Origin of the sequence: Sphingopyxis sp. PET50, assembly GCF_025244705.1 — a bacterium.
Classification (GTDB): domain Bacteria; phylum Pseudomonadota; class Alphaproteobacteria; order Sphingomonadales; family Sphingomonadaceae; genus Sphingopyxis.
This window is the reverse complement of record NZ_CP104207.1, coordinates 2815363-3034023: the sequence shown is the minus strand read 5'-3', so window position 1 is coordinate 3034023 and position 218661 is coordinate 2815363. Positions and strand designations below refer to the sequence as shown.

The window sequence follows — 218661 nt, the reverse complement described above, 5'->3', positions numbered from 1 at the left end:
GCAATATGGTGGCGACACCCCCGACCCCGAGCAATATGCCCGCGACCGACGCCCCCGGCTAGGCCCATCCAGTTCGCGATGTCGCCGCCCGCCGCGGTGTGGATCGACGGATCGGTGCTGTGATAGGTCAGCAGCGCGAGCGCCAGAAACAGGGTGAACCCGCCCAGCGCCACCGCCGCCGCGATCACCAGCGACCGCGCGATGCTCGCCTTGAAAACGGTGCGCCAATCGGCCTTTGCGGCGATGGGCTTGCGGCTGGCCATGCTGAAATCGGTCCCCTGTGGTTAACGCGGCGATATGCGCACGCGCCGGACTCCCCGTCAAGCGCGTGCCCGAACGCGGCTGTGGGTTATGGAAAGACTCGCACAAAGCCACGAAGCCACAAAGATGCGCTCCGCCGCAAAGCGGCGCTCCATAAGATCGTCGCGGTCGCCACAACGTCCCGCCGATGGATGTCGGTGGGTCCGGACACCCCTTTGTGGCTTCGTGGCTTTGTGCGAACAAATTATCCGGCGGTCGGTTCACACCGCGCGCCCGCTTTTCAAGAACCGCATAGCGGTCTAGGGCGAGGGCATGACCGACATCCAGCGCAGCGACGTGATCATCTCCGGCGGCGGCCTCGTCGGACAGACGCTCGCGCTCGCGCTTGCGCGGCATGGCCTGTCGAGCATCGTCGTCGACCCCGCCGATCCGCTCGCGACGATCGCCCCCGGCTTCGACGGCCGCGCCTCGGCGATCGCCAGCGCGACATGGCAGATGTTCGAGGTGCTCGGGTTGGTCGGCCGCCTCGCGGACCACGGCTGCCCGATCCGCGCAATCAAGGTCAGCGATGGGGGGCAAGCCGGTGAACTCGATTTCGAAACCGGCGCCGACGATCCCGCGCTCGGCACGATGGTCGAGAACCGCCAGCTCCGCATCGCGCTGCGCGACGCGCTCGCCGAAGCGCCGCTCGCCAGGCTGATCATGCCGGCGCGGGTCGCCGACCGCGACATCGGCCCGCACGGCGTGACGCTGACGCTCGCCGACGGCGGTCGCCTTGCCGCGCCGCTGCTGATCGTCGCCGAAGGCCGCCGTTCGCCGACCCGCGACGCCGCGGGGTTCAGCATCGCCAACTGGTCGTACCATCATCATGCGATGATCGGCGCGGTCGCGCACGGCAAGCCGCATGGGCAAGTCGCGCATGAAATCTTCTTCCCCTCAGGGCCCTTCGCGCTGCTCCCGCTCGTCGATGACGAACGGGGGCGCCACCGCTCGGCCTTCGTGTGGACGGTGTCGGAGAAGGACGGGCCGGGCTTCGCCAAATTGGGCGACCGCGGCTTTGCCGCCGAACTCGAAAAGCGCGCCGGCGGCCTGCTCGGCACGATGGAGCTGGTCGCGCCGCGCATGACCTATCCGCTCGGTTTCCATCACAGCGCGTCGATCGTCGCGCAGCGGCTCGTCCTCGTCGGCGACGCCGCGCACGGCATCCATCCGATCGCGGGGCAGGGGCTCAACCTCGGCCTGCGCGACGTCGCGGCGCTCACCGAAGTGCTCGTCGAGGGTGCGCGGCTCGGGCTCGATCTCGGCGACGCGGCGCTGCTCGCGCGCTACCAGCGCTGGCGCGGGCTCGACAATCTGATGGTCAGCCTCGCGACCGACAGCCTCACCCGGCTGTTCGGCCTCCCCGGCCGCACGGCCTCTGCCGTCCGCCGCGCGGGCCTCGGTGCGGTGCAGCGGCTGCCGGTGCTCAAACGCTTCTTCATGGACGAGGCGCGCGGCGAAGCGGGCGATTTGCCGCGCCTGCTTGCGGGCGTCGAAGTCTGACCGCCGCCCCGCGAAGGCGGGGGCCGCCATTCCGAACCTATTGCAGCGTCGACCGCCCGTCGTCGCTGTCGAACCGTCCGAAAAACTGCATCAGCTGCACGACCAGCTCGGCGCGCTCTTCGATCGACCGGGTTTCGAGCAACGCCTGCTTCGCCGCCGCATCGAAGGGCGCGACCTGCGCGATGCCGTTGACCAGCGTCGCATCGTCGAGCTGGCCGACCGCGTTCCAGTCGACGACATAGCCCTGCCGCTCGGCAAAACGCTTCGCCTCGCGTTCGAGGCTCGCGCGCTCGATGCTCGCGAGCGCCGCGCCGTCCTCGGCCTCGCTCTCGATTTCGGCCTCGACCTGCCGGAACGGCGTCGTGACGTCGAGCTCGCGCCGCACGCGAAAGCGCGCGACGCCTTCGAGCACCAGGTTGAAACGCCCGTCGTCGAGCGCCTCGACATCGACGATCTTGCCGACACAGCCGACGCCGTAGAGCGCCGGCGGTTCGCGATCCTCCTCGCCGGGCAGCACGCGCGGCTGGATCATCCCGATCCGCCGGTCGCGCACCAGCACCTCCTGCACCATCGCGCGGTAGCGCGGCTCGAAGATGTGCAGCGGCAGGTGCAGCCCGGGAAACAGCACCGCGCCGGGCAGCGGAAAGATCGCGATCCGCTGGATGGTCAAAGGCGCGGCTGCGGTCATCAGCCGAACAGGATCAGCGACAGGCGGCGGCGCTGCGCCGCGACCCAGGGGTCCTCGAGTCCCACCGCCTCGAACAGCGACAGCAATTTCGCGCGAGCCGCGCCGTCCTGCCATTCGCGGTCGGCGGCGACGATATGCAGCAGATTGTCGGCGGCGGCGTCGCGCTGCCCCGCGCCGATCTGCGCCGCGGCCAGGTCGAATCGCGCCTGATGATCGCCGGGGTTCGCCGCGACCGCCGCCTCGAAGGCGGCGAGCTCGCCCGCGTCGGGCGCGTCGGCGGCGAGCGCCAGCGCGCTCTTCGCCTGCGCGATGGCGGGGTCGCCCGCGATCTCGGCGGGAACCGCGTCGAGCGCAAGCCCCGCGCCCTCGGTGTCGCCCGCCAGCAGCAGTGCGCGGATCAGCCCGCCATGCGCGGCGGCATTGTCGGGCGCCATCTCGACGATCTGCGAAAAGATGCCGACGGCGCGTGTCCCGTCACCCTCGGACAGCACGCCTTCGCCCATCTCGATCAGCGGCGCGATCTCGACCGCGCGCGCACTCGCTGCGCTTTCGATCGGCAATTGTGCGAGCAGCTGGTCGAGCATCGCCTTGAGCTGGCTTTCGGTGCGCGCGTTGGTCAGGTTGGCGACCGGCTGGCCCTGAAAGATCGCATAGACGGTCGGGATCGACTGGACCTGGAACTGGCTAGGCGATGAAGCGATTCGCATCGACGTCGACCTTGGCGAGGATGACGCCCTTGTCGGCATAATCGGCGGCGACCTTCTCCAGGACCGGCGCCAGCTGCTTGCACGGCCCGCACCATTCGGCCCAGAAATCGAGGATGACGAGGCTCGTCATCGACGGCTCGACGACATCGCGGCGGAAGGCTTCGACGGCTTCCTTCTCTTGCGGGTTCAGACCGAGGGTGGCCACGGATGGATGCTCCTATCGCTATGTTGTCCCGCTTATGTGGGATTTGGCCGCGATATGCCAACCCCATGCAGAAAATCGCAAACAAGGCTTGCCGACTCCGAAACCCGGTGCTAATCGCGCGCCTCACCCGCTGGGAGCCACCCGTTTCCAGCCGCCAGAGCGGGCGTAGCTCAGGGGTAGAGCACAACCTTGCCAAGGTTGGGGTCGAGGGTTCGAATCCCTTCGCCCGCTCCAGTTTTCTCAAAGAAAATCAATGCGTTGACCGGATCTCCGGGTCGCCTCCGTTGGAGATAAAGCCCAATCTTGGAAGCTTTTGTCTCCATATTTCGGCAAGCGATGGCCAATCCCGGGAAAGACTTCGCTACACTACGCGCATTATACCGACGCGCGGCCGCCGGGCCCTTTCAGGCATATTCGGCGATTGGCTGCGGGTTCTGTGCGGCTCGCGAACAGAGACAATTATGCTCGGCCAGGAACAGTGAGCCGAAACTTGGGAGCACTGCTGTTGGTGGCGGCTACGCCTTCCGCCGTGGCCGCATCCGCCGACAAAGGCGACATTCACGACGCCACATTCATGACGCCTCGCTTGGCCGTCGAAACCGGAAGTTCATTCACGCGGCGAATTATGGCGCCTCCTGGCGCTAGCTGACATTCAGCTTTCAGGCGACAACCGTAACAAGCGGACCTTCAAGTCATGGCCCATACGATGTCTTGCTGTTCGCAATCAAAACCCGAGCGCCATTGCAACCCCTAAGCCATAGGCAGGATCGGCGCGGGTGCAGTTCTCGATATGGCGCCGCTTCACCTCGTCACGCGCATCGCCCATGGCGCGGGCGGTATTGTCGAACAGCAGTTGCTGCTGCTCGGGCGACATCAGCCGGAACAGATCGCCGGGCTGCTCATAATGATCCTCGTCGATGCGGTGATCCCAATGCGCGGCGGCGCCTTCGAGCGCGAGCGGCGGTTCGGCGAGTTCCGGGTCGTCGCCCATCCATTCGCCCTTGCTGTTCGGCCAATAACTCGGCGTGCCGCCGAGATTGCGGTCGGTGCGCATCGCGCCGTCGCGGTGATAGCTGTGCCAGGGGCAGCGCGGCGCGTTGACGGGAATATGATTGTGGTTGACCCCCAGCCGGTAACGCGCCGCGTCTGGATAGGAGAAGAGCCGCGCCTGCAGCATCCTGTCGGGCGAAAAGCCGATCCCCGGCACGACGTTCGCGGGGGAGAAGGCGGCCTGTTCGACCTCGGCGAAGAAATTGTCGGGATAGCGGTTGAGTTCCATCTCGCCGACTTCGATCAGCGGATAGTCGCGCTTCGGCCAGACCTTGGTGAGGTCGAATGGATTATGCTTGTGATGACGCGCCTGCTCCTCGGTCATCACCTGGATGAAGAGCGTCCATTTCGGGAAATCGCCGCTGTCGATCGCATTCAGAAGGTCGCGGCCGTGGCTTTCGCGGTCACTGGCGTTGAGTACCGCTGCTTCCTCTTCGCTCAGATTCTCGATTCCCTGCTGGGTACGGAAGTGGAATTTCACCCACACGCGTTCGTTCGCGGCGTTGATCATCGAATAGGTATGACTGCCGAAGCCGTGCATGTGGCGCAGGCTCTTTGGAATGCCGCGATCGGACATCACGATCGTGACCTGGTGCAGCGCCTCGGGCAGCAGCGTCCAGAAATCCCAGTTGCTGTCGGCCGAGCGCAGCCCGGTGCGCGGATCGCGCTTGATCGCATGGTTGAGGTCAGGGAAGCGCAACGGATCGCGGAAGAAGAAGACCGGCGTGTTGTTGCCGACCATGTCCCAATTGCCTTCCTCGGTATAGAATTTGACCGCGAAGCCGCGAATGTCGCGCTCGGCATCGGCGGCGCCGCGCTCGCCCGCGACGGTCGAGAAGCGCACGAAGAGATCGGTTTGCTTGCCGACCTCGGAGAAGATCTTCGCCTTGGTGTAGCGGCTGATGTCGTGGATGACGGTGAAGCTGCCGTAGGCGCCCCAACCCTTGGCGTGCATCCGCCGCTCGGGGATAACCTCGCGGTGGAAATGCGCGAGCTTCTCGATCAGCCAGATATCGTCGAGCAATGCCGGGCCGCGTGCACCGGCGGTCCGGATGTTCAGATTGTCGACGACAGGGGCGCCATTGGCGAGGGTCATCCTGCGGTTGGTGTCGGTCATGATCGTCTCCTTGGGCTGGGGACAGCGGTCGTTGCCGCCGGAATGTCGCTGAATTATTCGTGCGGCGGGGTGGGAAGAATTGGACTTTGGTTTAGGGTGGCAAAGCCGCCCCAAGGGTGATCGGGGCGCCGTGGCTGCCCGCGATATGGTCGGGACCTCTGCCGCTAAAAAGGGTGCGGGAGACGACCATAACTCCCTGAGAAAACTGGCGAACCACCGCTTGTCGCGAAGGGGGCCACGGCGTGGAGCTCGTTCCCTTCCCCGCTGCAGCGAGATGGCGACCCTCCGAGACCAATTGCGCCTACCGATCCCGGCAAGGCGACCTGTCCGAAGGTATGCACCGACCGATCCCTCGACCCAATCGACCGCGTGCGGGACGCCGCATAGCTTCCGGGATGTCGTCATCGACACGGCATTTTGGAGGACTGAGAAATGAAACCGGATATTATGGCAAATCCCGAAAAATCGGGGTTCGAGGAACTGGTCCCGTCGCGCTATGCACTGCGGGTCGGCGAGATCGACGTTCTCGTGATCAGCGACGGCGTGCTGCCGCTGCCGACCGAGACGATGGCCACCAACGTCGACCCGGACGTCCGGGCGGCGTGGTTCAAGGACATGTTCGTTGGACCCGACATGTTCGACTGGGCGCTGAACGTCCTCGTCCTGCGCAGCGGCGACAAGACCATCCTTGTCGATGCCGGTCTCGGCGGACAATTCCCCGGTTTCCCGCGCGCGGGCCAGTTTCCCAGGCGGCTGGAGGCGGCGGGGATCGACCTCGCGTCGGTCACCGACATCATCATCACCCATATGCATATGGACCATGTCGGCGGATTGCTCGTCGAGGATGTGAAGCAGCGCCTGCGCCCGGACGTGCGAATTCACGTCACCGCCGCCGAGGTCGCATTCTGGCGGACTCCCGATTTCGAACAGACCGCGATGCCGAACCCGGTTCCGGCGGTGCTGCGGAAAACCGCCGCGCAGTTCATCGAGGCCTATGCCGCCAATATCCGGGCCTTCGACGCGGAGTGTGAGGTGGCGCCGGGCGTGGTCGCCAGGCTCACCGGCGGGCACACGCCGGGGCACTGTGTCGTCCACGTCGCATCGGGCGGCGAGCGGCTGACCTTTGCGGGCGACGCGCTGTTCCCCGTCGGTTTCGACCATCCCGACTGGCACAATGGCTTCGAACATGATCCCGAGGAGTCGGTCCGCGTCCGGGTCCGGCTTTTGCGGGACGCCGCGGCATCCGGCGAATATCTGGTCGCCACGCACCTGCCTTTCCCGTCGGTCGGCCGCGTTGCCGTCGATGGCGACGCCTTTCGCTGGGTGGCCTCCTTCTGGGACTTCTAGCCGCCGACCGATCGCTCTCTCCCCGGGGGCGCGTACTCACGGGACTGCATGGGTACGCGCCCCGACCCGCAAAACGGCGGATACCGACCGAGCCTCGAAAGCTTTGAAATGCGAAAGAAGAGCGGACCGGCATTGCACCGCTTCACGGACCAGTCAGGCCGAATGTGGCGCCAGCATGCCGGCAAGAAAATCGGTGAACAATTGCACGCGCAGCGGCGCAAGGCGGCCGAAGGCGTGCAGCGCCTGAACCGGAACGGCGGCAAGCGGCGCTTGCGGAAGAACCTCGACGAGGCGCCCGGCCGCGAGATCGTCCGCGACCGCGAGGCGGAGAAGCTGCGCCACGCCGACCCCGCCGAGCGCCGCGATCCGCATCGCCTGCCCCGAGTCCGTATCGAGCGCCCCTTCTGGAAGCAGGTCGATGCCGTCGGCGAAGCGGATGGGGTAGGCGCGCGATCCGAGACGGTAGCGGATGTGCGGCAGGCGCGCGAGCGCCTCGCGCGTCGCCGGGCGCCCGACGCCGTCGAGCCATGCGGGCGCCGCGACGAGGACGAGCGGCAAGGTCGCGAGGCGGCGGACCATCCAGTCGACATCCTCGACCTCGCCCGCGCGCAGCGCGACGTCATAGCCTTCGCGTACCAGGTCGACATGACGGTCGGTGATACTGATCTCGAGCCTGATCTCGGGATAGTGCGGCACGAAGTCGCCAGTAAGCGCCTCGACGAGCGCGGGACCGAGCACGCCCGGCAGGCTGACGCGGAGCAGGCCCCGCGCCCGTTCGGCGCCGCGCAGCACCTCGCCGGCTTCGTCCAGCGCGCGCAGCAGCGGGGCGACGCGCTCATAATAGGCGGTGCCGTCGATGGTGAGCGCAAGCGAGCGCGTCGAGCGCAGAAAGAGCTTCACGCCGAGGCGCTGCTCGAGCCGCTCGACGCTCTTCGAGACCGCCGAGGGAGTGGTTCCGGCGATCCGCGCCGCGGCGCTGAACGAGCCCGCCTCCACGGTGCGGACAAAGGCATGAAGCCCCGTGGTCGGTTCGAGTCCCCCAATCATTCGATAGTTTTTGGCAAAGATGATGTGCCTTGGTCCAGTCTAATTTTCCATGATGGAAACATCAAATCCCTCTCCGTCTCCAACAGCAGAGGTGGTTCATGACCAGTTTGAACGGAAAGGTCGCGGTGATTACCGGCGGCAACAGCGGCATCGGGTTCGCGAGTGCGAAGCTCTTTGCCGAAGAGGGCGCGCAGGTGGTGATCACCGGGCGGCGTCAGGACGCGCTGGACGAAGCGGCGCGGGCGATCGGTCCCGCGGCGACCGCGATCCGGGGCGACGTCGCGGACCCGGCGCATCATCGCGATGTCGCCGATCTCGTTCGCGCGCGTTTCGGCGGCGCGGACATCTATATGGCGAACGCCGGCGTCAACACGATCACGCCCTCGGCGGCGGTCTCCGAAGCCGAATATGACGCCCAGTTCGGCATCAACGCGCGCGGCACCTTCTTCGGGGTGCAGGCGATCGGCCCCGTGCTTCGCGACGGCGGCTCGATCATCCTCGTCGGATCGCTCGCGAGCGACAAGGTGCTCGACGGCCACGCCGTCTATGCCGGCACCAAGGCGGCAATCGGCGCTTTTGCCCGGAGCTGGGCGCTCGAATTCAGGGGGCGCGGCATTCGCGTCAACCTGCTGAGCCCCGGTCCCACCGAGACCGAAATCCTCGGCAAGCTCGGCGTCGCGCCGGAAGAGCGCGAGGGCTTCGCCGAGATGATGGCGGGCGCGATCCCGCTCGGGCGGCTCGGCCAGCCCGGGGAACTCGCCCGCGCCGCTCTCTTCCTCGCGTCGAACGCCGGCAGCTTCGTCACCGGCATCAACCTGCGCGTCGATGGCGGCATGGCGCTGCTCTGATCGTCCCCATGCATCCGAAGGAATTTTCAATGACCCACACCCCCGTCGACCCCGCCATCGCGGCGCTGATCCACGATGTCGTCCATGTCGGCAGCGCCTACGACATCGACGGCATGGAAAGGCTCTATACGCCCGACCAGATCTTCCTGGTGCTCGGCAGCGACGGCGCGGTGACGCGCGTCCGCCGCGACGATTCGATCGCCGAATTCCGGTCGCGCCGCGATGCCGGCGAGGCGCCGCTGTCGACCGAGCATCGCGTGCTCCACGTCGAGCAGCAGGGCGATCATGCCACCGCGATCCTCTATCGCCGCATGAGCCCGGACGCACCACCGGCGCTGTACGAGCTTCGCCTGCGCAAGGATTCCGGCACCTGGATGGTTGCCGGCGAAACGGTGACGCCCTGGCCGGGCGGCATCGACGGCAACTTTCTGCCCCCGCGGCGGAAAGCGGCCTGACCCAGGGCGCGCGCGGTCCTCCCCCTCCCCCGTCCGCGCGCGCCCATTTCCCCAACGGCAGAAAGGAACATGCCCGTGAAATATCTCGCTCTCCCCCTCTCGCTCGGCGCGGCGCTGGCCGCCGGGATCGCGGCGCCCGCCGCGGCCCAGACGTTCGATGGCCCCTATGTCGGCGCGCAGGCCGGCTGGAGCCAGAACAAGCTCGGCTCCGTCGAAACCGACCTCGGCGCTGCGACCATCGACGACAAGCGCGATGCGGCGACCGCCGGCATTTTCGTCGGCTATAACGTCCAGCCGACCGGCAGGGTCGTGCTGTCGGCCGAGGGTGCGGTCAATTTCGGTTTCGACGACGGGCTGGCGCGGTCGTGGAAAGACGCGTCCGCCGCGATCAACCCCGAATATGGCTTCGATCTCGGCGTTCGCGCCGGCTATCTCGTTACCGACAAGACGCTCGTCTATGCGCGCGGCGGCTATGAGAATATCCGGACCGCCGTGCGCATCCTCGACCTCGAAGGGCCGCGCCGGGGCAAGGACAATCTCGACGGCTGGTCGGTCGGCGGCGGCGTCGAGCGTTTCGTCACCGATCGCGTTTCGGCGCGCGTCGAATATCGTTACAGCGACCTCGGCGGCGGCGGCACCAAATGGGACCGGCATCAGCTTCTCGCGGGAATCGCCTGGCATTTCTGACGCCGGGCCTCGCCAGCGTTCCATGGGAAAAGAGCGCAACGCATTGACAGGGCAGGAAAGGAATTTCTTGCCCTGTCAAACGCGGACAAATATACTCCGCGTTATGGCGCACCTCACCGCGAGCGTGGAATATGGGCTGCATTGCCTGCTGGGCCTGATCGGCGCGGGCGACGCGCCGCGCAGCGCGCGCGATCTCGCACTTTTCCAGGGTGTTTCGCCGAGCTTCGCCGCAAAGATTTTCGCGAAGCTGGAAAAGGCCGGAATCGTCACGGCGGCCGAGGGCGTGCGCGGCGGCTACCGTCTCGCGCGCCCGGCCGATACCATCAGCGTGCTCGAACTGGTCGATGCGATCGAGGGCCGCAAGCCGCTTTTCGAATGCCAGGAAATTCGCGCGCGCTGCCCGCTTTTCGACGGCGGCGCGCCCGATTGGGCGACGCGCGGCGTCTGCTCGATCCACGCCGTGATGCTCAAGGCCGAGAAAGCGATGCGCGATGCGCTGGCGAGCGAGACGCTGGCCGACATCGGCGGACGGCTCGAACGCAAGGCGCCCGAAACATTCGACGCCGACACCAGATCATGGTTCGACGCACGGATCGCGGCGCGGCGGTCGCGGCCGGCGCAAGCGAAGGACATGCAATGATGATCAGTCCCGCCCCTGAGGAGAAAACCCCGCTCGTCCTTGTCGTCGACGACGACGAGGAGGTTCGCACGGCGATCAGCGAACTGATGTTGTCGGTCGGGATCGAGGCCGAATGCTGCGCCTCGACGCGCGACCTGATCGACTCGCCGCTGCTGGAGCGCGCGGGATGCCTCGTCCTCGACGTGCGCATGCCGGGATCGAGCGGGCTCGATCTCCAGCAGCATCTGGCCTCGGCCGGCGTTTCGAAACCGATCGTCTTCCTGACCGGGCATGGCGATATTCCGATGTCGGTTCAGGCGATGAAGGCGGGAGCGGTCGATTTTCTGACCAAGCCCGTGCGCGACCAGACGCTGCTCGACGCGGTCACGGCGGGGATCGAGCGTGACATTGCCGATCGGGCAAGCGCGCGGGTCGTCCGGGAACATGTCAAACGCTACGAGACGCTGACGCCCCGCGAATGCCAGGTCATGCGCGAGGTCGCGATGGGCCGGCTGAACAAGCAGATCGCCTACGACCTTGGTATCACCGAGATCACCGTGAAGCTGCATCGCAGCAATGTGATGCGCAAGATGCAGGCGGCATCGGTCGGCGAACTGATCCGCGCCTGGGAAAAACTGCCCGCGGAGGTGCGCGAACCGGCCCTGGCCTAGACTTTGGTATGGTTATAATGGCTTACAAGCTGCGCGACATTGACGGCATCGGTCCCGGAGACCGCATGAAAGAGGATGTCGCCCCTTGCCCCATGTCCCCACCGTCGCGATCGTGGACGATGACGAGGCTGTCCGCGAAGCCCTGGGCGACCTGCTGATGGTCTCGGGGCTCGCCTGCCATTGTTTCGAAAGCGCTGCGGACTTTCTCGCCGCGCGCCGATCGCGCCGCTTCGACTGCCTCGTGACCGATATCCGCATGCCGGGCATGAACGGAATCGAGCTGATCGAGCGCCTCCATGACGAGCGGGCCCGCATGCCGGTGGTCGTCCTTTCCTCGGTGCTCGACGAACAGACGCGCATGCGCGCGCTCGCGCTCGGCGCCCGTGCGTGGCTTGCGAAGCCCGTCACCGACGCGCATCTGCTCGGCGCGCTCGCGTCGGCGATGGGGAGCGCGGGGCCGGACACGGGGCGGTGACCGCGGCGCTGCTCCATTCGCATGCCGAGGACGAGGCGAGGATCGCCGAACTCGCATCCGAAAGCATCGTCATTTTCGATCCGCGCGGGAGGGTACGCTATTGGAACCCCGCCGCCGAGCGGCTCTTCGGATGGCTCAGCGCTGGCGGTGCGCGGCGCCGACGTCGCACGGCTCTCGCCCGCGCCCGAGGACGAGGCGCACGCCTGGTCGCAATTGATGCAGGAAGGCGTCTGGGAAGGACGCGTCCGGCGACTCACCCGCGATGGCGATGTCCGCGTCGTGGAGACACGGCGACATCTGCGCTACGACGCGAGCGGGGCCCCGCGCGACGTCGTCGAATATGCGCGCGCCGGGAATAGGCCGGACGGCCCCGTTCCCGACCGGCTGATGGCCGCGAGCTGGGAAATCGACGTCGCACCGGCCGCCGAAATCCTCTCCCTCATCGCAGCGCCCGCGGACGGCGCCCAAGGAAGCGAACGCGACGCTCTTTACCGCCGCCTGGTCCAGACCGCGCGGATCGTCGAGGTCAATGAGCGAACCGCGCGGCTGGTCGGCGGCAATCGCGGCCGCGCGCTGATGGCGGGCCAGTCGGTCGCCGCTTTCTGGCCGGTGGAAAGCCGGGCGATCCTCGCCGAACTCATCGTCGAGGCGCTTCGCGACAGCAACGGAGGGGGCTGTCAACGCCGCCTCACCTCCGACGGAATCCTGCGCGATCCCCTCGTCACGGTGTGGCGCGCGGGCGACGATCGGCCGGGGCGGCTGTTCGTGACCGTGAACGGCGCGGCCGACGACGATCGCTCCTATCTGTTCCTGCGGGCGAGCGAAGCGCGCTACCGCAAGCTCATCCATTATATGCCGGTCGCGCTCTGGCAGGTCGATGCCAGCCACATGGGCAAGATCTACGCCGAGCTGCGCTCGCGCGGCGTCACCGACTTCGAGCGCTATCTCGACGATCATCCCGAACTGGTCGAGCTTGCCGCGACCAGCGTCCCGGTCACCGACGTCAATCGCTGCGCGATCGAACTCATCGGCGGTGCGGGCGTGCAGGACCTGATCCGCCCCGTCGGCTACCTGTTCACCGAAAGCCCGGCTTCGCTGCGCCGCGTCATGATCGGCCGGTTCAGCGGGCGCAGGAATTACAGCGAGTTCATGAAGGTCCGCACGCTCGACGGACGCGTCCTCGACGTGCGCTTCTCGGTCACCTACCCCGAACCGCTGATCGAGCTCGATACCACCATCTTCAGTCTCGAAGACGTGACCGAGCGGCTGCGCATGGAAACGCAGCTGCGGCAGCTTCAGGCCGATTTCAGCCACGCCGCGCGCGTCTCGATGCTCGGCGAGCTCACCAGCTCGATCGCGCACGAGGTCAACCAGCCGCTCGCCGCGATCATGACCAACGCCGAAACGAGCCTGCGCTGGCTCGCCCGCGACGAGCCCGACATCGGCAAGGTCGCCCAGTTGACCGCGCGCATCGCGGCCGGCGCGCGGCGCGCCGACGACATCGTCCGGCGCATTCGCGGCATGGCGGTCAAGCAGGCGCCCGAGGCGGTGCCGCTCGCGCTCAACGAGGTCGTGCAGGAAAGCCTGCTCTTCGTCCGCCACGAGATCGAAACGCGCGCCATCCGCGTGGCGACCACCTATGCCCGCGGGCTGCCGCCGATTGTCGGTGACCGCATCCAGCTTCAGCAGGTGATCGTCAACCTGCTGATCAATGCCGTGCAGGCGGTCGAGGGGCTGGGCGAGGCCGAACGCGAAATCCTGGTCGCGACCGCCACCGACGCGGCGGGCGGCGTGGTCTTCACCCTGCGCGACAGCGGACCGGGAATCGCGCCCGAGCATCTCGACCATATCTTCGACGGCTTTTTCACCACGAAAGCGCAGGGCATGGGCATCGGGCTCGCCATCTGCCAGTCGATCGTCGCCGCCCACGGCGGCGAGGTGTCGGCGTCCAACCCGTCCGGCGGCGGCGCCGAATTCCGCGTCGTTCTGCCGCGCGCGCGACCGGCAGCATGATCGCGCCGGTCGGCCTCTTCACCGGCATCGGGATCGCCGTGAGCGCGCTTTTCGGAAAGCGCCGCGTGAAGGCGCGCGGCGAAACATCGGATCCGGTTCACCCTGACGATCGCGACGCCATCGCACAGGCGGAGGCGCGGGCCTTTTGGAGCGGCGTGCCGCAGGTCGTCGGCTATCGTTACCGCGAGGCGGGCGGCACGTGGCGCTGGCGCGAATATCGCGCCGAACCCGCCTACTCCGCCAGCGTCGACATCCCGCCGATCGTCCACGGCCCCGACGACATCTGGACCCTGGCCGCATCGCTCGGAGAAACCCGCGAGGCCGTCCGCGCGGCGCGGATCATCGAAGATCTCTGTGGCGCGGCCTTTGCCTTCGATGCCGAAGGACATTTCACCTATACCACGCCCATGGCGCAGACCTCGATCGCGATGACGCTGGAGGACCTGAACGCTCCGCTGGGCGGCGGCGCCTTCATCGACGGCGGCGACCTCGGCTGGAAAAAAGGTGTGCACCCCGACGATTATGAGGGCGCGGCTGCCGAACTGCGCCGCTGCATGCGCGCCGGCGAGCCGTTCAACTATGAATATCGCGTCCTGCGCGCGAGCGGCGACTATGTCTGGCATCGGTTCGCCATTCGCCCGGCGCGGGCCGGGGACGGCCGCGTCACCGGCTGGTACGGCACCGGCTTCGACATCGACGTCTTCCGCAAGACCGACGAAGCCCTGCGCGAAAGCGAACGCTCGCTGCGCGAGCTGATCGAGACCGCGCCGGCTGCTGATCTGGTGCATGACCCCCGCAGGCAAGCCCGTCTATTTCAGCCGCCACATGCGGGAGTTTCTCGGCTTCGACGTCGCAGGGAAGGACCGTCCCGGCGAGCCGCGACTGCAGAGCCTTCTCGCCGCAATGATTCACCCCGACGACCTCGCCCGGGTAAGCCAGCGCCTCGATCATTCCCTGCGCACCGGAAGGTCCTACGCGCTCACCCACAGGCAACGCCGCTTCGACGGGACGTATCGCTGGATCGAGACCCGCCTGGCCGCGATGCGGGGCGAGGATGGCGCGATCGCGCAATGGAACGGGGTCTGCCTCGATATCGAGGATCAGGTCCGCGCGCAGGAGGAATTGCGGCAGGCGCAGGACAAGCTTGCACGGGCCAGCGAAGCGGCCAGCCTCGCCGAACTTTCGGCCTCGATCGCGCACGAGGTCAACCAGCCGCTGGCCGCCATCATGACCAACGCCCAGGCCTGTCGGCGCTGGCTCGCTTCCGACCCTCCGAATGTCGCACGCGCGCAGGCGATCGTCGAACGGATCGCGCGAAGCGCCCAGTCCGCCGCCGACATCGTCAGCCATATCCGCGCGCTCTTCAGCCGGACCGCGGGTCCGCGCACGCCATCGGCGCTCGGCTCGCTCGTCGAGGAGGTGCGCGAACTTCTCGCCGAGGAACTCGCGCGCTGCCGGATATTGCTCGACATTCGGCTCGCCCCCGACCTGCCGCTGGTCGCGATCGACCCGGTCCAGATCCAGCAGGTTCTCCTCAACATCCTCCGCAACGCGATCGAAGCGATGGCCGATATGCCGGCGGACCGGCGGCGGTTGAGCCTCGAGGCGGTGCCCGAGCATGCGGGGCTACGCATCGTTGTCGCCGATACGGGACCCGGGCTGGCCGAACCAGATCGCGCCTGCGAGGCCTTCTTCACGACGAAGCCGCAGGGAATGGGAATGGGCCTCGCGATCTGCCGCTCGATCGTCGAGGCGCACGGCTGCCGCTTGCGCGCCGAAAATGGCGACCCGGTCGGCGCGCGCTTCTCCTTTACCCTGCCCATGGCGAAGGGCGATGAGGTCCGGGAGCCGGGGTCGCCCCTACCTTCGCATAGCGCGAGCGCATCCCCCGTATAATCGCGCGTTTGCGGGGATTCATTATCCCGGGAAGCGCCACTTCGCCCCTATGTCATGTCGACGCGGAGCTGGCGCAACGCGGAGGATCACAGCATGTCCCTACTTCATGATTTCATGGTCGATCGCCGGATGTTCGTCGCCGGTGGCGGCGTTGTCCTTGCGAGCGGCTTCGGTTGGCTAGGCTGTGAGCCTTGGCGCAATTCCCCCCACCGCAAACCAAGGAGCCCATCCGATGAACTTCATTACCGCCAGCGACGGCGCGCAGATCTTTTACAAGGACTGGGGGCCGCGCGATGCGCAGCCGCTCGTCTTCCATCATGGCTGGCCGCTGACCGCCGACGAGTGGGACAACCAGCTGCTGTTTTTCCTCGCGCAGGGCTATCGCGTGATCGCCCACGACCGGCGCGGTCATGGACGCTCGACGCAGACCGACGCGGGCAACGAGATGGACAGCTATGCCGCGGACGTCGCGGCGCTGGTGGCCGCGCTCGACCTCAAGGGCGCCGTGCATATCGGCCATTCGACCGGCGGCGGCGAGGCGGCGCACTATGCCGCGCGCGCCAGGGCGGGAACGATCGCGAAGCTGATCCTGGTCGGAGCGGTCCCCCCGGTCATGGTCAAGAAGGCGAGCAACCCCGGCGGCCTGCCCGTCGAGGTGTTCGATGGCTTCCGCAAGGCGCTCGCCGAGGATCGCTCGCAATTCTACCTCGATGTCGCGTCGGGTCCCTTCTATGGTTTCAACCGCGAGGGCGCGAAGGTCAGCCAGGGGCTGATCCAGAACTGGTGGCGCCAGGGCATGGTCGGCAGCGCCAAGGCGCATTACGACTGCATCAAGGCCTTCTCCGAAACCGACTTCACCGAGGATCTGAAGAAAATCCAGGTGTCGACGCTCGTGATGCATGGAACCGACGACCAGGTCGTGCCGTTCGCGGATTCGGCGCCGCTGTCGGTCAAGCTGCTCGCGAAGGGCACGCTCAAGGCGTATGAAGGCTATCCGCACGGCATGGCGGCGACCCATGCCGACGTGATCAACAGGGATATGTTGGCCTTCATCCGAAGCTGATACGCAAATGCCGGGACGAACCGCTGTTCGTCCCGGCAAATTTTTCGCAAAATCAACAGGTCAGCGTTCGCCCCGGCCGATCCATTTGCCGACGGCGGGCGCCTTATATTGTGCCATCGCGTGCAAAAGCGCCGCCGGATCCTCCTCGACAATCAGCATGTCGCGATGGACCTTCTTCAGAAACCCCTGTCCCACCACATGGCCGAGAAATTCCAGCAGGCGATCATAGAAGCCGAGAATGTTCAGCAGGGCGCACGGCTTGGCATGACTGCCAAGCTGCGCCCAGGTCCAGACCTCGAACAGCTCCTCGAACGTGCCGATCCCGCCGGGCATCGCGATGAAGCCGTCCGAGAGATCGGCCATCATCGCCTTGCGCTCGTGCATCGAGTTCACGATGTGCAGCTCCGTCAGCCCGCGATGCGCGACCTCCTTGTCCACCAAGGCTTGCGGAATGACGCCCGTGACATGGCCGCCTTCGGCCAGCGTCGCATCGGCGATCGCGCCCATCAAACCGACCGCTGCGCCGCCGTAGACGAGATCGATGCCGCCTTGCGCGAGCCGTTTGCCAAGCGCCCGCGCGGCGCGCTCATATGCCCCGGAGATTCCGGCGCTCGAACCCGAAAAAACACAAATGCGACGGCGGCGCTCCAGCGATGATCCGGGGCTCATCGGCGTTATCCAGGCTGGCGAATGCCAAGAAGCCGCGCGCTTTCCAGCCAGAGGGCTTCGGCGGTGTCGCCATCGATCGCAAACGGACGCACGCCCGGACCGCCAAGCTCGCCTTCCGCGACGACGGGCGCGATATCGCTGTCCTCGCAATAGACCCCGCCGATGCCGTTCAGCGCAGGCGACGTCGCGCACCATATCGTCGTCGCGGCGCCCTGCTGCGAATTCTTGAGGTCGCGGGCCGGATCGACGACGGCTGAACCGTCCGCATTCAAGGCCCCGAACTGATCGATCTCCTCGCGGGTCAGGTGGCGCGCCAGCGGCCCGAGAATCGAACCGGGATGGACCGAGTAGGCGCGGATGCCATGCTCCGCGCCGCGCGCATCGAGCGCGACGGCGAAAAGCGCATTGGCCGTCTTGGCCTGGCCATAGGCAAGCCATTTGTCATAGGTGCGACGCTGGAAATCGAGATCCGACAGGTCGAGCCCGCGGAGCTGGTGCGCGCGCGAGGAAAGAACGACCACGCGCGCGCCATCGGCGCGAAGGAGGGCTGGCCAAAGTCCATGCGTCAGCCGGAAATGGCCGAGATGGTTGGTGGCGAACTGGCCTTCGCGGCCCCGCGCGTCACGGAACAGGGGCGTTGCCATCACGCCCGCACTCAGAATCAGAAGATCGAGCGTGCCCCCGCCATCGACGAAGTCCGCCGCGAAGCGGTCGATCGAGGCGGCATCGAGCAAGTCCATCGGCAGGACGCTGACGTTCGGGATGTCCGAAAGGGCTTGCCGCGCGATGGCCACATCGCGCGTCGGCACGATGACCGACGCTCCCTTCGATGCGAGAACCCGGACCGTTTCGTGGCCCAGATTCGAAGCGCCGCCGGTGACGATCGCGGTTTTGCCCGAAAGGTCGATACCGTTTGCGACCTCCTCGGCGGTGGTAAAGGGATCGAAGGATGTGCCCAGCGGTTTCTGAAAAGCGGTCATGTCTTTTTCCTGTTCGATAAAGGCGGCAGGCCGGGGAGCGGCCTGCGGCGGGAATCATGTTGAAGGGTGCGCGTCGGCCGGTCGCGTTCGCCCGGCCTAGCCGACGCCTTTTCAGAAATCGATCGTGCGGGCCTCGAAGGCGTTCTGGAAGGCCGCTTCCCGCTCGGCTGCCGGCTGGATAGATCCACACGGCGTTGATCTCCATCTTGACCTTCTTGGCTTCGGCGCCCGTCAGTTCCACCGCGCGGGGCGACCATCCGCGCGTGAAGATCGCGGCATCGGGGCCGAGGTCGAGACACACCACATAGGACGGCTGGTCATAAGCGAGCGTCGGCTCGCCGAGCAGGTCGGCGGCGGCATTATGGCCGACGAAGGCGCCGAGCCGGCGCGCGTGCTGGCACGACATCAGCGAAAAATTGCCCTTGTCGTCGGTTGCGGCCTTGGCGGTATCGCCGGTGGCGAAGACATGCGGCGCGCCCGGCACGCGCAGGTCGGGATCGACGAGGATGCGGCCGAGATTGTCGCGCTCGGCCGGAAGCTGCGCGGTCAAGGGCGACGCGCGCATGCCCGCCGACCAGATCACCGTTCCGGTTTCGATCCGCGCGCCATTGCCGAGCGTGACGCCGCCTTCGTCGAGCGCCGCGACGCCCGAACCGACGATCGTTTCCACACCCAGATCGCGCAGCCGCTCCTCGATATAGGGGCGCGGCTCGTCGCCCATGTCGCGGCCGACACAGGGACCATGTTCGACGATGACCACGCGCACAGGCGTATCCTGCCCCAGAATTTCGTGCAGCCGGTCCGGCATCTCGGTCGCCACTTCGATCCCGGTGAAGCCGCCGCCTGCGACCACGACCGTGTTGCGCGCTGGGGAATCGGGCCGTTCGGCAAGGCCAAGCAGATGCCTGTCGAGCGCGACCGCGCCGTCGCGGTCCGTCACGCTGTGACCAAAGTCGGAAAGGCCGGGTATCGGCGGCTGGAAGCCCTGACTCCCCGCCGCGACGATCAGCCGGTCATAAGGCAGGATCTCGTTACGTCCGGCTTGCCGCCTTTGACGCCGATGGTTCCGTTTCCAGCGTCGATCATATCGACCCAGCCCGCGCGAAAGACGATCTCGGTCGCCGCGAACAGCTCGCCGAGGGGGGCCGCCATCGACGCCGGATCGCGCTCATAGAGGCGCGGCCGGACGATCAGGGCGGGCTCGGGGGCGACGACCGTGATCTTGAGCTCCTCGGCGGAAACGCCCTTCTCGTCGCGCAGGCGCGCAGCCGAAAGGGCGGCCAACAGTCCGGCAAAGCCAGCTCCGATAATGACGATTTGCCGTGCCATGCGATATCTCCTCGGTGGGGTCGGTGGATGGGCCGCAGCATCGCGAACGGCGCGGCGATCGCCTATTGTGCGGGGGGCTAGCCGCTACACACCGATGGCAAGGCCTAGCCTATTCCTTGGGACAGGGTGCGATGAAGCTCTCTTCGCTTTGGAATTGGCGGTTTTCCCGCGCTAGCCCCCAGAACCGGCACAGCAGCGCGAACAGGCTGGCAGCAAGAAAGTCGCGTTCGATCGGTGAAAGGCGCATCGCTATCGCCGCGAGCATAACCACGCCCTCCAGCGCCAGGCTGCGCGCATTCAGCGATACCCCACGCCTCGGCCCGGATTTGCCGATACTCGTGGCCAAGCCTGCCGATTCAAGAATGGCAGGGACCATGAAGCTGAAAACAACGAACGATGGCAAATCGTCACATGAAGCGAAGGCACAGCACCCCAGAGCTATTGCCAGCGAGGGGATATTCACATCTCCCCTCGACGATCCGACGACCCTATGCCGCCGGCTCGTCATGCGGTTAGCGCGGAAAGGAGAGGGGCGTGCGGTTTGCATGGATTTGTCCCGGTGATCCGATGACAAAATGCCGCCACGAAGCATCCTCGACCATTCTACCGAGGATGCGGCGACGCTACGCCCGGATATAGGATCACCCGCATCTATGGTCTTGGATGCGGCCGGGGCCGCTTCGGGTCGCGGGCGATCTGGTCCATCTTGTTCTGGCGGGCGGTTATCCCGAGGCCATCGCCCGCAGGCGCTGGACCCGACGGCAGGACTGGTATGCCAACTATGTCGAGGCGGTGGTCGAACGCGACGTTTGCGACATCGCCAACAGGGTTCGGGGATCGCCTGGCAGCCGTGCCGCTCTCGAGCCCCTGGGGCTAAAGCGCCTCGCATAAACTTTGATCGCTTCTTGCAAGCCGGGGAGGTTTCCCCGCTCGCCATGCCGGTTCCCGAGATGAGAGGGCGACGCCAGAGCGTCCCGTTCATTTTCAAAGCAGGGCTTCAAGATAGTGCGGGTGAATAATAAGTCGTTGCGTAAAAAGGGAATTAGAAGGACTTCTTCCGCCTCCCGACGTGGCCGCAAATCTCGCCCGCTCCAGTTTTTCCGACATCGAAGCAAATGAAGGCCCCGGCTCGTGGCTGCCGCGGCGCTGTCGGTTCTCGCGTCAATGCGCCGCACCCTCGTCGTCGCGCTGGCGCGCCGCGCCGCCGTCGTCGCCTTTCCTGATGAAGCTGATCTTGCCTTCGGGTTCGAGGATCGCCCATTCGACCGCCGAAAGCCGGGCAATCCCGGCGAGCCGCATTTCCGATTCGATCTCGGACCGGGTCAGCCGGTCGCGGCGCAGATGGTCCTCGACCAGTCGGCCGCCGCGCACCAGGACGCGCGGTTCGCCCTCGAGCACGCCCTCGGCGCGTGGGAAGAGATAGGCGGTCCAGCTGAGGACGAGGCCCCAGAAGGCGAAGGTGCAGATCGCGAGCGCCGCGCCGGTCAGGCTGAAGTCGTTGTGGGTGACGCCCTGCTGGATGAGGTCGCCCATCACGACGAGCACGACGAATTCGAACGGGGTCATCTGGCCCAGCTCGCGCTTCCCGAGCAGCCGGATGAGCAGATAGAGGATCGCGAACATCACCGTCGCGCGAAGAACGATATCCATCAGGGGAGGACCTTGATGCGAAGCCGCGTCCGCCCGATCAGCCGGTCGCCGTCATAGAGGGCGATGTCGCCCTCGTTGCCCGCGAAAAGCGGCGGGTTGATCTGGCCGTCGATCTTGACGGTCAGCGCCCCGCCGGCCGCGAGCTCGCCATAGGCGAAGCGGAACCGGCCGCCGCATGAAGCTTTCCTCGCGCGCCGCGGGGATCATCGTGTTGATCGTCATGTCGCGCCACAGACCGGGCGACACGGCGATCCCCACCTCTTCCAGCGGCACCGCCGCCGTCACCCGGATCTCGGTTTCGAAGAATTCGCCGTTGCGGATCACCGCGGGGGTCCGGACCGACAGCGTCGCGGCGCCGAAATCGGCGGCCGTGGTCGGGCTCGGCTGGCCGCCGGCAAATCCCGCGAGCGCGAGGGCCAGCACGCCGCCGAGCAGCAGGATCGAGATCGGGCTCGCATGGCGGTCCCAGATTCGCTGGCGGGCCTGTGGCTCGGCGATGCCGTCGGGTGCGGGCATTGGACCTCTCCGTCGCTCCCGCCCCGCAGCTCGGATAACGCCGCAACCGCGCCGCGGTTGCAGCCGCCGCCTCAGCGCTTCAGCAGGGTGCCCCGCAGCACCGACAGGTCGGCGTTCATCGCCTCGGCCCGCGCGCGCGTCAGCCCGCTCGCCGCGGCGACCTGCGCGGGCACGCATCGCAGCGCCTCGTCGGCGACCGCACGGCCGCGGTCGGTCAGGTGGATGCGCACCACCCGCTCGTCGGCGGTGTCGCGCGTGCGCGTCACCAGCCCCGCGGCTTCGAGCCGCTTGATCAGCGGAGTCAGCGTGTTCGATTCGAGGAACAGCCGCTCGCCGAGTTCGCTCACTGTGCGCCCCTCCTTCGTCCGCAGCGCCACCAGCGCCAGATATTGCGGATAGGTGATGCCGAGCGGATCGAGCAGAGGCTTGTACAGCCGGTTCATCGCCAGCCCCGTCGCATAGATGGAAAAGCACAGGAAATCGTCGAGCGGATCGGCGCCGGGGGGCGGGGTGGGGGCGGTCTTGGTCATCGACCGAATATAAATCGCGCGCGATTTAATCGCAAGGCTTGACATCTTGATGCGAATCACGCAAATAGATCGCACACGATTTAATCGTGATGGAGTTATAGCGGAATCGGCGATCCCCGCCCGATCCCGGAGTGAAAGGAACCGAACCATGGCCAAGATTCTCTATTCGACCCGTTCGACCGCCACCGGCGGCCGCGACGGCAGCGCGCGCACCGACGACGGCGCGTTCGAAGTCACCCTCGGCACGCCGAAGGAACTCGGCGGCAACGGCCAGGGCAATAATCCCGAACAATTGTTCGCGTCGGGCTATGCCGCCTGCTTCATCGGCGCGATGAAGTTCGTCGCCTCGCAGGGCGGCCATGCCAAGGTTCCCGCCGACGCGACGGTCGCCGCGACCGTCGGCATCGGCCCGCGCGAGGACAAGGGCTTCGGCCTTGCGGTCGAGCTCGAAATCCGCCTGCCGGGCGTGGCGCGCGCCGAGGCCGAGGCGCTCGTCGCCGAAGCCGATACCGTTTGCCCCTATTCGCACGCGATCCGCGGCAACATCCCCGTGAAGCTCAGCATCGTCGACGCCTGACGCCGCGTCGGCCGGTGAACGAGGCTCGCGTCCCCGGACGCGGGCCTTTTCGCGTCAGAACAGCCCGGGCAGCTCGCGCTGCGCCGCGTTCGGCGTCGGGCTTTCGAGCATCACCGGCGCGGGGGCGAGGCCAGGCGCGGCGCGCTCGGCCGACGCGGTGCGCGTGTCGGTGCTCGTGATCCGCGCCGTGCAGCTGCGCCCGGCGAGGAAGTCGAGCGCCGATCTGAGCGACGCTTCGCTCGGGTCGCCGAGCGGATAGCCGAGGTCGTCGGGCGCGGCGCAGCTGTTGCCGATCTTGGGGGCGAGGCCGCTGTAATAGTCGCTCTGTCCGGAGGCATTGCCCGTGGCGAAGGCCACGACGCGGATGCGGTCGTCGCATGCGGCCTTGTCGAGCGCGATCTGCCCGACCGGCTTGCCGAAGGTGTTGCTGCCGACCAGCGTCATATTGGTGCCGAGATAGGGCAGCATGCCGTTGATCACGAGTTCGCTGGCCGAGGCGGTCGAGCCGGTGCCGATGAAGGCGATGCGCGTCGGGGCGATCGATTCGGGCTGGCTGGCGAAGAAATGCCGGTCGTTCTCGGCCGATTTCGACGGGCGGAAATCGGTGCGCGAAAAGAGCTCGCTCGCGGCGCGGTCGCGGCCGAGCAGGTCGCCCATCAGTTCCGCCGTGCTGACGAGGCCGCCGCCGTTGTAGCGGAAGTCGATGACGATGTCGGTCACCCCCTGCGCCCGGAAATTGGCGAAGGCGGCGCGCAGCTGCGGGTTCGCCGAGCTGATGAAGGTGCGCAGGTTCAGATAGCCGTAGTTCTTCCCGCCTTCGGTGATGATCTTGGCGCCATAGCGATCCGAAATCGGGTCGATATCGAAATCGGCCTTGGTCACCGTGACCTCGCGCGTGCCGGCGGTGTTCTTGATCCGCAGCACGCGGGTCACCCCCGGATCGTTCGGCCCGAGCGCGTTGGTGATGCCCGCGGTGCCTTCGGCGGCGACGATGGCCGCAATCGTGCGCAGGTTGGCGCTGCTCGTCCCGATGGCCAGGATTTCGGTGCTGCGGTCGATGCCCGCGGCCAGCGCGGGGGCGCCTTCATAGGCCTCGGCGATGAACAATTGCCGGGTTCCCGACACATAGGTCAGCCGGACGCCGAAACCCGCGCTCGCCCCGCTCGAGAAAAAGGCGTTCTCCTCGGCGATCGAGGTGATGTAGGTGAAGAAACGGTCCTTGTTCGCGGCGCGCGCCGGCGCGACGAGCGCGTCGATATAGGATTGCACGTCGCCGTAACTGGCCTTGTTGACCCCGGTCGCGACGTCGCCCGGGAACAGATACCATTCGTCGATCACCGCCTTGGCGAAATCCTGCCGCGCCGACAGGCCGCAGCCCGCGGTGGGGGTCGGGGTGGGCGTGGGCGTGGGCGTCGGGGTGACGGTGACCGGCCCGCCGCCTCCTCCACCGCCGCCTCCACCGCCGCAGCTGGCGAGGACAAAGGCCGACATCGTCAGCAAGGCCATGGATTTATGCGAGATTCGGCGCATCGTTATTCCCCGGTTGATCAGGACGCGGCACGGCGCCCGGCATCGTTTCTGCGACGGACCACCTGTATCGGCGATGAAAAGCCGGGGCAATGATTTGGATCATAGGGCGCAATGAGGGAAATGGCGGCTGTGGGTTGGGGAGCGGACGTTGCGGGCAAACGCTGACTTCCCCTCCCGCAAGCGGGAGGGGCAGCGAGACTTACGAACTTGTTCGTTAGTCGCAGCGGGGTGGGCCATTGTGAAGGTGCTGCCCACCCCCGACCCCTCCCGCCTGCGGGAGGGGAGATCAATGTCCACTCCCGCCCGAAACCCGCCGCTCTACTCCGCGTCCTTCCGCCCCTTGAACCCCTGCGCCACCACGAACAGTTCGGGCGATCCCTTGCGGCTCGCCGGGGGCTTGGCGTGCTTCACCGTCGCGAAATTCTGCTTGAGCAGGGTCAGCAGGCTGTGGTCGGCGCCGCCCGCGAACACCTTCGCGACGAAGGTCCCGCCCGGCAGCAGCGTGCGCACCGCGAAATCGGCGGCGGTCTCCGCCAGCCCGATCGTGCGCAGATGGTCGGTCTGCGGATGGCCGACCGTGTTCGCTGCCATGTCCGACAGGACGAGGTCGGGCGCGGTGCCCAGCGCTTCCATCAGCGCATCGGGCGCCGCATCGTCCATGAAATCCATCTGCAGGATCGCGACCCCCTCGATCGGCTCGCAGGCGAGCAGGTCGATCCCCGCGATCTTCGCGCGCGGATTGGTCTTGCGCACCACTTGCGACCAGCCGCCGGGGGTAATGCCCAGGTCGACCACCGCGCGCGCCTTTTTGACGAAGGCGAATTTCTCGTCGAGCTCGATCAGCTTGTACGCCGCGCGCGAACGATAGCCCTCGGCCTGCGCGCGCCGGACATAGGGGTCGTTGAGCTGCCGCTGCAGCCAGCGCGTCGACGAATTGCTGCGCTTCTTCGCGGTCTTGACGCGGACGTGCAGCCCGCCCTTGCCGCGCCGGCCGCCGCCGCCGCTTTTTTGGCCGCCGCTCACTTGCGATACTCGCGCCGCGTCACCGGGATGTCGCGGCCCTGCATTGCCAGCGTGCGCAAGATGCCTTCGCGAATGCCGCGGTCGGCGACCCCGACGCGCGCCGCGGGCCACAGGTCGATGATGCTCTCCAGGATCGCGCAGCCCGCGACGACCAGGTCGGCGCGCTCGCGCCCGATGCAGCCGATTTCGGCGCGGTCGGCGATGCTCGCCTCGGCGAGGCGGCGGCTGATGTCGCGCATCGCGTCGCTCGGCACGACCAGCCCGTCGACCGCGCGCCGGTCGTAACGCGGCAGGTCGAGGAAGACGCTGGCGAGCGTCGTCACCGTGCCGCTGGTGCCGAGCAGGCGCAGCGGCTGGCCCGCGTGGCGCTCGGCGCGCGCGGCAAAGGCGGCAAAGGCCTCGCGCGTCGTCTCGCGCATATGGGCATAGCTGGCCTGGCGTTCGGCCATCGTCGCGCCGTCCGCGGGCGCATGTTCGGTCAGCGACACCACGCCCCAGGGTACGCTCACCCAATCGCGGATCGCGACGTCGCTGCCGTTGCCCTCGACATGCATCAGCTCGGTCGATCCGCCGCCGATGTCGAAGATCAGCGCCGGGCCGTCGCCGGGCTCCATCAGATTGTGACAGCCGAGCACCGCCAGCCGCGCCTCCTCGGCAGGCGCGATGATGTCGAGCACGATGCCGGTCTCGCGCTTGACCCGGTCGGCGAGTTCCTGCCCGTTGCTGGCCCGGCGGCACGCCTCGGTCGCGACCGCGCGCGACAGGCTGACGTGGCGGCGGCGCAATTTGTCGGCGCAGATCGCCAGCGCCGCGACCGCGCGGTCCATCGCCGCCTCGCTGATCCGTCCGGTGTGGTGCAATCCTTCGCCCAGCCGGACGATGCGCGAAAAGGCGTCGATGACGACCAGCTCGCCGTCCTGCGGGCGCGCGATCAGCAGCCGGCAATTGTTGGTGCCAAGGTCGATCGCGGCATAGCTTTTGGGCCGCGTAAAGGGCGCCGGGCGGGAATTGCCGCTTTGGCCCTGCCGATCGGGCCCTTGCCTGTTCTTCGCCGCCGCCCCGGGCCGCGGCGACCGCCCCTCGGGCGCTGCCATTTGCCGCATGGCACTTCTTACCTGTTTTTCACGCGCCCGAAGACCGGACGTGCACTTGGCGGCGAGACTAGGCGTGGGGCCGCAGGATGGCAACCCCGGCGGGATGGTCGACGGTTGTGGGTGGGGAGCGGACATAAAGCCCCTCCCCTTCAGGGGAGGGGTTGGGGTGGGGTCCATCGGCCTTGCGCAAGGCCGATGGACCCCACCCGCTGCGACTAACGAACAAGTTCGTAAGTCTCGCTGCCCTCCCCTGAAGGGGAGGGCGTGGCTCAATCCCAACGGGCTCTCCCGCCCGCTTTCAAACGTAGCCCGCTATTCCAAAACAAAACCCCGCCCGGTCGAAACCGGACGGGGCAATGGGAAGGGAGAAATTATTGGAGGTCGGGCCTGCCCTCAGCGGCAGCCGTCATTCCCCTTGTCGATCGCGCGGCCGGCGATGGCGCCGACGGCGCCGCCGATGATCGTGCCGACGGTCTTGTCGCCGCGGCCGGCGATTTCATGGCTAGGCCAGGCCGCCCGCGATCGCGCCGATGATCGTGCCGCCGGTGCCGTTGTCGCACTGGTTGCGATAATAGCGCTGGTTGTACCGCTGGCTCTGGCGCTGGTTGTAGCGTCGATCCTGGCGATAATCGCGGCGGTCGTAACGGCGATCGTTGCGGTTGTTGTAACGCGCGTCATAGCTCGAATAGCCGTCGCGGTTGTAATAGCCGTTCTGCGCGGCGGCGGGGGTGGCTGCCAGGCCCAGCGTCGCGGTGGACATCAGGGCGGCGATCGAGAGGGTCACCATCTTTTTCATTGTCAGTCTCCTTCTTTCGTCGTTCGGCCCGTCTGGGCTGTGGTCGATGAAGGGGTTCTAGGCGATTCGCTTTGAGCCAACCCTGAACGCGGCTGTTGGCTGAGGTTCAGCCTGCGTTGTCCGGCGTTCATCCGCGGACACGCCTTGCCGCGCTTTCCTTTGTCCGCCGATGGCTTTACGCCCGCCGCGATGCGCCGCCTCCTCCCCGCCGCCCTCATCTTCCTGACGATCGGTCCGATGCCCGGAACGGCGTTTCGCTATCCGGTCGTCGATGCGAGCCAGACGGCGGCGGCGCGGCCGCTCGTCTATCCGGCGGCGGCCACGGGCGCGCTGCGCTTCGTGCGCGGCTGGCGGCTGTCGAGCCCGAACAGCGATTTCGGCGGCTTCTCGGCGCTGGCCGTTCGCGGCGGCGGACGCTTTCTGCTCGTCGGCGACAATGGCCGCTGGACGCGGCTGACGCTCGGCGCCGACGGGGCGGTCTCCGACGTCACGATCCGCGAATTGCCGACCCCGCCGCGCAGCCCGAAACGCAAGTCCTTCACCGATGCCGAGGCGCTGGTGCTCGATCCGGACAGCGGCAAGCTGTGGGTCGCGCTCGAGGGGATCAACCAGATCTGGCGCATCGACGCCGCGATGACCCGCGTCGAATCGCGCCGCCGCTCGCCCGCGCTGTACCGCTGGCCGAGCGAATCGCGGGCCCGAGGCGATGGTCCGCCTCGCCGACGGCCGCACCATCCTCTTTTCGGAGGGCGAGGATCGCAACGATTACGGCACCGAGGGACTCGTCTATACCGACGATCCCGCGGTGCCGGGGCGGAAGCCGCTGCTTTTCTATTATGACGACGAAGGCAAGGGACAGGTCAGCGACGCCGCTCCGCTCCCCGACGGGCGCATCCTGCTCGTCCACCGCTGGCTCGGCTTCGATCCGCTGTTCACGACGATTCTCGCGATCGTCGATCCCGCCGACATCCGGCAGGGCGGCGTTGTCCGCTCGGTGGCGATCGGCCGGGTGCCCGAACCCCTGCGCGAAAATTACGAGGGCGCGGCGGTGTCGGTCGAGGACGGGCGGACCTTCCTCTGGCTCGTCTCCGACGACAATTTCAACAGCTGGCAGCGCAGCCTGCTGCTCAAGTTCGAACTGGTCGACCTGCCGCCGCGCGACTGACCGCCTTCGCCTCCCACACGTCATTGCGAGCGAAGCGAAGCAATCCAGAGCCTGCGTAAACCGCCCTGGATTGCTTCGCTTCGCTCGCAATGACGCGCTTGGAGACAGGCGCTGTACGCCACACAGCAAAAAGGCGGCTCGGTCACCCGGCCGCCTCTTGCGATTCGAAAGCGTGGGAAGCTCAGGCGGCCTTTTCGGCCAGCTTCTTCGCGACTTCCTTCTTCAGCTTGCGGGCGTTCGCCGACAGCTGGTCGTCGCCGGCCTTCAGCAGCCAGTTGTCGAGGCCGCCATTGTGCTCGACCGAACGCAGGCCGTGGGTCGACACGCGCAGCTTGACGCCCTTGCCGAGCGCGTCCGACAGCAACGTCACATTCTGCAGGTTGGGCAGAAAGGTGCGCTTGGTCTTGTTGTTGGCGTGGCTGACATTGTTGCCCACCAGGCGGCCCTTGCCGGTCAGTTCGCAAATGCGCGACATGATATCTGTCCTCGTCAAAAAATCTCGGGTCGGCGTCCGGGCGCTTCCCGTAAAACGGGCAAACGAAAGACCGGATGGGCCGGGAAAGGCGCGCGCTTATCGGCTTGCCGGGGATTCGTCAAGGCATTAGGGCAATTCCACTGCGTGGATCCGGCACCGGCCCGCTCCCCCACCCGGCCTCCCCGACGATAATAGCCTATGGGAGGCCGGGTGGGGGAGCGGGCCGGTGCCGGGCGTTCCTGCGCAGCAGGAACCGACCATGACCGCCCATTTCCCGCTTCCCGAACCGATGCGCCGCGCGCTCGATCTTGCCCGGATCGCGGCGGATTGGGGCGAAGTGCCGGTCGGCGCGGTGATCGTCAAGGATGGGCAGGTCCTTGCCGAGGGCCATAACCGCCCCCGCGAATCGCACGACCCGACCGCCCACGCCGAAATCGTCGCGATTCGCGCCGCCGCGGCAAAGCTCGGCCACGAGCGGCTCGACGGCTGCGACCTGTATGTCACGCTCGAACCCTGCGCGATGTGCGCCGGCGCCATCGCCCACGCGCGCATCGCGCGCCTCTACTACGGCGCCGACGATCCGAAGGGCGGCGCGGTGGTCCACGGCCCGCGCGTCTTTTCGCAGCCGACGATCCACCACCGCCCCGAAATCTACGACGGTATCGGCGCGGGCGAGGCGGCGGGTCTGCTCAGGGATTTTTCGCGGCGCGGCGATAGGAAAATCTCACACAAAGACACGAAGAGGGTGGCCTTCTCCCGATCCGTTTGTGCTGAGCTTGTCGAAGCACCGTCCTTCTCTTGCAACGTCGCAAGAAAAGAACGGCCCTTCGACAAGCTCAGGGCGAACGGAAATGATATGCCCTCTTTGTGTCTTTGTGTGAGAAAAGGGGAAACGCGATCGCCCGCGTTAATTCGCCAAAACTTCCTCCACCCACGCCTAGCACCAGCAGCCCCGCCGGTCCGTGCCGTGCCTCGTCGAACCAGTGCGATCCCTGGCTCGGCTCCATATTGAGTTCCAGCGTCCGCGCCCCGCTCGCCCGCGCCTCGCGCACGAAGCCCGCGGCGGGATAGACCGCGCCCGACGTCCCGATCGACACGAACAGGTCGGCGCGGTTCAGCGCGCGATAGATGGTGTCCATATGATAGGGCATCTCGCCGAACCACACGACGTCGGGGCGCAGATGGCCCGCCACGCCGCACGCCGGGCACACCGGCCGGTCGATCAGCGTCCCCGTCCAGCCGCTCCGCCCGTCGCATCCCGCGCACCAGGCCTTCAGATGCTCGCCATGCATATGGATCAGCCGCTTCGCCCCCGCGCGTTCGTGCAGGTCGTCGACATTCTGCGTCACGATCAGCAGTTCGCCCGGCCACCCCGCATCGAGCCGCGCCAGCGCTTCATGCGCCGCATTGGGCACCTTCGTCTGGATCGCCGCGCGCCGCGCGTCATAGAAACGATGGACGAGGTCGGGGTCGCGCGCGAACGCCTCGGGCGTCGCGACATCCTCGACCCGGTGCTGTTCCCACAATCCGCCGCCGTCGCGAAACGTGTCGATGCCGCTCTCGGCCGAGACCCCGGCGCCGGTCAGGATGACGATATTCTGTATGTGGCGCAAAACATGAACTCCGTTCGTCCTGAGCCCCTCGACTGCCTTGCAGGCGCTCGGGAGAGCCTTGTCGAAGGACCGTTCTTCCTCTTATGGCGTGATGGTACAAGGACAGCCCTTCGACAAGCTCGGGGCGAACGGGGATATGGGAAAATGACCAGCATCGGCATCGTCGGCAGCCAGGGCCGCATGGGCGTCGTGCTCGCCGCCGCCGCGGCGGAGGCGGGGGCGGGGCATTGCGGCATCGACAAGGGCGGCGACATCGCCGGCCTCGCCGCGCGCGCCGCCGTGCTCGTCGATTTCTCCGCCCCCGCCGCGCTGGAAGCGACGCTCGACGCCTGCGTCGCGGCGAAGAAGCCGATCGTCATCGGCACCACCGGGCTCGAGGAGCGCCACCATTGGCTGATCGACGACGCCGGCCGCGACATCGCGGTGCTGCAGACCGGAAACACGTCGCTCGGCGTCACCCTGCTCGCGCATCTGGTGAAGGAGGCGGCGAGCCGCCTCGACGCCGACTGGGATATCGAAATCGTCGAAATGCACCACCGGATGAAGGTCGACGCCCCCAGCGGCACGGCGCTGCTGCTCGGCCAGGCCGCCGCCGAGGGACGCGACATCGACCTCGCCCGATGCTCCGAACGCGGCCGCGACGGCGTCACCGGCGCGCGCGGCCATGGCAAGATCGGCTTCGCGAGTGTGCGCGGCGGCACCGTCGCGGGCGACCATGACGTCGTCTTCGCCGACAACGAGGAGATGATCACCCTCTCGCACCGCGCCGAAAACCGCATGATCTTCGCGCGCGGGGCGGTGAAGGCGGCGCTGTGGCTGATCCACCGGAAGCCGGGCCGCTACACCATGCCGCAGGTGCTGGGCCTTTGACCAAGGTCACCGCATCCGCCTGCACCTGGCGCGACGAGGGCGGCGGCGAGGCGGCGGCGGCGCGCATCCTGCCCTTTCTCGAGGACATCGGGATCGAGGTCGACTGGATCGGCGAGCAGAAGGAGCAATTGCTGGGCGGCCTCGCGATCGTGGAGGGCCGCATCCTGATCGACCCCGAAACCCCGGTCTGGCCCGGCGACCTGCTGCACGAGGCGGGGCATATCGCCGCCGTCCCGGCCGAGGAGCGGGGGACGCTCGGCCCGCTCGTCGCCGATCCGACCGACGAGATGGTCGCGATCGCCTGGTCCTATGCGGCGTCCTTGCCGTGCGGCCTGCCGCTGCGGCAGCTGTTCCACGACGGCGGCTATCGCGGCGACAGCGCGGCGCTGATCACCGCCTATGCCACCGGCCATTATATCGGCGCGCCGATGCTCGGCGTCTACGGCATGACCGCCGACCTGCGCACCGCGCTCGCCGAGGGCCTGCCCGCCTTCCCGTCGCTCAGCCGCTGGCTGCGCTGATCCCCGCCCGGAGCCTTGCCATGACCTTCGATCCCGCCGCCGCCACCGCCGCATACATCGACGCGCTCGGTCCCGCCGCACTCGCCAAGGCCGCCGCCTATACGCGCGGCGCCGAATGGCTCGGTTTCTGGAACGTCGTCGTCGCGGCGCTCGTCACCTTCCTCTTCGTCCGCCTGCGCATTCTCGACCGCATCGAGGCGCGGCTCGGCAAGCGGGGTTTTGTGCTGCGCACCTTCCTCGTCTGCGCCGCCTTTCTGCTGCTTTCGGCGATTCTCACCCTGCCCTGGAATCTGTACGAGGGCTGGTGGCGCGAGACCGCCTATGGCCGGACCAGCCAGCCGCTCGGCGACTGGCTGGGCCAAGGGGCGATCGGCACCGTCATCTCGACGCTGTTCGGCGCGCTCTTCTTTGTCGGCATCTATGCGCTGATCCGCCGCGCGGGGCGGCGCTGGTGGATCTGGTCGGGCGCGCTCGCGGCCTTCGCCATCTCGCTGCTGCTGCTCGCCGCGCCGATCGTCGTCGAGCCGCTGTTCAACGATTATAAGCCCGTTCCGGCTCGGCCCGGTCCGCGATGCGCTGGTGGTGCAGGCGAAGGAGGCGGGGATCGAGCCGGGCCGCATCTTCCTGTACGACGGCTCGCGCCAGTCGAATAATTTCACCGCCAATGTGTCGGGCATCGGCAATTCGGCGCGCATCGCCATCTCCGACGTCGCGCTGAAGGGCGCCTCGCTCGACGAGGTGAAGGCGGTGACGGGGCACGAGATCGGCCATTATGTGCTCGGCCATATCTGGATCGGGGTGGCGGTCTTTTCGCTGCTCGCGGTGCTGCTCTTCTTCCTCGCCGACCGGCTCTTCCCGCGCGTCGCGCGCGCCTTCGGCAGCGACGCCGCGATCGGCGATCCGCGCGGCTTCCCGGTGATGATGTTCCTGCTGTCGCTGTTCGCCTTCCTCGCGCAGCCGATCCTCAACACGCTCTCGCGCACCGACGAAAGCGCCGCCGACGCCTATTCGCTGAAAACGGTTAACCTGCCCGACGCGCTCGCCAGCGCATTGGTCAAGACCGCCGAATATCGCAATCCGCGCCCGAACGGGATCGAGGAGTTCCTCTTCTATTCGCACCCCTCGGTCGAACGCCGCGTCCGCGCCGCGATGGAGTGGAAGGCGGCGCATCCGCCCGAAGCAAAATGAAAAAGGCCGACATCTTCGAATTCTACCGCCGCCTCGCGGAGCTGAACCCGAGTCCCGAGACCGAGCTGCAGTTCGGTAACACCTATCAGTTGCTCGTCGCGGTGGTCCTGTCGGCGCAGGCGACCGACGTCGGCGTGAACAAGGCGACGCGGCTGCTGTTTCAGGAGGTGAAGACCCCGCAGCAGATGCTCGACCTCGGCGAGGAAGGGCTGAAACGGCACATCAGGACGATCGGCCTGTTCAATGCGAAGGCGAAGAATGTCATCGCCTTGTCCGAAATCCTCGTCCGCGATTTCGGGGGGGAGGTGCCCGCCGACCGCGACACGCTCACCCTGCTGCCCGGCGTCGGGCGCAAGACCGCCAATGTCGTGATGAACTGCGCCTTCGGGGCCGAAACCTTCGCGGTCGACACCCACATCTTCCGCGTCGGCAACCGCACCGGCCTCGCGCCCGGCAAGACGGTGCTTGCGGTCGAGAAGAAGCTGGAAAAGGAAACCCCGCAGCCTTTCCGTGTCGGCGCGCATCACTGGCTGATCCTCCACGGCCGCTACATCTGCAAGGCGCGGACGCCCGAATGCTGGCGCTGTCCGGTCGTAGACCTGTGCCGGTACCAGCCGAAGACGCCGGCGCCGAAGGGGTGGAAGGCGGCTTGAAGGGAATTCGCGCAGAGACCGCAGAGCACGCAGAGAAGAAAGAAGGATGTTCACGCGGAGAGAATAACCCAACGCCGTTCGTGCTGAGCTTGTCGAAGCACCGTCCTTCTCTTTCGGCGTCGCAAAGCAAGAACGGCCCTTCGACAAGCTCAGGGCGAACGGCGTTGGTGTTGACCTGTCCTCTCCGCGCCTCCGCGTCTCCGCGTGAACCAAATCACTGCGTGCTCTGTGGTCTCTGCGCGAATCATTCCGCAGCCCCTTGTGAAGCCGAACGGACGCGCCATAGTCGCGCCATGCGCAACCTTACCGCCCCGCTCGCCCTCGCCGCCGCCCTGCTCGCCGCCGCGCCCGTCCATGCCAAGCCCGCCGATTCGCAAGCGGCGAAGAAGATCCTGATGGACAGCGTCGCGATCCCGACGGTCGAGGGCCGCGGCAAGGTGCCCGAACTTGCGGCCTATTATGCCGGCGTGCTCAAGGCCGCGGGCTATGCCGACAGCGACATCGAAATCACCCCCATGGGCGAAACCGCGACCTTCGCCGCGACGCTCCACGGCACGGGCAAGGGAAAGCCGATCGTGCTGCTCGGCCATATGGACGTGGTCGAGGCCGACGCGAAGGACTGGACGCGCGATCCCTTCGTGCCGGTCGAGGAAAATGGCTATATCTTCGGGCGCGGGTCGGAGGACAACAAGTTCGACGTCGCGATGATGGTCGCGACGATGGCGCAGCTGAAAAAGGACGGCTTCAAGCCGAAACGCTCGATCATCCTGCTGCTCTCGGGCGACGAGGAGACGTCGATGACGACGACGCGCGCGCTTGCGGCGAAATACAAGAACGCCGAATTCGCGCTGAACGGCGACGGCGGCGGCGGGCTCATCGCCGAGGACGGCAAGCCGCAATATTATGGGCTGCAGGCGGGCGAGAAGACCTATGCCGACTTCACGCTCGAGGTCACCAACCCCGGCGGCCACAGCTCGCGCCCGTCGGACACCAACGCCATCGTCCAGCTCGCGAATGCGCTGGCGAAGGTCGGCGCCTATCGTTTCACGCCGCAGCAGAACGAGCTGACCAGGGTCGGCATGCCGATCGTCGCCGATCAGGTCGGCGGCGACATCGGCGCCGCGCTCCGCGCCTTCGCCGCCGATCCGACCGATGCCAAAGCCATCGCCGCGATCCGCGCCGACCCCGAATATATCGGCCAGATCGGCACCACCTGCGTGCCGACGCTGGTCAGGGGCGGCCACGCCGAAAATGCGCTGCCCCAGCGCGCGACCGCGAACATCAACTGCCGTATCTTCCCCGGGGTGCCCGTCGAAACGGTGCGCGCTGAGCTCGAACGGGTGATCGCCGACCCGGCGGTCAAGGTGAACCCCGATCCCGACGCCAGCGCCAGCGACGCCTCGCCGCTGCGTTCCGACGTCATGGCGGCGGTGACCAGGGCGGTCCACGCCCGCGCGCCGGGCCTGCCGATCATCCCGTCGATGAGCGCGGGCGCGACCGACTCCTATCATTTCCGCGCGCACGGCGTGCCGAGCTACGGCGTCGCGGGGCTCTTTTCCAAGGCCAGCGACAGCTATGCGCACGGCCTCAACGAGCGGGTTCCGGTCGACGGCATCGCCCCGGCGCTGGCGCATTGGGACAGTTTGCTGAGGGATTTGTCGAGATAGTCCGAGCGCTACCCTTAAATCCGCTCGTGCTGAGCTTGTCGAAGCACCGTTTTTCCTTTTGGCGCTGTTAAGAAAAAGGACGGCCCTTCGACAAGCTCAGGGCGAACGGCGTCGGAGTAAGCTAAACTAGCGCCGCCACTGTCCGCTCGATCATCGCCACCGCTGCTTCGGCACCGAAACTTTCCGCATCGAGCGACAGTTCGAGCCACAGCCCATCGACCATCGCGGTCAGCATGATCGCCAGCCGCCCGGCATCGCGGGCGCCGCACGCGGTGAGCAGGTCGCAAAGCCGCGCGCGATATCCGGCGTAGCTCGCCGCGTGGATCGCGCCCATGCGCGCGTCGCTGCGCGCCAGCGCCCAGAACGCGGTCCATGCGCCGAGCAATTCGGGATCAGTGACCGGCGGGCGGAAGCTTGCAGTCAGATAGGCGGTCAGTCGCGCGCGCGGATCGGACCCCGCGCCCGCGACCGCGTCGGCGAAGATCGCGTCCATCCGGTCGCTCGTCGCCTGATAGGTGGCCGCCACCAGATCGTCGATGCCGTCGAAATAATGGCGCAAAAGTCCCGGCGACACCCCCGCCTTCGCGCAGATCGCGCGCACATTCGTCCCCGCGAGGCCAAATTCCGCCAGGCACGCCGCGGTCGCCTCGATCAGGCCGGCGCGGCGGGCATCGGCGCTTTCGCGCGTAAAGGCTTGGCGAGCGGGCTGCATGTTGTTATACGCTTGTACAACAAGGATCGACTCATGGCAACGCTGCGCGACACTTTCGACAACTTCCAGGCCATCGACCCCCTCGACGGCTGGTCGTTGCCCGCCTGGACCTACAGCGACCCGGATTTCTACGCGGCCGAAATGGACCGCATCTTCCGCCCCAGCTGGCAGGTCGTGTGCCACGACAGCGACATTCCGAACGCGGGCGACTGGCACAGCATCGACTATTGCGGCGAGAGCGTGATCGTCGTGCGCGGCGGCGACCGCGCCGTGCGCGCCTTCACCAACGTCTGCCGCCACCGCGGTTCGCGCCTCGTCGACGGTTCGGCGGGCTGTGCGAAGAAGCTCGTCTGTCCCTATCACGCCTGGACCTACGACCTCGACGGCCAGCTGACCGGCGTGCCCGATTCGGCGAGCTACCCGACGCTCGACAAGGGCAAGGCGGGGCTCGTCCCCGTCGGCCTCGAACGATGGCGCGGCTTCTGGTTCGTCCGGCTGGAGGATGACGGCGGGCCATCGGTCGCGGCGATGATGGCGCCCTATGAGGCGATGATCGCACCCTATCGCTTCGAGGAACTCGGCGCATTGGGCCGCGTTACGCTGCGCCCGCGCGCGGTGAACTGGAAGAATGTCGGCGACAATTATTCGGACGGCCTCCATATCCCCGTCGCGCATCCGGGCCTCACCCGCCTGTTCGGCAAAAGCTATGGCGTCGAGGCCGAGAGCCGAGTCGATCGCATGTGGGGCGATCTGATCGACCGGCCGTCGGCGAACTGGTCGGAGCGCCTGTACCAGCGGCTGCTGCCGCCCGTCCCGCACCTGCCCGAGAACCGCCAGCGTCACTGGCTCTATTTCAAGCTGTGGCCCAATGTCGCCTTCGACATCTATCCCGACCAGGTCGATTTCATGCAGTGGCTGCCGACTGGCCCGACCACCTGCCTGATCCGCGAGATCAGCTATGTGCTTCCCGATGAGCGCCGCGAAATGCGTGCGGCGCGCTACCTCAACTGGCGCATCAACCGCCAGGTCAATGCCGAGGACACCGAACTGATCACCCGCGTCCAGCAGGGCATGGCGTCGAAAAGCTTCTCGATGGGGCCGCTCAGCGACAAGGAAGTCTGCCTCAAGCATTTCTGCTCGCGGATGCGTGAGATCATCCCCGAGGCGCGGCTGGAGCGGGCGCCCGCGGCGGGGTGGAGCCGGTAAGCCCCCTCCCGCTTGCGGGAGGGGTGAGGGGAGGGCCTGTTTCCTCCCCGATGATTTTTTGAAGCGGGACAGGCCCTCCCCGGCCCCTCCCGCAAGCGGGAGGGGAGAATGAGCGAGCATCCTGTCATCATCGTCGGCGGCGGCCCTGCCGGCGATGGTCGCGGGGTTGCTCTTCGCGCGCGCCGGAGTGCGCGTGACCGTGCTCGAAAAGCACGCCGACTTCCTGCGCGATTTCCGCGGCGACACGGTGCATCCCTCGACGCTCGAACTGTTCAACGAGATCGGGTTGCTGGATGAACTTCTGAAGGAACCCCACGCCGCGATCGACACGATGACGCTCAATCTTCTGGGCGGGCGCTACACGGTCGCGACGATGAAGCATCTGCCCGTCGCGGCGCCCTTCGTCGCGATGATGCCGCAATGGGATCTGCTCGATTTCATCGCGGGGCAGGGGAGGCACTATCCGGCCTTCGACCTGCGCATGTCGACCGAGGCGACCGGGCTGACCTATGATTCCGCGAACCGCGTCAGTGGCGTGATGCTGGCGAGCGGCGAGGCGCTGCCCGCGCGGCTGGTCATCGCCGCCGACGGCCGCCGTTCGGTACTACGCGCCGCCGCCGCGCTGCCGCTCGAAGACCTCGGCGCGCCGATGGACGTGCTGTGGTTCCGCGTTCCGGTGCCTGCGGGGATGGACATGTCGGAGGTCGCGCTCGGCACGATCGACAAGGGCGGCATGGTCGTCGCGATCCCGCGCGGCGATTATTGGCAGTGCGCCCGGATCATCGAGAAGGGCGGCTTCGCGCCGATCGAAGCGCGCGGCATCGCTGCGTTCCGCGAACGGATCGTCGAGATCGCGCCTGGCCTCGCGGCGGGAATCGGCGCGATCCAAAGCTTCGACGATGTGAAATTGCTCTCGGTCGCGCTCGACCGGCTGACGCGCTGGTCGCGCCCTGGGCTGCTCGCGATCGGCGATGCCGCGCATGCGATGTCGCCCGTCGGCGGCGTCGGCATCAACCTCGCCGTGCAGGACGCGGTCGCGGCGGCGAACATCCTCGCCGCGCCGCTCGCCGCCGGCGCTGACCCCGATCCGCTGCTCGCCAAGGTACAGGAGCGCCGCTGGAAGCCGACCACGAAGATGCAGGCGCTCCAGCGCTTCGCGCACCGGCGGGTCGTCGAACCGATGCTGCGCGGCCGGATCACCCGCGTGCCCTTCGCGGTCCGCCTGCTCGACGCCATCCCGCTGCTACGCCGCATCCCCGGCCGCGTCCTTGGCCTCGGCTTCGGCCGCCAGCATGTCCAATCCCCGCTTGTGAAAGACGTCTCATGACCAAAGCCTATGACGCCCTGATTATCGGCGCCTAGCCACAACGGCCTCGTCTGCGCCTTCTATCTGGCGAAAGCCGACCTCAAGGTCCGCATCGTCGAGGCGCGCGATGTCGTCGGCGGCGCCGCGGTGACCGAGGAATTCGCGCCGGGTTTCCGCAATTCGGTCGCCAGTTACACGGTCAGCCTGCTCCAGCCCAAGGTCATCGCGGACATGAAGCTCGCCGACCATGGCTATCGCGTGATCGAACGGCCGATCAGCAATTTCCTGCCGCAGGAGGATGGAACCTATCTGAAGCTCGGTGGCGGTCTCGAGCGCACCCAGGCCGAGTTTCGCAAATTCTCGAATCATGATGCCGAGGTGCTGCCCGCCTATTATGACGCGCTCGAAAATGTCGCCGAACTGCTCCGCGACCTCGCGCTGCGCGTGCCGCCCAATGTCGGCGAAGGGCTGCGCACGCTGATCGACGGCGCGCGGCAGGGGCGGCGCTTCGCGACCCTCAGCCTCGAACAGCAGCGCGACGTGCTCGACCTCTTCACCAAGTCGGCGCGCACGATGCTGGGTAGCTGGTTCGAAAGCGAGGCGGTCAAGGCCGCCTTCGGCTTCGACGCCGTGGTCGGCAATTATGCCAGCCCCGACACGCCGGGCAGCGCCTATGTCCTGCTCCACCACGTCTTCGGCGAAGTGAACGGCAAGAAGGGTGCGTGGGGCCACAGCGTCGGCGGCATGGGCAAGATCACCGAGATCATGGCGAAGGTCTGCCGCGACATGGGGGTCGAGATCAGCCTCGAAAGCCCGGTCGAAAAGGTGCTCGTCGACGGCGGCAAGGCCGCGGGCGTGCGTCTCGCCGGCGGCGAGGAAATCGCCGCCGCGCGCGTCATCGCCAATGTCGGACCGAAGCTGCTCTACGAACGGCTGATGGACGCGTCCGACCTGCCCGGCGATTTCCAGCGCCGCATCCGCGGCTTCAAGGCGGGGAGCGGCACCTTCCGCATGAATGTCGCGCTCAGCGAACTGCCCAAATTCACCTGCTTGCCCGAACCCGGCGAGCATCACCAGTCGGGCATCATCCTCGCCCCGACGCTCGACTATATGGACCGCGCCTTCCTCGACGCGAAGCAGTACGGCTGGTCGAAGAAGCCGATCGTCGAGATGCTCATCCCCTCGACCGTCGACGACAGCCTCGCGCCGCCGGGTTGCCACGTCGCCAGCCTCTTCTGTCAGCAGTTCGCCCCCGAGCTTCCGGACGGTCGCGACTGGGACGACGAGGAGGAAGCCGCCGCCGATGCGATCATCGACACCGTCGAAGCTCATGCCCCCGGCTTCCGCGCCAGCATCGTCGGCAGCACCCGCCTGTCGCCCAAGGGGCTCGAACGCAAGTTCGGCCTAGTCGGCGGCGACATCATGCACGGCAACATGACGCTCGACCAGCTCTGGGCGGCGCGCCCGGTGCTCGGCAACGGCGGTTATCGCGGTCCCGTGAAGGGCCTCTACATGTGCGGCGCGGGCACGCACCCCGGCGGCGGCGTCACCGGCGCGCCGGGGCACAACGCCGCCGGGGTGGTGCTACGCGACCGGGGTTTCTTCGCGCCCAGGTGGCGCGTCTGATCCGAAACCCATCGGCTGCGGCATCGCGGGGCGCGCCGCGCGCTCGCGGCGCAGCCGCTCGACCAGCGCCGCATCGCTCGCCGCCCCGGTAAAGCGCGCCTGCCGCGCGACGACCGCGAAGTCGCCGAGCGTCAGTCCGCTCAGCCGGTCGAGCGCCTCGGGCGCCGCACGTCCGAAGAAGTGGCCGAACGCCCGCCGCGCCCGCGCGGTATCGAGCGGCCGCATCTCGACCTTGAACACGAAGCGCCGCGCCGATGCCGGATCGAGCTTCGCGGCATGGTTGGTCGCCGCGGCGAAGGGCAGCGGATGATCCTCCATCCACGTCAGCAGTTCGTTGACCCGGCTGACCTCCCAGCTCTGCGATGCCCCCTGCCGGTCGGCGAGCAGCGAATCGACCTCGTCGAAGAACAGCATCGCGCCCTGCCGCTTGGCTTCGGCAAAGGCGCGCGCGATCCGCTGCTCGGTCTCGCCGACCCATTTCGACATCAGGTCCGACGCGCGCTTGACGTGCAGCGGCCAGCCCAGCCGCCGCGCCAGCGCCTGCACCGCCTCGGTCTTCCCCGTCCCCGGCGGCCCGGTGAGCAGCAGCGAGAAATCGGCGGGCGCGTCGGCGCGGGCCAGCGCGCCGAACAGCGCGGGCAAATCGGCATCGGCGCAGAGCAATGTCTCGTCGAAGGCGCGCGGCGGCCGCGGCGCCACCTCGCGGCCGTGCAGCGTGCCGAGCACCGAACCCGCGAAGCGGCTGGCGCTCGCGGCATCGCCCGCCAGCGCGGCGGCGCGCGCGGCGACGCGGAACAGCGACGCGGTCTCGGGCGCGCTCGCCGCCAGCGCCGCCAGCGCGGGGTCGACCGCGACGCTCTCCTCGGCGCTGACGCGTTCGAGCATCGCCGGGCTGTGCGCGACGCCGGGGAAGTCCATGCGGATCGACAGGCTGAAACGGCGCAGGATCGCGGGATCGACATCGGCGACCGCGTTGGAGGTCCAGATCACCGGCACGACATTGTCCTCCAGCAACCGGTTGACGAACAGCTTCGACCCCGCGCGGTGGCGCACGCGGCCGTCCCCTTCGATCCGCGCATCGCCGAGCAGATCCTCCATCTCGTCGAACAGCAGCAGCGCACGGCCGCGCTTTTCGAGCGTGCGCAACGCGAGCCGCAGCGCCGCGACGCGTTCGTGGCGCGTCGGCTCGTCGCCGTCGGTATCGGCTTCGCCGACGCCGTGCAGCGGCTCGCCGACCGCGGCGGCGAGCGTGCGCGCCAGCTCGGTCTTGCCCGTGCCGGGCGGACCGTGGATCAGGATGTTGATGCCGCGCGCGCTGTGCGCGATCGCCCCGCGCAGCAGCGCGATCGCGAGGTCCGCGTCGCCGCGCTGCGCCGGAAAGTCCTCGAGCCCGTGCCGGGCGGTCTGCCGCGACCCGAGCAGCCCGTCGAGCAGGCTCTCGTGGCGTCCCGGCGGCGCGTCGAGCAGCCGCTCGAACGCCCAGCACAGGCCGAGCTCGACCCCGCCGCTCTTGTCGGCCCACCGTCCGACCAGATCGAGCCGCACGACCTCGGCGCGGCGCAGCGCGTGCGGCGCGATCCCGGTGAGCGTGCCCGCGAGCGCTTCGATGTCGAGCTTCTCGGTCCCGATCAGCTGGGCGAGGCTGCGGGTCAGCGGGGCGCGCTCCATCGCCGTCGCGAGCAACAGCAGCGCGCGTTCCTCGCCGGGCAGGTCGAGTGCGTTGGCCAACCGGCTGGCCTGGATCAGGCCCTCGTCCTCGCGCGCGCCGGGTGGCGGGCCCTGCGGTTCCCCGAGCAGCACCGCGCGCGTGATGGTCTTGTCGTCGAACCCGAGCGCGGCGGCGCGCGCGCGGGCCCAGCCGAGCAAAGCCCGGCCGGTCTTGGTCTTGCCCGGATGATCCGTGGCGACGGCGCGCGCGAGTGCGCGCGCCCAATGGCTGTCGTGCAACATGATATCTGCCTGCGACCGGCGGACGCAACGCGCCCGACGGTTAAAGTGATGATGGCGGATTTGAAATTGCGGCAGCGCCCGTGGCGCACCGCGTCAGGAAAAACGCGCTACGACAGCGGGCGGATGCCGCAGGGATTCGAACCCTGTGTTATTCGGCGTTCCGACACGTCACGTCTCCAAATAGGCCCGAATCCGGGCCGGTGGGATTGCGCCGATAGGCGATTTTGCGCGTGGAGGCAAGGCGGCCCTATCGCTTGAAAAGCCCCAGCCGTTTCAGGATCGCATAGGTCAGCCCGGCGGCCGCGACCGCGAGCAGCGCCGCCGCCAGCGTGCCCGCGCCGGCGTGCGCCCATGGCATGCCGCCGGTATTCATCCCGAAAATGCCCGTGACGAGCGTCGCGGGCAGCATCAGGGCGGTCATCACCGACAGGAGATAGAGGTTCTGGTTGGTGCGGTTCGTCGCCTGCAGGTCGAGTTCGTCGCGCAGCAACCGCAGCGCGCTCTGCGATGCGGCCACGTCCGAATCGAGCCCGCCGATCCGCTGCACCAGCCCCTCGATCGCGCCCTCGAGGTGCGGTGGCAAATCCTCGTCGTCCTCGATCCGGGCAAAGGTTGCGGTCATGCCGACAAGCATGCGGTGCACCTGGACCAGGCGCCGCCTGATGCTCATCAGGTCGCGGCCTTCGGGCGTCTCGCTATTCTCGAACAGCGCATCCTCGGTGTCCTGGATTTCGCGGCTCAGCTTGCGGGTGATTTCCGAAATATCCTCGATGATCGACCCGACGAGGATTTCGAGCGCCGCCGCGGCGCTCCGGATATTCTCGCCGTCGAGCAATTTGCCGCGCATGATGTCGGCGCAGCGCAGCGGGTGCATGCGCGCCGTGACGATCAGCTTCGGCAGGATCGCGACACGCAGCGCGCCGATCCGCGCGGTGTCGGCGCGGTCGAAATCGCGTTCATAGTCGTGGAGTACCAGGCCGACGGCCTGTTTTTCGATCACCGCGCGCTGGTGCGTATCGGGCGACAGCATCAGCTGGCGCACAGGCTTGGGCATATCGTTCGACCGCTCGATCCATTCGCGCGTGCCGTGGCTTGCCAGATTGAGGTGGAGCCAGCGCAGATGGCCCGCCCCCATGTCGTCGCAATCCTGCAGTTCGCGGCAGCCATCCGCGGTCAGATCGACCGCCCAGATCAGTTGCGGGCCGTCGATCGGGCCAAAGGAAAAGGGCTGCTGCTGCGACGTGGCGGGGCCTTCCTACACGAAAGCCGAGAATAGAGCGTAGAGGCCGCCCGCCAGCGCGATCGACACCGGCAGCGTCAGCACCCACGCCATCAGCAGGTTGCGGATCGTGCCCATCTGCAGCCCGGATCTGTTCGCGGCCATCGTGCCCGCGACGCCGGAGGACAGGACATGGGTGGTCGAGACCGGCAGCCCCAGCGCATCGGCGCCGAAAATCGTCCCCATCGCGACAAGCTCGGCCGATGCGCCCTGCGCATAGGTCAGGTGCGATTTGCCGATCTTTTCGCCGACGGTGACGACGATCCGCTTCCATCCGACCATCGTGCCGAGCCCGAGCGCGATCGCCACGGCGACCTTGACCCAGGTCGGGATGAAACGCGTTCCGGTGTCGAGCGACGTGTCCTTATATTGTTTGAGCGCGGTCAGTTCGGCCTCGCCGAGGCCCGAGCCCGCGTCCTTGCCCAGCCGCTTGATCGCTTCCGACGCCAGATACATGTCGTTGCGGATATTGCTCACGGCGTCGGACGGAATGCGCGCGAGGGACCCATATTCGGTGACCTGGGTGTCGATCTCGGCGACCAGCCCCCCGAGCGCGGGGATCGTGGCCGGCAACAGATTCTTGTCGGCGATGTAGCGGGTGACTTCGGCACGCGCCTGCGCCACTGGCGGCGGCGCCTTGCCGTCCGACAGCAATCGTTCGACCGCCGCCGAATTGGCGTGGAATTCGGCCGTATAAGCGGCGGGTACCGCGCGGTTGAGGGCATAGGCCGTCGGGACGGTGCCGATCAGGATCAGCATGATCAGGCCCATGCCCTTCTGTCCGTCGTTCGATCCGTGGGCAAAGCTGACGCCGGTGCAGGTGAAGATCAGCAGCGCCCGAATCCACCATGGCGGCGGCGTCTTGCCCTTGGGTTCCTGATAGAGTTCCTTGTTGCGGATCAGCACCTTCATCGCAAGGAACAGCAAGGCCGCGACCCCGAAACCGATCAGCGGGGAAATCAGCAGCGCCTGTCCGATCTCGGTCGCCTTGCTCCAATCGACCCCGGCGGTGCCGCTCTTGCCGTGGAGGATCGCGTTGGCGACGCCGACCCCGATGATCGACCCGATCAGCGTGTGCGAACTCGACGAGGGAATGCCGAAATACCAGGTCGCGAGATTCCAGATGATCGCCGCGATCAGCAGCGCGAACACCATCGCAAGCCCCTGATTCGACCCCGCTTGCAGGATCAGTTCCACCGGCAGCAGCGAGACGATCCCGAAGGCGACGACCCCCGACGACAGCAGCACGCCCAGGAAATTGAAGAATCCCGACCACACCACCGCGGCATTGGCGGGCATGGCGTTGGTGTAGATGACGGTCGCGACGGCATTGGCCGTGTCGTGAAACCCGTTCACAAATTCGAAGCCGAGCGCGATCAGCAGCGCGACGAACAGCAGGACGAACGGCAGATAGGCCGACGGATGCACGCCCGCGGCGGTGGCGTCGGCATAGATGCTGTAACCGACATAGACGGCGGCGGCGAAGAGCGCGGCGATGAATCCGAGCTTGCCCGCGGCGCCCAGTCCCTTGTCGAGATCGGGCTGGCCGGGTTCGGGCGCGGCTTCGATCGTGTCGGCGGTTGTTGCACTCATGGCCCTGTTTCCCCTGCGATTCGCAGGAAAAAGCTAGGCTGGGTCGATGACAGTTCGATTGCGGCCAAATGGCGGTCGCGGCCGCCTGCGCCGGTCAGGCTGCTCCGCGAATCGTCCGCCGCATGGCCAGATAGATCGGCAGCCCTGCCGCGGTCAGTCCGACGCTCCACAGGCTCGCCTCCCAGCCCGCGCCGTAAAAGGCCCAGCAGCTGTAGAGGAAACCCGTGATCGTCAGCGCGACGAAGACCGGCGAGGCCTTGATCTCGCCGCCGCCTTCGAGCTTCAGGGCGGCCAGTGCGCCGACGATGTAGAAGATGATCGCGGTCGATGTGGTCACCAGCACCATGAACTTGAACAGCTCGGCCAGCCCGCGCGCATAATTGGCATAGACGACGATGCTGGCGAGCGCGCTCGATACGATCTGGGTGAACCAGGGCACGGCGAAGCGGTTGTCGCGCGCGAAGACCGGCGGCAGCAGCCCGCGATGCGCCAGGTCGCGCGGGATTTCGCCCTGCAGCAGGACGAAGCCGTTGAGCGCGCCGAGTGCGGCGATGGCGGCGAACAGCGCCACCGCCTGCCCCGCCCCCGGTCCCACCAGCGTGCCGAAGAAGGTCGCATAGGCGGCGTTCGATGCCTCGAGCGTCTCGAGCGGCAACAGCAACGTCACCGTGGTGCAGGAGAGCAGATAGAGCAGCCCGGTCGCCGCCGCGGCGATCAGCGTCGCGCGCGGGACGGTGCGTTCGGGATCGCGCACGCGGTCGCCGACGACGCAGGCGCTTTCGAAACCGAGCAGCGCGAACAGGGTCAGCGTCGCGGCGCCGCCGATATTGTCGAGGCTGACCGGCTGTGTGCCCGCCATCGTCGGAACCGGCGCATCGCCCGTGGCAAACAGCCACAGCGCGACCAATATGGCGCCGACCACGGGAATCAGCTTGAGTCCGAGCGTGACGAGCTGCGTGCCGCCCGCCCGGCGCACGCCCAGCAGATTGACCAGGGTGAACAGCCAGATAAAGCCGATCGCGATCAGCGCGGTCGTCGCGCCGCCCGTCGCCAGCGACGGCGCCAGGATCGATAAATTGCTGATTGCCGCGACCGCGAGCGTCGCGACGACGGTCCAGCAACTGATCCAATAGCTCCAGGCCACGATGAAACCGGTGCCGGGGCCGAAAGCCGCGGCGGCATAGGTATAGGTCGCGCAGCCCGTCGGCAGCCTTCGCGCGAGCCGCGCGAAGACGACCGCGAGGCACAAGGTGCCGGCGATCGACACGCCCCAGCCGATGATCGCATTCCACCCCAGCGGGGCCAGGTCGCGCGGGAGCAGGAACACGCCCGACCCGATCATGTTGCCCATGCCGAGCGCGACGCACATCAAAAGGCCGAGCTTTTGGCCCGGCCTTTCGTTGTCGGTCATAGTGCCGGACAGATCAGAAGTCCTTGCTGACCTTGATCCCGATCAGGCGCGGGCGGATGACATTGTCGTAAAAGACGCCGCCGGTCGTGCTGCCGCCGAACGGATCGCCGCAGATCGATTCGCCGCATTGCACCGCGCTGTTGATCACGCCCCTGCTGTCGAACAGGTTCGTCGCGAACAGCTCGCCGCTCCAGCTTTCGCCCTTCACCCCGATGCTGACGTCGGCGGTCGTATAGGCCTTGAAATTGCCGACGATGGCGTTTTCGAAGGTGCGCAGGTCGGACCGGCGCTGCCCGGTATGGTTGACCGCGAACTGGACATGCGCGTCGACGTCGCCGACCGGCCATTCGTAGCGCGCGACGGCATTGCCCTTAAACTTGGGCGTGACCGGCAGGCGCGAACCCGCGGGCGCGAGCAGATCGTTGGTCTGGCCCGGCGGGTCGATCGTGCAGTCGAATTGCGGATTGGCGATCGCGCAGAAGTCGCGCCGGATTTCAGCGTCGTTGTAGCTGCCGCCGAGGTTGAGCGAAAAGCCGCCGGCGCGATAGCCGATGTCGACCTCGAAACCGCGGATGCGTGCGATGCCGGCGCTGCGGATCTCGGTCAGCCCGTTGGCGCCGAGGAAGGAAAGCTGGATGTCGTTCCAGTCCTCCTGATAGATGGCGCCATTGAAGCGGAGCGGGCCGAAATTGGTCTTCCACCCGATCTCGTAGTTGTCGAGCGTGTCGGGACCATAGGGCGGCAGCGTGCCGCGCCGGTTGATGCCGCCCGGCCGGAACCCGCGCGACCAGGTCGCATAGACGAGCGCGTTGTCGCTGATCTTGTAGGTCAGGTTGAGCTTGTGGATGAAGTCGGTGTCGCTCGTGCTCTTGTCGAGGTTGGTGCAGGGCGACCCCGCGACCACGGGCCCGGCGAAGCAGCCGGCGACGCCGGTGCTGCCGCTGAAGCCGTCCGAATAGCCGAAGAAGCCGACCAGGCTGTTGTCGAACTTGTAGACGCGGCCGCCGCCGGTCAGCGTCAGCTGGTCGGTGATGTCGAAGCTGATCTCGCCGAACGCCGCATAGTCGCGGTCGATGCGGAGCTGCTTGGTTAGCCAGATATCGCTGTCGGTGCCGGGAACGGTGATCGCGTCACCGATATTGTCGATGATGTAATTCTGCTCGATATTATGCGCCTGGCGCTGCCAGAAGACGCCGCCGATGAAGCGGATGCGCGCATCGGCGGGGGAGGCGATGCGCAATTCGGCGAAGCTGCGCTTGTAGCGGTCGATGCCCTGGATATACTGGTTCGGGCTGACCAGATCGCCGTTGTTGTCGGTGAAATAGGCGCCATAGCCATAGAGCGCGTCATAGAAATAGGCATAATCCGAATAGTCGCTTTCGACCGTCGTCTTGCGCCGCATATGGCCGCCGGTCGCGGTCAGGTCCCAGCTGCCGATCTTGCCTTCGATCGTCAGCGCCGCCTGGAACCATTTGTCCTTGCTCGATTCGGGGTTGTACTGGACCGTCTGCAGCTTGCGGGTGACCGCGCTCGACCGTTCCTGTGCGAAACTGCCGTCGGCTTTCTGCACCTGGCCCATCAGCGTCGGTTTGATCGTCCAGTCGTCGTCGAGGTCGATGCCGAGCGCGAGGCGGGCGCCATAGGTGTCGACGTCGTTGTAATTCTTTTCGACCAGTGCGGCGTTGTTCTGCGTGATGCCGCTCGAGGGATAGGTGCGGCTGCCGGCGATATTGTCGATATAGCCGCCGTCGTGGCGGTACCAGCCGACCAGGCGCAGCGCCGCGCGATCGCTGAGCGCCGCGTTGATGAAGCCTTCGGCGACGCCGCCGACGTCGCCGGACTTCACCGTATTGAGTTCCAGGCCCACCGAGCCATAGGTGCCGCTGGTGTCGGGCGGATTGGTGACGAGCTTGATCGTGCCCGCCATCGAGCTCGCGCCATAGAGCGTGCCCTGCGGTCCGGCGAGCGCCTCGACGCGCGCGAAATCATAGGCATGGATATCGAGCGCACCCTGGATGGTCGTGATCGGCATTTCGTCGAGATAGGTGCCGACGGTCGGCAGCGACGCCGAGTGATTGGCATTCTCGCCCGACGCGACGCCGCGGAAATAGACCTGGCTGAAACCGGGGGCGAGGGTCTGGATCGTCACCGACGGCAGGAATTTCACGACATCCTGGAATTCCTTGACCTGCAGCTCGTTCAGCCGCTCGTTGCCGATCGCGGTGATCGCCATCGGAACATCCTGCAGATTTTCCTCGCGCTTCGATGCCGTGACGACGATGTCGGGGTCGCCCCCCGTATTCGCATCCTGCGCGAGCGCGGCGCCCGACGTGCAAAGTATCGTCGTTCCCAGCAATGCACCGCTCAGCTCGTGCCATAACGGTCGTGATTTTGCGCATGAGACCCCCCTTGTGACAGCTCTGTGACCGAGAATGACGCGGCGCAGCATAAGCGCAAGCATTGTTGACGGCGGGACGGGGCCGAGGCACGAAAATGTCCCCCGCTGTTGCTCAAAGGCAACGTTTTGTCGCGTGGGCCTTATTCGAAACCGGCCGGAACGCCCGGATAGGCGGCCAGCACGGGCCCCAGCGCCTGGCGGAGCGGGCCGAGCCACGCGTCATAGGGCCGCCACTGATCGACACCGTCGCGGTTGATCGGGCGGCGCACCTGTTCGCTCGACGCGGTGCGCACCGCGCGGGCGTTGGCGTGAAAAGCCATGCATCCGTCCTCGAACGGCTGGCCCAGGAAGCGCAGCAGCGCGCGCACCTCGGTCTCGGGGTCGTCGAGCAGCGCCTCGTGGATCACCCGGTGCACCGCGCCCGGCTGCACCGCATCGATATGCGCCATCAGCCGCACATAATCGCGGTAATAGGCGCCCATGCCGGCAAGGTCGTAGCTGAACGCCTGGCCCTTGGCATAATGCTGGCGGAAATTGGACCAGCAGCAGTCGAGCGGATGCCGCCGCGCGTCGATGATCTTCGCGTTCGGCAGGATCAGCCGGATCAGCGGAACATAGAGCCAGTTGTTCGGCAGCTTGTCGATATAGAAGGGCTTGTCCGTCTTGCGCTGCACCGCCGTGTCGGCGAGATATTTCGCACCGAGTTCGGCGAGTTTCTCCGCGGGCGCCTCGGCGAGCGCGTCGATCCAGCGCCGCCCTTCGCCCTTCGCCGCGCGTCCGAAGCCGAGCGCGAGCGCCGGGATATCGGGCAGCTCCATCGTCCCCTCGATCGCCGAATGGCTCGCCAATATCTGTTCGACCAGCGTCGATCCGGCGCGCGGCATGCCGAGGATGAAGACCGGATCGGGGCTGGGGTCGCCGCTGCCGGCGCGGCCGGCGAAGAATTCGGGCGTGCATGCCGCAATCGTCGCATCGACGAGCGCCGTCGTGTCGGCCGCCGCATGGCCGAGCTGGCGCGCGCGGATGGCGTTGCCGCTGGCATAGTGGCGAAAGGCGGGCTCCGCCTCGCCGGCGTCGTCATAAGCCTTGCCGAGCGCGAAATGCAGGTGCAGCCGGTCGTCGTCGCGCTTTTCCGCGCCGCCTTCGATCGCGGCGAGGGCATCCTCCATCGCCATGCGGTCGTCGGCACCGAAGCGGATGGTCTTGAGGTTGGCGAGGCTCCACCAGATTTCGCCGAGACCGGGCTCGTTCGACAGGCCGCGGCGATAGGCCGCGATACTCTCCTCCTGCCGCCCCACCGTCTTCAGCAGGTGGCCATAGCTCATCCACTGCCGTGCGTGCCCCGGAAAGCGGCCCACCAGTTCCTCGTACAGCGCCAGCGCCTCGTCATAGCCGCCGATCCGCCCGAGCGCGGCCGCCTTCAGATTGGCGTGCGCCGGATTGTCCGGGTCCTCGCCCAGCACCGCATCGAGCGTCCGGGCCGCGTCGGCGAAGCGGTTCTGCTTGTACTGGACCGTCGCCAGATTGGCGCGCGCGGCGCCGAAGGCGGGCGCGAGTTCGAGCGCGCGGGTCAGCAGCTTTTCGGCGTCGCCATAGCGGCCGATGCGCCCCGCGACTTCGGCCAGCATGCGAATCGCCGCGACGTCGGTCGCGTCGGCCTTCAGCCGCGCCCGCAGCGCGCTTTCGGCGTCGGGCAGGCGGTTCTCGGCGAGGGCGAGCGCCGCCTCGACCATTTCGGGGTCGTGGATCGCCGCCGATACCGCAGCGAGCGACGCCGCCTGCGCTTCCGCCTCGCGTCCCATGGCGCGCAGCGCCTGCGCCGCGATCCGGTGCGCTTCGGCGGATGCCGCGCACCGCGTCGAGGATCGCGCGCGCCTGTTCGAGCGCGGCGGCGGGCTGGCCGTTCAGCAGGCGGCGGGCGTTGGCGAGCGCGTCGTCGTGCGTGACCGTCGCCAAAAGCGTCAGCCCTTCGCCCGCGCCCGTGCGACCGCCTGTTTCAGCATGTCATAGCCGATCTGCCCCTGCAGCAGCTGGTCGCCGACGACCCAGGTCGGGGTGGCATTGAGCTGCAACTGGCGCGCGATCGCGAGGTTGCTGTCGATCTCGCGCTGGAACAGCGCTTCGTTCGCGGTCGCGTCGGCGCTGCCGTCGGTGACGACCCCGGCTTTTTCAGCGGCGGCGGCGATGCCGGCAGCGTCCAGCGAGGGTGCCGCGAACATCGCGTGATGGAAAGCGTCATATTTGCCCTGCCGCGCCGCGGCGAGCGCCATGATCGCCGCATCGCGGCTCTGCGGCGCGATGATCGGCAGCTCGCGGAACACGACCTTCAGCCGCCGGTCGCTGCGGATCAGCCGGTCGAGATCGGGCAGGCTGGCACGGCAGAAGCCGCAGGCATAATCGGTGAAGACCGTCAGCGTCACGTCGCCGTCGGCATTGCCCGCCCAGGCGCCGGCATAGGGCTTTTCGAGCGCGGGCCGGATCGCGGCGATCGCCTTCGCCATTTCGCGGTCGCGCTGCGCGTCGAAGGCTTCGGGGATGATCTGGGGGTTCGCCTTGATATAATCGGCGACCACGGTCTCGACCTCGCTCTTGCTCAGCCCGCCGGCGAAGCGGCCGCCAAGCCAGAAGGCCGCGCCAAGCAACAGGATGGCGCCGAGCGCTAATGCCCAGGCGGGAGCGGGCAGGGCATGGCCACCGGTCCCGTGGCCCCCTCCGCCGCGCGGCGGCGGGGCAGGGCGATACGGTGCGCGCTCGTCGGGTGCCGGCGCCGAGACCGAGGGCGGCGGGACCGCCGCCGCGGCCTTGGCCGTCCGGGATGGCGCGGCTTTGGGTGCGGCAAGCTCGATTTCCGGCTCGCCGGCGAACAGCGGCAGGTCGGGCGCCGCGGGCCTGGCCGTCGCGGCGGGGGCGGCCGCTTCCTCCTGCGCCTCGCGCGCGAGCAATTGTTCGAGCCCCGACGGCGGCGGCCCGGGTTCGTTGCGCGGCGCGGGACGCAGCTTGGTCGCCGCCTCGCCCAGACTGTCCTTGCCGGCCCTGGCGGCCTGGCCCAGCGCCTCGCCGGCCTTGCCCGCGACGCCGCCCAGCCCGCGCTGCGCCTCGCTCGACAATTTGCCGACCTTTTCGCCCAGCGCCATCTTTTCCCACGCTTGGGCGCTGGCCGCCGCCGCCGCGGCGCTGCCGCGCGCGGTGCCGCGTCCGACCGCCCTGGCGGCGCGCGCCGTGGTCGCGGCGGTCTTCGCGGCGAGTTCGCGCGACCGGCGCGGGATTTCCATCGCCTCGACGCGCGCCGGGATGTCGGCGGCCTCGCCGACGCGGATCGTCCAGTCGGCGAAGGCGCTGCCGCCGCCGCGGATCGCGCGCCACAGCCCGCTCGCCCCGGCCTTCAGCCGGTCGCGGTCTACCACCGGCGCCTTGGGCGTCTGTTCCTCGGCGGGATAGCGCGATACGTCGAGCCCGACCGGCGGCGCCTCGCGCGGCTTGGCGAGGCCGCCGTCAGCCCCTGCATCGTGGGGCGCCGCGGCCGGCGGCGTCGCTGCCGGTGCCGGATCGCGCAGCCACGGCTGGTAATAATCGTCTTTTCTGTCAGTCACTTGTTGCCCTTATGCGCCGCGCGGGGCGACGCATTTCCCGAATTCGTCAGCCGAATCTAGCGCCGTTTTCGCGTCCGTTCCACCTCGGCGCGCGCCACCAGCGAAATATCCTGTGCACGAATCCAGTCGGGCGACCCTTCGGGCAGGCCCAGCATCGCCATGTCGGCGTTGCGCAGCGCGAGCTCCGCCTGTCCGCCCTCGAGGCTGTAGCGCTCGGCCGAAGCGAGCGCGGCGCGCGCCTGATCGCCCTTGTTCGCATAGACAATGCCGAGCTGGTACCAGGCAAAGGGATTCTCGTTATCGAGCGCGACGGCGGTCTTCAGCACCTCTTCGGCCTCGGGATAGTTGGCCGGGTCCTCGGTCGCGATCAGCGCATGGCCCAGCGTGGCGGCGATCAGCGGCTGCGACCGCGATCCCGCGACAGCCTTGCGCAAGGCCGGGATCGCCTCCTTGGGCCGCCCCGATTCGAGCAGCACCTGGCCTTCGAGCTCGAGGAAATAGGGGTCGGTCGGATCGGTCGCGAGCAGGCCTTCGACTTCGGCCAGCGCCTTTTGCGGATAGGCGCTCTTGTGCCAAGCATAGGCGCGCGCATAGCGCGCTCGGCACGCTCTTGTCGCTTTCGGGATATTTGCGCAGCGTCCGTTCGGGATCGGCGATATAGCCCGACAGCTTGGCCTTGATCCGCTGGAACCGCGCCTCGATCGCGGCATCGGCGGGCTTGTCCCACGCCGGATCGACGACATAGACCTCGCGCAGCGCCTGGATGCGGTCGCCCGACATCGGGTGGGTGCGGCCATAGGCCTGATCGTCGTCCTGCTTGATCCCGTACCGGAATTCCAGATTCTGCAGCTTCTTGAAAAAGGCCAGGCTGCCGCGCCCGCTGATCCCCGCCTTCGACAGATATTGCGCGCCCGCGGCATCGGCGGTCGATTCCTGGACGCGGCTGAAAGCCAGGAACTTGCCGAGCGCGGCCTGCTGCCCCGCCATCATGATCCCCATGCCCGCCTCGCCGCCGCCCGCGGCGATCGCCGCGGCGCCGAGCAGCAGGCTGAGCAGCGAGATGCCGGTCGCCGCCTTGGCGCCCTCGTTCACGCGGATCGCATGGCCGCCCATGACATGGCCGAGCTCGTGCGCGAGCACGCCCTGCACCTCTTCGGCGCTGTCGGCGGCTTCGATCAGCCCGCTGAAGACGTAAATATCCTGGCTGCCCGCGACAAAGGCGTTGATGCTGCGGTCGCCGAGCAGATGCACGCGCACCTGCCCGGGCTGCAGCCCCGCCGCGACGAGCAGCGGGTCCATCATGTCTTGGAACAGCGCCTCGGTCTCGGCGTCGCGCAGGATCGACTGCGCCGCCACCGGCCGCACCGCGACGGCGAGCAGGACGACGAAGGTCAGCAGCATCCGGACCAGCGGACGCCACGGACCGGCGCTGAAGACGCGCTGCGAAGCGGATAAATTCATCGGATGCGTCCTTGCGCCGAGCGCCTGAACCTCAACTGAAGCCATGTTGGCCTTGTGGAGGTCAGGACGCCCGGTGGCAAGGCCGCGATCGCCGCGATGCGATCGAATGCATCAGTTGCCGAAGGTGCGCTGCCACCAGCCGCGGCGCGGTTCGCCTTCCGGCGCATCTTCGCCGCCCGCGGTCACGGATTCGACCTCGGGTGCCGCGGCTTCCGTCGCGGCCTCTTCCACAGCCGCCACGGCGGCTGCGGCCTTGGTCTTGCGCGGCGCACGCTTCCGGGGCGCGGGCTCGGCCTCGGCCGCGGGTTCGGCCTCGGCTTCGACCGGTACCTCGGCAGCCGCGGCTTCGGCGGCGGCCGCAGCGGCGGCCTCCTCGGCGGCGATCTGCGCCTTGGTGCGGCGCGGCTTGCGCTTCGGCTTTTCCTCGGCGGCGGGCGCTTCCTCGGCGACCGGCTCGGGGGCGGGTTCGACCGCCGCGGGCGCTTCGGCCTCGACCGTCTCGGCCTCGGCGCCCTCGTCCTTGGCCTTGCGGCCACGACCGCCGCGGCGGCGCTTGGGCTTGGTCTCCGCTTCGGCTTCGGCCGGGGTTTCCTCGGCGACCGTTTCGGTCACCTCCTCGCCCGCTTCGTCACCCTCGGCTTCATCGCCCTCGACGGCTTCGGCACCTTCGCCGCCTTCCTCGTCGCGGCGGCCGCGGCGGCCGCGACGGCGGCGGCGGCGGCGCTTGCGGCCCTCGCCGTCGGCGTCGGCGTCGCCCTCTTCGGGCTCGCGGCGCGCAGGGCGCTCGGCGGGTTCGGCCTCGGCCTCTTCTTCCTCTTCCTCGATATAGTCGTCCTCGTCCTCATCCTCGATCGGGGCGATCGGGGCGAAGCTGCGGCGGGCGACCGGCGGCGGGCCGCCGACGTCGATCGCCATGCGCGCGCCTTCGGTTTCGCCGTCGGGCAGGATTTCGACCGAAACGCCGTAGAGTTCCTCGATCTCGCGCAGTTCGCGGCGCTTTTCGTTGAGGAGGTAGAAGGTCGCTTCCTGGCTGGCGCGCAGGATGATCTTGCTGCCCTTGCCGCGCGCGGCTTCCTCTTCGATCATGCGCAGCGCGCTGAGGCCCGCCGACGATGCGGTACGGACGAGGCCGGTGCCTTCGCAATGCGGGCAGGGGCGCGTCGAGGCTTCGAGCACGCCGGTGCGCAGGCGCTGGCGGCTCATCTCCATCAGGCCGAAGCCCGAGATGCGGCCGATCTGGATGCGCGCGCGGTCGTTCTTCAGCGCCTCCTTCATCGCGCGCTCGACCTTGCGGACGTTCGAGCCGTGATCCATGTCGATGAAGTCGATCACGATCAGCCCCGCCATGTCGCGCAGGCGCAGCTGGCGCGCGATCTCGTGCGCGGCTTCGAGGTTGGTGTTGAGCGCGGTCTGCTCGATATTATGCTCGCGCGTCGAGCGGCCCGAGTTGATGTCGATCGACACCAAAGCCTCGGTCGGGTTGATCACCAGATAACCGCCCGATTTCAGCTGCACGACCGGATTGAGCATGCCGGCAAGCTGGTCCTCGACCCCGTAGCGCTGATAGAGCGAGACCGGATCGGCATATTGCTGGACGCGCCTGGCGTGGCTCGGCATCAGCAATTTCATGAATTGCTTGGCGGCCTTATAGCCTTCCTCGCCCTCGACGATCACTTCCTCGATATCCTTGTGATAGATATCGCGGATCGCGCGCTTCACGAGGTCGCTGTCCGAATGGATCAGCGCCGGGGCGCTCGACCCCAAGGTCTTTTCGCGAATCTCGTCCCAGACGCGCGCGAGATAGTCGAAGTCGCGCTTGATCTCGACCTTGGTGCGGCTCATCCCCGCGGTGCGCACGATGCAGCCCATCGTCGGCGGCAGGTTGAGCTCGTCGATCATCGCCTTCAGCTTGCGGCGATCGGCGCCGTTCGAAATCTTGCGGCTGATCCCGCCGCCGTGCATCGTGTTCGGCATCAGCACGCAATAGCGGCCGGCGAGCGACAGATAGGTGGTGAGGGCGGCGCCCTTGTTGCCGCGCTCCTCCTTGACGACCTGCACCAGCATCACTTGGCGGCGGCGGATGACGTCCTGGATCTTGTAGCGGCGGCGCAGCGACATGCGGCTTTCGCCGTCCTCGTCCTCGTCGCGGCGGCGCCCGCGACCGCGGCCGCCCTTGCGTCCGTCGCGTCCGCGACCGCGGCCCTTGCGATCGCCGCGATTGTCCCTGCCCCCTTCAGCGCCTTCCTCGGAGCCTTCTTCGCTCTCGCCCTCGGCGTCGCCGTTTTCCTCATCGCCCTCATCGCCGTCGGACTCTTCGCCGACGGTTTCGGGGGCGGGGACGTCGCCGTTCTCGTCCTCGTCGGGACGCTCGACCTCGGCGATGTCGCCTTCCAGCTCGTCGAGATCCTCCTCGGCGCGCATCGCCGCCTCGGCGGCATGCTCGGCCTCTTCGCGGAGCAGGGCTTCGCGATCTTCCTTCGGAATCTGGTAATAGTCGGGATGGATTTCGCTGAAGGCGAGGAATCCGTGGCGATTGCCGCCATATTCGACGAACGCCGCCTGCAGCGACGGTTCGACTCGGGTCACCTTGGCCAGATAGATATTGCCCTTGAGCTGCTTGTGCTCGGCGGACTCGAAATCAAACTCCTCGATGCGGTTTCCCTGGGTGACGGCGACACGGGTTTCTTCCCGGTGCCGCGCGTCGATCAACATGCGCGTGGTCATTATTATCACTCCAGGCGCGCCGCGGCGCGCCAACAAAAAAGGCCGCGGCCGTCCTTGCGGAACGGCTGCGGTCGATAGGGTTCATACGGAAAAAGACGTTATTGCCTGATGCGGCCCGCGTCCGGTTCCGGACGCGCATGCGGTCTTCCGTCCGGCCGGCGCCAGGCGCGAAGGCGCCTGCGTCGCGGAGAGAAGAGGGCATGGCAAGCCTCATGCGGCATCAACCTGTTCAGCGGGATGACCGGCTAGCGCGATTCGACCGGTTCGGGATCGTCCTGCGCTGCCCCGTCATCCGGGGTGGGCCGACGGCAGGTCGCCACGCCTGGATTGCCGGGCACCGGGGGAGAGCTGCCGTCCGGTCCGTCAAATCGGGTTCCGGCCGGGCGCATTCCCCGCATAAGGCCCGACGGGTCAGGCGATGACACCGTCAGCGTTCGGGGTGCTAGCATCGGCGTCATCGAACGGCAACAGCAAGCACCGGAAAAATATGGGGATGGCCAGGCCGCAGCGGCAAGGGGTGCCGTCCGTCCGGTCATGCTGAATGGCCGGTTAACCCTCCCTTTTCACGGCGGCTTGACGCGCCATGCCTAATAACCGGTTCATCGTGATGACCCGCAGGTGGCCTTGGATGTTTTCGGATAAAGACTGGACCAATCGTCCCGCCCGGCGGCATAACCGCATCATGCTTCTCGCCACGCTCTTCCTGTCGTCGCTGAGCGCCACGCTGCGGCGGTTCTGGCGGGCAATATCGGCGCGATCGAGATTTCGGGCGGCGACGTCACGGTCCGCTTCGACGATTTGGTCGCGGGCGCTTCGACGCTGCTGCTTGCCGGTCCCGACCGCATCGCGCTCGACATCGCGGGCGCGCAGGCCTAGCCGTTCGCCGCAGGGCTCGGGGCTCGTCCGCACCGTTCGCCAGGGCCAGCAGGGTCCCGATACCGCGCGCGTCGTGCTCGACCTCGACCAGCTCGGCGCTCGTGTCGAACGCACGCTTCGCCGCCGACGGGCGCAGCCTGTCGTTCCGGCTCCAGCCGGTCTCCGCCGACGAATTCCAGCGCGCCTCGCGCGGCCCCCGTCTCCAGCTTCAGCCGCTGCGGCGCAGTTCCGCGCCAAGCCGCCCGAAAAACGCTACAGCGTCACGGTGCCGATCGGCAAACCGAAACCCGCGGTCGCGCTGCCCAAAATCGAGGGGCCGGCCAATCCGCGCCTGCCGCTCGTCGTGATCGACGCGGGGCACGGCGGGCACGATCCGGGCGCGATCAATCCGCACAGCGGCAAGCGCGAAAAGGACATCACGCTCGGCATCGCGCGCGCGATTCGCGACGACCTGATCGCCTCGGGCCGCGTCCGCGTCGCGCTCACCCGCTCGGACGACCGCTATCTGGTGCTTGAGGAACGCTACGGCATCGCGCGCCGCTTGAAGGCCGACCTGTTCATCTCGATTCACGCCGACGCCGCCGAGAATCAGCAGGCCAGCGGCGCGTCGATCTACACGCTCTCCGAAGTCGCCTCCGACCGCGAGGCCGCCCGCCTCGCCGCACGCGAGAATAAGGCCAATATCATCAACGGCGTCGACCTCGGCGCGCACAGCAGCGACGTGTCGTCGATCCTGCTCGACCTGACGCAGCGCGAGACGATGAACGTCGCGTCGGACTTCGCGCGCCTGCTCCAGCGCGAGGCGTCGGACGACGTCAAATTCCGCTCGACCGCGCACCGCTTCGCGTCGTTCGTCGTGCTGAAGGCGCCCGACACGCCGTCGGTGCTGTTCGAAACCGGCTTCATCTCGAACGAGGGCGACGCCGATTTCCTCGCTTCGGCCGCGGGCCAGAAAAGATCGCGCGCGGGGTCCGCGACGCGGTGCAGATCCACTTCGCGCGCCAGATCGCGGCGAACTGACCTACTTCGTCATTGCTTCGCTTCGCTCGCAATGACGATGAAATTTGGTGTTGATCATTGTCTGCCGTATCGACAGCTTCCTTACGAAAGGAGGGGAGAACGGCATGGGCTGGAGCAACTGGTCGGGCAGCGTCGCCGCGCCCGTTGCCGTCACCCGCCCGCAAAGCGAGGACGAACTCGCGAGCCTGATCCGCAGCGCGACGAAAGTCCGCGCGACCGGCGCTCTACCACAGCTTCATGCCGCTCTGCGAATCGGACGAGCTCATCCTCGGCCTCGACGCGCTTCCCGGCCGGATCACCGTCGCCCCCGACCGCAAGACCGCGCGCATCCCCGCCGGCTGGAGCATCAAGCGGCTGACCGCCGCGCTGTGGGACGAGGGGCTCGCACTCGCCAACCAGGGCGACGTCAATCCGCAGTCGCTCGCGGGCGCGATGGCGACGGGCACGCACGGCACCGGCGTCGATCTCGGCAGCCTTGCGACGATGGCGCGCGGCTTCCGCCTGATCGGCGCCGATGGCGAGGCGCGCTGGTGCGACGTCGATGCCGATCCCGACCTCTATCAGGCGCAGCGGCTGTCGCTGGGAATGTTCGGCATCGCGACCGAGATCGAGGTCGCGGTCGTCCCCGCCTTTCACCTGTCGGAACGCATCGAAAAACGCCGTTGGGACGAAATCCGCGAAAGCTATGACGAGCTTGCCCGACAACACCGCCATATCGAGTTCTGGTTCTTCCCCCATGCCGACCAGGTGATCCTGAAAACGCTCGATCCGTGCGACCCGTGCGATCCGCCGCCGAGCACCACCGACATGGAGGAAACGGCGTTCCGCCGCGTGCTCGACGTCGCCGCAAAACTGCCTTTCCTCACCCCGATGCTCCAGCGCGGCATGATGAAGACCAATATGGACGGGCGCCGCCGGGGGCCTGCACATACTATTTTCCCTTCCGACCGCACGATCCGTTTCGAGGAAATGGAATATGAAATGCCGCGCGCCGCCGGGCTCGACACGCTGGCGGAGGTCGTCGGCTGGATCCGCCGGAAGCGCTTGGCCGTCACCTTTCCCTTCGAATATCGCACCGTCGCCGCCGACGATATCTGGATCAGCCCGATGAACGCCTAGCCCTGTCGCGGCGATCTCGATGCACCAATATGCGAAAATGCCCTGGCGGGGCGTCTTTGCCGATGCCGAGGCGATCTTCCGCGCCAACGGCGGCCGCCCGCATTGGGCAAAGCGCCACACGCTGACCCGCGCCGATGTCGATACGCTCTACCCGATGGCCAACCGCTATCGCACCGTCCGCCGCGCCGCCGATCCCGCGGGCAAATTTCTCAACCCCCATCTGGAAGCCCTTTTTTCATGAGGCGTTCGCATGACCGATGATCTGACGCTGCACGCCCATCTGGTCGGCCAGCAGGGCGGCCGCGCCGACCTCAACACGCCGGTGCTCGTCGTCGATCTCGCGGCGCTCGACCGCAATATCGCCGCGATGGCGTCGCTCGCCGCGTTGCACGACGTCGGCCTCCGCCCGCACGCCAAGACCCACAAGAGCATCGACATCGCCCGGCGCCAGCTCGCGTCGGGGGCGGTGGGCGTCTGCTGCGCCAAGATCGGCGAGGCCGAGGTGCTGGCGGCAGGCGGCGTGACCGGCATCCTCGTCACCTCGCCCGTCGCCGCGCCGCGCGCGATCGAACGGCTGGCGGCGCTGGCGGGCAAGGCCCAAGGGCTGATGGCGGTCGTCGATCACCCCGCCGTCGCCGCCAGCCTCGACGCCGCGCTCGAAACCCGTCTCGATGTCGTGATCGACATCGATCCCGGCATCGCCCGCACCGGCGTCGCCTCGGCGCAAGCCGCGGTCGCGCTCGCCGAAGCGATCGCCGTGCTTCCGAATCTCCGCTACCGCGGCGTGCAATATTATTGCGGGTCGCAGCAGCATATCGAGAGCTTCGCCGAACGCCGCGCCGCGATCGAGGAGCGCACCGCCTATCTCCGCACCGTCATTGCCGCGCTGACCGACGCGGGCCATCCGCCCGAAATCGTCACCGGGTCGGGCACCGGCACGCACCGTATCGACCTGGATCTCGGCGTCTTCACCGAGCTTCAGGCCGGGTCCTATGTCTTCATGGACAAGCAATATCTCGACTGCGACCTGACAGGCGACGGCCCGGTTCCCTTCGAAACCTCGCTCGGCGTCGATGCGCGCGTGGTCAGTGCCAACCATAGCGGCCTCGTCACCATCGATGCGGGCTACAAGGCGTTGTCCACGGACGGCGGCGTCGCGGTCGTGCGGCGTGGCGCCCCCGAGAGCGCCTTCTTCGCCTTCATGGGCGACGAACATGCCGCGCTGATTTCGCCCGGCATCGGCGAGGCGCTGGCGCCCGGCGACCCGGTGACGCTCACCGTCCCGCACTGCGACCCGACGGTGAACCTCTACGACCATTATCATGTCGTCGAGGGCGATACGCTGGTCGCGATCTGGCCGGTGAGCGCACGGGGCAGGGCGCGCTAGGGAAAGAAGTTTCGCGCAAAGACGCAAAGACACGAAGAAGGGGCCGGGGCCGCTAGGCCCCATTCTCCCTCAATGATGCGACAGGAGGCTATAGTTCGGCGAAAAAGCCGCTTCGCGGCAATCGCAACCTCTTTGTGCCTTTGCGTCTTTGCGCGAAACCCATAAAGCTCCGACGGTTCCGGATCAGCGCCCCACCGCAACCATACTTCCCTTTCGCCGATGCACGCTTTAGAGGCGAAGGCCTATGGCCGCCGAGACCACGTCCCACTTCCGCTATCGCCTGCGTCGCGACAGCAATGCCGTCGTCGCCTGGGTTCGCACCATGTGGACTCGCCGCTGGTTCCGCTGGCTCGGCTATCTCCTGCTCACCGGCCTCGTCGGCCTGTTCCTGATCTGGCTGATCTTCGCCCGCGACCTCCCGTCGGTCGAGCAACTGCGCGATTACGAGCCGCCATTGCCGACGATGGTCCGCGATGCCGAGGGCAAGCCCGTGCACAGCTATGCGCGCGAACGCCGCGTCCAGCTCGAATATAGCGAATATCCGCAGCTCCTCGTGCGCAGTTTCCTCGCGGCCGAGGACAAGACCTTCTTCAGCCACGGCGGCATCGACTATCCGGGCATCGCGACCGCGATCGTCACCAATCTGACCAGCAGTGGCCGCCCCGTCGGTGCCTCGACGATCACCCAGCAGGTCGCGAAGAACCTGCTGCTCACCAACGAGCTTAGCTATCGCCGCAAGGTGCGCGAGGCGATCCTCGCGATGCGCATCGAGGATGCGCTGACCAAGGAACAGATTCTCGAACTCTATCTCAACGAAATCCCGCTCGGCCGCCGTAGCTTTGGCGTCCAGGCCGCCAGCCGCGCCTATTTCGACAAGGATGTCGACCAGCTCCAGCTCCACGAAATGGCCTTCCTCGCCATCCTGCCCAAGGCGCCCGAGAAATATGGCCGCGCGCGCTTTGCGAGCGAGGCGGTCGCGCGGCGCAATTTCGTGCTCGGTTCGATGGAGCAGAACGGCTGGATCACGACCGCGCAGCGCGACGCCGCGCGCGCCATGCCGCTCGGCCTCACCAGCACCGGCAACACCGCGGTCGCGCAGGTCGGCGGCTATTATATGGAAGAGGTGCGGCGCCAGCTGATCGCCCAGTTCGGCGAAACGGCCGAGGACGGTCCGCACAGCGCCTATGCCGGCGGCCTCTGGGTCCGCACACCCTATAACAGCAAGATGCAGGCTGCCGCGACGAGCGCGCTGCGCAAAGGGCTGATCCGCTACGATGCGGGCAAGGGCTGGTCGGGGCCGATCGCGACGATCGAGGCCGACGACCAGTGGCAGAGTCGCCTTGCGTCGAGCTTCATCGGCATCGATTACGACGGCTGGCGCATCGCCGCCGTGCTGTCGAAGAGCGCCGACGAGGCGCGCCTCGGCTTCGCTGACGGCGACACCGGCCGCCTGCCCGCGAGCGCTGCGACGCTCGGTTATCGCAAGACCGGCGGCAGCGCCTTTTCGGCGATGCGCCCCGGCGACCTGATCGCGGTCAAATCGACCGGCGGCGACAGCTATGCCTTGCGCAACATCCCCGAAGTGTCGGGCGGCTTCATCGCCGAAAGCCCGCATTCGGGCCGTATCTTTGCGATGCAGGGCGGCTTCGACGTCCGCCTGTCGCCGTTCAACCGCGCGACCCAGGCCGAACGCCAGCCGGGCTCGACGATCAAGCCCTTCGTATATGCCGCCGCGCTCGACAATGGCATGACCCCCGCGACGATGATCGTCGACGGCTCGTTCTGCGTCTATCAGGGCGCGCGTTTCGGCCAGAAATGCTTCCGCAACTTCGGGGGCGCGGGCGGCAGCGGCGAACATACGATGCGCTGGGGCCTCGAACAGTCGCGCAACCTGATGACGGTGCGCGCCGCGAGCCAGGTCGGCATGGAACCGGTCGTCGACACGATCCGCACCATGGGCATCGGCGAGCATGAACCCTATCTCTCGACCGCGCTCGGTGCCGGCTCGACCACGGTCGAAAAGATCACCAATGCCTATGCGATGCTCGCCAATCATGGCCGCGAACTCAAGCCGCGCGTGATCGATTTCGTCCAGGACCGCCGTGGCAAGGTGATCTTCCCGGTGAACTGGAAACCCTGCGAAGGCTGCAACAAGAAGGATTGGGACGGGCGCCCGATGCCGCGCTTCGCCAAGTCGGGCAAGCAGCTGATGGACCCGCTCACCGCCTATCAGGTCGTGCATATGCTCGAAGGCGTCGTCCAGCGCGGCACCGCGGTGCGGCTGCGCGACCTCGGCGTGCCGCTGTTCGGCAAGACGGGGACAACCACGGGCCCGAACGACGTCTGGTTCGTCGGCGGCACGCCCGACGTCGTCGCGGGCATGTATATCGGTTTCGACCAGCCGCGGAGCATGGGCGGCTATGCGCAGGGGGGCAGCCTCGCTGCGCCGATCTTCAAGGATTTCGCACTCGTCGCGCTCGACGATCGCCAGCCGATCCCGTTCGCTGCGCCCAAGGGCATCCGCATGGTGCGCATCGACCGCCAGTCGGGCCGCCGCGTCTATGGCAGCTGGCCAGGCACCGACCCCAAGGCGTCGATTATCTGGGAGGCGTTCAAGCCCGAAAGCGAACCCCGCCGGACGATCCGCGAGGCCGAGATCAAGCCCGCCAAGCCCGCCGCGCGCCAGGATGCTCCGGTGCAGCAGGGCAACGGCCGCCGCAGCGACAGCGACTTCCTCGAGGATCGCGGCGGCATCATCTGAATGGCAACATATTCCGCAAACCCGATTTCCCGAGCGAAGACGAGGGACTAGGTCGAGCGAAGTCGAGACCTATGCCTCGGTTGGTTCTCGCTACGCGCGAACGAGCGCCTCGTCTTCGATGCGGTGGGGGTAACAATCTTCCCCTTCGCCGCGCCAGCCTCTATGGCCTGTCCTCATTTCTATCAGGAGCAAGAACATGCGCGCCGAAGCGCAGGATCATATTGACAAGATCGACGCCGCGCTGGCGCTGCTGCGCCGCTTTCTCGACTGGGACCGCGCGGTGCGGCGGCTCGACGAGCTGAACGCCAAGGTCGAGGACCCGACCCTCTGGAACGACCAGAAGGCCGCGCAGGAGGTCATGCGCGAACGCCGCCGCCTCGACGAGGCGATCACCGCGACGCGCGCGATCGAAAGCGAATGCGCCGACACCGCCGAGCTGATCGAACTTGCGGAGATGGAGGGCGACGAGGCGATGGTCGACGATGCCGTCGCCAGCCTCGCCGCGCTCGCCGCGCGCGCCGAGGAGGACAAGATCAAGGCGCTGCTGGCGGGCGAGGCCGACGCCAACGACGCCTATATCGAGGTCCACGCCGGTGCCGGGGGGACCGAGAGCCAGGATTGGGCCGAAATGCTCCAGCGCATGTACAGCCGCTGGGCCGAAAAGCGCGGCTTCAAGGTCGAGCTGGTCGAATATCAGGCGGGCGAACAGGCGGGCATCAAATCGGCGACGATGCTGGTGAAGGGCGAGAATGCCTATGGCTATGCGAAGACCGAAAGCGGCGTCCACCGCCTCGTCCGCATCTCGCCCTACGACAGTTCGGCGCGCCGCCACACCAGCTTTTCGAGTGTCTGGGTCTATCCGGTGATCGACGACAATATCGACATCGAGATCAACGAAGGCGACCTCAAGATCGACACCTACCGCGCCTCGGGTGCGGGCGGGCAGCACGTCAACACGACCGATTCGGCGGTGCGTATCACCCACATCCCGACCGGCATCGTCGTCGCGTCGCAGAACGACCGGTCGCAGCACAAGAACCGCGCGACCGCGATGGGCATGCTCAAGGCGCGGATGTACGAGGCCGAGCTGCAGAAGCGCGAGGCGGCGGCGTCGGGCGAATATGCCGCCAAGACCGAAATCGGCTGGGGCCACCAGATCCGCTCCTATGTGCTTCAGCCCTATCAGCTGGTGAAGGATCTGCGCACCGGCGTGACCTCGACCGCCCCCGGCGACGTGCTCGACGGCGCGCTCGACCCGTTCATGGCGGCGGCGCTGTCGCAGAAGGTGACCGGCGAAAAGGTCGAGGTGGAGGATATCGACTGATGCTCCGCGGCGCCGCCCTGTTCGCCGCGCTGGCGGCGCTGCCGCTGCTCGGCGGCTGCGATGCGCCGTGGAACGACGACGCCGCCCGCGCCGAAACCGCGCGCGACTTCCCGCCCGCCGACCGCCCCGTCGCGCCGACCGTCTCGACCAAATGGTCGACCGAGGAAGCGCGCGACCGGGTGAACGAGGCCGAGGACGTCATGGACTCGGCCGACGTCCGCCCCGGCATGACCGTCGCCGACATCGGCGCGGGCGACGGCTATTACACCGTGCGCCTCGCCCAGCGCGTCGGCGCCGGCGGGCGCGTGCTCGCGCAGGACATCATGCCCGAGGTGATCGAACGGCTCGCCGATCGCGTGACGCGCGAACGGCTCGACAATGTCTCGGTCAAACTCGGCGCGGTCGACGATCCGCGCCTCCCCGCGAACAGCTTCGATCGCGTCTTCATGGTCCATATGTATCACGAGATCGGCGAACCCTATGCCTTCCTGTGGCGGCTGCGTCCGGCGCTGCGCGCAGGCGGGCAGGTGCTCGTCGTCGACGGCGACCGCCCGATCGCCGACCATGGCACCCCCTTCCGCCTGCTCGTCTGCGAATTCGAGGCGGTGGGCTACAAGCTCGTCTCCTACGACGACAAGCAGCACGCCGGCGGCTATCTCGCGCGCTTCGTGCCGGAGGGAAAACGCCCGGCGCCCAGGGACATCAAGGTGTGCCAGAATCCGTGACTCTTCTCCCCTCCCGCAAGCGGCAGGGGAAAGGGTCAATACACCACCAGCCGGTCCCCGGCCCCCAGTCCGCCAAGGAAACTCACCAGCCCCGCGGCGCGCGCCTGCGGGGCCATCTCCTCCGTCGTCAGCCCGGCCAGCGCCATGCCCGACTGGCAGGCGAACAGGCCGACCTCCATCGCGATCGCCTCTTCGACCATCCCGGCCAGATCGGGCTGCCCCGCCGCCCGCCGCGCGGCGTCGCCGGCAAAGGAGACGGGCGCGCGCAGCAGCGCGACCGCCTCGCCCTGCAGGAAGATTCGCGTCGGCCGCCCGAGCGCCGCCGATGCCATCGCGGTCTCGAGCGCCGCATAGAGCCGCCGCCCGTCCGCGCCCGCGACGATGATGCTCAGCCCCGGCATGCCGCGCACTCCGGATCCTTGCCGATCCCGACCTCGCGCCAGCGCCGTTCGAGCATGTCGACGATCGCGAGCCGCCCCGCCAGGCTCGACCCCCAGCCGGTCAGCGCGCGCACGGTTTCGAGCGCCGCCATCGTGCCGACCATGCCTGCGAGTGCGCCCATCACCCCGGTCTCGGCGCAGTTGATCCCCTCGCGGTCGGGATCGGCCCCGACGAGGCACTGATAACAGGGGGCGTCCGTGCGCCATCCCTCGTACAGCGCCACCTGCCCTTCGAACGCCCCGATCGCGGCCGACAGCAGCGGGATTTCCAGCGCCACCGCGGCGCGGTTGACCGCCAGCCGCGTCTCGAAATTGTCGCACCCGTCGAGGATCAGGCTCGCTCCCGCCAGCAGCGCCCCGGCATTGCTGCTGTCGAACCGCTTCACGACCGGCACCGCCTCGACATGCGGATTGATCCGCCGCGCCGCGTCCGCCGCGACCCCGGCCTTGGACGCACCGATGTCGGCGTCGGTGAACAAGGGCTGGCGCTGCAAATTGGACAGTTCGACGACATCATGGTCGATGATCGTCAGCTTAGCCCACCCCCGCCGCCGCCAGATAAGTGATCGCCGGACAGCCGATCCCGCCCGCGCCGATTACCGCGACATGCGCGGCCTTCAGCTTCGCCTGACCGGCGCCGCCAAACTGCGGCAGGATGATTTGGCGCGCGTAACGGTCGAGTTCGGCGTCAGACAGCAACAAAAAAGTCCCACAAAAAGCCATTCGCCCTGAGCTTGTCGAAGGGCCGTCCTATCTTTGACGCCGGGAAAGAACAGTGCTTCGACAAGCTCAGCACGAACGGAAAGAAAGACATGCGTTTGAGGGCAAGGCTACTCCCCCGGCCGCCGCATCTGGATGCCCGACAGCGACCCGACATTGTCGGGGATATTGTCGTCGACCGGTTCTTCCTCTTCGGCGCCTTCGCTCGCGACGCCGGTCGATCCGAAGCCGCCCGCGCCGCGCGCGGTCTCGTCGAGGCTTTCGACCTCGGCGAAGGCGGCGCGCTGCACGGGCGCGGGCACCAGCTGCGCGATGCGGTCGCCGCGCCTGATCTCGAAACTCTCGTCGCCGAGGTTCGCGAGGATCACCTTCACCTCGCCGCGATAGTCGCTGTCGATCGTGCCGGGCGTGTTGAGACAGGTGATGCCATGTTTCAGCGCGAGTCCCGAACGCGGGCGCACCTGCACCTCATAACCCGCGGGGATCGCCATCGCGAAGCCTGTCGCGACCGCGTGGCGCGTGCCCGGCCGGATCGTCAGCGACTCCGCCGCGACCACATCCATTCCCGCCGCGCCATCCGACGCATAGGCGGGCAGGGGCAGGCCGCCGCCATTGGGCAGGCGCTGGATCCGGATATCAATCGGACTGGCGGGGGATACGCGCATCGAGTTCATCGGCGATCTTTTCCATCAATTTGCGGGCGACCGCCTCCTTGGGCAGCCGCTCCCAGCTGTCTACGCCCGCTTTGCTAACGATATGCACCCGATTCGTCTCGCCCCCCATCGGGTCGGCGGCGACGTCGTTGGCGACGATCCAGTCGCATCCCTTGCGCGCCAGCTTCGCCCGTGCATGGTCCAGCACATCGTTGGTCTCGGCGGCAAAGCCGATCAGCAGGGCCGGGCGCTGCGGACTCTTCGCGACGCCCGCCAATATGTCGGGATTTTCGGCGAGCGCCAGCGGCGGCACCTGCCCGCTGCCGTCCTTCTTGATCTTCTGCGCCGACGTATCGGCGGCGCGCCAGTCGGCGACCGCGGCGACCATGATCGCGGCATCGACGGGCAGGCCCGCTGCGACCTCTGCCGCCATTTCGCGCGCGGTCTCGACATCGACGCGGATCACGCCGGGCGGCGTCGGCAGCGGCACCGGCCCCGCGATCAGCAGCACCTCGGCCCCCGCTTCGGCGGCGGCGGCGGCGATCGCGAACCCCTGCTTCCCGCTCGACCGGTTGGCGATATAGCGCACCGGGTCGATCGGCTCGTGCGTCGGCCCGGCGGTGATCAGGATACGGCGGCCATAGAGCGGGCGATGGTTGGCGGGCGCGAAATCGGGCTGTCCCCCCAGCGGCGAAGCGACGGGCGCGCTGGCGATCGCCGCCTCGATCGCCGCAAAGATCGCCGCCGGTTCGGGCAGCCGGCCCGGTCCATATTCGCCGCACGCCATCTCACCCTCGTCGGGTTCCATCACCGTCACGCCGTCGCCGCGCAGGGTAGCGACATTGCGCCGCGTCGCCGCGTGCAGCCACATGCGCACATTCATCGCGGGCGCCGCGAGCACCGGCTTGTCGGTCGCGAGCAGCAAGGTGGTCGCCATGTCGTCGGCGATGCCCGCCGCCATCTTCGCAAGCAGGTCGGCGGTTGCCGGCGCGACGACCACCAGGTCGGCCTCGCGCGAGAGCTGGATATGCCCCATCTCGACCTCGTCCTTCAGGTCGAAGAGATCGGTATGGACCTTGTTCTCGCTGAGCGCCGCGAGCGTCAGCGGCGTCACGAACCGCTCCCCCGCGCGCGTCAGCACGCAGCGCACGACATGGCCCGCCTTGCGCAGCAGACGTACGAGCTCGATGCTCTTGTACGCGGCGATGCCGCCGCCGATGATGAGCAGGATGCGGGGATTTGCCATTATCAAACTCCCGTCACCAGCATGTCGAGCGCGTTCAATATGTCATAGCGTTGGTCGGCGAGCGATGTGACGCGCGCGCCCAGTTCCTTCGAATCAACCGCGGACGCCAATTGTGTTGCGAGGACATGCTGCTGAGCCGTCGATTTCGAAAACGGGGTGCAGGCGCGACAGTTTCTGCGCGGTTTGTGATGGAACCAGCGGAATGACGAAACGGGTATCGAAGTGGTCGAGCAGGTCGCTTTGACAATCGAGCAGCAGGTCGGCACCGTCGAGACTTTGGTGAACGTCGAACTGCGGCATCAGAACAGTCGATATTTGGCCAGCGGCAGACCATGTTTCCGGGTATAGTCGTTCCAGCTCTCGATCGCCGCGCGATTTTCCTCTTTCCACGCTGCTTCGCGCGCCTTCTTGACCTGGGCGGCCAGCCCTGATTGGCAAGCCTCGCTTACGTTGATACCGAGCTTCCTGGCTTCCTCGACCAGCTCGGCGCTCAGCGACACATTGGTCGGCTTTTTGGGGGCCGCTTTCTTGGGTCCTTCGAATCGCGCTAAGCCGGTTCATCGCCATTCTCCTTGCGCATGGAGTATGCGCATTCCAGATCAATCTGGCAAGGGGAGCGGATGGCTTGTCGGCAGCCGCAAGAGCCGGTGCGTGAGTGTGCTAAGCAAAAGCACCGGGAACGGCACCCATCAATACCGCAGTCGCCAGCGTCTTGGCGTGCCAATCGCCCGTGGCGATCGTCAGTACGACGATCGGCAGCGCGCCGAGCGCGGCGCCGACGCTACTCCACGCCAGCCGCCGCGCCGCCCAGCCATGATGGCTGGCTAGGCCGAGGCCCAGGGCGGTCGCGCCGAGACAGAAGGGCCAGACGAAAAACAGACCGACTACGCCACCGAGCGCCAGTGCCGCCAGAAACTGGCCGATATCGAAAGGAAAAGCGTCGATCTCGATCGTAAACAGCGTAAAAATGCCAAGCGTTGCGAGCATGCCTGTCGCGATCGAGGCAAGGAAAGTGGCTCCGCCGACACCGTACGCGACGTCTATCCGAGCCACATCACCCCCGCGACCCCCGCCGCCGCGCCCACCAGCGCGGTCAGCGCATAGCGCCACCATGTCGACGGTTTCCCATTCCCCACGATCAGCGGAATCTCGGGCAGCGGCGGCGCCGGCGGGGCGCCGCCCTTGCGCGGCAATTGCTCGTCCAGCCGCCGGATGATGTCGGGGATCAGCGCCAGCGTCTTGCCCTGCTGGCGCAAACCGTCCGCCAGCGCGGCCTCGGGGCCCAGTTCGTCGCGAATCCATTCGCGCACGAACGGCCCCGACACGTCCCACATGTTGATCTTCGGGTTCAGCATCGTCGCGACGCCCTCGACCATCACCATCGTTTTCTGGAGCAACAGCAGGTGCGGCTGCGTCTGCATGTCGAAATCGCGCGTGATCGCGAACAGCCCGTCGAGCATCTGCCCGACGCTGAGCTCGCTCACCGGCTTGCCGCGCATCGGCTCGCCGACCGCGCGCAGCGCCGTCGCGAACTCCTCGACATTGTGATAGTCGGGCACATATTGCGCCTCGAAATGGATTTCGGCGACGCGGCGGTAATTGCCGGTGGTGAGCCCATAGAGAATCTCGGCGAGCCAATAGCGCGCCTGCCGGTTGATCCGTCCCATGATGCCGAAATCGACTGCGGCGATCGTCCCGTCGGCCTTCACGAACAAATTGCCCTGGTGCATGTCGGCGTGAAAGAAACCCTCGGCGATCGCCTGCCGCAGGAAGGCGTTGACGAGGTTCGCCGACAGCGCCTCCATGTCGTGCCCCGCGGCGACCAGCCTGTCGCGGTGCGAAATCTTGATCCCGTCGATCCAGCTCATCGTCATCACGCGGCTCGCGGTGCGGTCCCAGTCGATCGCGGGAACCTCGTAATGCGGCACCGCCGCCATCGCCTCAGCGAGTTCGGACGCCGACGCCGCCTCGCGCCGGAGGTCGAGTTCGCGCAGCGTCCAGCGGCGGAAATTGGCGATCACCTCGCGCGGGCGCAGCCTTTTGGCCTCGCCGCCGAGCGCTTCCAGATGCGCCGCCGCCCATTCATAGGTGTCGATGTCGCGCGCGAACTGCTTGTCGATGCCCGGACGGCGCACCTTGACCGCGACCGTGCGCCCGTCGCTGGTCACGGCGCGGTGGACCTGCGCGATCGATGCCGATCCGACGGGCTCGGGGTCGAATGTGCTGTACAGGCTTTCGAGCGGCGCCTCGAACGTGAATTCGATTTCCTGCCGGATACGCTCGAACGGCACCGGCGCCAGCGCGTCCTGCAGCGTCAGCAGGTTGCGCGCCGCCTCCTCGCCGACCAGGTCCGGACGCGTCGCCAGCGTCTGGCCCAGCTTGACCGCGGCGGGACCGATCGCCTGAAAGGCGGCGGCATAGTCGGGGATTTTCGGCTGAAGCGTGCCCAGCCGCGCGATTCGGCACAGGCGCTTCACGCCGGGCGGGGTCTGGGGTGCGCTCTCGATTCCGCGCAGCGCCCCATGACGCGCGAGGATGCGGCCCCACTTCAGCAGGCGAAAAATATGGGTGAGGGGATGGGTCACCGCAGCCCTCTCCCGCAAGCGGGAGGGGCAGCGAGACTTGCGAGCTTGCTCGCTAGTTGCAGCGGGGTGGGCGGATGCAACGGTGCTGGCCCACCCCCGGCCCCTCCCGCCTGCGGGAGGGGAGAAAAATGTGGCTCGCTCACGCCTTCCACCCGCTGTGGATCGCGACCAGCCCGCCCATGATCGGCTCGACCTTCACCGACGTGAAGCCCGCCGCGCCGATCATCTTCGCGAATTCGGGCATCGGCGGGAAACGGCGGATCGATTCGATCAGATACCGATAGCTGTCCTCGTCCTGCGCGATCAGCTTGCCAAGCTTCGGCACCAGATGGTGCGAATAGGCGTCATAGGCCTGCGCGAAACCCGGCCATTCGTTGGTCGAGAATTCGAGGCAGAAGAAGCGCCCGCCATAGCGCAGCACGCGGTGCGCTTCCTTCAGCGCCGCCGGGATGTCGGTAACGTTGCGGATGCCGAAGGCGATCGTATAGGCGTCGAAGAACTGGCCGGGAAAGCTCAGCTTCTCGGCATTCTGTTCCGACCAGACGAGGCTGTCGATGCCGCGCGCCGCCGCGCGCTCCATGCCGACGCCCAGCATGTCGGGGTTGATGTCGGCGACCGTGATGCTCGCGCCCGACGGTTCCATGCGGAACGCGATGTCGCCGGTGCCCCCCGCCATGTCGAGGATCGCCTCGCCGTCGCGCGGCTTCACGCGGCGCACGAAGCGGTCCTTCCACAGCCGGTGCAGCCCGCCCGACATCGCATCGTTCATGATGTCGTACTTGCGCGCGACGCGGCTGAACACTTCGCCGACCATCGCGGTCTTCTCGGTCGCGGGGACCTGTTCATAACCGAAGCTGACGGTGTCGGGGGTGGCCATGAGGAATGCGCCTTTGCGGGGAGAAACGAAATTCGACCGGCCTTTAGCCGGGCCTTGCCGCCCGCGCAAATGGCGCGTAGCCCGGCCCGCGATATGCCCGAGCTTCCCGAAGTCGAAACCACCGTCCGCGGCCTCGCGCCCTTTCTCGAAGGGCAGCGCCTGACGTCGGTCATCACCTTCCGCCCCGACCTGCGCCGCGCCTTCCCCGCCGACCTCGCGCAGCGGCTGACCGGTGCCACTGTCACCCGCCTGTCGCGGCGGGCCAAATATGGCATCGTGTCGACCGACCGCGACGATCATATGATCTTCCACCTCGGCATGTCGGGACGCTGGCGCACCGAGGGCGGCGAGGCGGGCAAGCACGACCATCTGCTGCTCGAGACCGGGGCGGGGCACCGGCTCTTCCTGCACGACCCGCGCCGCTTCGGCTCGGTCGACCTCGTCGCAGGCGATCCGCTGACGCTGTTTCCGGCCTTCGTCACGCTCGGCCCCGAACCCTTGTCCGATGCCTTCGACGCCGCCTGTCTCGCGAGGGCGCTCGCCGGCCGCCGTGCCCCGGTCAAGGCGATGCTGCTCGACCAGACGGTGGTCGCGGGGCTCGGCAACATCTATGTGTGCGAGGCGCTCAACATGGCGCGCATCCACCCGGCAAAGCCCGCCGCCGACGTCTCGAAGGCGAAGCTCGCTTCGCTCGTGCCCGCGATCAAGGACGTCCTCACCGCCGCGATCGCCGCGGGCGGCTCGACGCTACGCGACTTTCTGAGTCCGGAGGGCGATCTCGGCTATTTCGCCAAGGACTGGCGCGTCTATGGCCGCGAGGGCGAGACGTGCGAGTGCGGCGGCACGATCGTCCGCATCGTCCAGGCGGGCCGCTCGACCTTCTATTGCCCCAAATGCCAGCGACTTTGAGGTTCCTCCCCGGAACGGGGAGGGGGACCACCGAAGGTGGTGGAGGGGCACCCTCGCTCATACGCAGCATATTCGGGCCTGTGCCCCTCCACCATGCTTCGCATGGTCCCCCTCCCCCGCTGGGGGAGGATCGTCTTTCTACCCCGAAAACCATTGACCAAAGCCGCCTTGCTGGCTATGGGCGCACCCTTCGAGCAGGGTCCGGTGTTCCGGAACCGGCCGTATCCGGACATTGATTCGCCCGTTTCGCGCGATTCGGCTGCTCCGGTGACGCTGTGCTCCGACCGACTTTGACTGTTTGAACACCGAGGAATTTATGGCCAATACGCCCCAGGCAAAAAAGCGCATCCGCCGCAACACCGCGCGCACCATCGTGAACAAGAATCGCGTCTCGCGCATCCGCACCCTCGTCAAGAAGGTCGAGAATGCCGTCGCCGCCGGTGACAAGGACGCCGCCGCCGCCGCGCTGAAGGCCGCGCAGCCCGAAATGGCGCGCGGCGTCGCCAAGGGCGTGCTGCACAAGAACACCGTCGCGCGCAAATATTCGCGCCTGACCAAGAGCGTCAACGCCATCGCCTGACCGCTCGGCCGATTCGGCCCCGCGCCGCATCGCGACTCGAAAAGACCCGCCGGCACCTCGCCCGCGGGTCTTTTTGTGTCCATTTCGGGACGCCGCCATGCGAGTGCTTTTGTGACATCGCCGTGGCAATAGTGTTGCAACGCGGTAAGTGACGGATTTACCGCGATTCGTTGCTTGCTGACAGGATTGTCACAAATAACATACTGAAAAGTATAGGAAAATTATCCATTTGGCGCGAATCCGGGGTGCTTGGCGAGTCAAGATTTTTATTTCAATATTTTTACATCGGCGGCTCTTGATAGACTCCGCTTCCCCTGCCTAGACATAGGATGTCATCGGCCTTCGCCGCTGGCCGCCACATCACATGATTCGCCGTCCTTCGCTGCTTGCGCGGAACGGGAAACTGCGTCCTGCGATCGGGGCGCGCGGAGCTGTGGGCGGCGGCGGCGATCCTGCCGGTGACCGGGTGATCGGGGGACAGGCGTGGTTTCAGGTGGGGAGTGCGATGGTCGGCGTGACGGAGAAACGGCGATGAGCGGCGATGTCGCGATGCTGTGGCCGCGCGTCGCCGAAGGGCTCCGCCGCGATCTCGGCGCGCGCACCTTCGACCATTGGCTGAAGCCGGTGCGCTTCGCCGACTATTGCACCCTGTCGGGCGTCGTCACGCTCGAGGCCGCGAGCCGCTTCTCGGCCAACTGGATCAACGAACGCTTCGGCGACCGGCTCGAACTCGCGTGGCGCCAGCTGCTGCCCGCGGTGCGCGGCGTTACCGTGCGCGGGGCGAGCGCCGCGAGCGACCGCGCCGCGCTTCTCGCCCAGCCGCCGCTGTCCGCCTTCGACGCGCCGCCCGCCCCCGCCGCGAACCCGGCGCTGCTCGGTTTCGACCCGCGGCTGTCGTTCGACCGGTTCGTCGTCGCGCGCTCGAACATCCTCGCCGCCAATGCCGCGCGCCGCATGGCGATGGTCGAGGCGCCGCAGTTCAACCCGCTCTACCTCTGCTCGGGTACCGGCCAGGGCAAGACCCACCTGCTTCAGGCGATCGCGCAGGATTATGCCGCAGCGCACCCGACCGCGACGATCATCCTGATGTCGGCGGAAAAATTCATGCTCGAATTCGTCGGCGCGATGCGCGGCGGCGACATGATGGCGTTCAAGGCGCGGCTGCGCGCCGCCGACCTGCTGCTGCTCGACGATCTGCAATTCGTGATCGGCAAGAATTCGACGCAGGAGGAACTGCTCCACACGATCGACGACCTGATGACCGTCGGCAAGCGCCTCGTCGTCACCGCCGACCGACCGCCCGCGATGCTCGATGGGGTCGAGGCGCGGCTGCTGTCGCGGCTGTCGGGCGGGCTGGTCGCCGATATCGAGGCGCCCGAGGACGATCTGCGCGAGCGCATCATCCGCCAGCGGCTCGCCGCGATGCCGATGGTCGAGGTGCCGGACGATGTCGTCGCCTATCTGGTCAAGCATTTCACGCGCAACATCCGCGAGCTCGAAGGCGCGCTCAACAAATTGCTCGCCTATGCCGCGCTCACCGGCGCGCGCATCGACCTCGCGCTCGCCGAGGACCGGCTCGCCGAAAATGTCCGCAGCGCCCGCCCGCGCATCACGATCGACGAGATCCAGCGCGCGGTCTGCGCGCATTACAAGCTCGACAAATCGGAAATGGCCTCGAAGCGCCGCGTCCGCGCGATCGCGCGTCCGCGTCAGGTCGCGATGTATCTGGCGAAGGAACTGACTCCCCGTTCCTACCCCGAAATCGGCCGCCGCTTCGGCGGGCGCGATCATTCGACGGTGATCCACGCGGTACGCACGGTCGAGGCGCTGCGCGTCAGCGACAGCGAACTCGACGCCGAAATCGCCGCGATCCGACGCAGCCTCAACAGCTGATCCACCGTTTTTACCGGGTTTATCCCCGGACTTGCACACGCCCGGCTGATCGGGACGCCGCCGGTCGTTGGCCCTGCGGGTTGCTGTGCGCAGATGGGTTCGTTCAAGATCGGCCGGTCGGGATTTTTTGTTTCGCACAAAGGCACAAAGGCACGAAGGGGCTGGTTCACGGCCGCAAGGCCGCTTCTTCATTATCGCCGCGTCCTGCCGAAATGTCAGAAGAATGAAGCCGCTTAGCGTTCAACACGACATCTTCGTGCCTTTGTGCCTTTGTGCGAAATATATTTCGCCGCCATCTTCGGCCAGGGGCTCGCCTTCCTTTGCTACGCCGCACCATCTGCGAAAATAAAAAGGCCCGCCGTCCGGATGGAAGGCGGGCCTTTGCCGTTCGTTTACGGGCTTCACCCCTTCTCGGGCGGCGCCACGGTGATCCGCACCTTCTCGCCCGAATTGCCGGGAAAGCCGGTGAACATCGCCTCGACCAGATTGGGGACGATCGTCTGGAGGTTGTTGTCTCGCGACTGCGCCTCGGCGCGGCCCTCGAACAGGCGGTAGCCGTCCGACGCGCGGCTGATCTGCAGGTCGAGCCCGCTGGTGTAGACGGTGTAGCTTTCGATGTCGTTATAGCCGAAACCCGGCCCGAACCCGCCCCACAGGAAGGGATCGCGATAGCCGTAGACGAAGCGGCGCCCGCCGCGGCCGCGCACGATCACCGGCGGGCCGTAAAAGCCGCGGCCGTAATAGCCGCCGTACCAGGGATCGCCGAAACCGGTGCTGCGCACGCGCTCGCGCCCCTTGTCGATGTCGTAGCCCAGGCGCACGACCATGTCGGGGCGTTCGCCGGGGGCCGCGGGGCGATAGCCGAAGCGGGTCAGCTCGCCGGCGACCAGGTTCGCATATTGGCCGAACTCGATCCCGCCGGCGAGCGCGGGATTGCCGGCCTCGACGGTGAAGCTCTGGCCCTGCGGCGCCGGAAGCTGGGTCTGGAAGCGCGCGACGTCGGCGCGGAAGGGGGTGGCGCAGCCGGCGACCGCCAGCGTCGCGGCGGTCAGCGCGGCAAGGCTCAACCGGCGGAATTTGCTCTTGTTCATCATCGTCTTCGCTCCGTGAGTCGGCGCGCGCGCACGCCGCCCTTTATAGCATGACTATGCCGATGCGACTTAACCTTGGTTGAACTCACCCCGTCGCAACCGGTTCCGGTGCATGATATGGCGTGCGCGCTCGCAAAAACAAGAATTTCGCACCGCGCGCAGGCGGCTTCGCGCGCCGACTTCATCACGCTCTAAATCCGATCCGTTCGCCCTGAGCTTGTCGAAGGGCCGTTCTTCCTATTGGCGTCACAAGAAGAAGAACGGTGCTTCGACAAGCTCAGCACAAACGGATTGAGGGGGTCCGCAGGTATAGGACCCCTACCCTCTCTATCGGCACAGCCCCAGCGCTGCATAGGCCGCGTCGAGCGTCGGTTGCGCCAGCGCCTTCGCCCGTTCGGCCCCGGCCTCGATCGCCGCGTCGATCGCCGCCGTATCGGCCTTGAGCGCGTTCAATCGCGTCGCGATCGGGGTCAGCGTCTCGACCAGCAACTCGCCGAGCGCCGGCTTGAACGCGCCGAAGCCCTGCCCGCCGAAACGCGCCAGCACCGCATCGACGCTCTCGTCGGCCATCGCGGCGTAGATGGCGACGAGGTTCGCCGCCTCGGGCCGCCCCGCCAGCCCCGCCGCCTCGGACGGCAGCGGTTCGGCGTCGGTCCTGGCCTTGCGGATCTTCGCCATGATCGTGTCGGCGTCGTCGACCAAGTTGATCCGGCTCGCATCGCTCGGGTCCGACTTCGACATCTTCGCCGACCCGTCGCGCAGGCTCATGATCCGCGCCGCCGTCGGCGGGATCGTCGGTTCGGGCAGGGTGAAGGTCTCGGTCCCGGTGTCGAGGTTGAACTTGGTCGCGACGTCGCGCGCCAGTTCCAGATGCTGCTTCTGGTCGTCGCCGACCGGCACATGCGTCGTCTGGTACAGCAGCACGTCGGCCGCCTGCAGCACCGGATAGGCGTAAAGCCCGACGCTCGCGCCCTCGCGGTTCTTGCCCGACTTTTCCTTGAACTGCGTCATGCGATTGAGCCAGCCGATCCGCGCGGTGCAGAACAAGAGCCACGCCAGCTCGGCATGCGCGGGGACGCGCGCCTGGTTGAACAGGATCGACCGTTCGGGGTCGATCCCCGCCGCCATCAGCGCCGCTGCCATCTCGCGCGTGTTCGCGGTCAGCTCGGCGGGGTCGTTGTGCACCGTGATCGCGTGCAGGTCGGCAAGGAAATAGAGCTTCTCGCCCTCCATCTCGTCCTGCATGCGCACCCAGTTGCGGATCGCGCCCAGATAATTGCCCAGGTGCAAATTTCCGGTGGGCTGGATGCCCGATAACGTCCGCATGATCTATTCCTCTTGAAGCACGGGTTTCGCGCGCCGCCGCGTCAGCATGGCGATCAGATCCTTGTCAAGCGCGCCGACGAGGAAAGCGGCGGCAAAGAAGACCGCGCCCCCCGCGACGCACAGCGCGCCGAGCGAGGCGATGCGCTCGATCACCGACCCAGCATAATAATCCTGCAGCTTCGGCATCAGCCACCACAGCAGCGCCGCCATCGCCGCGACCGCGACCAGCTGGCGCAAAATGCGCGCGCCGAGCTGCGCGGTGAAATGGAACCAGCCGCGCCGGTGCAGGATGACATAGAGCAGCAGGCAGTTGAGCGAGGCCGATGCCGCGGTGGCGCCGGCGAGCCCGACGATCCCATAGCGTTCGACGACATAAAGGTTGATCCCGATATTGACGATCAGCGAGGCAAGCGCGGTCCACACCGGCGTCTTCGTATCCTCGCGCGCGAAAAAACCGGGGTTCAGGATTTTCACGATCACATAGGCGGGCAGGCCGGCGACCAGCGCGACGACGATTTGCGCCATCAGCGCGCCGTCGGCCGCGGTGAACTTGCCCCCGACGAAGAAGGCGGCGGTAAAGGCGGGGGCGCAGATCGCCAGCGCGGCGGCGGCGGGCAGGGTCAGCAGCGTCGCGATCTCGAACGCATTGCTCTGCAGCCTTTGCGCCTCGGCGGTGTCGTCGCTGTGGATATGCCGCGCCAGCATCGGCAATATCGCGGTGCCGAGCGCGATGCCGACGATGCCGAGCGGCAACTGGTTCAGCCGGTCGGCGAGCTTAAGCAGGGTCAGCGACCCCTGCGGCAGGCTGGTGGCAAAGAAGGTGTCGACGAACTGGCTGATCTGATAGATGCCGGCGCCGAAGGTCGCGGGCAGGATCAGCATCCCCAGCCTTTTCACCTCGGGGGTGAATTTGGGCAGGCGGACATGCAGTTTCAGCCCGGCTTTCCGCACCGCCCGCCACAGATAGGCGAGCTGGACCACCCCCGCCGCGGCGACCGAGATGGCAAGCGCCAGCGCGACGATGCGGTCGTCGCCCGCGTCGCCGCGGATTTCGGCACCGATCAATATCCCCGCGATCAGCACGATGTTGAGCAGCACCGGCGCCGCCGCGCCCGGCGCGAAGCGCGAGCGCGCGTTGAGCAGCCCCGACAGCATCGCCACCAGGCTGACCAGCCCCAGATAGGGAAAGGTGATGCGGCTCAGAAACACCGCGAGCTCGAACTTGCCGGGAACCGTCAGAAATTCGCGCGCCAGCACCCAGACGATCCCCGGCATGGCGATCATCGCGACGGCGGAAAAGGCCAGCAGCACCCACAGGAACACGGCAAGCACATCGTCGGCGAATTTCGCCGCGGCCTCCTCGCCGCCGTCCCCGTGCAGCGCGCGGCTGTACATCGGCACGAAGGCGACCGAAAAGGCGCCCTCGGCGAACAGGCGGCGAAAGGTGTTGGGCAGGGTAAAGGCGAGCTGGAAGGCGTCGGCCGCCAGCCCCGCGCCGAGCACGCGCGCGAGCAGCATGTCGCGCGCGAAACCGAACAGGCGGCTGACCATCGTCAGCCCGCCGATCGTGCCGACGCTTTTGACGAGGCTGCTCATGCGGTGCGCTTGGCGAACGGGAGTCCGCGACCCACAAATTTCGTCATTGCGAGCGGAGCGAAGCAATCCAGGGCGGTTTTGCGCCACTCTGGATTGCCGCGGGCCTTCGGCCCTCGCAATGACGAGGGGTATTCAGAGCGATCAGGCCTGACCGACCACCACGTCGCCCGCCTGTTCGGCGTCGCGCGCCGTCAGCTGCTGCTGGAACAGGCCGTGGAAATCGATCGGTTCGAGCAGCAGCGGCGGGAAACCGCCGTCGCGCACGACGTCGGCGACGATGCGGCGCGCGAAGGGGAACAGGATGCGCGGCGCTTCGGCCAGGAAAAAGGGCTGCAGCTGGTCTTCGGGCACGTTGCGCACCCCGAACAGGCCGGCATATTTCAGGTCGACGACGAACGCGGTCAGCTCGCCCGTCTTCGACGTGACGTCGATCTTCAGCGACACTTCGAACAGGCCGTCGCCGACATTGTCGGCGCCGATGTTGAACTGGACGTCGATCTGCGGCGCGTCCTGCACCTGGAAGATCGCCGGCGCGTTCGGATTCTCGAACGACAGATCCTTTACATATTGCGAAATCAGTCCGATCGCGGGCAGATTGTCCTCGCCGTTGGACAAGGTTTCGGGGGTGAATTCGGGCGTGGTTTCGTCGGCCATGGTCGGTCTTGCTTTCCCTGTCGTCTCGTGAATGTCTCCTGCGGTTCCGCAATCTCGATCGGGCGCCGCGGGCGGTTGGGGCGGCGCTTAGCAGCGGCGGGCGGGCAGCACAATGGGCGCGGGAGCGCAACCCTTCCGGCGCGTGCGGCGTTGCGCAAGGATTGACCCGCCCCGTGGCTGCGGCCATGGTGATTTGAAACATGGCCGCCGATGGCCTATGTATTCGGTGCGACTATCCCGAGACCATATTGGACTTCAGCCCGTGACAGCCATTTCGATCGTCCTGCTTGCCATGATTGCCGCCTTCCTCGGCATGCGGCTCTATTCGGTGCTCGGAAAGCGCACGGGCCACGAACAGGAACCCGTGCTGCCGCGCCGCGACGAGCGGACGGCCCCCGCGCCGGTGCGCCTCGACGAGGCCGACGCCGCCCCCGCGCCGCAGGGCGGCGGCGCCGACACATCGGGCCTGGTCTACGAACCCGCGGCTGAGGCGGGGCTGCGCGCGCTGCTCGCCGCCGACCGCAATTTCGACGCCGACCGCTTCATGGAGGGCGCCGAAGCCGCCTATCGCATGATTCTCGAAGCCTATTGGGCGGGCGACCGCGACACGTTGCGCGACCTGTGCGACCAGGACAGCTATGAAGGCTTCGCCGATGCGATCGACGCGCGCGAGGCGCGGGGCGAACGGCTCGACAACCGCCTCGTCGGCATCGATTCGGCCAGGATCACCGCGGTCGAACTGTCGGGCGGCGAGGCGCGCGTCACCGTCCGTTACCGCGCCGACATCAGCGCGGTGACCCGCGACGCCGAGGGCAATATGATCGCCGAGCTCGATGATCGACGCGACCGAAACCAACGATCTGTGGACCTTCCGCCGCCAGATCGGCAGCAACGATCCCAACTGGCTGCTCGACGAAGCCGAATCCGCCTGATCCCGTGACCGAAATGCGCGGGCGGGTTTTTCTTGCCGGAAAAAATTTCACGCGAAGACGCGAAGGCGCGAAGAGGCCGGGCGAGCTTTTCGCAGGCACCTTGTCGCCGCAGGCGACGTTGAAAAAGGCGCTTCGCGCAATCGGCAAGCCGTGGATGCGGCCATCGGCTGATCTCTTCGCGTCTTCGCGTCTTCGGGTGAATCCGATAAATGCTGCCATCGCGCCAACAAGTCGCCGTCTGATCGGATTCGCCGTCATCACCTCCTTGGCGCTGCTGTCGGCCTGTTCGTCGGTGATTCCCGACGCGGGCGGCGGGCGCGTCGAAACCGCGCCGCGTCCGGTTCCCGCTCCAACGCCGGCGCCTACCCCGACACCGACGGGCGAAACGCGTCCCTATACGCCGCGCCCGTCCGAAAGCGGCAGCGTCGCGGCGAAGCCGGTCCCGGCGACCCCCAATCCGCCGCTCGCCGCTCCGCCCGTCCCGGCTAGGCGCGACGACCGCCGCCGAAGCCGGGGTGGTCGCGGGTCCCGAATTTGCCGACCTCGGCGTCTCCGCCTCGCAGGCGAGCGCCGCGCTCGCCGCCTTCCGCCTGAGCTGTCCCTCGGTCACACGCCGCGCCGACGCCAGCGGGCTGACGCAGAATGCCGACTGGACCGAAAGCTGCAACGCGGCGAAGGACTGGCGCGACAGCGACGCATCGGCCTTCTTCGCCCGCTATTTCGGCACGGTACAGGTCGGCGCGGGCACCGCGTTCGTCACCGGCTATTACGAACCCGAAATCGCCGCCTCGCGGACGAAGCGCGCGGGCTATGACGTCCCCATCTATCGCCGCCCCGCCGACTTGATCGACGTCGACCTCGGCCAATTCTCGGACGAGCTCAAGGGCAAGAAGATTCGCGGCCGCGTCGAGGGCACCAACTTCGTGCGCTATTACGACCGTGCGACGATCGAACGCGGCGCGCTCGAAGGGCGCGGGCTCGAAATCGCCTGGGCCGCCGACGCCGCCGAATTCTTCTTCCTCCAGATCCAGGGCTCGGGCCGCCTGCGCCTTCCCGACGGCGGCATCATGCGCATCGGTTACGACGCGCAGAACGGGCGCGACTATGTCGGCATCGGCAAATTGCTTGCCGACCGCGGCGAGCTGAAGTCCGGGCAGACCTCGATGCAGGGCATCCTCGATTATCTGCGCGCCGACCCCGTGCGCGGCGCCGCGGTGATGAACGAGAATCCCAGCTGGGTCTTCTTCCGCGAAATCACCGGCCCCGGTCCCTTGGGCGCCTTGGGCGTGCCGGTGACCGGGCGCAGCAGCGTCGCCGCCGATCCCAAATATGTGCCGCTCGGCGCCCCCGTCTTTCTCTCGCTCGACCGCGCCGAACCGAACGGCCTGTGGATCGCGCAGGACACCGGCGGCGCGATCAGGGGCGCCAACCGCTTCGACAGCTTCTGGGGCTCGGGCAACGAGGCGCGCGCGATCGCCGGCGGCATGTCGGGACGCGGCTCGGCGCTGCTCCTCCTCCCGCGCGCCAGCATCGCGCGGCTGATCCGGCGCTGACATGGCGCGGCGGCTCGCCCCCGACGAGTCGGCGCTCTGGAAAAAAGTCGCGGCGACGGTGAAGCCGCTGGCGAGCACCCCCGCGCCCATCATTCCTGACGCTCCCCCGACGGTCAAACCGCCCAAGGCCCAGCCGCGCATCACCGCGCCGCCCGCCGCGCGTCCGCCGTCGCCGCTGCCGCCGCCGCGCCGCACGCACAGCCAGGCCACGCTCGACGGCCATTGGGACCGCCGCCTGCGCAAGGGGCTCGTTCGCCCTGACATGAGCATCGATCTCCACGGCCACAGCCTCGCCTCGGCGCAGGCGCTGCTCGACGAGAGCATCCACCGCGCGCTCGTCCGCGGCGCGCGCGTGCTGCTCATCGTCGCGGGCCGCCTCCGCCCCGGCGCCGACCGCCTGCCGGTGATGCACGGGCAGCCCCGCCCGCGCGGCGCCATCCGCGCCGCGCTTCCCGACTGGCTGGCCTATTCGCCCTACGCCGACCGGATCGTCGCGCTCCGCCCCGCGCACATCAGCCACGGCGGCGCGGGGGCGGTCTATGTCATCCTGCGGCGAGGGCGCGAGGAATAGTTTCACGCAAAGGCGCAAAAGCGCGAAGAAGACAAGAAAGAGGGTCTCGCACAAAGACACAAAGAGGACAGCCTTCTCCCGCACCGCTGCTCCAGGATCGCGCGAAGCGCCTTATGGAAGGTCGCCTGCGGCGACGGGCGACGCTCAGCTATGGGGTGCGCCCTCTTCGTGTCTTTGTGTGAGATTATTCTTCTTGGCGTCTTTGCGCCTTTGCGTGAGATATTTTCAGCCCGCCAGTGCCCGCACCAAAATCCCGCGATAGATCGCCGTCAGCCGGTGCAGATCCTCGACCGCCACCGCCTCGTCGAGCTTGTGCATCGTCGCATTGGTCAGCCCGAATTCGACCACCGGGCACAGCGCATGCAGGAAGCGCGCGTCCGATGTGCCCCCCGTCGTCGACATGTCGGGGGTCAGCCCGGTCTCGGCCCGGATCGCCTCGGCGACCAGTCCCGACAGCTCGCCCGGCGGAGTCAGAAAGGCTTCGCCCGATATCTTGCCCAACACCCTGGCCCCGGGCTCGATCCCGTGCGCGATGCCTTCGATCATCGCGACCAGATCGGCGCCCTTGTGCGCATCGTTGAAGCGGATCGACAGCCGCGCGCGCGCCGACGCGGGGATGACGTTGGTCGCGCCATTGCCGACCTCGACGTCGGTGAATTCGATGTTCGACGGCTGGAACCAGTCGTTTCCTTCGTCCAGCGCCACCGCGTCGATCGCCGCCAATATCTTGACAAGCTTGGGGATCGGATTGTCGGCGAGGTGCGGATAGGCGACATGCCCCTGCGTGCCCGGCACGTCGATCCAGATGTTGACCGAACCGCGCCGCCCGATCTTCACCATGTCGCCGAGCCGGTTCACCGAGGTCGGCTCGCCGACGACGATCATGTCGGGGCGGACGCCGCGCGCGTCCATATGCGCCATCAGCGCGCGGGTGCCGAAGATAGCGGGCCCTTCCTCGTCGCCGGTGATGATCAGGCTGATCGTCCCCGCCGCTTGCGGGGTCGCGGCCGCGGCGGCGGCGAAGGCGGCGATCGCCCCCTTCATGTCGACCGCGCCGCGCCCATAGAGCAGGTCGCCGCGCACTTGCGGATCAAAGGCGTCGCCCGTCCAGCCGACGCCTGGCGGCACGACGTCGAGATGCCCCGCAAAACCGAAATGCCTCGGCCCGCCGCCCGCGCGCACCGCGAGCAGATTCTCGACCGGCCCGTCGGGCTCGATCCCGTCGATGAAGCGCTCGACGCTAAAGCCCAGCGGGGTCAGCGCGGCTTCCAGCACGTCGAACACTACGCCCGTCGCCGGGGTGACGGAGGGCGCGGCGATCAGCGCCGTGGCGAGATCTACGGGGTCGAGGCTCATGGCTGCGCCATACGCTCTGGCGCGGTGCTTAGTCGAGATGGAGAAATATCTCGCACAAAGCCACAAAGCCACGAAGAGGGCGGTCAGGCCGTCCAGTCCGCTTGCCGCCGCAGGCGGCCATTTGAAGGCGCTTCGCGGCACCTTTATGCGATCATGGCTGAGCATCTCCCTTTGTGGCTTCGTGGCTTTGTGCGAAACAAATCGACACGACGGTGCCTCAACACGCGCCGCAAAAGGACTGCGCCATGCCCAAGCTCGATCTCGACGCCATCCCGCAAACCAACGCCACCGGCTACCCGGCCCCCTTCGACCAGGCGGTGCAGGGCCGCTGGTACCGCCGTCTCGCGCCCGCCACGGGCCTCAGCGATTTCGCCGCCAGCCATGTGGTGCTCAAACCCGGCGCCATGTCGTCGCAGCGCCACTGGCACGACGGCGAGGACGAGATGGTCATCATGATCGCGGGCGAAGCCGTTTTGATCGAGGATGACGGGCGATATCCGATGCGCCCCGGCGACATCGCGGTCTGGCCCAAGGGCAGCACCAACGGCCACCACCTGGTCAACGAATCGGGTGCCGACTGCGTGCTCGTCGCGCTCGGCGGCGGCGCGAAATATGACATCGGCGGCGGCTATTCGGACATCGACATGCTGTTCACGCCCGACGGCTATTTCCACAAGGACGGCACGCCCTATCCGGCCAAGCGGATTCCCTAGGGCTCGTCATTGCGAGGAGCCGAAGGCGACGCGGCAATCCAGAGTAGCGTAAACCGCTCTGGATTGCTTCCCCGGCCTTCGCCGGGGTCGCAATGACGAGCTTTATTCCACCCGGAACGCCGTCAGCGTGAATTTTGCCTAGCGCGGTTGCATAGACGCCGTGCCCGCGCGCGTTCGACGATCCGAACACCAGCCCGACGCGCTCGACATCGGCCAATGCTTCGGCCATCGCCCCCGGATAATCGGCCGACGGCTGTCCCAGCACCGAAATCCACTGCGGATCGTCCAGCCGCACGCTGATTTCGCCGGCGCCCGGCGCCAGCTCGCGCACCGAAGCGGCGGGCGCGTACCAGCGATAATATTGATAGCGCCCGCGCGCGTTCCAATCGTCGCCGCGCCGCTGGAGATAGAGCGACACCGTGCCCGCGCGGTCGGGGTTCGCCTGCGGCACGAAACGCGTGCCCGCCCTGGCATCGACCCGGTAACGCACGACGATCCACGACTTGCCTGCCAGCGTTCCGGGGCGGAAGGTCACATAATGGACATGCCCCGCCGCCTTGCTGCCTAGCCGGAAAGTCGAACGACCAGCCGCCGCCACGTTCGGGTTTTGGCGCCGAGCGGCATGTTCACCGAATAATTCTTGCCGCGGATCACCGGGCCGATTTCCCATTCGGATGCGGCGGGCGCGGCGGCGGCCACGACGGCGGCGCCGAGCGCAAGGGTGGCGGCGATGAGCATGCGTTTCATGCGTGTTCTTTAACGCACGGGCGACAGCGCCAACTGAACGCCGCGTTCATCGCGGTGACACCTCAGCCCTCGGCCTTCTCGAACTGCTCGATCACCCAGTCCTCGGCCTGCGCGCCGCCGATCCACTCCTGCATGTGCGGGTGGCTGATCACCGCCTGGCAATAGGGCAGGGCGAAGCGCGGCAAGGGAATCGAGTAAGTGATGAAGCGCGTCACCACCGGCGCGAACATCATGTCGACCGCCGACCAGTCGCCGAAGAGGAAATCGCCCTCGCCGCCGAAGCGCGCCCGCGCCTCGGCCCAGATCTGCAGGATGCGCACGACATCGGCCTGCACCTCGGGCAGCAGTTCGGCGGCCGGATAGATGCGGCGGATGTTCATGCTGTGGTTGCGGCGCAGCGCGGCGAAGCTCGAATGCATTTCCGCCGCCATCGACCGCGCCATCGCGCGCGCCGCCATATCCCCGGGCCAGTAACCGCGCGTGCCATCGGTCTTTTCGTTGAGATAATCGACGATCGCCAGGCTGTCCCACACGACAATGTCGTCGCCGTCCCACAGGATCGGCACCTTGCCCCCCGACGGCGCGAACTCGTCGCCCTCGCGCCGGTTCGACCAGTCCTCGTCATAGAGCGGGACGGTGACTTCCTCGAAGGTCAGCCCGCTGTGCCTGGCCGCCAGCCAGCCCCGCAGGCTCCAGCTCGAATAGGCCTTGTTGCCGATGAACAGTTTCATCCAAACTCTCCTCCCTCCCCCTTGACGGGGGAGGGTTGTGTAGACTTGCCAGCTTGCTGGCTAGTCGAAGCTGGGAGAGGGTGATGCGAGCCTTGGGCTCGCGCGGCCCGGCGGGCCGCACCCCCTCTCCAAGTTCCGGTAGCGGACAAGTCCGCAACCTGCACTATCCTCTCCCGCAAGGGGAGAGGATACTAACTCTCCACCGCCTCCAGCACCGCCGTGCGCAGCTCGGCGATGCCCATGCCCTTTTCGCTGCTCGTCACGATCACCTGCGGGTGCGCCGCCGGATGCTTCCTTGCCTCGGCCTCGGTCGCCGCCAGCACCGCGGCGAGGTCGGTCGCCTTCACCTTGTCGGCCTTGGTCAGCACGATACGATAGCTCACCGCCGCGACGTCGAGCATTTCGAGCACCTCGCGATCGACGTCCTTGATCCCGTGGCGGCTGTCGATCAGCACCAGCGTGCGTTTAAGCACGGCGCGGCCGCGCAGATAGTCGTTGATCAGGAAACGCCATTTTTTGACGACATCCTTGGGCGCCTTGGCGAAACCGTAACCCGGCATATCGACCAGCCGGAACACCAAGGGCGATCCCACATCGAAATAGTTGAGTTCCTGTGTCCGCCCCGGCGTCACCGACGTGCGCGCGAGGCTGTTACGCCCCGTCAGCGCGTTGAGCAGCGACGATTTGCCGACGTTCGACCGGCCCGCGAAGGCGATCTCGGGCGCGGCCGCAGCGGCGGCAGATGCTGCAGCGCCGGGGCCGATTTCAGAAAGGCGATCGGTCCCGCGAACAGCTTGCGCGCGCGCTCGGGGCGATCTTCATCCATCGTTTCAGTCATAAGCCGTACCCCTGCGCAGGCAGGGGTCCATCTCCGCTCGTTTCGGGTTTCGGCGGCAGGTGATGGGCCCCCGCCTGCGCGGGGGCACACCCAAAAGAGCCGCTGGTGAGGTCATTTCGCCGCCGCCGTCCTCAGCGCCGGGAACTTGCTATACATATATTGCTGCTGCGCGATCGACAGCAGGTTGTTGGTGATCCAGTAGAGCAGCAGGCCAGCGGCGAACGGCGCCATGATGAACATGAACATCCACGGCATGATCTTGAACACCTGCGCCTGTACCGGGTCGGCGCAGCGGCGGGTTCAGGCGGAACTGCAGCCACATGGTGATGCCCAGGATCACCGCCATCACGCCGATGCCCAGGATCGACGGCGGGGTGAAGGGCAGCAGGCCGAACAGGTTCAATATGTGCAGCGGGTCGGGCGCCGACAGATCCTTGATCCACAGCGCAAAGGGCTGGTGCCGCATTTCGATCGTCAGCATCAGCACCTTGTAGAGCGCGTAAAAGATCGGAATCTGGATCACGATTGGCAGGCAGCCGACGAGCGGGTTGATCTTCTCGTCCTTGTAGAGCTTCATCAACTCCTGCTGCTGCTTCGGCTTGTCGTCCTTATATTTCTCCTGCAGCGCCTTCATCTTGGGCTGCACCAGGCGCATCTGCGCCATGGAGTGGAACTGCCGCTGCGCGATCGGGAACATCAGCAGCCGGATGATCAGCGTCAGCGCCATGATCGCGACGCCGAAATTGCCGACCTGGCGGAACAGCCAGTCGAGCAGCTTGAAGATCGGCACCTCGAAAAATTCGAACCAGCCCCAGTCGATCGCGTTCGACAGGCGGGTGATGCCCTGATCGTCCTGATAGGCCGACAGCGTGCGGACTTCCTTGGCGCCGCATGAAGATGCGGCTCGTCGTCGTCGCCTGGCGCCCCGGCGCGACCTGCACCGGATTGGCGGCAAAGGCGGCGCGATAGCGGTCGCCGGGCAGCGCGTTGAACGCCGCCGACACCTTCTCGCCCTTCGCGGGGATGACCGCCGCCAGCCAATATTTGTCGGTGAAGCCCAGCCAGCCCGCCGCTTTATAGGACAGCGTCTGCCCCGGCGCCTCTTCAACCTCGTCATAATTGGTGAAGTTCGACTTGGCGTCGAGATAGCCGGTCGGGCCGACGTGGATCGTCCAGCTGTCCTGCTCGTGCGGATCGGTCGGTTTGCCGGTGCGGTCGATATAGGCGCCGCTGCGCACCGCGACGGGCGTGGTGCCCGTGTTGGCGATCGTCTGCTTCGCGGTGATCAGATAGTCGCTGTCGATGCTGTATTCGATGCGAAAACTCTGCCCGGCGCCATTGTCCCAGCTCAGCGTCACCGGCGTCGTCGGGGTCAGCTTGGTCCCGCTCGCGGTCCACACGGTCGTCGATCCCGGCACCGCGACGCCCTGCGCCGACCAGACGGGGCTCGCGAAATAGGCCGCTTTCGTCCCGCCGGGCGCGAACAGGCGGACGGGGGCGAGTTCTTCTTGATCGTCTGGCGATATCGGGTGAGCGTGATGTCGTCGATGCGCGCACCGACCAGATTGATCGATCCCGCCAGTTTCGGGGTTTCGATCGGGATGCGCTGCCCCTCGGCCAGCACCGTCTCGACCGGGCGCAGCACCGTTGTCTCGGGCGACGCCGGGGCCGGCGCGGCGGGCTGGCCGGGCAGGGCGGGTTCGGCGCTTCCCGGTGCGGGTGCCGTCGCGGCCTCGGTGCCCGCGACGGTCTTGGTCACGTCGGGTTTGGCGGGAGTCGGGAGAAATCGCGCCGCGACGAAATTCCAGCCCAGCAATATGGCCGCCGACAGCAGCAATGCCGTGATCCAGTTACGCTTGTCGTCCACGCTGGTTGGTCTCTCTTCGTGTCTAATCGGGGATTATGGGACGGGGTCGTAGCCGTGGCCGCCCCAAGGATGGCAGCGCAATAGCCGCTTTGTCGCGATCCAGCCACCCTTGATCGCGCCATATTTCCGCAGCGCCTCGATCGCATAGGCGCTGCACGACGGGGCATAGCGGCACGTGGGAGGCAGGATGCGCGAGGGACCCAATTGCCAGCCGCGCGCGATCAGGATGAGCAGCTTGGCGATCATGCGAAAAGCCCGGAAAACTGCACAACTTCATTCGCGAATCCTGTTTTCCCATCGTCACCCCGGACCTGATCCGGGGTCCCGCTCGGCGATGTGGCAAAGCGGGACCCCGGATCAAGTCCGGGGTGACGAGGAAAGAGAGGAAGCGGACAATCGTTCATTTCGCCAGCTTCTTCGCGGCGCGCGCCAGCGCCGTGTCCAGCTGCTCGCCGAGGTCGGCGAAGACGATGTCGTTGCTGCCCGGCCGGCCGATCAGCACATGGTTCGCCCCCGCGATCCCCGATTCGGGCAGCGCGGCGCGGCAAAGCGCGCGCAGCTGCGCGCTTCATCCGGTTGCGCGTGACGGCGTTGCCGACCCTCTTGCTGACCGTATATCCGACGCCCATGCCGGCATCATCGTCGCCGCGCGGATGCACCAGCAGGACGAATCCGGGCATGGGAAAGCGCAGGCCGCGGTTGGCGGCCAGAAATTCGCTGCGTTTGCTGAGGGTGCGCACGGGCGGCGCACCGGTGGCCGTCAGGCCGACAGCTTCTTGCGGCCGCGGGCGCGGCGGGCGGCGAGGACCTTGCGGCCGCCGACGGTCGCCTTGCGGGCGCGGAAACCGTGACGGCGCTTGCGCACGAGGCGGCTCGGTTGATAGGTACGCTTCATCGCGGTTGTCCCTAAATCTCTTCGATCGTTCTAACGAAAAAGGGCCGCCAAACGCGGGCGGCCGCCAGTGGGGGCGCGAATAGGCAGGATTCGGGCGAAAGTCAATCGTCATCCAGCGCGCTTTCGATCCGCTCGCGCGCCCGCCGCCGCGCCGCGCTTACCCGGCGCATCACCCGGTCGGCCCAGCCGCCGTAACGCGGGTGCCGCCGCTTGAACCGCACATAGCGGCGCTTCGCCCAGGCGCTGTTCTGCAGGCACAGCATCAGGCCCACCGGAAAGACGATCAGGAAGCCGGGGCCGGGCAGCGGCCCGATGATCACCGCGACGACCATCAGCAGGATGCCGAGGCAGAACAGGCTCAGCCGAACCTGCGCGTTCGACCGCAATCGCTGGTAAAGGCTGCGCTCCGCCATGCGGGGCGATGTGGGAAAGCGGCAGGCGTGTTACAAGGACAAAACAGCCTTCGACCCTCCTCCCCCTCCCCTTCAGGGGAGGGCAGCGAGACTTGCGAACTTGTTCGTTAGTCGCAGCGGGTGGGGTTTCGCGGCCTTGCGCTATCCCGCAAGCCCCCACCGCAACCCAGTGTCAGGTAAACCGTCCCCCGGACGGTTTAGGTCATGCCGGGGGCATGACCGACCTGACACTCCTGAAGGGGAGGGGCTTTGGTATCAGTTGAGGGTGACGTACCGCGCCATGTCGTCGCGCGTCAGATAGCGCACATCGTCGAACGGCGTCGCGTTGGTCATCGCATAAAAGGCGCGCGCCTTGGCGTCGTCGAGCCCCATTTCGCGGTAATAGGAAAGATATTCGGCGTGCACCGGGTCGCTTTCCGGATAGTCGCGCGCCTCGCGGCCATATTCGTCGGCCCAGCTGTGGACGCCGAATTCGGCGTCGGGGGCGGCGCTGCGCCGGACCCCCGCCATCCACAGCTCGACCGCGCCCGATCGCACCGATCCGCCCCGCGGCACCACCGTCTCCATGCCGGCGCGGCGGATCGCGCGCGCGAGAATCAGGTTCGCCGCCTCGTCGAGGCTGCCGGGGCAATCGACCATCTCGATCCGCTTCAGCGTCGGATAGGCGGCCATCATCGCGGCGAACTGGCGCGGCGTCGCGGCGTCGACGTCGCCCGCCATGCGGACGGTGGTGGCGTCGATCACCGAAAAGGGCCCGAAGCTCGCCTTCGCCCGCCCGAGTGTCGGGAGCTGGGTCGAGGGCGCATAGCGCCGCGTCGCTCCCGGATCAGGATCGGCGGCCAGCGCATCATCGTCGAGCAACGCTTCATCCTCGTCGATAAAGTCGCCATCATCGCCGCCGGTCGCATAGGTCCAGGTCACCGTCGTCGTGGTGACGGTGACGACCTGCTGCGCGTGCGCCGGCGCGAACGCCAGCACGCCCGCGAACAGCAGGGCGATCAGCGTGCGGACAAGGGCGGACGGCGAAACCATGCCACCGCTTTCGCGCGCGCGGGATTGCCAAAAGGCAAAGCGGCACTGTCAGCGCCGCGTTAACCTATGCCGCCGGGCTGTGCCGTTCCGGGACGGCGAGCAGCGAAAGGTTAATCCCGGTCGGGCGCCCCCAGCGGGAAATAGGCGCGGTACGGCCGCGCCTCCTCGACGCAGCGCGCCACCGGCGGATGCGCGAGCAGCCGCGCGCGATAGCCGCGCAGATTCTCGTATTTCGGGTCGATCCGGTGCACCCAGTCGGCATAGAAGAGCGACGGCGCCGCCGCGCAATCGGCGAGCGTGAAGCCGAAGGGCGTCGCCCAGCCGCCCCCCGCCAGCTCCCTGTCGAGCCAGCCATAGACGGTCTCCAGCTTCGCCTTCGCCTGCTCGACGACGATGTCGAGATGATTCTCCGGCCCGCGGATCGCGTCGGCGACCACCTCCTGCATCCTGTTCATCACATGAAGGTCGAAGATGCGGTCGAACAGCCGCACCTTCAGCGCCGCGTCGGGATCCTCGGGGACCATCCGCGGCTCGGGCACCAGCCGGTCGAGATATTCGATGATGATCGACGATTCGAAATATGGCGTGCCGTCGTGGACGATCAGCGGAAACTGCCCCACCGGCCAATGCGCCGTCAGCTCGGGCATATGATCGGGAAAGGCCGGATCGACCGAGCGATAGTCGAAGGCGATGTCCTTCGCGTAGAGCGCGATCAGCGCCTTCCACGTATAGGAGGAAAAGGGGTGGCCGTAAAAGATCAGCATCGGCGATTGTCCTTGCGGGTCAGCCAGGCGAGCGGCCAGCCGACGAAAACGATATGCGGGAACAGCGCGACCGCGCCCTTGACGAGGTCGGGCGGCGGAAAGGGCGCGCCGAAACGCAGCGGCAGCACGACGGCGTTCATCACCAGATAAAGGCCGAAGCCGTAAAGGGTTCCGGCGAGCCACCACGGCAGCCGCGCGAGGGAGGGAAGCCGCCGCGCCGCCGCGAACCAGAAGGCGACCATCGCCCCCATGATCGCATAATGCGTCGCGAGACCCGCGAGCGCGCCGGCGATGCCCCAATCGCCCGCGCCGTCGCCGAACGGTCCCTTGGCGACGCCGCGGAGCATCCCGCCGACGCTGCCGCCCGCGAGCAGGCTCCACACCGCGGCATAGGCGATGTCGAGCGTGCCGCAGAGCAGCCAGGCGCGGACGCCGCGCTCAGGCGTCAACCGGGTCGCCCCGTACCGCGGCCTCGATCGCGGCGATGTCGATTTTCTTCATCGTCATCATCGCCTCGAACGCGCGCTTCGCGGCCGCCTTGTCCGGACCCGCCACCGCGTCGCTCAGCGCGCGCGGGGTGATCTGCCAGTTGAGGCCCCATTTGTCCTTGCACCATCCGCACATGCTTTCGGCGCCGCCGTTGCCGACGATCGCATTCCACAGCCGGTCGGTCTCCTCCTGCGTGTCGGTGTGGACCTGAAAGGAAAAGGCCTCGCTGTGCCGGAAGGCCGGCTCGCCGTTGAGGCCGATGCACGGAAAGCCGAGCACGGTGAAATCGACGGTCAGCGCGTCGCCTTCCTTGCCGCTCGGATTGTCGCCGGGCGCGCGGTGGACCGCGCCGACCCGGCTGTCGGGAAAGGTCGCGGCGTAGAAATGCGCCGCTTCCTCGGCATCCTTGTCGTACCAGAGGCACAATGTCGCGGGGGTCTTGTCGGCCATGTTCACTCTCCTTCGATCGGTGCCCCGATCGACCATTGATGGCCGAACGGATCCTTCACCTGGGCATAACGGTCCCCCCAGAACATATTGTCGAGCGGCATCACGACCGTCGCGCCGGCGGCGACCGCGCGGTCGAACCAGGCGTCGGCATCGTCGACCTGCAGGTGCAGCGTCACGCCGTCGGGCGGGCCGCTCTCATTCTCGACATATTCGGGAAATTCGTCGTGCATCATCAGCGACGCGCCGTTGACCAGCAGATGCGCGTGCATCAACCGCACCCCGTCGTCGGCGGGGATGCGCGCCAGCTCGGTCGCGCCGAACGCCTTCTTGTAGAATTCGATCGCTTCGCCGGCGCGCTTGTCGGCGATGGCGATATGCGGGGTCAGGCCGCCGGTGGGGCCCTGGTTGGGTCGGCTTGGCATATATTCTCTCCTTTTTCCCCTCCCGCAGGCGGGAGGGGCAGCGAGACTTGCGAGCTTGCTCGTTAGTCGCAGCGGGGTGGGCCATCGCACCGTCGCTGCCCACCCCCGACCCCTCCCGCCTGCGGGAGAGGCTTTCGTCATTTCCGCGGCCCGACCAGCCCGAACGAGGCGCCCTGCGGATCGACCGCGTTCATCGCAAATTCGCCGCCGGGAATTTCCATCGGCTCGGTAATGACCGTGCCGCCGTTCGCCTTCACCGCGGCCAGCGCGCGGTCGATATCGGCGACCCCGATGTAGAAGGTCCACATCGGCGCTCGGCGTGCCGGGCATCATCGGCATCACCGCGCCCAGCCCGACGTCGCCGCGCTGGATAAAGCGGTACGCGCCCATGTCGCCCATATCCATTTCGCCTTCCTGTCCCCAGCCGAAACGGCCGGTGTAAAAGGCGATGGCGGCGTCGGGGTCGCTGGTCGACAGCTCGTTCCAGCGCATATGCTGCGCCTCGGTCACCGAAAACACATCGCTTTCCATGCCTTCCGATCCCGGCGGCGGGGTCGGGGCCATGACATAGAAGGGCGCGCCCTGCGGGTCGGTGACCATCGCGATGCGCCCGACGGGGATGTCCATCGCGCCCATCTGCAGCGATCCGCCGTCGGCCTCGATCGCCTTGATCGCGGTATCGATGTCCTCGACATGCAGATAGCCGATCCAGAAGGGCCGCGCCCCGCCGGCCTCCATCTCGCTCGTCAGCGCCAGCACGCCGCCGGCATGGCCGCCGTCGCCGCGGACGATCATCCGGTAGTCGACGCCGCCCGCGGTGGCTTCGCCCGTGTCGGGGATGGTCCAGCCGACCACCGCGCCGTAAAAGGCGGCGGCGCCCGTCGGGTCGGGGGTCATGAGCTCGTACCAGATGAAATTCGATGCCTCGGTCATGATATTTCTCCTCTTGTGAGGTCGGCGTCAGGCCTGGACGATCGGCTCGAAACCCCCATAGATCATCCGCATTCCGTCGAACGGCCGGTCTTCCGCGGGTTCGGGCGTCATCCGCTCGTCGGCCATCACCTTTTCCCAGCCCGCGACGCGTGCTTCCTTGCTCGGCCATTCGACCCAGCTGTAGATCACGCTCTCGCCATCCTTGCGGTGCGCGGCGCGGTTGTAGTCGGTGACCTTGCCGTCGGGGACATCGTCGCCCCACGCCTCGACGACGCGCGTCGCACCATATTCGATGAACACGTCCGACGCCATTTTGGCGAGGCTCAGATAGCGCCCCTTGTTCGCATCGGGCACCGGCGCGACAAAGCCGTCGACATAGCCGGTGGTGCCGGTGCCGGACTCGTCGAGGATCGAATCGAAACCGGCATAGATCATCCGCGACCCGTCGAAGGGCATGTTCGTGCCCATCGCCTCCATGCGCGGATCGCTCATCATCTTCTCGGTCGCGGCGTCGCGGGTGGCGCGGTCGGGATATTCGAACCAGCTGAACACGACGGTCTCGTCTTCCTTCGCCTGCACCGCGCCCCTGAAGTCGTTGACCTTGCCGTCGGGCACGTCGTCGCCCCAGCATTCGACCATCCGCGTCGCGCCGAACTCCCGGAACAGCGGCGCGGCGTCGGCGGCATGCTTGCGATAGGCTTCCTTGTTGGCGGTCGGCACCGCGACCACAAATCCTTCGACATAGGTCATCTTGCTTCTCCTTCTGCCCCTCTACATCCCCTCCCCTGAAGAGGAGGGGCTATTTCTCGTCAGGCGGGTGGTCCCGCCTCTTCGCTGAAGGCAGCGAGCTGTGCCGCGAGCGCGCGCTGGAAGGCGGGGCGGGCGAGGCAGCGGTCGAGATAGGCCTGCAGCCGCGGCTGTTCGGCGACCAGCCCCGCCTCGACCGCCTCGCGCAGCACCGTCGCCATCGCGATGTCGGCGACGGTGAATTCGCCCGCCAGATAGGACTTGTCGCCGATCGCGTCGTTCAGGCGGCCGAGCTAGCCCTGGATGAATTCGATCAGGCTGGGGCGGCGCAGCGTCGCCCATTCCTCGTCCCTGGCGAACAGGTCGACATTGCCGAGCTCGAACAGCATCGGCTCGACGCTGTTATAGGCGGCGAACAGCCAGGCGAGCGTGTTGGCGCGCTGCTGCGGATCGCGCGGCATCAGCCGCGCGTCCTTTTCCGCGAGGTGGAGGAGGATCGCGCCGCTCTCGAACAGGCGGATGCCGCCGTCATTGAGCACCGGCACCTGCCCCCAGGGCTGGAACAGGAAATGGTCGGCGGGGCGGTTGATCGCGCTGATCAGATGCTCGGCATAATCGAGTCCGATCTCCTCGCACGCCCAGCGCGGACGCAGGTCGCGGACGAAACCGCGCGCGAAATCGGGCACCCAGTCGAAGGCCGTGACTTCAAGGCTGCTGTCGGGGTTCACGGGCATCGGTCAGCTCCTCTTCGTTCAGCTTCTTTTCCGCCATATTGGCGAAGGCGATTCCGCTATCGGGCCGGTCCCCTCGACAGCGGGATCAGCGCGCGGACGCGCGGGTCGCGCAGCCACAGCCCGCCCCACAGCATCAGGCCCAGGTACACGCCGAACAGGCTGTGGCTGAACAGCGGGCTGCCGATGCGGACATGGGTCGCGATCGCCCCGCCGAGATAGCCGGTGATCAGGATCGCGCCGAGGATCGCGGTGGGCCGCCAGATATGGAGGATCGTCGGGACCAGCAGCAGCGTGCCGAGCAGGTACATGGTGCCGGTATCGAGCGGCCAGCCGAGGCCGGGCGGGCTGTACCGGATCGCCATATGCGGCGCCGCGAGCTTGAGCCCGGCGTCGAAGAGGAGGAAGAGGATCACCAGTCCGCTCATGATGCGTCCGGCGATCGACTGGCCCTTGGCGGGGACTGCATCGGCCATCGCTTCCTCCTCCCCCCGGTTCCTGTCAGGCCGACGCTTCGGCGGGTTCGCCGGCGGGGATCGCCGCCGGGTCCATCCACATCACTTCCCAGATATGGCCGTCGGGGTCCTCGAAGCTGCGGCCATACATGAAGCCGCCATGATCCTGCGTCGGGGTCGGGTCGGCCTTGCCGCCCGCGGCGACCGCCTTCGCGACCTGGCTATCGACCGCCTCGCGGCTCTCCGCCGACACGCAGAGCAGCACCTGCGCGGTGGTATGCGCGTCGGGGATCGCCTTGGGGGTGAAGGTCGCCCATTTCTCGTGCGTCAGCAACATGGTGTGGATCACGTCGCTCAGCACCATGCAGGCCGCGGTGTCGTCGGTGAAGGCGGGGTTGTTGGTCGCGCCGACCGCCTCGTAGAAGGCCTTGGATTTCGCGAGGTCGGCGACCGGAAGGTTGATGAAGATCATTTGGGACATCTGCTCTCTCCTTGGGGGTGTTTCCGATGGTCAGCGCGGATGCCGATGCCCCGCCATAGCCTCGCCGGTCATGCCGTTTCTCCCCGGCCGAACAGCATGAGGATGTAACGCCGCAAATGGGCGACACTTTCCCGCGCAATCGCCGGATCGTTCGTCGTTTTCGCCAGGACGAAGCCGCCCTGCAGCACCGACTGGACATGCCGCGCCAGATCGGGCGCAGTCACGCCCGGCGGCGCGCCATAGGCGTCGATCGCCGCCTCGATGTCGGGGGCCAGCGCGTCGCAATAGGCGGCGATGCTCGCTTCGCAGGCGAGCCGGATCGGCTCGCTGGTCGCATAGGCGTCCTGCACCATCGTGCCGATGAAGCAGATGAAGCCGTCGACCGGGCCGTGAAGCATCGAGAAGCGGAAATCGATATGGCCGAGCAGTCGGTCGAGCGGATCCTTGAGCTTCGTGTGCGGCAGCATCTCGAACATCGGCCGCGCGCGCTCGGTCCAGGCCTCGGCGGCCGCGACCGCCAGCGCTTCCTTCGAGGCGAAATGGTGAAAGAAGGCGCCCTTGGTGACGCCCGCCGCGGCGCAGATATCGTCGACGCTCGTCGCGGCGTAGCCCTGCCGGCGCACGGTCGTGTGCGCCGCCGCGATCAGCGCCGCCCGCGCACTCCCCCGCGCCGCCCGCCCGCGCGGCGCGGGCCCCGGCCGCGCCGCCATCGGATCCGGAAGAAGAGGGGGGCTGAGTCGCTGTCATGCGAATCAACATACCGACCAGTTGGTATGGTGTCAACGGGCAACCGCGACTGCCCCGGTGTCGCGCGGCGCGGCACTTTCGCCAACTTCCAAAAAGACTCGCCTTCCGCCGACTTTACCCTAAAAGACGATGAGAACAAAGCGGGCACATCGTCCGCCTTGCGGGGGGTGTCATGGTCGCGATCGTTTCCACCGTCGCCTATCTCGGTCTCGAAGCGCGCGGGGTCGAGGTGCAGTGCCAGATCACCCCCGGCCTGCCGCGCTTCGTCGTCGTAGGCCTGCCCGACAAAGCGGTCGGCGAAAGCCGCGAGCGGGTGCGGGCGGCGATCGCCGCGATCGGCCTGTCGCTGCCGCCCAAGGTCATCACCGTCAACCTGTCGCCCGCCGACCTGCCCAAGGAAGGCTCGCACTACGACCTGCCGATCGCGCTCGCCCTGCTCGGCGCGATGGGGGTGATCGACCCCGAAACGCTCTCCTCCTATGTCGTCGTCGGCGAACTCGGTCTCGACGGCCGAGTCGCGGCTTCGCCCGGCGTGCTGCTCGCCGCGCTCCATGCGGGCAGCCAGGAGCGCGGGCTGATCTGTCCCGTCGCGCAGGGACCCGAGGCGGCGTGGGCGGGCAATGTCGAGGTGCTCGCGGCGCCCGACCTCCTGTCGCTGCTCAACCATTTCAAGGGCCGCGCGCTGCTCGCCCCGCCGCGGCCGGGCGAGGTCGAGGAGCCGCGCCGCACCGCCGACCTCGCGCAGGTCAAGGGGCAGGAGGTCGCCAAGCGCGCGCTCGAAATCGCCGCGGCGGGCGGCCACAATCTGCTGATGGTCGGCCCGCCCGGCGCGGGCAAGTCGCTGATGGCGGCGTGCCTTCCCGGTATCTTGCCCGACCTCGATCCCGGCGAGGCGCTCGAGGTGTCGATGATCGCCTCGGTCGCGGGGCAGCTCGAGGGCGGGCGCCTGATCCGCGCGCGCCCGTTCCGCTCGCCGCATCACTCGGCGTCGATGCCCGCGCTCGTCGGCGGCGGCCTGCGCGTCCGGCCGGGCGAGGTCAGCCTCGCGCATCTCGGCGTATTGTTCCTCGACGAACTCCCCGAATTCCAGCGCACGGTACTCGATTCGCTCCGCCAGCCGCTCGAAACGGGCGAGGTCAGCGTCGCGCGCGCCAACGCCCATGTCACCTTTCCCGCCCGCGTGCAGATGGTCGCGGCGATGAACCCGTGCCGCTGCGGCCATCTCGGCGACCCCGCACTCGCGTGCAGCCGCGCGCCGCGCTGCGCCGCCGATTATCAGGCGAAGGTGTCGGGCCCCTTGCTCGACCGCATCGACCTGCATGTCGAGGTGCAGGCGGTCAGCGCCGCCGATCTCGTCCTGCCGCCGCCATCGGAAGGCAGCGCCGAGGTCGCCGCGCGCGTCGCGGCGGCGCGGGACCTGCAGACCCGTCGCTATGTCGACCACCAGGCGCGCACCAATGCCGAGATCGACGGCACCTTGCTCGAGGCCGTCGCGACGCCCGACGAACCGGGGCGCAAACTGCTCGCGCAGGCGGCGGAGGCGATGCGGCTGTCGGCGCGGGGTTATACGCGCATCCTGCGGGTGGCGCGGACGATCGCCGATCTGGCGGGCGCCGCCACCATCGGCCGCATCCATCTCGCCGAGGCGCTGAGCTATCGGCGGCAGGCGCCGCGCAGCTGATGGACGATATCCGCTTCGACGCCGAAATCGTCGAATGGCGCGGTCCGGCGCCCTTCCTGTTCGCGCCGGTCCCCGACGCCGAGGTCGCCGCGATCCGCTACGCCGCGCTCTCCGAAAGCTATGGCTGGGGCGTCGTTCCCGTCGTCGCGACGATCGGCGCGACCACCTTCGCGACGTCGCTCTTCCCGCGCGGCGGCACCTATATGTTGCCGGTCAAGGTCGCGGTGCAGCGCGCCGAAGGCGTCGGCCTGGGCGACACCGTGCGGGTGGCGATGCGGGTCGGCCGCCCGGGGCGGGGGTGAGGCCGAAAGCGCGCGCGGCGATGGTAAAGATTTTCCAACCTCTTGCTGCCATAGGGAGTGGATGACCCTGGCGGGCGATCCTCTTTCGAAGCTCCGCGGCCGGCTGCTGTTCGGCCTCGCGCTGCTTTTGCTCGCCTTCTCCGTATCGCCGGCGAAGGCGGTGACGCTGAATGGCGGCGGCGCGCTCTGCCATGCGGTCAGCGATCGCGCGCTGCCCGACGGCGAATTTGGCGCGCTCCGTTTTTCCTGCGCCGGAACGCCCGCCGGTTATAACAGCGGCAGCCTGTGGCTGCGCACCGACCCCGCCCGCCTGTCGCTGGCCCGGCGCGACCTGGCGCTGCTCGTCCACCAGTCGCGCTTCGACCGGCTCGCGGTCGCCTTCACCTACGCCGACGGCCAGACGCGCTGGCAAGACGTGCGGCAGGGCGACTATGGCGCGCACTGGCGCGCGGGCGGCCAGATATTGTTCGAGGCGCCCGAACGCGGCGTGCCGCTGACCTCGGTCACGATGCGCTTCGACGGGCTGGCGAGTTTCGGGCTGCTCCGCGCGCGGCTGTTGCCGAAGGGCGAGGCGGTGGTCCAGTCGACCGGCATGGCGGTCGGCGTCGGCGCCGCGCTGACGCTCCTGCTGGTCAGCGGCATCTACAGCCTGTCGCTCGCGGTCGCGGTGCGCCGCCAATATCTCGCCTGGCAGGCGGCGTGGTCGGCGACGATGCTAATCTGGGGAGGGCTCTGGTCGCAGGCGCATCTGGCGCTCTTCCCCCGCCTCGCGGGAACCGTTTCGGCGCAGCTTTCGACCTTCCTCGCCTGTCTCGCCATCGCCATCGCCACCGCCAGCGCGGTGCTCGCGATCGAGCGCAGCGTCGTTCCGCGCTGGCTGCGGATCGGCGCGCTGCTGCTCGGCGCGAGCGTCGGGCTGATCGGCGTGCCGCTCGCGCTGATCCGCAGCGAAAGCCTGACCGAGTGGGCCGATATGCTGGGGCTGATCATCGTCGCCGACCTGATCGCGGTGGCGCTGTGCCTCGGCTGGGCGTGGCGCCGCGGGTCGGTCGAGGCGCGCGACTTCCTCGCCGCCTGGTGTCTGCCGATGGTCGTGCTCGGCTTCATCCATATCGTCGATGTCGACGACAGCGTGTGGGGCGGCGGATCGAAACTGCTCGTGCTGGCGGCGGCGACCTGGCAGGCCTTGTGGCTCTCGGCCTCGGCGACGCGGCGGCTGGCGCAGCTGCGGGTCGAGCGCGACAGCGCCCGCGCGTCGGAGGCGCTGGCGCAGCAACTGGCGCGGCGCGATCCGCTGACCGGCCTACGCAACCGCCGGGGTTTCGTCGACAGCGTGACGCCCCTGCTCGACCGGGCGCGCGCCGACGATCTGCCGGCGGCGCTGCTGCTCGTCGATATCGACCATTTCAAGTCGATCAACGACGTTCATGGCCATGATGCCGGCGACGAAGTGCTGTGCACGGTCGGCCAGCGGATCGCGCGCTGGGAAGGGCCGATGTGCACCGCCGCGCGGCTGGGCGGCGAGGAGTTCGGGCTGCTGACGGTGGGGATGGAGGGCATGGTGCTGGCGCGCTTCGCCGAAAGCGTGCGGCGCGGCATCGCCGCCTGCGATCACCGCGAGTCGATCGGCGAGCGCGCGGTCACCGCGAGCGTCGGCGTCGCCGAGATTCGCCCGGCGAGCGACTTCCAGCAGCTTTACCGGCTCGCCGACGAGGCGCTCTACGATGCGAAGCGCGCCGGGCGCGACTGCGTGATCATTCAGCGCGGCACGGGATTTCCGCCCGCGCCGGATGAAGGCTCGGGCCGCGAAAGCGTGCTGTCGAACGGATAAGCAGACCTGGCGCTCAGATCCCCAGCGACGCCGGCTTGTTCTCGACGACCTCCAGCGGCGGCGGCGCCTTCACGGCGCCCGCGCCGTGGCGGCGGTGCGACAGCTTGCCGTCGACCTTGCCGCCGTTCTCGATCGTGATCGTTTCATAGACGACGTCGCCGGTGATCCGCGCGGTCGAATGGACGATCAGCGTCTTGGCCTCGATCGACCCGTCGACCAGCCCCGCGATCTTGGCGGTCTCGGCGACGACCGCACCCTTGATCTCGCTCGCCTCGCCCTGGACCAGGTTGGCGCAGGTCAGGTCGCCGTCGATCTTGCCGTCGATGTGCAGGTCGACGCTGGCCGAAACATTGCCGGTGACGACGACGTCCGATCCCAGGATCGAGAAGGTCGTATGACGCGCGCCCGTCGCCATCTTAGCGGGCACCGGTGCGGGCGACGGAGCCGACTCGCTCGCGGGCGTCCGCTTTGACTTCAAGAACATCGGCTTTGGCCTCCAGGAAGCGGCGCGGGTTGACCGCGACGCCGTTCAGACGGACTTCGAAATGTAGGTGGCTGCCGGTCGAACGGCCGGTCGAGCCCATCTTCGCGATCTGCTCTCCCGCCGCAACCTGCTTGCCCACCGTGGCGGTGAACCCCGACAAGTGAGCATAGCGGGTCAATATGCCCTGTCCATGATCGACTTCGACGACATTGCCATAGCCCGATTTCTGTCCGACGAACACGACCTTGCCCGGCGCGGCGGCAAGGATCGGGGTGCCGATGGGGCCGCGGAAGTCGAGCCCCGCGTGCATCGCGCCGCCGCCGGTGAAGGGGTCGCTGCGATAGCCGAAGCCCGACGACATCATCAGCACGTCGGCGGGCTGTCCCGACGGCACCGCGACGAGCGTGCGTTCGAGCACTTCCATGCGGAACAGCGCGCCTTCGAGCGCGGCGAACGAGGGACCGAGCGCCTTGGCCTGGCCCATCTTGCCGCGATAGGGGATGAAGGGACCGCCGCGGCCGGCCTGCGCGTTGCGGACGAGCGCGCCGGGATTGAGGCCGAGCGCCGCGACGGCGGTTTCGGCCTTGGCGGCGCGTTCGTTGACGGCGGCGAGCAGGCGCGTCGCAAAGGCTTCCTGCCGGGTCTCGAGCTGCGCCAGCGCCTGCGCCTCGGGCGGCAGGCTAGGGTCGAGCGCGCTGGTCTTGAGCGGCGCGGCGGCGTCGGCCGCGGGTGCGGCCGCCGCTTCGCCGGTGACCGCGCCGGGTTCGGCGCCGAAGCTTTCCCTGTACCATTCGTCGAGCTGATCCTGGCGCTCGGCCAGGTCGGCGGCCGTCTCCGCCACGCTGTCACGATAGCGGGCGATCCGCTGTTCGGCGGCGGTGGCGGCGGCCTGCTGCTGCGCGACCGCGGCGCGTTCGTCGGCGGTCAGCAGCTGGTTGATCAGCACGGCGAGCATGGTGCCGGCCCAGAAGAGCAGCGCGGCCGCGGCGATCAGCGCGACGCGCTTCTGCCAGACGGCGCTGACACGCAGGAACCGGACATGGCCGTGCGTGCGAATGAAGATTTCATGGTCCTGAAACAGCGCGTCGAAGCGCTGGCGCCAATGGCGCAGGCCCGTGGATTTCGATGACAAGTGGCGACCCCATCTTGTATTATTGTGGAGCCCTCCGCCCCGAATGACGCGCGCCTTATCAGGAGTCCGCCCGACTCGCGAATCCTGCCGCCGCGACTCGCGCCGAGTCGAAAGGGGGATGCGGTGAACGGTGTCAAACGGTGGCAACGCTGCCATTTTGGCAGGATTTCGCGCCGAATCGCCGGGTAATATTGACGGCTTGCTTACCATTTTCGGCTAGTCCGGGGCGCGTGACCCATATGCCCAAAATGACCGTTCCGGCCGGAGCCGAACCCCTTTCCGGCGGCGCCGCGGAACGCGCCGCCCGGCCGCGTTCGGCGGTCAGCGACGGGGTCGGGATCGTCGGGCTGATCGGGCTGATCTCCTATCTGCTGATCGCGCGCTATGCGCCCGAGATCGCGGGCTTCCTGGGCATCGACTGGGGCAATCGCGGTCCGCTGAGCGGTCCCAATTCGGCGATCGCCAGCGTGCTGGCCTGCGCCATCCCGATGGTGCTGTGGTCGGTCTTTGTCGACAAGGTCCACCGCAATCCCTCGACCGGGATCGACTGGGCGCAGCGCCGTCCGTGGCGCGAGACGCTCGACATCAGCCTGACCAAGCTGACCGGCCTCTGGGCGACCTGGGCGATGATCGCGCTCACCTATGCGACGATGCGCTACTATTGGGAGGGACAGTACGAGTTTTCGATGGAGTTGCTGGAGCGCGTCGCGCCGTGGCTCCTGCTGATCTCGGTCCCCTATATGCTGTGGCTCGACCGCCGGCTGATCGAGCCGCGCGACGGCTGTTACCAGTTCGGACGCTGGCTCGTCGCGCCCAAGAAACGGGAGGGGGGCCAGCCGGTCGACGGCCGCGCGATCGGCCATCATTTCCGCGCCTGGGGCGTGAAGGGTTTCTTCACCGCCTTCATGCTGTCGATCGTGCCGGGCAATTTCGCGTCGCTCGTGACGGTCGAGATGAGCGAGGTGCTCGCCAACCCGTATATGACCGGGCTGTGGGCGATCAACCTGCTCTACCTCGTCGACGTCCATATCGCGACGGTCGGTTATATCCTGACCGCGCGGCCGCTCGATTCGCACATCCGCACCGCGAACCCCTATGGCATGGCGTGGGTCGCGGCGCTTATCTGCTACCCGCCCTTCATCCTGATGAATGGCGGTCCGCTCGACTATCAGGTGAACGGGTCGGACTGGGGCTATTGGCTCGAAGGGCACGACACTCTGATGATCCTGTGGGGGGTCGCGCTCGTCGGCCTGACCGCGGTCTACAGCTGGGCGACGATGGCGTTCGGCATCCGCTTTTCGAACCTGACGCACCGCGGGGTGCTGACCCACGGTCCGTACAGGTTCACGCGCCACCCCGCCTATCTCTCGAAGAACCTCAGCTGGTGGGTCGGCGCGCTGCCTTTTCTCGTCACCGATGGCGGCTGGACCGAGGGACTGCGCAACACGGTGCTGCTCGGCCTCGTGAGCGGCGTCTATTACTGGCGCGCCAAGACCGAGGAAAAGCATCTGCTCGCCGATCCGGCCTATCAGGCCTATTGGAACTGGGCGCAGGAGAATGCCGTCATCCCGCGCCTGTTCGCCAAGATCAGCGGCCGCAAGCGCCCGCTGATCCGGCTGGAGCCGGACGAGCGGATCGGGCCGGTGGCGTAAAAATCCTCCCCGCGAGGCGGACAGCGTTTTGACAGATCCCGCGCGGCGCGGACCGCCTCGCGCCGATGCCCTGCGCTATGCGATCAGCGCGCGCCGAGGGTGCGCAGACGGTCCTTCAGCACGGGCCAGGTACCGACGCCTTCGGCGACCGCGCCGTTGATGATGAAGGTGGGCGTGCCCTGGATGTTGAACTGCTCGTTGGCGGCGTTGACGCCCTTTTCGAGCGCCTCGAGGTTCGCCGTGTTGGCGAGGCAGCTGTTCACCTGTTCGGCGGTCATGCCGCGCGCCTGGAAGAAGGCGTCGAGCTTCAGCGCCTTGGCGAGCGCGGGGAAGCGCTGGGCGGGCGGCAGCTGCATCGCGGCCTCGGCGGCCGGGCCATTGGCCTGGGCGGCGGCGAAGAGATCGGCCTGCGACGCGAAGGTGTTTTCGGTCAGCGGGAAATAGCGTTCGACCGGGGCGCAGTGGATCACCGCGGCGGCGGTCAGGTCGATCGGGTCGCGGACATAGTTGCGCATTTCGAAGCTGACGCGGCCGGTATCGACGAAGTCGCGCGCGAGTTCCTCGTGGCTGGTGTTCGAGAAATCGGCGCAGTGCGAGCAGGTCAGCGAGCCATATTCGATCAGCTTGATCGGCGCGTCGGGATTGCCCATCAGCACGCCGCCCTCGGGCGTCTTGACGACGGTCTGCGACCAGCTCTTGCCCGCCGGGGCGGCGACCTTGGAGATCACGGCCTGTTCCTTGGCCGGGTCGGCGGTCTTGCTGTCGCCGCAGGCGGCGAGCGCGAGCGCGGTGATCGAGGTCAACAGGGCGGTACGCAGCAGGGTCATGTCTCGGTCTCTCCGGATAGGGGGAATGCGGCGGCTTTTACGAGGCCTTGAGCGCCGCGTCGAGTTTCGTTTTGAGCGCCTAGCCAGGCGGTGACGCCGGCTGTCGCGGCCGTTGATGAAGAAGGCGGGGGTGCCCGCGACGCGGTCGGCATTGCGGCCGATGTTGGTCATGCCGGTGAGCTCGGCCTGCGCGACCTCATTGTCGAGGCAGGCATTCTGCTGCGCCGCCGTATAGCCCCGCGCGGTCATGATGGCGGCGAGGCCGGTGTCGGCGGCGATTCTGCGCGCGCGCTGGCCGGTAGTGCCCTCGAACCAGGCGGACTTTTGCGCGTCGCTGGCCTTGGTCACCTTGTCGAGCAGCGCGGGCTGTCCGGCGAAGATCGCCGCGTGATTGCCGGCGAACGCCTTGGGCCCGCCGCAGCGCGCGAGCAGCGCCGCGGTCATGTCGATCGGATCGCGCACGAGGTTGCGATATTCGAACAGCACCAGCCCGGTGTCGATATATTGCGTCTTCAGCGGCGCCGATCCCGCCTTCGCGAAATCGCCGCAGATATGGCAGGTGTAGCTGAAATATTCGACCAGCTTCACCTTCGCCGCGGGGTTGCCGACGCTGTAGGCGCCGATGCTGCTGGTGGTGACGGTCGCCGACCAGTTCGGTCTGGCGGCGGGCTTGGCCGGCGCGGCGGCGGCGGTGGAAAGCACGAGCGCCGCCGCGGCGAGCAGGGCGGCGGCGAGGCGGGGGCGGAATTCGGGCATCATCGCGGGACGGCTCTTTTCTTCAACTGATGCGGGGAGGCCTGGGCGCGGCGCCGAGTCCCGCGGCCATCCGTTCGAGGACGGTGCGAAGCTCGGGGTCGCCGATGTCGCGCAGACTGTCCCCCAGTTCGGCGGGTATGGGTTTCAGCATTGCCGGTTGCTGAACGGCGGGCGCGGGGCTGACCTGACCATGCGTCATGCGCACGCTGGCGATCGCGGCATAGCCGAAGAAGCGGTTGACCGCGGCGATCAGGTCGGGGGCGACATGCTGGAGCATCGGGGCGTGGGCGCCGCTGATCGTCAGGTGCAGCGTGCCGCCCGCCTTTTGCCCTGCGGGAAAGCGGATCATCGCGGGCTGGGTGACGTCGGCGAGCCGGTCGCCGACGATCTCGCGCCAGCGGCTGACCACCGACGACTGGATGAAGCCGAATTTGCGAAAGGCGGTGCGGCCGATTTCGGGGACAAGGTCCGAAATGGCGCGCGCCTCGCCGCCGCGCGGCCGTTCATAGGGGCGCGCGGGCGGCTTGGCGGCCTTCGCGTTGCGCTTCGCCTTTTTGGCCGCTTCGTCCTGTCCCGCGTCTTTCGCCATGGCGGCCGCCATGCCATAGGCGGGGGGTGAGCGTCCAGAGTTCCCAACCTATGATTTCCCCGAAGTCCCTCCCCTTCAGGGGAGGGCAGCGAGACTTGGGAACTTGTTCCCTAGTCGTAGCGGGTGGGGGCCATCGTCCTTGCGCAAGGCTGATGGACCCCACCCCAACCCAGTGTCAGGTAAACCGTCCCCCGGACGTTTTAGGTCATGCCGGGGGCATGACCGACCTGACACTCCTGAAGGGGAGGGGCTCGGTGTGACCGCCGACGCCGGTTTTTCGCATCGCCTGCTCGGCTGGTACGACCGGTCGGCGCGGGTGCTGCCCTGGCGGGTGCCGCCGGGAAGCGATGCGGTGCCCGACCCTTATGCCGTGTGGATGGCCGAAGTCATGCTGCAACAGACCACGGTCGCGGCGGTCGCGGGCTATTTCGAGCGATTCATGACGCGCTGGCCGACGGTCGGCGATCTGGCGGCGGCCGAGGATGCCGACGTCATGGCGGCGTGGGCGGGTCTGGGCTATTATACGCGGGCGCGCAACCTGCTCGCCTGCGCGCGCGCGGTGGTGGCGGATCATGGCGGGGCGTTTCCCGACAGCGAGGCCGGGCTGCGCGCGCTGCCGGGGGTCGGCGACTATACGGCGGCATCGGTGGCCGCGATTGCCTTCGGACGCGCTGCGGTGGTCGTCGATGCCAATATCGAGCGGGTGGTCGCGCGGCACCGGCTGATCCTGACCCCGCTGCCCGCGGCGAAGCGCGCGGTCAAGGCGGCGCTGGCGCCGCTGGTGCCGGCGGCCCGGCCGGGCGATTTCGCGCAGGCGATGATGGACCTGGGCGCCACCATCTGTATCCCGCGCAGTCCCGCCTGCGGCATTTGTCCGCTGCTGGCCGATTGCCGGGCGCGCGGCCGCGACGATATCGACCGCATTCCGGCGAAGGCACCGAAGAAGGCGAAGCCGCAGCGCCACGGGCTGGCGCACTGGATCGAGCGCGACGGCAAGCTCTGGCTGGTGCGGCGGCCCGACAAGGGCATGCTCGGCGGGATGCGCGCGCTGCCCGGCGGCGAGTGGACGGCCGAGGCGCCGCGCGAGTCGGGGATCGTGTCGGTCGACCACAGCTTCACCCATTTCGACCTGCGGCTGACGCTGGTGCGTAGGAAAGTGTCAGATGCCGCAGCGGAAGGCGAGTGGTGGCCGATCTCGGACCTTGACGCGGCGGGGCTGCCGACGCTCTATCGCAAGCTGACCGACAAGATGCTGGAGAGAGTTGCATGAACATGATGGTCACGCGCCGCGCGATGCTCGGCGGCATGGCGCTCGGCGGAAGCGGATTGCTTCTTCCCAAGGCCGCCTGGGCGTTCAAGGAAGGCGGGGCACAGCTCTATCCCGCGACCCATGCGTTCATCGAGGGTTTCGTCGACCGGCGCGAACTGGCGGGGGCGCTGGCCGCGATCGGCAAGGGGCAGGCGGACGCGACCTTCTTCGGCGCCGGGGTGCAGTCGCTGAGCGACGCGGTGCCGGTAGGCCCCGACACGCTGTGGCGGCTCTATTCGATGACCAAGCCGGTCACCGGCATCGCCGCGATGCTGCTGATCGAGGACGGCAAGATGAAGCTCGACCAGCCGATCGCCGATTTCCTGCCCGCCTTTGCCCATATGCAGGTGCAGAACACCCCCGACGGGTCGATCACCGACGTGCGGCCCGCGAAGACGCCGATCACGGTGCGCCATTTGCTGACCCACACCGCGGGGCTGGGGTACAACATCATCCAGAAGGGGCCGATCAAGAAGGCCTATGACGACAATGGCATCGTCGGCGGTCAGGCGAGCCGCCTGCCGATCCCCGGCCTGCCGCCGGTGACCCCGGCGCCGAGCCTGGCGGTGATGGCCGACCGGCTGGCGACGCTGCCGCTTGTCTATGAGCCGGGGACGAAGTGGAGCTATTCGATCGGGCTCGACCTGATGGGGCGGGTGATCGAGGTGGTGTCGGGGCAGGCGTTCGACGCCTTTCTGAAGGCACGGCTGTTCGACCCGCTCGGCATGACGAGCACCGGTTTCATGGTCGAGAAGAAGGACATCGGGCGCTTCACGAGCAATTATGCGGCGTTCGGCGGCGCGCTGATCCCCTTCGATCCGGCGAACAGCTCGATCTATCTCGACAAGCCGCCCTATCCGTTCGGCGGCGGCGGTCTCGTGTCGAGCGCGCGCGATTACGACCGCTTCCTCGCGATGCTGCTCGGGGAAGGCGAGGTTGGGGGCGAGACGGGCGGCAAGCGCATCATGACCGTCGAGACGGCACGGCTGGCAATGTCGAACATGCTCGACGACAGCGTCGACCGGAAGGGGACGTTCGTCGATGGGCAGGGCTTCGGTGCCGGCGGGCGCGTGTCGCTGCCGGCCTCGCCGGGCGGCGAAGGGCTGTTCGGCTGGGCCGGGGCGGCCGGGACGATCGGCTTCGTCCATCGCGGGCTCGGCTATCGCGTCGGCGGCTATACGCAGATCATGCCGCCCGAGACGGTGAGTTTCCAGGCGAAGTTCGGCGAAACGGTGATCAAGGACATCGTGGGCTGATGCCGCTGCCCTTGGGGTTCACCGGCGCGACGCTCGACCGCGCCGATCAGGTTCGTGTCGATGCGGCGGCGTTCGCGGGGGTGGTCGCCGACCCGCGCGCGCTGTGCCTCGCGCTCGACGGGATAGATTTCGTGCCGGGCGAGGGCGGCGGGCTGCGCTGGGAACCGCTCGACCCCGCCGATGCGCGTCCCGTGATGCTGCTCGGCATCGACGCGGCAGGGGTGCCGTATTTCGTGCGCGAACCGGCGGCCGGCCAGCGGATCGACGCGCGCTCGCGGACGGTGATGCGGCTGTTGCCTTTGCTGTCGCAGGAGGAAGCGGCGCTGTACGGCGGCGCGCGCAGTCTGGTCGACTGGCATGCGCGGCATCGCTTCTGCGCGGTGTGCGGCGCGGGAACCGAGCTCTTCCGCGGTGGCTGGGGCCGCAAGTGCGGCGCGTGCGGTTCCGAACATTTCCCGCGCGTCGATCCGGTCGTCATCATGCTGGCCGAATGCGGGGACCGGGTGCTCGTCGGGCGCCAGCCGGGTTTTCCGCCGGGCTTTTTCTCGGCGCTGGCGGGTTTTGTCGAGCCGGGCGAATCGCTCGAGGAAGCGGTGGCGCGAGAATTGTTCGAGGAAGCGGGTATCCGCGTGTCGGACGTGACCTATGTCGCGAGCCAGCCCTGGCCCTTTCCCTCGTCGCTGATGGTCGGCGCGCGCGCAGTGACAAAGGATCCCGCGCTGACGCTCGACACGACCGAGATCGAAGCGGCCATGTGGGTCGACCGCGCCGAGGTGCGCGCGGCGCTGGCGGGCGAGATGGGCGCCAGCTTCATGGCGCCGCCGCCGCTGGCGATCGCGCGCTATCTGCTGGAGGATTGGGCGGGGTAGGTTGGCTGAGGTCGGGCGGTGGCGGACGCTAGAAATCCTCCCCGCTTGCGGGGAGGTGGCAGCGCGAAGCGCTGACGGAGGGGGGCCTCGGTCTTACGCGACGCCGCTTAAGGCCGATAACCCCCTCCACCACGCCCTGCGGGCGCGGTCCCCCTCCCCGTGCCGGGGAGGATCTTTATGTCCGCTCCCCACCCCGAAGCGGACATCCGCCTGGGCGTCAGCAACGCGACAATCGAAAAGTCGGCGTGGTTTACAGCCGCCGCCCGGTAATCCGGCTGATTTCCTTGGCTACCATCGCCTCGACCATGGCGGGCAGGTTGGTGTCGAGCCATTCCTTGAGCATCGGGCGCAGCGCGTCGAGGACGACTTCCTCCATCGTGCGGCCCGCGGCGGGCGCGGCAACGGCGGCGCTGACGGCGGGCGCGACCGCGGCGGTCAGCGCTTCGAGCGACTGGCGCGCGGCGTCGGCGCTGGCGGGCGACACCAGTTCGTCGGCTTCGGGGATGGTTTCAGCGGCGGCGGTTTCGGCCGCGGCGTCCTTGTCCTGCAGTTCCAGGATTTCCTCGACCTGCGCCGGGGCGCGGGTTTCGCGCGCGGCGCCGGGGGCTTCGTCCCGCGCGATGACGCGCCGAATCGACGACAAAATGTCTTCCATCGACGGTTCACGCGACATGTCGCCCATTATGGCCCCCTGCGGCATCGTCCGAAAGCCGGGCGATTAACCATGTTCATACCGGTGCCGGGGGATGCTTGCCAAGCCTTATTGTGGCGTCAGCGGATCGCCGCACGGGCACGCCGGCGTCGGCAGCGGGAACGCTTCGCGTGTCGGTCGCGACCTGTTGCGGCTTCGGATCGTCGTCCCAGTCGGAAATCTTGCCCTTCACGCGCCGGTAGTTGACGTCGGGGTCGTAGAGCGCGCCGCCCTCGATCCCCAGATCGCGCGCTTCGGCCTTGCCCATCGCGGCGAGCACCGAAAAAGCCGCGACATAGGAGTTGCGGCGCGCCGAGACGAGCTGGACCTGGGTGTTCAGATATTCCTGTTCGGCGTTCAATATGTCGAGGATCGACCGCGTGCCGACGCTGTTTTCGGCGCGCACGCCCTCCAGCGACAGGGCGTTGGCGCTCACCGCCTGCTCGGTCGCGGCGATGATCCGCTCGTTCGCTTGCCAGGCGGCATAGGCGCCGCGCGTCTGGGCGATGACGCCGCGCTCGGTCTCGACATAGGCCTCGATCGCCTGGCTGCTCCGCGACTGTGCCTGCCGCACCTGCGCCGCCGGGCGGCCGCCCTGGAACAGCGGGATGGTCAGCGATACCGCGGCCTGGGTGCTGGTCGTGGTATTTTCCGAGGTCGCGCTGGTCACCGAGTGGAGATTGTTGTTGTAGCCGCCGCTGAGTGTCGTCGACAGGTGCGGCAGGCGCGCCGCGCGGGCGACGCCGATATCGGCGCGGCTGGCGTTGACGAGCTGGTTCGCCGCCTCGATGTCGGGATTGTTGGTGAGCGCGATCGCGACGGCTTCCTCCGCCGTCGCGGGCAGATTGGGCAGCTGCGGCGGCTGTTCGAGATCGACCGGCGCATCGCCGACAAGGCGGATATAGGCCTCGCGGCTGCCGATCAGGTTCGATTCGGCGGTGCGCAGATCGCCCTCGGCGAGCGCGAGCCGCGCCTCCGACTGGGCGACGTCGGTGCGCGTCAGGTCGCCGATCTCGAACCGGTCGCTCGTCGCCTGCAAATTGGTGCGCAGGACGGAGACATTCTTCTGGTTGAGCTGGACGATAGCCTGGTCGCGGATCACGTCCATATAGGCGCCGACGGTCTGGGCGAAGATGCTGGCCTCGGTCGCGCGCAGGTCGGCCTGGCCCGCCTCGACGCGATATTTGGCGGCCTTCACCGCATTTTTCACCGCGCCGCCCTGATAGATGGGCACGGTGAGCTGGCCGCCGACCGACAGGGTGCGCTTGGGCGAAAAGAAGCTGTTGCCGGGCAGCACCAGATTTTCCTGATAATCGACCCCAGTGCCCAGCGAGGGCAGGCCGTCGGCCTTGCGGATCGGCACATTTTCGTCGTTCGCGCGCTGGTAGGCGCGCGCCGCGGTCAGTGTCGGGTTGTTCTCATAGGCCTTGGCGAGCGCGCCCTGCAGCGTTTCGGCGTGTCCGGCGCCGGGCAGCGCCAGCGCGGCGACCGCGAGGCCGGCAAGCCAGCGGCCGCGGCGGGCGGAAGAGAGGGTCATGCGGTCGTGCGTCATCATGTCAGCCTGGAACGAGGGGGAGAAAGCGGCGCTCAGAACCGGAACCCGGCCGGCTTCGCGAAACCCGGCAGCGGCGCGACGTCCATGTCGGCAAAGGGGCGCAGCGCGATGGAGCCGCCGGTCTTGACGCCCTGGACGAGGCGGGTGACTGCGCCGTCGCGGATCGCGGCGACCAGCCGCCCGCCCTCGACGAGCTGGTCGGCGAGCGCCGAGCGGCAGGGTCTCGATCGCGCCTTCGACGATGATGCGGTCGAACAGGCCCTTGCCGGGCGCCCCGGCGGCGAGCGGGCCTTCGATCCAGACGATCCGGTCGTGCGCGGGTGCCATGGCGGCGAGTTCGCCCGCTTCCTCGAGCGCGAAGACCTCGGCGCCGAGCAGCGCGAGGCAGGCGGCCGAATAGCCGGTCGCGGCGCCGACGACCAGCACCCGCATCCCCGGGCGCACCATCGCGGCGACGAGCATCCTCCCCGTGACGAGCGGCGGATTGAGCGCGCGGCCGCCGCCGAGCGGGATCGCGCGATCCATATAGGCGACACTGGCGAAGGCCGGGGGCACATGCGCCTCGCGCGCCACCGCGCCCATCGCGCCGACGACCGCCGGGTCGATGACATCATTGGTGCGCAGCTGGCTGTCGACCATCGCAGCCCGCATTTCCGCGGCGGTAATTTCGTTCAATATCGTCGCCATCAGCGCTGTCCGATTCCTGGAATGACCCTGTGCTGCGGCCCGCTCTAGCTCAAGCGATGCTGTATTGCAATGCTAATACAGCAAAAGCGCCCGCAGCGCCGCGCATAGCTGTCCCGGTGGTCGCCGCCAAGCCCGGATCGGCGAATCCTTGACAAGGGTGCCAAAGCCCATCAGTAGCGCAAGCCCACCCGGGCCGTCCGTCAGGACCGGCCGTTCGGCATGAGGCCCGATGGCGGAGTGGTGACGCAGCGGACTGCAAATCAGCCGACGCGTCAGGAAATCCCAAGGCGATTTGCACGATTCGCGGTCCGTTCTCGCAACGGTTTTCTGCGGGCTACAGCTACCCATTGCAAAACGCCGCGCCCCAGATCGGCGGTGCGGCATGACCTTCCCCGACCGCGCCACGCTGGACAAATGGCTAAGCGAGCAACGCTCCCTGATCCGAGCCTACATGGACTGTGGAGAGCGACATGAGGCTGAGGAAGCGGAGGCCGAGCTGATCCGCGTCTTGGAGGCGCATGGGCATTTGCTGGAGCAGGGACAAGCCCTCTCCACCCAGGGGGAATCGTGATGGGCGAACGTGTGCTGGTTTTCGGCGGTCGCGACTTCGACGATGAGAACGCCGTGTTTGGCGCGCTTGATTGTCACGTCAATCCGCTCCGCGATACGGTAATTCAGGGCGGCGCCCCCGGAGCCGACAGGCTGGCCCGAGAGTGGTGCCGCCGTCACAATTGCCGGTGCGAGAATTTCCCCGCCGACTGGAAGGCCCGCGGTCTCGCGGCTGGGCCAATCCGCAACCAGAAGATGATCGACGAAGGGCGCCCCACGAAGGCGGTAAGCTTCCCCGGCGGTCGCGGAACCGCGGACATGGACCGCCGCGCGCGAGCCGCTGGTTTGCCCGTCTTTCGGTTTCTGGCCACCAACCCCACCGGAGCATCCCAGTGACGGGGCGGGGACAAGAGCGATGATGCCCAGCCAAGCACCGCGCGACCGCGAACCGCGGGGACTCCGCTGCCCGTCGTGCCTCCACGCGATCGAGGCCCGCCTGATAGCCAAGACCTATGCGTCACCGGCAGGCATCTATCGCCTTCGCCATTGCTCATGCGGGTCCTCAGTAGAGACCAGCGAGACCGTTATCGGGCTTGAGCCGGAAGTGCTCGACATTTCCGACCTCAATTCGGAGCAGGTGAAATTGGCGCGGACGCTGGTTGAGGTCCTTCGTGCAACAAACAGGGAGCAGAGACTATGAGCGATGAGACGCAACCCGATACCGCAGGGTGGCGGGAGTTGATCGAACGGGTGGAGGCTCTGCCGTGCGACAGCGCGGATTTGATCCGCAAGGCCGCGACTCTCATTCTCGGCTCGGTCCCCGATCAGATGAACCGGATGCTCGCAGCGGACGCATATGAAAGCGCCGCGACCATGCTGGTCCCGCCCGGCTGGGAATGGACCATCGAGTCTGGTGGGCATGTCGAGATGACGGCATCGAGACTTCGTGGCCCCAACGTTGAGGGCAATGCCGCCACCCCCGCCCTTGCTATCGTCGCAGCAAGTCTCCGCGCCAAAGCATCCAACGCTTCGACGGACCCAAGGCCATGACCCCCGCGAGCAGAGGGGGTGAGGACGACTGGATCCCCGGCCAGAAGAACGATCACGGCGTCTATTGCCCGACTGAGGTGTTGCGCATGGAGCGCGACAAGAAGGGTTGGTGCGGCGTTGCGCGTGTCGAGATTGATCTTTGCGAATCGTCGGACGGCTGGCGGGGCTCGCGGGGCTTTCAATTCTTTAGCGGCGATCATTGGGGGTCATGCAGCCCCATGACTGACGACGGCCCGCTCCATCCGACGCGCGAGGCCGCGATCAAGGAACAGGTCGAACGCCTCCACCGCGACTTCGCCAATCTCGACGACCCCGCAATGCAGAAGGAGGCCCGCGAAATGCTCGAATGGGCTGACGGCCTCGTTCCCGTCCAGATGGATATGTTCGCATGACCCCCGATCACAAGGAGACGACCATGGTTGAGGCAACACCGGGGATGGTGGAAATGGCGCGGCGGGTCGCTGCCCGCCACAGGCAATCTCACTCCCTCCCCGAAGACGTCGGGAAGGAAGCGGAAGCCTGGCTGCGCGCCATTTCCAGTTGGTTGCTCGAGAACGATTACGACATGGTGCTTCCCAGCGGCGTTCTCGACACGGACCCGCTCGATATCGCTGACAGGCTCGCCGCCCTAACCGCTCCCCCGACCAGCGGAGAGAGGATGCGGGAGGCGTTGGCGAAATGGACGGAAACTCATTTCTTCGTCGATTATGACGAAGAAGGCGAACCACGTCGGTATACTCAAGATGAGGCCGTCAAGCGAGCAAGTATGTCTGGCGGTGACGTCCAACAGGCAGTGCAAGCAACCTTCGCCGCCCTCAACGAAGGAGCGGAGTGATGGCGAGACCCCTTTCGGCAACGATGGTGGCCTGCATTGATTTTGCCGCGGAGCATGGCGGTCTTGTCCGCATGCAGGGCGGGTACTGGACCAAGCGCGGCGCTGGTTGGCGCGGCGACGCCCCTGACGCTGAATGGTTCGGAACCACCACCGTCCACGCCTGCGTCACGCGCGGGGAGCTTCAATACTCCGAATATCATCGCGGAGTCCGGAACGGCCGATTCCCCATCGCTGCCAATCTCCCCGACAAAGAGAAGGGCGCAGGGCAATGAGCGGCGACCTGAAACCGTGTCCGTTCTGTGGTGGCGCCGCGGCGTTCAAATCGGGCTTCACCGATGGCCGAGATATTGGCCGGGTCCTTTGCACCGGGTGCCAGGCGAGCGCCTACCAGTTCGTGCGCCCCAAAGCCGACGCCATCGCCGCATGGAATGCCCGCGCCGAAATCTCCTCCCTACGCGGGGAAGCCGCCGACGAACTCGCCGCCCTCAGGGAGAGGGTGGCGGTGCTGGAAGAGCATATTCGCGAGCAGTCCGAACATTGCCGCGTCCGCATTCAGGATGGCATCGAACTTGGCGCCACAGTCTGGCGGCTCGCGCTGGAAGATGTAGCGCGCGAGAATGCCGCCCTCCTCGCCCACCCTCGACCGAGCAATTTGCAAAAAGCGCAAATTGCTATTGGCCCCAAGCAGGAGGACGGTCGTGAAGGGTGATCCGGTGTTCGAGACGCGGGAGGCGCTGGCGGCGTGGCTGTCCAGAGAGCGCGAGGAGTTCAATCGCCTGCTGGCCTTCAACTATCCGCACCGCTCGACCGAGCAGCGCTTAAAACGCGTCCGAGCCGCCCACGCCCACCTTCTCACCCCGGAGAGCGATAATGGATAAGCAGGATAAATTGGCGGCTGTGATCGTCGCCGCATGGGACGAGAATGGCGAGGTTCCGTTTCCGCTCTACGAACGCGAGGCTCAACGCATCGCCGCTGCCGTCCGTGCCTATATGGTGAGCGATGAGGCGGTGCTTGCTGCCGCCCGCGCCATGGCTGCTGAGATCAACCTCTCGCTTGACTGGTTCGGCGAACCTTCGCGCAACAAGTACCTTCGCCAAGCCCGCGCCGCCCTCTCTGCCGCCACGGGTGACCTTCTTCGCGATCCGGTCGATAAGTGATAGGAGGGGGTATGAAAACGATGCGCCGCAAATTCTACCAGTACCGCAACCGCTGGATCATATGGAAGCACTACCATTTAAGGCCCTCCGAAGAGTGCAACGTCTATGAGGTCATGATGCTGATCTTGGCATTGTCGCCGTTCATTGTCGGGGCCTTGATCGGCGCGGCGGTGATCAATGCTTCGCAGCCCTGATGCCTAAAGCCCTCGCCCTATGAACGACCCCGTGGCCACAGGTGAACGCTGGGCGATCCGGCTCGGCATCATGGCTTGCTTCGCTACCTTCGTCGGGCTGGCGATGATGATCGCGCCGGGGTTGTTCGAGTAGCCCGAAGGACTTGCGAACATAAAAGGAAGGAAGGGACCTATATACTTAGCTAGCCAGAAAAAGGTCGCAAAGGCTATGATAACTCCGGCCCCCCTTTTTCTAAGGATAACAATAGGATGAGTGCAGGAACGGCTCTAACTCCGGCCACCCCCCGACAAGGCGTTCTCGACCTTGGCGTTGGGATTGAGCGCCCTGTGCCTTGAGTTCGGGTCGGCGCGTTCAATTTACAGCCACTTCATCCGATTCAAAATGACTTCCCTCGACACCAGGAACATACGGGAAAGTTCAGATGGGCTGGCAAAATCGACGTATTTTCTCAGCAAATCAAGCGGCACCAACAGCGCAGCAGCGAAGGCGTCTGCCTCCTGCTCTTCCGGCGGCTTGGGTGTCCCGTCATAAGACTGCATGCGTGGGAAAACCTGATAAGCGCCTTCGTCGTCCAGATAATCCTTATGCAGCATGTGGTGCCCAAGCTCATGGGCAATCGTGTATGTCTTTCGGTTGGTATGTAGATCGCGATTAATCACGATACGGCCGTTCATCGGCTCGGAATATCCGGCGACCTGATCGCCAATCTGGCCGTTAAACGTGGCGTAAACAACGTCGATGCCCTCCGCCTGAGCGATGGCCTCAGGGTCGATGGGGGCTTTCGTGATTTTGTATTTCGCCAACAGGTCGCGAGCGGCCCTTTTGGCGCGATCATAGTCAGCGGGCATATCTTTCTCCGTTCCCTATATGGCCCCTTTCGAGTCAGGTGGCAAGGGAGGCGCCGGGAGCGCGGCTAGCTAGGTATATAGGTCCCATAAAAAGCGCGAGAAGATTTCAAACTGACCCACTACCCCGATGATCATTTCGTTGACGTCACCGATATGATCGAGATCGGCAAAGGCGGAATCGAAAGCCGCCCGAGTTGCGGGTGGTGTGGTCACGGGATGCCGCTAGTCAGGCAGGGCTTCAGCCCAAGCCCTGACGCCATCGACCTTCGCTCGGCAGTCACCCCAAGCCGCCCGCATCCCGAGCAGGTAATCCAGCACAAGCTTGTCGCGCTCGATGCCGGGCAGGGGAAGGACAGGAGCCTCAGGCTCGTCCGCGCACGTCAGCAATTCAGCCGCATGGCTTAGTCGGGGCAAGCTCAACGTCCTTTGCGCAGCTCGCCAAAAGCGGAGCCGAGAGGATCGTCACTGCCAGCAGCAGCGGCCCGCGCACGTTCGTTGCCATCGTCGATATCCTTCTTCGTCTGTCCGGCCGCAGCGATTCCCGCCGCGCTCGCCGCCGCGTTCGCTTCCACAAGGGCCTTGGCTGCGGCCTCATAACCCTGCGCCTTGGTCCGCCATGCGTCGCGGCTCGCGTCCACGGTTGACAGGCGCCAGCTCAGGAAGGCGCACAGGGCCGTCAGGAGGGCGAAGGCTATCCGGGTAGGGTTTGCGGTCAGATAGCGCCCAGCGGCGCTCAGGGCGTCCCTGAGACCCGACAGGAGGCCAAGGACGGTGTAGAGGATGGCGCCCATCAGTTTTCCCCGTCCTTGGTCGGCGGAGGAGCCGCGGCAAGCTGGTCACCCATGCGGTCGATGCTGCGGCTCTGCCACCGCTCCTTGATCGCGCCGATGATCGCCATCAGGACAGCGGTCCACGCCGATGCCTCACCCGCCTTGTCGGCCGCGATCGCCATGCCAGCGAGGATCATCACGCCAAGGGCGATGATGCCGAGCAGAGCGATCTCGCTGCCGTGGTCGGTGAGGGGGATGCACTTGCGGGTCACGACAGCCCGCCCGCGCGCAGACCGCGCTCAAAAACCTGCGCATAGTCCTCGATCAGATCGGCCTTGTCGCGACCGTTGATGATCGTCCGCGCGTCCATATACTGCTTGCGGGTGGCGACGCCCTTCATCGGCAATACGTCGGACAGCTTCACGCCGGTGAACCAGCCGCCCTCCATGCCCTTGCGCATGATGAAGGCGGAAATTTCAGGCTCCATCACCTTGTCGGGGTTCGCCAGTATCTCACCCGGCTTGCAGAGGCCGACAGCGGCGCAGGCGGCGTCCGCACGGCGGTAGTTGTCCTCCCACGTCAGTTGCACGTCGCCGCGCCCGTACCAAGGGTAGTAGCGGAGGTGTTTCCTGCGCCATTCCTCGGACAGCCAATAGGCTTCGCGCACCGGCTCCATGGTCTTGTTCGTCTCGTGCCAAGGCGTGGCGAGGATGTAAGCCTGATGCGACAGCGGCGCACCCGCTGCGGCATTCAGGACGCGCTCGATCCCTGCGACCTGCTTTTGCGTGAAAGGCCCGATGCGCGGGCGGATCGACGCGAAAAATTCTGCTCGGTTCATCGGTTCCGTTCCTTGTCTTGAATTTTGCGCACTTGGCGCCTCATCGCTGGCGGCACCGGCTCGCCGAGCGACCGCACACCGGGGAGCGAAATTGCCATCGAAACCGGACCCACGATCTCGGCGCAGGCGAGTGTCAGCGCGGTCGCGGCGTCGCGCACGGCATGGATGGCCGCGATGTTGACGTCGGCGCTCATTTCAGCCTCTGGTCGAGATGCTGGATCGTCACGGTCAGGGCCGAGAGCGACTTCGCCAATTCGATATCGGCCGCCGCGCGCGCAACATCGGCCTCGCGCCGCTTTGCCGACACGTCCTTTTCACGCCAGACGAGATAGGCGATCATCAGGCCAAGCGGGCCAAACTGTCCGAAGGCGGTGATTACTTCTGGCGTCATGTCTCACCTCCTCCGGGACCGGTGTTGAACCAAAGAATGAGCAGCATCACTGCCGTGGCGACGAGCGCGGCCAGCCAGCCGAGAATGGAGGGGAGGGCGGACATCACACGATCCCCATGCCGACCACGTCGAATTGACTGGCCCCGCCGAATTGTGGCACGGTCCTGCGGTGACCAAAGAGCCCTCTCAAACGTACAGACTGGCGGCCATCGTCGCGTGCCTTATCGCGCTGGCTTTTGTGGTAGCTTCCGTTGCCGCTGCCTTCATCTGGCCCGATCAGCCGCAATGGATCGGCGATCCTGAAATCTAGACCCGCGGTCATGAGCGCAGGTCGTACAGGAAGCTGAAATAGTCACGGATGAGTTGCAGGTCGTCGGCGTCGGCGATGCCCTTAATGATGATGATGTCGCCATAGATTGCATCGAACAGGCCCGTGGAGGGCGTGGTGTGAATGCCGACGCGTAGATGGTTCGTGCCCGGCACCGATCCAGACCCTGCGGGCGTCGCCGTGCCGGTGACGCCGTTGACCTCCATCCAAAGGCTGACATTGCCCGCGCCGGGAAAGCTGTGGGTCGCGAGTATCTTGCATATTTTGTTCTGGATACTCGTAGGGCTGGTGACGCTCAGTTGAGTGCCGTTCATTCGCAGGTTCGTTGCGCTATTCTGGTTGATGATCTGGGTGCCTGTGCTGCTGATAACGCAGCCCGCCGTCGATTCTGGCTTGCAGAGAACCGCGTAGGTCCAGTCGCCGGTGCCATCGAACACATTGCCGACGGTTTCGAGATAGAGAGCTGACGCGCCACTCGTATCCATGCCGTCGCGGTCGGTCCCGTTGATTGCGCCGAACGCATTTTCGCCGATCAGCGGGCGATTGGCGTCGGTGGCCTGCACCAGATGAAAACCGTTCCCGCTGAGGTCGTCGAGCTGCGATATCTTGGTCGAGACGTCGATCCGATCGTCCGGCGACCACGGGCTGTACCACGCCCGCAAGCCAGTGAGCGCGCCGATCGCCGAGCGATAACTCGCCAGTGTCTCGAAGGCTGGGAGGTCGCCAGTGGCGTCCTGGTCGGAGGTAAAGATGCGCGTCATTGTTCGACCTTCCTCAATTCAAAGCCTGGCTGAAAATCGCACCCGCATTGTAGAGGTGCGTCGTTCCGTCCCAGCGCGAGAGCGCGGGGTCGCTGTCGCGGAGGCAACCGCGCGCCCCGTCAGTCGGGCCGCTGTGGGTGTCGGTCCTGTTGTCGTAGGCGTAGCTAAGGATCGCAGTCGCCCCGATGGCCCCGGATAGGGTGACGCGGATAGTATCGGACGACTGGACCGCAACGCTGCTGATCGTCCGCCCTGCCGCGTCGGAATAGGTGAATCCGTAATTTCCCGGATCAGTGCAGAGCGCCGTATCGAGAACCAGCGGCTCAACCGGCACCCAGAAACGAACGTCCACGTAATCCGAACCGAGCATGAAACTGCGCGGACTGACGCCGCGCCAGTCGCGCCCCTCGAAGATCACGGCGCGGATCGCCTTTTCGATGTACTCGCCCTTCAGCCGGTTCCCATCGGGCGTGAAGTGCAGATCGTCGACATATTCGAAGATATAGTCGGGACCGACCAAGACGATTTTGTCATTATTCACCGAAGCCTTGAGTTGCCCCAAGCGCGAGCGTAGCCCCGATACCGTTCCCGCCGCGATCTGCGTTACGAAGAAATAGACCGGCTCCTTCTGCCCTGTGATCGCCTGCACGTCGGTTTCGGTATCGCTCTGCCATTCGGTCAGCATCAGGTCATAGGTCGTGCTCGTCGCGTCCGCCTCGCCGTGGAGAATGACGAAGCCGGGAACTACGACATTGCCGCCGAGAGCGACAATCCGGGCCGTCTGGGCGAGGATATCGTTATAGGCGGCGGTCCCCTTCTTGAGCCCAGCATAGTCTATCCCGGGGTTGCCGTTGCCGAAGGCAACAAACTTTTGCTCGGGATAGTCGGCGGCCTGCTGATCGACGATCGACGCGACATAGGATGGCGCCACCGTCTCGACGCTGTTGTCCGATTGAAGGTCGGTGAACACTGCCGATGGCGAACTGGTCGCGCCCGAGAAAACCGGCCCGCCGCTGAGCATCAGCGCGACGCCCGGATGCGGAGGCGTCGTCGTGATCGCGGGGGACGAGACAGGTGATCGGCTGTTCGACTGGCCCTGCTGCCCAAAGGCGAACATCGTCACGTCGCGCAGAAGGGCCCGTTGGTCGCTGCCGTCGAGGTTCATGCGATAGGGCGCGAGTGCACCACGAAACCGATCCGAGAAAAACAGTATCTCATTACCGACTATCGACGGCGAGCGATTATTACCCTCATCAGTCAGAATTTCGGTCGATGAACCATAATAGGCGACGATCTGGTCGCTTTCCTCGCGTACCAGCGGAAGCGTCGGTTTGGCGCTGGCGCTTTCAGCAAAAGTCACAGCGGCAGCAATACGCCGATCATAGGATCCGATGTAGAAGGCGCCCGTGCCATCGACGCCGAACAGCGCCTTGCCGTCCGCTGAGCGGATCATCAGACCGGTGACGCTAGGCTGCGGACTGCCTTCGACCGAACCTCCCGCCGATGGACGGTCGAAGGGATGGGCATCCACGAAGCCCGCCGCCTCGACCATGGCTTTCACCTGTAGATAAGCGCCGCTCGCCTCGTCGAGCGTCAGGTTCCAAGAGCCGTCATTGTATATTGTCCCCAGAGAGAATTTATCGTCGCTCAAAAACCGGAAGGCAGCGGGTTTCTGCTCGTTGGGAACGAGGTCGAAGGGATGCGCCAATCCGCTCGTTGCGGCGACCTCGGCGATGTCGGGGAGCGCGGGCACGATCGCGGCCATGTCGTCCACTGCGCCCGCGGCGGCGATAACGTTGTCGATATTGCCGCCGACGATAGCGACATCAGCGATGTTGGGGGCGATTGCCCCAATCGTGTTCGCTCCACTCAGATCATCGGCAACGGCGCCCACGTCGGCGATACTGTCCGCAACCGCGTTGATGTTCTCGATGTTTTCGGCGACGTCGTTGATGCCCTCGTCTTCGAGCATCGCCTCGATCAACTGACGCTGCCGGATCGCTTCCGCCGTGTTCTCGCCGAAGTGGACGACAACCGGAGGCCGTCCGACAGTCGCGGTCATGTCTGCCATCGTCAGGCTCCCTGAAGCTTGAATTCGCCGGCGAAGTGCGTGAGTTTGTCGCCCCCGTCCGGCGTGCATTTGATGTTGAAAAACAGCGTCTCGATCGCGCCCGGATCAAAGCCACCGCGTAGAATGCCGATGTCATATTCCGCGATGGAAACGGTCACGACCGTATCGCTTCCGACAAGCTCGGCCGCAAAATCGAACGGGGCCAGCATCGGGCTCGATTCCTCGAATGCCGCCCTTACACCGCCCTCGAAGACCGCCGTCGTGTAATCGACGCCCTCGTAAGTCACGACCCGAACGAACGGCTCGTCGTTGAAGAGAGACAGCGGCCAATAGGCGCCGCCCGCCGCCGCAATCTCTCGCGGCCACGTTGCAGGAACTGCCATCGTCGATCCTCCTAAGGGGAAACTTCGGGAAGTTGTGGATAGGACCCGCCGCCCCCCCATCCGCCGGGCGGCGGGTCAGGCGTGGGGAATGTCCCTGAGGTCGAAGTCGAAACCCAGCCGAGAAACACGAATGACGCGTCGGCCATTTCGGTCTCAGCCGGATATTCGACCGCCGAGTATTCTTCGTCGGCGATGTGCCAGAGCAATGCGTATTCCGTGCCGTTTGCGAGGCCGGTCACGCTATCCGATGGGAAGCTGATCGACCTGCCGTCGTTGATCACGCCGACAAACGCGCTGATCGTGATGCTGTCGTCGTCGCTGGTGATCGGATAGACCACCGACTGCGAAACCAGCCTGCGGGCACCGCTCACCTCGTTGTTGATATTGGCGGCGGCGTCCCTGTCGGCAGGGTCCAGCAGCGTCGGTGTCGGAGGTGCCGTCCCGGTCTTGCCCAATGCGAATTCATGCTTGCCAATCGTCTCGCTCGTCAGCACCCAGCGCACGGCTAGTGTCTGCGGGTCCACAGAGCGGCGCACGATGACGCAATCCTGCTCGATCAGTCCTCCCTCCGGATCGTTGATCGTCACCATGTCGCCGGGTCTGTAGAACCTGAACTCGGGTTTGAGGTTGCGCTCGATCGGGAACATCTCGCGCCCGTTGACCAGCTTGTAAGCCGCGAGTTGCGCAGCCTGATCCTTCTCCTGGCAAAGGTCGATTTGATAGGTGTCGATCTTCTCTTCGCCGTCCTCGTCGAGATAGGTAGATGAGGTGATCGCGTCGCTCTCGACATATTCCCATTTGTGATCGGGCGAGCGATATTTCGGGATGATCGTGTTCAGACGCTCCCGCCATGTCTGCATCCCCGGCGTCCTGTAGGCCCCGTCGGCATAATCGTCGGGCGTGATCGTAACCAGCGACACGCGGGGAGCGTCATATTTGACCGAAAGCATTCCCCCGGAGAAGATGGGCTCTGCGGACCCTGCCGCCATGATGCGCTTCAGGTTCGCCCAGCGGTCGCCCGGCTCGAATATGACCCCGCCGACCTTCCAGCCGTTGGTGCGGCAGACATTGCCCCAAGCCACAAAGGCGTCGACGTCGATGCTGTCGATCGGCAGGCCGATGCCGAACATCTTCTTGCCCGAAAACCAGTGACCGATCGCGTAGGTCAGGGCGTGGTCGTCGGGCCATTCGCTGAATTCCCACGTCGTCCGGTCGTCGCTGCGGTGGCTTCCAGAACCTCCGTCGTAAGTGTCGTCGAGACGTGGGTCATAGACCTTCACGCCATCCCAGACGGCCCCGAGTTGCGGAACGCCGGAAGTATAGACCTTTCCGTCCTTGTCGAACTTCAGCGACCATAGGATAGCCGCCTTGCCGCTGAGTTTGTGGGACGATCCCCAGCCGGGCATTCCGCCCCATTGCGGAGACAGCGCGGCGGATTCCGGCGTGTCCCCGAGCTGGTAATCCCGGTACATGAAGGTCGAATAATAGCCGGTCGCAGCCGAGCCGCTGAAACCCACAGTCACGAAGTCGGCGTGCATCGACACCAGCCCTTCAAGAGGGCCGCACACCGAATAGTCGATCACCATCCCGCGATAGGGATTCTGTACCTTGCCGACCTTGCCGCCGTAACCGACATCGTGGCGCAGGACGCCGCCGTAATAGGTCCGTCCGATGATGCAGGGCGATGCTGCGTTCGGGTCGATCGTGACGTTGTTGACGCTGCCTTGGGCGGGTGGCTTCTTGGCAGTGAGTTGGGCGCCAATACTTGCGACAGCCGCAATGCTTAGCCGCAAAGGGCTGGATCGGAGATGGGACAAGGGCGACGACCCCGGCAATCGCCGAGACGACCTTGAGCACCTTGCTCATACCCGAAACGCCCCCTTGACCGCAGAACGAGTGATTTCCATTGCCGTGAAGCCGTCGCTCTCTTCGTGAAACCCTATGAATTTGTTGCCCGCGCAGATAGTGAGCGCGTCGAATCCTTCGTCTCCGGGCAGGATTGCGATGTCCCCGACGATCATCTCTGCCACCTTGATTTCCAGCAGCCCGAGAACGGGCATCAAGCTCAACAGGTCGTCTGCTCCCATTTGCTTCAGTGCGCGCCTTGCGCCGACCGGCGACTGAAACTGTGGCATTTTAGGTGGTTTGTACCCCATTGCACGAAGGTGCGATCGAAGGACGTGAGCGCATGTTGGCCCCTTCCAATCGTGAGGCTGCCCCTTGTATTTTTCCCAGGTCGCCTGCGTTGCGGCGGCGCGCTCAGCAAGGTTCATCGCAGCGCGTCCAGCCATGTCCGGCTGCCCCCACCGCCATTGCCCACGCCTCCGTTGGAAAAGCCCGTCCCATAAGTCTGGGCGGGCAGGGCGGTGCCCCACGCCACGCCGACGCCGACCCCTGTCGCATTGTCTTCGCCGAGTTCGCCGACGAACAGCGACTTGTGAAACCGCGGGCTGAGCGTGTTGCCTTCGTTGATCAGGAAAAGCCGCTCTGCTTTCGGCACGATGGACATATCCAGTTCGCGCGAGCCCACGTCGATGATCAGAACGGTGCTGTCGACCTGACCGTCAAATTCCAGCGACGGCGCGCCGGAGACCTCGTTTGTCTCCAAATCGACTTCGGCGATCCACATGCGGACGCGGCACCCCTGAAACTCGGGCTGCGACAGGTCCGCCGCGGCAGCCGTCGAATTGGGCAGGAACGTCATTTGCAGAGCGGGAAGCTCGTCACCTACGCCTTCCTCGACCGATTGCATGGCGCCGATCGCACCGAAATCCGCATCGCTCGCTGTGAAGGTTTCCGCGTCCCACTTCACGAATGCCCCGTCGCACAGGCGCAAGGTCGCATCCGGCAACTCGATCTTCACGAGGCCTAGCCAGCGTTGCGATGTCCATGGCCTAGCGAACCCAGCCCAGCCCGATGGTATTTTCGGTCGGGCCCGCCTCGACCTTGTAGCCATCATCCGGAGAAAAGGTCAGAAAACCGCCTTTCGATGGAACCTCGCCAGCGGGCAGGTCCATGACCAATCCATTGCTCAGCAATGCCGAATGGCGTTGAATTTTGACAACGCCATGCTCTGAGGACACCGGATAATTCGGCTGGATGGTGCGGGCGTAGAGAATCATGCGGCTTCCTCGATCGAAAACTGAATGCCGACGTGATGTTCAAGGCTGTAGTCCCACGACCATTCGTCGCCGACGACCAGCCCTTCGATCATCGGTTTCTGCAAATGAACGGCGTCCTCGTCGCCGGGAGACACGCGAAGGTGCGGAACAAGCCCGAGTTCAATCCCGCCGCTCCCGTCCTCCTTCGCCGGGGCTGTGGTGCAGTAGAGATAATGCTGCCCGCCGCTTTCGATCGACAGCCAATATCCCTCGCTGGCGCCATAGCCCGTCCGGATGCCCTTCAACTGGATCGCGGCCCCGGCCTGGTCGGGCCCGTCAACGACCGGAAAGCCCGGTGAGCCTTGATCGACGCCGACGAGTTGCCATTCGATCCGCAGTCCCTCGGTCTTGGCCCGCAACAGCCGGGAGACGACGACACGGCCAAGATCGTGGTTCTCGATCGGGGGCAGGCCAACGTCCACGCGATAGCGGTTGCCCAACCGGTTGATGCGCTGGATCGGCCCGCCAAGGGGAGGACGAAGCACGCCGCCGAAGTCGATCAATGTCGGCTTGACGTAGTTCGGCACAACGCCATCGGGCAATTCGATCACGCGAGCCTCCGCGTTGCCGATTGGCGAACGCGCGCTTCACCGCCGACCGCACCGGCCTGAGCGATGCCGGGAGCTGCCCTCATGACGCGACCATCCACGACGACATCGAAATAAGGCGAAGGGACGATGGTTGCGATCCCTCCGCCCATACTGCGTAGGTCGTTGTTCGGAGTGACCCTCGCCCCGCGCGGGAGGTTGACCAGTTCCGGCCCGCGCTCGCCGACAAGGGACAGTCCGCCTGGTGCGAAACTGGTCCCGCGTGCAAAGCCGGGAATATGGCTGCTTTCGTGCGAGCCCGTGGGGAGGAAGACGGTGCCCTTGCCGCCGCCCAGATTGCCAAGGAAATTGACGATAGGTTCGATCAGGTTCTTCTGAAGCTGCAAGCGAAGGATATCCGCCAGCATCTGCTTGAACACATTCTTCACGACATCGCCGAGCGACTTGAAATTGACGATCGCATCGGCAAGCTGGTCGTTGAGAGATTGCAGACCACGGACCTGAATATCCTCGAAAGCCTCGTTCATTTGCGCTGCGGTCAGGTCGATTTCGCGCCGATACCTTTCCATCGGGGATTCTGTGTCGCGCATGGCGGCATCGCGACGGTCGGCGAATTGCTGGTCGAGCGCGTCCCTCAGAAGCTTCGCTTCCTGCCACCGGGCGCTTCCAACGGCTTCCGTCGCCAAGATGCCATCGAGTATTGCGCGCTGGTGGCGCTCTTCGAGTTCCAGCATCTGAAGAGCGAGTTCGCGGCGCTCGCCTTGGGTCAGCGCGAAATCATAGGCGTGGTCAAGGGCGCGTCTCGCAATGTCATATTCAGCCTGCGCGACCGTCGCCCGGTCCTGCTCGGCATCGCGGGCCTGCTCTCTCGCCTGCAACTCGCCATAGAGAGACTTCTGCTTTTCGACGATGATGTCACCGGATTCGTCTTCGGCGACGGATTGGCCGTACAGGGACTTGATAATCGCAAGCCGTTCCTTCGCCTCGGCGGCGGTAATCTCCTTCTTGCGAACCGCTTCGGCTACCTCGGCCTCTCGTCCCGTCCGTTCCAGCGCCAAGATTTCATTCTGGATCAGCGCGCGGTCTTCGGCTGTCGCAGCCAACTGTTCGCGCGCCCGCAGTTCCTCGATCGTGAGGGCGCGCATGTCTTGTTCGGTGCGGTATTTTGCATCGAGCGGGTCTTCACCGCTCGCGCTGCTGCTGCGACCGGAGCCGTTGCTGTCGCTGCCACCATCTGCTGGCGCTTGGGGGGTGCCAGAAGTGCCGGAACCTTGAAGGCCAATTCCCGCGCCTTGCGCCAGTTTTACGGCCTCTTGAGTGGCATCGGCGGTCCGCTGAATTCGCTTTTCTGCCTCAATTGCTGCCAAGAGATTGGCCTCGACCTGCTTGTCGACTCGCTGAGTGCGATTGGGCACGCGTGAGCGATTGTCAGGATCGGCACCGCGCGCGAAACTTAAGTCTCGCTCGAATTGGGCTTGCCTCGCTTTGGATGACGATGAGATTGCCGCCTGTTGCTTCAGTATCTCGATCGTTGCGAGGCTTGCGTTGGTCGCCATTCTGTGGGCTTCGACACTCGCCCGATTGTAACTGTCGGACAGCTTGTCGACTTTCCCCGAAGCGATAGCGCTGATCCGACCAAGTTCATCCGTCGAGACGCCCGCCGCCTTTAGTCTTTCGACATAGGAATTGAGGTTCGCCTCAGCCGCTTCGGCCTGACGGTTGAGTTCTTCCGTAGCTTGGGCAGCATTTTTCGTGCCGAAGATGAGGTAATCAAGCACAGTCGTTAGGGCGACTATGGCCGCTCCAACGCCAGTCGCGACCAGCAGCCCTCGGAACGCCACTGTAAGCAATCGCATTGCCACAGCAGCCGGGCCACCGGCGACCGCCAGCGCGGCAATCTCAAGCTTGAGCAGCGTGAGTGCCGGGACGAGCTGTGTTCTGATGAGGACATACAGCGGCGCGAGGGATGCTCGTATCAGGCCTATGGCATAGATAGTCGGGCCAACGACCGCTGCGATGCCCGCAATAAGAGCGGTGAAACGGAGGACCGTTGGACTCGCTTCGGACAGCCAGTCGATCAGGTCGCCAATGTGCGTCACAAGCGCCGTCACGACTTCCAGCACGCCGCTCTGCCCAACGCGGATGGCCAGCGTTTCAATGGCGCCTTTCAGGTTCTCGAGCTGGCCGTAGAATCCCTCGAGCCGCTCCTGCGCCTGAGCAGCGGCGTCCGTCTTTCGTATCGCTTCGGCGATCCGATTGAGACCGTCGGCGCCTTGGTTCATCAACCCGATCGCCGTTCGCATCGCGTCGGTGCCGAAGATTGTCTTCAGCACCTCGGTCTTTGCTTCGTCGTTCAGCCCGGCCAGTTTGGTCCGCAATTCCTCCGCGATTTCGGCCATCGAACGAAGGCCGCCGTTTGAGTCGTAGAATTGCAGGCCGAACGCGGCGATTGCCTCTTTTGCCTGTTTGCTGTTGCCGCTCAGCGAGGTCAGGAAGGTCTTGTAGGACGTGCCCGCATCCGAGCCGCTGGCGAACAGCGACGAGGTGGCGGCAAGGACAGTGTTGAAGTCGGTAAATTCGACGCCGAGACCGCCCGCCACACCCCCGGCTTGACCGATGGCAAGTGCGTAGTCGGCAAAGTCCAGCTTCGACTGATTGACCGCCCCGGTGATCTGGTTGACGGCATCGGGCAACTGCGAAGTCGCCAGATGAAACTGGTTCATCGTGTCGGTGATCGCATTCGCGGCGGGCGACAATTCCGATCCCGTTGCACTAGCGAGATTTACCGCCGCTTCCGCTGCGCCGTCGAGAATGTCTCTCGCCGACAGGCCGGACTTCGCCAGTTCGTCCATCGCGTTGGCGGCGTCGCTTGCGCCGAATATCGTATCCTTGCCCAACTTCAGGGCAAGTTCGCTCATCTCCTTCAACTCGCCCGATGTGGCCTGCGACGATATCCGAAGGTTGATCATCGACTGTTCGAAGTCGCCCGCCATCTTCACGACGGCGACCCCGGCGGCCGCCACCGGGGCCGAGATGGCGATGGTCAGTTTCTTGCCGAGAGCCTGAAGCTTCTTGCCCGAGCTTTCAAACTCGCGCTCCATCTTCTTGAGACGTTTTTCCGAAACGTCGGCGCCCTTTTCGAAGGCGGCTACGTCCAGGCCCAAGAAAACCGAAAGTCTGGCAATGACGTCGGCCATTCCTGCCATCGCTTATTCCTTCTTCTTCATCTTGGACTTCGCCATGGCGATCATCTTGCGAACGCCGTCACGCCGCTTTTCCGATGGTGTTTGCAGATATTCGGCGAGCGGCTTGAGGCGGCGCTGGCCCGCAAAAACGGCGGCGTGGTAACCTGTCGAGACGGCCATTTCCCGCGCGGCCTTAAGCCTGCTGGCAACGATTATCTCGAAGGTGCGGAGCGTTTGGTCCCAGAAGGTTTCCGGATCGAGGCCGGCTTCGCACCACTGCGACCAGAACTCGTCCCAGCCGATGCTCCGTTTCCCGGCTTCCTACCCTCCGCCTTCGCTTTTGGCGCGCCATTGGCTGCGGCCTCGCTGATCGCCACCAGCACGGCTTCGCGTTCCGCGACCAGAATTTCCCCGGCCTCGTCGATCGAGATTTCGGGATGCCTCACAGCCAGCATGGCATGGAAGATGGTAACGCCCGCGCCCAGGTAGCCCGCTTGAGCATCTTCCTGCACCTTGTCGATCGGCGCGCCGTAGTTCTTCTCGGCGATAACGAACGCCCTGAAGCCGGATACGAGTGTGAACTCGCGCCCATCACTCAGCTTCAGGGCGGTTTCGCCTTTCATGGGATTTTGCGCCGTCATGAGGTGTAGACCTCGATGTCTTCGACGGTGACGATGCGGAAAGTCGCCGTCGCCTCCATCACGCCGTCGGGGGTCACCCGGCCGCGCGAATAGCCGGTGCATTTCGCGGTGCCTTCGATCTGCGCGACGGGCTCGCCGTTTTCGGGCAGCACCGCCTTGAACGCGCGCACGTCGGCTTTCTTGAGCGCGTCTTCGAGCAGGACGTCGGTGTCGGACAGCGGGCGGAAGTTGAGGAGGACTTCGAAGTCGCTGTCTTCGTAGAAGCCGCTCAGATATTCGCGCCGCCAATCGGGCGATTTGAGGTGGGTCTTTTCGACCTGTTCGCGCGTGCCGCCGGAAGGAACGTCGAACTCCTTGACCTGCACGAGCTCGTAGAGCGCGTCGCCGTCGTGAAGCCACATTTCGCCCATGTAACCAAGGGACGCATCGCCAGTTTCTGCCATGTTGAAAAATCCATCTTGCCCCGAAGGGTCTGGGACTCGGCGCCATCACGACGCGGAATCTCGGGTTGAACGAACGGACCTGAAGCCTGCACGGCCAGCCGGTCCAAGCTGGCGCGAATTCTAATCTGCGAAGGTGTGCTCCATGATCGCTTCGACGATCTGGTGATGGATGAAGCCGTTCGGCGTGTCGTCGCCTTGCCCCTCGCGCGGGCCTTCGCATTTGACCCTGCCGACCCGGCCACCTGTTGCCGACCATGGCGCGTCGAGGGCCTTCACTATGTTCGATCCGATCCGCTTCGCGTCCCCGAAGGATTTGGCGAAAATGCTGACCTGAATCCGAGTGCGCCGCGATCCTTGATAACCTTTCAAGTGCTCCGGGCGCGGATCGCTGATGATGTGGTATCGCGCATATGGGAGGACGGCCTTTTGCCCCACAACGCCCCCATAGAGTTGCGTTCCAAGGTCAGCCGCAACCGCCCCATTCCCAATCACTCGGTCATGGAAGGCGGTTGCGAAGTCGGCCATGTCAGCGCCCCTTCGCAGCCTTCCGCGCAATGCGCGCCTTCGCCTTGTTCACTTCGTCGGCCAGCGTGTCGCGAACCTCTTTGATGACGGCCTCGCCCTCGCTGTCAGCGGCGGGGCGGGCATAAGGGTTCGGCGACATTTCGACCGTGCCCTCTTCCTGCCAGCCTGCGTTCGAACGGTTCAACTGACCCTCGGGCGCGGGGCCGGTCATCACCTGAACGCCGGACGACCGATCGAAGCGCACCGATCCGCGCGCGCGCTTGGCCGTGACATTCTGCGTCTTCATGCTGCCGGCAAGGTCGCCTTCGTCCTTCGGCGCCAATTGCTCCATCTTCGTTCGGATGCGCTCCATCGACTTTGTCGCTGTCCGGCGTAGGACATTGCGCGCCGTCGCGCGTGGGAGGTCTTCAGCAAGTGCTCGCTCTAGTTCTCGGAAGCCGGTCATCTTGAACGTTTCGCGGGCCATCAGGTCGATCGCTTCGCTACAAGGTCGATCTCGGCGCGCCTGATCGGGCTGGTCGACACAATATCCCAATTGTCACCGTCGAACACGATGCGGTCGCGGATCATCAGCCCGCGCGTCAACGCATTGGAGCGGACATTGAACGTCGCCGCTTGCTCGCCCTGTTCCTTTGCGGCTTCGCGGCGTTCGGTTCCGTTGCCGTAGAAGGTTGCAGCCCATTCCTTGCCGAGATCGGTCCACGTCTGGATTTCCTCGCCATATTCGTCCTGCGTCGCCGCATAGCGTTGCAGGGTGACGAGGTTATCCCTCCGCCCGGCCGTCGTCATGCGATCGTCGGCAGCCGGAACGGCCCGGCCAGCGCCTCAACGGCGAAGGGGATTTCGCGCGGGATGACGTTACCCGAATCCACGGTCGAACGGTTTTCATACCAATGCGCGATCAGCAGAAGCTGCGCCTGATCAAGTTCGGGCGCGTAGACATCGTAGTTGTCGCCGCAGTATCGCTCCAGCCATGCCAGCGATGCGACAACATAGCCCATGATAAGCGCGTCCTCGTCATTGTGGCGGACCCTGATCTGGTCCTTCGCCATCTGAAGGGAAACGCTCATTTCGGTGGCTTCGCATCACGACCGCGGCGCGCAGCGATCATCCAGCCGCTGTCGGGCGTGTCGGGCTTCGCGCCTGTGTCCTTCGTGGCTGCCCAGAGACTGCCGCCCCAGACAACCATGTCGCCCTTTCGATATTCCCGGCCTTCCTTATAGGCCTCGCGGAAGATCGGGACGGGGAATTCCAGCTCGAAACTGTGCATCATGTTGCCGTTGAGGAATTTGAATTCCAGCGTCCGCTCATCGGTCTGTTCGATGTCGAAATCGTCGAGGGTGAAGGTCTCGCCGGGTTTTCCGTCCTTGCCCACGACAAGCCCAAGGTCATGCGTCCGCCCGTCGCTCGTCGTCAGGACCAGATGGCCTTCCTTGTCGATCAATGCGCCAGCGACGCCAACGCCATCGTCACCCTTCTTCGGCTCGGGCAATTCGCCGACCGCTTTCGCTACGCCATCCGCGATCATCTTGCCGATCGCCTCCATGTCCGGCTCAATGGGGGCAGGCGCTTCGGGAACCGGGATTCCCTTGATCGCATCGGGAAGCTGCTCGCTCACCGACTGTTGCGCCAGCTCGTCGACGATCTCGCGCAAGGCATCCATATCGACTTCGCGGGGTTCGACCATGATAGGCTCGGGAGCGGGCAGGGCAGCGACGGCCTTCTCGACCTCCGCGCGCACGACACCGGCAAGCTGCTCGGGATCGACTGGCAGCGGTTCCGCGTCCTTGCCGACGACCCGGCCCAGCGCCTTCGTGCTGCCGTCCTCGAACGTGGCGACCAACTGGCCCTCGCGGTCGATCAGGAGGTCTTTGATGCCAAGTCCCTTTTCGCCTCGCTTGGGTTCGGGGAGCGCCGCCACGGCCTTATCGACCATCGCCTGCACTTGTTCCGGTTCGACGCTCTTTCCATCCAGTGGGGCCGGGATTTCGGCAATGGCGGCTGAAACGGCGTCGGTGACGAGGGTCTTAACGCTTTCGTCGGTCACATAGCCCTCAAGGTTCGGCAGTTCGCGCACGGTATCAACGCTGGCCAGTCCGGCGACGCTCGGCAGTTCGCGGGCTTCTAGGGCCGCAAGGCGCTTTTCGAGTGCGGCATTACCGGCTTCCAATTCGGCATTGCGCGCGATCAACGGTGCAGTCGCGGCCTTGACGGCGCTCGAAACGACGTCGGCGATGTCGTCGAGGTCAAGCATTCAAACGCTCCATGGTCTTTTCGCGCAGTAGCGCTCGTTGGCCCGCGCGCGCGGCGGCACGCTCTGCATCGGTCGGCTCGTTTTCGTTGGCGGGCGTCGGGGCTGCGGGTGCAGCATCCTTGGCGAACGGGTCGTCCTTCGCATCGCGCTTGGCCAGAGCCGAGAGGCTATAGTTCTGCTGTTGGACCATGGGGCTTTCGCCGCCCTCGACCTTCGGCTTGTCCAGTTTGGCGCGCTGCTCGTTCGGCGACAGAATGCCCGCCGAGTTTTTCAGCATCTCCATCTGGCTCGCGCCGTCCATGCGAAGCAGGGTGTCCAGATCGAATTCGGTCCCAAGCTTTTCGCCGGTCCCAAGCCCTTCGTCCAACAGGATTTCGATGGCCTCGATGTGGACCTGCAATGCCTGCGTATAATAGCGAAGCGTCCGGTCCTGAACGCCGCCCGCCGCTGGCTCTTGCCCGACGCCGACCAGAAATGAAGGGACGTGAAATGTCGAGCAAATGACCTCGGCAGTCCACTTGAGCTGCTCGATCATCTGGGAATCGATCGGGTCGACGGTCAGCGGCGTGAAGGACATGCCATCGCCCAAGACCGCAATTCGGCCAGCGTTCTTGCCGGTGTAATTGGTCTCCCAAGTTTCCTTCAGGCGAGCCGCGTTGTCGGGGTCAATCCGTCCCGGCGCGATCAACAGGCCACCCGGCTTCGACGCATTCGCGAAGAAATTGGTGCTGTTTTCCTGAATTTTGAGACCCTGCGTCGCGGCGAGGCCACTGGCGAAGATCGGCGAAAGACCCACGAGCGGGTGGAACATGCAATTGAACCTGTCGTGGATGATCTCCGACGCCGGAACCATCACCTGGCTCTCTTCGATGCCCGCGATGTTGTCGGTCGAGAGTTGGTAATAGATGTCGCCGTTCGGCGCGATCATCGGCTTCGTGCGGTTCGGATCGAGGACATACAAGCCGACGACGACGCGCCGGTTATCCCGCTTTTTCAGGACGTAAGTGTTTCCCCGGCTCAATTTCGACAGCACCCAGCTTTCGAAAAACTGGATGCGCGTCTGGAAATGGTTCGGCTTCCGCAGCACCGGCGAATATGCCGGGCGGGACGTTTCTTCCCAGATGCCGTCCTTCGTCTGCTGGACGAGTTTCACGCGCAGCTTGGCAATGTCGGATGCGATCAACGTCATGCACGCGAAAACCGCCGAATTGGCCAGCACCGATTCGTGGTTGACCTCCACGTTCCGCTGCCACGCCCCTCCGAAAGATTCGAGGATGCGATACCAGCCGCGATTGTCCGGCGGGGACAGTGCGGCCTTCGTGCGCGTGATGTCGAAGCCGAGGATTTTCATGCGGCCTCCATCATATCCATGCGGTAGTGATCGCGCGTAAAGCGATCGACCTTCGCGGCGTCCCAAGGCTTGAGCGAGCCGGGGAAGAACAGGACGCGCGGCGGAACCATTCGACGGCGATTGTAAGCCCCACCGAACCAGTAAACCCCGTCGCGCTCGTCCCAGACTTTCTCATCCGGCCCGAGCTTATGCATCAACCAAGCTTGATCGGACCCGCAAAACAGGCGACCCGATTCCAGCGCGGCTTCCTGATTGAAATCCTCGTAAACCTGCGGCCGACAGCCCGCCGTCATCAGGAGCATCGATCCGTTGTATGGACGTCCGCGCACCGTACCCTTGAACAGCACAAGGTCATCATCCCGGTCGAACAGCGGATCGAGCGGGCCACCGATGACCGCATCTAAATCCATGCTTACGAACCGCTCGCCAAATATCCCAGCCGCATCCCTGCGGAACATCGACAAGCGCCGGTAGCACTGCGGGCGCCCGTTGGTCCAACGCGGGTTGGCGATGTCCAGAAAATCACCCGGCGGGGTGATGATCTCGACACTCCGGTCGATCCCCTCCGGCATGTCTGTGACGCAGGCGATGCGGTGCGGCATCGAGAGGTTGCGGCGCACCATCGCGGCAGCGATGTTCACATGGTTTGCCGTGTAGAGGGTGCGGGTCTTTTCCTGTTTCCACAGCCAGAAGATGATCGAAATCACGCGACACGCTTCCAGCATTGCCGATGCACGACACGGTTAATTGTTGCAGGGCTCACGCTGAACATCGAAGCCAAATGCCGCTGCTTTTTGCCGCGAGCATACTGGGCGCGAATATATTTTATCGAGCGTTCATTGAGAACGGATGTCCCGATGCGCGATCCGAACACTCGCGTCCCGTGGACATCTTTATCGTTTTCGTTCTCGAGATGCGTCCCCCACTCCAGATTCTCAAGCCGGGCGTTTAACAAGTTCCCATCTAGGTGCCTGCACTCCATCCCATCCGGCGCCGGGCCGACGAACGCCTCCAAGACCAGAGTGTGAACCGAAATCGTCTTTCTTTGGTAATCGACGCAAAGCGTGACGCGGGCATACCATTGGTCGCCATGCGTTGACTGCCTCATGATCTTTTCAGGCTGGCGCTGATGCTGAACCGAACCATCTCGCATCGTTCGTGTTATTACGCGGGCGATGCTCCGCACTCGCCCAAGGTCCGACACCTCATAATGGCCCTCATAGCCAACGACCGGCAGCCAACGCTCCATCACAGCGCCCTTTCGTATTCAGCCGACAGGGACAGGATTTCATCCTCCTTGCCCGCCGCCTTTTTCGCCAAAGCGATTGCCTCTTTCTCGCCGGGAACGCGCCCCTCCTTCCGCGGCAGCGTCGTGGTCGATGCGTCCGGAACAAGGTCGCGCCAATAGCGCGTCAGTGCGACGTGCTTCAGGAACCCCTGCTTGGCGACGGCATAGAGGCGGGCGCGCCACATGCTGTCCGTCCCGTAAATTCCGGTGAACCACTCGTCATAGCCGCCCAGCCGCCAATACATGTCGCGGGTCATCACGAAGCTGTTGGGGTGCGGCTTGCGCTGGCCATTGGAGTTGAGCGTCGGCAGGCCGGTGTCCGCTTCCACGCGGTGCAGCATATAGGCCGTCTCAGGATCGAGCCGGTGCATTCGCTTCAGCAGCGCGTCCGCGTTCTCAGCCGTCAGCACATGGTCAATGTCGGTCGAGATTAACCAAGTGCCCTTGGCCTCATGCGCCGCGATGTTTCGCGCGCCATTTTGGAACCAAGGCCGATCCTCCAGCACCCGATAGATGCGGAGCGCCGGCAGCCCCTCGGGCCGCTCAACGTCGATCGCGGGTTCGGGCGAGCCATCGTCGACGATGATGACCTCGATCTGCGCCTTGGCCATCTTCGTCCAGCGCGTCATCTCGGCGTATTGCAGGGAAAGTTGCCCTGGGTTGCGATAATAGGGCATCACCAGCGAGATGATCGTCACCGCGCATTCTCCCGCCTGAAAAACATATGTCGGCCCTCGATTCGCGAGGCCCGTTTGCGAAGGTGCAGCCGCGCCGGCAGGTTCGGATCGCCGGGGAAGCTGATCACGAATTCGCCACCGGGTTCGAGATGGTCAGCAAGGATGCGGCCGATAAATTCATCCCACGCGCCGATCGACCAGTCGCGGCCATAGTTGGTCAGGATGGACGTGATCGAATGATAGCGCCCGACTGGCAGGGGTTGCCCCGCCTCGATCCGGTGATCGATCGCCGGTTGACGCCAGAATGCGCGCAGGCCGTCATAGAGCGCATAACAGTCCAGCCCTTCGGCGCTGTGCCCGTAATAATTGGCGATGAGACCCATATGCCCGGCGCCCGAGCCCAGATCGAGCGTGCGCAGGCTCTTCGCCTTGTGCCAGCCGAGCCAGCGGGCAACGGGGAGCAGTTTGCGCACGCGCTCGCAGACGGCCACGAACTTGGGATCGATCTGGCCCCGATAGTCGGCCTGCACCTTCGCATAGGCGGCCGTGTCATAATTCTGGCGGATCCATTCATAGAGCGCGGCCAGGTCACGATCGCGCGTGGCCCCGATCGAGCGTTTCAGCGCCTCGTCAAGCAGCAGCGCGTTCTCCTGCGCGACGGTCAGCATGGGAAAATAGCGTCCTGCGACAGCGTGCAAAAGACCGGGATGCCAGCCTCGCGCGCGATGATGCCCGCCTGTTTCGGGCAACTTTCGATAAACATCTCGACCCCCAGCCTTTCCGCGTGCCCAGCCTTCCACGCGCCGCGCCCGCCCGCTGCGCGCATCGCTTCCATGCGCTCGCCCTTGGTCGCCCAAGGGGTCATGGTCAGGCTCTCAAACTGTATCCCGTGCCGCGCTAGCCATGCCTCGGTTTGCGGCCGATATTTCTCTGCGCGTCCGGTGATGATGTGCCCGATCGCACGCTGCGGGATGAACAGCGGTTCGGCGTTCGCCAGAAAGTCGGCGTAGCGCGGCCCATCGTCATTCTCGGCCTTCGTGTTGTCGCGGCATAGAACCCCGTCCATGTCGAAACCCCAACGCGGCAGGCGGATATGCTTCGTCCAGTTCCACGCGAATATCCGCGGGCCGTGGACGACCTCGAACCACATATCGCAGACCGATTCCGGCTCGACCTGGTAGGGGCCGAAGATCGCGAGGCGGGTTGCCTTCGTTCCCTTCGGCAGCAGCCCCACAGCGCGCTTGAACGCGCCGCCCTTGTTGCAGCTATCATCGACCAGCAGGATGCGCTTGCCAGCCGCCACCGGGCGCCCAGAGCGGCCGTGAACGATGCCCCGCCCATATCCCTCAACGTCAGCGAGCGGCATTTGCAGTTGCGTCGCGATGATGCTCGCCGGGATCATGCCCGAGCGAGGCACGCCGACGATGCAGTCATATGCCGTGCGGTCAATCCGATGCAGGTTCGCGGTGATGATCCGCGCCATATCGGACAGGGTGCGGATGCTCAGCATTTCCTCCCCCGCAGACCCATATTGATGCCCTTGTGCTTCTTCGCGCCCTTCGGCTCCGCGACCGTTTCAAGGTCGACCAGCCCGGCCCGTTCGAAGCATTCGCGCAGATACCGCGGCGTCAGGATCGCCCGGTGCATGTTGGCGCCCTTGTCGCTGCGCTTGGCGTAGCAAAGGATGCGCCCCGCCGCGGCGACGAAGGGGTGATCCTTGTGCAGCTCGCGCTTCCACGCCCCTGCCGTCCGGCTGGTCTCGCCCGTTTCCTCCCATTCGAGCATCGCACGCATGAGCGAGGTGGAATCAACCGTGTGAACCTCAAGCCAGCCACCCGGTGCGATTACCCGCGCCCATTCGGCAATCGTCGCCTCAACGTCGAACCATTCGATATGTTCGATGCAGTGCGAGGAATAGACTTCGGCGAAAGTGCCATCCTTGAAAGGCAGACGGCGCGCATCGCCGACGTGATCGGTGAACGGCCCCGATGCGATGTTGAACGTCTCGAAGCCCGGCAAACGCTCAGCGCCGGGGCCGATTTCGAGACACCTCACGCCAGCACCAATTCGTCAGGAACCAGCGGCGTCGGATCATCCTCGCCATCCCGGTCATCATTCGGCGGGCAGTAGAAAAGCGGCCAACCGTCCTTCCAAGTCACCGTCGCACGCGCGGGCAGGGCATTCATAAACCACGCAGCGAACAGGATCATCGCGGCGGTCGGCTTGACCTCGCAGATGACCGTCCAGTCCTCGATGCGAGGCTCGCCCATGCTGACCAGCGGCATCCCCTCAAAGCAGATGGCGCCGTCGGCAAAGTCGAGTTCGATCAGTTCAGCGTGGGCGTGTGCGGCGGATTCCGAGACGCTGGCAAAGGTCGCAAGGCATTGGTCCAAGCCCCGGTGATCGAGGCGGAGAATGCCGACGGCGCGGGCCATGTCAGACCTCACTCGGTCGCTTGATCGTGAACGTGCCGGTGATGCGCTCCTTGGCCACTTCATCGCCTTCGACAAAGACGTTGCCCTCAGCATTGCGGCGATGGCGGATCAGCCAGCCTTCGGCCGCGTTGACTTCGACGACATCCTTGATCTCGTTGCCGTCCGCGTCGAACACGCTGAGGCCGTGCCAATCATCGGGAGGACCGCCAACGACGGCATAGGTGAGGTCGGCCATGTCAGGCTCCGGCCAACTTCGCTTTGAGGACATCGGCAGGCCAGCCGCTCATTAATCTTCCAACCATGCCCACCTCTTTCGTCGCGCGATTTTACCAACTGTCATTCGATGAATGCCGAACATACTAGCCACTTCACGGTGGAGCATCGTCTGGCAGAGTTTTCGAATGCGGCGGACATCTTCTTCGGTCAGCGAACGATTATGGTGACGCTCGCCTCGATGATGTGTGCCGTGCTTCACTTTATCTAATTCATTCTCTGACTTCGTAGCCCAGCGCAGATGCGATGGATTTACGCACGTCGCGTTGCCGCAAAAATGGGCCGCTTGAGCGCCCGGAAATGGCTCGGGTCCATTTTTCCGCTCGCAAACTATGCGGGATACTCGGGTCGGCTTTCCATCGACCCATAACATTCCGTAGCCAGCATCGTGCCGATTGTAAGGCCACGGCAGACAGTCTGGTCCTGTGTGTGACAGGACCTTCTCGGTCAGGAAGGCAAGGGGCTCGCCATGAAATGTTCCGCCTCTGTCTGGTGACCCGTGGCGGCGCATCCGTTCGTAGTGCATCGTGCAGTAGCCATGAGCGCAATGGGCTCTGTCGCAGCCCTCGATGGAGCAAATGCGCCCAAGTTTGCGTGATCGCTTGGATGTGCTCCCGTGCCGATGCAGACGGGTATAATGCTTATGACAATAACCCTTGCAATAGGCCGGGTTGATGCAGTCGCCGACGGCGCATATAGAATCATTGATAGCCATGATCGACTCCTCGAAAGTCGGTTTGTGGTCAGGCTCGGCGCGGTGTTTCCAGCACCCGTCGAGCCGCAGAAATCTTAGGACTTTGGCGTCGCTTCTGCAAGTCGTCGGCGTATTTCTTCTGCCGACCAGCCGTTGAAAACGCGCTTGCCGAATTTCGCTTCATAGGCGGCGCGGAGGGCGGGAAGGTCGTCGCCGGTTTGCTTGAGCGAGCCGCCTTCAACGCCGTTGTCGTCATGATCGAGCTGCGGGCGCCGTGCACGTCGCTTGCCGACCTTCGCCATCCCGAGGGCTTCGAGCAGGCGCGCGCGCGGGCCCTCGACCTTGCGGATCATATCGCCCTCGCTCAGCCGGCGGGTGCCGTATCGAAAGTCTCCGATAGCGACCATATCCTTGTGCGCCATACTCTCGCTCCACGAAAAAAGGGGCGGCGAGCCGAAGCCCGCCGCCCGCATCATCAGGTGTTGGTCGGGCCACCCCATGCGGCGCCGGTCAGATAGGTGACGCCGGTCGCACGGCGACGTGCCCAATTTACCGTGCGCTCGGCGAGGAAGCCGACGCTGTTGGTCTGCCACAGGCTGACGAGCGACGTCGCGTTGACGTCGGCCACGGCATTCTGCAGCAGCGAACTGTCCAGCATTTCGAGCGACGCCTCGCGGCTCATATCGACCGAAACGCCGCCTTCATCCGCGAAGTAGATGTCGGATGCATTGACCAGCACGACGATGCTGCCCGACAGATAGTTCGCGCCGGCATATTCCGACGTGATCACCGGCAGACCGAAGAACGTGCCGCCGTTCGCGGTCAGGCCGGGGAACTCGGGCTGACCGAGCGGATTGACCATCATCGACAGCGACAGGGCCAGGCCAGCGGGCATGATCCAGACACCCGCCGACAGCGGGTTGTTCGCATCGACGAACTTCTGCATCAACGACCGCACGTCGACTCGGATATCGTCCGCATCGCCGCTGCCTTCCGCAGCAATCGAGTCCGCGCCGAACGTGATCGAGGCCGGCGAGACACCGGGAGCCACGTCCTTCGCGGGGTTGATGAAGTCGATGTCGAGGCGCTGCGCCAGTGCTTCCGCGAGTTGGTCGCGCACGATCGCTTCGGCCGACGGCGAGCTGTCGCGCACCATCTCCATTGTCAGGACCGCGATGTTCGCGACCTTCAGCGGATCGAGCGTCGTGCGGCTGAAGCCGAAACTCGTCAGCGGCTTCGGCTTGCCTTCACCGACCCAGTGGCCTTCGCCGGGGAGGGTCTGCGTGATCAGCGGGACGCGGAACGGGACCCGGCGCAGCGACGGGATGCCGCCCGAGCCGAACCGGCCAATGATCGTCATGGGGCGCAGGAACTCGACGAAATCGGCGAACGCGGACGATTCCGTTCCGACCAGCGCCTCAGCCCAGTTGCCCGAGATGTTGGCGCCGGCGGGAACTTCCGCCTTCTCGATCTTGTCGAAGCCGCGGGTTTCCATGCCCTTGAGCACGGCCACGGTTTCCGACTGATCGCCATAGCGGGCAGCCGCAAAACTGACCGCGCCGCCGAGCGAACCCTTGGCGATGCCGAAGCTTTTGACGAGGCGGGCGAACGCGATGCCCTTTTCGAGCTTGGGCTGAGCCTTGACCTCGATCCGGTGGTCGGCGCGCGAGGTGGCGGCGTCTTCGGCACTCTGGCCTTCAGCGGGAACCGCAGCGGACTTGTTTGCCTTTTCCATCGCGCGCAGGCGCTTCAGGTGATCGTCGATCTCGGCGATGTCGGCTTCGTTGCCGTCGAAGCTTTCCTTCTGCTCGGCGTCGAGCGTCGAGCCTTCTTCGGCCGCCTTTTCCATGATGGTGGTGTTGGCCGCAATGAGGGCCGCGCGCTTCTCTTCGAAGGCGCGAATCTGTTCCGCAATGTTCATGATGAAAAATCCATCTGAGGGACTCGACGCCTCACGGCGTGGAAGTCCGATTGGTCAGGTGCGCTTGATCTCGCGCACGACGAAGGGCGCCGTCGATCCTTCGACTGGCTGGTTCAGCTTCACGACGCGCACGGATTTGCTCTGGTGAGCGGGCGCTTCGGGTTGCGGAATTTCGGGGTCGGGGACGCCTGCAGCTTTGCGAAACTTCGCGTCCATGGATTTCACGGCGTCGATGGTGGCTTCGCTCTGCGCGGGAATCGTCACCGCACTAAGCTCGAACCATTCCCATTCGTCGAACTCGACGCCGCCTTCGCTGAGGAAGGCATATTTTTCGGGCTTGAAGCCGATCGACACCGCAGCGACCAGCTTGAGCTTGATGCACTGCCACGCGAAGTCGAGCAATTCCTTGAGTTTGCCCGGCTCATCGGTCTTCGCAATCTTGGCGCGGAACCAGATGCCTTCCTTTGTGGCCTTCGCCTCGATGACGTGGCCAATCGGCTCGCTGTGATTGTGCTGCCACAGGAACGGCAAGGGGAGGGTGAACTTCGCGCCGAGCGGATTGACGATATCTCCCATGCGATCCGGCGCGGGAGTGCTGGCGATGCCTTCAATAATGCGCTGGTCCTCGTCGATCGACTTGATCGAGAGGATGGAATAGGCCCTGTTTTGCAAGGGATTTCTCCTAGATTACGATAAGCTGGTAGGTCGGCGCAGTTCGCGCCTCGGGGTTGCGGGCCATCAGCATGACCGCATTGAATTTCGCCGAGAGCGGGTCGATCTTGGCCCGCCCGGCCGCCTGTTTCGTGATCAGCATCGCGCTTCCGCGCATCTCAACTTTCGCGTTGCTGACGCACCAGTCCATCAAGGGCTGGTCGGCGTGGACGAGCGTGCCGTCCTTCAGTTTCCGCTCGGACCCGGCAATAGCGCCGTTGAGCTTGTAGCCTTGCTGCACCGCGACGATGCACTGCTCGCCGAGTTCAAGCTTGCCCAGTTCTTCGACGATCGCCGCTATTCCGGCCGCGTCCACCCCGACACCGGCAGTCTCGGGCAGCAGACCCGCGTCGTTCACCCGCTCAACTATCTCGGCAACCTCAACGATGTCCTGCGTCGGGTCGCGGCATATCGTCAGGTCGCCGTCTTTCTCGAACCCGCGCAACTTCGTCGCGATGTCCTTCCGCCGAATGAGCACGTCGGTGTGCGCCCATGCGTGCGACCATGACAGCCAGCGGGACGTTTCCTTCTCCCGGCCGATCGCGGTCAGCCCGAGCAAATCGTCGAGACCGCCGCCGTCGATGCCGACGACGATGACCTCGCAGCGGTCGATCAGATCCTTGATCGTTTTCAGCGTGGGATCGGCTGACTTTTCCCAATATCGAGCGCCAGCCCATCGGTCGCGGCGAAGGTTGAGCCCGATTTCGACGTTCAGATATTTGGCGAGGACGATTTGTTTCGTTTCAACCTCGCCCGTCTCTTCGTCGATATCGGCGCCTTCCTCGTTCGCCGCCTTGCCGAGCTTCCTTTGGATAAACTCTTTCGTAACCGACCGCCCGATGTTCGGGTTCGTCACATAGAAGTTTTCCGGCTTCAGATAGGCTTCGGCCTCAAGCATCGCCTCGGGCCACTCATAGAGCATTCCGAAACTATGCGGATCGCTGATCTTGCCGTCCCGCACGTCTCGGAAATATTCGAGCTTTTCCTTGAACACCCCGGCAGGAGGTTCATTGCTGTGCGTCGTCAGGTATACGACAAATCCCTCGGGACGCGACGCCAGACCACCGGTCGCCTCTTCGAGAACGTCGTCCGCATTCGCGCGCTTGCCGAACAACCAGAGTTCGTCGACCAGCACGAACCCGGCCTGTGAACCAGCCGCAGTATTCGTATCAGCGGCGACGACCTTTAGTTCGGCTTTCGTCAACTGGTGCCGGATCGTCCGCTGGTGATCCACGACATCGAGCAAGGCGCTCAGTTCCGGGTCGGCTCGCACCATCGCGGCGGCGGGTTTGAAGCTGTTCCCCGCGACCTTTTGGGTCGGCGCCAGGATGATGAGTTCGGCAATCTCGCGCCAGTTGCGAATGAGGGCCGTCAGCATGATCGCGGCGGCGATCGTGGACTTCCCATTCTTCTTGGAAATGAGAAGGAAAAACTCGCTTATCAGCCGCTTACCGTTCTCGGCGTCATAGGCACCGAAGATGGCCCTGACGAAATCGAACACGAACGGCGCGCAGGCCTCGCCGAACGTCGGGTTACCACTGACGCCCACCATGCGGAGCGATTTGAAAACTTCCAGTGCCGCTTCCGCCTCATCTGGAAACAGTGGTTCGAACGGGACGAGCGACCGCCCCTCTACAATTCTACTTTCCCAGTCCAAGCAAGCGGTGGACCATTTCGTCATTTGTTGTTGACGACCAGCTTGGGGCCAGACGGTGTGGCGAACCGGCCGCCCACCTGTTCGGCGGCCTCGCGTTTCTGTTCCTTTTTGCCAAGCTTTGGCGCTGGCGCTTCCCGGCGCTTAATCGCTTCGGCCGCCCCAGCGACCCGACCCATCTCTTCCAGTTTCTTCATGGCGGAGACGTTCTTGTCGCGCGCCGCGGCGAACAGCAGGCCGATCACCTCCTTACGGCGCTGAGCATGGCCGTCCGCCAATTCTTCCTTGAAATGCTTGCGAAGGGTCGGCGTCGAAATGCCGAGCGCGCGCGCAATCACGTCCTCCGATTCTCCGACGAACCGCATCTGCTCGACTGTCTGGCGCGCCTCAATGGTCGGCCGATATTCGGGGCGACCGCCCGATCTCGGCGCCTGAGGTTTCTTTGCCATTTGCGAATGCCTCCCGGAAATTCCGGATCGAAGAAAAAATCTCTTTGTGGAAGCCGGACCGGTGTGGGAGGGGCGCATTATTGTTATTAAATTACGTCCCCCCGCCCTTTTGTTTCAATTGGAGACAGGCGATGGTCGAAAATGGCGGATTTCTGCCGTTTTTCGCATGGTGTCGCACTCGGATTGCAGATCAAAGCCCGCTCGCGCGCTCTTCCCTCTGCACCAATCCGTCATGACAAGGCTTGCACGCCGTCTCTAGGCCGTCTTCATTCCAGAAGAGCCGTTCGTCGCCTCGATGAGGCCGCTTATGGTTCACCACGAGCAGGGCGGTATTGCCCTCAAGCCTCCCGCACCGCTGGCAGGTGAAGCGGTCCCGCACGAGGACGGCCCACCGCAGTTTCTTCCACCGTGCCGTGCTATACCACTTGCGCCAATGCTGCTTGCCTCGGAAGAGGTCGCGCTCCTGTTCGTCCTTCGGGGCGAAGGCCAGTGTAGAGGGCAGGGCGGTCAGCGTGGGCCTCAGGGCCTTCAGTCTGCCCATTGCCCTTGCGCCTCCGTCGATGTCTGTGATTGCGCGGGCGGGGCTCTACTCCCGCAGTCGTTTCCGACGGGCTTGTTACCGGGCGCACCCGCTGACGCGGGCTTGTGAGCATTCTGGCCGCCGCGCATCGCCCACAAAAAAGGCCGGCGCTTGGCCGACCCGTTCAGTTGCAGGCGCAACTATTCCAATGGGCGCATTAAATGACTTAGCTCGCGAGCAATGTCAATGCGCGGTAGTGTCTCAGTTTGAATTTTGAATCCCGCTCCGGTGGCAATCCGGCCGCGAAGGGCCTATATGCTTAGCGGAAAGCACGGAGGACAGCGCATGTATGGCGTCCGCATTATGGTCGATGGCAAGGTCGATATCAAAATCTTTGAGTCGCTGACCGCAGCACAAGCTCGGCTCAACCAAGGCCGGCATCAGACATACGATGGCGAGTTCGACAGTATCGCAATCTTCCGCGTCTCGGGTGCCAAATCTGTCCGCGAAGCGGCAGACGCCATCCGAGCCGCGGACGCCAGCAAGATAGAGCTGGTGGATATACAAGAGTCATTCGATGCGACGATCGCCAAGTTGGCGACCAAAATAGAGATAGATCTGTAATGCCTAAAGGACCCCGTGGAGAAAAGCGGCCCGCCGACGCCATTGGCCTCGCCGTGATGATCGGCAAGATCGCGACCGGCGAGATTGAGGACGAGCGCGACGACGTGAAAAGCGCCGCCGCTGCGCTCGGAAGTAAGGGCGGCAAGGCGCGTGCGGCGAATATGACGCCAGAGCGGCGAGCAGAGATTGCGCGCAAGGCCGCTGAAAAGCGATGGGGCAAGTAACTTGTCATTTTGCCAAGGCACTTGACATTTTGACAAGTTTGGCCTAGCGGGGCGGGACAGTCTCCCAGGAAGGACCAACTATGGCTGCCGCCGAAAGCGAATACGCGTTTGAAACCGAGTTTATCAACGGTGTCTTTGGCACCGGCATCTACAGCCTGACCGTCTCGCGTAAGGGGGCGGCAGATATGCGCGCCTTGGGCGTGACGATTCCGGACGTGACCTTCATTCTTATGAACGGCCGCGTGGTGCGGAGCGATATGCTGGACAGGCGCGGCCTTTGGGACGTTCGGGGCGAAACGGTCGAGGGGATCGAACTCGAACTGACCGTGGCGGTCATTTCCTGTGAATGTGACGTTGAACTGCTAGAAATTCTGGTGGTGAAGGAGAAGAGGTGAAGTATTATGATCAACACGCATGGAAGTATCGCCCATGTTGTCGATCAGTTTGAGGCAACTGACCTTGGAGCGCCGTTTAAAGTTATACTGAATAAATGCGTGAAGGTCGTTTCTGACAAGGCGACGGGTGAAGTTTTGAGCTACACCATCCCGGACCCTGATGGGTTGCTGCGGATGGTTGTCCTTTCTCGGATTATGCATCCGCGGAAGCTTTTTGGCGCAGATATTAAGTTTCTGCGTAAAGCTGTCGGGCTGATGCAAAAGGAGGTTGCTAAGGGAATTGATGTAACGCCCGAACATTTGTCGAAGTGCGAAGCAGGCAAGCTTGCCCTGTCTGGCGGCGGGGATAAGCTTCTGCGTCTCTTGTTTTTCAAGACTGCGATCAAGCATCACAAAATTGAGAGCAGCAAAGCTAAGAAGAAGATCGAAAATCTTTTGGACAAGATTTTCGATGACCAGCCAATTTGCGCCCATGACGTGGACGATGAAATTGTGCTGCGATTCTCGCGGGGCATTGCTAAGCCTCGCGCGGATAATGACGATGACGAACCGGAATATAGGCTGATGGACGCCATTTAAGCCCATATCGCCGGACTGACATTGGCCCGCGCCTCGCAAAGAGTGTGCGGGCCTTTTCGTGTGCACTTTTTGCTTTACACTAAGCATAAAAGTTCATATTAAAATGAGCATGAACAAGCTGCCCCTCGCCAAGCGCACCCAAATCCTCGCAATGCTCTGCGAAGGCTCGTCGATGCGGTCGATCAGCCGCATTGCTGATGTGTCGATCAACACGGTGTCGAAGCTGCTTATCGAGGCTGGCGAAGCGTGCCTCGCCCTTCACGATGAGCATGTTCGCAATGTGAAGGCTTCCCGCATCCAGTGCGACGAGATTTGGTCGTTCTGCTACGCGAAGCAGAAGAATGTCGCGGACGCGAAGGCCGCGCCGTCCGGCGCCGGTGACGTCTGGACGTGGACCGCTATCGACAGCGACACAAAACTGATGGTGTCCTATTTCGTCGGCGACCGTGGCGCGGAAAGCGCGATGATCCTGATGGACGACCTTCGCGACCGCCTCTCCAATCGTGTCCAGCTCACGACTGACGGCCACAAGGCATATCTTGAAGCGGTCGAAGGCGCGTTCGGCGCTGACGTCGATTATGCGCAGCTTGTGAAGCTCTATGGCAGCGAAGGCGGTAAGGGCAGCGAAGTCCGCTACAGCCCCGCAGAATGCACCGGCATCAAGAAGCGGCGCGTGGAAGGCAATCCCGACATTGCCCACGTCAGCACGTCGCACATCGAGCGCATGAACCTTTCGATCCGGATGCAAAACCGCCGCTTCACGCGACTGACTAACGCCTTCTCAAAGAAGCTCGACAATCACATTCACGCGCTGGCGCTGTATTTCGCGTTCTACAACTTCTGCCGCATCCATAAGACGCTTCGCGTTACCCCGGCGATGGCCGCTGGCATTACCGACCGCCTTTGGTCGCTGGATGATATTGTGGCGAAGATCGACGCGATGGCGGCGCCTCCCGCAAAGCGTGGACCCTATAAAAAGCGCAAAAGCTGAAATGAGTAGGGGGGCCAACCTTACGGCTTAGCCCCCCTTTCCGGAAGGCCGGTGCCAACCGGGTGAATGCACTTTTCTTACCTAAAACTTGCTGATATGTCAAGGCCCACATGAACAGAGTCATAGTCTACATAGACGGGTTCAACTTGTATCACGCTATTGAAAAGCTGGAGCAACCGGCTTTAAAGTGGCTGAATATATGGAAGTTGTGCGAACAGCATATTAGACCGGGCGAAGTTCTTGAGAAAGTAAATTTCTTCACTGCTATTTGGCCCTACGACCAAGCTAAGCAGCGGAGGCATAAGAATTTTCTAGCCGCTCTCCGAGCTGTCGGCGTCACGCCAATCGAGGGCAATTTCAAGCGATCAAATCGCATATGCTATAAGCATGATCGCACTTGCCCTTTTCGCGAAGAAAAGCAGACCGACGTCGCCATCGGAATTGAGATGGTGCGGGATGCGATAGCGGGCAATGCTGAACGGCTGATCCTTGTGACCGCAGATAGCGATCAAGTTCCCACCGCGAAGATGATAAACGGCCTTGGCGTGCCGCTATCGCTCATATTCCCTCCCGGTCGCGCTGGTGAGGCCCGCGACCTTGGCAATTTGATCCCGGATCGCAAGGAACTCACCCTAGGCCAGCTATTAACGTGCCCTCTTCCGCGAACGGTCTATAACAGTGTCGGGAAGGCCGTCGCCTTCATGCCATCGCTGTATTTGGAAGAACCGGCGTAAAATTCAAACTGAGACACTACCCAATGCGCTCGTTGCCATCGGTTGGGAACGCCCGCGAACCGATGGCAAATTCCCCGGCGACTTGGCCTGTCTCCGCTATGCATCGCAGATAGGGCCGCGCCTTAACGTCCTGCCGGGGTCGGACGAACTCAGCCCCGCTGGTCAACAGCACTAGCGGCGACGATCTCCGCGATCCATGCTTCGATGCGGCTCTCGGGCCAGACGTTGACGCTAGTAAATTTGATCGGGCGCGGGAATTTATCTTTGGCAATCAGTTCGTAGAGCTTGCTCTTTTTAAGCCCAACTCGATCCTCAACTGCGCTCAAACGCAATAGTCGTTCGGGACGGTTACCGTGCGATGCTTGGTTCATCTCGCTTCTCCTTGCCAGCAACGGAATAATCCATTCACTTCCATGCTTCATTTTATGGCAAGAAAATCGCCAATTATCAACGCCTTGGGATCAGTGGGTCTATCGGCAAGCCTTTGAAACGAAAATGAAAAATCGCTCGTTTAGGTAACGGAAAAATAAAGTGGCGAACCATCGAGATCACGCCCCATTCTCTGTCAGTGCCGCTTCGATCATGGCAACCCATACTTTCTTGGCATCTTCGCCCCAATCATCAGATGCTGCTCCGAAAAGTTGCCCGGCGCCAGCCTCCCGCATCCCCTCACTCGGCTCGCGGATCGCGGTGAGGACGGCGCGGGCCTTGGGCAGATATTCGTGCCAAGCGAACTCATGCGGGGCCGTGCCTTCGCTCCAATCGGATGACTTGAACTTGCGGTCAGGATCTAGGCCATCGGCAAGGCATAGCGCACGCGCGGCGCGTTCGAGCGGGGTCATCCGATCACGCCTTTGATGACAGTCGGGCCGCGCGAGGGCGAGCAAGTCAATTCGACGATGCGGGTCGGACCCGGCATCGGCACTTCCCGCCATTCAAGGCTGTTCGCCAGCTGCTCAAGGCCGGGGCGTCGCACTATGTGCTCGCGGTCGCCATTACCGACCATAAATAGCCCGTCGCTTTTGACGAAGCCGCCGCTCGCAAACTTCCGCGCACCCGTCGCCTTGCCTTTGAAGGCGCCGCCTACCGCGCGACCGACCATGCGGGCGAGCTGATCGACGGCCGCCTTCACGGCATCCTCGGCTTTGGCCTGCACCTCTGGGCCGTGCTTACCGGCGAGGGCATCTTCGAGGCGCATGTCGCGAGGTTCGGTCATTGGGTCGTCCTCAACATTCGAAATGCCGATAGCTTCCGCATACCTGGCAGGGCGGGGTCATGTTCCACGCCTCGCGGCGCGCGATAATCTCAGGTGACGGGGCCGGATCATCCGGCTTCGCATCGCGCTTCCACAGCTCATACATGATGCGCAGAGTTTCGATGGGCTTGTCGTCAATGGCGGGTCGATCGGTCATTTCAGCCACCTGTCCAGCTTCGCCGCGAGCCAACCCAGCATCGCCGGAATCCGCAGCGCCTCCGCAACCGCGTCGATGAAATCGCGCCGTGCTTTGTCGAACTCGGTCATGGCCTCGAATACCGAAAGAGCCTCTCGTCTATGCTAGACGCGCTACAGGTTTCAACAAGCCTCATGAAATTAACAATCTTCTCAATATACAGGAGCCAAAGAGGATTGCCGCAGATGATCTTATCCGGGTCGCATCCGCACTGTTCGCACAAAGCCCGCGCGCATGTTTCCATTGGCGTCATTTCCATCCCAATCCTCCTATCACAACCCCAGCCAACCCGCGACCGGATCAGTAGGTCAAACCTTCCTTCATGACGATGATGTCCGCAACGAATTGCACCACGGTCAGCGCCCTTGCTGAAGGCGCCGACCGCCCAAGGTTCGACCCGATCACCCCGGCAGGCTCATCGAACCGAATGCAGTTCTCGAACACGCGCCAATAGGCCGCAGGGATATAGCCCGGCTCATACTCGCCCGATACGCCGATCCCGCCGCAGACCCGCCGCATATCGTCCCGCGCCTCCATGCGGGCCAGGATCATGCCGCCGCTTTCCCCGTCGCTGGTTCCCCGACTCGTCCGCTCGTCATAGCTGGCCGTCATGCTGGCCTCGTGACCCAGTAAAGCCCATCGCTTCATGCACCATGCGATGGCGCAGAGATGGCCTTCGGTGAGGTCGCCCGACAGCTTCCAGCGGGTGAGAGGGCTGGCGCGATGGTTCTGCCGCACCCCATCGTAAAGCCGCTCAACGCCGTCGTCGGAATCCTCTATCGCCTGTTGCCGCGCCTTCGCGGGATTGGTTGCCTTGCCCATGTGATGCACCTGTCGTAAAGGGTTGAGGGTCAAGGCCGGTCAGCTAAGACATTTTCGAAAGCCGTCCCGATTGCAGCCGGGGCGGCTTTCACTGTTTCTACATTCGTCACATCGAAATGGCTGATCCTCGATGCAGTCGATGCAGTAGAATGACATGCGTGTCTCGGTGGCATCACGGTCGCATATCGAACAGACCGCCATCTGGTTGAAATAGCCGGGGACAGCGCGATACTTCCGCTCGCCGGGGCTTGGGATGTCGGGGTCGTGGTCCATTATGCGGGGGTCTCCGGGGCGTTGTGCTGGCGGATTGTCTTGAGCAGCTTGTCCGCCTGCTCGTAGTTCGCGAGCAGGAATCCGTTGAACGAACATGACTGGACCCAGCGCGAGCGTTGCTCATCGCTCCACTCGAACCCGTCATCATCGAGGATGATGTATTCCGGCCAGCCATGCCGGTTCAGCCAGTCGTTGATTTCGACCGAACGGTTACGGTCCTCATCCTCGCCCGTCCGGTAGTCGTCATGCAGGGCGGAATCTAAACCGTAGGGCGCGAGTATCGCTTCAAGGCGCGGGCGCCCGATGCCGCGCCATGTCGATGAGATGACCAACTGGAAGCCGTAATCGCGCTGAAGCTTGCCGATCAGTTTGAGAGAGACCGGGTCCATCCACCGATGATCGTGGTCCATGCCTTCGTTCACGATGAACGCGCGCGGTGACGAGATAACGCCGTCGAAGTCGAGGAATGCGATGATGGGGGCCACGCTCACGCCTTCACCCTCCCTGCGTTGATCACGATCGGCACCGTCTCGAGGCCATGGATAGCGAGCATGATGTTCGCATCGTCGAGCCTGTCTTTCGGGACGATCGCGTAACCGGCTTCGGTGAGGGCGGAGAGGACCGCTTTCGCATTTCGGCCATATCCATGACATTCCGGGATGTTCGCGCGGCTTTCGACCGGGGGCCATCCGCCAGCCTTGCGGTCGCAGTTCAGAATGGCGAGCGCCATGATTTCGATCGGGTCGGTCATTGGCTGGGCTCCTTCAAAGGTCCGTAAATTTCATCCGCCAACTGGTTCACCCGAGCCTCTTCCGGCCAGGTCAGATTTTCGGTGTTGAAGAACACCCATTTGCCGCCCGACCGCTCGCGCATTTCCCGCGCGGCTTTCCGTCCGTTGGCAGGGTCGGGGTCGCGCATCTGGTCGGCGAATTTTCCGATCGAGGTGGATGTCGGGTAGCCGTTGGGGCGGGTCATGCGATGATCTCCACGAACTCGCTTGTCCGAAAATCATAGGTGACTTTCGCGCTGCCGCGCCGACCTGGCAGGCCCATCCTGACCTTCGTCACGACGATCTCGGCCTCATTCTGGTCGAAGCTCTTGCGGTGATAGGTGACGCCGTAATCGGCCTTGTTCGCCCAATGCGCTGAGCCGCTGATCTCGTAGAGGCCGGGGATGGACTTCACGCCCGGCATGGGCTTGGCAGGGTGCGCGACGATCCAGAAAGCCACGTCGTGGGTTCGGATGAAGTGTTTGATAGAGCGGATGGCGCGGCCGATGTATTCGGTCTCGCTTTCGTGGTGCCGCTTCTTGTGCTCCAGCTCGTTCCATGGGTCGAGCACGACCATCTTCGCGCCGTGGCGGCGGACCGCGATCGAGGCGAGGCGCAGGAACTCTTCGAGGTCCATTTCCATGTCTTCGTCGACCGTCTGCGAAATGACGGTGAGCCGATCGCGCAGGAGCGCATCCGCCGCAGAAGTGTCGCGGCTCGAAAGCTCATGCTTGCCGCACCGCATCAGCGCCTGACGCAGACCGTCGCGGAGGATCGGCTTCACGTCGGTTTCGAAGCTCGCGACACAGACGGGAAAATGCTCGCTCAGCGTGTGGGCGATGACGTTGTTGAGCAGGCTCGACTTGCCCATGTTCGCATATCCGGTAACGACCGTGAGGGTGCCTGGCACGATGCGGATTAGCTCGGCGATTGGCGTAACGCCGACTGTGAACGATCGAACCTCGCCGCGCTCGGGAAAGTCGTCGAGGGTGTAGAGGCCCTTGACCGGGTAAGGCTTCGACGTCGTGATGCACTCGACGACCCGCTCCGGCCCATATTCGACCAGGACTTCGTTCAGATCCTTGCAGGGGAAGGGATAGTCGATGAAGCGGCAGCGATCGACGCCGAGCAGGGCAACCAGATCGGCGGCGAGATTATGGCCCGCATTGTCCGCATCGGTCGCGATGACGAACTCCTTGACCCCGGCCAAGGCCTGAGCGTGCCTGTCGACCCACTCATACCGTTTCGCCGTCTCCACGTCCTGCGTCGGGGTGCCGGGTGCGCCGTTCGGAACCGACACGGCGAAGGGTATCCCCGACTGGATCACCGCCAGCGCGTCCCATTCCCCTTCGGTGATCACCAAAGGGGCTTGGCCGCCCGTCAGTCTCGGGTCTTTCAGGCAGTCGGCGTTCCACAGCGCTAGCGGCGCGCCGGGGTCCATCTTGTGGCGCTTCTCGCTGGTCAGACGCCACTTGTGATTGATCGTTTCCTCGCCCTCGCGGTAGGGAACTACCAGCCAGTTTGCCCCGTTGTCGCTGACCGTGGTCAGTCCGAACTGCTCGGCAAGCACCGGATCGAGGGCGCGAGCCGTAAGCCAGTCCACGTGCCGCTGGTGAAGTGTCATTCTTGCATCCCTTCCAACCGCAGTTGAAACAATTCCAAACCCATCCGTCCCCGGTTCGAGACACTGATAAGCATCTGTCACGCTTATTTTTTCTCGTGTGAGAACACTTCGGACAGGTGCTCTTTCCCTCGCGACGAGGGGTCCAATCCTCCGTCATCTTTCCAAGCCTCTCCTCGTCGGATTTTGCAGAACATCGCTCGCGATATTCCGTATTCTGTCGGCGCCACCGCGCTTGAACGCTGGTCATTTCGAATTTGGCGAACCATCTGCCGCGTGAGCTTCGCGCTGCCGTTTCGCTCGCCCTTTGCGGCTCCTCCGCGTCCCCGATCCTCCCGGTCCTTGATATTCTCAAGCTGAGTTCCCCAGCGAAGGTGTCGAGGATTCACGCACCGTGGATTGTCGCACGAATGCAGCGCGCAGAGGCCATCAGGGCGGGGCCTACCATCGAGATGAAGAGCGATATGGGTTGCAAGGATGTGTCTCCCGCAGGCCCACATCCGACCGTGCCCGTAATGGTTGACATGATATGTCCACGGCCAGCATTCGTCCGAACCATTGCGGACGAATCTCGCGTGAAACTTTGCGTTCTCTTTTTCAGTAAGCATCAGCATAGGCCATTGAACCCGCCTTCCCCGCCGTTCGACCGAGACTGGCGCAGCGTCTTTTCGATGTAGCTTTTCGGCTCAACGGCACGGCTGACCTGCGCGGCGGTGATCGCCTTCGCGGTTTCTTCCTGCCCGTAGTCACGGCACCATTTGCCGATCAGGCCGCCTGACGATTTTCCGAGATAGGATTTCGCGCTGTCCCAAAACGCCTTGTCGGGATCGGGCAGGGGAAGTTCGCCCGAATTTTCTTCGGTCGCGCCTTTTCCGTTAGGAAAAGGAATAGAGTCCCTCTCCCTCTCCCTCTCTATAGCCGTGACATGGTTGTGACCTGTCACGCTTTGGTCACTGTGACCGACCGTGACGTTATGCCGTGACGCTAATTCGCGCAGTTCCTTGGTCTTGATGTTAAATTCTGGTGTAATTCCAATGCCTTTTAGGGCTTCGAACAGGTCGGCGCGGTCCTTGCGCTCGCGTTCCTTGCGTGACGCCTCGGCCGATTTCTTCTGTTTGAACTCCTTCCGCTGGGGCAATGCCTCCAGTGCTTTCTCGCAAACGACGGGGTGGTAGAGGCGTCCATCGGAGCACTTGATCCACCCCTTTAGTGACATGTCACGCATGTCACGCCACCTGTCACGCTCACCGGAAAGGTGCGCCAGAATGCGATCATCGTCCGGCAAACTGCCTGCCGGAACCTGATGCCAGGACTTGCACCACAGGGTGAAGGCAGCCCGAAATTCATCGCCGTTCGCCAGCGCAAAAAGGTCGCTGTCGAGCAGGCGAATGATGTCGACCTGCATAAAGGGCATCCCGCGCAAATCGCAGTCGGGCGGCGTCAGAGGGTCCGGCAACTGGCCCTGCTCAATCATGTTCTACCCCATATGCTTGAATGAGGAGCGAGCAGTCCTCGTCGGTTATGAAGTGCGCTCGGCGCGCGTCTAAGATGGCGACCTTCCGATCGGTCTCCGTCGGCAGTTCGTTGAGCATTTCCTGAAATGACTGCATCGTCGCGGCGCGTGCGAGAATGCCGGGCAGGATGTCTCCAAGGCGGCGCGCGCTCATTTCGAAGCATCCCCGATGGAGATGGCCCCGACCTCGCGCGCGTCGTCGTCGGCCTTCGCAAGCCGGGCGAGGGTCAGGTAGGATCGGGGCTTGCCGCGCTCGGCGCATTCCCGGCGAACCTGGGTGATGGGAACCTCGCGGAGCCGACGGACAAGCAGGTCGCGTTCCTCGATGTTGATGAAGGACATCAGGCGGCCCTCCGAAGATGCACACATCCGATGTCAGACCGAACCTCGCACCAAGGGCAGGGGAAGCGAGGCTCGGGCAGAATGGCCGCGAAACTGTCGCTGGGACGCTCAGGCCGCTCAACTTCTTCAGGCCATGCCGTCTGCTCGCCGGTGTCCACGATCGTTGCGACCCGGCGATGCTTGCCCAGGTTCTCGATCCTGATCTTGCGCGCGGCTTTCAGGGCCTCGATCGCAGACGTCGTGGTGTTGAATGGGACGCCCGCCATTTCGGCGATCTCGATGTTCCGCGGCAAAGGCTCGCCCTGTTCGGCGAGGCCCTTGATCGTGGCGTAGATGATGGCTTGGTTCGGGCTCATGCGGACTCCCTCATCCATTTGAGTATCTGGTCGACGCTGGCGCCGACCTTAGGAGCGACCGCCGCGGCAATGCGTTGGTCTGACATCGGGTGCGACTTGGCCGCCTCGCGTGCGCGGGCGATGTGGCGGCGAGCAAGGTCGCGCTGGAATTTGAGGGCGGCGGGTTTCATGCGCTCACCCCCAGCGGAGGCCGCAGGACTTCCTCGCTCCGCCAGACCGGCACGATCCCGAGCGCTTCACAGCCATAGTCCAGCAAGCCAATGGCATCGGCTTCGTCATCGTTGCGGGGCTTCATGCCGAGCTGTCGGCAGCGTTCCATCGCAAGGTCTTTCAGCGTCTCGCGCTTCGTTCCGCGCTTTTGACGACCGATGAATATTGCGCGCCATGTCTTGTTGCTGACCGGCATCACGGTGCGACAGCCAAGCTCTTCGCCGAGGCATTCGGCGGTGGCGGCTAGGCCGGTCAGCACGCGAAGGCTTTCAATGTTGGTATGGCCTTGCAGCATCTCGGGCCGCAGCGGCTCTTCAAAGAACAGGTGCTCGATCGTCACGAGCCGGGACAGGTCCGCGACATGCTGGCGCAGCTTGCGATAGGTCGCGCCGCGCGAGGTATATTCAGACCCCAGCACCCAAGTCCCGAACCGGGCGCCGTCAGAGCCTTGCTCCCACAGCGCCCAGCCGGTGGACCACTTGGACAAATCCAGCCCAAGGATAGCCATTATTCAGCGGCCTCCGCGAGGTCGCTATCGTCAGGCTTCCCGACGCGCACCAATTGCGGCTTGCGCGGTTCGCCGACGGGCACGATAGATTCGACCGGCTTGCCCTCCGCCGCGTCCATCAGGTCGCGCGGCATCACGATGTTGAGTTCTTTGCAGAGGCCATTGAACGAGCGCAGGAAGTCGTCGCGCTTCGCTTCTTCCATGCCATCCAGCTTGAACGCCAGTTTCGCGGCGCCGCTCTGGATATGGCAGTTCTTCTTGATGTGCTTATAGGCCGTCGAGACCTCCTGACTATACTCACCCACCTTGGAAATGGCTAGGCTTGATGTCGTTCCGGTAGGCTCGAACGGCACCGGCGAAGTCCTTTTGCGCGACCTCCCCGGTCACGGGTTTCAATGCTGCTTTAGCCATGTGAGGCTCCTTTCATCGTCATGGGGATTTCAGCGGAGGCGGATTCAACCGCGCGGTTTGTCGGGCAGCTTCGGCGGCCGAATTGCCGCTGTGGGGCCACCGCCTGCGTCGGAGGAAGTTGTCCGCGCCCGCGTCCTGTCGGCATGCTCGGGATACCGCCCGATCCGCCTGCTTGCGGGGCCGCTGAAACCCCCGCAGGAATGCCCGGCGCCGGGTTGGCAGCGTCGGACAGAACATCGTTGGCATCGCGCTTGGCGACGCATTGCATCAGCTTCTCGGTCGTCTCCCGGCGAAGGGCGCGCCAAGGTTCATGCGCCTTCCGTCCGGCGTCGACGTGCTGCTGATGGATGAGGTCGAGCTGGGCCTGTGCGATCAGCATCTTTGCGCTGTCCCGTTCCCACCACATGCGGAACAGGTTGGCCGATGCTCTCGCCTCGCTCAGGCGGGACCGGAAATAGAGGGCTGTCAGTCCGGCGGCAGCAAGCGAGGATGACGCACAGAGCGCGAGGGTTGAGGTCCACGTCATGCAACCCTCGCTACTTCTAGAGCGGGGGCCTGCTCCAAATGACCGGGATCGAATTTCGTGGTTTCGTTCCCGAACGCTGACCAGCCGGGGCGAGTGTTGCGGGCGAACATTTCGAGGAACGGGCCACCGACAAGCTGCTCGATCCGGTCATATTGCTCGGCAGGCTTGCGGCTGTGCCCGGTGCTGGGGCTGACGATGACCTGCCGGACGCCTTTCGACAGACGCCGGGGCGATCCGCGCGTGAACAGCAGGCAAGGCTCGACCTGTTTCCGCGTCCAGTAGCCCATCGAAATGCGGGGAGGCGGAATGTCGCCGGTGAATATGTCGATCTGGTCGGCGTCGATCAGCTTCTGCTTGATCCAGTAGAAGGCGTCAGTTTTCAGTTTGAAGCCCCAGGCCTCGCCAAGCTCTATCGCGGCGTCCAGATGCGAGCCGACGACCCACATGAAGAGCGCGCAGTTCTTGCCTGCCCATTCGCTGACGGGGAGTTTCGCCATCTCCGCGATCGACATGGTGGGATAATGATCTTCGGTCTCGCGGAATTTCTTCTGCGTCGGCGTCCGGTCCTTGCCGCTGAAGGTACGGAACGCCCACGGCGGGTCTGCGAGAATGCAGCCGAAGCCGCCCTCAGGAACGATGGGCGCGTCGATCATCACGCGCCCCGCAGCCGATCAATCTCGGCCTCGGCAGCGGCGAGGTCGTCCATAAGGTCGAAGCGATTCCAGATACCGAAAGCACAGGCGGCGATCAGACCGGGCGTTCCGCCGACGATCATCGGCTGACTGCCCGAAGCCGTGCGGCTTTCGCGTTCAGCGTCTCGTCCTCGCACGGCGCGATTTCGCGACCGGCAGGACTATCGACGTGGTGAGCGTCATGCTTGGCGCCGATGTAATCGCGGGCCAGCTCGGCGAAGGTGTCGTGGTCGATCTCTTCGGGGACGGAGACGATCAGGCGTCCGGTCGGCAGGAGAAGCGAAAGGATGTCGTCGGGGATCGCCCCGGCCAGCGCGAAGATGGCCGATGCCGGAATCTGGTTCGGCTGCTTGAGCTGATCCGCGGGAAAGTAGGTGAGCAGCGTCGAATAGCCGATGCCGCTGTCTTGCGAGACGACCTTCATCGCAACGCCGCGGCGGTCCAGTTCGCGGCGCATGGCCCGCTGCCGCTCGCGGATGATCTCCACGATCGTGGTTTCGCTATGCATGATCGTATTGCCCTCCGAGGCTATTGGGTTTGGAATGAACAGGGTGATCCACACAGCAGCCGCTATCGCGGTCGAAGCGCAGGTATTTCAGGGGGCTGGCGACGAAGATCGGGCCTTCGTCATCGCTCAGATCCTCGACGATGAAGGGCTGGCTCAACAGGAGGCGCGTGCCGTTGCCGGGGCCGGGCTGCTTGCCGCGCACGACCGGGAAGGGCGGTTTTTGCGATGCCCGGCGATCAATGCCCCGGCTGACCGAAAGGGGCCGATCAGCCGGGACGCTCTCCGCTTCCGGGGCGGGGAGTGGGGGGAGGGGCGGGGTCACGGCGCCACCCCTGCAAATTCAGCGTCTGAATGCTGGCAGATTGCCCGTCCGCATTTCCTGCAGCGGGGCATGTGATCGAGATGGCCGACCAATATGCGAACATCGACGCCGCCGATTTGATGGCTGGCGAGCGTGTGACCGCCGCGCGGTTGCTGCCGGGCGTTCGTCATGGACGTTCACCCGGCAGCGCGCCTATCGTGCGGGCGGCGGAACCAGCACGAAAGGAATGGGGATGGATTACGCGACGATCTTGGCGTTCAGGGCGATGGCCCGCGCGCTCGTCAAAGCCGAGCATGTCGATGCCAGCTTCTATGAGCATTTCGTTGCGTGCCTCGACGATGCGCTGGTCAAGGCTGACGCTGATGGGAAGCGCGGGGCCTACACGCTTATCGAGGAATTGCGCGCTCGGATCGTTCAGGACGCTGGGGGCGGTTGAGGGGCGCATCGGTCAGGCGGCCTGCATCCGGGCTTCCCATGCCATTCGACCAAAGAGGCCGGTCACGGCATGGTCGCGGTCATCGAACCATTCACCCATCAATTTGCGTTCTGCGAAATAGCGATGAAAGGCAGTCTCGAGCGCAGTATCGCCCGGCATCCTGTCGAACAGCGTGAGCATGTCCGGGCTTCCGGTTTGCAACTGCCGGAAGCGACGATCAGGGTCAGCGCTGTAACCAATTTTTGCGGCTTGGCGCTCATGGTGGACGATGCAGTAAACGAAGCCAGAGAACGCTTCCGGCTCGTCAGCAATCGGCGCGACCGCGTTCATGCCGCCTCCGAAGCGTCGGCTTTGGTGGGGGAGAGGCGAGCCGCTTTCACGTCGGCATTCAGGTGTGCAGCGTCGATCCGACCACCCGAGATGCGCTCAATGGCAAGGGCAACATGCAGCGGCGGAGTAGCTTCCCCGCGCTCAATCTCGCTCATCCGCCCCTTACTTGCGATGCCCGCAGCCTTGGCGAACTCGGCCAGCGAAAGGCCGAGTTCGTCGCGCAGGTCCCGAATAGATAGGTGATTTGACATGCGCACTGTGTTCCAAAAAACGGAACAAAACACAAGCCCCTTTGTTCCAATCACAGGAAACGACCGTTTTTCGCGGAGTTCCTATAATCGAAACATGCCGAAACGGATTCGCCATGATTGGTATCTGAGGGAGTGGCTGGCGACCGCCGGGATATCCCAGGCTGACCTCGATCGCTTGACCGAATGGGGTAAGCGCAAAACCAGTGAACTGGTTTCGGGCAAGCAGCGGTACAACCGAGAAGTCGTCAACGAAGCCGCTGCCATCCTGCATGTCGCGCCCTTTGAGCTGCTGATGCACCCTGATGACGCAATGGCGATCCGCCAGATGCGCGGGGCTGCTCAGAAGTTCATCACCATCGCCCATGATGCAGATGAAGCCGACGAAGATGCGCTCGCTTTCGATTTACAGAAGACCGGCACCAACGATTAAACCTCAGGGGAGAGAACATGGGCAACGGGGCTTGGGTGTCGATCGTCGGCATAGGGTTTTTGCTCTTCGTTCTCTGGATGGTAGCGAATGCGCCGAAGGTCGACGCTGCGCTCATTGAGGCGAAAGGCGCCGCGCGAGTCGAAGCAAATGAGCTTAGCCCAGCCCCAAAGCGAAGCCCCCGGTCAGGCATGGCGAACCTCAGGATGGCTCATCGCTGTCTGTGGCACGATTGGCCTTATCGTCGGTTTCAGCATGGGCACGTCGGTCGAGACCTTCTCTGACGCGGCAGCTTCGGCCTACATGCCGTCGTCTGTGGTCAATCTGGACCTGTTGTTCCGGAAAGGCGTGACAATCGCCGCGAGCCTCTTTGCGATTGGGCTCGGAATATTCTCGGTGGCGGTCGGCTCGATAATCGGCGCTGTCAGTGCGCGCGGTGGCGATCGGCAGTGATGGAGCGGGAAGCGGGCAGAAAGGCGGCTCGTTAAGCCAGGCACTGCGCCATGTTCCAATAAACGGAACTTTTATTCTTGACAGGTGTTCCGATTAATGGAACTAAGGCCCCGTCACCAAGACGGAGGCCCCAAGTGCAAAAACGTCCCGCTCCCGCAATTACCCTCGCGAATGTTCGCAAGGCCAAGCCCTGTGCCGAAGCAATGGACCGCCTGTCCAAGCTTCCGAAGCGCGGCAAGATCACTGCCGCGCAGGCTCGCGAGCTGGGCGCGTCGTATGATGACATCATCTGGATCGCCTCCGCCGTCGCCATGGACGATGACGACATTGCCCGCCGTCTCACCGCCTATGTGAACGACTGCGCCAAGCGTGTTCTTCATATCTGGGAACAGCGCTGGCCCGATGACATGCGTCCGCGCAAGTCGATTGAAGCCTGCGATGGCTTCCTCGCCGGCACGGTCAGCGAAGCCGACTGGAAAGAGGCCGCATGGGCCGCACGGGCCGCATGGGCCGCACGGGCCGCATGGGCCGCACGGGCCGCATGGGACGCACGGGCCGCATGGGCCGCACGGGCCGCATGGGCCGCATGGGACGCACGGGCCGCACGGGCCGCACGGGCCGCATGGGACGCATGGGCCGCACGGGCCGCATGGGCCGCATGGGACGCATGGGACGCATGGGACGCATTCTATGCTTGGCAGTTCGACCACCTGATCTACTGGCTCGGCGACGATCCGAAGCCGCTCCCGATGCCGGAGCACGGCAAGGACGTGGCGGGCTTTGAAATCGCGGAGGCCGCGTGATGGCTTCCTTCACCACCGACTTCCGCGTCAGCGAATATCTGGAGCGCCGGGCGTTCCCGGAATACGACCGGACGCCGCTTCCTGCATCCGCTGCCCAGTGCGCCATATGGAACCTCGACGACACCCTGAGGGCGATCGACGAAGCCGAGCGCATCCTTGCTCGCGGGTGGATGACGATGGTCGACCACTACCGGGTGACGGCGGCGCTTTGCGGTCGTTCGCCGGATGAGGCTAGGGCGGCGGCTCGGTATCATTTTTCCTGTGCGTATGGGGATGCTGTGGCTGCGGAAAGGGCTGCGGCATGAGCGCGCGGCCTTCCAATCTCCATCGCGAACTTGCGAACGCCGGCATCAAGGGTGATGCCCTTCGCGACTTCGCTGTCTTTGCGCTCGGCTGGTTCGGCAATGCCGACCCGGTTGAAGCGGTCACTTGCCTGAAAATCTATCAGCGGGATGTGATCGGGAAGCAGGAGAGGGCGGCATGACCGGCGGCCTTTCCCAATTCGCCCGCGCCGCCTCGCACGTCGATGCCGACTGGCGCGACCGGCTTGAAGCCTTCTTTGGGACGCCTCGCAACCGCCCGAGCAGCAGCCGCGCCAGCCGCGCGTGATCCCCGGCGACGTCCACGAACTCCGCAATTTCGACCGCATCTGAGGGGAATGGCTGTGTCAAAGAAATATGAATTCACAGGGGAAACCAAGACGGTTTTCGGCGTCACCCTCAAGCAGATTCGCCTGCTTGTCGATATCGCTGCGCTCGGTTTGGCCGCTGGCGCTGTCGGCGGGTGGATCGAGAAAGAGGAAAATCTTTCGCAGGTGTCCGACAACGCGTGGGTGTCCGACAACGCGTGGGTGTCCGGCAACGCGCAGGTGTCCGGCAACGCGCAGGTGACCGGCGACGCGCATGTGTCCGGCGACGCGCAGGTGACCGGCGACGCGCAGGTGTCCGGCGACGCGCATGTGTCCGGCAACGCGTGGGTGTCCGGCAACGCGCGGGTGTCCGGCAACGCGTGGGTGTACGGCAACGCGCAGGTGTCCGGCAACGCGCGGGTGTCCGGCAACGCGCAGGTGACCGGCAACGCGCGGGTGTCCGGCAACGCGTGGGTGTCCGGCGACGCGCATGTGTCCGGCAACGCGTGGGTGTCCGGCGACGCGCAGGTGACCGGCGACGCGCAGGTGACCGGCGACGCGCAGGTGACCGGCGACGCGCAGGTGACCGGCGACGCGCAGGTGTCCGGCGACGCGCAGGTGACCGACAACGCGCAGGTGACCGACAACGCGCAGGTGACCGGCGACGCGCAGGTGACCGACAACGCGCGGGTGACGATCGTCAACATCACCGCTGTTCGCACGGACGGCTATACCTTCTCGGTCTGCGCGACGCCCGATGGCCCCAGGATCATCGCCGGCTGTCGCTACTTCACCTATCCCGAGGCGTTGGCCCATTGGAAAGAGGCCCGCGGCGGTACGAAGCTGGGCGACGAAAGCCTGCTGATCGTCAAGCACTTGAAGGCGATGGCGAAGCTCAACGGGCTGGATAAGCCCGTCAAGGCGGGGGCCGACCAATGACCGGCGGTCTCTCACAATTCGCCCGCGTCTCGGCATCCTTCTCGCCCTTCACCGGCTTTGATCCGTGCGATGGCGACGATCCGCGGGTCGATCTGAGCCGCGACAATCCATGCCAGCCGATGATCGCGCCGGCTGAGGATTTGCAGGCTGATCCCGACCTTGAGCCCGTCATCACCCTCCGCTTCGGCCTTGGTCTGCTTGCCCTGAGCTTGGCGATGATCGGGGTGCATTGGGTGTGGAGTGCGGGGCTGTGAGCGCGCTGCCGACCGAACCCGGCTACTATTGGGCCAAGCTGAAAGCGCCCAGCGAGGGTTATCTGCACGGCATTCTGGATGCGCCCATCAACGTCGCCGCCGAGCAGGACTGGATTAGCGGCGAATGGGAAATCGTCGAGGTCCACGACAATAATGGTGACCCGGGAAGCGCGGAAGAATTTTCTGTCAGCGTCTTCGGTATCCCGGTCACGCAATGGCCGCTGGACTTCTTTTGGGGGCCGAAGGTCGATGCGAGGCCACCGTCATGAGCATCGCCCCGATCCACGACCGGCACAAGAAGTGCTTCGCCTATTGCGGCGACGACCGCTGCAATTGCCCCGCGCGCAACGCTTATGGGCTGCTTGGCCGCGTTTCGACCGCCCTCCCGGTGCTCAGCACCATGCTGCGGAAGATCGGCGCGAACGGCGGCGCTGACCTTGCGACGGAAATGCAGGCCGAAGTTGAGGCCGCATCGAAGCCCGCCTCTCACCCCTCTCAAATCACTGGAGAGCAATGATGGCCACGCACAAAGCGACCATTCGCGCATGGATTGAAGTCGAGTTCGATGACGACGGGATCAGCGAACTTGCCGACCAAGCATCGGACGCCTTCAACATGAAGGATTTTGCGCCGCACGACTGTGATTATCAGGTCATGGAAGTGACGGAGATCAATCCGCCCGCCGCCATATCGAAAGCCACCTCCCGTCAACCTGAGGGAGAGCGGTGATGGCCAAGCCAGAAAACCCGTATGCGTTTCCGCTCGGCGTCCCGCACATGACCGAATACGAGCCCGAATGGGGCATGTCCCTTCGCGACCACTTCGCCGGGCTGGCACTCGTCGGCATGACGACTTGGGCGCCGTGCGACGAGAACGGATACGCGCAACCCGATCAAGCGGCAGTTTGGAAAGCCAAGGCCGAATGGGCCTATGGAATGGCCGACGCCATGCTCTCCGCCCGCCAAACCACTGACAGGGAGGACGGGAAGTGAGCGTCCGCCCGCTGAAACCCAACCAGCGCGGCCCACGGTGCTCGTGGTGCCAAGAATGCGCGACCCATCGTGGCTTCATGTTCGGCAAGGTTTCGTGCCGTGAGCATCTTCCCGATCTCACCGTGTGGGACAACCGCGCCCAAGCGCCGGACTACAGCGATGCTGGGTTCGTGGGGCGAATTCCATGAAGCCCGCCACCCCCAACACCCCTGACATGGAGGCCAAGCCTTGAACCGCCTCGAGCGCACCTACGCACTGTTTGGCGGTCTGCTGGCGATGATCCTGTTCGCTGGCGCTGCCGATGAAGCCGACCTGACCCGCCTGACCGCCAGTTTCAGCATCATTGCTGCACTGTTCGCGGGCGCAATCATTGTGGAGAACCGCGATGCTGCATGACCATCCGACCGCCGAGTTGGCAACCGACCTGACGCCGCTGATCGTCGCGCCCGGCGCCTACCCGGACATTCCAATCGAAGATTACCATGGCAATCCGAACCTGCTGCCGGGGCCGTCGCTTTCGGCCAGCGGCGCGAAGACGATCATCAACCGGTCGCCGTTCCACTTCTGGTCGGATAGCCCGCTCAACCCGAACCCGCCCGAGCGCGAGGAAAAGCCGCACTTCGCGATCGGCAAGATGGCGCACGACTTCCTCCTGACGCCCGACCGGATCGCGGACAAATATTTCGTGCTGCCGAAGGGCTTCAACGAGAAGCATACGAAGAAGTTCGCTGCCGAAATCGAGGAGCTGGAAGCCGCGCGTGAAAGCGGCATGACGATCCTGCGCCATCAGGAAGCGGAGGTTGTCCGGCAAGTCGCGGACGCCATCGGCCTGCACGACGTCGCCAAGCTGGCGATGAAGGGCGGCGACACGGAAGTGACGCTGGTCTGGCAGGACAAGGAAACCGGTGTTTGGCTTCGCTGCCGCCCCGACTTCCTGCCGAGCAGCGTTCTTCGCGGCGCCCCGGTGCGGGCCGTGTCGGACCTCAAATTCATGGCGCCCGAATATTGCTCGCCGCACGGCTTCTCGAACGCGATCCGGCGCTTCGGCTACCATCTGGCCGCCGCCTTCTATTACGAGGGCATCGAAGCGATTTACGGCCACCGTCCGACGCACTGGACGCATATCGTTGTCGAGAAGGAATTTCCTTACTCGATATCGCTCTACACGCTGCCCGCCGCCGATATCGAGCGCGGTAAGGTGCAGATGCGAATGGCTGTTCGACGCTTTGCCGACTGCCTCGCGGCTGACCATTGGCCTGCATATGCGCCAGAGCCCACGGAGGTTGGTCTCCATTATGGAGCCCGGCGGACCATAGATCTGCACGGTTCAGAGCAAGATGCAGCTTTGATCAACGCTCAAGAGGGCGTTGTATGATCGCGATCGATGAAAAGCGCTTCTGGGCGAAGGTTGATCGTCGGGGCCCTGACGAATGCTGGGCGTGGCGCGGAGAGCTTTGCCGCGCCGGTTATGGTCGCATTCGCATCCGTTGGCGCAAGTATCGCGCCAACCGGATCAGCCTGTCGATAGCAACTGGTCAGTTTCCGCCGTCCAGCACCTACGCCCTCCACTCTTGCGACAATCCCGCGTGTGTCAATCCAGCACATCTGCGCTGGGGCACTGCAAAGGAAAACACTGCCGACCGGCTCGCGCGGACCCATCGCACGGGACAGTGCGCCAACTACGGCGAGCGCAACGGCAGGGCGATCTTAACTCGCGAGCAAGCGCGCCAAATTCGGGCGGATACGCGCTCGCTCTCTCAAATCGCTCGCGCTTTTGGCGTGAGCAGAGGAACCGTCTGCCACATCCGGGCAGGCCGCATTTGGAAGGAAAATTGACCGTGGCCACCGAATCCCCCTCGACCGAAATCGCTGTCGCCGAAAAGCCGAAGAAGGTTCCGGTGCAAGCTGGCGGCAAGCTGGCGGCCATGATCCCGACCGACGTCGATCAGGCTTACCGGATGGCGCAAGCGCTCGCCCGGTCGAGCATGACGCCGAAGTCCTACGGCAACGACCCCGACAAGATTTTCGTCGGCATCATCGCCGGGGCGGAAGTTGGCCTGGCACCGTTCATGGCGCTCCAATCCATCGCGGTCATCGGCAACAACCCCGCGATCTGGGGCGACGGCGCTCTGGCGCTGGTCCAAGGTTCGGGCCTGCTGATCGACATGGAGGAAACCGACGACGGCAACGAGGCGACCTGTCGGCTGGTCCGCAAGGGCCGCGAGACACCGATCATCCGCACGTTCAGCATGGAAGATGCGAAGAAGGCGGGCCTCGCCGGGAAACAGGGGCCGTGGACGCAATATCCCCAGCGGATGCGCCAGATGCGCGCGCGGGCATGGGCGATGCGCGACGGTTTCGCTGACGTCTTGAAGGGCATCGGCATCGCCGAAGAGGTCAAGGACTTCGCCGTCGTCGAAGGCGGCGAGGTTGCTGCCCAGCCGCTTACTCGCGCCATGCTCCAGCAGCAGGCCGAAGAGGTTGAACCCGCCGACACCCTCACCCCCGACAACCCGACCGCAGCAGAAGGCCGGGACGATACGGACATGGGCGAGGATCATGTCGACGAAGAGCATCCCGCGCGCGCCGCTGTCGATGCTCACCTGAAACGCATCGCTGCCCTCGAACTCAAGTCCGACGTCGACCTCGCGATCAGCGACTTCTCGGCGAACAAGGCCGCGCTTCCCGACGATATGCGGGCCGAGGTCGAGGATGCCGAGCACAATCGTCTCATGCGGTTTTCGACCGTCACTGGCGGCTGAGTTTCCACAGGGAGCCGGGCGGCGCCAACAACCCGCCCGGTGAATTTTGAAGGAGAATGACGATGTTCGGACTGATGACGAAGAAGGCGCATGAGGCAGCTATGAGGCCAGCAGACGTCAAGGCTTATGAGGTTTGGTCGAAAGCCATCGACGAGCGCAACGCCGCTAATGCTGAAATCGAAAAGCTAAGGTCGGAGTATAACGCGCTTAACCGCCTCTATGACACGCGCGGAGACCTTCTCGCCAAGGCGCGCGCCGAAGCCGCCGACCTCCGCCCCGACGCTGAAGCCATGCGGAAGAAGCGGCGGGCGGACATCATCCGTCGCCAGAAGAACCGGGACGACGCCAAGGCCTGGAAGGTGCGGGCGGCGGCGAAGAAGGGGGGCGCTGATGTCGGCCGTCAATCCATTCGAGGGCCTGAATGCCGACGCTATGGCCGCAGTCGGCCGCTTGCTCGAAATCGCCCGCCGGTCGGACGAATACGACACGTCATACGATGAGATCGAAGGGCTGATCGCATCGTGGCGGGCCGTGCGCGGCGATGATGCTTTCGACCATTGGCGATGGTGGATCGGTGAAGTCGATGGCGCTTATGGGCTGGATTTCGCGACCAGAGAAGAGGCGATTGCCGCCGCTCCCGCTGCAATCCGCGACGGATATCTGTTCTCGGAAGACGGTCGCTTCGACCTGATCGAGGCACGATTCTGGAACGACACCATCGGGCCGGAAGATGATGAAATGCCTTTTGCCGATCGTCGCAATCACGAAACGCTGTCGATCGAGGCGGCCTGACCATGGCGCTTTCCGAAACCTTCTTCATCGTCTGGAACCCCAAAGGGCCTCACTCGCCGCGCGAGCGTCATTATTCGCAGAGTATCGCGGAGAAGGAGGCACGGCGGCTGGCGCTCGATCACCCCGGTCACGACTATTTCGTCATGATGGCTGCCGTCCGCTTTCGGGCGACCGAACCGGTCGAGATCGAGCGCTTTGCAACTGACGAGATTCCCTTCTGATGCTGCCCCGTTCCGCCTTCGCCCCGCGTTGGAAGAACGCACCGCGCCCCTACTGGAAAGTCTGTGAGGCTTTCCGGCAGTGGTTGCGCGGGAGGCCCTGCGCGTGTGGCGGGCGGAACCCGGATTGCGGCGGGCACATGGAAGCCGCGCACGTCGATTATGCGGCCAAGGGAACGCCCCACGCGAAGGGCGGCAAGACCAAGGTCGCTGACCGCTGGTCGATCCCGCTGACCCGCAACTGCCACCGGCTCCAACATCTGAAGGGCTGGCCTTGGTTCGACCGCCACGTGCTCGGCGGTGAGCGCCGGGGTGAGCAAATGTCGATCGACTACTGGCACGCGTGGCCGGGTCGAATTGCGTTCGAACGCCAACAGGAAGGATCACGCTGATGACCTATGGCCAAACTGACCGGATATTCCGGGCAACCCGACATTCTGGCTACCAGACGCAATGGCAAGCTGAACGATTGCGTGGGCCGATCCTGCCCATGGAGCAGCCGAAGCGCGGGATTCTGGCGAGGGTGCTGGGGCGCGCATGATGACCTTCGCCGTCCACAATATCCACGTCCCCGCGATCCAGATCGACGAGCAGCGCACCTACGCAATCGCCGGCGATGGACCGCGTTTCAATGTGGAGCCGCTCGCGACCTTCGACACGTTCGACGAAGCCGAGGAATGGCGGGGGAAGCGGTTGGCGGAAGTGAGGGGGACGGCGCATGGCTGAAAACTCCGCCATTGAGTGGACCGACTCCACCTTCAACCCGTGGATTGGCTGCACGAAGGTCAGCCCCGGCTGCGATCATTGCTATGCCGAGGCGCTGATGGACGTGCGCCACGGGCGGGCTAAATGGGGGCCGGGCAATCCTCGCTCGCGGACGGCGCCGTCAACATGGGCTCAACCGCTGAAATGGAACCGGGCTGCGGAAAAGGCTGGCAAGCGCATGAGCGTCTTCTGCGCCAGCCTCGCCGATGTCTTCGACAATGAGGTCGACGATAGCTGGCGGGTCGATCTTGCGGCCCTTATCCTCGCTACGCCGATGCTCGACTGGCTGCTCCTGACCAAGCGGATCGGCAATGCCCCGGCGATGTTGGCCCGCATGTTCTCGATCCCCGGTGAGCCGCCGCGCAGTGTCTTCGTAGGTGCTACGATGGTCAATCAGCAGGAGATCGACCGCGATTGGGACAAGCTGATGGAGGTGAAGCACCTCTATGGTCTTCGCACCTTTGGTTCGCTTGAACCGCTTCTCGGCCGGGTCGAACTTCCGCCTTTCGGTTCCCCGTATATCGACGGGATCATCGTCGGCGGCGAGAGCGGCCATCAGTGCCGGATAATGCATCCGGTTTGGGTCCGCGATCTGCGCGACCAGTGTTCAGACTACGGCGTCGACTTTCATTTTAAGCAATGGGGCGAGATCGGCCCCTATGATCCACGCGAGCCGCAGCATCACGTCTTATGGGTCGGGCTGGACGGTCATGTCTATGGGACGCCGCCAGCCGATGCTGTTCCCATGGTTCGATGGGGGAAGAAGCGCGCTGGGCGGCTTCTCGACGGCGAGACGCATGATGCGCTGCCGTGGCGCCGGGCCATCGAGCAGGGGAACATCGACGCATGACCGAATACCTTGACCTCCATATCGCAACGGTCGGCGCGTCCGGCTCTGGCAAGACGGTGACGGCGAAAGGCTTTGCCGAAATCCTCCTTCGCGAGCGCCGCCATCTCGCCGTCATCGACCCGACCGGAGCATGGTGGGGGATGCGCTCCGACGCCAGCGGCGAAGGGCCGGGGTTCGACATTCCGATTTTCGGCGGCGCGCACGGCGACGTGCCGGTCACAGCCGATCAGGGCGATGCGGTCGGCAGGATCATTGGCGATGGCGTTTCGGCGATCGTCGACGTGTCGGCCTTGCGGACAGGAGCAGAGCAGCGCCGGTTCGTCCGCGACCTTTGCCGTGCGCTGCGGACCAAGCCCGACGGGAATTTCCATCTGTTCGTAGACGAGGCCGACGAGTTCGCGGCGCAGAAGCCGCGCGATGACTTTGGCTTTCAGGTCGGCGAGGAACTGATCTGGATGGCAAAGCGGGGCAGGCTGGCAGGATTCGTCCTCAACCTCATCACCCAGCGCCCGGCGTCGATCGACAAGGAAGTTTTGACGCAGGCGCAGACCATCATCGTTCACCAGCTCGTCGCGCCGGTCGATCAGAAGCCGATCGTCGAATATCTGCGCGACCATGCCGACAAAGCAACGCTGGCGACGATCAAGGGTTCGCTTGCCTCGCTCAACCGCGGTGAACGCTGGATATATTCCCCCCGCCTAGGTTTGCTTGAGCGCGGCGCGTCGCCTTTGCCGTCGACCTTCGATAGCAGCCGGACCCCGGAACCGGGCGAGGCACCGCGTGAACCGAAGATGCTGGCCGAAATCGACCTTGGCGCGATCCGTGAGGCGCTGGCGCCGAAAGACGAGCCCCAGAACGATTTGCCCGCAACGCACATTTTCGGGGAATCGTTAAAGTCGCATCCCGAATTCATCGCCATGCGAAAGGATCGTGATGCATTCGAGCGGCGCGCTCTTGCGGCCGAAGCGGCGCGCGACAGCATCCGCGACGAACTCTATGCCGCGCTCGAATGGCAGAAGATGGTCCGCGAAGTGGTCAATCGAGCGGAAATGCGCGCGCTGCCTACCTCTGCCGTTCCGGCTCCCGCGCGCGAGCCGACTCCAGCGCGCGAGGAACCGGTCGCTCCCAAGCCCGTTGCGCGCGCCAAGCCGGTCACTCGCGATGAAAATGGGATGGGCGGACTAGCGCGGCGCTTCCTCGCGGAGATCGAAGCGCGCCATCCTGTTCGGCTCTCGTGGGAGCAATGGGCGGCGCTCATCCAGCGCAAGGCCAAGGGCGCTCAGTTCAACAATGCGAAGGCGGAATTGCGCGCATCGGGGCGGATCAACGAGAACGATGCAGGATTGATGGCCGTCGAGGGATCGGGCGCTGCGCCTCGCACTCGAGACGATGTGGTCAACGCTTGGCGGGCCGTCCTTCCGAGCATGGCGCGCAAGATATTCGACGCCGCCCTTGAAGGCGGGAACGGGTCTTATGAGGACGTTGCCGCGAGGATCGATCGCCAACCGGTCGGGGCGCAATGGAACGCCGCCATATCGCAACTGCGGACGAACGGGCTGATCGCAGATGAGCCGGGCCGTGTGGTGCTGATCGACTTGCTGCCCGGTGAGCGGGACGGGGGAGGGGATGACGGCCTTCGCCGAGATTCCGGCGCGCGCCTTGCTGCCCAACTGGCCCCGGCTGCTCAGCCGGGTCGAGGCCGCGCGCTATCTCGGTATCAGCCCGCCGACACTTGACCAGCACGGCCCCAAGCCCAAGCGCCTTGGTCGCCGCGTGCTGTTCGATATCAGAGACCTTGATCGGTGGGCCGATGCACTCAGCGGCCAGCCGCTGGACGAACGCCAGAGAAAGGACGAAGGTGACGACATGCTCGCCCGCGTCAAGGAAAGGCTCGCCCGTGGTAAGGACTGAAATTCCGTTTACCTATGTTGTCCGCCGCAAGCTCGCGTCGGGCAAGTTCAGGGACTATTGGCGCTTTCGCTACGGGGAGACCAATGTCGCGCTTCCCGGTGCGCCGGGTGACGCCGCATTCCATGAGCGGTATGGCGAACTGCTTTCGCGCGAGCAGCGGATCGCCGAGGAAAAGACTGGCCCCGAATTCCACACGGTCGATTGGCTACTGGACGCATTCTTCGCCAGCCCGGAATTTGAGGTTCTGGCCGACACAACGCAGAAGGACTATCGCGAGACCGCCGAACGCATCAGGCCGGTCATCGGAACCGAGCGATTCGACAGCGTGACCAAGCAAGTCGTCCTCGCTCTCCGCAACGATCACAAGGCCACGCCTCGCACATCGCACAAGATCAAGCAGTTCATCAGCCGCCTCTATGGCTGGGGCGATGAGCAAGGGCTTGTCGCCGAAAGCTTCAACCCCGCCGCTGGCGTGAAGCGCATCAAGGCGAAGGTGAAGCATATCGAAGTGTGGTCGCAGGAAGAGATCGACCTGTTCCTGAGCAAATGCGATCCGGTCGCGAAGACAATTGCCATGCTCGCACTCTACACAGGCCAGCGTCGCCAGGACGTCGCTACGATGGACTGGAAGGCATACCAGGGCGGGGTCATCCGGGTCCGGCAAAACAAGACCGGCACACCGCTGACGATCCCCTGCCATCCGAAGCTCAAGGCGCATCTGGACGCGATCAAGTCGCCGTTCGGGGGCAGCATCGTTCGCAATGCCCAAGGTCGCCCGATGGACGCCAACGCCGTATCTTCCCAGATGAACCGTGCGGTCGCAGCCATCGCGGATATGCCGCACCGATCGCTGCACGGCCTTCGCTATGCCGCAGCCAGCACGCTTGAGGCTGTCGGCTGCACGGTGGCGCAAATCGTTTCGATCATCGGCCACCGGACATTCCAAGTGGCCATGCAATACGCCAGCCAACGCCGGGACGCGGAGGCGGCGATGGCGCTCATGGAGAAGGAAGCATAATGCATTACCCGTTGCCAAACAGGGCAATCGCCGCTAGCGCGCCCGGACGGCTTTCGCAGCCGAGATCCGCTTTTGTTCTCGCCCAAGTGCAAAACGAAACGGATTCGAGTGCAAAACGCCCACCTCAATGACAGCCAAGTCGTTGAAAAGGCCCGATGGCGGAGTGGTGACGCAGCGGACTGCAAATCCGTATACGCCGGTTCGATTCCGGCTCGGGCCTCCATAAACCTGTCAGCCGGGGTGTGCTGATGGTTGAAAAAACCCCTGATTTCCGGTAGTTTATGGCCATTCGCTGATTGCCAGTGATGGCCTCTGTTTGCCAGTAGTTGCAGATGTTGGGGGCCTAATCAGGGGGCTTCGCCAAGCCTCCATGAAAGCGAGGCCCCCATCGTGTTGACCGACACCGCAATTCGAAAGGCTAAACCCAAGGACAAGCCCTACAAGGTCGCAGATTCGCAGGGCCTGTATCTACTGGTCAACCCAAGGGGCAGCAAGCTGTGGCGCGTCAAATACCGCATAAACGGCGTGGAGCGGAAATTGGCGATCGGCTCCTACCCCGAAATCACCTTGGCGGAGGCGCGTAGCGCTCGCGATGCTGCGCGCAGACAATTGGCCCATTCGATCGATCCCAATTTTGTTAAGCGGCAAGCTCGCATCGAGGCGGGCATCCGAGCCAGCAATAGTTTTGCGAGTGTGGCGCAGGATTTGATCGAGAAGAAGACGCGGGAGGGCTTGGCGGAGCCGACGCTGGCAAAGATGCGCTGGTTCGTGAAACTGCTCGGAACCGATTTTGGAAAGCGTCCCGTGGCGGAGATCACGCCGCAGGAATTGTTGCACGAGTTGCGGAAGCATGAGCGGCGCGGCCGACTGGAAACGGCGAACCTCTTGCGGGCCTTCGCCAGTCGCGTGTTTCGCTATTCGGTTGCCACCGCCCGTGCGGAACGCGATCCGGCGCAATTATTGATCGGCGCGCTGACTACGCCGAGAGTCAAACATTTCCCGGCTATCACCGATCCGGTCACATTCGGGGCGTTGCTTCGCGCGATCGAAGATTATCAGGGCGACCCCGCAGTGATGCACGCGCTAAAGTTGACGCCCCATGTTTTTCAGCGACCCGGCGAAGTCCGTCATATGGAATGGACGGAGGTAGATTTTGGCAAGGCGGTCTGGATCATTCCAGAAGGGAAGATGAAGATGCGCCAACCCCATTCGGTGCCCTTGTCGCGGCAGTCTCTCGCGATCCTCACCAATATGCGATCCCTGTCCGGTTCTGGCCGCTATGTGTTCCCGTCAATCAGATCGCGGGCACGGCCGATCAGTGAGAATACGATCAATGCAGCGCTCCGCCGGATGGGTTATCCCAAAGACCAGATGACGGCGCACGGCTTTCGCACATCGGCATCCTCGCTCTTGAACGAATCCGGCAAATGGAACCCCGACGCGATCGAGCGGGCGCTGGCGCACATGGTCGCGGGCAGCGTTCGGCGCATATACAATCAGTCAGCCTATTGGGCTGAGCGTGTTGAAATGGCGCAATGGTGGAGCGACTATCTGGACGAGCTGCGCGAAGGAGGGAACAGATGACAGGTCGCCCCGGAGAAGGTTGGAGAATCTTCGCAGACGGGGATGAAGCCGACAACGTCCCGCTCTGGAAAGTGTTGGCCCAATTCAGATCGGACGATCTGGATGAAGGTTTGAACACGAACGCGGCGATCATCAATCAGGCCAAACCCTCGCCGGTTCGATATTACAATCTCGCATTCGTCATCAGCTTTGCCTTCGGGTTCCTGTCCGTCCTCCTCTTGATTGGCCTCCTTGTCTCGGGCCATTCGACCGCGACGGACCTCTTTTTTTATCTCACATTGGGCACGCTGGCGGCCACGATCGCGCCGCACCTTTGGCGGCAGGCTTATCAATACGGCCTAAAAATCCCCGACGCGCCGTTGAAACTGCCCCACGCGCCGGACAGGCTCTTTGACGAGGTGCTCGGCTATTTGCAGAAGGTGGACGGCCCGAAAGCCTATTATCTTTCTCGCTTCCGCAAGCAGCGGGTTCCTCTCAAACGCAGGCAGTTTTTCGGCAGGCTGCGCTATTTCCTGTTCTCCGAACACAGCAAGGATCGGGGGATGGTCATGCGTTACCCGATGGCGATGTCGCTGCCCGCTGACCTTTATCTTCATCGCGATGATGTCGAGACGATGCTTGCAATGAACAGGCCGAAGCGCAGGGGCGGGCCCGGCCGGAACACCAAATACCGTTATGACGATGCGATTATCGCCCTGATCGGCGATCCACGGTTGGCCGCATTGGACGTGAAGGATCGGGCGGCTGCGATCACCACCGTCAAGAATTGGCTGTCCGAATGGTTCGAAACCAACCCCGACGAATCCGGTGACGTGCCGCGCCGCGATCAATTGACACGATACGCGGAAAAAATCTGCACGCATGTGGAAATGTTAGCGTCCGCCAAAGACCGCTGACCAGCACCATCGTTTTTCGATCGCTGCGAAAGGATTTTCGGACCCCTCCCTGCATTTCTGTAATCCGCGTCATCGGCAGACTTTTACGGCTTTCCCATTGCTGGACGACACACCGGCAACCATGTGCAACTTGGCATGTCTCTCGCCGCGAATCGGCAGCAAGGAGACAAGCAAATGGAACCCATTGCCATATCGATTAATGACACCGCCAAGGCGCTCGGCGTTGGGCGGTCGTCGGTTTACGCCCTCATCAAATCCGGTGGCCTCGACGCCATCAAGATCGGCAGGCGAACCCTGCTGACCACCGAATCCATCCGGCGCTTGGCGCAATCCCGCACCGCCATCTGACCCGCAGGCACTCCACGGCCCCAGCTTTTTGAATTGGCGGGCCGCTCCGCGTCTGCTCCCCGAAGCACCAGAAAGCTTTGCATCGCGATTTCACGAAAGGATTTCTCATGTCCATTTTTCGCCGCGCCATGGATCGGCTCGCCAATCGCTTATGGGCGGGCCGCAAGGTCACGCTCCATTTCACCGCCGACTATCGCATCGCCGGTTTCACCTTGCCGCTCATCGAGCGACTGCTCTTGGACAGCGACGATGGCGAAACCTATCGCAGTTCCATCGCGGACTGGACGCTCAACGAGCGCCCGTCTCTGCATATCTACCGGGGCGAGCTTTCCAGTCTGCGGATCGACGGCCCGCTACAGAAGGCGGGCGTGAGCTATCTTCCGCTCGGCGGGCTGATCGAGTCTCCCGGCGTAACCTCGCACCTCGATCCGGTTGAAGCCCACCGGCTCGACGCGCGCGTGCAGGAAGCCATCGAGAAAACGATTCTCCACTGGATCATCGAACATCGCCTTTACGATCAGCCGCGCCAGCGCCGTGAGATCGACCGTTGCAAGGCCGACCGCGAAGCCCGCGCGGTCATCGCCCGATGGGTGGCGGAGCATTTCGCCAAGCCGGTGACGGACTCACTATCGAACGAAAGCGATCGACCTGCCGAGTGCTGTTGCGGCGAACCCGACGGCTCCGTGTGCAATGCTTGCAAGAAAGGTTCGCGCAATGCCTGATCGGGTCGTCTTTATGGCAAGGTCGCGGGGCTGCGATGCTACGCATCGAGCCAGCAATTCAGATACACACCTCACGCACGGGTGCATCCAGCTTTTCCGCGACTTTTCGAGGCGGCGATCCGACGGCGCCTTTTCCGGCTCTTTTGGAAAGCGCGGATTTCCGCCCTTGGATGCGACAGCGGATCGCTGTCGCATGGAAGGCGGCCGATGAAACTCGTCCGCCACACCGTGCGCGTGCCGGTATCGCTCGACAAAGCGCTTCGCGCGCTCGCCGAGCGCCGAGGCATCAGCGTCTACGCGATGCTCCAGCGCAGCGTGAAGACGGGCGTCGCGACGCTCGCCGACCCCGCCGCGCGCGATGCCATATCGGGGGAATTGGTCTCCGAACTGGCGTCGATCAGCAACCGCATTGTCGATGTCGAACACATGCTGGACCGGGCGTTGTTCACGGCTTGTGCCGCTTATTGCTACGCCCGCAGCGCGGGGCTGGGCGAGCGCACCACCGATGAGATCGCTGTCGCCGAGATCAACGAGGCTTATGATCGCCAGCGGCGGCTTTCGCAGGGGAAGCGGCCATGACCCAATCCAATGATCGCCGCATCCATGCCGACGCGTTGCGCCGGCACCATCGGCTGAGCCAGTGGCAGCGGTTCAAGCGACAGGCTGGCATCATGCTCGCATCGGTCGCCCTGGGTTCGATCGGCGCGCCCTACGCGATGCTCGACAAGGGCGAGCGATGGGCGATCGGCGTTTATGTCTATGCGCGCGGAGCGCTCTGGATCGCCTTCAGTTCCGATCCGGCAATCAACGTCACACATGAGGGAAGGCAATATCGCGTCCCGGCCCGCGCGGTGGTTGCTGATCGCTATTATCACGGATCGGTATCACGCCTCTTGTCGCTATCCGTCAAAGGCGGTTTGCTCGGTTTCATGGGCTGGCTGTCCGGCCTGTTCCTTTTGCGCGGTATCAGGGCGGGCCGTCGCGAGCGCGCCTTGCGCGATCATGTCATCGCCGGAACCCTCGTCACCGGCGAGAAGCAGCTTGCGGCGCTGACCGCCGCCGAAGCCGGTGTCCGCGCGCTCGCCATCGGCGCGGTGCCGATCCCGGCGCGGCTCGAGACGCGGCACATGGCGATGATCGGCACGACCGGCAGCGGCAAGACCACGGCACTACGCCAGATGCTCGATGGGATCGAGGCGCGCGGCGAAGCGGCGCTGGTCTATGATACCAGCGGCGAGTTCATCGCGCATTATTACGATCCAGCGCGTGGCGACATCATCCTGAACCCGTTCGACGCCCGCTGCGCCTTCTGGTCGCCCTTCGTCGAGATTACGCACCCCGCCGACGCCGACCGCATCGCGCAGCAGCTTATCCCCGAGACCGGCCAGCATGATCGCGATGTCTGGCTGGAAACCAGCCGCATCCTCGTTGCCAACATGATCCGGGAATTATGGAAGGAGAAGAAATGCACGCTGCCGGACCTGCTCGACGCGCTCCAAAAGTGGGACAAGGATAAGCTCAAGAGCTGGCTGAAGGACACATCTTCGGCCCGGACATTCTCCGACGTGTCCGCCGTCAGCGCCAATGGCACAGATTTGAGGTTGTGATTTAAGGAGGATTTGGGCTTCGTCGTAGTGACGAAGGAACGAAGATGAAGCCCAAATCCTCCTTAAAAAAATCGCCGCCCAAGGCTCCCGCGGAGCGGGTGGTGAAGGACATCCGGCGTGCGACGCGTCGGCACTTCTCGGCCGAAGACAAGATCCGGATCGTGCTGGAAGGCTTGCGCGGCGAGGACAGCATTGCCGAGCTGTGCCGCAAGGAAGGGATCGCCCAGAGCCTGTATTACACCTGGTCGAAGGAGTTCATGGAGGCCTACAAGCGGCGCCTCGCCGGAGACACCGCCCGCGCTGCGACCACCGGCGAAGTGCATGACCTACGCCGCGAGGCCCGAGCCCTGAAGGAATGCGTTGCCGACCTGACCTTGGAAAACCGCCTGCTCAAAAAAAGCATGATCGCGGATGGGGGCGACGACGAATGAGGTATCCGGCATCCGAGAAGCTCGAGATCATCCGGATCGTCGAGCAGTCGCACCTGCCCGCCAAGCGCACGCTGGACCAGCTGGGCATCCCTCGCCGGACCTTCTACCGCTGGTATGATCGCTTCGTCGAAGGCGGGCCGGAGGCGCTGGAAGATCGACCATCGGCGCCGAGCCGGGTGTGGAACCGCATCGGCGACGATATCCAGCAGCAGATCGTCGAGATGGCGCTGGATTACAGCGAACTGTCACCGCGCGAACTGGCGGTGCGCTTCACCGACGAGAAGCGCTACTTCGTGTCGGAAGCCACGGTTTACCGTCTGTTGAAGGCCCATGATCTGATCACCAGCCCGGCCTATATCGTGATCAAGGCCGCCGATCAGTTCCACACCAAGACCACGCGGGTGAACGAAATGTGGCAGACCGACTTCACCTACTTCAAGATCATCGGGTGGGGCTGGATGTACCTGTCGACCGTGCTCGACGACTTCTCACGCTACATCATCGCCTGGAAGCTGTGCACCAACATGCGGGCCGAGGATGTCACCGACACGCTGGACCTCGCGCTCGAGGCCTCGGGTTGCGACAGCGCAACGGTGCTGCACAAGCCTCGGCTGCTGTCGGATAATGGCCCGAGCTACATCGCGGGTGAACTGGCGGAATATATCGAGGCCCGGAAGATGAGCCATGTGCGCGGCGCTCCGATGCATCCCCAGACTCAGGGCAAGATCGAGCGCTGGCATCAGACCCTCAAGAATCGCATCCTGCTCGAAAATTACTTCCTGCCCGGTGACCTTGAGGCTCAGATCGAAGCGTTCGTCGAGCATTATAACCACCGACGTTACCACGAGAGCCTGAACAACGTGACGCCCGCCGACGCCTACTTCGGCAGGGCCGATGCCATCGTCAAACAGCGCGAAAGGATCAAACGGAAGACCATCGAACATCGGCGCTTGCTGCACCGCAAGATCGCCGCTTAATATCAACCCCAGGACGAGGCCCGCACTCCGCTAATTTACGCCGCGAGTTGTGCCAAATGTTCTGACGACGGACAGTCGCCTATGGCTATGACGCCGACGACAATATCGTCGCGATCACCGACCTGGTGGCGCCGTCGAACAGCCTGGCCTTCGGTTACGACAGCGTCGACCGGCTGACGCGCATGGACGGCGGCGGCGGCGCCTTCGCGCGGCAGGACTTCGTCCACGACGCCAACGGCAACCGCACCGCGGTCGAGCGCCGCACGAATACCGGCGACGCGGTGCCGAGCACAGAGCGATATCTTCACCCATGCAAGCGGCACGAACCGGCTGACCTCGGCGGCGCTGACGGCGGGGACGCGGGGGTTCACGCACGACGCGCGCGGCAACCTGACGGGCGAGACGCTGCCCGGCGGGGGCACGGTGACGCTGTCCTATGACGGCCATGCCCGGCTGGCGAGCTATGCCGCGACCGGGGCGCCGAGCCAGGCGATGACCTACAATGGCCGCGACGAGCGGATCAAGCTGGTGACGACGCCTTCGGGCGGCGGGACGAGCGACACGCGCTATTTCCTCTACGACCAGCATCACCGTCTGATCGGCGAATATGGTGCGACGGTGGCCGATCTGCGCGCCGAGCATATCTGGCTGCTGCCCGAGGTGGGCGGTGCGGCGCCGTTCGGGGGCGACGACGGCCTGGGCGGCTATATGCCGCTGGCGGTGGTGGTTCCGGCGGGCGGCTCGACGACGATCCACTGGGTGCAGGGCAACCACCTCGGCACCCCGGTGGCGGTGACCGACGGAAGCGGCGCCATCGCGACGCCGAGCGGCTACAGCATGGCCGGGTTCCCCGGACAGGTGCGCCAGCACGCCGAGCTCTATTACAATTATTACCGCGATTATGATGTGAGCCTCGGGCGATACGTGCAGGCCGATCCCATCGGGTTGGACGGGGATACGAATCCCTATCTCTATGCCGCAGCGAATCCCTTGAGCGGGATCGATCCTGAGGGTTTGCAAGGTGGCGCTGCTGCGCCGCTTGATCCCCGAGTCGTCGCATGGGAGGCTGGAGCAAAGCACTTTGGTCGAAATCTGATTCGTCCATCGAGGAAGGTACCTGTCGTTGGACAAGCGCTGCTTATCGGCGACGGTATTGGCACGCTAGCGGCCATCGCTTACTATGGATATATCAATCCCCCTAAGCTTAAAAGCGATTGCCATATTAACAATAGCGCGGAAAACGGCGGTGGCGGAGGACGAAGAACGCCTCCGGTGATTGTCAATAATTACGGCGAAAGCAATAGATGTGTTGATCAATGGGAAAATGACGTGAGCAAATGCCAAAAATATTGGAAATACAATGGGAGGCCTGGTGAATCTATAGATCGTCGACGAATGGTTAACGCATGTGAAAAACGAGCAGAAGATCGGCTCCATGCTTGCCGTCATGGCTTTCCTCTCCCGCCTCCTTGGACAGCAAGAGACTACAGATGAAAGAACATAGCAAAGAATCGATACGTCATTCCAGAGATGAAGCAAAACGCATCGTACTTCTTTATATAGAAAACTCCAATGAGCAAAAATCAGAAGAATACGAGAACAAGATTTTAGAATTTATGGAATTTTCTTCAATAAATTCTGGAATAGCTTTGCACTATCTTGGTTATTTTTTAGATAATAAAATAGATCTTCTAAATTTTATCAGAAAACTATCTGATAAAACAGAAAAGATTCATGTAATAAGATCAATTAATATTTTCCTTTTTTGGGAGATAAAGAGTATCATGGGATTACGGTGACAGGTGCAATAACACCTAATTAGAATTTAGGGGTTATTGCACCTGTCACCGTAATTCGGATCGCCGAATATGGCGCGACGACCGCGGACCTTCGCGCCGAGCATATCTGGCTGCTGCCCGAGGTGGGCGGTGCGGCGCCGTTCGGGGGCGACGACGGCCTGGGCGGCTATATGCCGCTGGCGGTGGTGGTTCCGGCGGGCGGATCGACCGCGATCCACTGGGTGCAGGGCAACCACCTCGGCACCCCGGTGGCGGTGACAGACGGAAGCGGGGCACTGGTGACGCCGAGCGGCTACAGCATGGCGGGGTTCCCGGGGCAGGTGCGCCAGCAGGCCGAGCTCTATTACAACTACTACCGCGATTATGATGTGAGCCTCGGGCGGTACGTGCAGGCCGATCCCATCGGGCTCGACGGGGATACGAATCCCTATCTCTATGCAGGGGGTAATCCGCTTAACCAGATCGATCCGAAAGGATTAACGACTGCGGTGATCTTCGGCGATCCCACGTCGGGAAATCCCTTTGGTCACGTTGGCATTGGGTTTTCAAACGGAGGCATGTATAGCTTTGGTACAAATACACCTTGTGGATCATCAGTAGAAAAATATCTTATTAAACAATCTTCATATCGAGGGGGCCAAGTTTATTCTTTGGATACGACCCGTGAACAAGAGAAAGAGATGATAGAATCCCTAAAAAAGTGGTGCAATGTCCCTCTTCCGCCTGTGTCTGTTTCGACGTGGAAGCAGGCTTGGAATGACACATGCGCCACTAGAACGGGCGAAGCGCTTGAGGCCGGTGGTTTCAAGCATTGGCTCTTGGAACCAGGGTCGCCTTTTCCGCTAGACCTCAAAGTGTTTGTCCGAAAATTTTCGGGCCAGCCCATTTCAATCCCGAAGGGGCGTCCGCTCCCCAAAAATATAGACTTCGATAGAATGGTTCTGAAATGAAGAAAAAGTTTATTTTTTATTTTTTCTTGTGCTTTGTTCCTGCTCACCTGGAAGCGAGATTCAGGACAAGCATGAATGGTCATTGCTGCAATCTGCAGAGTGGAATCTAAAAGAAAAAGATAATAAGTCTGGTGTATTTATAACTAAATTACCTGGATATGAAAATAAAATTCTTGCAATTCCCGTGGACGGAAAAGAAATTGGATTTAACGTTATACTTTTGGACAGTAAAAATCCAAATACAGTGAAATATATGTCTAGATATAATTTTAAAATTCCTCAAAAATACAGGGCTGATTCGGTTAAAATGTCGGAAAAATACCCAGAAGTTCATAAATTTGTCGAATCGCACTAAATATAAATTTCGGGACCTATATACCCGCGTGACCCATCAGGTGGCGTCGTTCACGCTTCGGAAAATCAGCAATGGCGTAACGGCGAACTAACTGGGATTACGCTGATCGAGGCCGAGTTCGACCATGTGACCGAAGTGATGTCGGCATTCGGCAGGCTTGGCGTACCCGCCGAGCGGCTGGCGAAAACGGCGGCGCGGCGGATGGCGGGCTATCTGGGCTGCGACGCCTTTGCTAGGCCCCTATCTGCAGGACCAGTTGCTCCTGCCCTTTGCGATGGCGGGGGGCGGGCGCTTTTCGACCGTGAAGCTGAGCGAACATACGCTGACCGCCGCGCGGCTGGTCGAACGGTTTCTGGGCACCGGCTTCCGTTTTTCGGGGCGCGACGGCGGTGCGATCCTGGTCGAGGTGGCGGCGTAGGTCCTTCTCGTCGCCCCGCCGTCCGCTCAGAGAAGTCTGGTGTCTATCGGCAGCCCGCCCTTGAGGGTCAGCGTGACCGGCGTTCGCCCGGCGATGTCGGCGAGGCGCGCGGCCTGTTCGGCGTCGAGGCCTGCGATTTTCAGTGTGCGCTCGATACGGCGGTCGGGGTGCTGGCCCGACAGGCGTAGCCCGACCTCGACCGATTCGAGCGGCCATTGCTTGCGGTCGGCATACATGCGCAGGGTGATTGCGGTGCAGGCGCCAAGGCTGGCAAGCAGCAGATCATAGGGCGCGGGGTAGGCCGCGCCGCCACCGAGCGCAGGCGGTTCGTCGGCGACAAGGCTGTGGGCGCCGAGGTCGATTTCGGTGCGATAATGATCCTTGCCGATCGTGGCGGTGGCGTGAGCCATGGCATTTCTCCTTGGGGGTGGTCAGACGGCGACGGTGCGGCGGAGCCAGGGGATCAGCAGCGCTTCGACCTCGGCGGCGCGTTCGGCCTGGGTCCAGTGGCCGCAGCCGGGCAGCATATGCGCTTCGAGATCGGGAACGGCCTGACGCATCAGGGGGATCGGGTCGGCGGTGCCGAGGACGAGCGCGGGGTCGCTGGTGCCGCCGATGAACAGGGCGGGGCGGCGGATCACGGGGTCGAACGCGCCCGCCCAGTCGAAATCGCGGCCATGGTTGCGATAGCGGTTGAGCGCGCCGGCAAAGCCGGTGCGCGCGAAGGTCGCGGCGGCGTCCTCGAAATAACCGGGCTCGAGCCATTCGGGGACGGTGTCCGGGAAGCGCAGCCCGTCGAGCAGCGCGGCGCCATGCGGCTTATCGTTCGGCCAGTCGCCCGGCGCGGCGTCGCCCGAGATGCAATGATAGAAGGCGCGCAGGAAGCGCGCGGGGTCGGCTTCGAGCTCGGCCTCGGCGACACCGCGCTCCTGAAAATAGGCCTGATAGAAGAAACGCCCCTTGTCGGTGAAGCGCCGCTTGAAAATCTGGTCGAAGGGCGCGGCGGCGCGGCCGAGCCAGGGAATCGACAGCGCGGCGACCGCGCCGAAGCGGCCAGCGCGCGCCATGACGGCGTTCCACACGATCGAGGCGCCCCAGTCGTGCCCGACGAGGGTGACGGGCTCACCCTGGGCAAGGGCGTCGGCGACCGCGACGAGATCGGCGACGATGGTTTCCATGCGATAGGCTTCGACCGCGGCGGGCCGGTCGCTGTCGCCGTAGCCGCGCACGTCGATCGCGGCGGTGCGATAACCCGCGCTCGGCGACCGCGGCGGTCAGGCGGCGCCACGACTGGCGCAGTTCGGGGAAGCCGTGGACGAACAGCACGAGCGGACCCGGTCCGGTGACTTCGGTGGCGATGCGGACCCCGTCGGGGCTGGTGATGCGATGCAACTCCGGCTTTGTCATGGTCAGGCCACCTGCGCGAGCGTCGCGGTCGAGAAGCGCTGGCGATAGTCGTTCGGCGACAGGCCGGTGATGCGGTGGAACAGCTTGCGGAAGGCGGCGGCATCCTCATAGCCGACCGCCCAGGCGATCTGGTCGACGGTGCGGCGGGTGAATTCGAGCAGTTCGCGCGCCTTGCCGACGCGCAGATGCTGCGAATATTCGATCGGGGTCATGCCTGTGGCGGCCTTGAAGCGGCGCTGGAAGGTGCGTTCCTCCAGCCCTGCCTCCGCGGCGAGGTTCGCGACGCCCGTCATGCGGCCTTCCTTGGCCTGCAGCCAGTGCTGCGCTTTCAGGATCGCCTCGTCGCCGTGGGTGAGGCGCGGGGCGAAGCTGGCGTAATTCTTCTGCTCGCGGCCGCCCGGGTCGATCAGGAAGAAGCGCGCGGTTTCCATCATCACCGTCGGCCCGAGCAGGCGCTCGACGATGCGCAGGCCGAGGTCGGTCCAGGCCATCAGCCCGCCGGCGGTGATGATGTCGCCGTCGTCGATCACCATGCGGTCGGCTTCGAGCCGCACGTCGGGGAAGCGGGTGCGGAACGCGTCGGCGAAGAACCAGTGCGTCGTCGCGGGGCGCCCCGCGAGCAGGCCGGTCGCGGCGAGCGCGAAGGCGCCGCCGCAGGTCGAGGCGAGCGTCGTGCCCTGCGCGTGGCGGTCGAGCAGCCAGCGCGCGTAGGGCGCGGCCTCGTCGGCTTCGAGCAATTTGTGGAGGCTGCCGGGTGCGATCAGGTAGGTGGGGGCGGTGGCCGAGGGGGCATCGGGATGGCTGTCATAGCAGCGGACGAAACCGCCCGCGTCCTGCAGCCGCCAGTGGCTGACGCGGATTGGCGCGCGCTGATGGTCGGCGGCGAAGCGGTCGGCGACGTGGAACAGGTCGGTGATGCCGCTGACCATGCCCATCTGGCAGTCGGGGTAGAGCATCAGGCCGACTTCGGGGAGGCCGGGGGCGAGGGCGGCGGGTGGATGTTGGCGAAGGTGCCGCATGGCGTGACTCTCCGTTTGTCGGTTTCGGACCGCATAATGTCGTTTCCGCCAATCCCGCGCAAGCGAAACCCGACCTAGATCCGTGCCACAGGGACGGACGGTTCCGCCCCACCCAAGTGAAAGGAACCACGACATGACCACGATCACCACCAGCGATGGCACGCGCATCTTCTACAAGGACTGGGGTCCGAAGGACGGGCAGCCGATCGTCTTTTCGCACGGCTGGCCGCTGACCGCCGACGCCTGGGACGCGCAGATGGTCTTTTTCGCGAACAAGGGCTTCCGCACCATCGCCCACGACCGCCGCAGCCACGGCCGTTCGGACCAGGTCTGGGAGAACAACAATATGGACCAATATGCCGACGACCTCGGCGAACTGATCGAACAGCTCGACCTGACCAACGTCATCCTCGTCGGCCACTCGACCGGCGGCGGCGAGGTCACCCGCTATATCGGCCGTCACGGCACGTCGCGGGTCGCCAAGGTCGCGCTGATCGGCGCGGTGCCGCCGCTGATGCTCAAGACCGAAGCCAATCCGATCGGCCTGCCGATCGACGTCTTCGACGGCATCCGCAAGGGCACGTTCGACAACCGGGCGCAGTTCTTCAAGGACCTGACCATCCCCTTCTATGGCTATAACCGCGACGGCGCGGTGATCAGCGAGGCACTGCGCGACGATTTCGTGCGGCAGGGCATGATGGGCGGCCTGAAGGGCGAGCTCGACAGCATCCGCGCCTTTTCGGAAAGCGACTTCAACGAGGATCTCAAGAAGTTCGATGTCCCCACGCTGGTGCTGCACGGCGACGACGACCAGATCGTGCCCGTCGATGCCTCGGCCCGCTCGACGGTGAAGATCGTCAAACAGGCGGTGCTGAAAATCTATGAAGGCGCCGACCATGGCCTGACCGCCACCCACCAGGACCGGTTCAACAGCGACCTGTTGGACTTCATCGACAGCTGATAGACAGCGGGCGCGGGCCAAAGGGTCCGCGCCCCTCCTGTCCGAAGGAGACGTGCCATGATTTTCGGCCTCACCATCCCGCAATTCACCGCGCTGCATGTCGCGATCAGCTTCATCGGCATCCTCACCGGCCTGATCGCGCTTCCCGCCTTCGCGCGCGGACGCATCCTGCCCCGCCTGACCGGCATCTTCCTGTGGACGACGCTGCTCACCAGCCTGACCGGCTTCCTCTTTCCGATCGTCGCCTTTACCCCGGCGCTCGGGGTCGGCATCCTCTCGACGCTGATCCTCGCCGTCGCCTTCTGGGCCTGGTACGGCCGCAAGCTCGCCGGGCGGGCGCGGACGATCTATGCGGTGACCGCGACGATCGCCTTGTGGCTCAACCTGTTCGTACTGGTCGTGCAGAGCTTCCTCAAAGTGCCAGCGCTCAACGCGATCGCCCCGAATGGCAACGAATCGCCCTTCCTGATTGCGCAAAGCCTGCTGCTGATCGCGATCGCCGCGCTGGGCTACAAGGCGGTAAGGGCGAACAGGGCGATCGCCTGACCGCGTCCCTCCCCGTGGCGGAGCCATGGGGAGGCATTTCTTTTTGCAATGCCGGACTGGAGGCGGTCCGTAGCTGAGGGAAGCCAAGCTCAGCTACGGACCGCGACAGTATCTCTACTGCTTTGGTAGAGTGACAGCGGGCCCGATCCTTGGCTAGACTGACGGCGTTCGAAACAGCGCGGCAAATACTCGATTCGTCGCCAAGCCGGAAGCAGGCCAGCCACGGAAAGCATGACCAGGACCGGACTTATCATCCGCCATGTGCCGCACGAGGGACTCGCCGGGTATCGCGAACCCATCGAAGCGGCGGGCTACACGCTCGACCGAATCGACGTTGGCGATCCGGGATTCGGCCAAGCTCGACCTTTCCGAGCCCGACTTGCTGATCATGATGGGCGGCCCGATGGGCGTCTATGAACAGCAGGAGCATCCGTGGATCGCGTGCCAGCTGCGGCGGCTCGCGCGGCCGGCTGGAGGCGGGGCGGCCGACGCTCGGCGTGTGTTTCGGGGCGCAGATGATCGCGGCGGCGCTCGGCGCCCGCGTCTATCCGGGGCCGGCCAAGGAGGTCGGCTTCCATCCGCTGACCATCCACGATCCCGCGTCGCCGCTCGGTCATCTGGAGGCGGTGCCGGTGCTGCACTGGCATGGCGATACCTTCGACCTGCCCGACGGGGTCGAACTGCTGGCGTCGAGCCCGGCCTATCCGCATCAGGCATTCCGGCGCGGCACCAATATCCTGGCGCTGCAATTCCACGCCGAAATGGGCCTCGACCCGCGCTTCGATCAATGGGTCGACCAATGGCCCGACGCGCTTGCCGAAGCGGGGAGTTCGCCCGAGGCGATGCGCGCGGATCATGCGCGATGCGGCCCCGGCGCGGTGACGGCGGGCCGCGGGATGATCGGGCAGTGGCTCGGGGAATTGGCGGGCTAGCCGCTACTCCCCGCCACGGGGCGGATCGCTCCGCCATGCCATCGTTTACGCCGCCTTTACCAGTCCTGGTGCATCACCTTTACCTATATTTGGCAGTGGGGATGAATGATGGACAGCATGCGCGGACTGCTTGCGGGCAGCCACGGCCAGGACGACGGGGCGATCGAATCGCCTACCTCCGTCGGGGTCGACGAACGGCGGATGCAGGTGCGCGCCTATAATTATTGGGCCTCGCTGCTCGCCGACCGCGCCTATCCGTCGGTCGAGGATCTCGACCTCGACAATGCGGGCGACTTCGGCCCCTATTCGGTGCTGCTCGATTTCACCGCTGGCGTCGACAATCCCGGCCTGTCGTTCCTGGGCGACAAATTGCGCGCCGAATCGCAGATCGACGAGGATGTGCAATATATCCGCGAGGTTCCCGGCCGGTCGCTGCTGTCGCGGCTGACCGACCATTATCTGCAGATCATCGCCAACCGCGCGCCGATCGGCTTCGAGGCCGAATTCGTCAACGATCGCGGCACGACGATCATGTACCGCGGCATATTGCTGCCCTTCTCGTCCGACGACGACACGATCGATTTCATCATGGGCGTCATCAACTGGAAGGAAGCGGTCCCCGCTGAGCAGGAAGAGGAACTGCAGCTGTCGGTCGAACAGGCGCTGCGCAGCGCGCCGCCGCTGACGGCCCCCGTGCCGGTGTGGGCCGACGGCCCCGACAGCGAACATATCGACGCGGAGCCGGCGCCGGGTTTCGGCGCGGTGCGCGAACCGGCGGCGGCGCTGCCGCTGGCGGTCGTCGAGGAGCCGGCTCTGGTGTCCGGCGAGCTGGGCGAGGATGCCGGGCTGGCCGACTGGCTGGCGCTGGCGCGCGAGACCGCCGAACGCGCGCTCGCCGCCGACAGCCGCAGCCGCAGCGCGCTCTATCAGGCGGTCGGACAGGCGTGGGACTTCGCGCTCGCCGCCGAGGCGGCGCCGGAGGAATTCGCCGGACTGCTGGGCGATGCCGGGCTGAAGGCGCAGGAGCGCGCGCCGATGACGCCGCTGGTCAAGCTGGTGTTCGGGGCGGATTACGACAAGACACGCATCGCCGAATATGCGTGCGTGCTGGGCCATGCGCGGAGCGAAGGCGTCGGGCGCGGCGAACTGGCCGCCTATCTCGACCGCTATCCGGGCGGCCTCAAGGGGCTGGTCAAGGACGAGCGCGCGAAGCGCCGTACGGCCGGCCCGGTCGCGGCGAAGCCCTATGCGTCGCTCGACGCGCTGCGCGCGGCGCAGCCGCGGTGATCCTGGAACATGACGCCGGCGAGGCCGAATTCGTCGTGCTGATCGCGCGGGCGATGCCCGGCGGGCATATCGGCATCGTCGCCAAGGCGGCGGACGACGAGGCGCTGCTGGCGAAGCTGGCGCGCAAGGCGGTGACGATCGGGTCGGGGGTTTAACGCAGCCCGTCACCCCGGGCTTGACCCGGGGTCCCGCTTTTTTCATCCTTCGGCCATGGAACGCGAGCGGCGGGGCGGCTGGGTCTACATCATGGCCGATCGTTATCGGGGCACGATGTATGTCGGCGTGACGTCCGATATTGCCGCGCGGATTTACCAGCACCGCAGCGGCGACGGCTCTGACTTTTGCGCGCGATATGGACTGGGCCGGCTCGTCTGGGCCGAGCGCGGCGACGATATCGCCATTTGCATTGCGCACGAGAAGCGCATGAAGCGCTGGCATCGCCAATGGAAATTCGATTTGATTGAGCGGGCCAATCCCGATTGGCTGGACCTGTTCGACCATTTGGCCTGACCCAAATAGCGGGACCCCGGGTCAAGCCCGGGGTGACGGTTCTTTGGGGCTACGGACGATCCCCCATAGCCCGCGTAACAGACGATCCGAAAATTGAAATAATTTTGCGCGAGGCCTTTGCGGGGGTTGAGCCGCGCGCCGCTGAGGCGCATAGGGGAAGCCAGCGAACGGGCCAGCCACCCCCCGGCTGAATGCCCGCCATCTGGTCGGGAAGCCAAGAACCCTATGCCGCAAGACAGCTCCGATATAATCGACGCCGAAAATCCCGTTTCGGCGGTGCAAATCCCCGCAAAAATCGCCAAGGCCTATCAAGGCGCGCTCCACGGCAGCGCGCTGCCCGGCGAGGGCGACGACCTCGACGAGAAGGCGCTGAAGGATGCGGGCGAGTTCGCCGCGCGCGCCTCGCTCGATCGCCAGCCGGGCACGCCGTCGCTGCTGCTCGAACCGATGGCGGCCGAGAGCACCGACCGGCGGATGCGGTTGGCGGTGATCAACGACGACATGCCCTTCCTGGTCGATTCGGTGTCGCAGATCGTCGGCGCGCAGGGGCTGGTGATCCACCGCATCCTGCACCCGGTGGTCGCCGCGACGCGCGACGCCAAGGGCGCGCTGACCGGTGCCGAGGCCGCGACGCCGGGCTGCGACAATCGCGAATCGGTGATCTATATGGAACTGGAGCGCGGCGACGCGCGCGCGCGCCGCCGCCTGCTCGACGCGCTCGATGCCGCGCTCGCCGACGTGCGCGCGGCGGTGGCCGACTGGCGCGCGATGCGCGCCGCGATGCTCGCCGACGCCGCGATGCGCGTCGAGGGCGAGGCCGCCGAACTGCTGCGCTGGTTCGAGGGCGGCGCGATGACCCAGCTCGGCCACGAATGGCGCACGCGCGATGGCGCGGTCGAACAGCCGCTGGGGATCAGCGCGTCGGGCAGCAGCCAGCTCCTGTCGCAAAATGCGCTCGATGCCGCTTTCGCCTGGTTCGACGCGGGCGGCAAGGCGCCGCTGCTGATCAAGTCGAACCGGCTGTCGGCGGTGCATCGCCGGGTGCTGCTCGACCTGGTGATCGTGCCCGAGCTGAAGGGCAAAAGGATCGACAAATTGTCGATCCATGCCGGGCTGTGGACGAGCGCGGCGCTGTCGACGCCGCCCGCCAAGGTGCCGGTGCTGCGCGCGCAGCTCGACGCGCTGATGGCGAAATTCGGCTTCGATCCCGCTCGGCCACGCGCGGCAAGGCGCTGGCGCACGCGTTGACCGCGCTGCCGCACGACCTGCTGATCGCCTTCGACGCGGCGTCGCTCGAGGATCTGGTGCTGACGTCGATGTCGATCACCGACCGGCCGCGGCCGAAGCTGGTGATGGTGCGCAGCGCCTTGGGGCGGCATCTGTTCGCCTTCGTCTGGCTGCCGCGCGACGAGGTGTCGACCGGGCGCCGGATCGCGGTCGAGGCGATGCTGGTGCGCGAGGCGAAGGCGGGCGTGATCGGCTGGACGATGGTGCTGGAGGATGGCGGCGCGGCGCTGCTGCGCTACACGCTCGACCTGCGCAGCGGCGGCGTGGTGCCCGACGCCGACCGGCTCAACGCCCAGCTCGAACAGATGGTGCGCGGCTGGCAGCCCGAGGTCGAGACGGCGCTGGCGCAGCGCGGCGATGCGGGGCGGGCGGCGGCGCTGGCGTCGCGCTTCGCGCCGCTGTTCCCGGCCAATTACCGCAATCTCTATAATCCGGAGGAGGCGGCGCTCGACATCCTGCGGCTGCGCGACCTCGACGCCGACAATCCGCGCAGCGTTCGGCTGGCGATCAAGAGCCTCGACGGCGACGACCGGCTGCGGCTGAAGGTCTATAGCGCGGTGGGGCCGCTGGCGCTGTCCGACGTTGTTCCGGCGCTCGAGCATTTCGGGTTCGAGGTGCTCGAGGAAATCCCCACCACCCTCGGTGTCGCCCGGATTCCGGGGACCGAGCGCGACGACGAAGTGCCCGTCGTGATCCACGACTTCACGCTGAAGCTGCCGGCGTCGGTCGACGAACTCGCGCTGCTGCCGCACACCGGCGTGATCGAGACCGCGATCGCCGCGGTGCTCGACGGCCGCGCCGAAAACGATGCCTTCAACGAACTGATGCTCGTCACGCAGACCGATCCGCAGGCGGTCGTGTGGCTGCGCGCCTGGTTCCGCTACATGCGCCAGGGCGGGTCGAGCTATGGCATGGATACGGTGGTCGCGGCGCTGCGCCATGCGCCCGACCTGACCAGCGCGCTGGTCGAGCGTTTCTGTGCGCTCCACGATCCCGAAAGGCGCGACGATGCGCGCGCGGACTATCTCGACAAGGAAATCCAGGCGGGGTTCGCGGCGATCAAGTCGATCGACGACGACCGCATCCTGCGGCTCTATCATGCGGTGATCGGCGCGACGCTGCGCACCAACGCCTTTTCGCCGGCCGCCGCCGAGGCGCTGGCGTTCAAGATCGACAGCGCGCTCGTCCCCGGCCTGCCCAAGCCTTTGCCGTGGCGCGAAGTGTGGGTGTACAGCCCGCGCGTCGAGGGCATCCACCTGCGCTCGGGCCCGGTCGCGCGCGGCGGACTGCGCTGGTCCGACCGCCGCGACGACTTCCGCACCGAGATCTTGGGGCTGATGAAGGCGCAGCGCGTCAAGAACGCCGTGATCGTGCCGACCGGCGCGAAGGGCGGCTTCTATCCCAAGGCGCTGCCTGACGTGTCGCTCGACCGCGACGCCTGGTTCGCGGAAGGCACCGAATGCTATCGCATCTTCATCCGCTCGCTCCTGTCGATCACCGATAATCTGGTGGCGGGCAAGGTCGTGCATCCGGCGAATGTCGTGATCCGCGACGGCGAGGACCCCTATTTCGTCGTCGCCGCCGACAAGGGCACCGCGACCTTCTCCGACGTCGCCAACGGCCTCGCGATGGAGCGCGACTTCTGGCTCGGCGACGCCTTCGCGAGCGGCGGGTCGAAGGGATATGACCACAAGGCGATGGGCATCACCGCCAAGGGTGCGTGGGTCTCGGTCCAGCGCCACTTCGCCGAACTGGGCGTCGACGTGCAGACCGACCCGATCCAGGTCGTCGGTTGCGGCGACATGTCGGGCGACGTGTTCGGCAACGGCATGCTGCTGTCGAAGGCGATCCAGCTCGTCGCGGCGTTCGACCACCGTCACATCTTCCTCGACCCCGATCCCGATCCGGCCAAGAGCTGGAAGGAGCGCGAGCGGATGTTCGCGCTCCCGCGGTCGAGCTGGGCCGATTATGATACGAAGCTGATCTCGAAGGGCGGCGGGGTGTTCCCGCGCAGCCAGAAGAGCATCCCGCTGACCCCGGAAGTGCAGGCGATGCTCGGCCTGTCGCAGTCCGAGATCGAGCCGGGGGCGCTGATCTCGGCGATCTTGAAGGCGCCGGTGGACCTCCTCTGGTTCGGCGGCATCGGCACCTATGTAAAGGCGGCGAGCCAGAACAATGCCGAGGTCGGCGACCCCGCCAACGACGCGCTGCGCGTCGATGCCGAGGATCTGCGCGTCCGCGCGGTGGGCGAGGGCGCCAACCTCGGCGTCACGCAGGCGGCGCGCATCGCCTTCGCGGCGAAGGGCGGGCGGATCAACACCGACTTCATCGACAACAGCGCGGGCGTCGATTGCTCGGACAACGAGGTCAATATCAAGATCGCGCTGAACCGCGAGATGGCCGAGGGGCGGCTGGCGCAGGACGACCGCGACGCGCTGCTCGTGCGGATGACCGACAATGTGTCGGCGCTGGTGCTCGAGGACAACCGGCTGCAGGCGCTGGCGCTGTCGATCGCCGAAAAGGGCGGTGCGGCGGCGGTGCCGTCGCTGGTGCGGCTGATGGAGACGTTCGAGGGCGCGGGCCGAGCTCGACCGCAAGGTCGAGGGGCTGGCGGCGAACGACGAGCTGCTGCGCCGCGCCGCCGAGGGGCGCGGGCTGACGCGGCCCGAACTCGCGGTGCTGCTGTCGACCGCGAAGCTGGCGCTGCAGGACGCGATCGAGGCCAGCGACCTGCCCGACGATCCGGCGCTGGCGAGCGATCTGGCGGCGGCCTTCCCGGCCGAGATGCAGCGCGATTTCGCGTCCGCGATCGCCGATCATCAGCTGCGCCGCCAGATCATCGCGACCAAGCTCGCCAACCGCATCATCAACCGCATGGGCGTGGTCCACCCCTTCGAGCTGGTCGAGGAGGAGGGCTGTTCGCTCGGCGACGTCGCCGCGGCGTTCGTCGCGGTCGAGCGGCTGCTCGGGATGGACGAGATATGGATGTCCCTTGATTCCGCGAAGATCGACGAGGCGATCCGCCTGTCGCTCTTCAGCCAGGCGGCGTCGGCGATGGCGTCGCAGATCGCCGACCTGCTGCGCGCCGCACCCGGCCGGGCGCAGCCGGGGCCGCTCGTCGCGCGGCTCGAGCCGGGGGTCGACCGGCTGATGGCGGGGGTCGACGGGCTGCTCAGCCCCTCGGTCCGGCGCCAGTGGGACATGCTGAGCCAGCAATTGCTCGACGCGGGCGCGCCCGAGGCGCTGGCGGCGTCGGTCGTGCGATTGTTCAAGACCGACGGCGCGATCGGCATCGTCGACCTCGCCGAACGCCGCGGCGACGACGAGATCGCGGTGACGCATGCGTTCACGCATTTGGGCGAGGCGCTGGGGCTCGACTGGGCGCAGACGCTGGCGGCGCATATGAGCCCCGCCGACCCGTGGGAGCGGCTGCTGGTCAACAGCCTCGCGCGCGATTTCCAGCAGATGCGGCTGAGCTTCCTCGCGGTGTTGCCCGCGGGCGACCTCGACGCGGGGGTGACCAAATGGCTCGCCGACCATGGCCCGCGCGTCGCGCAGTTCAGGGCGACCGTCGACCGGGCGCGGACGATCCCGAACCCGAACGGCGCGATGCTGTCGCATATCGCCGGGCAGGCGCGCGGGCTGCTGGGGCGGTAGTCGTCCAAAGGATGTAGGGAGCGAATGGCATCCCTCCTCTTCAGAGGAGGGGCAGCGAGACTTGGCAGCTTGCTGCCTAGGCTCAGGACTCATTAAATCCAAAAGAGGAAGATGGCGGCGAAGGTGATGGCTGCGAGGAAGATGTCGGCGCATCGGTCGTAGCGGGTGTGGATGCGGCGCCAGTCCTTGAGGCGAGCGAAGAGGTTTTCGATTTTATGTCTCTGGCGATAGAGATTTTTATCGTAGCAGTTCTGGACCTTATGGCTGCGATGGGGCGGGATGCAGGCCGCGATGCCCCTGTCGGCGAGAGTTTTGCGGAACCAGCGCGAAGCATAGGCTCGATCGCCGATGAGGCGTTCGGCTTCGGGCATGATCTTGACCAGAGCCTCCGCACCTTTGTGGTCGCTGCGCTGGCCTTCGGTGAGGTGGAGCCGCAAGGGACGTCCCCGGCCATCGCACAGCACATGCAGCTTGGTGGTCAGCCCGCCCCGGCTGCGTCCGATACATCGGGGTAGAGCCCCTTTTTGAGCAGGCTGGCGGCGGTGCGATGCGCCTTGAGGTGGGTCGCGTCGATCATCAGAACCCCGTCGCCATCCCTGGCCAGTTCGGCGAAGATACGGTTGAACACCCCTAACCGGCTCCAGCGGATGAAGCGGTTGTAGATCGTCTTGTGCGGCCCGTAGCCCGCCGGCGCGTCGCGCCAGCGCAGACCGTTGCGGATCACGAACAAGATCCCGCTCAATATCCGACGGTCATCGACCCGCGGCACTCCATGCGACAGCGGAAAATACCCCTCGATCCGGCGCATCTGCGCCTCACTCAGCAGCAACAAGTCACTCATGGCAGCACCTCCGGCCACCTTGAATCAAACCCGAACCTAACGCGCAAGCATTTTAATAGGTCCTGAGCCTAGTCGCAGCGGGGTGGTGTTTGCGGCTTGCTACGGGCATGGCTTCCACCACCCCCACCCCCTCCTCTAAAGAGGAGGGGCTTTAGGAAAGCCTGTCCGAATGCCCTTTCAGCCGCGCGTCGCGATCCTTGTCCCGGCGCCCGATTATCACGAGAAATGGCAACCCGCCTTCGCGCGAAAGGCGCTCGCGCTGGCGGGCGCGGGGCTGGCGGTCGAGCAGCGCGTGTGGGGCGATCCGGGCGATTTGTCGGGCTTCGACCTGATCTTGCCGCTCTTCGCCTGGGGCTATCAGCGCGACGTTCCTGGCTGGTACGCGTTGCTCGACCGGCTGGAGGCCGAGGCGCTGCCGGTGGTCAATCCGGTCGCGGTGCTGCGCTGGAACAGCGACAAGGCCTATTTGTCCGAACTCGCCGCCAAGGGCGTCGCGGTGGTTCCGACGGTCGAGGTTGCCGCGCTCGATGAAGCTGGTCTGGCCAACGCGCGCGCGCGGCTCGGCGCCGGCGAGGTGGTGGTGAAGCCAGCGATCTCGGGCGGCGCCGACGGCACGCACCGCATCGCGGCGGGCGCGGGGGTGCCTGCCGACGCGCTGGGGCAAAGACGGCTGGTGCAGCCGCTGATGCCGGGAATCCTGAGCGAGGGCGAATTTTCGATCTTCTTCTTCGATGGCGCCTTCAGCCATGCGATCGTCAAGCGTCCGGCGGCGGGCGATTTTCGCGTGCAGGAACAGTTCGGCGGGCGCGAGACGGTGTGGGAGGCGAGCGATGACGCGCAGGCGCTCGCGGTTGCGGCACTGGCGGCGGCGCCCGCGCCGCCCGTCTATGCGCGCGTCGACATGGTCGGCGATGCGGCGGGGCGGCTGCACATCATGGAGCTGGAGCTGATCGAGCCGTCGCTGTTCCTGCATTTCGCGCCGGACAAGGGCGCGGCATTTGGCAGTGCGGTGGCGGGGGCGTTGGTACGATAGGACGCGGGGGCGTTAACGGATCTCGGCCGACTGGCTGGCGACCAGCTGCCAGCGCCCCTCGCGAAACAGCAGCACGTTCAGCATCCGGAGGGACATTTCGCCAGGCACGCCCCTGTATGTCCCCTTCAGATTTTCGATGCAGCTGACGACGGCGGTATCGCCGAAAATGTCGACGCGGACGTCGGTATCGCGAATATACTCCGGCTTGATCAGGCGCGCTGCGAAAAGTGCGATATCGTCCTTACGCTCGACGATGCCGCCGTTCATCTGGCCGATCTCGCAGTTCGGCGGCGTAAAATCGTTCGAGAAAATCAACGTCACCCGAGACCCGCGCGTCTGCCCACTGGTCTATCAGCGCGGCGACCTCGGCTTGCTGGCGGCCATCGTCGGCCGCGGCGCGGGCAAATCCACTGAAACCTGCCGTCGATATCAGCAGCGCGGCGATCAAGGGACGAAGCTTGGCGATCATGCGGCCTCCCGCGACTGGCGCGCAAGATAGCGCATCTCGCCGATTCGGACCATATATTCCGCAGGACCGAAAGCCCCGGTCACCCCGCCCCGGCGCTTTGGCGCTCCCGCCACAGCCATTGCCGGATCGCCGAGGTCAGGTTCGGCGGATCGTCGGCCTCCATCCGCTCGACGTCGATGCGCGCGACGAGGGCGTTGACCGGGAGCGCGTGGCGTGCGGCTTCGGCTTCGAGCGCGTCCCAGAAGACCGGCTCGAGGCTGATCGAGGTCGGGTGGCCGGCGATCGTCACCGAGCGTTTGACCGGGGGGTGATAGGGGGCGGTCATGGTGCCGGTTTATCGTGGCTGCCCGGCGGAGGGTACGATTTATTTGGGGGTGACCCGGATTCGGGTGGGGCATAATATTCGACAGCAAACACGTCGCCCCCGCGAAGGCGGGGGCCGCTATCGGCGTAGCGCCAGGTGGCCAGCGGCCACCGCCTTCGCGGGGGCGACGGATAGAGGACGCTGACGAGTGATGACGGGAATCCATACCCTCACCGAAAAGGAGAAGGAGACGCTGCGGCTGCTCGTCAGCGGTTATGACGCCAGGTCGATGGCAAGTCACCTCGGACTGTCGGTGCATACGGTCAACGAAAGGCTGCGCGATGCGCGGCGCAAGATGGCGGTGTCGAGCAGCCGCGAGGCGGCGCGGCTGCTGCGCGACGTCGAACACCGGAACCCCGAAATAATCGGGGACAAGGCTTTGGGGGATGCGGGCGGCGGTGCCGGCATGGAAGACACGGCGGCATCGGCCGAGGCGCCCCGCATGGTGCGGCCGCTCGGCTGGATCGTTGGAGGTCTTCTCATGTCGCTCAGTCTTGCCTTGCTCGCCTTTTCCTCGATGACCGGTACCGCCGATGCGCCCGCCGCGGCGCCGTCCGCCGCGCCCGCCGAAAGCGCCGCCGTCGCGGCGGCGCGGGACTGGCTCGCGCTGGTCGACAGGCGCGATTGGAACGGAAGCTGGGAGGCGACCGGGCAGGCGTTCAAGGCGCTCAACACGGTGGAGACCTGGAGCCGGGTGGCGCAGCAGGTGCAGGGGCCGCTGGGGGCGGTGACGTCGCGGGTGCTGGTCGGCGAGGAATATGTGCCCGCGCCGCCCTATGGCTATCGGATGGTCAAGTTCCGCACCGACTATGCGAACAAGGCGGGGGCGATCGAGACGCTGTCGCTGGTGCGAGAGGGTGATGCCTGGCGCGTGGTGGGGGTTACGGTGGAGTAATCCTACCGTCTCAAATCCGTCGTCATTCCCGCGTCGGCGGGAAGCCAGCTTCCTCCTTCCTTTTAACGCTCTTCGCGTCTTCGCGTGATCCAAAATAATATCATCCGAAGGCGGGAAGAACGCGAAGGGCTATGGAACAGCCCCTCTCTTCCCGTTCGTGTCGAGCGCAGTCGAGACACCCATCGAGATGGCGCCCAGCCCGAGGAGCATCTCGACTTCGCTCGATGCGAACGGCTTTTGTATTTTGGATGTCGCGTCAGCGGCGACGGCAAAGCCGCCGCCATGACGTCAGACGGGTTCGACCGGCCTTGCAGGGCCGGTCGCCCCGCTGGCCGTGCCGGTGGCTGCCGCCTTGCGGCACTGGCGCCTAGCTCGCCGTTCGCTGCGCGAACGCCCTCGCTACGCGCCTGCCACCGTCAGTACATATGCTGCCCGCCGTTGATGCTCATCGTCGAGCCCGTCACGAACCCTGCATCCTCGCTGCACAGGAACGCCACGCCGCGCGCGATCTCGTCGGCGTGGCCGAGGCGGCCGACCGGGATTTTCGCGACGATCTTTTCGAGCACCGGGGCGGGGACCGCGGCGACCATGTCGGTGTCGATATAGCCCGGCGCGATCGCGTTGACCGTGACGCCCTTCTTGGCGCCTTCCTGCGCCAGCGCCTTGGTGAAGCCGTGGATGCCCGATTTGGCGGCGGCATAATTGACCTGGCCGTACTGGCTAGGCCTGGCCGTTGATCGAGCCGATGTTGACGATGCGGCCCCAGCCGCGCTCGACCATGCCGGGGAAGGTCGCCTTCGCCATGTTGAAGCAGCCGCCGAGGTTGACGCGCATGACATCGTCCCAGTCGCAATATTGCATCCGCGCGAGGGTGCCGTCGCGGGTGATGCCGGCGTTGTTGACGACGATGTCGATGGGCCCGAACTCCCCGGTAATCGCCGCGCAATTGTCGAGGCAGGCCTGATGGTCGCCGACGTCCCATTTGCGCACCGCGATGCCGGTCCGCTCGCTGAACTCGCGCGCCTTGTCGTCATTACCGGCATAGTTGGCGACGACGGTCGCACCCATTTCCTGAAGCTTGAGGCTGATCGCCTCGCCGATACCGCGGCTGCCGCCGGTGACGATCGCTACACGTGACATGAACTGCTCTCCCACAGAGTGTTTCGCCCTGATTAGGGCGCGCGGAGGAGGCCTGCAAGTTGCCCGTTACGTCAATCGGATAGCATTTTCAGTTGCTGACCTGCACCAGCGGGCGGTCCCAGCGGCCGGCGGCGAGGTCGGCCTTGCGCAGCGTCAGGACCAGGTGGTCGACGTCGCCGAAGGCCCAGCTCATCAGCCCGCTCGACGGCAGTTCGAGCAGGGTCGCGTGCAGTTCCTCGTCATAGTCGTGGACGTAGCGGAAGGGGATGTGGCCGATGCTGGGCATCTCGCGCGCCGCGAGGTCGCGGAGCCAGGGTTCGAGCACCGCGCGCGCGGCGCCGGGCAGCGCGTCGGGGTTCGCGGCATAGGCGTGCTTGGCATGATCGAACCAGATGGCGAGATAGTCGTGCGCCCACAGCGGCGCGTCGGGGTGATGCCGGGTCAGCGGGATCGTCAGGCTTTCGATCCGCTCGGCGCCGGGGCGGCCCTCGGGGTCCTTCTTGCGGTTGACCTTGGTCCAGCGGATCGCGTGGAGCGCATCCATCACCGCGGCGGCGTCGCTCGCCGAAAAGGCCATGTGGCTGGCGCTGTCGCGGACGATGGCGATGATCTCCTCGGCGCGTTCGCGCGCCTTCCGGTTGGTGTCGCGCGCGGCTTCGGCGGCGTCGTGCAGCTCCTCCAGCGAGGCGCGCATGTTGACGAGGCCTTCGCGGCCGAGCGGGTCCTTGTCCCCGGCGTCGTGTTTCGCGAGGCGGCGCTCGACGCTGGCGAGCTGGGTGTCGATCGGCGAGGGGCCGTCGACCTCCTTCCAGAAGCGCGCGATCCGCATCGCGAGGATGTCGACCATCGCGGTCATGCTGTCCCAGTCGAAAGGATGGAAGGCGGGGTCGGCAAGGTCGAAGCCGGCGCGGTAGAGGCGGGCGCCGACGCGCGTCTCGTCGTCGCCCTCGTCCTCGGCGGCGCGCAGGTCGCCGCCGCCGGGGTGGACCGCGACGAGGTCGACCGGCCATTCGGGGAAACCGGGACGCGCGAAGGGCATCAGGTCGCCGAAGCGGATGCCGCCGTCCGGTGCGAAGAAGCTGCCGCCCGGATCGAAGGGGTGCGGCGGATCGACCGGGTCGCCCGCCTCGTGGACATGGACCACCGCGACGTCGCCGTCGCGCGGGTGGATGAAGAAGGCGAGGCTGCCGCGGCGCGGGCCGAGTCCGTCCCACAGGTCGGCGGGCAAATGCGCGCAGGCGATCTGGGCGAGGAATTCGCCGCGAACCTCGCGGATTTCGGGCCAGGGCGTGCCGGGGTCGAGCCGCGGGCGGCCGCCGAGCCAGCTGGTGACGACTTCGTCGCGGCGCGGCGGGATCTGGGGCACGAGGCGAACAGCGACGGGTTCGGTGCCGCGGCGTGCGATGAGGCCGGCCTCCTGCTCGACCTGCGCGACCATCTGCCCGAGCATGTGGCTCACCATCTCGCGGTCGGCTTCGCTGGGCGGTGCGGGGACCGGCGCCTCGGGCTCGCGGTCGGCGACGAGGGTTTCAGGAGCGGGCGCGAAGGCGGTTTCGGGTTCGGTCAGCCGGTCGATCGGCGGGCGGGCGCTGATCCGCGCAAGGCGCGCGGCGGACATTTCGACCGGAGCCGCGATCTCGGGATTGCGGTCGCGGCGGGGCAGCCGGGGGAGCTGGCTTTCGCCCGGCGCGCGCGGGGCGCGCGGCATTTTGGGGCCCTTGGACACGGCCGCGGGGCGGGTGCTGCGCCAGAGCAGGACCATGACGACGGCGAAGGCGAGCGTCGCCGCCACCAGCGTCAGCATCGCCGTTTGAACCTGACTCATCGCGACCTCCCGGGAGACTCGCGGCCAAGTCTAAACGAAGAGGTTAAACAGGAGGTAAGTGATGGCCCTAAAGCCAGCCGACGAGTTCGCGGCGGAGCAGGGTTTCGAGCATGGCGAGGCCCGGCGGGCTGTCGCCCAGGCAGGGGAGGTAGGCGAAATGCTTGCCGCCGCGCGGCTGCGAACTGGTCCTTGCCGCGGATCGCCAGCTCCTCGAGCGTTTCGAGGCAGTCGGCGGAGAAGCCGGGAGCGAGGACGGCAACGCTCCGCCCCTCGCGGCCCAGCCGTTCGAGCGTCGCGTCGGTCGCGGGTTCGAGCCATTGGGCGCGGCCGAAGCGCGACTGGAACGCCACCTCGACCGGGCGGCCGAGCGCGTCGGCGAGCAGCGTCGCGGTCTGGCGGCACTGGTCATGATAGGGGTCGCCGAGGGTGCGGGTGCGCTCGGGCATGCCGTGGAAGCTGGCGAGCAGCACGTCGGGCACGAAGTCGAGCGCGGCGAGGCCGGTTTCGACCGAGGATTTCAGCGCCCCGATATAAAGCGGATCGGCGGGAAAGGGGGGAGGAAGCGCAGGCTCGGCTGCCAGCGCAGGCCCGCGAGATGCCGGTTCACCGCGTCGGTGACGGTCGCGGTCGTCGCGGCGCAATATTGCGGATAGAGCGGCGCGATCAGAATGCGGCGGCAGCCGACGGCGAACAGGCCATCGAGCGTCGCGCCGATCGACGGGTTACCGTAGCGCATCGCATGGGCGACGCGGAGATCGGGGCCGAGCGCGGCCTGCATCGCCTCGGTCTGGCGGCGGGTGATCGCGGCGAGCGGCGAACCTTCGTCGGTCCACACCTGCTTGTAGGCGTGGGCGGACTGTTTCGGACGGGTGGTCAGGATGACGCCGCGCAGGATCGGCTGCCACAGGAGCGGCGGGATCTCGACGACACGGCGGTCGGACAGGAACTCGGCGAGATAGCGGCGCACCGACGGCGCGTCGGGCGCGTCGGGGGTGCCGAGGTTGACGATGAGGACGCCGATATCGGTCATCACACGGGCGCCGCGACAAGGGGCAGGCGGCGGATGCGGCGGCCGGTCGCGGCGAACAGCGCATTGGCGATGGCGGGGGCGACGATGGGCACGCCGATTTCGCCGAGGCCGCCGGGATCGCGGTCGCTGTCGAGAAATTCGACGACGATCTCTGGCGATTGCGACAGGCGCGGCAGGCCGAGCTGGCCCAATTTGCGCGCGGTCGCGACGCCGCCCTCATAGTCGGTGGTTGCGCCGACCGCGGCGGCGAGGCCGAAGATCAGCCCGCCCTCGACCTGCTGCCGCGCGATGGCCGGATTGACGAGGCGCCCGGCATCGACGACGGCCACCAATTGTTCGACCTGCAGGCCGCGGTCGCTGGGGCGGGCGGTCGCCATCAGCGCGATATGGCTGCCGCGCATCGAATGGCAGGCGAGGCCCTGCGCCGAGCCCGAGAGCATGCCCTCCCACCCGCCGATGCTGGTCGCGGTGAGCAGGCAACGCGCGAGCAGTGGCGCTCCGCCGAGCATCGCCATGCGATAGGAGAGCGCGTCGAGCCCGGCCTTTGCCGCCAGTTCGTCGACGAAACATTCGGTGAAGAAGGCGGTGTAGCTGTCGGCATTGCCGCGCCAGCGCCCGGTCGGCAGGCCGATGTCGGCGGGGCAGTGATCGACCGCGAGGTGCGGGATCGCATAATCGCCCGCGGCCCCCTCGACCGCGACCGCGTCGGAGGCGCCGAGCGGCGGCGCGCTGCGCGACGTCGGGCGGGGTGTTGCCGAACAGGCGGTCGCGAAACTCGTGCGTCGTCGCGGGAACGGCGATGCGCGCGACCAGCGCGTCGATGCCGCCCGCGGCGTTGAGCGTTGCGACCATCCTTGCGCGGGCGGGCGGGCGCGGAATGTCGCGCATGATTTCCTCGGCGCGCGACCAGCAAAGCTGGACCGGGCGTCCAATCTCGCGCGCGATGATCGCCGCCTGCACCGCGACGCCGTGATCGAGGCAGGCGTCGAACGATCCCCCCGCCATCATCGGAAAGAGGGTGACGGCGCTTTCGGCCAGGCCGGTCGCGGCGGCGATGGCGGCGCGGCACTGCGCGGGGGCCTGCGTCGCGACCCAGACGCGGAGGCGGCCGCGTTCGAGCGAGGCGGTGGCGGTGCGCGTTTCGATCGGGGCGTGGAGCGCGGGGGCGACCACATAGGAAGCGGCGATCTTGCCGCGCCCCTCCATCGCGCCGGCGACGTCGCCGCGCCCGACGATGCGGTGGCCGTCGGCCTTGATCGCCGCCTTCAGCGCCTTGTCGATGCCGAGCGGACGAAATCGGGGTGCCGGCGGTCTCGAACTCGGGCGCGAAGGCGTCGAGCGCGCGGTTCGCGGCCCACCAGTTGCGCGCGACGGTGGCGAGCCAGCGGTCGTGGGTGACGATGTGGAGCAGGCCGGGGGATTTCATGCCCGCCTTGCGGTCGATGCTCTTCAGCCGCGTCGCGCCGAGCGGCCCCTGGCGGATCGCGGCGAAGACCATGTCGGGCAGGCGGATGTCGCCGGCATAATTGGCCGATCCGTCGACCTTGGCGGGCAGGTCGAGGCGGGTGAGTTCCTGGCCATAGAGCGGGTCGGTGCTGCTCGCGCGGTAGACGGGGGTGGCGGGCGGTTCGAGCAGCGCGGCGGCGGCGGCGACCTCGGCGAAGCGGAGCTTCTTCCTGCCGAAGGTCACGAAACCGTTCGCGGTGTCGCACTCTTCCCAGTTGGCGTCCCAGCGCCGCGCCGCCGCCATCATCAGCAGCGCGCGCGCCTGGGCCGCGGCGTCGCGGCACGGCCCCTCGAACATGCGCACGGACGACGAATTGGCGGTGAGCATCACCGCATGGCGCACCGCCCATTCGCGCCGCGCCCAGCCGCGCACGTCGGCGACGAAGTCGGGGACCATCGAGCGCGGGGTGAAGGTGGCGCTGTCCTCGTCCACCAGCAGGGTGTTGGTGTAGAGCGGGCTGATCGGCGCGGTTTCGACGGCGATGGTGCGCCAGTCGGCGCCGAGTTCGTCGGCGATGATCTGCGGCAGCAGAGTGGTGACGCCCTGGCCCATCTCGCATTGCGGGACGACGACGCCGACATGGCCGTCCTCGCCGATCTTCAGGAAGGCGTTGAAGATATGCTCGCCCTCGGCGGCGGTGAGGTTGGGGGCATAGTCGCGCGGCCACACGGTCCAGGCGAGCGCGAGACCCCCCGCGGCGGTGGCGCCGACGAGTAGCGAGCGGCGGCTGACGTGCGGCAGGCGCCGTTTTTTCGTGTCGATGCTGTCGCGAATGCCCGCCATCGGGGATGCTGATAAGCGGCGGGAGTCGGGGGAGGCAAAGGCTTTTGGATCGGGCGTGAATCTCCCCTCCCTTTCAGGGAGGGGTTGGGGGTGGGTGCGAGCGTAGCGAGCCGATCCGGGCATGCGCAAACTTCGACGGTCGGGGCATCGAGCCCCTCCCGTCGATACCCACCCCTTACCCCTCCCTCAAGGGGAGGGGAGGCTCACCACCCCCAGGGCGCGGGCGGGGCTTCGACCGGATCGTTCCACGCAAAGCCGACGCGGAAATGGCGGTTCGCGCGTTTCAGTTCGTAGGCGAAGCCGACTGGCCGTCGCTTCCATCGCCCAGACGTTGGTGTTCGACACGCTGCGGCCGGTGCGCGTGAACATCGCGATCGATTCGGCGTTGACCGGAAACTCCTGCCGCGTCGCGGTGCCGGGTGCGGCGGTGTCGCCGCCGTACATCGTGACCTCGTCCCTCGATCCGTCGGCGTGGCGATGGTCGTGCTTGAGCCGCAAGCCGCCCGCGGTGCGGGTGACGATCCAGGTGCGCGAGCGGTCCCAGCCGCCATCGGGGCCGAGCCCGGCGATGTGGAAGGGGATTTCGATGCGCTCGGGGGTGCAGTGGCGGATATGCATCACCATCGCCTTGCCCTGCATGTCGGCGTCGGCGGCTTCGCTGGTTTCGATCCGCCCGGCATAGGCTTGGCCGCAGCGTGCGGTCAGCGCGGCGAAAAATTCGTCCTGCGGGTCGGCGGATGCGGGGGTGGTTGCGCAGCCGGCGAGAGCCGCGGCGGCGAGGAAAGTGGAAATGGCCTTCACTTCAGCAGCCCCAAGCGCGGGATTTCGATCTTGGGGCAGCGGTTCATCACCACGGCCAGCCCTGCCGCGTCGGCGCGCCTTGCCGCCGCTTCGTCGATCACGCCGAGCTGGAGCCAGACCGCCTTCGCGCCGTGCACGATCGCCTCGTCGACCGCCGATCCGGCGGCGTCGCTGTTGCGGAAGATGTCGACGATCTCGGCGGGCGGCTCGACATTGGCGAGGGTGGCGACGACGGGGGCGCCGTGGATCGTGCCGCCGGCGTGGCCGGGGTTCACCGCGATCACGTCATGACCCTGCGCGACGAGGAAGGCGAGGACATGATTCGAATCGCGCGCCGGATTGGGCGAGGCGCCGATCACCGCGATGCGGCGCGGCTGGCCGAGCAAGGCGCGGATTTCGCTGTCGTCGTTGATCGCCATCACTTGCCCTTTCGCTGGTCGAGCCAGGCCACGACCCTGGCCGCTATCGCGTGGAACGGCTCGCCGAGCTTGTCGGTTCCGGCCGCCGGGGGCACGCCGCCGTCGCTGGCGAGGCGGATGCCGATCGACAGCGGCACGCGGCCGAGGAAGTCGAGACCCATCACCTTTGCCGCGGCCTCGGCGCCGCCGCTGCCGAACGGATCGCTGACCTCGCCGCAATGCGGGCAGGCGTAGCCGGCCATGTTCTCGACGAGGCCGATCAAGGGCACGTCGGCCTGTTCGAAGAAGGTGATCGCGCGCGCCGCGTCCATCAGCGCCAGATCCTGCGGGGTCGAGATGATGATCGCGCCCGCGGGCTTGTGCTTCTGGATCATCGTCAGCTGGACGTCGCCGGTGCCGGGCGGCAGGTCGACGATCAGCGTGTCGATGTCGCCCCAGCTTGCGTCGATGAGCTGTTCGAGCGCCTTGCCCGCCATCGGCCCGCGCCAGGCGATCGCCTGCCCTGGCGCGGCGATCTGGCCGGTCGAGAGCATCGGCACGCCATAGGCGTTGGGGACGGGGGCGAGCTTTGATCCGCGCGCTTCGGGCTTCACGCCCTCGCTGTCCATCAACCGAGGTTGAGAGGGGCCGTAGATGTCGGCGTCGACGAGGCCGACCTTGACCCCCAGCCGGCGCAGCGCGACCGCGAGATTGGCGGCGAGGGTCGATTTGCCGACCCCGCCCTTGCCGCTGCCCACCGCGATGAGGGTGAGCCCCTTGCGCTCGGCGGTCATCGCGACGCGGACGCTGGTGACGCCGGGGCGGGCGAGCAGGCCGGCGCGCAGCTTGTCCTCGAGCGGTTTGCGCGCTTCGGGCTCGAGTCCGGTGACGTCGAGCACGATCGCCAGCGTGCCGTCGCCGTCGAGGAATTTGAGGCCCGAGGTGCGGCCGCCCGTCAGGTCGGTGGCGATGCTGGCGAGGGGAGCGGTGTCGGTCATGTCCGTGGCAGATAGGGGCGGCGTCGATGATTGCCAGCCATTTTCGCGCGCACCCCCTGTTAATCGCGGCGCCCATCCCTATAAAAGCCTCATGAGCAACGAGAACAGCGACGTTACCGGACGCCGCGCCCTGCCGGGTGTGCGGCATTTTTTGAGCGGGATCGCCGCGATGGCGAACAGTCCCTGGGGCCCCAAGGGCGGCGAGGGCAAAGGCGGCGGCAGCGGCGGCGACGGCGGCAAGAAGCCCGGCCCGCGCAATCCGTGGGTCAGCCCCGACCCGGTCGACATCAACCGCGGCCGCAAGCCGCGCGGCCCTTCCGCGCTCGACGAACTGCTGCGCAAGGGCCGTGGCAGCTTCGGCGGCGGGGGCGGTTCGGGCGGGGGCGGGTTCGACCTGTCCGAATCGGCGAGATTCTGGAAATGGGGCGTGCTGGCGCTGGTGGCGGTCTGGCTGGTCGTTTCGGCCTTTCACATCGTACCGCCCGAAAAGGAAGGCGTGGTCGTGCGGCTCGGCAGCTATGCGCGCACCGTCGGGCCGGGCGTGAAATGGACCTGGCTGGCGCCGATCGAGACGATGAAGATGGAGGACGTGCGCGCGATCCGTACCATGCCGATCGGGTCGCCCACCGCCAACGACGAGAATTTCGTGCTGACGCGCGACCAGAGCCTGGTCGATCTGGCCTATGAGGTGCGTTGGTCGGTGCGCGATCCCGAGCTCTTCTTCTTCCAGCTCGCCGATCCGGAAGGCACGATTCGCGAGGTCGCCGAAACCTCGATGCGCGCGACCGTCGCCAATTTCGACCTGGTCCAGGCGATCGGCCCGGGCCGCGTCGAGATCGAGGCGCAGGTGCAGCAGCGGATGCAGACGCTGCTCGACGAATATCGCGCCGGGGTGACGATCCAGGGCATCGCGATCCGTCAGGTCGACCCGCCGAGCCAGGTCGACGAGGCGTTCAAGGCGGTGACGGCGGCGCAGCAGGAGCGCGAATCGGCGATCAACGAGGCGCGCGCCTATGAGGCGCAGGTGCTGGAAGGCGCGCGCGGCCAGACCGCAGCATTCGACAAAATCTACGAGCAGTATAAATTGTCGCCGCAGGTGACGCGCCAGCGGCTCTATTACGAGACGATGGAGCGGGTGCTGTCGAAGGTCGACAAGACGGTCGTCGAGGCGCGCGGAGTGACCCCCTATCTGCCGCTTCCCGAGGTGCAGCGCCGGATGCCCCCGGCCCCCGAAGTCACGACGAAGGGAGGCCAGTGATGTTCGAGAGTCTGACCCGGCGCCCGATGCGCCTGCTGATCGGCATCATCGTGCTGCTCGTCATCCTGTCGCAGTCGCTGTCGATCGTGCGCGAGGACCAGCAGGCGCTGATCCTGCGCTTCGGCGAGATCGAGCGCACCATCAACCGCTACAAGCCGAACGAGGATTTCGGCCGCTCGGGCGCCGGCCTTGCGGTTCGCATTCCCTTTTTCGAGAGCATCCAGTTCATCGACAAGCGCGTGCTGGGCGTGAACATGGAACGGCAGCAGGTACTGTCGACCGACCAGCAACGCCTGCAGGTCGACGCCTTCGCGCGGTTTCGCATCACCAATCCGGTGCGCATGTACACCGCGATCCGCACCGAAAAGCGGCTGGAACAGCAGCTTGCGACGATTCTCGGTTCGTCGCTGCGCAACGAGCTCGGCAAGCGGCCCTTCGCGACCCTGCTGTCGCCCGAGCGCGGCGCGGTGATGGACAATATCCAGGTCGCGCTCAACCGCGAGGCGAACAAATATGGCGCCGAGATCATCGACGTCCGCATCAAGCGCGCCGACCTGCCCGAAGGCGAAACGCTGCAGCTGGCCTTCAACCGCATGCGCACCGCGCGCCAACAGGTCGCGACCGCGATCCGCGCCGAGGGGCAAAAGGAGGCCGAGATCATCCGCGGCAACGCCAATGGCGAGGCGGCGCGCATCTATGCCGAGAGTTTCGGCAAGGATCCCGATTTCTATGACTTCTATCGCGCGATGCAGAGCTATGAGCAGACCTTTGTCCGCTCGACCAACGAGGGCGGGACGTCGATGATCCTGTCGCCCGACAATGAATATCTGCGCCGCTTTCGCGGCGATTGAGCCGCGCCATGAACGGTGCCGTCACGCGCCGTTCATGTTCAATCGCCGTTCAGCCTCGGGGAAGCAGACAACCGCCGCCGGGGTTCGAGAGTTTTTCGAGTACAGAAGGGAATGAAGATCGTGCGTTATGTTTACGGCATCACTTCGGCTTTGCTGGCGGGTGGCACGGCGCTGGCGCTGGTCACCCAGTCTCCCGTCGGCGCGCAGGTCGCGCAGAATGAATCGAGCGAGATCGCCAAGGTCGTCCCCCGCGCGGGCGCCCCGGAAAGCTTCGCCGACCTCGTCGAGCAGCTCCAGCCCGCGGTCGTCAATATCGCGACCAAGCAGGAGGTCACGCTCGGCGTCCGGCTCAATCCGTTCGCGGGCACGCGCGAGCCGATCACGCAGGAGCAGCAGGGCGGTGGTTCGGGCTTCCTGATCTCGGCCGACGGCTATATCGTCACCAACAATCACGTCATCTCGGGCGGTCCGCGCGGCGAGGCGGTGAACGAGGTCACGGTCACGCTGACCAACCGCAAGGAATATAAGGCGAAGATCGTCGGGCGCGACCAGGCGTCGGACCTCGCGCTGCTCAAGATCGACGCGACCGGCCTGCCCTTCGTGAAATTCGCGGAAGGCAGCGATGCGCGCGTCGGCGACTGGGTGGTCGCGATCGGCAACCCGCTCGGGCTCGGCTCGACGGTGACCGCGGGCATCATCTCGGCGGTGCAGCGCAGCCTGGGACAACCGGGCGCCTATGACCGCTATATCCAGACCGATACCGCGATCAACCGCGGCAATTCGGGCGGGCCCCTGTTCGACCTGCAGGGCAATGTCGTCGGCATCAACAATATGCTGATCTCGCCCGTCGGGGCGAACATCGGCGTCAACTTCGCGATTCCCGCCGACGCCGCGATCCCGGTGATCGAGGCGTTGAAGGCCGGCCAGGCGATCGAGCGCGGTTACCTGGGCATCGGCATCACGCCCGTAGACGAGGATATGGCGGCGGCGCTGGGCCTGCCCAAGGACCGCGGCGAGCGCATCGGGCGCATCGAACCGGGCGAGGCGGGCGAAAAGGCCGGGCTGAAGCGCGGCGACGTGGTGACCAAGGTCAACGGCAAGGACGTCACGCCGCAGCAGACTTTGTCCTACATCGTCGCCCGCGTCAAACCGGGGACGCGCATCCCGCTGGAGGTGATCCGCGACGGCAAGACGATGACGATCAACGCCGTGGTCGGCAAGCGCCCGCCCGAGGACCAGCTGGTAGGCGCGACCTTCGATCCCGAGGATGAACAGGCGCTGCCCGACGATCCGGCGGGCGCCGCCGACACCGCGGTGCAGAACGAACTCGGCCTGTCGGTGCAGCCGCTGACCCCCGACATCGCGCGCGCGGTCGGCGTCGATGCCGGCACCAAGGGCCTGGTGATCGCCGCTGTGTCGGGCAACAGCGACGCCGGGCGCAAGGGGCTTCGCCGCGGCGACGTGATCCTGAGCGCGGGCAACGCCCGCACCCCGGTGACGACGAGCGAGGCGCTGGCCAAGGTGGTCGCCGACACCAAGGCGTCGGGCCGCGACGCCGTGCTGGTCGAAATCCTGCGCCGTGGCGGGCCGTCGGCCGATGTGGCGCTGCGGTTGAAGCGGTAATTGGGCTAGCTCCCCTTCAGGGGAGGAGCTTTGGAAAAGGCGGGCGCTGCGACCGGATGGTCCGGTGCCCGTTTTTCTTTGGCGATGATGTCTTTTGCAAACTCAAGCGGCCTGTCGGGATCGGGGAGGAGAGCGGGCTTTGCGTGCAAACGCTGATCTCCCCTCCCGCAGGCGGGAGGGGCAGCGAGACTTACGAGCTTGCTCGTTAGTCGCAGCGGGGTGGGCTATTGAGACGTCGCTGCCCACCCCAACCCCCTCCCGCGTGCGGGAGGGGAGATCAGCGTCCGCTTCCGCCCGATACCGGCCATTCCCGTCCTGAATTTGCAAGAAACATCATCGCCTTTTCTTTGCACCGCGCGCCATATGTTCCTACTATGTTCTTTCCACGAGTCGGGAGAGGAACGATGATCGGATATGTGACGCTGGGGACCAACGACCTCGCGAAGGCCGCGCCCTTTTACGATGCGATCGCGGCCGAGCTGGACACGCCGCGGATGATGGAAACCGAGAGTTTCATCGCCTGGGGCAAGCCCGGCGGCGCGGCGGGCATCGGCCTGACCAAACCGTTCGACGGCCATGCTGCGACGGTCGGCAATGGCGTGATGGTCGCGCTCGAGGCGAAGGACAAGGAGCAGGTCCATCGGCTGTACGATCTCGCGATCGCCCATGGCGGGACGTGCGAGGGGCCTCCGGGACCGCGCGGCGAAGGCTTTTACGCGGGCTATTTCCGCGACCTCGACGGGAACAAGCTCAACGCCTTTGCGATGGAGTGAGTTGCCGGTTGCAGGGTGGCGCGGATCATCCCGATCCTCCCCGCTCGGAACGAACGGAAATGGGGGACGGCCTGGAAGCCAATCCGAACTCGCCGGAAACGGCTGCCGTTCAGGGGCGCGCGTCGGCGCCGCCCGCTTCGACGGCGCGGCGAGCCTGGAGCTCGGCATGGGCGTCGGCGATGATGCGCCAGGCGCGGTCGCAGCGGCGCTGGTCGGCGCGCAGCCTGCTGGCGCAGACCGCTTCGAGGCGCGCGAGGACCCGTTTGCGCTGTTCGGTGCGGTCGGGCACCAGATAGCCTGCGGCGGCATAATAGTTGGCGGTGAAATTGGCGCCGATGTCGGCGGCCGAATTGATCGTCTGCGCCGATGCCGGGGCGGCGAACGGCAGCAGGGCGAGGGCGATCAGGCTGGCTTTGCGATGCGGCATCATCGACTTCCTTCGAGGGCGGAAGTCGATGATATCATGGATGTTCCGGGATACCAAACAGCCGGCGGACGGCACCCTGGTATTGGTCCCGCCGCTACCGCCTAGAAGCTGAGTTCGTCGTAGATTTTGGCGAGGTCGTGGTTCCACGGGCCTTCGTAGCGGTCGAGCAGGTCGTGCGCTGGCGACTTGCCGCTCTTGGCGATGCGGCGCAGCGGTTCGAGGAAGCCGACCTCGTTGTCGCCCATCGAATTGACCTCGCCGCGCGCCGCGAGACCCGCCGCCGCGATGTCGAGCACCCGGTGCGCGAGCTCGCCGACGGTGCCGCCGCCCGGCGCCGGAGCATCGAGACCCTCGCCCGGCACCGCGTCGCGCAATGTCTGCTGCTCCTCGATGCTCCAGCCCTTGACGAGATCCCACGCCGCGTCGAGCGCGCCCTGGTCGTAGAGCAGGCCGACCCAGAGGGCGGGCAGCGCGCAGATGCGGTTCCACGGGCCGCCATCGGCGCCGCGCATTTCGAGAAAGCTCTTGAGGCGCACTTCGGGGAAGGCAGTCGACAGATGGTCGGTCCAGTCGGAAAGGCGCGGCAGCTCGCCGGGGAGCGCGGGCAGCTCGCCCTTCAGGAAATCGCGGAAGCTCTGCCCCGCGGCGTCGATATATTTCCCGTCGCGGAAGACGAAATACATCGGCACGTCGAGCATGTAATCGACATAGCGCTCGTAGCCGAAGCCATCCTCGAACACGAAGGGCAGCATGCCCGTGCGCGCGGGGTCGGTGTCGGTCCAGATATGGCTGCGGTACGACATATAGCCGTTGGGCTTGCCGTCGGTGAAGGGCGAGGCGGCGAAGAGCGCGGTCGCCAGCGGCTGCAGCGCGAGCGAAACGCGGAACTTCTGCACCATGTCGGCCTCGCTCGCATAGTCGAGGTTGGTCTGGATGGTGCAGGTGCGCAGCATCATGTCGAGCCCCATGGTGCCGACGCGCGGCATATGGGCGAGCATGATCTTGTAGCGCCCCTTGGGCATGCGCGGCAGCTCGTCGCGGGTCTTGTCGGGCCACATGCCGAGCCCCAGGAAACCGAGACCGAGTTCGGCGCCGACCTCCTTCACCTGTTTGAGGTGACGGCCGGTTTCGGCGCAGGTCTGGTGGAGATTTTCGAGCGGCGCGCCCGACAGCTCGAACTGCCCCGCGGGTTCGAGGCTGATCGCGCCGTCGCTGCCCGACAGCGCGATGACGTTGCCGCCTTCGTAGACCGGTTCCCAGCCATAGCGGGTAAGCGCCATGAGCAGGTCGCGGATGCCGCCGGGCTCGTCGTAGGAGGGCGCGCGGTGGTCGGCGGTGCGGAAGACGAATTTCTCGTGCTCGGTGCCGATGCGCCAGCGTTCCCGGGGCTTTTCGCCCTTGATCATCGGGGCGGCGAGCTGGTCCTTGTGCTCGATGACGGGGTTCTTGGGGTCCGTGCCTGTGCTCATGGCGCGCCAGATAAAAGAGGGGCGCGGGCAAGGCTAGCGAAATCGGCGCGGCGCGGGCGGGCTCAGTTCACCGTCGCGTCGAAGCGGATCGCCATCGCGGCGCCGTTGGCGAGCGAGGCGGTCACCGCGTTGAGCATCGTCCCCGACCAGCTCGCGCCGACCGGGTCGCTTTCGTCGGCGCCGAGCGGCATTGTCGTCCTCGACCGTCGCCGCGTCGGCGCAGCTCGTGCCCGAGCGGATGCTGCCGGGTACGAAGGTCAGGTTCGCGGGCAGGCTGTCGTTGACGCTGACCGCGCTCGCGGCGGCGGGGCTGGCGTTGCCGACCAGCAGGCAGTAACGGATGACCGCGCCGGGGATCGCCTTGGGATTGGACGTGCCGTTGACGGGATCGCTGACGACGCTGCTCGTCTTCGCGATCGTCAGATTGGCGCCCGCGACGTTGAACAGTGCGTCGGCGACGTTCCAGAAATTGGCCTCGGTCGCGGGGTTCGGCTGCCCGACGCGATGGATCAGGCCGTTGTTCGCTGCGCCGAGGCCGCTCGTCGAGCGGTCGCGCCCGAAGACGCGCACCGTCCAGCCGCTGCTCGTCGCGGTGCCGGGCGGGATGACATAGGTTGGGTCGGCCCCGACCGAGCCGTCGTTGGTCCAGATGCCGTCGCCGGCTGGTCGTGTCGCCGTGCGTGCCGTCGTCGAACAGCCGGATCGCCGAGGCGACGAGCGTGCCGGCATTGTCATAGACATTGGCGGTCACCGGCGCCGTGGCGGCGGTCGGGCGCGCGTCGAAGCGGGCGCGGATGGAGAGATTGGTCCCCGGCGGCAGGCTCGATGCCGCTGCGGGCGCGACGACCTGCGCACCGAAGCCCTGCGGCGTGCCGAGCGTGCCGGTCACCACCGACCATTCGATATCGTCGATCAGGAACCAGCTGCGATATTGCGTCGTGTGGCGGGTGCGGAAGCGGATCGTCACCGTCTGCCCGGCGAAGGCGGCGAGCGAGGCGTTGTAGGTCCACCAGGGTTCGGCGCCCTGTGCGACGGTCATTCCCGCCGTATGCGCGCCGCCCGTCCGCATGTCCCAGCCGTTATACTGGCCGTAACCCGGCGTACTCGCCGACGCGGCACTGGTACCCATATTGGGGGCAAAGGGGCGCGTCGCATAATTGCCCGCGGCCGGGCCGACGACCTCGGTCGTCGTCGATCCCACGATCTCGATCCGCAGGAAGTCATAGTCGGCGGTCCCGTTGTCGGCGCTGTCCCACCCTTCGGGTTTCCAGCGCACGGTCAGATTGCCGGGGCTGGTCGCCGGGACCGTGACCGTCCGGGTCAGCACCACCTGCGATTCGCCGCTCGCCGGTTCGCTGTTGCTGCGGGCGCCGAGCAGATAGGCGAAGCCGCCGCTGTTCGGGGTGCCGTTGGTGCTGCGCGTCTGGCCCGACCCGTCGCTGTCGGTCACCGAGACCGTCTCGCTGGGGCGGACCTGCGCGTCATAGGCGCTGTTGGTGCGGGTGCCGGTCCAGCCCGCGGGGCTGATCTGTCCGGTGCCGCCGCGTTCGAAATTGCCGTTGATCGGGGTCTGCGGATTGGCCGACTTGGCGCCATTCGCCGCGATGTCGAAATAGATATAATAGGTCTGCGCGCCGCCGTCCTGGACGATCCAGCGCACCTCGCCGCGCGCATTGCCCGCCGCGTCGGTCGCGCCCGAATAGACGCTGTCGGTGAATTCCTGCACGCCTGCCAGCGCGCCGCCCGGCCGCACGACGCGCACCGAATTGACGTCGAAGCCGCCCGAGACACCGAGCTGCGTCAGCAGGGCGGAGAAGTCGACGTTGACGAGCGCGGTGCTGTTCACGGACGAGGCCGCGGGCAGCGTCACGGGCACGCGATAGTGCCAGTCCTCGTCGGCCGAAACGCCGTCGGGATCCCACCAGGCGGGCGCCGCCAGGCCGGCGACGCGCATCGAAGCCCGGCTGGGCGAAGGCGACAAGTGCGGCGACGACGGCGAACAGCAACAGCGGCCGCGCGGCCTTGCCGCGGCTCGCGGCCGCGCAGGCGAGCGCCGCCGCCAGCCGGGCAAAAAAGAGCATCGCCCGCCAAGGCGATATTCGCCGACCCCCACGCCGAGCGAAATCGGTTCTGGTCCCACCGTTTCATGCGAGTGGCTTGGCGCCGACGTGACTAATTTGGAGTTAATAAGTTCCAGATTGGCAGTAATTTTGTCCGGGAACGGGACAGCTATCGCCAGTCGCCATGCCGTGCCATCCACAGCGCGGTGGCGGCGATCGCCGCGGTTTCGGCGCGCAGGATGCGCGGGCCGAGCGCCAGGCGCCGGACCGCGGGACTGGCGAGGAGCATCTCCCGCTCGCGCGCGGTGAAGCCGCCTTCGGGGCCGGTCAGGATCGCGGCGGGGGCGGGGGCCTCCAGCTTCGCCATGGGCACGCCGCCCTCCTCGTCGGCGAAGAGCAGCGCGCGTTCGGCGGGCCAGCCCTTGAGGAGATGCGGAAGCTTGACCGGTTCGGCGAGGTCGGGGAGCGCGGTGCGGCCGCATTGTTCGCACGCCTCGACGATCTGGGCGAGGATACGCTCCCGCTTGACGCGCTCGACGATCGTGCGTTCGGTGATGACCGGCTGCAGCCGGGCGATGCCGAGCTCGGTCGCCTTTTCGACGATCCAGTCGAGCCGCGCCTTCTTCACCGGCGCGAAGCAGAGCCAGAGGTCGGGCACCTGTTCGAGGGGGCGGGTCTGGCGTTCGACCCTCACGGTGAGCGCGCGCCGCGCGATGTCCGACACGGTGCCGAGCCATTCGCCGCTGCGATTGTCGCAGAGCAGCAACGGATCGCCCGCCTTCATGCGCATGACATTGACGAGATAATGCGCCGGTGCGCCGTCGATGGCGGGTGTGGCCCCGGCGCTGAGCGGGGTGTCGATGAACAGGCGGGGGTGCTGGCGGGCGGCCAGGCGGGAACGGCGGGCATCGCCGAGCGATAGCAGATGCGGAAAATTTGCCCAGCCCGCGCGGCCGCGGACGATTCTGTCCCGCTTTGGGGCGGAATCGGGCACGCCTTCGCCATGCGGCAGCGGGTGATTAGCCATTTGGTAAGCAGTCCCGCCCTAGGTGCAAGGATACCAGCGACGCATCCGGTGGGGGCTTGGCTGGCCAAGAGGGGTTGTGACCATGCGAGGGACCTTGATCCGCGATATCTGGCGCGGCGTCCGGAAACTTATGCGCGACCAGCGCGGCAACGCCATGATGCTGACGGCGGCCGCCATCGTGCCCGTGATCGGCATCGTCGGGTCGGGCATCGACATCGGCCGCGGCTATATGGCCGAGCTTCGCCTGCAACAGGCGTGCGACGCCGGCGTGCTCGCCGACCGCCGCTATATGGGCGTCAGCAGCTATGGCGAGCAGGCCGAGGCCGAGGCGAACAAGATGTTCGCGTTCAACTTTCCCGAAGGCTTTTACGGCAGCGAGGATATCGAATTCAGTTCGGAGCCGCAGGGCACGTCCGACGTCGTCGGGACGGCGAGCGCGCGCCTTCCGACTTCGATCATGTATATTTTCGGCTTCGACAATTTCGACCTGTCGGTCAATTGCGCCGCGAAGCTCGAAATCTCCAACCTCGACATCATGCTCGTCCTCGACGTCACCGGGTCGATGCAGGATCCGGGCACGGGCGATCAGCCCCGTATCGACGAGCTCAAGGAAGCGTCGATGACCTTTTTCGACACGCTGACCAGCGCCGAAAAAGGCGACGGCCTAGCTGCGCATCGGTGTCGTTCCGTACAGCTCGACGGTCAATGTCGGCGCGATTTTGATGG

General features: G+C 65.5%; 241 protein-coding genes, 2 tRNA genes and 30 pseudogenes (2 of these 273 cut by a window edge). 116 read left to right on the top strand and 157 right to left on the bottom strand.

The genetic code is table 11. From position 1 onward, the window contains the following. Positions 1-173 (bottom strand): annotated as a pseudogene (locus tag N0A20_RS16010) (DNA translocase FtsK 4TM domain-containing protein); it reaches 2045 nt to the left of the window's first position. On the opposite strand from N0A20_RS16010, the gene N0A20_RS16005 reads away from it, so the two are divergent. Together N0A20_RS16005 and N0A20_RS16000 are read left to right on the top strand one after the other, a co-directional pair. Next, positions 154-288 carry a hypothetical protein gene (locus N0A20_RS16005; protein WP_260583988.1) on the top strand — a complete coding sequence of 45 codons (135 nt, stop codon included), beginning with the start codon at positions 154-156 and terminating at the stop codon, positions 286-288. The pseudogene N0A20_RS16010 and the gene N0A20_RS16005 overlap by 20 nt on opposite strands. 285 nt (positions 289-573) lie before the next feature. Continuing rightward, positions 574-1803, top strand: coding sequence for a UbiH/UbiF/VisC/COQ6 family ubiquinone biosynthesis hydroxylase (locus N0A20_RS16000; RefSeq protein WP_260581327.1), 1230 nt, complete (start codon positions 574-576; stop codon positions 1801-1803). A gap of 37 nt (positions 1804-1840) precedes the next feature. Here N0A20_RS16000 and N0A20_RS15995 read toward each other — a convergent pair whose 3' ends face one another. Beyond that, positions 1841-2491: an LON peptidase substrate-binding domain-containing protein gene (locus N0A20_RS15995; protein WP_260581326.1), complete on the bottom strand. Its 651-nt coding sequence runs from the start codon at positions 2489-2491 to the stop codon at positions 1841-1843. Then, positions 2491-3403 (bottom strand): annotated as a pseudogene (locus tag N0A20_RS15990) (tetratricopeptide repeat protein). Before N0A20_RS15990 ends, N0A20_RS15995 begins: the two are co-directional and overlap by 1 nt. 159 nt (positions 3404-3562) lie before the next feature. On the opposite strand from N0A20_RS15990, the gene N0A20_RS15985 reads away from it, so the two are divergent. Beyond that, positions 3563-3637: transfer RNA gene (locus N0A20_RS15985), tRNA-Gly, on the top strand. 490 nt (positions 3638-4127) lie between these two features. On the opposite strand, the gene N0A20_RS15980 is transcribed toward N0A20_RS15985, so the two are convergent. After that, positions 4128-5570, bottom strand: coding sequence for a catalase (locus N0A20_RS15980; RefSeq protein WP_260581325.1), 1443 nt, complete (start codon positions 5568-5570; stop codon positions 4128-4130). 432 nt (positions 5571-6002) lie between these two features. On the opposite strand from N0A20_RS15980, the gene N0A20_RS15975 reads away from it, so the two are divergent. Further along, the gene (locus tag N0A20_RS15975; RefSeq protein WP_260581324.1) at positions 6003-6917 is read left to right on the top strand and encodes an MBL fold metallo-hydrolase; all 915 of its coding nucleotides are present in this window, start codon (positions 6003-6005) and stop codon (positions 6915-6917) included. A gap of 153 nt (positions 6918-7070) precedes the next feature. On the opposite strand, the gene N0A20_RS15970 is transcribed toward N0A20_RS15975, so the two are convergent. Continuing rightward, positions 7071-7964, bottom strand: a complete 894-nt coding sequence (locus tag N0A20_RS15970) for a LysR family transcriptional regulator (protein ID WP_260581323.1) — start codon at positions 7962-7964, stop codon at positions 7071-7073. A gap of 98 nt (positions 7965-8062) precedes the next feature. Here N0A20_RS15970 and N0A20_RS15965 point away from each other — a divergent pair, with 98 nt between their 5' ends. From N0A20_RS15965 to N0A20_RS15925, 11 genes and pseudogenes are all read left to right on the top strand, one after another. Continuing rightward, a complete protein-coding gene (locus tag N0A20_RS15965) occupies positions 8063-8812 on the top strand; it encodes an SDR family oxidoreductase (RefSeq protein ID WP_260581322.1) in 750 nt (249 codons plus the stop codon). 29 nt (positions 8813-8841) lie between these two features. Then, a complete protein-coding gene (locus N0A20_RS15960; protein ID WP_260581321.1) occupies positions 8842-9267 on the top strand; it encodes a nuclear transport factor 2 family protein in 426 nt (141 codons plus the stop codon). Between the two features lie 75 nt (positions 9268-9342). Beyond that, positions 9343-9954: an outer membrane protein gene (locus N0A20_RS15955; RefSeq protein ID WP_260581320.1), complete on the top strand. Its 612-nt coding sequence runs from the start codon at positions 9343-9345 to the stop codon at positions 9952-9954. A gap of 103 nt (positions 9955-10057) precedes the next feature. After that, a complete protein-coding gene (locus N0A20_RS15950) occupies positions 10058-10594 on the top strand; it encodes an RrF2 family transcriptional regulator (RefSeq protein ID WP_260581319.1) in 537 nt (178 codons plus the stop codon). Further along, positions 10591-11244: a response regulator transcription factor gene (locus tag N0A20_RS15945; protein WP_312846555.1), complete on the top strand. Its 654-nt coding sequence runs from the start codon at positions 10591-10593 to the stop codon at positions 11242-11244. Before N0A20_RS15950 ends, N0A20_RS15945 begins: the two co-directional genes overlap by 4 nt. Positions 11245-11329: 85 nt before the next feature. Then, positions 11330-11719 (top strand): response regulator transcription factor, encoded by a 390-nt coding sequence (locus N0A20_RS15940; protein ID WP_260581318.1) that lies wholly within the window; start codon positions 11330-11332, stop codon positions 11717-11719. Next, positions 11632-11811 (top strand): annotated as a pseudogene (locus N0A20_RS20815) (hypothetical protein); the annotation flags it as partial. The gene N0A20_RS15940 and the pseudogene N0A20_RS20815, both read left to right, overlap by 88 nt. Before the next feature lie 55 nt (positions 11812-11866). Continuing rightward, the gene (locus tag N0A20_RS15935; protein WP_260581317.1) at positions 11867-13732 is read left to right on the top strand and encodes an ATP-binding protein; all 1866 of its coding nucleotides are present in this window, start codon (positions 11867-11869) and stop codon (positions 13730-13732) included. Beyond that, positions 13729-14355, top strand: a pseudogene (locus N0A20_RS20810) (PAS domain-containing protein); the annotation flags it as partial. The gene N0A20_RS15935 and the pseudogene N0A20_RS20810, both read left to right, overlap by 4 nt. Positions 14356-14518: 163 nt before the next feature. Beyond that, positions 14519-15628 (top strand): sensor histidine kinase, encoded by a 1110-nt coding sequence (locus N0A20_RS15930; RefSeq protein ID WP_260581316.1) that lies wholly within the window; start codon positions 14519-14521, stop codon positions 15626-15628. Positions 15629-15860: 232 nt separating this feature from the next. Continuing rightward, positions 15861-16691, top strand: coding sequence for an alpha/beta fold hydrolase (locus N0A20_RS15925; RefSeq protein ID WP_260581315.1), 831 nt, complete (start codon positions 15861-15863; stop codon positions 16689-16691). A 60-nt stretch (positions 16692-16751) separates the two neighbouring features. On the opposite strand, the gene N0A20_RS15920 is transcribed toward N0A20_RS15925, so the two are convergent. The 7 genes and pseudogenes from N0A20_RS15920 to N0A20_RS15890 all read right to left on the bottom strand — a co-directional run bounded on the left by N0A20_RS15920 (position 16752) and on the right by N0A20_RS15890 (position 22365). Then, positions 16752-17360 carry a TIGR00730 family Rossman fold protein gene (locus tag N0A20_RS15920; RefSeq protein WP_260581314.1) on the bottom strand — a complete coding sequence of 203 codons (609 nt, stop codon included), beginning with the start codon at positions 17358-17360 and terminating at the stop codon, positions 16752-16754. A 5-nt stretch (positions 17361-17365) separates the two neighbouring features. Next, positions 17366-18340, bottom strand: coding sequence for an SDR family NAD(P)-dependent oxidoreductase (locus tag N0A20_RS15915; protein WP_260581313.1), 975 nt, complete (start codon positions 18338-18340; stop codon positions 17366-17368). 442 nt (positions 18341-18782) lie between these two features. Then, positions 18783-19364, bottom strand: a pseudogene (locus N0A20_RS15910) (NAD(P)/FAD-dependent oxidoreductase); the annotation flags it as partial. A 414-nt stretch (positions 19365-19778) separates the two neighbouring features. Next, positions 19779-20132 (bottom strand): hypothetical protein, encoded by a 354-nt coding sequence (locus tag N0A20_RS15905; RefSeq protein WP_260581312.1) that lies wholly within the window; start codon positions 20130-20132, stop codon positions 19779-19781. A 698-nt stretch (positions 20133-20830) separates the two neighbouring features. Then, positions 20831-21319, bottom strand: a complete 489-nt coding sequence (locus tag N0A20_RS15900; RefSeq protein ID WP_260581311.1) for a DUF421 domain-containing protein — start codon at positions 21317-21319, stop codon at positions 20831-20833. Between the two features lie 51 nt (positions 21320-21370). Beyond that, positions 21371-21835, bottom strand: a complete 465-nt coding sequence (locus N0A20_RS15895) for a hypothetical protein (RefSeq protein ID WP_260581310.1) — start codon at positions 21833-21835, stop codon at positions 21371-21373. Between the two features lie 71 nt (positions 21836-21906). Next, complete coding sequence (locus tag N0A20_RS15890; protein ID WP_260581309.1) at positions 21907-22365, bottom strand: MarR family winged helix-turn-helix transcriptional regulator; 459 nt, start codon at positions 22363-22365, stop codon at positions 21907-21909. 148 nt (positions 22366-22513) lie between these two features. On the opposite strand from N0A20_RS15890, the gene N0A20_RS15885 reads away from it, so the two are divergent. Next, positions 22514-22942, top strand: a complete 429-nt coding sequence (locus N0A20_RS15885) for an organic hydroperoxide resistance protein (protein WP_260581308.1) — start codon at positions 22514-22516, stop codon at positions 22940-22942. 54 nt (positions 22943-22996) lie between these two features. On the opposite strand, the gene N0A20_RS15880 is transcribed toward N0A20_RS15885, so the two are convergent. The 4 genes from N0A20_RS15880 to N0A20_RS15865 all read right to left on the bottom strand — a co-directional run bounded on the left by N0A20_RS15880 (position 22997) and on the right by N0A20_RS15865 (position 27385). Beyond that, the gene (locus N0A20_RS15880) at positions 22997-24472 is read right to left on the bottom strand and encodes a S41 family peptidase (RefSeq protein ID WP_260581307.1); all 1476 of its coding nucleotides are present in this window, start codon (positions 24470-24472) and stop codon (positions 22997-22999) included. 318 nt (positions 24473-24790) lie between these two features. Then, a complete protein-coding gene (locus N0A20_RS15875) occupies positions 24791-25495 on the bottom strand; it encodes an RlmE family RNA methyltransferase (protein ID WP_260581306.1) in 705 nt (234 codons plus the stop codon). Next, positions 25492-26598 (bottom strand): Ppx/GppA phosphatase family protein, encoded by a 1107-nt coding sequence (locus N0A20_RS15870; protein ID WP_260581305.1) that lies wholly within the window; start codon positions 26596-26598, stop codon positions 25492-25494. Before N0A20_RS15870 ends, N0A20_RS15875 begins: the two co-directional genes overlap by 4 nt. 493 nt (positions 26599-27091) lie before the next feature. Beyond that, the gene (locus N0A20_RS15865) at positions 27092-27385 is read right to left on the bottom strand and encodes a hypothetical protein (RefSeq protein WP_409574694.1); all 294 of its coding nucleotides are present in this window, start codon (positions 27383-27385) and stop codon (positions 27092-27094) included. A 189-nt stretch (positions 27386-27574) separates the two neighbouring features. Here N0A20_RS15865 and N0A20_RS15860 point away from each other — a divergent pair. Then, positions 27575-28550 (top strand): annotated as a pseudogene (locus N0A20_RS15860) (esterase-like activity of phytase family protein). Between the two features lie 181 nt (positions 28551-28731). Here N0A20_RS15860 and rpmB read toward each other — a convergent pair. Continuing rightward, complete coding sequence (gene rpmB / locus N0A20_RS15855) at positions 28732-29025, bottom strand: 50S ribosomal protein L28 (protein ID WP_260581304.1); 294 nt, start codon at positions 29023-29025, stop codon at positions 28732-28734. Positions 29026-29284: 259 nt separating this feature from the next. Here rpmB and tadA point away from each other — a divergent pair. Then, positions 29285-29725: pseudogene (gene tadA / locus N0A20_RS15850) on the top strand (tRNA adenosine(34) deaminase TadA); the annotation flags it as partial. A gap of 207 nt (positions 29726-29932) precedes the next feature. Here tadA and N0A20_RS15845 read toward each other — a convergent pair. Then, positions 29933-30638: pseudogene (locus tag N0A20_RS15845) on the bottom strand (NAD-dependent deacylase). A gap of 144 nt (positions 30639-30782) precedes the next feature. Here N0A20_RS15845 and dapB point away from each other — a divergent pair. The 6 genes from dapB to N0A20_RS15815 all read left to right on the top strand — a co-directional run bounded on the left by dapB (position 30783) and on the right by N0A20_RS15815 (position 35537). Further along, a complete protein-coding gene (dapB, locus tag N0A20_RS15840; protein WP_260581303.1) occupies positions 30783-31508 on the top strand; it encodes a 4-hydroxy-tetrahydrodipicolinate reductase in 726 nt (241 codons plus the stop codon). Next, positions 31505-32029 carry a hypothetical protein gene (locus N0A20_RS15835; RefSeq protein ID WP_260581302.1) on the top strand — a complete coding sequence of 175 codons (525 nt, stop codon included), beginning with the start codon at positions 31505-31507 and terminating at the stop codon, positions 32027-32029. Before dapB ends, N0A20_RS15835 begins: the two co-directional genes overlap by 4 nt. A gap of 20 nt (positions 32030-32049) precedes the next feature. Next, positions 32050-32682 carry a hypothetical protein gene (locus N0A20_RS15830; RefSeq protein ID WP_260581301.1) on the top strand — a complete coding sequence of 211 codons (633 nt, stop codon included), beginning with the start codon at positions 32050-32052 and terminating at the stop codon, positions 32680-32682. Continuing rightward, on the top strand, positions 32609-33217 hold the full coding sequence (locus tag N0A20_RS15825) for a M48 family metalloprotease (RefSeq protein WP_260581300.1): 609 nt from the start codon (positions 32609-32611) through the stop codon (positions 33215-33217). Before N0A20_RS15830 ends, N0A20_RS15825 begins: the two co-directional genes overlap by 74 nt. Further along, a complete protein-coding gene (nth, locus tag N0A20_RS15820; RefSeq protein WP_260581298.1) occupies positions 33214-33870 on the top strand; it encodes an endonuclease III in 657 nt (218 codons plus the stop codon). The genes N0A20_RS15825 and nth overlap by 4 nt, the downstream gene beginning before the upstream one ends. Positions 33871-34163: 293 nt before the next feature. Further along, on the top strand, positions 34164-35537 hold the full coding sequence (locus N0A20_RS15815; RefSeq protein ID WP_260581297.1) for a M20/M25/M40 family metallo-hydrolase: 1374 nt from the start codon (positions 34164-34166) through the stop codon (positions 35535-35537). Positions 35538-35658: 121 nt separating this feature from the next. Here N0A20_RS15815 and N0A20_RS15810 read toward each other — a convergent pair whose 3' ends face one another. Continuing rightward, on the bottom strand, positions 35659-36249 hold the full coding sequence (locus N0A20_RS15810; protein ID WP_260581296.1) for a TetR/AcrR family transcriptional regulator: 591 nt from the start codon (positions 36247-36249) through the stop codon (positions 35659-35661). Positions 36250-36282: 33 nt separating this feature from the next. Between N0A20_RS15810 and N0A20_RS15805 the strand changes: the two genes are divergently transcribed. From N0A20_RS15805 to N0A20_RS15795, 3 genes and pseudogenes are all read left to right on the top strand, one after another. After that, on the top strand, positions 36283-37455 hold the full coding sequence (locus N0A20_RS15805; RefSeq protein WP_260581294.1) for an aromatic ring-hydroxylating oxygenase subunit alpha: 1173 nt from the start codon (positions 36283-36285) through the stop codon (positions 37453-37455). A 193-nt stretch (positions 37456-37648) separates the two neighbouring features. Then, positions 37649-38782, top strand: a complete 1134-nt coding sequence (locus N0A20_RS15800) for an FAD-dependent oxidoreductase (RefSeq protein ID WP_260581293.1) — start codon at positions 37649-37651, stop codon at positions 38780-38782. Then, a pseudogene (locus N0A20_RS15795) lies at positions 38779-40387 on the top strand (phytoene desaturase family protein). The gene N0A20_RS15800 and the pseudogene N0A20_RS15795 overlap by 4 nt, the downstream one beginning before the upstream one ends. On the opposite strand, the gene N0A20_RS15790 reads toward N0A20_RS15795, so the two are convergent. From N0A20_RS15790 to N0A20_RS20805, 10 genes and pseudogenes are all read right to left on the bottom strand, one after another. Further along, positions 40346-42337: an AAA family ATPase gene (locus N0A20_RS15790; protein WP_260581292.1), complete on the bottom strand. Its 1992-nt coding sequence runs from the start codon at positions 42335-42337 to the stop codon at positions 40346-40348. The pseudogene N0A20_RS15795 and the gene N0A20_RS15790 sit on opposite strands and share 42 nt — an antisense overlap. Before the next feature lie 247 nt (positions 42338-42584). Further along, on the bottom strand, positions 42585-43472 hold the full coding sequence (locus tag N0A20_RS15785; RefSeq protein ID WP_260581291.1) for a CorA family divalent cation transporter: 888 nt from the start codon (positions 43470-43472) through the stop codon (positions 42585-42587). A 120-nt stretch (positions 43473-43592) separates the two neighbouring features. Beyond that, on the bottom strand, positions 43593-45209 hold the full coding sequence (locus N0A20_RS15780; protein ID WP_260581290.1) for an inorganic phosphate transporter: 1617 nt from the start codon (positions 45207-45209) through the stop codon (positions 43593-43595). Between the two features lie 94 nt (positions 45210-45303). Beyond that, a complete protein-coding gene (locus N0A20_RS15775) occupies positions 45304-46620 on the bottom strand; it encodes an amino acid permease (protein ID WP_260581288.1) in 1317 nt (438 codons plus the stop codon). A gap of 13 nt (positions 46621-46633) precedes the next feature. Further along, positions 46634-48853, bottom strand: a complete 2220-nt coding sequence (locus tag N0A20_RS15770; RefSeq protein WP_409574799.1) for a TonB-dependent receptor — start codon at positions 48851-48853, stop codon at positions 46634-46636. Between the two features lie 305 nt (positions 48854-49158). Then, a complete protein-coding gene (locus N0A20_RS15765; protein ID WP_260581286.1) occupies positions 49159-50820 on the bottom strand; it encodes a tetratricopeptide repeat-containing sulfotransferase family protein in 1662 nt (553 codons plus the stop codon). Positions 50821-50979: 159 nt separating this feature from the next. Beyond that, the gene (locus N0A20_RS15760) at positions 50980-52608 is read right to left on the bottom strand and encodes a DsbA family protein (RefSeq protein ID WP_260581284.1); all 1629 of its coding nucleotides are present in this window, start codon (positions 52606-52608) and stop codon (positions 50980-50982) included. Positions 52609-52664: 56 nt separating this feature from the next. Next, a pseudogene (locus N0A20_RS15755) lies at positions 52665-54009 on the bottom strand (M48 family metalloprotease). Between the two features lie 171 nt (positions 54010-54180). Beyond that, positions 54181-56793 carry a ribonuclease E/G gene (locus N0A20_RS15750; protein WP_260583932.1) on the bottom strand — a complete coding sequence of 871 codons (2613 nt, stop codon included), beginning with the start codon at positions 56791-56793 and terminating at the stop codon, positions 54181-54183. A 549-nt stretch (positions 56794-57342) separates the two neighbouring features. After that, a complete protein-coding gene (locus N0A20_RS20805; RefSeq protein WP_409574693.1) occupies positions 57343-57702 on the bottom strand; it encodes a hypothetical protein in 360 nt (119 codons plus the stop codon). Positions 57703-57742: 40 nt separating this feature from the next. On the opposite strand from N0A20_RS20805, the gene N0A20_RS15745 reads away from it, so the two are divergent. The 7 genes from N0A20_RS15745 (at position 57743) to N0A20_RS15715 (ending at position 66005) form a co-directional block, all read left to right on the top strand. Further along, entirely contained in the window at positions 57743-59047 is a 1305-nt protein-coding gene (locus tag N0A20_RS15745; RefSeq protein ID WP_409574692.1) for an N-acetylmuramoyl-L-alanine amidase, read from the top strand. Continuing rightward, the gene (locus N0A20_RS15740; RefSeq protein WP_409574798.1) at positions 58954-59808 is read left to right on the top strand and encodes a D-arabinono-1,4-lactone oxidase; all 855 of its coding nucleotides are present in this window, start codon (positions 58954-58956) and stop codon (positions 59806-59808) included. Before N0A20_RS15745 ends, N0A20_RS15740 begins: the two co-directional genes overlap by 94 nt. Positions 59809-59845: 37 nt before the next feature. Then, the gene (locus tag N0A20_RS15735) at positions 59846-60049 is read left to right on the top strand and encodes a D-arabinono-1,4-lactone oxidase (RefSeq protein WP_260581278.1); all 204 of its coding nucleotides are present in this window, start codon (positions 59846-59848) and stop codon (positions 60047-60049) included. 9 nt (positions 60050-60058) lie between these two features. Then, entirely contained in the window at positions 60059-61195 is a 1137-nt protein-coding gene (locus tag N0A20_RS15730; RefSeq protein WP_260581276.1) for a DSD1 family PLP-dependent enzyme, read from the top strand. Between the two features lie 244 nt (positions 61196-61439). Then, on the top strand, positions 61440-63956 hold the full coding sequence (locus tag N0A20_RS15725) for a penicillin-binding protein 1A (protein WP_260581274.1): 2517 nt from the start codon (positions 61440-61442) through the stop codon (positions 63954-63956). 196 nt (positions 63957-64152) lie between these two features. Further along, positions 64153-65280 carry a peptide chain release factor 2 gene (prfB, locus tag N0A20_RS15720; protein ID WP_260581273.1) on the top strand — a complete coding sequence of 376 codons (1128 nt, stop codon included), beginning with the start codon at positions 64153-64155 and terminating at the stop codon, positions 65278-65280. Next, positions 65280-66005: a class I SAM-dependent methyltransferase gene (locus tag N0A20_RS15715; protein ID WP_260581271.1), complete on the top strand. Its 726-nt coding sequence runs from the start codon at positions 65280-65282 to the stop codon at positions 66003-66005. Before prfB ends, N0A20_RS15715 begins: the two co-directional genes overlap by 1 nt. 35 nt (positions 66006-66040) lie before the next feature. Here the strand turns inward: N0A20_RS15715 and N0A20_RS15710 are convergent, their stop codons facing one another. The 9 genes and pseudogenes from N0A20_RS15710 to N0A20_RS15665 form a co-directional block, all read right to left on the bottom strand. Next, a complete protein-coding gene (locus N0A20_RS15710) occupies positions 66041-66406 on the bottom strand; it encodes a DsrE family protein (protein ID WP_260583931.1) in 366 nt (121 codons plus the stop codon). Then, positions 66394-67147: pseudogene (locus N0A20_RS15705) on the bottom strand (HesA/MoeB/ThiF family protein). Before N0A20_RS15705 ends, N0A20_RS15710 begins: the two are co-directional and overlap by 13 nt. Positions 67148-67374: 227 nt before the next feature. Further along, positions 67375-67830 (bottom strand): annotated as a pseudogene (gene dut, locus N0A20_RS15700) (dUTP diphosphatase); the annotation flags it as partial. Then, a complete protein-coding gene (gene coaBC / locus N0A20_RS15695; protein WP_260581270.1) occupies positions 67802-69064 on the bottom strand; it encodes a bifunctional phosphopantothenoylcysteine decarboxylase/phosphopantothenate--cysteine ligase CoaBC in 1263 nt (420 codons plus the stop codon). The gene coaBC and the pseudogene dut, both read right to left, overlap by 29 nt. A 2-nt stretch (positions 69065-69066) precedes the next feature. Next, positions 69067-69364, bottom strand: a pseudogene (locus tag N0A20_RS15690) (CcdB family protein). Then, a pseudogene (locus tag N0A20_RS15680) lies at positions 69364-69567 on the bottom strand (type II toxin-antitoxin system CcdA family antitoxin); the annotation flags it as partial. The pseudogenes N0A20_RS15680 and N0A20_RS15690, both read right to left, overlap by 1 nt. 157 nt (positions 69568-69724) lie before the next feature. Beyond that, the gene (locus N0A20_RS15675; RefSeq protein WP_260581269.1) at positions 69725-70051 is read right to left on the bottom strand and encodes a hypothetical protein; all 327 of its coding nucleotides are present in this window, start codon (positions 70049-70051) and stop codon (positions 69725-69727) included. 53 nt (positions 70052-70104) lie between these two features. Further along, the gene (ubiB, locus tag N0A20_RS15670) at positions 70105-71649 is read right to left on the bottom strand and encodes a 2-polyprenylphenol 6-hydroxylase (protein ID WP_260581268.1); all 1545 of its coding nucleotides are present in this window, start codon (positions 71647-71649) and stop codon (positions 70105-70107) included. Positions 71650-71788: 139 nt separating this feature from the next. Further along, a complete protein-coding gene (locus N0A20_RS15665; protein WP_260581266.1) occupies positions 71789-72526 on the bottom strand; it encodes a class I SAM-dependent methyltransferase in 738 nt (245 codons plus the stop codon). Between the two features lie 93 nt (positions 72527-72619). On the opposite strand from N0A20_RS15665, the gene mutM reads away from it, so the two are divergent. From mutM to dnaA, 3 genes are all read left to right on the top strand, one after another. Continuing rightward, positions 72620-73435: a bifunctional DNA-formamidopyrimidine glycosylase/DNA-(apurinic or apyrimidinic site) lyase gene (gene mutM / locus N0A20_RS15660; protein WP_260581265.1), complete on the top strand. Its 816-nt coding sequence runs from the start codon at positions 72620-72622 to the stop codon at positions 73433-73435. A gap of 316 nt (positions 73436-73751) precedes the next feature. Beyond that, positions 73752-74015 (top strand): 30S ribosomal protein S20, encoded by a 264-nt coding sequence (rpsT, locus tag N0A20_RS15655; protein ID WP_077147797.1) that lies wholly within the window; start codon positions 73752-73754, stop codon positions 74013-74015. A 531-nt stretch (positions 74016-74546) separates the two neighbouring features. Continuing rightward, a complete protein-coding gene (gene dnaA / locus N0A20_RS15650) occupies positions 74547-75908 on the top strand; it encodes a chromosomal replication initiator protein DnaA (protein WP_260581264.1) in 1362 nt (453 codons plus the stop codon). A gap of 401 nt (positions 75909-76309) precedes the next feature. On the opposite strand, the gene N0A20_RS15645 is transcribed toward dnaA, so the two are convergent. The 4 genes from N0A20_RS15645 to secB all read right to left on the bottom strand — a co-directional run bounded on the left by N0A20_RS15645 (position 76310) and on the right by secB (position 80575). Further along, complete coding sequence (locus N0A20_RS15645) at positions 76310-76999, bottom strand: DUF4136 domain-containing protein (RefSeq protein ID WP_260583929.1); 690 nt, start codon at positions 76997-76999, stop codon at positions 76310-76312. 327 nt (positions 77000-77326) lie between these two features. Then, on the bottom strand, positions 77327-78325 hold the full coding sequence (gene trpS, locus N0A20_RS15640; RefSeq protein ID WP_260581263.1) for a tryptophan--tRNA ligase: 999 nt from the start codon (positions 78323-78325) through the stop codon (positions 77327-77329). Between the two features lie 3 nt (positions 78326-78328). Beyond that, complete coding sequence (gene murJ / locus N0A20_RS15635; protein WP_260581262.1) at positions 78329-79921, bottom strand: murein biosynthesis integral membrane protein MurJ; 1593 nt, start codon at positions 79919-79921, stop codon at positions 78329-78331. 141 nt (positions 79922-80062) lie between these two features. Then, entirely contained in the window at positions 80063-80575 is a 513-nt protein-coding gene (gene secB / locus N0A20_RS15630; protein ID WP_260581261.1) for a protein-export chaperone SecB, read from the bottom strand. 217 nt (positions 80576-80792) lie between these two features. Here secB and N0A20_RS15625 point away from each other — a divergent pair. The 3 genes and pseudogenes from N0A20_RS15625 (at position 80793) to N0A20_RS15615 (ending at position 83631) form a co-directional block, all read left to right on the top strand. Beyond that, positions 80793-81507: pseudogene (locus tag N0A20_RS15625) on the top strand (Tim44/TimA family putative adaptor protein). Positions 81508-81661: 154 nt separating this feature from the next. After that, a pseudogene (locus tag N0A20_RS15620) lies at positions 81662-83060 on the top strand (murein transglycosylase A). 1 nt (position 83061) lies between these two features. Beyond that, entirely contained in the window at positions 83062-83631 is a 570-nt protein-coding gene (locus tag N0A20_RS15615; protein ID WP_260581260.1) for a Smr/MutS family protein, read from the top strand. A gap of 225 nt (positions 83632-83856) precedes the next feature. Here the strand turns inward: N0A20_RS15615 and dapE are convergent, their stop codons facing one another. After that, entirely contained in the window at positions 83857-84987 is a 1131-nt protein-coding gene (gene dapE / locus N0A20_RS15610) for a succinyl-diaminopimelate desuccinylase (RefSeq protein ID WP_260581259.1), read from the bottom strand. A gap of 245 nt (positions 84988-85232) precedes the next feature. Between dapE and N0A20_RS15605 the strand changes: the two genes are divergently transcribed. Then, a complete protein-coding gene (locus tag N0A20_RS15605; RefSeq protein ID WP_260581258.1) occupies positions 85233-85700 on the top strand; it encodes a cupin domain-containing protein in 468 nt (155 codons plus the stop codon). Here the strand turns inward: N0A20_RS15605 and N0A20_RS15600 are convergent. The 22 genes and pseudogenes from N0A20_RS15600 to N0A20_RS15505 all read right to left on the bottom strand — a co-directional run bounded on the left by N0A20_RS15600 (position 85639) and on the right by N0A20_RS15505 (position 98405). Next, positions 85639-86298: a hypothetical protein gene (locus N0A20_RS15600; RefSeq protein ID WP_260581257.1), complete on the bottom strand. Its 660-nt coding sequence runs from the start codon at positions 86296-86298 to the stop codon at positions 85639-85641. The two genes, N0A20_RS15605 and N0A20_RS15600, sit on opposite strands and share 62 nt — an antisense overlap. Next, positions 86265-86447, bottom strand: a complete 183-nt coding sequence (locus tag N0A20_RS15595) for a hypothetical protein (RefSeq protein ID WP_260581255.1) — start codon at positions 86445-86447, stop codon at positions 86265-86267. The genes N0A20_RS15600 and N0A20_RS15595 overlap by 34 nt, the downstream gene beginning before the upstream one ends. Positions 86448-86509: 62 nt before the next feature. Continuing rightward, a complete protein-coding gene (locus N0A20_RS15590) occupies positions 86510-87178 on the bottom strand; it encodes a glutathione S-transferase family protein (RefSeq protein ID WP_260581254.1) in 669 nt (222 codons plus the stop codon). 191 nt (positions 87179-87369) lie between these two features. Beyond that, positions 87370-88016, bottom strand: a pseudogene (yihA, locus tag N0A20_RS15585) (ribosome biogenesis GTP-binding protein YihA/YsxC). Positions 88017-88127: 111 nt separating this feature from the next. After that, positions 88128-89883, bottom strand: a pseudogene (gene yidC, locus N0A20_RS15580) (membrane protein insertase YidC). A 33-nt stretch (positions 89884-89916) separates the two neighbouring features. Beyond that, positions 89917-90129 carry a membrane protein insertion efficiency factor YidD gene (yidD, locus tag N0A20_RS15575; RefSeq protein ID WP_260581253.1) on the bottom strand — a complete coding sequence of 71 codons (213 nt, stop codon included), beginning with the start codon at positions 90127-90129 and terminating at the stop codon, positions 89917-89919. Positions 90130-90488: 359 nt separating this feature from the next. Then, positions 90489-90563, bottom strand: a pseudogene (locus N0A20_RS20260) (ribonuclease P protein component); the annotation flags it as partial. An 80-nt stretch (positions 90564-90643) separates the two neighbouring features. Then, positions 90644-90778 (bottom strand): 50S ribosomal protein L34, encoded by a 135-nt coding sequence (gene rpmH / locus N0A20_RS15565; RefSeq protein WP_003046693.1) that lies wholly within the window; start codon positions 90776-90778, stop codon positions 90644-90646. 101 nt (positions 90779-90879) lie between these two features. After that, positions 90880-91191 carry a PGPGW domain-containing protein gene (locus N0A20_RS15560; RefSeq protein WP_260581252.1) on the bottom strand — a complete coding sequence of 104 codons (312 nt, stop codon included), beginning with the start codon at positions 91189-91191 and terminating at the stop codon, positions 90880-90882. A gap of 255 nt (positions 91192-91446) precedes the next feature. Next, positions 91447-92223 (bottom strand): alpha/beta hydrolase, encoded by a 777-nt coding sequence (locus tag N0A20_RS15555; protein ID WP_260581251.1) that lies wholly within the window; start codon positions 92221-92223, stop codon positions 91447-91449. 110 nt (positions 92224-92333) lie between these two features. Beyond that, complete coding sequence (locus N0A20_RS15550; RefSeq protein WP_260581250.1) at positions 92334-92987, bottom strand: glutathione S-transferase family protein; 654 nt, start codon at positions 92985-92987, stop codon at positions 92334-92336. Then, positions 92981-93436 carry a hypothetical protein gene (locus N0A20_RS15545; protein ID WP_260581249.1) on the bottom strand — a complete coding sequence of 152 codons (456 nt, stop codon included), beginning with the start codon at positions 93434-93436 and terminating at the stop codon, positions 92981-92983. The genes N0A20_RS15550 and N0A20_RS15545 overlap by 7 nt, the downstream gene beginning before the upstream one ends. Then, positions 93426-93926 carry a VOC family protein gene (locus N0A20_RS15540; protein ID WP_260581248.1) on the bottom strand — a complete coding sequence of 167 codons (501 nt, stop codon included), beginning with the start codon at positions 93924-93926 and terminating at the stop codon, positions 93426-93428. Before N0A20_RS15540 ends, N0A20_RS15545 begins: the two co-directional genes overlap by 11 nt. A 2-nt stretch (positions 93927-93928) precedes the next feature. Next, a pseudogene (locus N0A20_RS20800) lies at positions 93929-94246 on the bottom strand (VOC family protein); the annotation flags it as partial. Positions 94247-94485: 239 nt separating this feature from the next. After that, positions 94486-94656: a VOC family protein gene (locus tag N0A20_RS20795; protein ID WP_409574797.1), complete on the bottom strand. Its 171-nt coding sequence runs from the start codon at positions 94654-94656 to the stop codon at positions 94486-94488. A gap of 328 nt (positions 94657-94984) precedes the next feature. Further along, positions 94985-95245 (bottom strand): annotated as a pseudogene (locus tag N0A20_RS20790) (VOC family protein); the annotation flags it as partial. Positions 95246-95308: 63 nt separating this feature from the next. Continuing rightward, positions 95309-96031: a DUF1428 domain-containing protein gene (locus N0A20_RS20785; RefSeq protein WP_409574691.1), complete on the bottom strand. Its 723-nt coding sequence runs from the start codon at positions 96029-96031 to the stop codon at positions 95309-95311. 59 nt (positions 96032-96090) lie between these two features. Then, entirely contained in the window at positions 96091-96300 is a 210-nt protein-coding gene (locus N0A20_RS20255) for a glutathione binding-like protein (RefSeq protein ID WP_312846655.1), read from the bottom strand. A 21-nt stretch (positions 96301-96321) separates the two neighbouring features. Next, positions 96322-96762: a glutathione S-transferase N-terminal domain-containing protein gene (locus N0A20_RS15520; RefSeq protein WP_312846554.1), complete on the bottom strand. Its 441-nt coding sequence runs from the start codon at positions 96760-96762 to the stop codon at positions 96322-96324. Between the two features lie 56 nt (positions 96763-96818). Further along, the gene (locus N0A20_RS15515) at positions 96819-97235 is read right to left on the bottom strand and encodes a DoxX family protein (protein ID WP_260581246.1); all 417 of its coding nucleotides are present in this window, start codon (positions 97233-97235) and stop codon (positions 96819-96821) included. 25 nt (positions 97236-97260) lie between these two features. Beyond that, on the bottom strand, positions 97261-97695 hold the full coding sequence (locus N0A20_RS15510) for a VOC family protein (protein WP_260581245.1): 435 nt from the start codon (positions 97693-97695) through the stop codon (positions 97261-97263). A gap of 68 nt (positions 97696-97763) precedes the next feature. Then, entirely contained in the window at positions 97764-98405 is a 642-nt protein-coding gene (locus N0A20_RS15505; RefSeq protein WP_260581244.1) for a TetR/AcrR family transcriptional regulator, read from the bottom strand. 209 nt (positions 98406-98614) lie between these two features. Between N0A20_RS15505 and N0A20_RS15500 the strand changes: the two genes are divergently transcribed. The 3 genes from N0A20_RS15500 to N0A20_RS15490 all read left to right on the top strand — a co-directional run bounded on the left by N0A20_RS15500 (position 98615) and on the right by N0A20_RS15490 (position 102256). Further along, positions 98615-100123 (top strand): YifB family Mg chelatase-like AAA ATPase, encoded by a 1509-nt coding sequence (locus N0A20_RS15500; protein WP_260581243.1) that lies wholly within the window; start codon positions 98615-98617, stop codon positions 100121-100123. Next, positions 100123-100425: a DUF1905 domain-containing protein gene (locus N0A20_RS15495; RefSeq protein ID WP_260581242.1), complete on the top strand. Its 303-nt coding sequence runs from the start codon at positions 100123-100125 to the stop codon at positions 100423-100425. The genes N0A20_RS15500 and N0A20_RS15495 overlap by 1 nt, the downstream gene beginning before the upstream one ends. Before the next feature lie 61 nt (positions 100426-100486). After that, positions 100487-102256 (top strand): diguanylate cyclase, encoded by a 1770-nt coding sequence (locus N0A20_RS15490; RefSeq protein WP_260581241.1) that lies wholly within the window; start codon positions 100487-100489, stop codon positions 102254-102256. Between the two features lie 13 nt (positions 102257-102269). On the opposite strand, the gene N0A20_RS15485 is transcribed toward N0A20_RS15490, so the two are convergent. Both N0A20_RS15485 and N0A20_RS15480 read right to left on the bottom strand, forming a co-directional pair. Then, the gene (locus tag N0A20_RS15485) at positions 102270-102671 is read right to left on the bottom strand and encodes a polymer-forming cytoskeletal protein (RefSeq protein WP_260581240.1); all 402 of its coding nucleotides are present in this window, start codon (positions 102669-102671) and stop codon (positions 102270-102272) included. A 1-nt stretch (position 102672) separates the two neighbouring features. Further along, complete coding sequence (locus tag N0A20_RS15480) at positions 102673-103872, bottom strand: M23 family metallopeptidase (RefSeq protein ID WP_260581239.1); 1200 nt, start codon at positions 103870-103872, stop codon at positions 102673-102675. A 248-nt stretch (positions 103873-104120) separates the two neighbouring features. On the opposite strand from N0A20_RS15480, the gene N0A20_RS15475 reads away from it, so the two are divergent. Further along, positions 104121-105524: a methyltransferase family protein gene (locus N0A20_RS15475; protein ID WP_260583927.1), complete on the top strand. Its 1404-nt coding sequence runs from the start codon at positions 104121-104123 to the stop codon at positions 105522-105524. Between the two features lie 83 nt (positions 105525-105607). On the opposite strand, the gene N0A20_RS15470 is transcribed toward N0A20_RS15475, so the two are convergent. Both N0A20_RS15470 and N0A20_RS15465 read right to left on the bottom strand, forming a co-directional pair. Next, positions 105608-107110, bottom strand: coding sequence for a DsbA family protein (locus N0A20_RS15470; protein ID WP_260581237.1), 1503 nt, complete (start codon positions 107108-107110; stop codon positions 105608-105610). 19 nt (positions 107111-107129) lie between these two features. Then, the gene (locus N0A20_RS15465) at positions 107130-107696 is read right to left on the bottom strand and encodes a DUF721 domain-containing protein (RefSeq protein ID WP_260581236.1); all 567 of its coding nucleotides are present in this window, start codon (positions 107694-107696) and stop codon (positions 107130-107132) included. Positions 107697-107952: 256 nt separating this feature from the next. Between N0A20_RS15465 and N0A20_RS15460 the strand changes: the two genes are divergently transcribed. The 3 genes from N0A20_RS15460 to nudC are packed head-to-tail and all read left to right on the top strand — an operon-like array spanning position 107953 to position 111130. After that, positions 107953-108966: an A/G-specific adenine glycosylase gene (locus tag N0A20_RS15460; protein ID WP_260581234.1), complete on the top strand. Its 1014-nt coding sequence runs from the start codon at positions 107953-107955 to the stop codon at positions 108964-108966. After that, on the top strand, positions 108963-110261 hold the full coding sequence (locus N0A20_RS15455) for a serine hydrolase domain-containing protein (protein WP_260581233.1): 1299 nt from the start codon (positions 108963-108965) through the stop codon (positions 110259-110261). The genes N0A20_RS15460 and N0A20_RS15455 overlap by 4 nt, the downstream gene beginning before the upstream one ends. Beyond that, the gene (nudC, locus tag N0A20_RS15450; RefSeq protein ID WP_260581232.1) at positions 110261-111130 is read left to right on the top strand and encodes an NAD(+) diphosphatase; all 870 of its coding nucleotides are present in this window, start codon (positions 110261-110263) and stop codon (positions 111128-111130) included. The genes N0A20_RS15455 and nudC overlap by 1 nt, the downstream gene beginning before the upstream one ends. A 250-nt stretch (positions 111131-111380) precedes the next feature. Here the strand turns inward: nudC and N0A20_RS15445 are convergent, their stop codons facing one another. From N0A20_RS15445 to N0A20_RS20250, 3 genes and pseudogenes are all read right to left on the bottom strand, one after another. Further along, on the bottom strand, positions 111381-111812 hold the full coding sequence (locus N0A20_RS15445; protein WP_260581231.1) for a DUF2497 domain-containing protein: 432 nt from the start codon (positions 111810-111812) through the stop codon (positions 111381-111383). 46 nt (positions 111813-111858) lie between these two features. Further along, the gene (locus tag N0A20_RS15440) at positions 111859-113358 is read right to left on the bottom strand and encodes a TolC family outer membrane protein (RefSeq protein WP_409574796.1); all 1500 of its coding nucleotides are present in this window, start codon (positions 113356-113358) and stop codon (positions 111859-111861) included. 399 nt (positions 113359-113757) lie between these two features. Next, a pseudogene (locus tag N0A20_RS20250) lies at positions 113758-113958 on the bottom strand (protein-L-isoaspartate O-methyltransferase family protein); the annotation flags it as partial. A gap of 487 nt (positions 113959-114445) precedes the next feature. On the opposite strand from N0A20_RS20250, the gene N0A20_RS15430 reads away from it, so the two are divergent. The 10 genes from N0A20_RS15430 to N0A20_RS15385 all read left to right on the top strand — a co-directional run bounded on the left by N0A20_RS15430 (position 114446) and on the right by N0A20_RS15385 (position 117849). After that, complete coding sequence (locus N0A20_RS15430; RefSeq protein ID WP_260581229.1) at positions 114446-114634, top strand: hypothetical protein; 189 nt, start codon at positions 114446-114448, stop codon at positions 114632-114634. Then, positions 114634-115008: a DUF2493 domain-containing protein gene (locus N0A20_RS15425; RefSeq protein WP_260581228.1), complete on the top strand. Its 375-nt coding sequence runs from the start codon at positions 114634-114636 to the stop codon at positions 115006-115008. Before N0A20_RS15430 ends, N0A20_RS15425 begins: the two co-directional genes overlap by 1 nt. 300 nt (positions 115009-115308) lie before the next feature. Next, positions 115309-115662, top strand: a complete 354-nt coding sequence (locus N0A20_RS15420; RefSeq protein WP_260581227.1) for a hypothetical protein — start codon at positions 115309-115311, stop codon at positions 115660-115662. Next, complete coding sequence (locus N0A20_RS15415; protein WP_260581226.1) at positions 115659-116054, top strand: hypothetical protein; 396 nt, start codon at positions 115659-115661, stop codon at positions 116052-116054. Before N0A20_RS15420 ends, N0A20_RS15415 begins: the two co-directional genes overlap by 4 nt. After that, positions 116051-116497, top strand: coding sequence for a hypothetical protein (locus tag N0A20_RS15410; protein ID WP_260581225.1), 447 nt, complete (start codon positions 116051-116053; stop codon positions 116495-116497). The genes N0A20_RS15415 and N0A20_RS15410 overlap by 4 nt, the downstream gene beginning before the upstream one ends. Next, on the top strand, positions 116497-116769 hold the full coding sequence (locus N0A20_RS15405; protein ID WP_260581224.1) for a hypothetical protein: 273 nt from the start codon (positions 116497-116499) through the stop codon (positions 116767-116769). The genes N0A20_RS15410 and N0A20_RS15405 overlap by 1 nt, the downstream gene beginning before the upstream one ends. Then, positions 116766-117206: a Lar family restriction alleviation protein gene (locus N0A20_RS15400; RefSeq protein WP_260581222.1), complete on the top strand. Its 441-nt coding sequence runs from the start codon at positions 116766-116768 to the stop codon at positions 117204-117206. Before N0A20_RS15405 ends, N0A20_RS15400 begins: the two co-directional genes overlap by 4 nt. Beyond that, positions 117196-117375 carry a hypothetical protein gene (locus tag N0A20_RS15395; RefSeq protein WP_260581221.1) on the top strand — a complete coding sequence of 60 codons (180 nt, stop codon included), beginning with the start codon at positions 117196-117198 and terminating at the stop codon, positions 117373-117375. The genes N0A20_RS15400 and N0A20_RS15395 overlap by 11 nt, the downstream gene beginning before the upstream one ends. Beyond that, positions 117368-117655 carry a hypothetical protein gene (locus N0A20_RS15390; RefSeq protein WP_260581220.1) on the top strand — a complete coding sequence of 96 codons (288 nt, stop codon included), beginning with the start codon at positions 117368-117370 and terminating at the stop codon, positions 117653-117655. Before N0A20_RS15395 ends, N0A20_RS15390 begins: the two co-directional genes overlap by 8 nt. Positions 117656-117666: 11 nt before the next feature. Beyond that, positions 117667-117849, top strand: a complete 183-nt coding sequence (locus tag N0A20_RS15385; RefSeq protein WP_260581219.1) for a hypothetical protein — start codon at positions 117667-117669, stop codon at positions 117847-117849. A 357-nt stretch (positions 117850-118206) separates the two neighbouring features. On the opposite strand, the gene N0A20_RS15380 is transcribed toward N0A20_RS15385, so the two are convergent. From N0A20_RS15380 to N0A20_RS15190, 40 genes are all read right to left on the bottom strand, one after another. Next, positions 118207-118698: an ImmA/IrrE family metallo-endopeptidase gene (locus tag N0A20_RS15380; protein ID WP_260581218.1), complete on the bottom strand. Its 492-nt coding sequence runs from the start codon at positions 118696-118698 to the stop codon at positions 118207-118209. A gap of 416 nt (positions 118699-119114) precedes the next feature. After that, on the bottom strand, positions 119115-119489 hold the full coding sequence (locus tag N0A20_RS15375; protein ID WP_260581217.1) for a hypothetical protein: 375 nt from the start codon (positions 119487-119489) through the stop codon (positions 119115-119117). Continuing rightward, entirely contained in the window at positions 119489-119740 is a 252-nt protein-coding gene (locus tag N0A20_RS15370; RefSeq protein WP_260581216.1) for a hypothetical protein, read from the bottom strand. The genes N0A20_RS15375 and N0A20_RS15370 overlap by 1 nt, the downstream gene beginning before the upstream one ends. Next, positions 119737-120306 carry a hypothetical protein gene (locus N0A20_RS15365; protein WP_260581215.1) on the bottom strand — a complete coding sequence of 190 codons (570 nt, stop codon included), beginning with the start codon at positions 120304-120306 and terminating at the stop codon, positions 119737-119739. Before N0A20_RS15365 ends, N0A20_RS15370 begins: the two co-directional genes overlap by 4 nt. After that, positions 120303-120500, bottom strand: coding sequence for a hypothetical protein (locus N0A20_RS15360; protein WP_260581214.1), 198 nt, complete (start codon positions 120498-120500; stop codon positions 120303-120305). Before N0A20_RS15360 ends, N0A20_RS15365 begins: the two co-directional genes overlap by 4 nt. After that, positions 120497-120697 (bottom strand): hypothetical protein, encoded by a 201-nt coding sequence (locus N0A20_RS15355; RefSeq protein WP_260581212.1) that lies wholly within the window; start codon positions 120695-120697, stop codon positions 120497-120499. The genes N0A20_RS15360 and N0A20_RS15355 overlap by 4 nt, the downstream gene beginning before the upstream one ends. A 103-nt stretch (positions 120698-120800) precedes the next feature. Then, positions 120801-121019, bottom strand: coding sequence for a hypothetical protein (locus tag N0A20_RS15350; RefSeq protein ID WP_260581211.1), 219 nt, complete (start codon positions 121017-121019; stop codon positions 120801-120803). After that, positions 121016-121786, bottom strand: coding sequence for a hypothetical protein (locus N0A20_RS15345; protein WP_260581210.1), 771 nt, complete (start codon positions 121784-121786; stop codon positions 121016-121018). Before N0A20_RS15345 ends, N0A20_RS15350 begins: the two co-directional genes overlap by 4 nt. A 13-nt stretch (positions 121787-121799) precedes the next feature. Further along, positions 121800-123857 (bottom strand): hypothetical protein, encoded by a 2058-nt coding sequence (locus N0A20_RS15340; protein ID WP_260581209.1) that lies wholly within the window; start codon positions 123855-123857, stop codon positions 121800-121802. Positions 123858-123859: 2 nt separating this feature from the next. Then, the gene (locus N0A20_RS15335) at positions 123860-124240 is read right to left on the bottom strand and encodes a hypothetical protein (protein WP_260581208.1); all 381 of its coding nucleotides are present in this window, start codon (positions 124238-124240) and stop codon (positions 123860-123862) included. 11 nt (positions 124241-124251) lie between these two features. Next, positions 124252-126033, bottom strand: a complete 1782-nt coding sequence (locus N0A20_RS15330; RefSeq protein ID WP_260581207.1) for a phage tail protein — start codon at positions 126031-126033, stop codon at positions 124252-124254. A gap of 69 nt (positions 126034-126102) precedes the next feature. Beyond that, the gene (locus N0A20_RS15325) at positions 126103-126513 is read right to left on the bottom strand and encodes a DUF6950 family protein (protein ID WP_409574690.1); all 411 of its coding nucleotides are present in this window, start codon (positions 126511-126513) and stop codon (positions 126103-126105) included. Next, on the bottom strand, positions 126510-127103 hold the full coding sequence (locus tag N0A20_RS15320; protein ID WP_260581205.1) for a hypothetical protein: 594 nt from the start codon (positions 127101-127103) through the stop codon (positions 126510-126512). The genes N0A20_RS15325 and N0A20_RS15320 overlap by 4 nt, the downstream gene beginning before the upstream one ends. A 31-nt stretch (positions 127104-127134) precedes the next feature. Then, complete coding sequence (locus N0A20_RS15315) at positions 127135-127362, bottom strand: hypothetical protein (RefSeq protein WP_260581204.1); 228 nt, start codon at positions 127360-127362, stop codon at positions 127135-127137. Beyond that, positions 127359-127952 (bottom strand): hypothetical protein, encoded by a 594-nt coding sequence (locus N0A20_RS15310; RefSeq protein ID WP_260581203.1) that lies wholly within the window; start codon positions 127950-127952, stop codon positions 127359-127361. Before N0A20_RS15310 ends, N0A20_RS15315 begins: the two co-directional genes overlap by 4 nt. Then, positions 127949-131155, bottom strand: coding sequence for a phage tail tape measure protein (locus N0A20_RS15305; RefSeq protein WP_260581202.1), 3207 nt, complete (start codon positions 131153-131155; stop codon positions 127949-127951). The genes N0A20_RS15310 and N0A20_RS15305 overlap by 4 nt, the downstream gene beginning before the upstream one ends. Positions 131156-131158: 3 nt before the next feature. Continuing rightward, entirely contained in the window at positions 131159-131314 is a 156-nt protein-coding gene (locus N0A20_RS15300) for a hypothetical protein (protein ID WP_260581201.1), read from the bottom strand. Positions 131315-131346: 32 nt separating this feature from the next. Beyond that, positions 131347-131757 (bottom strand): hypothetical protein, encoded by a 411-nt coding sequence (locus N0A20_RS15295; RefSeq protein ID WP_260581199.1) that lies wholly within the window; start codon positions 131755-131757, stop codon positions 131347-131349. 14 nt (positions 131758-131771) lie between these two features. Then, a complete protein-coding gene (locus N0A20_RS15290; RefSeq protein ID WP_260581197.1) occupies positions 131772-132218 on the bottom strand; it encodes a phage tail tube protein in 447 nt (148 codons plus the stop codon). 120 nt (positions 132219-132338) lie between these two features. Then, positions 132339-132743: a DUF3168 domain-containing protein gene (locus N0A20_RS15285; RefSeq protein ID WP_260581196.1), complete on the bottom strand. Its 405-nt coding sequence runs from the start codon at positions 132741-132743 to the stop codon at positions 132339-132341. 1 nt (position 132744) lies between these two features. After that, a complete protein-coding gene (locus N0A20_RS15280; RefSeq protein ID WP_260581195.1) occupies positions 132745-133209 on the bottom strand; it encodes a hypothetical protein in 465 nt (154 codons plus the stop codon). After that, the gene (locus N0A20_RS15275) at positions 133209-133532 is read right to left on the bottom strand and encodes a phage head closure protein (protein WP_260581194.1); all 324 of its coding nucleotides are present in this window, start codon (positions 133530-133532) and stop codon (positions 133209-133211) included. Before N0A20_RS15275 ends, N0A20_RS15280 begins: the two co-directional genes overlap by 1 nt. Beyond that, positions 133529-133795 carry a head-tail connector protein gene (locus N0A20_RS15270; RefSeq protein WP_260581193.1) on the bottom strand — a complete coding sequence of 89 codons (267 nt, stop codon included), beginning with the start codon at positions 133793-133795 and terminating at the stop codon, positions 133529-133531. The genes N0A20_RS15275 and N0A20_RS15270 overlap by 4 nt, the downstream gene beginning before the upstream one ends. A gap of 14 nt (positions 133796-133809) precedes the next feature. Further along, a complete protein-coding gene (locus N0A20_RS15265; RefSeq protein WP_260581192.1) occupies positions 133810-134997 on the bottom strand; it encodes a hypothetical protein in 1188 nt (395 codons plus the stop codon). Further along, the gene (locus N0A20_RS15260; RefSeq protein ID WP_260581191.1) at positions 134990-136348 is read right to left on the bottom strand and encodes a phage portal protein; all 1359 of its coding nucleotides are present in this window, start codon (positions 136346-136348) and stop codon (positions 134990-134992) included. Before N0A20_RS15260 ends, N0A20_RS15265 begins: the two co-directional genes overlap by 8 nt. Further along, positions 136345-137055, bottom strand: a complete 711-nt coding sequence (locus tag N0A20_RS15255) for a hypothetical protein (protein ID WP_260581190.1) — start codon at positions 137053-137055, stop codon at positions 136345-136347. The genes N0A20_RS15260 and N0A20_RS15255 overlap by 4 nt, the downstream gene beginning before the upstream one ends. Next, on the bottom strand, positions 137052-137597 hold the full coding sequence (locus N0A20_RS15250) for an NUMOD4 domain-containing protein (RefSeq protein WP_260581189.1): 546 nt from the start codon (positions 137595-137597) through the stop codon (positions 137052-137054). Before N0A20_RS15250 ends, N0A20_RS15255 begins: the two co-directional genes overlap by 4 nt. Continuing rightward, entirely contained in the window at positions 137597-138334 is a 738-nt protein-coding gene (locus N0A20_RS15245) for a glycosyltransferase family 2 protein (protein WP_260581188.1), read from the bottom strand. The genes N0A20_RS15250 and N0A20_RS15245 overlap by 1 nt, the downstream gene beginning before the upstream one ends. Then, positions 138331-138981 (bottom strand): class I SAM-dependent methyltransferase, encoded by a 651-nt coding sequence (locus tag N0A20_RS15240; protein WP_260581187.1) that lies wholly within the window; start codon positions 138979-138981, stop codon positions 138331-138333. The genes N0A20_RS15245 and N0A20_RS15240 overlap by 4 nt, the downstream gene beginning before the upstream one ends. Beyond that, on the bottom strand, positions 138975-139823 hold the full coding sequence (locus tag N0A20_RS15235) for a phosphoribosyltransferase family protein (RefSeq protein ID WP_260581186.1): 849 nt from the start codon (positions 139821-139823) through the stop codon (positions 138975-138977). The genes N0A20_RS15240 and N0A20_RS15235 overlap by 7 nt, the downstream gene beginning before the upstream one ends. Beyond that, positions 139817-140368, bottom strand: coding sequence for a class I SAM-dependent methyltransferase (locus N0A20_RS15230; RefSeq protein ID WP_260581185.1), 552 nt, complete (start codon positions 140366-140368; stop codon positions 139817-139819). The genes N0A20_RS15235 and N0A20_RS15230 overlap by 7 nt, the downstream gene beginning before the upstream one ends. Next, positions 140365-140748 (bottom strand): hypothetical protein, encoded by a 384-nt coding sequence (locus tag N0A20_RS15225; protein ID WP_260581184.1) that lies wholly within the window; start codon positions 140746-140748, stop codon positions 140365-140367. The genes N0A20_RS15230 and N0A20_RS15225 overlap by 4 nt, the downstream gene beginning before the upstream one ends. A 1-nt stretch (position 140749) precedes the next feature. Then, the gene (locus tag N0A20_RS15220; protein WP_260581183.1) at positions 140750-140983 is read right to left on the bottom strand and encodes a hypothetical protein; all 234 of its coding nucleotides are present in this window, start codon (positions 140981-140983) and stop codon (positions 140750-140752) included. 51 nt (positions 140984-141034) lie between these two features. Further along, complete coding sequence (locus tag N0A20_RS20780) at positions 141035-141394, bottom strand: HNH endonuclease (RefSeq protein ID WP_409574795.1); 360 nt, start codon at positions 141392-141394, stop codon at positions 141035-141037. Positions 141395-141810: 416 nt separating this feature from the next. Then, positions 141811-142068 (bottom strand): hypothetical protein, encoded by a 258-nt coding sequence (locus N0A20_RS15215; protein WP_260581182.1) that lies wholly within the window; start codon positions 142066-142068, stop codon positions 141811-141813. A gap of 122 nt (positions 142069-142190) precedes the next feature. Further along, positions 142191-143636 (bottom strand): phage major capsid protein, encoded by a 1446-nt coding sequence (locus N0A20_RS15210; protein ID WP_260581181.1) that lies wholly within the window; start codon positions 143634-143636, stop codon positions 142191-142193. Positions 143637-143690: 54 nt separating this feature from the next. Then, a complete protein-coding gene (locus N0A20_RS15205) occupies positions 143691-144308 on the bottom strand; it encodes an HK97 family phage prohead protease (RefSeq protein ID WP_260581180.1) in 618 nt (205 codons plus the stop codon). Positions 144309-144318: 10 nt separating this feature from the next. Continuing rightward, a complete protein-coding gene (locus N0A20_RS15200) occupies positions 144319-145899 on the bottom strand; it encodes a terminase large subunit (protein ID WP_260581179.1) in 1581 nt (526 codons plus the stop codon). A gap of 125 nt (positions 145900-146024) precedes the next feature. After that, complete coding sequence (locus N0A20_RS15195; protein WP_260581178.1) at positions 146025-146450, bottom strand: hypothetical protein; 426 nt, start codon at positions 146448-146450, stop codon at positions 146025-146027. A 190-nt stretch (positions 146451-146640) separates the two neighbouring features. Further along, on the bottom strand, positions 146641-146991 hold the full coding sequence (locus tag N0A20_RS15190) for an HNH endonuclease (protein WP_260581177.1): 351 nt from the start codon (positions 146989-146991) through the stop codon (positions 146641-146643). 342 nt (positions 146992-147333) lie between these two features. Here N0A20_RS15190 and N0A20_RS15185 point away from each other — a divergent pair, with 342 nt between their 5' ends. The 6 genes from N0A20_RS15185 to N0A20_RS15160 all read left to right on the top strand — a co-directional run bounded on the left by N0A20_RS15185 (position 147334) and on the right by N0A20_RS15160 (position 150517). Next, on the top strand, positions 147334-147594 hold the full coding sequence (locus tag N0A20_RS15185; protein WP_260581176.1) for a hypothetical protein: 261 nt from the start codon (positions 147334-147336) through the stop codon (positions 147592-147594). Between the two features lie 56 nt (positions 147595-147650). Further along, complete coding sequence (locus N0A20_RS15180; protein WP_260581175.1) at positions 147651-147818, top strand: hypothetical protein; 168 nt, start codon at positions 147651-147653, stop codon at positions 147816-147818. 80 nt (positions 147819-147898) lie between these two features. Continuing rightward, positions 147899-148213 (top strand): hypothetical protein, encoded by a 315-nt coding sequence (locus N0A20_RS15175; protein WP_260581174.1) that lies wholly within the window; start codon positions 147899-147901, stop codon positions 148211-148213. Positions 148214-148219: 6 nt separating this feature from the next. Continuing rightward, positions 148220-148792 (top strand): helix-turn-helix domain-containing protein, encoded by a 573-nt coding sequence (locus N0A20_RS15170; protein WP_260581173.1) that lies wholly within the window; start codon positions 148220-148222, stop codon positions 148790-148792. Between the two features lie 109 nt (positions 148793-148901). Continuing rightward, the gene (locus tag N0A20_RS15165) at positions 148902-149783 is read left to right on the top strand and encodes an IS1 family transposase (RefSeq protein ID WP_260581172.1); all 882 of its coding nucleotides are present in this window, start codon (positions 148902-148904) and stop codon (positions 149781-149783) included. 146 nt (positions 149784-149929) lie between these two features. Next, positions 149930-150517 carry an NYN domain-containing protein gene (locus N0A20_RS15160; RefSeq protein WP_409574689.1) on the top strand — a complete coding sequence of 196 codons (588 nt, stop codon included), beginning with the start codon at positions 149930-149932 and terminating at the stop codon, positions 150515-150517. Between the two features lie 149 nt (positions 150518-150666). Here the strand turns inward: N0A20_RS15160 and N0A20_RS15155 are convergent, their stop codons facing one another. The 21 genes from N0A20_RS15155 to N0A20_RS15055 form a co-directional block, all read right to left on the bottom strand. Next, a complete protein-coding gene (locus tag N0A20_RS15155) occupies positions 150667-150888 on the bottom strand; it encodes a helix-turn-helix transcriptional regulator (RefSeq protein ID WP_260581170.1) in 222 nt (73 codons plus the stop codon). Between the two features lie 177 nt (positions 150889-151065). Next, the gene (locus tag N0A20_RS15150) at positions 151066-151359 is read right to left on the bottom strand and encodes a hypothetical protein (RefSeq protein ID WP_260581169.1); all 294 of its coding nucleotides are present in this window, start codon (positions 151357-151359) and stop codon (positions 151066-151068) included. After that, positions 151356-151733 carry a hypothetical protein gene (locus tag N0A20_RS15145; protein WP_260581168.1) on the bottom strand — a complete coding sequence of 126 codons (378 nt, stop codon included), beginning with the start codon at positions 151731-151733 and terminating at the stop codon, positions 151356-151358. Before N0A20_RS15145 ends, N0A20_RS15150 begins: the two co-directional genes overlap by 4 nt. Before the next feature lie 10 nt (positions 151734-151743). Beyond that, entirely contained in the window at positions 151744-151938 is a 195-nt protein-coding gene (locus tag N0A20_RS15140; protein ID WP_260581167.1) for a hypothetical protein, read from the bottom strand. A gap of 330 nt (positions 151939-152268) precedes the next feature. Beyond that, entirely contained in the window at positions 152269-152790 is a 522-nt protein-coding gene (locus tag N0A20_RS15135) for a hypothetical protein (protein WP_260581166.1), read from the bottom strand. A gap of 272 nt (positions 152791-153062) precedes the next feature. Beyond that, positions 153063-153548 (bottom strand): HAD domain-containing protein, encoded by a 486-nt coding sequence (locus N0A20_RS15130; RefSeq protein ID WP_260581165.1) that lies wholly within the window; start codon positions 153546-153548, stop codon positions 153063-153065. Positions 153549-153550: 2 nt separating this feature from the next. Next, positions 153551-153814 carry a hypothetical protein gene (locus tag N0A20_RS15125; RefSeq protein WP_260581164.1) on the bottom strand — a complete coding sequence of 88 codons (264 nt, stop codon included), beginning with the start codon at positions 153812-153814 and terminating at the stop codon, positions 153551-153553. Beyond that, a complete protein-coding gene (locus N0A20_RS15120; RefSeq protein WP_260581163.1) occupies positions 153811-154038 on the bottom strand; it encodes a hypothetical protein in 228 nt (75 codons plus the stop codon). Before N0A20_RS15120 ends, N0A20_RS15125 begins: the two co-directional genes overlap by 4 nt. Then, positions 154035-155456, bottom strand: a complete 1422-nt coding sequence (locus tag N0A20_RS15115; protein WP_260581162.1) for an AAA family ATPase — start codon at positions 155454-155456, stop codon at positions 154035-154037. The genes N0A20_RS15120 and N0A20_RS15115 overlap by 4 nt, the downstream gene beginning before the upstream one ends. Positions 155457-156060: 604 nt before the next feature. Continuing rightward, on the bottom strand, positions 156061-156927 hold the full coding sequence (locus tag N0A20_RS15110; RefSeq protein ID WP_260581161.1) for a YdaU family protein: 867 nt from the start codon (positions 156925-156927) through the stop codon (positions 156061-156063). Beyond that, entirely contained in the window at positions 156920-157120 is a 201-nt protein-coding gene (locus N0A20_RS15105) for a hypothetical protein (RefSeq protein WP_260581160.1), read from the bottom strand. Before N0A20_RS15105 ends, N0A20_RS15110 begins: the two co-directional genes overlap by 8 nt. Then, positions 157117-157308, bottom strand: coding sequence for a hypothetical protein (locus N0A20_RS15100; protein ID WP_260581159.1), 192 nt, complete (start codon positions 157306-157308; stop codon positions 157117-157119). Before N0A20_RS15100 ends, N0A20_RS15105 begins: the two co-directional genes overlap by 4 nt. After that, the gene (locus N0A20_RS15095; protein WP_260581158.1) at positions 157308-157664 is read right to left on the bottom strand and encodes a hypothetical protein; all 357 of its coding nucleotides are present in this window, start codon (positions 157662-157664) and stop codon (positions 157308-157310) included. The genes N0A20_RS15100 and N0A20_RS15095 overlap by 1 nt, the downstream gene beginning before the upstream one ends. Beyond that, entirely contained in the window at positions 157661-157834 is a 174-nt protein-coding gene (locus N0A20_RS15090; protein ID WP_260581157.1) for a hypothetical protein, read from the bottom strand. Before N0A20_RS15090 ends, N0A20_RS15095 begins: the two co-directional genes overlap by 4 nt. After that, positions 157831-158382 (bottom strand): hypothetical protein, encoded by a 552-nt coding sequence (locus N0A20_RS15085; RefSeq protein ID WP_260581156.1) that lies wholly within the window; start codon positions 158380-158382, stop codon positions 157831-157833. Before N0A20_RS15085 ends, N0A20_RS15090 begins: the two co-directional genes overlap by 4 nt. Then, entirely contained in the window at positions 158382-158735 is a 354-nt protein-coding gene (locus tag N0A20_RS15080; protein WP_260581155.1) for a hypothetical protein, read from the bottom strand. Before N0A20_RS15080 ends, N0A20_RS15085 begins: the two co-directional genes overlap by 1 nt. A 50-nt stretch (positions 158736-158785) precedes the next feature. After that, positions 158786-159319, bottom strand: a complete 534-nt coding sequence (locus tag N0A20_RS15075) for a hypothetical protein (RefSeq protein ID WP_260581154.1) — start codon at positions 159317-159319, stop codon at positions 158786-158788. Continuing rightward, the gene (locus N0A20_RS15070) at positions 159316-159972 is read right to left on the bottom strand and encodes an MT-A70 family methyltransferase (protein WP_260581153.1); all 657 of its coding nucleotides are present in this window, start codon (positions 159970-159972) and stop codon (positions 159316-159318) included. The genes N0A20_RS15075 and N0A20_RS15070 overlap by 4 nt, the downstream gene beginning before the upstream one ends. Continuing rightward, a complete protein-coding gene (locus N0A20_RS15065; protein ID WP_260581152.1) occupies positions 159972-160094 on the bottom strand; it encodes a hypothetical protein in 123 nt (40 codons plus the stop codon). Before N0A20_RS15065 ends, N0A20_RS15070 begins: the two co-directional genes overlap by 1 nt. Further along, positions 160091-160519: a hypothetical protein gene (locus tag N0A20_RS15060; protein WP_260581151.1), complete on the bottom strand. Its 429-nt coding sequence runs from the start codon at positions 160517-160519 to the stop codon at positions 160091-160093. Before N0A20_RS15060 ends, N0A20_RS15065 begins: the two co-directional genes overlap by 4 nt. After that, positions 160512-160841, bottom strand: coding sequence for a hypothetical protein (locus tag N0A20_RS15055; protein WP_260581150.1), 330 nt, complete (start codon positions 160839-160841; stop codon positions 160512-160514). The genes N0A20_RS15060 and N0A20_RS15055 overlap by 8 nt, the downstream gene beginning before the upstream one ends. Before the next feature lie 232 nt (positions 160842-161073). Between N0A20_RS15055 and N0A20_RS15050 the strand changes: the two genes are divergently transcribed. After that, positions 161074-161277, top strand: coding sequence for a hypothetical protein (locus tag N0A20_RS15050; protein WP_260581149.1), 204 nt, complete (start codon positions 161074-161076; stop codon positions 161275-161277). A 12-nt stretch (positions 161278-161289) separates the two neighbouring features. Here N0A20_RS15050 and N0A20_RS15045 read toward each other — a convergent pair whose 3' ends face one another. After that, positions 161290-161607 carry a GIY-YIG nuclease family protein gene (locus tag N0A20_RS15045; RefSeq protein WP_260581148.1) on the bottom strand — a complete coding sequence of 106 codons (318 nt, stop codon included), beginning with the start codon at positions 161605-161607 and terminating at the stop codon, positions 161290-161292. Beyond that, a complete protein-coding gene (locus N0A20_RS15040; protein WP_260581147.1) occupies positions 161604-161858 on the bottom strand; it encodes a helix-turn-helix transcriptional regulator in 255 nt (84 codons plus the stop codon). Before N0A20_RS15040 ends, N0A20_RS15045 begins: the two co-directional genes overlap by 4 nt. Here N0A20_RS15040 and N0A20_RS15035 point away from each other — a divergent pair. From N0A20_RS15035 to N0A20_RS14880, 32 genes are all read left to right on the top strand, one after another. After that, positions 161857-162288 carry a helix-turn-helix domain-containing protein gene (locus tag N0A20_RS15035; protein WP_260581146.1) on the top strand — a complete coding sequence of 144 codons (432 nt, stop codon included), beginning with the start codon at positions 161857-161859 and terminating at the stop codon, positions 162286-162288. The two genes, N0A20_RS15040 and N0A20_RS15035, sit on opposite strands and share 2 nt — an antisense overlap. Before the next feature lie 147 nt (positions 162289-162435). Then, positions 162436-162738 (top strand): hypothetical protein, encoded by a 303-nt coding sequence (locus N0A20_RS15030; protein WP_260581145.1) that lies wholly within the window; start codon positions 162436-162438, stop codon positions 162736-162738. A gap of 134 nt (positions 162739-162872) precedes the next feature. Continuing rightward, entirely contained in the window at positions 162873-163541 is a 669-nt protein-coding gene (locus N0A20_RS15025) for a hypothetical protein (RefSeq protein WP_260581144.1), read from the top strand. Beyond that, positions 163541-163846, top strand: coding sequence for a hypothetical protein (locus N0A20_RS15020; protein ID WP_260581143.1), 306 nt, complete (start codon positions 163541-163543; stop codon positions 163844-163846). The genes N0A20_RS15025 and N0A20_RS15020 overlap by 1 nt, the downstream gene beginning before the upstream one ends. Next, entirely contained in the window at positions 163843-164025 is a 183-nt protein-coding gene (locus tag N0A20_RS15015) for a hypothetical protein (protein WP_260581142.1), read from the top strand. Before N0A20_RS15020 ends, N0A20_RS15015 begins: the two co-directional genes overlap by 4 nt. Further along, on the top strand, positions 164022-164150 hold the full coding sequence (locus tag N0A20_RS15010; RefSeq protein ID WP_260581141.1) for a hypothetical protein: 129 nt from the start codon (positions 164022-164024) through the stop codon (positions 164148-164150). Before N0A20_RS15015 ends, N0A20_RS15010 begins: the two co-directional genes overlap by 4 nt. Before the next feature lie 55 nt (positions 164151-164205). Then, positions 164206-165108, top strand: coding sequence for a polymer-forming cytoskeletal protein (locus tag N0A20_RS15005; RefSeq protein WP_260581140.1), 903 nt, complete (start codon positions 164206-164208; stop codon positions 165106-165108). After that, the gene (locus N0A20_RS15000) at positions 165105-165362 is read left to right on the top strand and encodes a hypothetical protein (RefSeq protein WP_260581139.1); all 258 of its coding nucleotides are present in this window, start codon (positions 165105-165107) and stop codon (positions 165360-165362) included. Before N0A20_RS15005 ends, N0A20_RS15000 begins: the two co-directional genes overlap by 4 nt. Further along, positions 165359-165631 carry a hypothetical protein gene (locus N0A20_RS14995; RefSeq protein WP_260581138.1) on the top strand — a complete coding sequence of 91 codons (273 nt, stop codon included), beginning with the start codon at positions 165359-165361 and terminating at the stop codon, positions 165629-165631. The genes N0A20_RS15000 and N0A20_RS14995 overlap by 4 nt, the downstream gene beginning before the upstream one ends. Beyond that, positions 165628-165879 (top strand): hypothetical protein, encoded by a 252-nt coding sequence (locus N0A20_RS14990; RefSeq protein WP_260581137.1) that lies wholly within the window; start codon positions 165628-165630, stop codon positions 165877-165879. Before N0A20_RS14995 ends, N0A20_RS14990 begins: the two co-directional genes overlap by 4 nt. Beyond that, positions 165879-166091: a hypothetical protein gene (locus tag N0A20_RS14985; protein WP_260581136.1), complete on the top strand. Its 213-nt coding sequence runs from the start codon at positions 165879-165881 to the stop codon at positions 166089-166091. The genes N0A20_RS14990 and N0A20_RS14985 overlap by 1 nt, the downstream gene beginning before the upstream one ends. Further along, a complete protein-coding gene (locus N0A20_RS14980) occupies positions 166091-166354 on the top strand; it encodes a hypothetical protein (protein WP_260581135.1) in 264 nt (87 codons plus the stop codon). Before N0A20_RS14985 ends, N0A20_RS14980 begins: the two co-directional genes overlap by 1 nt. A gap of 228 nt (positions 166355-166582) precedes the next feature. Then, the gene (locus N0A20_RS14975; RefSeq protein ID WP_260581134.1) at positions 166583-166750 is read left to right on the top strand and encodes a hypothetical protein; all 168 of its coding nucleotides are present in this window, start codon (positions 166583-166585) and stop codon (positions 166748-166750) included. Next, complete coding sequence (locus N0A20_RS14970; RefSeq protein WP_260581133.1) at positions 166740-167729, top strand: PD-(D/E)XK nuclease-like domain-containing protein; 990 nt, start codon at positions 166740-166742, stop codon at positions 167727-167729. The genes N0A20_RS14975 and N0A20_RS14970 overlap by 11 nt, the downstream gene beginning before the upstream one ends. Continuing rightward, positions 167726-168190 carry an HNH endonuclease gene (locus N0A20_RS14965; RefSeq protein ID WP_260581132.1) on the top strand — a complete coding sequence of 155 codons (465 nt, stop codon included), beginning with the start codon at positions 167726-167728 and terminating at the stop codon, positions 168188-168190. The genes N0A20_RS14970 and N0A20_RS14965 overlap by 4 nt, the downstream gene beginning before the upstream one ends. A 2-nt stretch (positions 168191-168192) precedes the next feature. After that, entirely contained in the window at positions 168193-169116 is a 924-nt protein-coding gene (locus N0A20_RS14960) for a hypothetical protein (RefSeq protein WP_260581131.1), read from the top strand. 390 nt (positions 169117-169506) lie between these two features. Further along, on the top strand, positions 169507-169908 hold the full coding sequence (locus tag N0A20_RS14955) for a hypothetical protein (protein WP_260581130.1): 402 nt from the start codon (positions 169507-169509) through the stop codon (positions 169906-169908). Between the two features lie 2 nt (positions 169909-169910). Beyond that, positions 169911-170129 carry a hypothetical protein gene (locus N0A20_RS14950; protein ID WP_260581129.1) on the top strand — a complete coding sequence of 73 codons (219 nt, stop codon included), beginning with the start codon at positions 169911-169913 and terminating at the stop codon, positions 170127-170129. Between the two features lie 137 nt (positions 170130-170266). Then, entirely contained in the window at positions 170267-170518 is a 252-nt protein-coding gene (locus N0A20_RS14945) for a hypothetical protein (RefSeq protein WP_260581128.1), read from the top strand. Between the two features lie 145 nt (positions 170519-170663). Beyond that, entirely contained in the window at positions 170664-170852 is a 189-nt protein-coding gene (locus tag N0A20_RS14940; protein ID WP_260581127.1) for a hypothetical protein, read from the top strand. After that, the gene (locus N0A20_RS14935) at positions 170845-171741 is read left to right on the top strand and encodes a phage Gp37/Gp68 family protein (protein WP_260581126.1); all 897 of its coding nucleotides are present in this window, start codon (positions 170845-170847) and stop codon (positions 171739-171741) included. The genes N0A20_RS14940 and N0A20_RS14935 overlap by 8 nt, the downstream gene beginning before the upstream one ends. Continuing rightward, positions 171738-173477, top strand: coding sequence for a hypothetical protein (locus N0A20_RS14930; RefSeq protein WP_260581125.1), 1740 nt, complete (start codon positions 171738-171740; stop codon positions 173475-173477). The genes N0A20_RS14935 and N0A20_RS14930 overlap by 4 nt, the downstream gene beginning before the upstream one ends. A 37-nt stretch (positions 173478-173514) precedes the next feature. Further along, positions 173515-173652, top strand: coding sequence for a hypothetical protein (locus N0A20_RS14925; RefSeq protein ID WP_260581124.1), 138 nt, complete (start codon positions 173515-173517; stop codon positions 173650-173652). Continuing rightward, complete coding sequence (locus N0A20_RS14920; protein ID WP_260581123.1) at positions 173639-174670, top strand: tyrosine-type recombinase/integrase; 1032 nt, start codon at positions 173639-173641, stop codon at positions 174668-174670. Before N0A20_RS14925 ends, N0A20_RS14920 begins: the two co-directional genes overlap by 14 nt. A gap of 149 nt (positions 174671-174819) precedes the next feature. Continuing rightward, positions 174820-174893, top strand: a tRNA-Cys gene (locus N0A20_RS14915). A 164-nt stretch (positions 174894-175057) separates the two neighbouring features. Continuing rightward, positions 175058-176254, top strand: a complete 1197-nt coding sequence (locus N0A20_RS14910; RefSeq protein WP_260583926.1) for a tyrosine-type recombinase/integrase — start codon at positions 175058-175060, stop codon at positions 176252-176254. Then, on the top strand, positions 176251-177150 hold the full coding sequence (locus tag N0A20_RS14905) for a hypothetical protein (RefSeq protein ID WP_260581122.1): 900 nt from the start codon (positions 176251-176253) through the stop codon (positions 177148-177150). Before N0A20_RS14910 ends, N0A20_RS14905 begins: the two co-directional genes overlap by 4 nt. 174 nt (positions 177151-177324) lie before the next feature. After that, positions 177325-177498, top strand: a complete 174-nt coding sequence (locus tag N0A20_RS14900; protein WP_004210706.1) for a helix-turn-helix domain-containing protein — start codon at positions 177325-177327, stop codon at positions 177496-177498. A gap of 77 nt (positions 177499-177575) precedes the next feature. Beyond that, complete coding sequence (locus tag N0A20_RS14895) at positions 177576-178220, top strand: hypothetical protein (protein ID WP_260581121.1); 645 nt, start codon at positions 177576-177578, stop codon at positions 178218-178220. Positions 178221-178427: 207 nt separating this feature from the next. Next, positions 178428-178799 carry a hypothetical protein gene (locus tag N0A20_RS14890; protein ID WP_260581120.1) on the top strand — a complete coding sequence of 124 codons (372 nt, stop codon included), beginning with the start codon at positions 178428-178430 and terminating at the stop codon, positions 178797-178799. Further along, positions 178796-179827, top strand: coding sequence for a type IV secretion system DNA-binding domain-containing protein (locus N0A20_RS14885; protein WP_260581119.1), 1032 nt, complete (start codon positions 178796-178798; stop codon positions 179825-179827). The genes N0A20_RS14890 and N0A20_RS14885 overlap by 4 nt, the downstream gene beginning before the upstream one ends. 44 nt (positions 179828-179871) lie before the next feature. Continuing rightward, positions 179872-181235, top strand: a protein-coding gene (locus tag N0A20_RS14880) for an IS3 family transposase (RefSeq protein ID WP_260581118.1) whose coding sequence is annotated in 2 segments (ribosomal slippage) — positions 179872-180219 and positions 180222-181235 — 1362 coding nt in all. Because the reading frame shifts where the segments join, the coding sequence is not laid out codon by codon here. A 35-nt stretch (positions 181236-181270) separates the two neighbouring features. On the opposite strand, the gene N0A20_RS14875 is transcribed toward N0A20_RS14880, so the two are convergent. Further along, entirely contained in the window at positions 181271-181606 is a 336-nt protein-coding gene (locus tag N0A20_RS14875) for a hypothetical protein (RefSeq protein WP_260581117.1), read from the bottom strand. Positions 181607-181658: 52 nt separating this feature from the next. Between N0A20_RS14875 and N0A20_RS14870 the strand changes: the two genes are divergently transcribed. From N0A20_RS14870 to N0A20_RS14850, 5 genes are all read left to right on the top strand, one after another. Continuing rightward, positions 181659-182729 carry an RHS repeat-associated core domain-containing protein gene (locus N0A20_RS14870; RefSeq protein WP_409574688.1) on the top strand — a complete coding sequence of 357 codons (1071 nt, stop codon included), beginning with the start codon at positions 181659-181661 and terminating at the stop codon, positions 182727-182729. Next, positions 182726-183034, top strand: a complete 309-nt coding sequence (locus N0A20_RS14865) for a hypothetical protein (protein WP_260581116.1) — start codon at positions 182726-182728, stop codon at positions 183032-183034. Before N0A20_RS14870 ends, N0A20_RS14865 begins: the two co-directional genes overlap by 4 nt. A 170-nt stretch (positions 183035-183204) precedes the next feature. Continuing rightward, positions 183205-183984, top strand: a complete 780-nt coding sequence (locus N0A20_RS14860; RefSeq protein WP_260581115.1) for an RHS repeat domain-containing protein — start codon at positions 183205-183207, stop codon at positions 183982-183984. An 82-nt stretch (positions 183985-184066) separates the two neighbouring features. Continuing rightward, positions 184067-184339, top strand: a complete 273-nt coding sequence (locus tag N0A20_RS14855) for a hypothetical protein (RefSeq protein ID WP_260581114.1) — start codon at positions 184067-184069, stop codon at positions 184337-184339. A gap of 229 nt (positions 184340-184568) precedes the next feature. Continuing rightward, a complete protein-coding gene (locus tag N0A20_RS14850; protein WP_260581113.1) occupies positions 184569-184757 on the top strand; it encodes an RNA 3'-terminal phosphate cyclase in 189 nt (62 codons plus the stop codon). 26 nt (positions 184758-184783) lie between these two features. Here N0A20_RS14850 and N0A20_RS14845 read toward each other — a convergent pair whose 3' ends face one another. From N0A20_RS14845 to N0A20_RS14835, 3 genes are all read right to left on the bottom strand, one after another. Beyond that, on the bottom strand, positions 184784-185167 hold the full coding sequence (locus N0A20_RS14845) for an OsmC family protein (protein ID WP_260581112.1): 384 nt from the start codon (positions 185165-185167) through the stop codon (positions 184784-184786). Positions 185168-185188: 21 nt separating this feature from the next. Continuing rightward, positions 185189-185986 (bottom strand): alpha/beta fold hydrolase, encoded by a 798-nt coding sequence (locus N0A20_RS14840; protein ID WP_260581111.1) that lies wholly within the window; start codon positions 185984-185986, stop codon positions 185189-185191. Between the two features lie 180 nt (positions 185987-186166). Further along, a complete protein-coding gene (locus tag N0A20_RS14835) occupies positions 186167-187183 on the bottom strand; it encodes a GlxA family transcriptional regulator (protein WP_260581110.1) in 1017 nt (338 codons plus the stop codon). Between the two features lie 133 nt (positions 187184-187316). Between N0A20_RS14835 and N0A20_RS14830 the strand changes: the two genes are divergently transcribed. The 7 genes and pseudogenes from N0A20_RS14830 (at position 187317) to N0A20_RS14800 (ending at position 196363) form a co-directional block, all read left to right on the top strand. Next, positions 187317-188144 (top strand): alpha/beta fold hydrolase, encoded by an 828-nt coding sequence (locus N0A20_RS14830; RefSeq protein ID WP_260581109.1) that lies wholly within the window; start codon positions 187317-187319, stop codon positions 188142-188144. A gap of 57 nt (positions 188145-188201) precedes the next feature. Further along, the gene (locus N0A20_RS14825) at positions 188202-188690 is read left to right on the top strand and encodes a hypothetical protein (protein ID WP_260581108.1); all 489 of its coding nucleotides are present in this window, start codon (positions 188202-188204) and stop codon (positions 188688-188690) included. Between the two features lie 231 nt (positions 188691-188921). Beyond that, positions 188922-189622, top strand: a pseudogene (locus tag N0A20_RS14820) (glutamine amidotransferase). Between the two features lie 117 nt (positions 189623-189739). Continuing rightward, a complete protein-coding gene (locus tag N0A20_RS14815; protein WP_260581107.1) occupies positions 189740-190909 on the top strand; it encodes a hypothetical protein in 1170 nt (389 codons plus the stop codon). Beyond that, positions 190906-191064 carry a hypothetical protein gene (locus N0A20_RS14810; RefSeq protein ID WP_260581106.1) on the top strand — a complete coding sequence of 53 codons (159 nt, stop codon included), beginning with the start codon at positions 190906-190908 and terminating at the stop codon, positions 191062-191064. Before N0A20_RS14815 ends, N0A20_RS14810 begins: the two co-directional genes overlap by 4 nt. 55 nt (positions 191065-191119) lie before the next feature. Beyond that, complete coding sequence (locus N0A20_RS14805; protein ID WP_260581105.1) at positions 191120-191419, top strand: GIY-YIG nuclease family protein; 300 nt, start codon at positions 191120-191122, stop codon at positions 191417-191419. A 225-nt stretch (positions 191420-191644) separates the two neighbouring features. Further along, a pseudogene (locus tag N0A20_RS14800) lies at positions 191645-196363 on the top strand (NAD-glutamate dehydrogenase). A 92-nt stretch (positions 196364-196455) separates the two neighbouring features. On the opposite strand, the gene N0A20_RS14795 reads toward N0A20_RS14800, so the two are convergent. Continuing rightward, positions 196456-197204 (bottom strand): IS5 family transposase gene (locus N0A20_RS14795; RefSeq protein ID WP_260581104.1). Its coding sequence is split into 2 segments (ribosomal slippage): positions 196456-196877 and positions 196877-197204, totalling 750 coding nucleotides; the frame shifts between segments, so codons are not numbered across the junction. A gap of 169 nt (positions 197205-197373) precedes the next feature. Here N0A20_RS14795 and N0A20_RS14790 point away from each other — a divergent pair. Then, complete coding sequence (locus N0A20_RS14790; protein WP_260581103.1) at positions 197374-198237, top strand: RimK family alpha-L-glutamate ligase; 864 nt, start codon at positions 197374-197376, stop codon at positions 198235-198237. A 12-nt stretch (positions 198238-198249) separates the two neighbouring features. Here the strand turns inward: N0A20_RS14790 and N0A20_RS14785 are convergent, their stop codons facing one another. The 3 genes from N0A20_RS14785 to N0A20_RS14775 form a co-directional block, all read right to left on the bottom strand. Next, positions 198250-198504, bottom strand: coding sequence for a nuclear transport factor 2 family protein (locus N0A20_RS14785; protein ID WP_260581102.1), 255 nt, complete (start codon positions 198502-198504; stop codon positions 198250-198252). Beyond that, positions 198479-198706, bottom strand: a complete 228-nt coding sequence (locus N0A20_RS14780; protein ID WP_260581101.1) for a hypothetical protein — start codon at positions 198704-198706, stop codon at positions 198479-198481. The genes N0A20_RS14785 and N0A20_RS14780 overlap by 26 nt, the downstream gene beginning before the upstream one ends. Before the next feature lie 79 nt (positions 198707-198785). Further along, positions 198786-199031 (bottom strand): ribbon-helix-helix domain-containing protein, encoded by a 246-nt coding sequence (locus tag N0A20_RS14775; protein WP_260581100.1) that lies wholly within the window; start codon positions 199029-199031, stop codon positions 198786-198788. A gap of 190 nt (positions 199032-199221) precedes the next feature. On the opposite strand from N0A20_RS14775, the gene N0A20_RS14770 reads away from it, so the two are divergent. Continuing rightward, a complete protein-coding gene (locus N0A20_RS14770) occupies positions 199222-199965 on the top strand; it encodes a DUF4019 domain-containing protein (RefSeq protein WP_260581098.1) in 744 nt (247 codons plus the stop codon). A 485-nt stretch (positions 199966-200450) separates the two neighbouring features. On the opposite strand, the pseudogene N0A20_RS14765 reads toward N0A20_RS14770, so the two are convergent. From N0A20_RS14765 to N0A20_RS14735, 9 genes and pseudogenes are all read right to left on the bottom strand, one after another. Beyond that, positions 200451-201105 (bottom strand): annotated as a pseudogene (locus N0A20_RS14765) (SDR family NAD(P)-dependent oxidoreductase); the annotation flags it as partial. 88 nt (positions 201106-201193) lie between these two features. Then, positions 201194-202930 (bottom strand): YwqG family protein, encoded by a 1737-nt coding sequence (locus N0A20_RS14760; RefSeq protein WP_260581097.1) that lies wholly within the window; start codon positions 202928-202930, stop codon positions 201194-201196. Between the two features lie 67 nt (positions 202931-202997). Next, positions 202998-203960 (bottom strand): annotated as a pseudogene (gene hemH, locus N0A20_RS14755) (ferrochelatase). After that, a complete protein-coding gene (locus tag N0A20_RS20245) occupies positions 203960-204400 on the bottom strand; it encodes a molybdopterin cofactor-binding domain-containing protein (RefSeq protein WP_312846553.1) in 441 nt (146 codons plus the stop codon). Before N0A20_RS20245 ends, hemH begins: the two are co-directional and overlap by 1 nt. 418 nt (positions 204401-204818) lie before the next feature. After that, positions 204819-205166, bottom strand: a pseudogene (locus N0A20_RS20240) (molybdopterin cofactor-binding domain-containing protein); the annotation flags it as partial. Positions 205167-205995: 829 nt separating this feature from the next. Next, positions 205996-206250, bottom strand: a pseudogene (locus tag N0A20_RS20235) (twin-arginine translocation signal domain-containing protein); the annotation flags it as partial. Positions 206251-206436: 186 nt separating this feature from the next. Then, positions 206437-207051, bottom strand: a complete 615-nt coding sequence (locus N0A20_RS14745; RefSeq protein WP_260581096.1) for a hypothetical protein — start codon at positions 207049-207051, stop codon at positions 206437-206439. Beyond that, positions 207048-207470 carry a CoA-binding protein gene (locus N0A20_RS14740; protein ID WP_260581095.1) on the bottom strand — a complete coding sequence of 141 codons (423 nt, stop codon included), beginning with the start codon at positions 207468-207470 and terminating at the stop codon, positions 207048-207050. The genes N0A20_RS14745 and N0A20_RS14740 overlap by 4 nt, the downstream gene beginning before the upstream one ends. Continuing rightward, positions 207470-208447 carry an Mrp/NBP35 family ATP-binding protein gene (locus N0A20_RS14735; protein ID WP_312846552.1) on the bottom strand — a complete coding sequence of 326 codons (978 nt, stop codon included), beginning with the start codon at positions 208445-208447 and terminating at the stop codon, positions 207470-207472. Before N0A20_RS14735 ends, N0A20_RS14740 begins: the two co-directional genes overlap by 1 nt. A 91-nt stretch (positions 208448-208538) precedes the next feature. Here N0A20_RS14735 and hflK point away from each other — a divergent pair, with 91 nt between their 5' ends. The 4 genes from hflK to N0A20_RS14715 all read left to right on the top strand — a co-directional run bounded on the left by hflK (position 208539) and on the right by N0A20_RS14715 (position 212952). Beyond that, a complete protein-coding gene (gene hflK, locus N0A20_RS14730) occupies positions 208539-209705 on the top strand; it encodes a protease modulator HflK (protein WP_260581094.1) in 1167 nt (388 codons plus the stop codon). Further along, positions 209705-210556, top strand: a complete 852-nt coding sequence (hflC, locus tag N0A20_RS14725) for a protease modulator HflC (protein WP_260581093.1) — start codon at positions 209705-209707, stop codon at positions 210554-210556. The genes hflK and hflC overlap by 1 nt, the downstream gene beginning before the upstream one ends. Positions 210557-210667: 111 nt before the next feature. Further along, positions 210668-212179 carry a trypsin-like peptidase domain-containing protein gene (locus N0A20_RS14720; protein ID WP_260581090.1) on the top strand — a complete coding sequence of 504 codons (1512 nt, stop codon included), beginning with the start codon at positions 210668-210670 and terminating at the stop codon, positions 212177-212179. Between the two features lie 404 nt (positions 212180-212583). Continuing rightward, the gene (locus N0A20_RS14715; protein WP_260581088.1) at positions 212584-212952 is read left to right on the top strand and encodes a VOC family protein; all 369 of its coding nucleotides are present in this window, start codon (positions 212584-212586) and stop codon (positions 212950-212952) included. Positions 212953-213061: 109 nt separating this feature from the next. Here the strand turns inward: N0A20_RS14715 and N0A20_RS14710 are convergent, their stop codons facing one another. The 5 genes and pseudogenes from N0A20_RS14710 to N0A20_RS14690 form a co-directional block, all read right to left on the bottom strand. Beyond that, entirely contained in the window at positions 213062-213379 is a 318-nt protein-coding gene (locus tag N0A20_RS14710; protein WP_260581087.1) for a hypothetical protein, read from the bottom strand. 101 nt (positions 213380-213480) lie between these two features. Continuing rightward, on the bottom strand, positions 213481-214848 hold the full coding sequence (locus tag N0A20_RS14705) for a glutamate--cysteine ligase (RefSeq protein ID WP_260581086.1): 1368 nt from the start codon (positions 214846-214848) through the stop codon (positions 213481-213483). A gap of 62 nt (positions 214849-214910) precedes the next feature. Beyond that, complete coding sequence (locus N0A20_RS14700; RefSeq protein ID WP_260581085.1) at positions 214911-215039, bottom strand: hypothetical protein; 129 nt, start codon at positions 215037-215039, stop codon at positions 214911-214913. Positions 215040-215127: 88 nt separating this feature from the next. Further along, positions 215128-215577, bottom strand: a pseudogene (locus N0A20_RS14695) (hypothetical protein); the annotation flags it as partial. Positions 215578-217077: 1500 nt separating this feature from the next. Next, a pseudogene (locus tag N0A20_RS14690) lies at positions 217078-217817 on the bottom strand (16S rRNA (uracil(1498)-N(3))-methyltransferase). A gap of 140 nt (positions 217818-217957) precedes the next feature. On the opposite strand from N0A20_RS14690, the gene N0A20_RS14685 reads away from it, so the two are divergent. Then, positions 217958-218661 carry the 5' portion of a pilus assembly protein gene (locus N0A20_RS14685; protein ID WP_260581083.1) on the top strand. 316 nt of this gene lie beyond the right edge of the window, so only the first 704 of its 1020 coding nucleotides appear in the window; its start codon is at positions 217958-217960; its stop codon lies beyond the right edge, outside the window.

Excerpts from the sequence above, each read along its gene's own strand:
- N0A20_RS15455 (WP_260581233.1), top strand. The coding sequence starts at position 108,963 with ATGAACATGATGGTCACGCGCCGCGCGATGCTCGGCGGCATGGCGCTC.
- N0A20_RS15415 (WP_260581226.1), top strand. The coding sequence starts at position 115,659 with ATGACCCCCGCGAGCAGAGGGGGTGAGGACGACTGGATCCCCGGCCAG.
- N0A20_RS15275 (WP_260581194.1), bottom strand. The coding sequence starts at position 133,532 with ATGACGACGGCCGGGCGGAGGGATAACCTCGTCACCCTGCAACGCTAT.
- N0A20_RS14825 (WP_260581108.1), top strand. The coding sequence starts at position 188,202 with ATGATTTTCGGCCTCACCATCCCGCAATTCACCGCGCTGCATGTCGCG.
- N0A20_RS15995 (WP_260581326.1), bottom strand. The coding sequence starts at position 2,491 with ATGACCGCAGCCGCGCCTTTGACCATCCAGCGGATCGCGATCTTTCCG.
- N0A20_RS15785 (WP_260581291.1), bottom strand. The coding sequence starts at position 43,472 with ATGGGGGCGGGCCATCTGCGCTGGCTCCACCTCAATCTGGCAAGCCAC.
- N0A20_RS15710 (WP_260583931.1), bottom strand. The coding sequence starts at position 66,406 with ATGCCGGGGCTGAGCATCATCGTCGCGGGCGCGGACGGGCGGCGGCTC.
- N0A20_RS14970 (WP_260581133.1), top strand. The coding sequence starts at position 166,740 with ATGCTGCATGACCATCCGACCGCCGAGTTGGCAACCGACCTGACGCCG.
- N0A20_RS15965 (WP_260581322.1), top strand. The coding sequence starts at position 8,063 with ATGACCAGTTTGAACGGAAAGGTCGCGGTGATTACCGGCGGCAACAGC.
- N0A20_RS14785 (WP_260581102.1), bottom strand. The coding sequence starts at position 198,504 with ATGAACGGCGGCATCGTCGAGCGTAAGGACGATATCGCACTTTTCGCA.
- N0A20_RS15945 (WP_312846555.1), top strand. The coding sequence starts at position 10,591 with ATGATGATCAGTCCCGCCCCTGAGGAGAAAACCCCGCTCGTCCTTGTC.
- N0A20_RS15870 (WP_260581305.1), bottom strand. The coding sequence starts at position 26,598 with ATGCGGCAAATGGCAGCGCCCGAGGGGCGGTCGCCGCGGCCCGGGGCG.
- dnaA (WP_260581264.1), top strand. The coding sequence starts at position 74,547 with ATGAGCGGCGATGTCGCGATGCTGTGGCCGCGCGTCGCCGAAGGGCTC.
- dapB (WP_260581303.1), top strand. The coding sequence starts at position 30,783 with ATGACCAGCATCGGCATCGTCGGCAGCCAGGGCCGCATGGGCGTCGTG.
- N0A20_RS14965 (WP_260581132.1), top strand. The coding sequence starts at position 167,726 with ATGATCGCGATCGATGAAAAGCGCTTCTGGGCGAAGGTTGATCGTCGG.
- N0A20_RS15270 (WP_260581193.1), bottom strand. The coding sequence starts at position 133,795 with ATGGCGAAGGACCAGATCAGGGTCCGCCACAATGACGAGGACGCGCTT.
- N0A20_RS15830 (WP_260581301.1), top strand. The coding sequence starts at position 32,050 with ATGACCTTCGATCCCGCCGCCGCCACCGCCGCATACATCGACGCGCTC.
- N0A20_RS15790 (WP_260581292.1), bottom strand. The coding sequence starts at position 42,337 with ATGTTGCACGACAGCCATTGGGCGCGCGCACTCGCGCGCGCCGTCGCC.
- N0A20_RS15120 (WP_260581163.1), bottom strand. The coding sequence starts at position 154,038 with ATGACCCGCCCCAACGGCTACCCGACATCCACCTCGATCGGAAAATTC.
- murJ (WP_260581262.1), bottom strand. The coding sequence starts at position 79,921 with ATGAGCAGCCTCGTCAAAAGCGTCGGCACGATCGGCGGGCTGACGATG.
- N0A20_RS20795 (WP_409574797.1), bottom strand. The coding sequence starts at position 94,656 with ATGTGGACCTTCTACATCGGGGTCGCCGATATCGACCGCGCGCTGGCC.
- N0A20_RS15975 (WP_260581324.1), top strand. The coding sequence starts at position 6,003 with ATGAAACCGGATATTATGGCAAATCCCGAAAAATCGGGGTTCGAGGAA.
- N0A20_RS15010 (WP_260581141.1), top strand. The coding sequence starts at position 164,022 with ATGACCGGCGGCCTTTCCCAATTCGCCCGCGCCGCCTCGCACGTCGAT.
- N0A20_RS15465 (WP_260581236.1), bottom strand. The coding sequence starts at position 107,696 with ATGGCGAAAGACGCGGGACAGGACGAAGCGGCCAAAAAGGCGAAGCGC.
- N0A20_RS15225 (WP_260581184.1), bottom strand. The coding sequence starts at position 140,748 with ATGGCCCGCGCCGTCGGCATTCTCCGCCTCGATCACCGGGGCTTGGAC.
- N0A20_RS15050 (WP_260581149.1), top strand. The coding sequence starts at position 161,074 with ATGGATTACGCGACGATCTTGGCGTTCAGGGCGATGGCCCGCGCGCTC.
- N0A20_RS15470 (WP_260581237.1), bottom strand. The coding sequence starts at position 107,110 with ATGATGCCCGAATTCCGCCCCCGCCTCGCCGCCGCCCTGCTCGCCGCG.
- N0A20_RS15045 (WP_260581148.1), bottom strand. The coding sequence starts at position 161,607 with ATGAACGCGGTCGCGCCGATTGCTGACGAGCCGGAAGCGTTCTCTGGC.
- N0A20_RS14835 (WP_260581110.1), bottom strand. The coding sequence starts at position 187,183 with ATGCGGCACCTTCGCCAACATCCACCCGCCGCCCTCGCCCCCGGCCTC.
- N0A20_RS15735 (WP_260581278.1), top strand. The coding sequence starts at position 59,846 with ATGCCCTGGCGGGGCGTCTTTGCCGATGCCGAGGCGATCTTCCGCGCC.
- N0A20_RS15280 (WP_260581195.1), bottom strand. The coding sequence starts at position 133,209 with ATGGCCCGCGAAACGTTCAAGATGACCGGCTTCCGAGAACTAGAGCGA.
- N0A20_RS15240 (WP_260581187.1), bottom strand. The coding sequence starts at position 138,981 with ATGCTGACCGTCGCGCAGGAGAACGCGCTGCTGCTTGACGAGGCGCTG.
- N0A20_RS14780 (WP_260581101.1), bottom strand. The coding sequence starts at position 198,706 with ATGATCGCCAAGCTTCGTCCCTTGATCGCCGCGCTGCTGATATCGACG.
- N0A20_RS15075 (WP_260581154.1), bottom strand. The coding sequence starts at position 159,319 with ATGACGTGGACCTCAACCCTCGCGCTCTGTGCGTCATCCTCGCTTGCT.
- N0A20_RS16000 (WP_260581327.1), top strand. The coding sequence starts at position 574 with ATGACCGACATCCAGCGCAGCGACGTGATCATCTCCGGCGGCGGCCTC.
- N0A20_RS15605 (WP_260581258.1), top strand. The coding sequence starts at position 85,233 with ATGCCCAAGCTCGATCTCGACGCCATCCCGCAAACCAACGCCACCGGC.
- N0A20_RS15155 (WP_260581170.1), bottom strand. The coding sequence starts at position 150,888 with ATGAACCAAGCATCGCACGGTAACCGTCCCGAACGACTATTGCGTTTG.
- N0A20_RS15410 (WP_260581225.1), top strand. The coding sequence starts at position 116,051 with ATGACCCCCGATCACAAGGAGACGACCATGGTTGAGGCAACACCGGGG.
- N0A20_RS15110 (WP_260581161.1), bottom strand. The coding sequence starts at position 156,927 with ATGATTGAGCAGGGCCAGTTGCCGGACCCTCTGACGCCGCCCGACTGC.
- yidD (WP_260581253.1), bottom strand. The coding sequence starts at position 90,129 with ATGATCGCCAAGCTGCTCATCCTGATCGCGCGCGGCTGGCAATTGGGT.
- N0A20_RS15340 (WP_260581209.1), bottom strand. The coding sequence starts at position 123,857 with ATGGCAGACATGACCGCGACTGTCGGACGGCCTCCGGTTGTCGTCCAC.
- N0A20_RS15390 (WP_260581220.1), top strand. The coding sequence starts at position 117,368 with ATGGATAAGCAGGATAAATTGGCGGCTGTGATCGTCGCCGCATGGGAC.
- N0A20_RS15000 (WP_260581139.1), top strand. The coding sequence starts at position 165,105 with ATGACCGGCGGTCTCTCACAATTCGCCCGCGTCTCGGCATCCTTCTCG.
- N0A20_RS15015 (WP_260581142.1), top strand. The coding sequence starts at position 163,843 with ATGAGCGCGCGGCCTTCCAATCTCCATCGCGAACTTGCGAACGCCGGC.
- N0A20_RS14950 (WP_260581129.1), top strand. The coding sequence starts at position 169,911 with ATGGCGCTTTCCGAAACCTTCTTCATCGTCTGGAACCCCAAAGGGCCT.
- N0A20_RS14890 (WP_260581120.1), top strand. The coding sequence starts at position 178,428 with ATGAAACTCGTCCGCCACACCGTGCGCGTGCCGGTATCGCTCGACAAA.
- trpS (WP_260581263.1), bottom strand. The coding sequence starts at position 78,325 with ATGCGGACGTTATCGGGCATCCAGCCCACCGGAAATTTGCACCTGGGC.
- N0A20_RS15960 (WP_260581321.1), top strand. The coding sequence starts at position 8,842 with ATGACCCACACCCCCGTCGACCCCGCCATCGCGGCGCTGATCCACGAT.
- rpmB (WP_260581304.1), bottom strand. The coding sequence starts at position 29,025 with ATGTCGCGCATTTGCGAACTGACCGGCAAGGGCCGCCTGGTGGGCAAC.
- N0A20_RS15135 (WP_260581166.1), bottom strand. The coding sequence starts at position 152,790 with ATGGGCAAGGCAACCAATCCCGCGAAGGCGCGGCAACAGGCGATAGAG.
- N0A20_RS15090 (WP_260581157.1), bottom strand. The coding sequence starts at position 157,834 with ATGAAACCCGCCGCCCTCAAATTCCAGCGCGACCTTGCTCGCCGCCAC.
- N0A20_RS15345 (WP_260581210.1), bottom strand. The coding sequence starts at position 121,786 with ATGACGCGCATCTTTACCTCCGACCAGGACGCCACTGGCGACCTCCCA.
- N0A20_RS14815 (WP_260581107.1), top strand. The coding sequence starts at position 189,740 with ATGCGCGGACTGCTTGCGGGCAGCCACGGCCAGGACGACGGGGCGATC.
- N0A20_RS15970 (WP_260581323.1), bottom strand. The coding sequence starts at position 7,964 with ATGATTGGGGGACTCGAACCGACCACGGGGCTTCATGCCTTTGTCCGC.
- nudC (WP_260581232.1), top strand. The coding sequence starts at position 110,261 with ATGCCGCTGCCCTTGGGGTTCACCGGCGCGACGCTCGACCGCGCCGAT.
- N0A20_RS15510 (WP_260581245.1), bottom strand. The coding sequence starts at position 97,695 with ATGTCCCAAATGATCTTCATCAACCTTCCGGTCGCCGACCTCGCGAAA.
- N0A20_RS15595 (WP_260581255.1), bottom strand. The coding sequence starts at position 86,447 with ATGAAACGCATGCTCATCGCCGCCACCCTTGCGCTCGGCGCCGCCGTC.
- N0A20_RS15555 (WP_260581251.1), bottom strand. The coding sequence starts at position 92,223 with ATGGTTTCGCCGTCCGCCCTTGTCCGCACGCTGATCGCCCTGCTGTTC.
- N0A20_RS15615 (WP_260581260.1), top strand. The coding sequence starts at position 83,062 with ATGGCGCGGCGGCTCGCCCCCGACGAGTCGGCGCTCTGGAAAAAAGTC.
- N0A20_RS15805 (WP_260581294.1), top strand. The coding sequence starts at position 36,283 with ATGGCAACGCTGCGCGACACTTTCGACAACTTCCAGGCCATCGACCCC.
- nth (WP_260581298.1), top strand. The coding sequence starts at position 33,214 with ATGAAAAAGGCCGACATCTTCGAATTCTACCGCCGCCTCGCGGAGCTG.
- N0A20_RS15350 (WP_260581211.1), bottom strand. The coding sequence starts at position 121,019 with ATGACCGCGGGTCTAGATTTCAGGATCGCCGATCCATTGCGGCTGATC.
- N0A20_RS14900 (WP_004210706.1), top strand. The coding sequence starts at position 177,325 with ATGGAACCCATTGCCATATCGATTAATGACACCGCCAAGGCGCTCGGC.
- hflC (WP_260581093.1), top strand. The coding sequence starts at position 209,705 with ATGTTCGAGAGTCTGACCCGGCGCCCGATGCGCCTGCTGATCGGCATC.
- N0A20_RS14845 (WP_260581112.1), bottom strand. The coding sequence starts at position 185,167 with ATGGCTCACGCCACCGCCACGATCGGCAAGGATCATTATCGCACCGAA.
- N0A20_RS15780 (WP_260581290.1), bottom strand. The coding sequence starts at position 45,209 with ATGAGTGCAACAACCGCCGACACGATCGAAGCCGCGCCCGAACCCGGC.
- N0A20_RS14885 (WP_260581119.1), top strand. The coding sequence starts at position 178,796 with ATGACCCAATCCAATGATCGCCGCATCCATGCCGACGCGTTGCGCCGG.
- N0A20_RS15520 (WP_312846554.1), bottom strand. The coding sequence starts at position 96,762 with ATGCCCGTGAACCCCGACAGCAGCCTTGAAGTCACGGCCTTCGACTGG.
- N0A20_RS15375 (WP_260581217.1), bottom strand. The coding sequence starts at position 119,489 with ATGGGCGCCATCCTCTACACCGTCCTTGGCCTCCTGTCGGGTCTCAGG.
- N0A20_RS15980 (WP_260581325.1), bottom strand. The coding sequence starts at position 5,570 with ATGACCGACACCAACCGCAGGATGACCCTCGCCAATGGCGCCCCTGTC.
- N0A20_RS15065 (WP_260581152.1), bottom strand. The coding sequence starts at position 160,094 with ATGATCGTCGGCGGAACGCCCGGTCTGATCGCCGCCTGTGCTTTCGGT.
- prfB (WP_260581273.1), top strand. The coding sequence starts at position 64,153 with ATGCGCGCCGAAGCGCAGGATCATATTGACAAGATCGACGCCGCGCTG.
- N0A20_RS14940 (WP_260581127.1), top strand. The coding sequence starts at position 170,664 with ATGATGACCTTCGCCGTCCACAATATCCACGTCCCCGCGATCCAGATC.
- N0A20_RS14945 (WP_260581128.1), top strand. The coding sequence starts at position 170,267 with ATGGAAGCCGCGCACGTCGATTATGCGGCCAAGGGAACGCCCCACGCG.
- N0A20_RS15295 (WP_260581199.1), bottom strand. The coding sequence starts at position 131,757 with ATGAAAGGCGAAACCGCCCTGAAGCTGAGTGATGGGCGCGAGTTCACA.
- N0A20_RS15250 (WP_260581189.1), bottom strand. The coding sequence starts at position 137,597 with ATGGAGCGTTGGCTGCCGGTCGTTGGCTATGAGGGCCATTATGAGGTG.
- N0A20_RS15475 (WP_260583927.1), top strand. The coding sequence starts at position 104,121 with ATGACCGTTCCGGCCGGAGCCGAACCCCTTTCCGGCGGCGCCGCGGAA.
- N0A20_RS14775 (WP_260581100.1), bottom strand. The coding sequence starts at position 199,031 with ATGACCGCCCCCTATCACCCCCCGGTCAAACGCTCGGTGACGATCGCC.
- N0A20_RS15060 (WP_260581151.1), bottom strand. The coding sequence starts at position 160,519 with ATGCATAGCGAAACCACGATCGTGGAGATCATCCGCGAGCGGCAGCGG.
- N0A20_RS15815 (WP_260581297.1), top strand. The coding sequence starts at position 34,164 with ATGCGCAACCTTACCGCCCCGCTCGCCCTCGCCGCCGCCCTGCTCGCC.
- N0A20_RS15765 (WP_260581286.1), bottom strand. The coding sequence starts at position 50,820 with ATGGGACGCGAGGCGGAAGCGCAGGCGGCGTCGCTCGCTGCGGTATCG.
- rpsT (WP_077147797.1), top strand. The coding sequence starts at position 73,752 with ATGGCCAATACGCCCCAGGCAAAAAAGCGCATCCGCCGCAACACCGCG.
- N0A20_RS14955 (WP_260581130.1), top strand. The coding sequence starts at position 169,507 with ATGTCGGCCGTCAATCCATTCGAGGGCCTGAATGCCGACGCTATGGCC.
- N0A20_RS15360 (WP_260581214.1), bottom strand. The coding sequence starts at position 120,500 with ATGAGCGCCGACGTCAACATCGCGGCCATCCATGCCGTGCGCGACGCC.
- N0A20_RS15900 (WP_260581311.1), bottom strand. The coding sequence starts at position 21,319 with ATGGATATCGTTCTTCGCGCGACGGTGATGTTCGCGATCCTCTATCTG.
- N0A20_RS15920 (WP_260581314.1), bottom strand. The coding sequence starts at position 17,360 with ATGAGCCCCGGATCATCGCTGGAGCGCCGCCGTCGCATTTGTGTTTTT.
- N0A20_RS15915 (WP_260581313.1), bottom strand. The coding sequence starts at position 18,340 with ATGACCGCTTTTCAGAAACCGCTGGGCACATCCTTCGATCCCTTTACC.
- mutM (WP_260581265.1), top strand. The coding sequence starts at position 72,620 with ATGCCCGAGCTTCCCGAAGTCGAAACCACCGTCCGCGGCCTCGCGCCC.
- N0A20_RS20780 (WP_409574795.1), bottom strand. The coding sequence starts at position 141,394 with ATGTTATGGGTCGATGGAAAGCCGACCCGAGTATCCCGCATAGTTTGC.
- N0A20_RS14770 (WP_260581098.1), top strand. The coding sequence starts at position 199,222 with ATGACGGGAATCCATACCCTCACCGAAAAGGAGAAGGAGACGCTGCGG.
- N0A20_RS15165 (WP_260581172.1), top strand. The coding sequence starts at position 148,902 with ATGAACAAGCTGCCCCTCGCCAAGCGCACCCAAATCCTCGCAATGCTC.
- N0A20_RS15210 (WP_260581181.1), bottom strand. The coding sequence starts at position 143,636 with ATGAACATTGCGGAACAGATTCGCGCCTTCGAAGAGAAGCGCGCGGCC.
- N0A20_RS14705 (WP_260581086.1), bottom strand. The coding sequence starts at position 214,848 with ATGAGCACAGGCACGGACCCCAAGAACCCCGTCATCGAGCACAAGGAC.
- N0A20_RS15405 (WP_260581224.1), top strand. The coding sequence starts at position 116,497 with ATGGCGAGACCCCTTTCGGCAACGATGGTGGCCTGCATTGATTTTGCC.
- N0A20_RS15675 (WP_260581269.1), bottom strand. The coding sequence starts at position 70,051 with ATGCTCGCAACGCTTGGCATTTTTACGCTGTTTACGATCGAGATCGAC.
- N0A20_RS15400 (WP_260581222.1), top strand. The coding sequence starts at position 116,766 with ATGAGCGGCGACCTGAAACCGTGTCCGTTCTGTGGTGGCGCCGCGGCG.
- N0A20_RS15590 (WP_260581254.1), bottom strand. The coding sequence starts at position 87,178 with ATGAAACTGTTCATCGGCAACAAGGCCTATTCGAGCTGGAGCCTGCGG.
- N0A20_RS15420 (WP_260581227.1), top strand. The coding sequence starts at position 115,309 with ATGAGCGATGAGACGCAACCCGATACCGCAGGGTGGCGGGAGTTGATC.
- N0A20_RS15300 (WP_260581201.1), bottom strand. The coding sequence starts at position 131,314 with ATGGCCGTCTCGACAGGTTACCACGCCGCCGTTTTTGCGGGCCAGCGC.
- N0A20_RS15305 (WP_260581202.1), bottom strand. The coding sequence starts at position 131,155 with ATGGCAGGAATGGCCGACGTCATTGCCAGACTTTCGGTTTTCTTGGGC.
- N0A20_RS15365 (WP_260581215.1), bottom strand. The coding sequence starts at position 120,306 with ATGAACCGAGCAGAATTTTTCGCGTCGATCCGCCCGCGCATCGGGCCT.
- N0A20_RS15810 (WP_260581296.1), bottom strand. The coding sequence starts at position 36,249 with ATGCAGCCCGCTCGCCAAGCCTTTACGCGCGAAAGCGCCGATGCCCGC.
- N0A20_RS15880 (WP_260581307.1), bottom strand. The coding sequence starts at position 24,472 with ATGCGCCGAATCTCGCATAAATCCATGGCCTTGCTGACGATGTCGGCC.
- N0A20_RS14805 (WP_260581105.1), top strand. The coding sequence starts at position 191,120 with ATGGAACGCGAGCGGCGGGGCGGCTGGGTCTACATCATGGCCGATCGT.
- N0A20_RS15425 (WP_260581228.1), top strand. The coding sequence starts at position 114,634 with ATGGGCGAACGTGTGCTGGTTTTCGGCGGTCGCGACTTCGACGATGAG.
- N0A20_RS15150 (WP_260581169.1), bottom strand. The coding sequence starts at position 151,359 with ATGACCCCGCTCGAACGCGCCGCGCGTGCGCTATGCCTTGCCGATGGC.
- N0A20_RS14985 (WP_260581136.1), top strand. The coding sequence starts at position 165,879 with ATGGCCACGCACAAAGCGACCATTCGCGCATGGATTGAAGTCGAGTTC.
- N0A20_RS14860 (WP_260581115.1), top strand. The coding sequence starts at position 183,205 with ATGCCGCTGGCGGTGGTGGTTCCGGCGGGCGGATCGACCGCGATCCAC.
- N0A20_RS14905 (WP_260581122.1), top strand. The coding sequence starts at position 176,251 with ATGACAGGTCGCCCCGGAGAAGGTTGGAGAATCTTCGCAGACGGGGAT.
- N0A20_RS15750 (WP_260583932.1), bottom strand. The coding sequence starts at position 56,793 with ATGACCACGCGCATGTTGATCGACGCGCGGCACCGGGAAGAAACCCGT.
- N0A20_RS15215 (WP_260581182.1), bottom strand. The coding sequence starts at position 142,068 with ATGATCCGCAAGGTCGAGGGCCCGCGCGCGCGCCTGCTCGAAGCCCTC.
- N0A20_RS15485 (WP_260581240.1), bottom strand. The coding sequence starts at position 102,671 with ATGGCGACGGGCGCGCGTCATACGACCTTCTCGATCCTGGGATCGGAC.
- N0A20_RS14715 (WP_260581088.1), top strand. The coding sequence starts at position 212,584 with ATGATCGGATATGTGACGCTGGGGACCAACGACCTCGCGAAGGCCGCG.
- N0A20_RS14990 (WP_260581137.1), top strand. The coding sequence starts at position 165,628 with ATGAGCATCGCCCCGATCCACGACCGGCACAAGAAGTGCTTCGCCTAT.
- N0A20_RS15095 (WP_260581158.1), bottom strand. The coding sequence starts at position 157,664 with ATGAGCCCGAACCAAGCCATCATCTACGCCACGATCAAGGGCCTCGCC.
- N0A20_RS15560 (WP_260581252.1), bottom strand. The coding sequence starts at position 91,191 with ATGGCGGAGCGCAGCCTTTACCAGCGATTGCGGTCGAACGCGCAGGTT.
- N0A20_RS14980 (WP_260581135.1), top strand. The coding sequence starts at position 166,091 with ATGGCCAAGCCAGAAAACCCGTATGCGTTTCCGCTCGGCGTCCCGCAC.
- hflK (WP_260581094.1), top strand. The coding sequence starts at position 208,539 with ATGAGCAACGAGAACAGCGACGTTACCGGACGCCGCGCCCTGCCGGGT.
- N0A20_RS15190 (WP_260581177.1), bottom strand. The coding sequence starts at position 146,991 with ATGGGCAGACTGAAGGCCCTGAGGCCCACGCTGACCGCCCTGCCCTCT.
- N0A20_RS15505 (WP_260581244.1), bottom strand. The coding sequence starts at position 98,405 with ATGGCGGCGCGGCCGGGGCCCGCGCCGCGCGGGCGGGCGGCGCGGGGG.
- dapE (WP_260581259.1), bottom strand. The coding sequence starts at position 84,987 with ATGAGCCTCGACCCCGTAGATCTCGCCACGGCGCTGATCGCCGCGCCC.
- N0A20_RS15500 (WP_260581243.1), top strand. The coding sequence starts at position 98,615 with ATGGTCGCGATCGTTTCCACCGTCGCCTATCTCGGTCTCGAAGCGCGC.
- N0A20_RS15105 (WP_260581160.1), bottom strand. The coding sequence starts at position 157,120 with ATGAGCGCGCGCCGCCTTGGAGACATCCTGCCCGGCATTCTCGCACGC.
- N0A20_RS14930 (WP_260581125.1), top strand. The coding sequence starts at position 171,738 with ATGACCGAATACCTTGACCTCCATATCGCAACGGTCGGCGCGTCCGGC.
- N0A20_RS15285 (WP_260581196.1), bottom strand. The coding sequence starts at position 132,743 with ATGGCCGACTTCGCAACCGCCTTCCATGACCGAGTGATTGGGAATGGG.
- N0A20_RS15895 (WP_260581310.1), bottom strand. The coding sequence starts at position 21,835 with ATGCCCGCACCCGACGGCATCGCCGAGCCACAGGCCCGCCAGCGAATC.
- N0A20_RS15440 (WP_409574796.1), bottom strand. The coding sequence starts at position 113,358 with ATGACCCTCTCTTCCGCCCGCCGCGGCCGCTGGCTTGCCGGCCTCGCG.
- N0A20_RS14865 (WP_260581116.1), top strand. The coding sequence starts at position 182,726 with ATGAAAGAACATAGCAAAGAATCGATACGTCATTCCAGAGATGAAGCA.
- N0A20_RS15770 (WP_409574799.1), bottom strand. The coding sequence starts at position 48,853 with ATGGCGATCACCGCGATCGGCAACGAGCGGCTGAACGAGCTGCAGGTC.
- N0A20_RS15550 (WP_260581250.1), bottom strand. The coding sequence starts at position 92,987 with ATGCTGATCTTTTACGGCCACCCCTTTTCCTCCTATACGTGGAAGGCG.
- N0A20_RS15290 (WP_260581197.1), bottom strand. The coding sequence starts at position 132,218 with ATGGCAGAAACTGGCGATGCGTCCCTTGGTTACATGGGCGAAATGTGG.
- N0A20_RS15315 (WP_260581204.1), bottom strand. The coding sequence starts at position 127,362 with ATGATTCTCTACGCCCGCACCATCCAGCCGAATTATCCGGTGTCCTCA.
- N0A20_RS15180 (WP_260581175.1), top strand. The coding sequence starts at position 147,651 with ATGATCGGCAAGATCGCGACCGGCGAGATTGAGGACGAGCGCGACGAC.
- N0A20_RS15495 (WP_260581242.1), top strand. The coding sequence starts at position 100,123 with ATGGACGATATCCGCTTCGACGCCGAAATCGTCGAATGGCGCGGTCCG.
- N0A20_RS14700 (WP_260581085.1), bottom strand. The coding sequence starts at position 215,039 with ATGCCGCTCGGCGCCGACGAAAGCGACCCGGTCGGCGCGAGCTGGTCG.
- N0A20_RS15125 (WP_260581164.1), bottom strand. The coding sequence starts at position 153,814 with ATGACCGACCCGATCGAAATCATGGCGCTCGCCATTCTGAACTGCGAC.
- N0A20_RS14760 (WP_260581097.1), bottom strand. The coding sequence starts at position 202,930 with ATGAGTCAGGTTCAAACGGCGATGCTGACGCTGGTGGCGGCGACGCTC.
- N0A20_RS15885 (WP_260581308.1), top strand. The coding sequence starts at position 22,514 with ATGGCCAAGATTCTCTATTCGACCCGTTCGACCGCCACCGGCGGCCGC.
- N0A20_RS15515 (WP_260581246.1), bottom strand. The coding sequence starts at position 97,235 with ATGGCCGATGCAGTCCCCGCCAAGGGCCAGTCGATCGCCGGACGCATC.
- N0A20_RS15865 (WP_409574694.1), bottom strand. The coding sequence starts at position 27,385 with ATGAAAAAGATGGTGACCCTCTCGATCGCCGCCCTGATGTCCACCGCG.
- N0A20_RS15170 (WP_260581173.1), top strand. The coding sequence starts at position 148,220 with ATGATCAACACGCATGGAAGTATCGCCCATGTTGTCGATCAGTTTGAG.
- N0A20_RS15540 (WP_260581248.1), bottom strand. The coding sequence starts at position 93,926 with ATGGCCGACAAGACCCCCGCGACATTGTGCCTCTGGTACGACAAGGAT.
- N0A20_RS14740 (WP_260581095.1), bottom strand. The coding sequence starts at position 207,470 with ATGGCGATCAACGACGACAGCGAAATCCGCGCCTTGCTCGGCCAGCCG.
- N0A20_RS15380 (WP_260581218.1), bottom strand. The coding sequence starts at position 118,698 with ATGCCCGCTGACTATGATCGCGCCAAAAGGGCCGCTCGCGACCTGTTG.
- N0A20_RS15890 (WP_260581309.1), bottom strand. The coding sequence starts at position 22,365 with ATGACCAAGACCGCCCCCACCCCGCCCCCCGGCGCCGATCCGCTCGAC.
- secB (WP_260581261.1), bottom strand. The coding sequence starts at position 80,575 with ATGGCCGACGAAACCACGCCCGAATTCACCCCCGAAACCTTGTCCAAC.
- N0A20_RS15175 (WP_260581174.1), top strand. The coding sequence starts at position 147,899 with ATGGCTGCCGCCGAAAGCGAATACGCGTTTGAAACCGAGTTTATCAAC.
- N0A20_RS15385 (WP_260581219.1), top strand. The coding sequence starts at position 117,667 with ATGAAAACGATGCGCCGCAAATTCTACCAGTACCGCAACCGCTGGATC.
- N0A20_RS15260 (WP_260581191.1), bottom strand. The coding sequence starts at position 136,348 with ATGAAAATCCTCGGCTTCGACATCACGCGCACGAAGGCCGCACTGTCC.
- N0A20_RS15100 (WP_260581159.1), bottom strand. The coding sequence starts at position 157,308 with ATGTCCTTCATCAACATCGAGGAACGCGACCTGCTTGTCCGTCGGCTC.
- N0A20_RS15035 (WP_260581146.1), top strand. The coding sequence starts at position 161,857 with ATGCGCACTGTGTTCCAAAAAACGGAACAAAACACAAGCCCCTTTGTT.
- rpmH (WP_003046693.1), bottom strand. The coding sequence starts at position 90,778 with ATGAAGCGTACCTATCAACCGAGCCGCCTCGTGCGCAAGCGCCGTCAC.
- N0A20_RS15070 (WP_260581153.1), bottom strand. The coding sequence starts at position 159,972 with ATGATCGACGCGCCCATCGTTCCTGAGGGCGGCTTCGGCTGCATTCTC.
- N0A20_RS14735 (WP_312846552.1), bottom strand. The coding sequence starts at position 208,447 with ATGACCGACACCGCTCCCCTCGCCAGCATCGCCACCGACCTGACGGGC.
- N0A20_RS15925 (WP_260581315.1), top strand. The coding sequence starts at position 15,861 with ATGAACTTCATTACCGCCAGCGACGGCGCGCAGATCTTTTACAAGGAC.
- N0A20_RS14720 (WP_260581090.1), top strand. The coding sequence starts at position 210,668 with ATGAAGATCGTGCGTTATGTTTACGGCATCACTTCGGCTTTGCTGGCG.
- N0A20_RS15445 (WP_260581231.1), bottom strand. The coding sequence starts at position 111,812 with ATGGGCGACATGTCGCGTGAACCGTCGATGGAAGACATTTTGTCGTCG.
- N0A20_RS15030 (WP_260581145.1), top strand. The coding sequence starts at position 162,436 with ATGAGCTTAGCCCAGCCCCAAAGCGAAGCCCCCGGTCAGGCATGGCGA.
- N0A20_RS15115 (WP_260581162.1), bottom strand. The coding sequence starts at position 155,456 with ATGACACTTCACCAGCGGCACGTGGACTGGCTTACGGCTCGCGCCCTC.
- N0A20_RS15200 (WP_260581179.1), bottom strand. The coding sequence starts at position 145,899 with ATGGTGGGCGTCAGTGGTAACCCGACGTTCGGCGAGGCCTGCGCGCCG.
- N0A20_RS15725 (WP_260581274.1), top strand. The coding sequence starts at position 61,440 with ATGGCCGCCGAGACCACGTCCCACTTCCGCTATCGCCTGCGTCGCGAC.
- N0A20_RS14710 (WP_260581087.1), bottom strand. The coding sequence starts at position 213,379 with ATGCCGCATCGCAAAGCCAGCCTGATCGCCCTCGCCCTGCTGCCGTTC.
- N0A20_RS20785 (WP_409574691.1), bottom strand. The coding sequence starts at position 96,031 with ATGACCTATGTCGAAGGATTTGTGGTCGCGGTGCCGACCGCCAACAAG.
- N0A20_RS15335 (WP_260581208.1), bottom strand. The coding sequence starts at position 124,240 with ATGGCAGTTCCTGCAACGTGGCCGCGAGAGATTGCGGCGGCGGGCGGC.
- N0A20_RS15185 (WP_260581176.1), top strand. The coding sequence starts at position 147,334 with ATGGTCGATGGCAAGGTCGATATCAAAATCTTTGAGTCGCTGACCGCA.
- N0A20_RS15265 (WP_260581192.1), bottom strand. The coding sequence starts at position 134,997 with ATGCTTGACCTCGACGACATCGCCGACGTCGTTTCGAGCGCCGTCAAG.
- N0A20_RS15490 (WP_260581241.1), top strand. The coding sequence starts at position 100,487 with ATGACCCTGGCGGGCGATCCTCTTTCGAAGCTCCGCGGCCGGCTGCTG.
- N0A20_RS14935 (WP_260581126.1), top strand. The coding sequence starts at position 170,845 with ATGGCTGAAAACTCCGCCATTGAGTGGACCGACTCCACCTTCAACCCG.
- N0A20_RS20245 (WP_312846553.1), bottom strand. The coding sequence starts at position 204,400 with ATGCTCTCGGGCTCGGCGCAGGGCCTCGCCTGCCATTCGATGCGCGGC.
- N0A20_RS15235 (WP_260581186.1), bottom strand. The coding sequence starts at position 139,823 with ATGCTGAGCATCCGCACCCTGTCCGATATGGCGCGGATCATCACCGCG.
- N0A20_RS14830 (WP_260581109.1), top strand. The coding sequence starts at position 187,317 with ATGACCACGATCACCACCAGCGATGGCACGCGCATCTTCTACAAGGAC.
- N0A20_RS15355 (WP_260581212.1), bottom strand. The coding sequence starts at position 120,697 with ATGACGCCAGAAGTAATCACCGCCTTCGGACAGTTTGGCCCGCTTGGC.
- N0A20_RS15730 (WP_260581276.1), top strand. The coding sequence starts at position 60,059 with ATGACCGATGATCTGACGCTGCACGCCCATCTGGTCGGCCAGCAGGGC.
- N0A20_RS15220 (WP_260581183.1), bottom strand. The coding sequence starts at position 140,983 with ATGGCCGACCTCACCTATGCCGTCGTTGGCGGTCCTCCCGATGATTGG.
- N0A20_RS15430 (WP_260581229.1), top strand. The coding sequence starts at position 114,446 with ATGACCTTCCCCGACCGCGCCACGCTGGACAAATGGCTAAGCGAGCAA.
- N0A20_RS15715 (WP_260581271.1), top strand. The coding sequence starts at position 65,280 with ATGCTCCGCGGCGCCGCCCTGTTCGCCGCGCTGGCGGCGCTGCCGCTG.
- N0A20_RS15950 (WP_260581319.1), top strand. The coding sequence starts at position 10,058 with ATGGCGCACCTCACCGCGAGCGTGGAATATGGGCTGCATTGCCTGCTG.
- N0A20_RS15645 (WP_260583929.1), bottom strand. The coding sequence starts at position 76,999 with ATGAACAAGAGCAAATTCCGCCGGTTGAGCCTTGCCGCGCTGACCGCC.
- N0A20_RS15085 (WP_260581156.1), bottom strand. The coding sequence starts at position 158,382 with ATGGCTATCCTTGGGCTGGATTTGTCCAAGTGGTCCACCGGCTGGGCG.
- N0A20_RS14790 (WP_260581103.1), top strand. The coding sequence starts at position 197,374 with ATGCCCTTTCAGCCGCGCGTCGCGATCCTTGTCCCGGCGCCCGATTAT.
- N0A20_RS15775 (WP_260581288.1), bottom strand. The coding sequence starts at position 46,620 with ATGACCGACAACGAAAGGCCGGGCCAAAAGCTCGGCCTTTTGATGTGC.
- N0A20_RS15930 (WP_260581316.1), top strand. The coding sequence starts at position 14,519 with ATGACCCCCGCAGGCAAGCCCGTCTATTTCAGCCGCCACATGCGGGAG.
- N0A20_RS15145 (WP_260581168.1), bottom strand. The coding sequence starts at position 151,733 with ATGACCGAACCTCGCGACATGCGCCTCGAAGATGCCCTCGCCGGTAAG.
- N0A20_RS15665 (WP_260581266.1), bottom strand. The coding sequence starts at position 72,526 with ATGGCCACCCCCGACACCGTCAGCTTCGGTTATGAACAGGTCCCCGCG.
- N0A20_RS15040 (WP_260581147.1), bottom strand. The coding sequence starts at position 161,858 with ATGTCAAATCACCTATCTATTCGGGACCTGCGCGACGAACTCGGCCTT.
- N0A20_RS15020 (WP_260581143.1), top strand. The coding sequence starts at position 163,541 with ATGGCTTCCTTCACCACCGACTTCCGCGTCAGCGAATATCTGGAGCGC.
- N0A20_RS15195 (WP_260581178.1), bottom strand. The coding sequence starts at position 146,450 with ATGGCAAAGAAACCTCAGGCGCCGAGATCGGGCGGTCGCCCCGAATAT.
- coaBC (WP_260581270.1), bottom strand. The coding sequence starts at position 69,064 with ATGGCAAATCCCCGCATCCTGCTCATCATCGGCGGCGGCATCGCCGCG.
- N0A20_RS15325 (WP_409574690.1), bottom strand. The coding sequence starts at position 126,513 with ATGAACCTTGCTGAGCGCGCCGCCGCAACGCAGGCGACCTGGGAAAAA.